This is a genomic window from Planococcus antarcticus DSM 14505 (assembly GCF_001687565.2).
In the GTDB taxonomy this organism is placed as follows: Bacteria; Bacillota; Bacilli; order Bacillales_A; family Planococcaceae; genus Planococcus; species Planococcus antarcticus.
In genome coordinates this window covers 2,983,588-3,214,273 of record NZ_CP016534.2, presented here as the reverse complement: position 1 = coordinate 3,214,273, position 230,686 = coordinate 2,983,588, and the positions used below count along the sequence as shown (strand labels likewise).

216 protein-coding genes, 5 pseudogenes, 3 riboswitches and 1 other annotated feature (2 of these 225 running past the window's edge) are annotated in these 230,686 nt (G+C 43.8%); of the genes and pseudogenes, 160 read left to right on the top strand and 61 right to left on the bottom strand.

All coding sequences use genetic code 11. The annotated features are described in order from the left end of the window. The 6 genes from BBH88_RS15755 to BBH88_RS15730 all read left to right on the top strand — a co-directional run. Positions 1 to 1,067, top strand: partial view of an LTA synthase family protein gene (locus tag BBH88_RS15755; RefSeq protein WP_006829031.1) — the 3' portion only. Its footprint begins 754 nt before the window's first position; only the last 1,067 of its 1,821 coding nucleotides appear in the window; its start codon lies beyond the left edge, outside the window; it ends in the stop codon at positions 1,065 to 1,067. 65 nt (positions 1,068 to 1,132) lie between these two features. Then, complete coding sequence (locus BBH88_RS15750) at positions 1,133 to 2,146, top strand: YcjF family protein (RefSeq protein WP_006829030.1); 1,014 nt, start codon at positions 1,133 to 1,135, stop codon at positions 2,144 to 2,146. A 104-nt stretch (positions 2,147 to 2,250) separates the two neighbouring features. Then, positions 2,251 to 2,931 carry a response regulator transcription factor gene (locus tag BBH88_RS15745; protein ID WP_006829029.1) on the top strand — a complete coding sequence of 227 codons (681 nt, stop codon included), beginning with the start codon at positions 2,251 to 2,253 and terminating at the stop codon, positions 2,929 to 2,931. Beyond that, positions 2,912 to 4,315: a sensor histidine kinase gene (locus tag BBH88_RS15740; RefSeq protein ID WP_083387800.1), complete on the top strand. Its 1,404-nt coding sequence runs from the start codon at positions 2,912 to 2,914 to the stop codon at positions 4,313 to 4,315. Before BBH88_RS15745 ends, BBH88_RS15740 begins: the two co-directional genes overlap by 20 nt. A gap of 129 nt (positions 4,316 to 4,444) precedes the next feature. Continuing rightward, positions 4,445 to 5,311 (top strand): peptidylprolyl isomerase, encoded by an 867-nt coding sequence (locus tag BBH88_RS15735; RefSeq protein ID WP_083387799.1) that lies wholly within the window; start codon positions 4,445 to 4,447, stop codon positions 5,309 to 5,311. A gap of 14 nt (positions 5,312 to 5,325) precedes the next feature. After that, positions 5,326 to 6,519 (top strand): S1C family serine protease, encoded by a 1,194-nt coding sequence (locus BBH88_RS15730; protein WP_065536519.1) that lies wholly within the window; start codon positions 5,326 to 5,328, stop codon positions 6,517 to 6,519. A gap of 76 nt (positions 6,520 to 6,595) precedes the next feature. Here the strand turns inward: BBH88_RS15730 and BBH88_RS15725 are convergent, their stop codons facing one another. Both BBH88_RS15725 and BBH88_RS15720 read right to left on the bottom strand, forming a co-directional pair. Then, positions 6,596 to 6,799: a hypothetical protein gene (locus tag BBH88_RS15725; RefSeq protein ID WP_006829025.1), complete on the bottom strand. Its 204-nt coding sequence runs from the start codon at positions 6,797 to 6,799 to the stop codon at positions 6,596 to 6,598. A gap of 54 nt (positions 6,800 to 6,853) precedes the next feature. After that, a complete protein-coding gene (locus tag BBH88_RS15720; protein ID WP_065536520.1) occupies positions 6,854 to 7,558 on the bottom strand; it encodes a type 1 glutamine amidotransferase domain-containing protein in 705 nt (234 codons plus the stop codon). Positions 7,559 to 7,663: 105 nt separating this feature from the next. On the opposite strand from BBH88_RS15720, the gene BBH88_RS15715 reads away from it, so the two are divergent. The 4 genes from BBH88_RS15715 (at position 7,664) to BBH88_RS15700 (ending at position 10,295) form a co-directional block, all read left to right on the top strand. Next, complete coding sequence (locus tag BBH88_RS15715) at positions 7,664 to 8,506, top strand: YtvA family blue-light photoreceptor (RefSeq protein WP_065536521.1); 843 nt, start codon at positions 7,664 to 7,666, stop codon at positions 8,504 to 8,506. Positions 8,507 to 8,573: 67 nt separating this feature from the next. Continuing rightward, positions 8,574 to 8,993: an organic hydroperoxide resistance protein gene (locus BBH88_RS15710; protein ID WP_006829022.1), complete on the top strand. Its 420-nt coding sequence runs from the start codon at positions 8,574 to 8,576 to the stop codon at positions 8,991 to 8,993. 170 nt (positions 8,994 to 9,163) lie between these two features. Next, the gene (locus BBH88_RS15705) at positions 9,164 to 9,454 is read left to right on the top strand and encodes a hypothetical protein (RefSeq protein WP_006829021.1); all 291 of its coding nucleotides are present in this window, start codon (positions 9,164 to 9,166) and stop codon (positions 9,452 to 9,454) included. Positions 9,455 to 9,476: 22 nt separating this feature from the next. Beyond that, on the top strand, positions 9,477 to 10,295 hold the full coding sequence (locus BBH88_RS15700) for a manganese catalase (RefSeq protein WP_006829020.1): 819 nt from the start codon (positions 9,477 to 9,479) through the stop codon (positions 10,293 to 10,295). Positions 10,296 to 10,474: 179 nt separating this feature from the next. Here the strand turns inward: BBH88_RS15700 and BBH88_RS15695 are convergent, their stop codons facing one another. The 5 genes from BBH88_RS15695 to BBH88_RS15675 form a co-directional block, all read right to left on the bottom strand. After that, a complete protein-coding gene (locus BBH88_RS15695) occupies positions 10,475 to 11,350 on the bottom strand; it encodes an SDR family oxidoreductase (protein WP_006829019.1) in 876 nt (291 codons plus the stop codon). Between the two features lie 555 nt (positions 11,351 to 11,905). Beyond that, on the bottom strand, positions 11,906 to 12,535 hold the full coding sequence (locus tag BBH88_RS15690; RefSeq protein WP_006829018.1) for a superoxide dismutase family protein: 630 nt from the start codon (positions 12,533 to 12,535) through the stop codon (positions 11,906 to 11,908). Positions 12,536 to 12,791: 256 nt separating this feature from the next. Further along, positions 12,792 to 15,377 (bottom strand): YfhO family protein, encoded by a 2,586-nt coding sequence (locus tag BBH88_RS15685; protein WP_065537352.1) that lies wholly within the window; start codon positions 15,375 to 15,377, stop codon positions 12,792 to 12,794. Positions 15,378 to 15,396: 19 nt separating this feature from the next. Continuing rightward, positions 15,397 to 15,792 carry a GtrA family protein gene (locus BBH88_RS15680; protein ID WP_006829016.1) on the bottom strand — a complete coding sequence of 132 codons (396 nt, stop codon included), beginning with the start codon at positions 15,790 to 15,792 and terminating at the stop codon, positions 15,397 to 15,399. Further along, positions 15,782 to 16,726: a glycosyltransferase family 2 protein gene (locus BBH88_RS15675; RefSeq protein WP_269147301.1), complete on the bottom strand. Its 945-nt coding sequence runs from the start codon at positions 16,724 to 16,726 to the stop codon at positions 15,782 to 15,784. The genes BBH88_RS15680 and BBH88_RS15675 overlap by 11 nt, the downstream gene beginning before the upstream one ends. Before the next feature lie 307 nt (positions 16,727 to 17,033). On the opposite strand from BBH88_RS15675, the gene BBH88_RS15670 reads away from it, so the two are divergent. The 11 genes from BBH88_RS15670 (at position 17,034) to serA (ending at position 29,406) form a co-directional block, all read left to right on the top strand. Then, the gene (locus BBH88_RS15670) at positions 17,034 to 17,645 is read left to right on the top strand and encodes a TerD family protein (protein WP_006829014.1); all 612 of its coding nucleotides are present in this window, start codon (positions 17,034 to 17,036) and stop codon (positions 17,643 to 17,645) included. A gap of 15 nt (positions 17,646 to 17,660) precedes the next feature. Continuing rightward, the gene (locus BBH88_RS15665) at positions 17,661 to 18,239 is read left to right on the top strand and encodes a TerD family protein (protein WP_006829013.1); all 579 of its coding nucleotides are present in this window, start codon (positions 17,661 to 17,663) and stop codon (positions 18,237 to 18,239) included. 107 nt (positions 18,240 to 18,346) lie between these two features. Then, positions 18,347 to 19,492 carry an HpcH/HpaI aldolase/citrate lyase family protein gene (locus BBH88_RS15660; protein ID WP_006829012.1) on the top strand — a complete coding sequence of 382 codons (1,146 nt, stop codon included), beginning with the start codon at positions 18,347 to 18,349 and terminating at the stop codon, positions 19,490 to 19,492. Beyond that, positions 19,425 to 20,795, top strand: coding sequence for a phosphoribosyltransferase family protein (locus BBH88_RS15655; RefSeq protein ID WP_065536522.1), 1,371 nt, complete (start codon positions 19,425 to 19,427; stop codon positions 20,793 to 20,795). Before BBH88_RS15660 ends, BBH88_RS15655 begins: the two co-directional genes overlap by 68 nt. Further along, positions 20,792 to 21,901 (top strand): cysteine protease StiP family protein, encoded by a 1,110-nt coding sequence (locus BBH88_RS15650; protein WP_065536523.1) that lies wholly within the window; start codon positions 20,792 to 20,794, stop codon positions 21,899 to 21,901. The genes BBH88_RS15655 and BBH88_RS15650 overlap by 4 nt, the downstream gene beginning before the upstream one ends. Further along, positions 21,898 to 22,713: an HAD family hydrolase gene (locus BBH88_RS15645; RefSeq protein WP_006829009.1), complete on the top strand. Its 816-nt coding sequence runs from the start codon at positions 21,898 to 21,900 to the stop codon at positions 22,711 to 22,713. Before BBH88_RS15650 ends, BBH88_RS15645 begins: the two co-directional genes overlap by 4 nt. Before the next feature lie 24 nt (positions 22,714 to 22,737). Continuing rightward, a complete protein-coding gene (locus BBH88_RS15640) occupies positions 22,738 to 24,351 on the top strand; it encodes a YceG family protein (RefSeq protein WP_006829008.1) in 1,614 nt (537 codons plus the stop codon). Between the two features lie 19 nt (positions 24,352 to 24,370). Further along, entirely contained in the window at positions 24,371 to 25,453 is a 1,083-nt protein-coding gene (locus tag BBH88_RS15635; RefSeq protein WP_006829007.1) for a toxic anion resistance protein, read from the top strand. Between the two features lie 18 nt (positions 25,454 to 25,471). Continuing rightward, positions 25,472 to 26,050, top strand: coding sequence for a TerD family protein (locus BBH88_RS15630; protein ID WP_006829006.1), 579 nt, complete (start codon positions 25,472 to 25,474; stop codon positions 26,048 to 26,050). 290 nt (positions 26,051 to 26,340) lie between these two features. Then, positions 26,341 to 26,568 (top strand) — a binding site (T-box leader). Between the two features lie 91 nt (positions 26,569 to 26,659). Beyond that, positions 26,660 to 27,823: a pyridoxal-phosphate-dependent aminotransferase family protein gene (locus BBH88_RS15625; protein WP_065536524.1), complete on the top strand. Its 1,164-nt coding sequence runs from the start codon at positions 26,660 to 26,662 to the stop codon at positions 27,821 to 27,823. Beyond that, complete coding sequence (gene serA / locus BBH88_RS15620) at positions 27,820 to 29,406, top strand: phosphoglycerate dehydrogenase (RefSeq protein WP_065536525.1); 1,587 nt, start codon at positions 27,820 to 27,822, stop codon at positions 29,404 to 29,406. The genes BBH88_RS15625 and serA overlap by 4 nt, the downstream gene beginning before the upstream one ends. A gap of 160 nt (positions 29,407 to 29,566) precedes the next feature. On the opposite strand, the gene BBH88_RS15615 is transcribed toward serA, so the two are convergent. Continuing rightward, positions 29,567 to 30,355, bottom strand: coding sequence for an HAD family hydrolase (locus BBH88_RS15615; RefSeq protein WP_006829003.1), 789 nt, complete (start codon positions 30,353 to 30,355; stop codon positions 29,567 to 29,569). Between the two features lie 138 nt (positions 30,356 to 30,493). Here BBH88_RS15615 and BBH88_RS15610 point away from each other — a divergent pair, with 138 nt between their 5' ends. From BBH88_RS15610 to BBH88_RS15590, 5 genes and pseudogenes are all read left to right on the top strand, one after another. Continuing rightward, the gene (locus tag BBH88_RS15610; protein ID WP_065536526.1) at positions 30,494 to 31,591 is read left to right on the top strand and encodes a nitric oxide synthase oxygenase; all 1,098 of its coding nucleotides are present in this window, start codon (positions 30,494 to 30,496) and stop codon (positions 31,589 to 31,591) included. Between the two features lie 170 nt (positions 31,592 to 31,761). Beyond that, on the top strand, positions 31,762 to 32,481 hold the full coding sequence (locus tag BBH88_RS15605; RefSeq protein WP_006829001.1) for a YebC/PmpR family DNA-binding transcriptional regulator: 720 nt from the start codon (positions 31,762 to 31,764) through the stop codon (positions 32,479 to 32,481). A 304-nt stretch (positions 32,482 to 32,785) separates the two neighbouring features. Continuing rightward, on the top strand, positions 32,786 to 34,012 hold the full coding sequence (locus tag BBH88_RS15600; protein ID WP_006828999.1) for an acyl-CoA dehydrogenase family protein: 1,227 nt from the start codon (positions 32,786 to 32,788) through the stop codon (positions 34,010 to 34,012). Between the two features lie 55 nt (positions 34,013 to 34,067). Further along, positions 34,068 to 34,664, top strand: a complete 597-nt coding sequence (locus BBH88_RS15595; protein WP_238323342.1) for a TetR/AcrR family transcriptional regulator — start codon at positions 34,068 to 34,070, stop codon at positions 34,662 to 34,664. 179 nt (positions 34,665 to 34,843) lie between these two features. Continuing rightward, positions 34,844 to 35,838: pseudogene (locus BBH88_RS15590) on the top strand (quinone oxidoreductase family protein). 268 nt (positions 35,839 to 36,106) lie between these two features. Here BBH88_RS15590 and BBH88_RS15585 read toward each other — a convergent pair. Together BBH88_RS15585 and BBH88_RS15580 are read right to left on the bottom strand one after the other, a co-directional pair. Next, positions 36,107 to 37,066: an IS30 family transposase gene (locus BBH88_RS15585; protein WP_065536527.1), complete on the bottom strand. Its 960-nt coding sequence runs from the start codon at positions 37,064 to 37,066 to the stop codon at positions 36,107 to 36,109. Between the two features lie 166 nt (positions 37,067 to 37,232). Then, positions 37,233 to 38,423: a M20 family metallopeptidase gene (locus BBH88_RS15580; protein ID WP_238323498.1), complete on the bottom strand. Its 1,191-nt coding sequence runs from the start codon at positions 38,421 to 38,423 to the stop codon at positions 37,233 to 37,235. A 128-nt stretch (positions 38,424 to 38,551) separates the two neighbouring features. Here BBH88_RS15580 and BBH88_RS15575 point away from each other — a divergent pair, with 128 nt between their 5' ends. The 21 genes and pseudogenes from BBH88_RS15575 (at position 38,552) to BBH88_RS15480 (ending at position 59,683) form a co-directional block, all read left to right on the top strand. After that, positions 38,552 to 39,931, top strand: a complete 1,380-nt coding sequence (locus BBH88_RS15575; RefSeq protein ID WP_006828994.1) for a M20/M25/M40 family metallo-hydrolase — start codon at positions 38,552 to 38,554, stop codon at positions 39,929 to 39,931. After that, positions 39,928 to 41,169, top strand: coding sequence for a M20 metallopeptidase family protein (locus BBH88_RS15570; protein WP_006828993.1), 1,242 nt, complete (start codon positions 39,928 to 39,930; stop codon positions 41,167 to 41,169). Before BBH88_RS15575 ends, BBH88_RS15570 begins: the two co-directional genes overlap by 4 nt. Next, positions 41,166 to 42,713 carry an ABC transporter substrate-binding protein gene (locus BBH88_RS15565; RefSeq protein ID WP_006828992.1) on the top strand — a complete coding sequence of 516 codons (1,548 nt, stop codon included), beginning with the start codon at positions 41,166 to 41,168 and terminating at the stop codon, positions 42,711 to 42,713. Before BBH88_RS15570 ends, BBH88_RS15565 begins: the two co-directional genes overlap by 4 nt. Positions 42,714 to 42,761: 48 nt before the next feature. Beyond that, positions 42,762 to 43,676 (top strand): ABC transporter permease, encoded by a 915-nt coding sequence (locus BBH88_RS15560; protein ID WP_006828991.1) that lies wholly within the window; start codon positions 42,762 to 42,764, stop codon positions 43,674 to 43,676. 14 nt (positions 43,677 to 43,690) lie between these two features. Next, positions 43,691 to 44,596: an ABC transporter permease gene (locus tag BBH88_RS15555; protein ID WP_006828990.1), complete on the top strand. Its 906-nt coding sequence runs from the start codon at positions 43,691 to 43,693 to the stop codon at positions 44,594 to 44,596. A gap of 17 nt (positions 44,597 to 44,613) precedes the next feature. After that, a complete protein-coding gene (locus BBH88_RS15550) occupies positions 44,614 to 45,582 on the top strand; it encodes an ABC transporter ATP-binding protein (protein ID WP_065536528.1) in 969 nt (322 codons plus the stop codon). 11 nt (positions 45,583 to 45,593) lie between these two features. Continuing rightward, on the top strand, positions 45,594 to 46,625 hold the full coding sequence (locus BBH88_RS15545) for an ABC transporter ATP-binding protein (protein ID WP_006828988.1): 1,032 nt from the start codon (positions 45,594 to 45,596) through the stop codon (positions 46,623 to 46,625). Positions 46,626 to 46,642: 17 nt separating this feature from the next. Beyond that, a complete protein-coding gene (locus tag BBH88_RS15540; RefSeq protein ID WP_065536529.1) occupies positions 46,643 to 47,965 on the top strand; it encodes a hypothetical protein in 1,323 nt (440 codons plus the stop codon). A 283-nt stretch (positions 47,966 to 48,248) separates the two neighbouring features. Continuing rightward, the gene (locus BBH88_RS15535) at positions 48,249 to 49,652 is read left to right on the top strand and encodes an MBL fold metallo-hydrolase (protein WP_065536530.1); all 1,404 of its coding nucleotides are present in this window, start codon (positions 48,249 to 48,251) and stop codon (positions 49,650 to 49,652) included. A gap of 94 nt (positions 49,653 to 49,746) precedes the next feature. Next, positions 49,747 to 50,112, top strand: a complete 366-nt coding sequence (locus tag BBH88_RS15530) for a rhodanese-like domain-containing protein (RefSeq protein WP_006828985.1) — start codon at positions 49,747 to 49,749, stop codon at positions 50,110 to 50,112. 166 nt (positions 50,113 to 50,278) lie between these two features. Beyond that, entirely contained in the window at positions 50,279 to 51,523 is a 1,245-nt protein-coding gene (locus tag BBH88_RS15525; RefSeq protein ID WP_006828984.1) for a dicarboxylate/amino acid:cation symporter, read from the top strand. Between the two features lie 175 nt (positions 51,524 to 51,698). Continuing rightward, on the top strand, positions 51,699 to 52,679 hold the full coding sequence (locus tag BBH88_RS15520) for a LacI family DNA-binding transcriptional regulator (RefSeq protein ID WP_065537355.1): 981 nt from the start codon (positions 51,699 to 51,701) through the stop codon (positions 52,677 to 52,679). Further along, a complete protein-coding gene (gene rbsK, locus BBH88_RS15515; RefSeq protein WP_006828982.1) occupies positions 52,676 to 53,557 on the top strand; it encodes a ribokinase in 882 nt (293 codons plus the stop codon). Before BBH88_RS15520 ends, rbsK begins: the two co-directional genes overlap by 4 nt. Beyond that, positions 53,554 to 53,940: a D-ribose pyranase gene (gene rbsD / locus BBH88_RS15510; RefSeq protein WP_006828981.1), complete on the top strand. Its 387-nt coding sequence runs from the start codon at positions 53,554 to 53,556 to the stop codon at positions 53,938 to 53,940. Before rbsK ends, rbsD begins: the two co-directional genes overlap by 4 nt. A gap of 126 nt (positions 53,941 to 54,066) precedes the next feature. Beyond that, positions 54,067 to 54,117, top strand: a pseudogene (locus BBH88_RS19695) (hypothetical protein); the annotation flags it as partial. A 36-nt stretch (positions 54,118 to 54,153) separates the two neighbouring features. Next, positions 54,154 to 54,725, top strand: a pseudogene (locus tag BBH88_RS15505) (substrate-binding domain-containing protein); the annotation flags it as partial. Between the two features lie 303 nt (positions 54,726 to 55,028). Further along, a complete protein-coding gene (locus BBH88_RS15500; RefSeq protein WP_006828978.1) occupies positions 55,029 to 55,298 on the top strand; it encodes a hypothetical protein in 270 nt (89 codons plus the stop codon). Positions 55,299 to 55,568: 270 nt separating this feature from the next. Continuing rightward, positions 55,569 to 57,068, top strand: coding sequence for a D-alanyl-D-alanine carboxypeptidase/D-alanyl-D-alanine endopeptidase (gene dacB / locus BBH88_RS15495; protein ID WP_065536531.1), 1,500 nt, complete (start codon positions 55,569 to 55,571; stop codon positions 57,066 to 57,068). A gap of 140 nt (positions 57,069 to 57,208) precedes the next feature. Then, positions 57,209 to 57,931: a gamma-glutamyl-gamma-aminobutyrate hydrolase family protein gene (locus BBH88_RS15490; protein ID WP_065536532.1), complete on the top strand. Its 723-nt coding sequence runs from the start codon at positions 57,209 to 57,211 to the stop codon at positions 57,929 to 57,931. Next, complete coding sequence (locus tag BBH88_RS15485; RefSeq protein ID WP_065536533.1) at positions 57,932 to 58,885, top strand: dipeptidase; 954 nt, start codon at positions 57,932 to 57,934, stop codon at positions 58,883 to 58,885. It abuts the gene before it with no gap. Between the two features lie 15 nt (positions 58,886 to 58,900). Next, a complete protein-coding gene (locus BBH88_RS15480; RefSeq protein ID WP_006828974.1) occupies positions 58,901 to 59,683 on the top strand; it encodes a class I SAM-dependent methyltransferase in 783 nt (260 codons plus the stop codon). A 47-nt stretch (positions 59,684 to 59,730) separates the two neighbouring features. On the opposite strand, the gene BBH88_RS15475 is transcribed toward BBH88_RS15480, so the two are convergent. The 3 genes from BBH88_RS15475 to BBH88_RS15465 all read right to left on the bottom strand — a co-directional run bounded on the left by BBH88_RS15475 (position 59,731) and on the right by BBH88_RS15465 (position 62,820). Further along, the gene (locus tag BBH88_RS15475) at positions 59,731 to 60,636 is read right to left on the bottom strand and encodes a YihY/virulence factor BrkB family protein (RefSeq protein ID WP_065536534.1); all 906 of its coding nucleotides are present in this window, start codon (positions 60,634 to 60,636) and stop codon (positions 59,731 to 59,733) included. A 158-nt stretch (positions 60,637 to 60,794) separates the two neighbouring features. Then, positions 60,795 to 62,102 (bottom strand): hemolysin family protein, encoded by a 1,308-nt coding sequence (locus BBH88_RS15470; RefSeq protein ID WP_065536535.1) that lies wholly within the window; start codon positions 62,100 to 62,102, stop codon positions 60,795 to 60,797. A gap of 88 nt (positions 62,103 to 62,190) precedes the next feature. After that, on the bottom strand, positions 62,191 to 62,820 hold the full coding sequence (locus BBH88_RS15465) for an HD domain-containing protein (RefSeq protein ID WP_065536536.1): 630 nt from the start codon (positions 62,818 to 62,820) through the stop codon (positions 62,191 to 62,193). Positions 62,821 to 62,948: 128 nt separating this feature from the next. Between BBH88_RS15465 and BBH88_RS15460 the strand changes: the two genes are divergently transcribed. From BBH88_RS15460 to BBH88_RS15450, 3 genes are all read left to right on the top strand, one after another. Continuing rightward, positions 62,949 to 63,425 (top strand): metal-dependent hydrolase, encoded by a 477-nt coding sequence (locus BBH88_RS15460; protein ID WP_006828970.1) that lies wholly within the window; start codon positions 62,949 to 62,951, stop codon positions 63,423 to 63,425. Positions 63,426 to 63,486: 61 nt separating this feature from the next. After that, positions 63,487 to 63,675, top strand: coding sequence for a hypothetical protein (locus tag BBH88_RS15455; RefSeq protein ID WP_006828969.1), 189 nt, complete (start codon positions 63,487 to 63,489; stop codon positions 63,673 to 63,675). A 186-nt stretch (positions 63,676 to 63,861) separates the two neighbouring features. Beyond that, on the top strand, positions 63,862 to 65,508 hold the full coding sequence (locus BBH88_RS15450) for an SLC13 family permease (protein ID WP_006828968.1): 1,647 nt from the start codon (positions 63,862 to 63,864) through the stop codon (positions 65,506 to 65,508). A gap of 569 nt (positions 65,509 to 66,077) precedes the next feature. Here the strand turns inward: BBH88_RS15450 and BBH88_RS15445 are convergent. Next, the gene (locus tag BBH88_RS15445) at positions 66,078 to 67,214 is read right to left on the bottom strand and encodes an IS4 family transposase (protein ID WP_065536537.1); all 1,137 of its coding nucleotides are present in this window, start codon (positions 67,212 to 67,214) and stop codon (positions 66,078 to 66,080) included. 250 nt (positions 67,215 to 67,464) lie between these two features. Between BBH88_RS15445 and BBH88_RS15440 the strand changes: the two genes are divergently transcribed. Next, positions 67,465 to 68,424: an IS30 family transposase gene (locus BBH88_RS15440; RefSeq protein ID WP_065536538.1), complete on the top strand. Its 960-nt coding sequence runs from the start codon at positions 67,465 to 67,467 to the stop codon at positions 68,422 to 68,424. 27 nt (positions 68,425 to 68,451) lie between these two features. On the opposite strand, the gene BBH88_RS15435 is transcribed toward BBH88_RS15440, so the two are convergent. The 5 genes from BBH88_RS15435 to BBH88_RS15415 form a co-directional block, all read right to left on the bottom strand. After that, positions 68,452 to 69,192: a type II toxin-antitoxin system PemK/MazF family toxin gene (locus tag BBH88_RS15435; RefSeq protein WP_065536539.1), complete on the bottom strand. Its 741-nt coding sequence runs from the start codon at positions 69,190 to 69,192 to the stop codon at positions 68,452 to 68,454. 121 nt (positions 69,193 to 69,313) lie between these two features. After that, positions 69,314 to 70,015: a potassium channel family protein gene (locus tag BBH88_RS15430; RefSeq protein ID WP_065536540.1), complete on the bottom strand. Its 702-nt coding sequence runs from the start codon at positions 70,013 to 70,015 to the stop codon at positions 69,314 to 69,316. Positions 70,016 to 70,319: 304 nt separating this feature from the next. Further along, positions 70,320 to 71,102, bottom strand: a complete 783-nt coding sequence (locus tag BBH88_RS15425) for a hypothetical protein (RefSeq protein WP_065536541.1) — start codon at positions 71,100 to 71,102, stop codon at positions 70,320 to 70,322. 215 nt (positions 71,103 to 71,317) lie between these two features. Then, on the bottom strand, positions 71,318 to 72,517 hold the full coding sequence (locus BBH88_RS15420; RefSeq protein ID WP_006829402.1) for an MFS transporter: 1,200 nt from the start codon (positions 72,515 to 72,517) through the stop codon (positions 71,318 to 71,320). Between the two features lie 417 nt (positions 72,518 to 72,934). Continuing rightward, positions 72,935 to 73,366 (bottom strand): hypothetical protein, encoded by a 432-nt coding sequence (locus BBH88_RS15415; RefSeq protein WP_006829403.1) that lies wholly within the window; start codon positions 73,364 to 73,366, stop codon positions 72,935 to 72,937. Between the two features lie 317 nt (positions 73,367 to 73,683). Here BBH88_RS15415 and BBH88_RS15410 point away from each other — a divergent pair, with 317 nt between their 5' ends. From BBH88_RS15410 to BBH88_RS15305, 22 genes and pseudogenes are all read left to right on the top strand, one after another. Beyond that, positions 73,684 to 74,361: an SOS response-associated peptidase gene (locus BBH88_RS15410; RefSeq protein ID WP_065536542.1), complete on the top strand. Its 678-nt coding sequence runs from the start codon at positions 73,684 to 73,686 to the stop codon at positions 74,359 to 74,361. 44 nt (positions 74,362 to 74,405) lie between these two features. Further along, positions 74,406 to 75,254, top strand: coding sequence for a patatin-like phospholipase family protein (locus BBH88_RS15405; RefSeq protein WP_065536543.1), 849 nt, complete (start codon positions 74,406 to 74,408; stop codon positions 75,252 to 75,254). A gap of 145 nt (positions 75,255 to 75,399) precedes the next feature. Further along, a complete protein-coding gene (locus tag BBH88_RS15400) occupies positions 75,400 to 75,756 on the top strand; it encodes a GNAT family N-acetyltransferase (protein ID WP_006829406.1) in 357 nt (118 codons plus the stop codon). Between the two features lie 49 nt (positions 75,757 to 75,805). Next, the gene (locus BBH88_RS15395; protein ID WP_065536544.1) at positions 75,806 to 76,255 is read left to right on the top strand and encodes an Lrp/AsnC family transcriptional regulator; all 450 of its coding nucleotides are present in this window, start codon (positions 75,806 to 75,808) and stop codon (positions 76,253 to 76,255) included. A 276-nt stretch (positions 76,256 to 76,531) separates the two neighbouring features. Further along, complete coding sequence (gene nikB, locus BBH88_RS15390; RefSeq protein ID WP_065536545.1) at positions 76,532 to 77,473, top strand: nickel ABC transporter permease; 942 nt, start codon at positions 76,532 to 76,534, stop codon at positions 77,471 to 77,473. Between the two features lie 15 nt (positions 77,474 to 77,488). After that, entirely contained in the window at positions 77,489 to 78,376 is an 888-nt protein-coding gene (locus BBH88_RS15385) for an ABC transporter permease (RefSeq protein WP_006829409.1), read from the top strand. Between the two features lie 22 nt (positions 78,377 to 78,398). Continuing rightward, a complete protein-coding gene (locus BBH88_RS15380) occupies positions 78,399 to 79,952 on the top strand; it encodes an ABC transporter substrate-binding protein (protein WP_083387797.1) in 1,554 nt (517 codons plus the stop codon). 7 nt (positions 79,953 to 79,959) lie between these two features. Next, the gene (locus BBH88_RS15375; protein ID WP_006829411.1) at positions 79,960 to 80,976 is read left to right on the top strand and encodes an ABC transporter ATP-binding protein; all 1,017 of its coding nucleotides are present in this window, start codon (positions 79,960 to 79,962) and stop codon (positions 80,974 to 80,976) included. Continuing rightward, entirely contained in the window at positions 80,939 to 81,937 is a 999-nt protein-coding gene (locus BBH88_RS15370; protein ID WP_065536547.1) for an ABC transporter ATP-binding protein, read from the top strand. The genes BBH88_RS15375 and BBH88_RS15370 overlap by 38 nt, the downstream gene beginning before the upstream one ends. Positions 81,938 to 81,999: 62 nt before the next feature. Beyond that, on the top strand, positions 82,000 to 83,604 hold the full coding sequence (locus BBH88_RS15365) for a gamma-glutamyltransferase family protein (RefSeq protein ID WP_065536548.1): 1,605 nt from the start codon (positions 82,000 to 82,002) through the stop codon (positions 83,602 to 83,604). Positions 83,605 to 83,630: 26 nt separating this feature from the next. Then, positions 83,631 to 84,197, top strand: coding sequence for a chromate transporter (locus tag BBH88_RS15360; RefSeq protein WP_065537356.1), 567 nt, complete (start codon positions 83,631 to 83,633; stop codon positions 84,195 to 84,197). After that, positions 84,194 to 84,727: a chromate transporter gene (locus tag BBH88_RS15355; protein ID WP_065536549.1), complete on the top strand. Its 534-nt coding sequence runs from the start codon at positions 84,194 to 84,196 to the stop codon at positions 84,725 to 84,727. The genes BBH88_RS15360 and BBH88_RS15355 overlap by 4 nt, the downstream gene beginning before the upstream one ends. 163 nt (positions 84,728 to 84,890) lie before the next feature. Next, a complete protein-coding gene (locus BBH88_RS15350) occupies positions 84,891 to 85,373 on the top strand; it encodes an RrF2 family transcriptional regulator (protein ID WP_006829416.1) in 483 nt (160 codons plus the stop codon). A gap of 64 nt (positions 85,374 to 85,437) precedes the next feature. Further along, positions 85,438 to 86,520: pseudogene (gene hslO, locus BBH88_RS15345) on the top strand (Hsp33 family molecular chaperone HslO); the annotation flags it as partial. 284 nt (positions 86,521 to 86,804) lie between these two features. Then, complete coding sequence (locus BBH88_RS15340) at positions 86,805 to 87,407, top strand: alpha/beta hydrolase (RefSeq protein WP_065536550.1); 603 nt, start codon at positions 86,805 to 86,807, stop codon at positions 87,405 to 87,407. A 162-nt stretch (positions 87,408 to 87,569) separates the two neighbouring features. Continuing rightward, the gene (locus BBH88_RS15335) at positions 87,570 to 88,541 is read left to right on the top strand and encodes a glutaminase (protein WP_065536551.1); all 972 of its coding nucleotides are present in this window, start codon (positions 87,570 to 87,572) and stop codon (positions 88,539 to 88,541) included. Positions 88,542 to 88,665: 124 nt separating this feature from the next. After that, entirely contained in the window at positions 88,666 to 90,714 is a 2,049-nt protein-coding gene (locus tag BBH88_RS15330; RefSeq protein ID WP_065536552.1) for a catalase, read from the top strand. Between the two features lie 123 nt (positions 90,715 to 90,837). Beyond that, positions 90,838 to 91,914 carry a DUF2382 domain-containing protein gene (locus tag BBH88_RS15325; protein WP_065536553.1) on the top strand — a complete coding sequence of 359 codons (1,077 nt, stop codon included), beginning with the start codon at positions 90,838 to 90,840 and terminating at the stop codon, positions 91,912 to 91,914. A gap of 200 nt (positions 91,915 to 92,114) precedes the next feature. Next, positions 92,115 to 92,315: a YwbE family protein gene (locus BBH88_RS15320; RefSeq protein ID WP_006829422.1), complete on the top strand. Its 201-nt coding sequence runs from the start codon at positions 92,115 to 92,117 to the stop codon at positions 92,313 to 92,315. A 63-nt stretch (positions 92,316 to 92,378) separates the two neighbouring features. Further along, positions 92,379 to 92,906 carry a YflT domain-containing protein gene (locus BBH88_RS15315; RefSeq protein WP_006829423.1) on the top strand — a complete coding sequence of 176 codons (528 nt, stop codon included), beginning with the start codon at positions 92,379 to 92,381 and terminating at the stop codon, positions 92,904 to 92,906. 395 nt (positions 92,907 to 93,301) lie between these two features. Beyond that, positions 93,302 to 95,428: an ATP-dependent helicase gene (locus BBH88_RS15310; RefSeq protein ID WP_065536554.1), complete on the top strand. Its 2,127-nt coding sequence runs from the start codon at positions 93,302 to 93,304 to the stop codon at positions 95,426 to 95,428. A gap of 52 nt (positions 95,429 to 95,480) precedes the next feature. Continuing rightward, positions 95,481 to 96,749, top strand: coding sequence for an MDR family MFS transporter (locus BBH88_RS15305; protein WP_006830897.1), 1,269 nt, complete (start codon positions 95,481 to 95,483; stop codon positions 96,747 to 96,749). A gap of 19 nt (positions 96,750 to 96,768) precedes the next feature. Here BBH88_RS15305 and BBH88_RS15300 read toward each other — a convergent pair whose 3' ends face one another. Next, positions 96,769 to 97,080, bottom strand: a complete 312-nt coding sequence (locus BBH88_RS15300) for a DUF3243 domain-containing protein (RefSeq protein WP_006830896.1) — start codon at positions 97,078 to 97,080, stop codon at positions 96,769 to 96,771. A 156-nt stretch (positions 97,081 to 97,236) separates the two neighbouring features. Between BBH88_RS15300 and BBH88_RS15295 the strand changes: the two genes are divergently transcribed. Continuing rightward, positions 97,237 to 98,073: a VLRF1 family aeRF1-type release factor gene (locus BBH88_RS15295; RefSeq protein WP_065536555.1), complete on the top strand. Its 837-nt coding sequence runs from the start codon at positions 97,237 to 97,239 to the stop codon at positions 98,071 to 98,073. Positions 98,074 to 98,104: 31 nt separating this feature from the next. Here the strand turns inward: BBH88_RS15295 and BBH88_RS15290 are convergent, their stop codons facing one another. Further along, a complete protein-coding gene (locus BBH88_RS15290; RefSeq protein ID WP_006830894.1) occupies positions 98,105 to 98,785 on the bottom strand; it encodes a hypothetical protein in 681 nt (226 codons plus the stop codon). A 142-nt stretch (positions 98,786 to 98,927) separates the two neighbouring features. Here BBH88_RS15290 and BBH88_RS15285 point away from each other — a divergent pair, with 142 nt between their 5' ends. After that, positions 98,928 to 99,290, top strand: coding sequence for a VOC family protein (locus BBH88_RS15285; protein ID WP_006830893.1), 363 nt, complete (start codon positions 98,928 to 98,930; stop codon positions 99,288 to 99,290). A gap of 185 nt (positions 99,291 to 99,475) precedes the next feature. On the opposite strand, the gene hmpA (BBH88_RS15280) is transcribed toward BBH88_RS15285, so the two are convergent. Together hmpA (BBH88_RS15280) and hmpA (BBH88_RS15270) are read right to left on the bottom strand one after the other, a co-directional pair. Beyond that, on the bottom strand, positions 99,476 to 100,657 hold the full coding sequence (gene hmpA / locus BBH88_RS15280) for an NO-inducible flavohemoprotein (protein WP_065536556.1): 1,182 nt from the start codon (positions 100,655 to 100,657) through the stop codon (positions 99,476 to 99,478). A 589-nt stretch (positions 100,658 to 101,246) separates the two neighbouring features. Continuing rightward, positions 101,247 to 102,434: an NO-inducible flavohemoprotein gene (gene hmpA / locus BBH88_RS15270; protein WP_065536558.1), complete on the bottom strand. Its 1,188-nt coding sequence runs from the start codon at positions 102,432 to 102,434 to the stop codon at positions 101,247 to 101,249. A gap of 90 nt (positions 102,435 to 102,524) precedes the next feature. Here hmpA (BBH88_RS15270) and BBH88_RS15265 point away from each other — a divergent pair, with 90 nt between their 5' ends. Beyond that, positions 102,525 to 102,959, top strand: coding sequence for an RrF2 family transcriptional regulator (locus tag BBH88_RS15265; protein ID WP_006830890.1), 435 nt, complete (start codon positions 102,525 to 102,527; stop codon positions 102,957 to 102,959). A gap of 33 nt (positions 102,960 to 102,992) precedes the next feature. On the opposite strand, the gene BBH88_RS15260 is transcribed toward BBH88_RS15265, so the two are convergent. The 3 genes from BBH88_RS15260 to BBH88_RS15250 form a co-directional block, all read right to left on the bottom strand. After that, entirely contained in the window at positions 102,993 to 103,415 is a 423-nt protein-coding gene (locus tag BBH88_RS15260) for a pyridoxamine 5'-phosphate oxidase family protein (protein ID WP_065536559.1), read from the bottom strand. Between the two features lie 85 nt (positions 103,416 to 103,500). Beyond that, positions 103,501 to 104,394: an EamA family transporter gene (locus BBH88_RS15255; protein WP_006830888.1), complete on the bottom strand. Its 894-nt coding sequence runs from the start codon at positions 104,392 to 104,394 to the stop codon at positions 103,501 to 103,503. Positions 104,395 to 104,500: 106 nt separating this feature from the next. Next, positions 104,501 to 104,731, bottom strand: coding sequence for a hypothetical protein (locus tag BBH88_RS15250; RefSeq protein WP_006830887.1), 231 nt, complete (start codon positions 104,729 to 104,731; stop codon positions 104,501 to 104,503). Between the two features lie 305 nt (positions 104,732 to 105,036). Here BBH88_RS15250 and BBH88_RS15245 point away from each other — a divergent pair, with 305 nt between their 5' ends. Further along, the gene (locus tag BBH88_RS15245; RefSeq protein WP_065536560.1) at positions 105,037 to 106,056 is read left to right on the top strand and encodes an STAS domain-containing protein; all 1,020 of its coding nucleotides are present in this window, start codon (positions 105,037 to 105,039) and stop codon (positions 106,054 to 106,056) included. Positions 106,057 to 106,113: 57 nt separating this feature from the next. Here the strand turns inward: BBH88_RS15245 and pepT are convergent, their stop codons facing one another. From pepT to BBH88_RS15215, 6 genes are all read right to left on the bottom strand, one after another. Then, positions 106,114 to 107,331 (bottom strand): peptidase T, encoded by a 1,218-nt coding sequence (gene pepT, locus BBH88_RS15240; protein ID WP_065536561.1) that lies wholly within the window; start codon positions 107,329 to 107,331, stop codon positions 106,114 to 106,116. A gap of 261 nt (positions 107,332 to 107,592) precedes the next feature. Next, a complete protein-coding gene (locus tag BBH88_RS15235) occupies positions 107,593 to 108,798 on the bottom strand; it encodes a M20 family metallopeptidase (RefSeq protein WP_065536562.1) in 1,206 nt (401 codons plus the stop codon). Between the two features lie 27 nt (positions 108,799 to 108,825). Then, complete coding sequence (locus BBH88_RS15230) at positions 108,826 to 109,659, bottom strand: MetQ/NlpA family ABC transporter substrate-binding protein (RefSeq protein WP_006830883.1); 834 nt, start codon at positions 109,657 to 109,659, stop codon at positions 108,826 to 108,828. A gap of 373 nt (positions 109,660 to 110,032) precedes the next feature. Further along, a complete protein-coding gene (locus BBH88_RS15225; RefSeq protein WP_006829130.1) occupies positions 110,033 to 110,683 on the bottom strand; it encodes a methionine ABC transporter permease in 651 nt (216 codons plus the stop codon). After that, positions 110,673 to 111,704, bottom strand: a complete 1,032-nt coding sequence (locus tag BBH88_RS15220) for a methionine ABC transporter ATP-binding protein (RefSeq protein ID WP_065536563.1) — start codon at positions 111,702 to 111,704, stop codon at positions 110,673 to 110,675. Before BBH88_RS15220 ends, BBH88_RS15225 begins: the two co-directional genes overlap by 11 nt. A 137-nt stretch (positions 111,705 to 111,841) precedes the next feature. Then, positions 111,842 to 111,956: riboswitch (SAM riboswitch) on the bottom strand. Between the two features lie 123 nt (positions 111,957 to 112,079). Further along, a complete protein-coding gene (locus tag BBH88_RS15215; protein WP_065536564.1) occupies positions 112,080 to 112,721 on the bottom strand; it encodes a glycerol-3-phosphate acyltransferase in 642 nt (213 codons plus the stop codon). A gap of 130 nt (positions 112,722 to 112,851) precedes the next feature. After that, a riboswitch (SAM riboswitch) is annotated at positions 112,852 to 112,968 on the top strand. Between the two features lie 98 nt (positions 112,969 to 113,066). Between BBH88_RS15215 and BBH88_RS15210 the strand changes: the two genes are divergently transcribed. Both BBH88_RS15210 and metX read left to right on the top strand, forming a co-directional pair. Continuing rightward, positions 113,067 to 114,359 (top strand): O-acetylhomoserine aminocarboxypropyltransferase/cysteine synthase family protein, encoded by a 1,293-nt coding sequence (locus tag BBH88_RS15210; RefSeq protein WP_006829133.1) that lies wholly within the window; start codon positions 113,067 to 113,069, stop codon positions 114,357 to 114,359. 12 nt (positions 114,360 to 114,371) lie between these two features. Continuing rightward, positions 114,372 to 115,385 (top strand): homoserine O-acetyltransferase MetX, encoded by a 1,014-nt coding sequence (gene metX, locus BBH88_RS15205; RefSeq protein ID WP_065536565.1) that lies wholly within the window; start codon positions 114,372 to 114,374, stop codon positions 115,383 to 115,385. Between the two features lie 63 nt (positions 115,386 to 115,448). Here the strand turns inward: metX and BBH88_RS15200 are convergent, their stop codons facing one another. Next, positions 115,449 to 115,679 (bottom strand): helix-turn-helix domain-containing protein, encoded by a 231-nt coding sequence (locus BBH88_RS15200; protein ID WP_006829135.1) that lies wholly within the window; start codon positions 115,677 to 115,679, stop codon positions 115,449 to 115,451. 110 nt (positions 115,680 to 115,789) lie between these two features. On the opposite strand from BBH88_RS15200, the gene BBH88_RS19935 reads away from it, so the two are divergent. From BBH88_RS19935 to mbcS, 7 genes are all read left to right on the top strand, one after another. Then, the gene (locus BBH88_RS19935) at positions 115,790 to 116,185 is read left to right on the top strand and encodes a DMT family transporter (RefSeq protein ID WP_331243596.1); all 396 of its coding nucleotides are present in this window, start codon (positions 115,790 to 115,792) and stop codon (positions 116,183 to 116,185) included. Positions 116,186 to 116,215: 30 nt separating this feature from the next. Next, positions 116,216 to 116,656 carry an EamA family transporter gene (locus tag BBH88_RS19930; protein WP_238532160.1) on the top strand — a complete coding sequence of 147 codons (441 nt, stop codon included), beginning with the start codon at positions 116,216 to 116,218 and terminating at the stop codon, positions 116,654 to 116,656. A gap of 125 nt (positions 116,657 to 116,781) precedes the next feature. Then, the gene (locus BBH88_RS15190; RefSeq protein WP_006829136.1) at positions 116,782 to 118,044 is read left to right on the top strand and encodes a mechanosensitive ion channel; all 1,263 of its coding nucleotides are present in this window, start codon (positions 116,782 to 116,784) and stop codon (positions 118,042 to 118,044) included. Positions 118,045 to 118,908: 864 nt separating this feature from the next. Further along, positions 118,909 to 119,178: a hypothetical protein gene (locus BBH88_RS15185; protein ID WP_040852053.1), complete on the top strand. Its 270-nt coding sequence runs from the start codon at positions 118,909 to 118,911 to the stop codon at positions 119,176 to 119,178. Then, complete coding sequence (locus BBH88_RS15180; protein ID WP_238323340.1) at positions 119,179 to 120,831, top strand: solute symporter family protein; 1,653 nt, start codon at positions 119,179 to 119,181, stop codon at positions 120,829 to 120,831. It abuts the gene before it with no gap. 3 nt (positions 120,832 to 120,834) lie between these two features. After that, the gene (locus BBH88_RS15175) at positions 120,835 to 121,401 is read left to right on the top strand and encodes a YIP1 family protein (protein ID WP_006829139.1); all 567 of its coding nucleotides are present in this window, start codon (positions 120,835 to 120,837) and stop codon (positions 121,399 to 121,401) included. Between the two features lie 25 nt (positions 121,402 to 121,426). After that, entirely contained in the window at positions 121,427 to 123,004 is a 1,578-nt protein-coding gene (gene mbcS / locus BBH88_RS15170; protein ID WP_065536566.1) for an acyl-CoA synthetase MbcS, read from the top strand. A 46-nt stretch (positions 123,005 to 123,050) separates the two neighbouring features. Here the strand turns inward: mbcS and BBH88_RS15165 are convergent, their stop codons facing one another. From BBH88_RS15165 to BBH88_RS15145, 5 genes are all read right to left on the bottom strand, one after another. After that, positions 123,051 to 123,686 carry a response regulator transcription factor gene (locus tag BBH88_RS15165; RefSeq protein WP_006829141.1) on the bottom strand — a complete coding sequence of 212 codons (636 nt, stop codon included), beginning with the start codon at positions 123,684 to 123,686 and terminating at the stop codon, positions 123,051 to 123,053. Further along, positions 123,661 to 124,707 (bottom strand): sensor histidine kinase, encoded by a 1,047-nt coding sequence (locus tag BBH88_RS15160; protein WP_065536567.1) that lies wholly within the window; start codon positions 124,705 to 124,707, stop codon positions 123,661 to 123,663. Before BBH88_RS15160 ends, BBH88_RS15165 begins: the two co-directional genes overlap by 26 nt. Beyond that, complete coding sequence (liaF, locus tag BBH88_RS15155) at positions 124,704 to 125,402, bottom strand: cell wall-active antibiotics response protein LiaF (RefSeq protein ID WP_006829143.1); 699 nt, start codon at positions 125,400 to 125,402, stop codon at positions 124,704 to 124,706. The genes BBH88_RS15160 and liaF overlap by 4 nt, the downstream gene beginning before the upstream one ends. A gap of 63 nt (positions 125,403 to 125,465) precedes the next feature. Beyond that, positions 125,466 to 126,104: a PspA/IM30 family protein gene (locus BBH88_RS15150; RefSeq protein ID WP_065536568.1), complete on the bottom strand. Its 639-nt coding sequence runs from the start codon at positions 126,102 to 126,104 to the stop codon at positions 125,466 to 125,468. Positions 126,105 to 126,117: 13 nt separating this feature from the next. After that, entirely contained in the window at positions 126,118 to 126,465 is a 348-nt protein-coding gene (locus BBH88_RS15145; RefSeq protein WP_065536569.1) for a lmo0954 family membrane protein, read from the bottom strand. A 328-nt stretch (positions 126,466 to 126,793) separates the two neighbouring features. Here BBH88_RS15145 and BBH88_RS15140 point away from each other — a divergent pair, with 328 nt between their 5' ends. From BBH88_RS15140 to trhO, 4 genes are all read left to right on the top strand, one after another. Further along, positions 126,794 to 127,882 (top strand): metallophosphoesterase, encoded by a 1,089-nt coding sequence (locus BBH88_RS15140; protein WP_065536570.1) that lies wholly within the window; start codon positions 126,794 to 126,796, stop codon positions 127,880 to 127,882. 13 nt (positions 127,883 to 127,895) lie between these two features. Then, positions 127,896 to 128,507: a DedA family protein gene (locus tag BBH88_RS15135; protein WP_006829147.1), complete on the top strand. Its 612-nt coding sequence runs from the start codon at positions 127,896 to 127,898 to the stop codon at positions 128,505 to 128,507. Between the two features lie 75 nt (positions 128,508 to 128,582). Continuing rightward, complete coding sequence (locus BBH88_RS15130; protein ID WP_006829148.1) at positions 128,583 to 129,533, top strand: 2-hydroxyacid dehydrogenase; 951 nt, start codon at positions 128,583 to 128,585, stop codon at positions 129,531 to 129,533. 232 nt (positions 129,534 to 129,765) lie between these two features. Beyond that, a complete protein-coding gene (gene trhO, locus BBH88_RS15125; protein ID WP_006829149.1) occupies positions 129,766 to 130,728 on the top strand; it encodes an oxygen-dependent tRNA uridine(34) hydroxylase TrhO in 963 nt (320 codons plus the stop codon). 45 nt (positions 130,729 to 130,773) lie between these two features. Here trhO and BBH88_RS19840 read toward each other — a convergent pair whose 3' ends face one another. Both BBH88_RS19840 and BBH88_RS15120 read right to left on the bottom strand, forming a co-directional pair. Continuing rightward, positions 130,774 to 130,902, bottom strand: a complete 129-nt coding sequence (locus BBH88_RS19840; protein WP_006829150.1) for a hypothetical protein — start codon at positions 130,900 to 130,902, stop codon at positions 130,774 to 130,776. Then, on the bottom strand, positions 130,895 to 131,749 hold the full coding sequence (locus BBH88_RS15120; protein ID WP_238323338.1) for a MerR family transcriptional regulator: 855 nt from the start codon (positions 131,747 to 131,749) through the stop codon (positions 130,895 to 130,897). Before BBH88_RS15120 ends, BBH88_RS19840 begins: the two co-directional genes overlap by 8 nt. A 392-nt stretch (positions 131,750 to 132,141) precedes the next feature. Between BBH88_RS15120 and BBH88_RS15115 the strand changes: the two genes are divergently transcribed. Then, a complete protein-coding gene (locus tag BBH88_RS15115; RefSeq protein ID WP_006829152.1) occupies positions 132,142 to 133,623 on the top strand; it encodes an aldehyde dehydrogenase family protein in 1,482 nt (493 codons plus the stop codon). An 18-nt stretch (positions 133,624 to 133,641) separates the two neighbouring features. Continuing rightward, positions 133,642 to 134,808, top strand: coding sequence for a saccharopine dehydrogenase family protein (locus tag BBH88_RS15110; protein WP_065536571.1), 1,167 nt, complete (start codon positions 133,642 to 133,644; stop codon positions 134,806 to 134,808). Positions 134,809 to 134,877: 69 nt separating this feature from the next. Here the strand turns inward: BBH88_RS15110 and BBH88_RS15105 are convergent, their stop codons facing one another. Beyond that, positions 134,878 to 135,789: a diacylglycerol/lipid kinase family protein gene (locus BBH88_RS15105; protein ID WP_065536572.1), complete on the bottom strand. Its 912-nt coding sequence runs from the start codon at positions 135,787 to 135,789 to the stop codon at positions 134,878 to 134,880. Positions 135,790 to 136,169: 380 nt separating this feature from the next. Between BBH88_RS15105 and BBH88_RS15100 the strand changes: the two genes are divergently transcribed. The 5 genes and pseudogenes from BBH88_RS15100 to BBH88_RS15080 all read left to right on the top strand — a co-directional run bounded on the left by BBH88_RS15100 (position 136,170) and on the right by BBH88_RS15080 (position 142,171). Beyond that, entirely contained in the window at positions 136,170 to 137,351 is a 1,182-nt protein-coding gene (locus BBH88_RS15100; RefSeq protein ID WP_006829155.1) for an alanyl-tRNA editing protein, read from the top strand. 125 nt (positions 137,352 to 137,476) lie between these two features. Next, positions 137,477 to 139,581 (top strand): annotated as a pseudogene (locus tag BBH88_RS15095) (beta-propeller domain-containing protein). Positions 139,582 to 139,685: 104 nt separating this feature from the next. Next, complete coding sequence (locus BBH88_RS15090; protein ID WP_065536573.1) at positions 139,686 to 140,825, top strand: zinc-dependent alcohol dehydrogenase; 1,140 nt, start codon at positions 139,686 to 139,688, stop codon at positions 140,823 to 140,825. An 86-nt stretch (positions 140,826 to 140,911) separates the two neighbouring features. Next, entirely contained in the window at positions 140,912 to 141,691 is a 780-nt protein-coding gene (locus BBH88_RS15085; protein ID WP_006829158.1) for a threonine/serine exporter family protein, read from the top strand. Between the two features lie 12 nt (positions 141,692 to 141,703). Continuing rightward, positions 141,704 to 142,171 carry a threonine/serine exporter family protein gene (locus BBH88_RS15080; protein WP_006829159.1) on the top strand — a complete coding sequence of 156 codons (468 nt, stop codon included), beginning with the start codon at positions 141,704 to 141,706 and terminating at the stop codon, positions 142,169 to 142,171. Between the two features lie 101 nt (positions 142,172 to 142,272). Here the strand turns inward: BBH88_RS15080 and BBH88_RS15075 are convergent, their stop codons facing one another. Then, positions 142,273 to 144,279, bottom strand: a complete 2,007-nt coding sequence (locus BBH88_RS15075; protein ID WP_006829160.1) for a bifunctional diguanylate cyclase/phosphodiesterase — start codon at positions 144,277 to 144,279, stop codon at positions 142,273 to 142,275. A gap of 166 nt (positions 144,280 to 144,445) precedes the next feature. On the opposite strand from BBH88_RS15075, the gene BBH88_RS15070 reads away from it, so the two are divergent. The 6 genes from BBH88_RS15070 to BBH88_RS15045 all read left to right on the top strand — a co-directional run bounded on the left by BBH88_RS15070 (position 144,446) and on the right by BBH88_RS15045 (position 151,990). Further along, complete coding sequence (locus BBH88_RS15070) at positions 144,446 to 144,994, top strand: copper resistance CopC family protein (protein ID WP_065536574.1); 549 nt, start codon at positions 144,446 to 144,448, stop codon at positions 144,992 to 144,994. Next, the gene (locus BBH88_RS15065) at positions 144,991 to 146,052 is read left to right on the top strand and encodes a copper resistance D family protein (RefSeq protein ID WP_065536575.1); all 1,062 of its coding nucleotides are present in this window, start codon (positions 144,991 to 144,993) and stop codon (positions 146,050 to 146,052) included. The genes BBH88_RS15070 and BBH88_RS15065 overlap by 4 nt, the downstream gene beginning before the upstream one ends. 54 nt (positions 146,053 to 146,106) lie before the next feature. Continuing rightward, positions 146,107 to 147,021: a DMT family transporter gene (locus BBH88_RS15060; RefSeq protein ID WP_065536576.1), complete on the top strand. Its 915-nt coding sequence runs from the start codon at positions 146,107 to 146,109 to the stop codon at positions 147,019 to 147,021. Between the two features lie 340 nt (positions 147,022 to 147,361). Next, positions 147,362 to 149,089: an ABC transporter ATP-binding protein gene (locus tag BBH88_RS15055; RefSeq protein ID WP_065536577.1), complete on the top strand. Its 1,728-nt coding sequence runs from the start codon at positions 147,362 to 147,364 to the stop codon at positions 149,087 to 149,089. Then, entirely contained in the window at positions 149,082 to 150,905 is a 1,824-nt protein-coding gene (locus tag BBH88_RS15050) for an ABC transporter ATP-binding protein (RefSeq protein WP_154669171.1), read from the top strand. Before BBH88_RS15055 ends, BBH88_RS15050 begins: the two co-directional genes overlap by 8 nt. A 239-nt stretch (positions 150,906 to 151,144) precedes the next feature. Continuing rightward, on the top strand, positions 151,145 to 151,990 hold the full coding sequence (locus BBH88_RS15045; RefSeq protein ID WP_065536579.1) for a GNAT family N-acetyltransferase: 846 nt from the start codon (positions 151,145 to 151,147) through the stop codon (positions 151,988 to 151,990). A gap of 63 nt (positions 151,991 to 152,053) precedes the next feature. On the opposite strand, the gene BBH88_RS15040 is transcribed toward BBH88_RS15045, so the two are convergent. Continuing rightward, positions 152,054 to 152,347 (bottom strand): YusW family protein, encoded by a 294-nt coding sequence (locus tag BBH88_RS15040; protein WP_269148256.1) that lies wholly within the window; start codon positions 152,345 to 152,347, stop codon positions 152,054 to 152,056. A 353-nt stretch (positions 152,348 to 152,700) separates the two neighbouring features. On the opposite strand from BBH88_RS15040, the gene kynA reads away from it, so the two are divergent. Continuing rightward, a complete protein-coding gene (gene kynA / locus BBH88_RS15035; RefSeq protein WP_065536581.1) occupies positions 152,701 to 153,555 on the top strand; it encodes a tryptophan 2,3-dioxygenase in 855 nt (284 codons plus the stop codon). Between the two features lie 10 nt (positions 153,556 to 153,565). Then, entirely contained in the window at positions 153,566 to 154,279 is a 714-nt protein-coding gene (locus BBH88_RS15030; protein WP_065536582.1) for a glycerophosphodiester phosphodiesterase family protein, read from the top strand. 355 nt (positions 154,280 to 154,634) lie between these two features. Here BBH88_RS15030 and BBH88_RS15025 read toward each other — a convergent pair whose 3' ends face one another. From BBH88_RS15025 to BBH88_RS15005, 4 genes are all read right to left on the bottom strand, one after another. After that, positions 154,635 to 155,654, bottom strand: coding sequence for a DUF2804 domain-containing protein (locus BBH88_RS15025; RefSeq protein ID WP_006829170.1), 1,020 nt, complete (start codon positions 155,652 to 155,654; stop codon positions 154,635 to 154,637). A gap of 134 nt (positions 155,655 to 155,788) precedes the next feature. Next, positions 155,789 to 156,646, bottom strand: a complete 858-nt coding sequence (locus tag BBH88_RS15020) for a DegV family protein (protein WP_006829171.1) — start codon at positions 156,644 to 156,646, stop codon at positions 155,789 to 155,791. Between the two features lie 94 nt (positions 156,647 to 156,740). Then, on the bottom strand, positions 156,741 to 157,313 hold the full coding sequence (locus tag BBH88_RS15015) for a glycerol-3-phosphate acyltransferase (RefSeq protein WP_006829172.1): 573 nt from the start codon (positions 157,311 to 157,313) through the stop codon (positions 156,741 to 156,743). A 354-nt stretch (positions 157,314 to 157,667) separates the two neighbouring features. Beyond that, complete coding sequence (locus BBH88_RS15005) at positions 157,668 to 159,044, bottom strand: dipeptidase (RefSeq protein WP_006829173.1); 1,377 nt, start codon at positions 159,042 to 159,044, stop codon at positions 157,668 to 157,670. A gap of 149 nt (positions 159,045 to 159,193) precedes the next feature. Here BBH88_RS15005 and BBH88_RS15000 point away from each other — a divergent pair, with 149 nt between their 5' ends. The 3 genes from BBH88_RS15000 (at position 159,194) to BBH88_RS14990 (ending at position 163,002) form a co-directional block, all read left to right on the top strand. Beyond that, positions 159,194 to 160,438, top strand: coding sequence for a CNNM domain-containing protein (locus tag BBH88_RS15000; RefSeq protein WP_006829174.1), 1,245 nt, complete (start codon positions 159,194 to 159,196; stop codon positions 160,436 to 160,438). A gap of 481 nt (positions 160,439 to 160,919) precedes the next feature. After that, positions 160,920 to 161,456 carry an RNA polymerase sigma factor gene (locus tag BBH88_RS14995; protein ID WP_006829175.1) on the top strand — a complete coding sequence of 179 codons (537 nt, stop codon included), beginning with the start codon at positions 160,920 to 160,922 and terminating at the stop codon, positions 161,454 to 161,456. 91 nt (positions 161,457 to 161,547) lie between these two features. Further along, positions 161,548 to 163,002 carry a phospholipase D-like domain-containing protein gene (locus tag BBH88_RS14990; RefSeq protein ID WP_040852062.1) on the top strand — a complete coding sequence of 485 codons (1,455 nt, stop codon included), beginning with the start codon at positions 161,548 to 161,550 and terminating at the stop codon, positions 163,000 to 163,002. Between the two features lie 52 nt (positions 163,003 to 163,054). On the opposite strand, the gene BBH88_RS14985 is transcribed toward BBH88_RS14990, so the two are convergent. Continuing rightward, on the bottom strand, positions 163,055 to 164,614 hold the full coding sequence (locus BBH88_RS14985; RefSeq protein ID WP_006829177.1) for an ABC-F family ATP-binding cassette domain-containing protein: 1,560 nt from the start codon (positions 164,612 to 164,614) through the stop codon (positions 163,055 to 163,057). Positions 164,615 to 164,651: 37 nt separating this feature from the next. Beyond that, positions 164,652 to 164,834, bottom strand: a complete 183-nt coding sequence (locus BBH88_RS14980) for an SE1832 family protein (protein ID WP_006829178.1) — start codon at positions 164,832 to 164,834, stop codon at positions 164,652 to 164,654. Between the two features lie 146 nt (positions 164,835 to 164,980). Here BBH88_RS14980 and BBH88_RS14975 point away from each other — a divergent pair, with 146 nt between their 5' ends. Together BBH88_RS14975 and BBH88_RS14970 are read left to right on the top strand one after the other, a co-directional pair. Next, on the top strand, positions 164,981 to 166,804 hold the full coding sequence (locus BBH88_RS14975; protein ID WP_065536583.1) for a cation:proton antiporter: 1,824 nt from the start codon (positions 164,981 to 164,983) through the stop codon (positions 166,802 to 166,804). Positions 166,805 to 166,958: 154 nt separating this feature from the next. Next, positions 166,959 to 167,522: an NADPH-dependent FMN reductase gene (locus BBH88_RS14970; RefSeq protein ID WP_040852069.1), complete on the top strand. Its 564-nt coding sequence runs from the start codon at positions 166,959 to 166,961 to the stop codon at positions 167,520 to 167,522. A gap of 161 nt (positions 167,523 to 167,683) precedes the next feature. On the opposite strand, the gene BBH88_RS14965 is transcribed toward BBH88_RS14970, so the two are convergent. Then, positions 167,684 to 168,649, bottom strand: a complete 966-nt coding sequence (locus BBH88_RS14965; protein WP_065536584.1) for a nuclease-related domain-containing protein — start codon at positions 168,647 to 168,649, stop codon at positions 167,684 to 167,686. A gap of 265 nt (positions 168,650 to 168,914) precedes the next feature. On the opposite strand from BBH88_RS14965, the gene BBH88_RS14960 reads away from it, so the two are divergent. The 9 genes from BBH88_RS14960 (at position 168,915) to BBH88_RS14920 (ending at position 179,444) form a co-directional block, all read left to right on the top strand. Continuing rightward, entirely contained in the window at positions 168,915 to 171,074 is a 2,160-nt protein-coding gene (locus BBH88_RS14960; protein ID WP_006829182.1) for a DNA topoisomerase III, read from the top strand. Positions 171,075 to 171,136: 62 nt separating this feature from the next. Continuing rightward, entirely contained in the window at positions 171,137 to 171,628 is a 492-nt protein-coding gene (gene ybaK / locus BBH88_RS14955) for a Cys-tRNA(Pro) deacylase (protein WP_006829183.1), read from the top strand. 66 nt (positions 171,629 to 171,694) lie between these two features. Beyond that, positions 171,695 to 172,336: a YczE/YyaS/YitT family protein gene (locus tag BBH88_RS14950; RefSeq protein WP_040852071.1), complete on the top strand. Its 642-nt coding sequence runs from the start codon at positions 171,695 to 171,697 to the stop codon at positions 172,334 to 172,336. A 325-nt stretch (positions 172,337 to 172,661) separates the two neighbouring features. Then, positions 172,662 to 173,297, top strand: coding sequence for a class I SAM-dependent DNA methyltransferase (locus tag BBH88_RS14945; protein WP_065536585.1), 636 nt, complete (start codon positions 172,662 to 172,664; stop codon positions 173,295 to 173,297). Between the two features lie 12 nt (positions 173,298 to 173,309). Beyond that, positions 173,310 to 173,783, top strand: coding sequence for an S-ribosylhomocysteine lyase (locus BBH88_RS14940; protein WP_006829186.1), 474 nt, complete (start codon positions 173,310 to 173,312; stop codon positions 173,781 to 173,783). Between the two features lie 11 nt (positions 173,784 to 173,794). Beyond that, positions 173,795 to 174,730, top strand: coding sequence for a PLP-dependent cysteine synthase family protein (locus BBH88_RS14935; RefSeq protein WP_006829187.1), 936 nt, complete (start codon positions 173,795 to 173,797; stop codon positions 174,728 to 174,730). Then, positions 174,727 to 175,860, top strand: coding sequence for a bifunctional cystathionine gamma-lyase/homocysteine desulfhydrase (locus BBH88_RS14930; RefSeq protein WP_006829188.1), 1,134 nt, complete (start codon positions 174,727 to 174,729; stop codon positions 175,858 to 175,860). Before BBH88_RS14935 ends, BBH88_RS14930 begins: the two co-directional genes overlap by 4 nt. A gap of 205 nt (positions 175,861 to 176,065) precedes the next feature. Next, positions 176,066 to 178,162, top strand: a complete 2,097-nt coding sequence (locus BBH88_RS14925; protein ID WP_006829189.1) for an immune inhibitor A domain-containing protein — start codon at positions 176,066 to 176,068, stop codon at positions 178,160 to 178,162. 91 nt (positions 178,163 to 178,253) lie between these two features. After that, positions 178,254 to 179,444 (top strand): glycine C-acetyltransferase, encoded by a 1,191-nt coding sequence (locus BBH88_RS14920; protein ID WP_006829190.1) that lies wholly within the window; start codon positions 178,254 to 178,256, stop codon positions 179,442 to 179,444. A gap of 98 nt (positions 179,445 to 179,542) precedes the next feature. On the opposite strand, the gene BBH88_RS14915 is transcribed toward BBH88_RS14920, so the two are convergent. Continuing rightward, complete coding sequence (locus BBH88_RS14915; protein ID WP_065536586.1) at positions 179,543 to 180,748, bottom strand: M20 metallopeptidase family protein; 1,206 nt, start codon at positions 180,746 to 180,748, stop codon at positions 179,543 to 179,545. A 99-nt stretch (positions 180,749 to 180,847) separates the two neighbouring features. On the opposite strand from BBH88_RS14915, the gene BBH88_RS14910 reads away from it, so the two are divergent. Continuing rightward, complete coding sequence (locus tag BBH88_RS14910) at positions 180,848 to 181,960, top strand: mandelate racemase/muconate lactonizing enzyme family protein (RefSeq protein ID WP_006829308.1); 1,113 nt, start codon at positions 180,848 to 180,850, stop codon at positions 181,958 to 181,960. 72 nt (positions 181,961 to 182,032) lie between these two features. Here BBH88_RS14910 and BBH88_RS14905 read toward each other — a convergent pair whose 3' ends face one another. Genes BBH88_RS14905 through BBH88_RS14895 form a run of 3 tightly spaced genes read right to left on the bottom strand, consistent with a single transcriptional unit; the run spans position 182,033 to position 184,328 of the window. Continuing rightward, positions 182,033 to 182,779 (bottom strand): amino acid ABC transporter ATP-binding protein, encoded by a 747-nt coding sequence (locus BBH88_RS14905; protein WP_006829307.1) that lies wholly within the window; start codon positions 182,777 to 182,779, stop codon positions 182,033 to 182,035. A 36-nt stretch (positions 182,780 to 182,815) separates the two neighbouring features. After that, positions 182,816 to 183,517, bottom strand: coding sequence for an amino acid ABC transporter permease (locus BBH88_RS14900; RefSeq protein WP_006829306.1), 702 nt, complete (start codon positions 183,515 to 183,517; stop codon positions 182,816 to 182,818). After that, positions 183,504 to 184,328 carry an amino acid ABC transporter substrate-binding protein gene (locus BBH88_RS14895; protein ID WP_065536587.1) on the bottom strand — a complete coding sequence of 275 codons (825 nt, stop codon included), beginning with the start codon at positions 184,326 to 184,328 and terminating at the stop codon, positions 183,504 to 183,506. The genes BBH88_RS14900 and BBH88_RS14895 overlap by 14 nt, the downstream gene beginning before the upstream one ends. 464 nt (positions 184,329 to 184,792) lie before the next feature. Here BBH88_RS14895 and BBH88_RS14890 point away from each other — a divergent pair, with 464 nt between their 5' ends. Further along, positions 184,793 to 185,737 carry an L-threonine 3-dehydrogenase gene (locus tag BBH88_RS14890; protein WP_065536588.1) on the top strand — a complete coding sequence of 315 codons (945 nt, stop codon included), beginning with the start codon at positions 184,793 to 184,795 and terminating at the stop codon, positions 185,735 to 185,737. Between the two features lie 69 nt (positions 185,738 to 185,806). Here BBH88_RS14890 and BBH88_RS14885 read toward each other — a convergent pair whose 3' ends face one another. The 3 genes from BBH88_RS14885 to BBH88_RS14875 form a co-directional block, all read right to left on the bottom strand. After that, positions 185,807 to 187,174, bottom strand: a complete 1,368-nt coding sequence (locus BBH88_RS14885; RefSeq protein WP_006829303.1) for a YjiH family protein — start codon at positions 187,172 to 187,174, stop codon at positions 185,807 to 185,809. 157 nt (positions 187,175 to 187,331) lie between these two features. Next, positions 187,332 to 188,021, bottom strand: a complete 690-nt coding sequence (gene bshB2, locus BBH88_RS14880; RefSeq protein ID WP_006829302.1) for a bacillithiol biosynthesis deacetylase BshB2 — start codon at positions 188,019 to 188,021, stop codon at positions 187,332 to 187,334. A gap of 14 nt (positions 188,022 to 188,035) precedes the next feature. After that, the gene (locus tag BBH88_RS14875) at positions 188,036 to 188,386 is read right to left on the bottom strand and encodes a YojF family protein (RefSeq protein ID WP_006829301.1); all 351 of its coding nucleotides are present in this window, start codon (positions 188,384 to 188,386) and stop codon (positions 188,036 to 188,038) included. A gap of 133 nt (positions 188,387 to 188,519) precedes the next feature. Between BBH88_RS14875 and BBH88_RS14870 the strand changes: the two genes are divergently transcribed. From BBH88_RS14870 to BBH88_RS14860, 3 genes are read left to right on the top strand one after another with little or no spacing between them, the layout of a single operon-like run. Further along, positions 188,520 to 188,993 carry a hypothetical protein gene (locus BBH88_RS14870; RefSeq protein ID WP_006829300.1) on the top strand — a complete coding sequence of 158 codons (474 nt, stop codon included), beginning with the start codon at positions 188,520 to 188,522 and terminating at the stop codon, positions 188,991 to 188,993. Further along, complete coding sequence (locus tag BBH88_RS14865) at positions 188,994 to 189,383, top strand: ABC transporter permease subunit (RefSeq protein WP_331243576.1); 390 nt, start codon at positions 188,994 to 188,996, stop codon at positions 189,381 to 189,383. Further along, entirely contained in the window at positions 189,384 to 190,400 is a 1,017-nt protein-coding gene (locus BBH88_RS14860) for an ABC transporter permease (RefSeq protein ID WP_065536589.1), read from the top strand. A gap of 87 nt (positions 190,401 to 190,487) precedes the next feature. Here BBH88_RS14860 and pdxK read toward each other — a convergent pair whose 3' ends face one another. Both pdxK and BBH88_RS14850 read right to left on the bottom strand, forming a co-directional pair. Then, positions 190,488 to 191,321, bottom strand: coding sequence for a pyridoxine/pyridoxal/pyridoxamine kinase (gene pdxK / locus BBH88_RS14855; protein WP_006829297.1), 834 nt, complete (start codon positions 191,319 to 191,321; stop codon positions 190,488 to 190,490). 60 nt (positions 191,322 to 191,381) lie between these two features. Further along, the gene (locus BBH88_RS14850) at positions 191,382 to 191,636 is read right to left on the bottom strand and encodes a hypothetical protein (protein ID WP_006829296.1); all 255 of its coding nucleotides are present in this window, start codon (positions 191,634 to 191,636) and stop codon (positions 191,382 to 191,384) included. Positions 191,637 to 191,706: 70 nt separating this feature from the next. Between BBH88_RS14850 and BBH88_RS14845 the strand changes: the two genes are divergently transcribed. The 4 genes from BBH88_RS14845 to BBH88_RS14830 are packed head-to-tail and all read left to right on the top strand — an operon-like array spanning position 191,707 to position 193,824. Continuing rightward, positions 191,707 to 192,426, top strand: coding sequence for a DUF4230 domain-containing protein (locus tag BBH88_RS14845; RefSeq protein ID WP_006829295.1), 720 nt, complete (start codon positions 191,707 to 191,709; stop codon positions 192,424 to 192,426). Beyond that, a complete protein-coding gene (locus BBH88_RS14840) occupies positions 192,426 to 193,106 on the top strand; it encodes a uracil-DNA glycosylase (RefSeq protein ID WP_006829294.1) in 681 nt (226 codons plus the stop codon). Before BBH88_RS14845 ends, BBH88_RS14840 begins: the two co-directional genes overlap by 1 nt. A gap of 59 nt (positions 193,107 to 193,165) precedes the next feature. Next, on the top strand, positions 193,166 to 193,426 hold the full coding sequence (locus BBH88_RS14835; protein ID WP_006829293.1) for a YwdI family protein: 261 nt from the start codon (positions 193,166 to 193,168) through the stop codon (positions 193,424 to 193,426). A gap of 20 nt (positions 193,427 to 193,446) precedes the next feature. Next, positions 193,447 to 193,824, top strand: coding sequence for a DUF423 domain-containing protein (locus BBH88_RS14830; RefSeq protein ID WP_006829292.1), 378 nt, complete (start codon positions 193,447 to 193,449; stop codon positions 193,822 to 193,824). A gap of 301 nt (positions 193,825 to 194,125) precedes the next feature. Here the strand turns inward: BBH88_RS14830 and hemQ are convergent, their stop codons facing one another. After that, a complete protein-coding gene (hemQ, locus tag BBH88_RS14825) occupies positions 194,126 to 194,875 on the bottom strand; it encodes a hydrogen peroxide-dependent heme synthase (RefSeq protein ID WP_006829291.1) in 750 nt (249 codons plus the stop codon). Positions 194,876 to 195,050: 175 nt separating this feature from the next. Between hemQ and BBH88_RS14820 the strand changes: the two genes are divergently transcribed. The 3 genes from BBH88_RS14820 to BBH88_RS14810 are packed head-to-tail and all read left to right on the top strand — an operon-like array spanning position 195,051 to position 197,726. After that, positions 195,051 to 195,872, top strand: coding sequence for an octanoyl-[GcvH]:protein N-octanoyltransferase (locus BBH88_RS14820; RefSeq protein WP_065536590.1), 822 nt, complete (start codon positions 195,051 to 195,053; stop codon positions 195,870 to 195,872). A gap of 54 nt (positions 195,873 to 195,926) precedes the next feature. Continuing rightward, positions 195,927 to 197,231, top strand: coding sequence for an HD domain-containing protein (locus tag BBH88_RS14815; protein ID WP_006829289.1), 1,305 nt, complete (start codon positions 195,927 to 195,929; stop codon positions 197,229 to 197,231). Continuing rightward, positions 197,232 to 197,726, top strand: coding sequence for a YwgA family protein (locus tag BBH88_RS14810; RefSeq protein WP_006829288.1), 495 nt, complete (start codon positions 197,232 to 197,234; stop codon positions 197,724 to 197,726). A gap of 385 nt (positions 197,727 to 198,111) precedes the next feature. On the opposite strand, the gene BBH88_RS14805 is transcribed toward BBH88_RS14810, so the two are convergent. Then, on the bottom strand, positions 198,112 to 198,297 hold the full coding sequence (locus BBH88_RS14805; protein WP_006829287.1) for a 2-hydroxymuconate tautomerase: 186 nt from the start codon (positions 198,295 to 198,297) through the stop codon (positions 198,112 to 198,114). A 61-nt stretch (positions 198,298 to 198,358) separates the two neighbouring features. Here BBH88_RS14805 and BBH88_RS14800 point away from each other — a divergent pair, with 61 nt between their 5' ends. From BBH88_RS14800 to BBH88_RS14660, 29 genes are all read left to right on the top strand, one after another. Beyond that, positions 198,359 to 198,877 carry a YwhD family protein gene (locus BBH88_RS14800; RefSeq protein WP_006829286.1) on the top strand — a complete coding sequence of 173 codons (519 nt, stop codon included), beginning with the start codon at positions 198,359 to 198,361 and terminating at the stop codon, positions 198,875 to 198,877. A gap of 430 nt (positions 198,878 to 199,307) precedes the next feature. Further along, entirely contained in the window at positions 199,308 to 200,141 is an 834-nt protein-coding gene (speE, locus tag BBH88_RS14795) for a spermidine synthase (protein ID WP_006829285.1), read from the top strand. A gap of 3 nt (positions 200,142 to 200,144) precedes the next feature. Beyond that, positions 200,145 to 201,017 carry an agmatinase gene (speB, locus tag BBH88_RS14790; protein ID WP_006829284.1) on the top strand — a complete coding sequence of 291 codons (873 nt, stop codon included), beginning with the start codon at positions 200,145 to 200,147 and terminating at the stop codon, positions 201,015 to 201,017. A 275-nt stretch (positions 201,018 to 201,292) separates the two neighbouring features. Next, positions 201,293 to 201,790, top strand: coding sequence for an antibiotic biosynthesis monooxygenase family protein (locus BBH88_RS14785; RefSeq protein ID WP_006829283.1), 498 nt, complete (start codon positions 201,293 to 201,295; stop codon positions 201,788 to 201,790). Between the two features lie 314 nt (positions 201,791 to 202,104). Then, on the top strand, positions 202,105 to 203,310 hold the full coding sequence (locus BBH88_RS14780; RefSeq protein ID WP_006829282.1) for a cation:proton antiporter: 1,206 nt from the start codon (positions 202,105 to 202,107) through the stop codon (positions 203,308 to 203,310). Between the two features lie 203 nt (positions 203,311 to 203,513). Then, positions 203,514 to 203,921 carry a YwiB family protein gene (locus BBH88_RS14775; RefSeq protein ID WP_006829281.1) on the top strand — a complete coding sequence of 136 codons (408 nt, stop codon included), beginning with the start codon at positions 203,514 to 203,516 and terminating at the stop codon, positions 203,919 to 203,921. After that, positions 203,921 to 205,582 carry an arginine--tRNA ligase gene (gene argS, locus BBH88_RS14770; protein WP_006829280.1) on the top strand — a complete coding sequence of 554 codons (1,662 nt, stop codon included), beginning with the start codon at positions 203,921 to 203,923 and terminating at the stop codon, positions 205,580 to 205,582. Before BBH88_RS14775 ends, argS begins: the two co-directional genes overlap by 1 nt. A 46-nt stretch (positions 205,583 to 205,628) precedes the next feature. Beyond that, a riboswitch (cobalamin riboswitch) is annotated at positions 205,629 to 205,815 on the top strand. A gap of 505 nt (positions 205,816 to 206,320) precedes the next feature. After that, positions 206,321 to 207,298, top strand: a complete 978-nt coding sequence (locus BBH88_RS14765; protein ID WP_006829279.1) for an ABC transporter substrate-binding protein — start codon at positions 206,321 to 206,323, stop codon at positions 207,296 to 207,298. Beyond that, positions 207,291 to 208,283 carry a FecCD family ABC transporter permease gene (locus BBH88_RS14760; RefSeq protein ID WP_040852101.1) on the top strand — a complete coding sequence of 331 codons (993 nt, stop codon included), beginning with the start codon at positions 207,291 to 207,293 and terminating at the stop codon, positions 208,281 to 208,283. Before BBH88_RS14765 ends, BBH88_RS14760 begins: the two co-directional genes overlap by 8 nt. A gap of 2 nt (positions 208,284 to 208,285) precedes the next feature. Continuing rightward, positions 208,286 to 209,752, top strand: coding sequence for an adenosylcobinamide amidohydrolase (locus BBH88_RS14755; RefSeq protein ID WP_006829277.1), 1,467 nt, complete (start codon positions 208,286 to 208,288; stop codon positions 209,750 to 209,752). Next, complete coding sequence (gene cbiB, locus BBH88_RS14750) at positions 209,749 to 210,702, top strand: adenosylcobinamide-phosphate synthase CbiB (RefSeq protein ID WP_006829276.1); 954 nt, start codon at positions 209,749 to 209,751, stop codon at positions 210,700 to 210,702. The genes BBH88_RS14755 and cbiB overlap by 4 nt, the downstream gene beginning before the upstream one ends. Continuing rightward, the gene (locus BBH88_RS14745; protein ID WP_006829275.1) at positions 210,689 to 211,768 is read left to right on the top strand and encodes a pyridoxal phosphate-dependent aminotransferase; all 1,080 of its coding nucleotides are present in this window, start codon (positions 210,689 to 210,691) and stop codon (positions 211,766 to 211,768) included. The genes cbiB and BBH88_RS14745 overlap by 14 nt, the downstream gene beginning before the upstream one ends. Continuing rightward, positions 211,750 to 212,298, top strand: a complete 549-nt coding sequence (locus BBH88_RS14740) for a bifunctional adenosylcobinamide kinase/adenosylcobinamide-phosphate guanylyltransferase (RefSeq protein WP_006829274.1) — start codon at positions 211,750 to 211,752, stop codon at positions 212,296 to 212,298. The genes BBH88_RS14745 and BBH88_RS14740 overlap by 19 nt, the downstream gene beginning before the upstream one ends. A 4-nt stretch (positions 212,299 to 212,302) precedes the next feature. Then, the gene (locus tag BBH88_RS14735; protein ID WP_065536591.1) at positions 212,303 to 213,760 is read left to right on the top strand and encodes a cobyric acid synthase; all 1,458 of its coding nucleotides are present in this window, start codon (positions 212,303 to 212,305) and stop codon (positions 213,758 to 213,760) included. Continuing rightward, complete coding sequence (cobS, locus tag BBH88_RS14730) at positions 213,757 to 214,527, top strand: adenosylcobinamide-GDP ribazoletransferase (protein ID WP_006829272.1); 771 nt, start codon at positions 213,757 to 213,759, stop codon at positions 214,525 to 214,527. The genes BBH88_RS14735 and cobS overlap by 4 nt, the downstream gene beginning before the upstream one ends. Further along, the gene (locus BBH88_RS14725; RefSeq protein ID WP_006829271.1) at positions 214,500 to 215,084 is read left to right on the top strand and encodes a histidine phosphatase family protein; all 585 of its coding nucleotides are present in this window, start codon (positions 214,500 to 214,502) and stop codon (positions 215,082 to 215,084) included. Before cobS ends, BBH88_RS14725 begins: the two co-directional genes overlap by 28 nt. Next, complete coding sequence (locus BBH88_RS14720; RefSeq protein ID WP_006829270.1) at positions 215,036 to 215,464, top strand: bifunctional adenosylcobinamide kinase/adenosylcobinamide-phosphate guanylyltransferase; 429 nt, start codon at positions 215,036 to 215,038, stop codon at positions 215,462 to 215,464. The genes BBH88_RS14725 and BBH88_RS14720 overlap by 49 nt, the downstream gene beginning before the upstream one ends. Then, on the top strand, positions 215,436 to 216,026 hold the full coding sequence (locus BBH88_RS14715) for a cob(I)yrinic acid a,c-diamide adenosyltransferase (protein WP_006829269.1): 591 nt from the start codon (positions 215,436 to 215,438) through the stop codon (positions 216,024 to 216,026). Before BBH88_RS14720 ends, BBH88_RS14715 begins: the two co-directional genes overlap by 29 nt. A gap of 1 nt (position 216,027) precedes the next feature. Continuing rightward, positions 216,028 to 216,522 (top strand): ECF transporter S component, encoded by a 495-nt coding sequence (locus BBH88_RS14710; RefSeq protein WP_006829268.1) that lies wholly within the window; start codon positions 216,028 to 216,030, stop codon positions 216,520 to 216,522. Continuing rightward, positions 216,500 to 217,177 (top strand): hypothetical protein, encoded by a 678-nt coding sequence (locus BBH88_RS14705; RefSeq protein WP_006829267.1) that lies wholly within the window; start codon positions 216,500 to 216,502, stop codon positions 217,175 to 217,177. Before BBH88_RS14710 ends, BBH88_RS14705 begins: the two co-directional genes overlap by 23 nt. A gap of 277 nt (positions 217,178 to 217,454) precedes the next feature. Continuing rightward, positions 217,455 to 219,590: a (Fe-S)-binding protein gene (locus BBH88_RS14700; RefSeq protein WP_006829266.1), complete on the top strand. Its 2,136-nt coding sequence runs from the start codon at positions 217,455 to 217,457 to the stop codon at positions 219,588 to 219,590. 342 nt (positions 219,591 to 219,932) lie between these two features. Next, positions 219,933 to 221,126, top strand: a complete 1,194-nt coding sequence (locus BBH88_RS14695; RefSeq protein WP_065536592.1) for an acetyl-CoA C-acetyltransferase — start codon at positions 219,933 to 219,935, stop codon at positions 221,124 to 221,126. A gap of 2 nt (positions 221,127 to 221,128) precedes the next feature. Further along, on the top strand, positions 221,129 to 221,980 hold the full coding sequence (locus tag BBH88_RS14690) for a 3-hydroxybutyryl-CoA dehydrogenase (protein ID WP_006829264.1): 852 nt from the start codon (positions 221,129 to 221,131) through the stop codon (positions 221,978 to 221,980). 15 nt (positions 221,981 to 221,995) lie between these two features. Beyond that, the gene (locus BBH88_RS14685) at positions 221,996 to 223,132 is read left to right on the top strand and encodes an acyl-CoA dehydrogenase (RefSeq protein ID WP_006829263.1); all 1,137 of its coding nucleotides are present in this window, start codon (positions 221,996 to 221,998) and stop codon (positions 223,130 to 223,132) included. Between the two features lie 15 nt (positions 223,133 to 223,147). After that, complete coding sequence (locus BBH88_RS14680) at positions 223,148 to 224,287, top strand: acyl-CoA dehydrogenase (RefSeq protein WP_006829262.1); 1,140 nt, start codon at positions 223,148 to 223,150, stop codon at positions 224,285 to 224,287. A 15-nt stretch (positions 224,288 to 224,302) separates the two neighbouring features. After that, positions 224,303 to 224,944, top strand: coding sequence for a TetR/AcrR family transcriptional regulator (locus BBH88_RS14675; protein ID WP_006829261.1), 642 nt, complete (start codon positions 224,303 to 224,305; stop codon positions 224,942 to 224,944). A gap of 5 nt (positions 224,945 to 224,949) precedes the next feature. Then, positions 224,950 to 228,201 carry a fused isobutyryl-CoA mutase/GTPase IcmF gene (gene icmF, locus BBH88_RS14670; protein WP_065536593.1) on the top strand — a complete coding sequence of 1,084 codons (3,252 nt, stop codon included), beginning with the start codon at positions 224,950 to 224,952 and terminating at the stop codon, positions 228,199 to 228,201. Between the two features lie 1,014 nt (positions 228,202 to 229,215). Continuing rightward, positions 229,216 to 229,782, top strand: coding sequence for a DNA-directed RNA polymerase subunit delta (rpoE, locus tag BBH88_RS14665; RefSeq protein ID WP_065536594.1), 567 nt, complete (start codon positions 229,216 to 229,218; stop codon positions 229,780 to 229,782). A gap of 157 nt (positions 229,783 to 229,939) precedes the next feature. After that, on the top strand, positions 229,940 to 230,686 hold the beginning of the coding sequence (locus tag BBH88_RS14660; protein ID WP_006829257.1) for a CTP synthase. It continues 852 nt past the right edge of the window; only the first 747 of its 1,599 coding nucleotides appear in the window; its start codon is at positions 229,940 to 229,942; the stop codon falls past the right edge of the window.

Here is a 230,686-nt window from a genome sequence, read left to right as displayed (position 1 = left end):
CAAACCTCAATCAGCTGTTGAGCGAAAGTGCTTATTTTCCGAATGTTTTTCAGCAGGTGGGAGCCGGTACAACTTCTGATGCCGAATGGATTGCCAATACAGGGCTGTATTCGCAAGGTATGATTGCTACAGCGAATAGTCTTTCGGGGAAAGAGGCTCCATCATTGGCACGGATATTGAAGGAGAAAGGCTATGGTTCTGCCACTTACCACGCGGATGATGTGACATTTTGGAACCGCGACGTTCTTTATCCGGTTCTTGGCTACGAAGAGATATTCTCGATTGCTGATATTCCGAACGTCAAGCAGGTTGGTTTTGGGCCAGCGGACGAAATTTTGTTTGACTTTGCAGCGAATGAATTGCCTCGACAGCTTGAAACCTATGAGCGCATCTACGCCAATATTGTCACTGTCACCAGCCATACCCCATTCGAAATGCCGGAAGCTATGCAGTATCTAAATTTGCCTGCCGAATATGAAGACATGTACGTCGGAAACTATCTACAATCAATCCGCTATGCAGATGAACAGATCGGCTTGTTCATTCAAGAACTAAAAGATCAAGGGATTTACGATGAATCCCTCATCGCTATTTTTGGTGACCATTCGGGCATGCACGGCACGTTGGTAACTGAGGAAGATCAACTGTTATTAAGCGACTTCTTGGGACATGAATATTCGCTGAAGGACCAATACACCATTCCGCTAATTTTTGCGGGTGGAAATCTTTTTGAAGGAACTGAAATGGCGCGTCTTGGAGGCCAGACAGATATCATGCCAACGCTGCTGACCTTGCTTGGAGTCGAACATGACGAGCCGATGATGGGTCATAACCTGTTCCAATACAAAAAGAATTTGCTGGGCATGCGCTATTATTTGCCAGGCGGGTCTTACATTCAATCTGAACAATTTTATAAAGCACCCGGAGCAAAATTACCGGAAGTTCTGTATGATTTAAAAACTATGGATGAACGCAGGAAAAACAGTGATGCCAAAAAACATATTGATGATACTGAAACACTGATGAACTATGCAGACGCTTTATTGAAAGACTATATCGATGAATAATTTCCTCAGGCAAAGAGAAACCACTATAATAGATAGTAAGCTAGAGATGAGGAGGAAGACGCTCAATGGTAAAAGAATTTGAAAAAGAAGTCATGAAAGCGATGGACAAGATGTTCGAAAATGAAATGAAAAAAGTCAACGATGCACTGGATCAGGAATTGCTGATTTCCTTGATCGGCGAAGTGAACGCCGGCAAATCTTCCACTGTCAATAAAATTATTGGAGAGGATATTGCCAGCACCAATCCGATGCCAGGAGAAACGGTTAGCGTGGATCCTTATAATATCCGTGGACTGGAAAATATCAAATTTATGGATACGCCAGGATTAAATGATCCAAACGATGAAAATCCTAAAAAAACCTTAGAGTTTGTTCAGAAATCCGATGTTGTGCTGTTTTTCCTGAATGCGGCAGGCACGGTATTTTCTGAAAGTGAAAAAGGAAAGTTCAATGAAATCGAAAAACACAATAAAGACATTCTAATAGTTTTGAATAAAATTGACGCTGCGGAAAACATTCCGTCCATCGTCCAATTTGTCCAAGAGCACACGGGAAACAAATACAAAGTTATTCCGATTTCTTCGAAAACAGAAGAAAATTTGGAAACCTTAAAGAAGGAAATCCTTTTTTTGCTCGAAAAGAAGGGCAAGGACCTGCTCTTCGCTAAAAGTATGAAGAAAAAATCTGCTGCTGCTACACGCTGGATTATCGGTGCCGGTGTATCAGCCGGTGTCATCGGTGCATCACCTATCCCAGGTTCTGACGTGCTGCCATTGACAACGCTGCAAGTTGGTTTGATTATCAAATTATCGAATCTTTATGACAAACCGTTAACTAAAAAAGCGGCGAAAGATATGATTGTCATCACTGCAACGCAAACGATCGGCCATACCATTTATCGTCAAGCATTAAAATTCATTCCAGGAGCAGGGTCCATCATCGGTGGAACTGTTGCTTCATCCATGACATTGGCACTTGGCTATGGTGTGAAATATGCTTACGAAAACAATATCGCCATTGATTATGATATGATCGGCGACTTATTTGAAAAGCTGAAAAAGCGCGAGAAAAAAGCGTAATAATTGTCGAACCGCCTTTCTTATGCAGAAGGGCGGTTTTCAATTTGCTTGCGTCTTTCGGATTTGTCATTTACCTTTAGAAGAAAGTTAGACGGAGGTGCGGGATGAAAATATTGGTAGTGGAGGATAACCCGAGTGTCAGTTCCATGCTGGAGCTGTTCTTTTCAAAAGAAGGAATTGATGGGGATTTTGCAGCCGATGGGTTGGAAGGCTATCAAAAATACAAAGATGGCGTATACGATTTACTGATTCTGGACTGGATGCTTCCGGGGATGGAAGGTATCGCATTATGCCGCAAAATCCGTGAAGAAGGAAGCGCGGTTCCCATTATCATGCTGACTGCGAAGGACAGCGAATCGGACCAGGTCATTGGCTTTGAAATGGGCGCCGATGATTATGTCACAAAACCATTCAGCCCTTTAACCTTAATGGCACGCATTAAAGCGGTCACCCGGCGGACTCAGAAAGTGGAACCTGTGTCTGATCTTATTCAAACCATTCACTTTACCGTCAACAAGGAAACGCGTGATGTCTTGAAAGATGGGCAAGAGGTCGACAGCCTGACACCCAAAGAATTCGACCTGCTGGTGTTCTTCTTGCAGCATCCGAAGCAGGTGTTTAGCCGGGAACAATTATTGGAACAGGTGTGGGGCTACCAGTTTTATGGCGACGAGCGGACGGTAGATGTTCACATCAAGCGCCTTCGGAAAAAAATAAATGGCGGGGACATACTATTCCATACGGTATGGGGAGTTGGCTACAAATTTGAAGAACACACGAATTAAGTATTTCTATCAGTTGATTGCCAGCCATTTGAGTATTTTGCTGATTGCTTTTTTGATACTGAGTATTTTATTCGTCCGATACGTGGATGATTTTGCCTACAATGAAAAAGCGGAAGAGTTGGAGAACTACGGTGAACAGATTATTGAGGAGCTTGAACGTCCACGTCCAGGAAACAATCTTCAGGCGTATGTCTCGATTCTCGAAGCACAGAATATCAGTTTTATCGTCTTTGATCAGCAAAGCCGAATTTTGTATCCGGTCTCTGGTTCTTTCCCGCCTGTTGAACTGACACAAGAGGAATGGACGGTCATTGAACGAGGAGAGACGCTTGTCGTCAATAGGGATGTCGAGCGATTCGAGTTTACAGTGACGTTTGTGGCCATGCCCTATTTCGAAAATAACCAATTGGCAGGTGGAGTCCTGCTTGCCTCTCCTGTCAGTGGCATCAGTGAAATGATTGCCGAGCTGAATAAAACGCTGATTACGACCATGCTGATTGCTTTGGCGATCGCATTGCTGTTCAGCTTGTGGTTGTCGAAAATGCATGTCAGCCGAATTCAGCGGATGCGAAATGCGACTTCCATGATCAGCGAAGGTCATTATGATGTCAATCTGCCAGAATCGAATTTCGATGAATTTGGTGACTTAGCGCACGACTTCAATAAGATGGCTGCTAAACTTCAGCAATCGAACGAAGAAATTGACCGGCTTGAAAACCGCAGACGCCAGTTTATGGCGGATGTCTCACATGAAATGCGGACGCCTTTGACGACAATCGCCGGTATCATTGAAGGGCTCCGAAACAATATGATTGAAGAAGGGCAACGTGAAAAAGGCATTCGTCTGGCGAGTGAGGAAACTAAGCGGCTGATGCGCTTAGTCAATGAAAATCTGGACTATGAGAAAATCAGATCCAATCAGGTCGTCTTGACGAAGGAAGAAATCGAAGCGGATGAGCTTCTGGAGATTATACAGGAACAGCTTGATCTGCAGGCGAAGGAGAAAGGCGATACGATCGTCATCAATACAAGTCCGGGCGATATCATTTATGGAGATATGGACCGTTTGATTCAAATACTCATGAATGTTGTCAAGAATGCTATTCAATTTACTGAGAATGGGACCATCTCCTTGACCTCTCATTCTGAAGCTGATTATATGTCGCTTGTAGTGGGAGATGACGGAGCGGGAATTGACGTAGAGGAAATCGATATGGTCTGGCGCCGGTTTTACAAAGCGGATTTATCGCGGGGAAGCGGCCAATTCGGGCTGGGTTTATCAATCGTCAAGCAACTGGTAACATTGCACAATGGAGAAGTCCATGTAGAAAGTGAAAAAGGGAAAGGTACGAAATTCATTATCCGCCTGCCCCATAAAAAATGACCTGGGAGAAACAATCCCAGGTCATTTTTTATATTCAAAACTTTTTATTTTTGTTAAAACTCTAGTCATAGTTTATTCATAATTGCTTGTTAAGCTATGTATATCGACTTAGGAAAAGAGGAAAAAAATATGAAAAAACTTTTATACATCGGAAGCGGCGTAATAGCGGCAACCGCTATTTTTATGATGGTTGCATTTTCAGGGGACGAGTCAGTAGCTTCGGTGGGAGACACCGAAATAACGAAAGATGCTTTGTATGAAAAAATGGTGGCTTCCGCTGGAGCGGCGACACTTGATACTCTGATTTCTAACGAAGTGGTCAATCAGGAGGCAGCTAATGCTGACATCAAGGTAACTCAGAAAGAGCTCGATGCAGAAATGGCAGTTTACGAAGAAAGCTACGGTGGAGCGAAAGCACTTGAACAGGCCCTTGCAGCCAGTGGCATGTCGATAGCGGATCTGGAAGAGGAAATGGAAGTTTACTTGAAGGTTGAAAAAATCATTGGACCGGATATTGAAATAACCGATGAGCAGATCGGCACGTATTTTGAAGAAAATAAAGAGTCTTTCGAACAGCCTTCCAAAGTCGAAGCAAGCCATATACTCGTAGCTACTCAGGAAGAGGCAGATAAAGTCAAGGCGAAGCTAGAGAATGGCGGCGACTTTGCGGAACTAGCAGCTGAATATTCAACAGATACTGCGAATGCCGATAGCGGCGGGGTACTGGGAGCATTCGGAGCAGGGGAAATGGCAGCAGAATTTGAAGAAGCTGCATTCGGTATGGAAATCGATGAAATCAGCGATCCTGTAGAAACAGATTACGGCTTCCATATCATACAAGTAACCGGAAAACCCGCTGAAGCTGAAGCAAATTTGGAAGACAGCAAGGAACAGATCAAGGAAACTTTGTTTGATGAAGCACTGAATACTAAATATGCAGAATGGTTAGTAGAGAAAACCGATTCATACAACATCGATAATAGCTTGACAGAATAGAGGAGGAAATAAACATGGGTTATTATAATTCAAACGAACCGAAAAAGAACAAAAAAGGTTACTTTGCTTCAAGTTTTACAGGGTTGATCGCAGGGGCATTATTAGTGGGAGTAGTTCTTCCAGGCATGACCGATGCAGAGCTCGGCAGCACTGAATCAACGTCAACCAGTGAGTCAGTCAGCGGCTTGCAGACCGCTTCCACAGTTGTCACTTCAGATGTGACAAAAGTTGTTGAAGAAACCACTGACGCCGTAGTCGGTGTTTCCAATTTGCAGGTGGCACAGCAAAATCCTTTTGCTTCGCAAACCGGTGAAGGTAAAGAATCACAGGAAGCAGGCGTAGGATCAGGGGTCATTTATAAAAAAGATGGGGACATTGCGTATATCGTCACCAATAATCATGTGGTTGAAGGTGCAGAAGATGTAATGGTTACTTTGTCAGATGGAACTGAACTTGATGCTGAGGTGCTGGGTACAGATGTTTGGACCGACTTAGCAGTTTTGAAAGTTCCTGGTGAAAGCATTAAAGCAGTAGCTGAATTTGGAGATTCTTCCGTATTACAGGCTGGTGAACCGGTTATTGCTATTGGTAACCCATTAGGACTTCAATTTTCCGGATCGGTGACTACCGGTGTTATTTCAGGAACTGAACGGTTAGTACCAATTGATATAAACCAAGATGGTACAGAAGACTGGCAGTCAGAGGTTCTTCAAACCGATGCTGCGATCAGCCCAGGGAACAGCGGCGGTGCTTTGATCAATGCTGAAGGGCAACTGATCGGCATCAATTCCATGAAAATCGCCCAGAATGCTGTAGAAGGCATCGGACTGGCGATACCTGTTAATACAGCGATACCAATTATCGCAGACTTGGAAACTGAAGGAGCTGTAGAACGGCCGTCGATGGGCGTTGCCATTGTGGATTTAGCTGAAGTTCCAGCACAATACCGCAGCAGTCAATTGAATTTGCCAACAGAAGTCGAAGGTGGCATTGTCATTGAATCGGTAGTTGAAGGTTCAGGAGCGGCGGCAGCAGGAATAGAAGCATATGATGTCATTGTCGAATTGGATGGAAATCCGGTTAATTCCGTGCTGGATCTTCGCCAACATCTGTACAATGAAACGAAAGTCAGCGACGTAGTGAAAGTAAAAGCCTTTAGAAATGGCGAACTTCAGAATTTTGAGCTGACATTGACAGAAAATAGTTAACAAAGAAAAAGGCTTCCTGTTAGTCAGGAAGCCTTTTTTATATTGAGATTTCAAGCTAATTTACACGAGAGAAAACTTAGTTGGAAACTCCAAACCAATCCGTTCCAATTCCAAAGCCGACAAGGATGAGAACTAGAATAACAAAGATGATGATGCCCAGTTGTAAAGGTTTGTAGCCTGTGGTTCTAGGCTCCTGTATCCCTTCTTTTTCTTCAGGTGGACGACGCTTTGCCTCCTCTTCTGTCTCTTTCATGTAATCTTCTTTTTCATTATTGCTCATTTGAATGCCTCCTCGAACTGCCTATTAATTGTCTTTACCCCATTAAGAGTAGGTTCAATCCTGAAAATTTTCTTCCGTCTGCAACTCACGCTGAGATAACTTCTGTGCTAATTCACGGCCAAACAGTTGTGAAGACTGTGGGTCCCGCCCTGTAAGAATTTGCTTGCTGCCCCAGACAACATAGGCGTCCTGGTCTTTTTCTTCATGGTAGTCCGCAACTTTTTTCAATTCATCTTCGAGGCTGAAGGGCAACAAATCCATTACTTCTTTTGGTTCACTGTCATTCGGGTAGCCGGTGACTTTAAGGCCATCAAGTAGGCCATGACCTTCTTTGGTTTTTGTGTATACTAGAGGTGCTGGTCCGTGGCAAACAGCTGAAACGATGCCGCCCGTCTCATAGACGATATTAATCACAGCATGCAGATCTTCGTTGTGTGCCAAATCAAACATGGCACCGTGTCCGCCGACAATCATGATAGCATCGTATTCACTAGCTTTGACGTCGACGATCGGTGTCGTTTTATCTGCCATGCCTGAATCATATTGTTTTTTATAAATGCCAGTTGGATCATAGTCTTTGCTGAGGCTCACTGGGTCGACGATGGGTTTGCCTCCATCAATGGATGCCAATCCAACAATATGCCCTTCTTTTTCTAGTTCTAGAGCAGGTGCGAACAGTTCTTCCGCCCACCAGCCAGTGACATAGTTATTTTTTTCATCTGCATAGCCACTCGATAATACCGCTAATACTTTTGCCATCGTATCTTCCTCCTACTATTAAAAAGTCCTTGTTTCTTCACTTACCCTGTATGAAAAATCCTGAAACGTGGCGGTCGAAGAGAACTTGGATAAGAGTTGAAGATTATGCTACATTTAGTAAAAGAAACGAAAGGCGAGGTGAAACGTTTGAAGGAGTTATCCCGGGAAACCCAGGCGGCATTGCTTGAAGCTATGATTGATGGTAGCAAAGTGGGCACTATTGTAACTGATCCGGCACAGCCGGACAATCCGATTATCTACACAAATAAAACCTTTATTGAGATGACTGGATATACACGAGGAGAAGTAGTTGGGCGCAATTGCCGTTTTTTGCAAGGACCTGGAACAGCAAAAGAAGATATTGAAAAAATGAAAAAAGCCATTGCTAATGAAGAAAAAGTCATCGTGACTGTACAGAATTACCGCAAAGACGACTCTCCATTCTGGAATCGCTTAGTCATAGAGCCTGTCCATATAGAGGGCAACCTGTATTTTATCGGTACTCAGACAGACATTACGCTGGAGCGCTCTCAGCAACAGGCCATTATGGCAAACGAAGATGAAATTGAAAAACTAATGCTGCCTATTTTGTCTATACAGGAAAATGTAGCGACTGTTGCACTGGTCGGTACAATGAACTTTCAGCGCTTTGAAACCTTAAAAGCGAAAATTTGTGAGTATGCGCAGGAGCATCACATTGAACATGCAATCATCGACATTACCGGATTAACCTGGAATGAAAAATCACCACTTTATTGGTTTACACAAATTTATGAAGCGCTTCGAATTATGGGAAGTAAACTTTATGTCACAGGTATTTCTCCAGCCGCAGCGCAGCAGTTTGTCACTGATTCAGATCGCGATAGCCGCGTGGTCACTTTTTCGACAATTGAAAGAGCGCTGAATTTTATTGCACAAAATGCAGACGGCGGAAATCATATAAGTTGACTCTGGATTGGCAAAAGAGGTAAGTTTTAACTGTTCTCAAATACAATTCAGGAAAGAGGTTGGAAAAATGTCAGCATTATTTACAACATCTGTCACAGCCACTGGTGGCCGTGAAGGAAGAGTCATTTCCGAAGACAATCTATTGGATTTTCAATTGGTATCGCCAAAAGAATTGGGAGGTCCCGGAGGAGAAGGCACAAATCCTGAACAATTATTTGCGGCAGGCTATTCTGCTTGCTTCGATGGAGCATTAAACTTAATCATCAAAAGAGAAAAAGCGGAAGTTTCAAGCACTTCTATCAAAGCCGATGTCCACTTTCTGAAAGATGAAAGCGATGGGGGCTTTAAAATTGGTGTTACTTTAAATGCTCATCTAGAAGGCGTTGACGAAGCGACAGCAAAAGACCTCGTAGAAAAAGCACATGCATTTTGCCCGTATTCCAAAGCGACAAGAGGCAATGTAGACGTAGAATTGAAAATAGTATAAAAACTTTTAAAAAGCCGGGAAGCGAAGTCTTTCCGGCTTTTCTTATATCTACAATTGGAAGCAAGAAAGCAGAAGATTGTTAAAAAAATATGTGTGATGTTTTTAAAAAAACAGAGTTGGGTAGAAAGGTAATGCAGAGTCATACTCAAAATTAAAGAAGTGTGGAGGGAATGGACAAAGAAGAAAAGAAACAGTGGACTTCAGAGAATTATAAATATACAGGCACGGATTCAGAAAAAGTCGAGACACAATCCAATACAGGCAAAAACGACTCTGATTACGATGGTGGGCATCCAAGTGATACTTCGAATGAAGAACACAAGTTCAAGGAAAACGAGCAGGAACACTCAGCAAGCGACTCCTACAACTCTGGCAAAAACGACTCTGATTACGACGGCGGTCATCCAGCAGATGTCAATCCGAAAAGTGGAAATCAAGTAAGTTCTAAAGATAAAAGCTAAAATCAAACAGGAGGTTTTATGTATGTTTTTTCACACAGGAGAACTTCAGTATCATGCCAAACCTGATTCTCCAGATCCGGTTTTTGCTAAACAAGTACAGGAATTGATTGGTGGACAATTTGGTGAAATGACAGTTGCCATGCAGTACTTATTCCAAGGGTGGGGCACAAGAGGAAACGAAAAATACAGAGATTTACTAATGGATACAGGAACGCAGGAGTTAGGACACATTGAAATGCTGGCAACTATGGTAGCAAGACTCCTTGAAGGGGCATCTGTCTATGAACAGGAAAAAGCCGCTAGTGATCCGATTGTTGGAGCCATCATGGGCGGCATGAATCCGCAGCATGCCATTGTGCATGGGTTAGGTGCTTCTCCAAAAGACAGCAACGGTGTTCCTTGGAACGCAGGATATATCGTGGCAAGTGGAAACTTATTGGCGGATTTCCGTGCCAACGTTAATGCAGAATCACAAGGTCGTCTCCAAGTAGCCCGTCTTTACAGCATGACCGATGACAAAGGCGTGAAAGACCTGTTTTCATTCCTGCTGGCACGCGACACGATGCACCAGAATCAGTGGCTTGCTGCTATAAAAGAATTGGAAGCAAAGGAAGGACCGATTGTTCCTGGTACACTTCCGCCGGAATGGGAAGCGACCGAATACTCCCATACTCTTTATACAAGTTCAGAAAGTAGCAAAGAATTGAAATGGATGAGTGAGACTGCACCGGATGGCCATGAATTCAAATTTGGCAAACCGGAGCCGTTCAGTACTAAACCTGAACTGAAACCTGCTCCGCCAGAAGCTCACAATTCATTGCCTGAAGATAAATTGAAGTAACCCATTTGAGGCTGTCTCGAAGTCATGAACTGTGGCTTTTGGACAGTCTTTATTTTTGCTCAAGAGCCGATTAAGGAGGAATGGCTGAGGGTGGATTTTTTTCTAGCATGGGTTCCGAAAATCTATAGGATATAACGAGAAATAAAAACAGACTCGGCAATCGCCGAGTCTGTTAAAAATCAAGAACTAATAAAACCGCCGCCATTTACGTGGATGGCCTGACCTGTTACATAGGTAGCATCTTTTGAAGCAAGATAGACATAAGCAGGTGCCAATTCAGACGGCTGGCCGCGCCGCTCCATGGGTGTCTCGCCGCCATGTTCACCGACTTTTTCTGATCCGAAAGTAGCTGGAATCAGTGGTGTCCAAATAGGTCCGGGTGCAACTGAATTTACACGGATTCCTTGTTCGGCGATATTAGCTGATAAGGAGCGGGTAAAGCTTGTGATCGCTCCTTTGGTTGATGAATAATCAATCAGCTCGGCAGACCCACGGTAAGCTGTCACAGATGAAGTATTGATGATGCTGTCACCTTTTTGGAAATGAGGTAGGGCAGCTTGCGTCAAATAGAACATACTAAAAATATTGGTAGAAAAAGTCTCCATTAATTGATCCGGACTAATAGCTAAAAAGTCATCCTGTGGAAATTGTTTTCCGGCATTATTGACTAAAACATTCAGTTGGCCGAATTCAGAAATGACATCTACTACAAGCTGATTACAATTTTCTACATCGCTAATATCTGTAGCGAATTTAACTCCTTTGGCTCCATAGGATTCAATCGCTTTTATCGTTTCTTCTGCATCTTCATGTTCGTCAAGGTAGGCGATCGCAATACTGGCACCTTCTTTAGCATAAGCTACTGCTACTGCGCGGCCGATGCCGCTATCTCCGCCTGTAATAAGTGCAACTTTACCTTCTAATTTTCCAGAACCCGTATAGTCTTCATCGTCATAAATCGGTTCAGGATTCATCTTCTCTTCCGAACCGGGTTGAGTTGATTGTTCCTGTGGATCGACTTGTTCATCAATTTTTTCGAATTTATCTTTAGTCATCATGATTCCTCCTTAATTAAGTAGAGTCATGTTCATTATTCCCGTCACTATTTTACTTAAACACAGAAAAATATAGCTATATAAGTTGTACTAAAGAAATAGCTTTTTCGAACCGCTTCGGTCGCTTTGGAGATGGCTACGCCTAGCTCGTGACTGTCTCTGCACTAAGGGACTTACTATTTAATTGAGTAAGCTTGTGTATTGCCACTGTTTTCATAAAAGATGTGGAGCAAACCAGCGGAGACTCCATAGAGAGCAACGCAAACAATATGGAAAGAAATCCACTCGGGCATAAAGCCCGTATTAGTTCTGGACAAGCTCTTAGCAGCTGATGTCGCGACGTCCTATTGCAACAGCTGCATGACCCACATTCTACCAAAAGCGAAGCTGGTTTGCGGAATATCCATTCCCAAATAGTTCCTGTCATACATGGGGAATTCAGCATATATACCAACAAAATCTTGCGTAGATAATATAGAAGGTAGCAAAAAACGGAAACGCCTCATTATAATAGGGCATCTCCGTTATGATGTAAAATAGATTCGGAAAAAGACATTACGACTCTCCAGTGAGTACTCCACAAGAAATACGATCGCCGGAGTCACCAGAAGGATCGGTTGTTTGATCGTCTTCACCCGCATGAATCACAAGGGCTGTCCCGCCTTCTTTCAGTAATGAATTTTCTTCGCCAATTGCAAGCGTGACATTTTCAGCTGTAAACTCCTGAGTAGCAGTGCCGTCTTCACTGACTTCAATATTCGGTAAATCTCCAGCATGTGGACCGTCTGGGTTGTCCATGCCATGCATGGCATCTGTCGGATTAAAATGGCCGCCGGCAGATTCGAAATCTGGAGCTTCGCACATTCCTGTCTCATGGAAATGAATACCATGCATGCCTTCTTCTAAATTTTCGACTTCAAGCACAACGGCAACGCCGTTATCTTCCTCCGCCAATTCTGCAGTACCGACCACATCGCCGTCACTGTTCATCATCTCCACCGTTAACATGAGAATTTCGCCGCTGTTGTTAGTGGCTCCGCCTTCAGTGGTATCTTCACCCTCTTCAAGATCCTGTTCTGTTGCACCATCTGATTCTGTTGGTGGATCTTCTGTACTTTCATTGCCACAGGCTGCTAAAAACAATAAAAAAGCCAGTGATAAAACGAGTATAAGCCAGCGCTTCATCCGAACCCCTCCTTCGAAATCGTGTTACTCTTCAATACACCTCTTGACCGTGAAGTAAACGCTATTTTCTGAAATAGATTCTTTTGTAGGAGAGAAAGTGCCATCTCCAACGTGCCACATGGACGATGATTCACCCGAGCAGCCGCCGGCGGGTCCAAGGGCTAGGCAAAGTATGAAGGCGGGCGTACTTTGACTAGCTTATTGCGTGAGCCATGCAAAGGGCTTCCGAAGCGACGTAAGATGCTAATTTATTTATTCAACTTATATTTTTTCGTTTACGGAAAATGAGCAAGAATCCTAGAACTACTGACACAATGCTTACAGCAGCAGCGGGTTTGAAAAATGGCGGCCGGTAAGTTAGAGCAACCTTGTTATTACCTGTCTCCAAAGGGACAGCAATAAAGGCATAATCTGCTTTCAGCACTTCCACTTCTTGTCCGTTTACCGTTGCTTGCCAGCCGCGCTCGTAAGGAATAGAAAGCTCTAGGTATTCGTCGTTCTCTGTATTATCATAATCGAGACTAACATGGCTACCGTCTGTTACTAAATCGCTAGTTAAGTCAGGTTGAGCGGCTTGTTTCTGCAAATTTTTATAAGACGTAGAATAAACTTGGATGTCTGTTAGTTCATATTTGCCTTTTGGAAGACGTATTTCAATTAATTTTTCAGCGGGAATCCGGATAGTGAGATCATCTACAAATGTTTTGTAAATCGATTGATTGGATTTTCTGGTAGTTTGATAGTCGTTCACTTCAAGCAAGAAGCCTTGATCGAATGCCTTGTTTTCTAAATGAAGAGAAACAAACAAATCATCCGCGGATTCGGGTAGATTTTCCAAGTTTAAGTTTAAGCCGCCAGTTCTTTCAGCCACTTGCAGCAAGCCATCAGTATAGGTGGCACCAACTGCTACTCTATCAAAATCAATCGAGTTTTCACCGGATTCAGGCAACGGTTCAGCACCTTGATTTTGGTCGAGTACAATACCAGTCAGCATAGCCTGCTCGCGCATTAGCGGAGATGCCGCCGCTAATTGTTGTTCCGTGTAAGTAGTAGAAGTGGACCGGGCAAACGGCAGAACATATTCGTTTTCATAGGCGATGTATTTTTCTGATGCGTATATTTCGTTGAAGCCAAATGGAATATTATTATCTTCGCGTGACCGGATGATGTATTTTCCCTGAAGCAAACTGTGCAAATTTGCACGATTGCCAAGCGTCGCATAGCGGCTGACGCTTTCACGGGCCATGTCGATTTCAAGGTCGTACAAGTAAAAGTACAATAAATTTTTATTTATAATACTGGAATACGCACTCAATCCCTGGAAATCTTGCACGATTGGTGTATTGTTGCGGACACCTTCCATCCATTCAATTCGGTAAAATCCGCCAGTTTCTTTGGAGCGGATATAATCTAGCAGTTTATTTATTTCGGGGTCGTCGTAATCCACACCGGTCACCAACTCTTCACCAACTTGCGAAATGTCTCCGTCTTCAAGAATCTTTTCCGTTTGATATAAGTTGGAAAAAATTAGAACCCATATAAACAAGGAAGCCATCAATAAATTCTTGAATAAAGGCTGAGTGAATCTGATATAGAGGAACAGCAGCAACAAAGTAATGGACAGGCTAGCGATAGACAAAATTGAAAAATAGGAATCAATTTCAAAAAATTCGTCTTTTGAAGCGTAAAGCACGAAACTAAAAATCGCGAAAACAGCTGCAATAAAAAAACGGCGCAATGTGAATTTATGCAATTGATCAAATGCTATAGCAACTGCGCCTCCCATGACTAAGGATAAAAAATATTCCCAGCGATATTGCGGGGCAGAAAAACCGTTAAAGGCGCTTCCAATCAACGGGCTGTTGTGCATGATAATCCCGACAATTCCCAAGAGTGCAAACAACCGGAACGTTTTATGGCGATACAGAAACCCACAAAACAACAAGAAGACAAAAAACGCTGGTAAAACGATAAAAGAACTGTTGAATAAAATATTGTCTGTTGTATCCAGCCAGGGAATTTCCTGCTGAAAATCCGGCCTGTGGTTATTTAAGTAGGCATATACTGCAGGAACAAAGGAAACAGCACTAATGCCAGCTCCTATAATGCCAGTGACGACAAAACTTATTATCACTTTCTTTTTGTCCTGCTCCCTTGTGCTGAGCGGAATGAACAAACGGAATAAAATATAGATAGAAGTCAATAAAAAATTAATATAAGCAAAATAGAAATTATCAATCATCGAAACAGCGATGGCTACTAAAAACCAACCAGGTTTTTGTTCGCGGAAAATCTTTTCGACACCAAACAAAAGAAGGGGCAGCCATAAAAAAGCATCCGCGAAAAATTCCCAGTACGTACCGTGGCGAAAATACATTCCTGAAATTCCATAGAGGCAAGCGCCTAAAAAAGCTGCTGGCTTCGAAATTTTCAGATACATGAACAGACGTGTCGTGATAAATAGTACAGCAGCCAGACGGACAATGCTGATAAAGACTGCGGCATTTGCCCAGAACAACACATCGGTTGTCTGAATAACATTGATCATTTTCAGGATGGAAATAATTATCACTGAAACTAAGAACACAATAGACGTAGAGAAATAATAAGACAGTTCACTAAACGTGCCAGCTCCTAATCCGAAATCGAGCGAGTAGAAAAATTCCCCTCGGGTGTATTGTTCAAATAGAAGATGTTTAAAGGGCAACATTTGCGAAAGGCCATCATTTATCCCCACCATAAAATAACCACGCGACCATTGGTATAGAAAAACAATGTGGCCAATCGCAGATAATAGAAAGCAAAAGAATAACAGCAGGAGAGCAGGGCGTAGTTTGTGCATAGAGTCACCGTCTTTTTGCTTATTTTGGATGAGTTGCATCTTTGAGAATCTTACCCGATACGATAAAGGTTATGGGAACTGTAAATAATACGGCCGCAAAAGGCGCAATATTACTATTGAGGTGAAGAAGTTCCACAAAAATAAAAATTAATGCTGTTGAAACAGACATATTAACGACTTGGGTTAAAGGAAAGTACAAGTATTTCTTTAAGGTCGGCTTGATTCGATACGTCACATAGCAATTCAAGAAAAAAGAGATATTTAAACTGATCAAAAATCCTACAATATGTGCCAGCAGATAAGGCAAGGAGAAAATATTATGCAGCACCAGGTAAATAGTGTAGTAGCTCAAGGTGTTAAGAACACCAACAAAAACAAAACGGGTAAACTCGGTATTCAGCGCCTTAAGGCTCATCATATTCATCCGCATTGCTAATATCCACAAGAAAATGAGGGCGCTGTTTTGTTTCATTGTAAATGCGTCCGATATATTCGCCAATGACACCAAGGCTGATCAGTTGAATGCCTCCCAGTAAGAGAATCGCTGTTATTGTCGTAAAGTAGCCGGGGGCACCGATGCCTTCCCGCATAATATTGTATAATGTGAAGAAAATGTAGATCAGCGACAGAATCAGGACCAGAAACCCTGTGTAAAAGCAAATGCGCAGAGGCTTCATATTAAATGAAACAATGCCGTCAATGCCATAATTGACCAGACTGTTAAACGACCATTTTGAATCCCCGTCAGTCCGCAGCACATTTTCGTAGTTGATCGTCTTTTTGCTGAGGCCAATCCAAGAGAACAGTCCTTTAGAGAATCGATTGCTTTCGCTCAATGCCAGAATCGCATTGATGGCTTTGCGGCTTAACAGCCGGAAATCCCCTTCGCCGTCCTGCAAATCGACATCAGTGATCGAGTTAATAAGTTTGTAGTATAAGGAAGAAAGCAAGGAGCGTGCTTTAGAGTCTCCTGTGCGGGAGCGCCTGGCCACGACTTGGTTAAAGCCATCCTCATAGCCCGCCACCATTTCACCGATCAATGTGGGTGGATGCTGTAGGTCGCTGTCCATCACAATGGCCGCGTCTCCTTTAATGCGCTTCAAACCGGCGAGCATCGCCGACTCTTTTCCGAAGTTCCGAGTCAATGAAATATATTTTACGCTATCATGCGCTTCTGCCAACTTTAAAATTTCCTGGAGTGTGCCATCACTACTACCATCATTGATGAACATAATTTCATAACGATATGGAAGCGACTCAAGTTCCTGCACCAACCTGTCGTACATGGAAGCAATGTTTGCGTCTTCGTTAAAAGCCGGAACAACAATAGAGATAAGCTTCATTTTTATTTCCCCTTTCGAGCTGCTAGTTAAGAAGTCTCTTAAAGCTTATATTACCCGCGTCATTTAACAAGTATGCCTTCTGAAAATGAAACTTCCTAGACTTAGATACGTATTAGTATACGACAGCTGTTTTAAGAAAACATTTGTCGGAAAATTCAGCGCGTTTTGCTGTCTGTGAAACTGAAAGCCAGTTAATTTGAATGATTGAGGTCTGAATCTTCGAATTTTTTGGCAGGCTCTATTCGTTGAATTTTACATGTTGGACCGATACCATTAAAATAGAATACATACTGATGAATGGAGAGTGTTAAGAATGGCGATCAATCTCGTAAAAGGTCAGAAAATTGATTTAACAAAAGGACGTTCATCCCTTTCGGGCATCATGGTTGGTTTGGGCTGGGACCCTGTTGCAACCAAAAAAACGGGCGGCTTTCTAAGTGGCCTATTGAGCGGCGGAGGCGGTGCTGATGTTGACTGCGACGCATCCGTATTATTGCTTGACGAGAACGGCAAGCTGACAGCAAAAGAAAACCTGATTTATTTCGGAAATAAGAAAAGCAAAGACGGCAGTGTTGTCCATTCAGGCGACAACTTGACTGGCGAAGGCGAAGGCGATGACGAAACGATTAATATTGACTTGAAGCGCATTTCACCTTCTGTTCATCGCTTGGTCTTTGTCGTTAACATTTATAACGCGAAACAAAAGAAACAGGACTTTGGCATGATTGAAAATGCTTTTATCCGCTTGGTCGATAATCAGTCGAACGAAGAACTTGTTCATTATAATCTTACCGACAACTATGCAGGACAAATGTCGCTAATAACTGGTGAACTTTATCGCCAAGGCGCAGAGTGGAAGTTTTCTGCAATTGGTGAAGGCGCATCAGAACCCGATATTGGATCTATCGCAAACAAATATTCTTAAGGAGTGAAGGGAAAAATGGCAATCAATTTATCAAAAGGACAAAAGGTAGATTTAACAAAAAGTAACCCGGGCTTATCTAAAGTAATCGTAGGCTTAGGCTGGGATACCAATAAATACGACGGAGGTCAGGATTTCGACCTTGACTCTTCGGTCTTTCTTTTAAATACAGAAGGCAAAACAGCTTCAGATGCAGATTTCATCTTCTATAACAACACAACAGGCGCTGCTGGAGCAGTAGAGCACACGGGTGATAACAAAACCGGCGAAGGTGAAGGCGATGACGAGCAAGTCAACGTTGATTTATCCGCTATTCCCGCAGCAATCGAGAAAGCAACTTTCGCCATTACAATTCATGATGCTGAATCGCGCGGCCAGAATTTTGGTCAGGTCAGCAATTCGTATGTTCGCATTGTCAATGGAGACACAAACGAAGAATTGATTCGCTATGATTTGGGCGAAGATTTTTCAATTGAAACTGCGGTCGTCGTGGGTGAACTTTATCGCCACGGAGGAGAATGGAAATTTAACGCCATTGGCAGCGGTTATCAAGGCGGATTAGAGTCTCTTGTGAAGGACTTTGGCTTAAACAGCTGAGCAAACGATGGAAAAGCAAGGAGACTATCTCCTTGCTTTTTCTCAATTCATATATGAAATGATAATTTGAACGGGCTGTAGCAGCAGCATGCCGGGAGGGGTCGCGCATGAGACATTTTAACGGACTAACCAATTCTGATTTAAAAACTTTTTTTAAATATTCCCCGGCAGAATTTAACCGTGACACGGAACGGGAAACACTAAGCCTGGCATTAGGCGCAGCACTTTATACGTCTGGATCCAGAGCTGATTTTGCTCAGAAGATTTTAAGTGGTGAGTATAGTCACGGTGCATTTTCTGGATTAACGACCTTAATTGTCTGTTTGGAAGATGCGGTAGCTGATGCAGAACTCAAGCAAGCGGAAGAAAACGTAGCAGGTGAACTGAAGAAAATAGAAGCAGTGAATACGGAGCAAATGGCAGTCGGTCCAGTTTTGTTTTTACGAATTCGCACACCCGAACAATTGGATAAAATGATCAAACAGGCGGGTACTGCATTAAGTGTATTGACGGGAATCGTATTTCCAAAATGTTTGCCTGCTACGTTGCCGTGTTTTTTCAAGGCACTAGATCGTGCCAGTGAAATGGCTGGCAGAAAACTTTATGCACTGCCTTTACTCGAAACAAAAGAAGTATTGTACAGCGAAACCCGTGAGCAAACTTTGGGTGAATTACATGAAATCATGAGATCAGAAAGGGATCGAGTTTTAACTGTTCGTGTAGGCGCAACCGATTTTTCCAGCCTATATGGCTTGCGGCGTCCTGCGGAACGAACAATTTATGATGTTCACATCATTCGTGACTGTCTGACTTCCATCTTAAACCGTTTTAATCGTGCAGAAGATGGCTTTACGGTTTCGGGGCCTGTTTATGAACATTTTTCAAGTGGAGAGCGATTATGGCTTTCCTCGAAACCGGAACAAACGCTTTGGGAAGAAGTCCAACTAGACGTTCTAAATGGATTTAAAGGGAAAACGTGTATCCATCCGTCGCAAATCTCAATCGTTAATGCCGGCCATATCGTATCTCTTGAAGCTTATGAAGATGCGAAATTGATACTCAACGAAAGTGCTAAGCGCAACGGTGTTCTACAAAGTCCTAAACGCAATAAAATGAATGAAGTAAAGCCGCATTTGAGCTGGGCAAAAAAACTTGCTGCTCAAGCGGAAGTTTATGGGGTGCTGAATGAAAACTACCAACCAATCGATGTCCTCAATCAGATCAGGGCAAGCCAGTTATCAAATCAACACTAAGTTGTGGGATAATCTTGATATTAATGTTTCTGTAGCAAACGCTTATCCAGGCTTATCAGCGGAATCGCTTTTTTCCGTGGCTTTGCGCGTTAATAAAAAGCGTCAGTTTCTTTTCGTCAGTAAATTAATCGCCAAGCATTTAGCTGTCCATCCTTGTTTGGCTCTTGGAACCGGAACCTTATTAGCCTCCTTATTAATGGAAAGAGTGGGTCTTGAAGGGTACCCGGATACGACTGCCCTTGTTAACATGATTGAAACCGGGGCAATAGATCGTGAAACAAGTATAAAATCGCTTCAATTTAAAAAAGCTATGCCTCAGAAAACCGTTTTCATCGGCATGGCTGAAACGGCAACGGGCCTAGGTCATGCAGTTTTTCAGCACTTCGAAGAAGCTGCTTTTATCCATACAACGCGTGAAGAAATTGTTGGCACCACCCCATCTTTTGTCTTTGAAGAAGAACATTCCCACGCAACGTCACATAAAGTATATGCGCCTTCCGGTATGCTTGAAGAAGCGGAAACCATCGTCCTAATTGACGATGAAATTTCTACAGGCAACACCTTGTTGAATTTGGTGTGTGCACTGGATGATCAATTTCCAGGAAAGAATTACGCGTCTCTTTCCATTCTTGATTGGCGAAATGCTGGCCAAAAAGAAAAAATGAAAAAAATAACAAGTGATCGTAACATCAGCTTGAAAGTCCTATCTTTGATGGCTGGTGAGTTTAACCTAGTTCACAGCAAAGCACCAGAAGAACCTGAATTGATTTCTCTGAACGCTACAGGATCAAGGATGCTGGACGCCGAATTACCTGGTGAAAAATTGACTGTCGGTTCAAAGACTGGACAGCAATATGTCTCGTACACGGGCCGTTTTGGCATCACCAGCAGCGAGCATGACGAAATAGGCGACTGGGCAGAAGCTGCAGCCAGACTGACCGGTGGAACAAGTGACAAGGCGCTAGTTATTGGAGTAGGAGAAAATATGTACCTGCCTTTGCGTTTTGCCTTGGCCTTGGGAGGCAGTCCGGTTGTCCAGACCACAACCCGCAGTCCGATTTTTGCTTCGCAGACAGTCGGCTATCCTATCAAGGAAAAGGCTAATTTTGAGCTGCCAGACGCAGAAGGAATCAGCCAATTTATTTACAACTTGAATGAACTGGATATTGACCGGATTTACCTGTTGGCTGAATCTGTCATTGAGAAATCCCAATGGCAGCCGCTGCTTGCATATCTGGAGAAAAAAGCACCAGTAGAATGGGTGGCTCTAACGGCTGCCAAAAGGAGTGAAGAAATCGAATGATAGCTACTGGCTTAGTGAAAACGAGTTATCCGAAAGAAGACATCACCTTCCTATTAAAAGATGTAAGTGAAGAATTTGTTGAAAGTACATTGGAAGAACGTGAAAAAGCGGTTCAAACAGGTGCCCACTACGCAGAACGGCTGCCCATGGAATATCGCCCCTCTGATGAATATACAAATCTTTATCACGAAACGGTGGGCAAGACCAAGCGGCAACTAAGCTATCTGGTAGGGCTGGTGACACGCCGCATTTTCATGAATGCAGGGACAGATGACGTTGTCCTCGTATCGTTGGCACGTGCCGGCAGCCCCATCGGCATCCTGATCCGCCGTTACGCCCAGCGAGTGATGGGTATGGAGTGGCCGCATTATAGCGTCTCTATTTTGCGCGATAAAGGGATTGACGAGAAGGCGATTGATTCGATTCGCGCTGCGCATCCAGCAAGCCGCATCCAGTTTGTGGACGGCTGGACCGGAAAAGGGGCTATCCAAACAGAATTGACCAAAGCAGTCAATAGCCTTAATGAAGAAAAGGGCATGAACCTGTATGATGATATGGCCGTATTGTCTGATCCGGGTGCCTGTGCAGTGTTGTTCGGGACTCGTGAAGATTTTCTGATTCCAAGCGCTTGCCTAAATGCGACCGTTTCGGGATTGGTGAGCCGAACCATTCTCAACAAACTGTATATTGGTAAAGATGATTTCCACGGAGCAAAGTTTTACGGTGAGCTACTCAAAGAGGATCTATCCAATGACTTTGTCGATCAAATCACTGAATGTTTTGTTGAGACTCGAGAAAGAGTTGAGCAAGAAGCTGTTTCTAGACCGGTGACTGCGGAAAGAACTTGGCAGGGCATGAAGGAAGTCGAAGCGATCGGCCAGCAAATGTACAGTGAAACCGACTACCACCTGATCAAACCGGGAGTTGGAGAAACGACCCGTGTTCTGCTTCGTAGAAACCCGTGGAAGGTTCTGGTCAACAATTTGGATAATCCGGATGTTCATCATATTTTGATGCTGGCTGAAGAAAAAGGAGTGCCAGTGGAAGTCGTTCCAGACTTATTCTACCGCGCAATCGGCTTAATCCGATCAGGTAAAGAGATATGACGCTGTTATTCGCCAGTGATTTGGATCAGACTTTGATTTATTCCCGCAATTCGATGGGAATGGACGTAACAGAAGATGAATTGGTGGAAGTGGAGCGCTACGAAGGCAAGCCTTTATCCTTCATGACCCAAAAGAGCCAGTCAGAGCTGTGGAAAATTAACGATGCCGCATTTTTTTTGCCAGTGACCACGCGCACCCAGGCTCAATACGAGCGGGTGACGGGCATTTTTGAAGGTCAGCAGGCACCGCGTTTCGCTGTTATTTCCAATGGAGCGGTTATTTTAGAAAATGGCCAGCCGATCAAGGAGTGGTCAGAAGGGATTCGCCAGCAGTGCGTCAGCCGAAAAACCATCATTTCGGATTTGATGCCGGAAATTGAGCGCTATTTCTCGGAAGACTGGGTATTGAAAGTGCGACAAGCAGATGACTGGTTTGTCTACCTGATTGTAGACCGTGCCCGTTTTCCTGAAGAGAAGCTTAATTTTTATACGACAGCTTTTAAGAAGCTAGGATGGGGAATGTCGCTGCAGGGCCGGAAACTTTATTTTATGCCGGAAAGCATTACTAAAGCAGGGGCTATGGAATATATTAAGGAACGTTTAGGCGCTAGCTATGTTATTGCTGCCGGAGATTCGTTATTGGATCTCGATTTATTGGAAAGTGCTGATTACAGCATACTCGCTTCGCATGGCGAAGCTGTGAAAAGCGCAGTGCCGACTTCAGAGCATATCCATAGAACGGATAAATATGGCATCAAAGCAGGAGAAGAAATCTTGGGACGTGTTGCTGAGATTTCAGTGCAGCGTAAGTAAGCAACAAAGCAAGGAGAGATTCCGATGGTTCAATTGCATCCGATCCCCGCAAAAACCTGGGATCCGGAAAAAATCGGGGAATGGCTGAAAAAACCGATTGTGGATCACAGTGAAACAAAAGTTGAAGAAGACAGTATTACGTATCCGCAGCTGCTTGGACAGGTGATGGGCATGACGCTCGATGCCGATGAATATTTTGCCGCCATCTATGATGTTATCGAAGCATCGGAAGGACGGTTAATCCGGCTCTCGGATAAGATGAATAAGCACATTGAACAGGATCGGCTGCGGACACTGCAAGACCTGTTCGAAATGAATAAAAAAGAAAAAGGCCTATCGCCAAACCGAATGGTGGCGTTTCTTGACGGTAAAGGGCTGCTGCCAAGATTAAAAGATTCTGGTCTGAACAGGCGCCTGCGGTTGGTCCTGATTGATATCCTGAAAGCTTTTCAAGAACAATCAGGTGGAAATACGACCCATTCCTCTTTCCGGCGTGTAACGACGGACTTGGTCAAATGGACGTTCAACCACATAGAACCCGAAATTGAGAAGTTGTCGTTGGAAAAAGGGCTACCCGGATTTCTGTGGTATGGCAGCGCTTCGGAAAGTGAAACCTGGTTTTTGAAGCTGGCAGCCGCTTTCGGCTTCCATATCATCGTCTATGACCCGAAAGGTGAAGGCTGGTTCGAGCAGGCAAATGGAAAAGAAGGGCTTCACAGCCACAGTTTCCAGACAAATGCCGAGTCGCTTCTCCCTTTCCCGGAAGAAAAACCGAAACGTGTTGGAACAGTCGCTTACCGGGCAACTCAGGAAGTGGACCGACTATTGCACTATGATGACTCAGGTCTATACAAGCCTTTTCAATTCAAATCCTACCGTACGCATTCGGTCCGGCTCAAAACGACAATGGATGAGGCATTCATGCTTGCCAAAGAGCGTGCGATGGTTCGGCCATCGTTTTCAGTTTCTAGTGGAAGCGTCAACATTCCGGTCGTTTTTTCCAAGTTCATGGGCATCGAAAAAGACCGCAAGCGTTTCTGGGAAAATGTACACGATCTGACCGAGCGTGAAGATACGAAATTGATCCGAAGCTTTCCCTTCGTCGAAGAGCGGAAAGGCAATCAGCAGTTCCATTACCGCGCCGCTCTTGGACGGGATGGACGGCTCGATCCGGAAAAAATGAAAGCAGCGCATTGGTGGAAATACAATAAGCTGCCGGATGGCGTACAGACTGCGATAGCAGCAGCAATCGCCAGACATGTAGAGAAACCGATGCTGTTGTCTCAAAACAGCGAGTCGTTCGAGGAATTGCAGCTCTATGCTTTTTCACAATCCATGACGCTGCCGGATGCTGTGATTCAATTGATTCAGTTATTCGATTATCCGCAGTTTGTACCAACAGTGCTTTTCTACAATGAAGAAAAAGACGGTGAATTGAGCCGCGCAGACGCCAATGCAATCGCCTTGATCCACATATTCGGACTTGATGTCCTTATCATCAATCCACAGGGGCATCAGGACATTGAACGCTGGATTGACCCAGAGTCGTTTGATACGCATTGGCTGGATGAACGGAGCTTTAACGAGCCATATCGTGAGCCTTCAGTAGTGAAAAAAATGTTCAAAAAATGGCTGTAGCCAAAAGGAGTGAAAACGGATGACCAATATGCCTGATCAAATTGAACAGCAGGAATTAGTGATGAAAGATGAAAACCAATTAAAAGTCCAGCTGAAAAAAGACCCTGAAGTCCTTCAGTTGGCTTCAAAAATTGATCCTAAAAACCAAATCGCTTTATTGGAATTTGGTCGTGAGCCCGCTAATGAAATTTCTGCCTTTACAGGAAAAGTTCTGAATTCCGTCCAGGCAAACAGCATGGAGGAATCTAGTGAATTGCTGAAACAGCTTGGCAAAATCATGGATAAATTCGATAAGAAGGATTTCGTTGAAAAGAAAGGTTTCCTCAACAAAATCTTCAACAAAGGCAATAAAGTGATTGAGCAATTGTTCAATAAGTATCAGACAATGGGAACTGAAATCGATAAAGTTTATGTTGAAATTACTAAGTACGAAGGCGAAATGAAAAAATCGACAACTACTTTGGAAGAACTGTATAACCAGAATTTCAATTATTTCATGGAACTGGAAAAATACATCGCTGCAGGAGACATTAAAGTCGAAGAACTAAAAGCTAAAGAGCCGGATGTCCGTGCAAAAGCGGAGTCAGGCGACCAAATGGCGCTAATGGAATTGAATTCTCTGCAAAATGCCATTGAACTTCTGGAGCAGCGCGTTTACGATCTTGAAATGGCCAAACAGGTTTCTTATCAGTCGGCCCCTCAAATTCGCATGCTGCAACGAGGCAACACCAAGCTGATCGGAAAAATCAATTCGGCTTTCGTCACGACCATTCCGATTTTTAAAACAGGTTTGATCAACGCCATCGCGGCAAAACGCCAAAACTTAGTGGCCGAATCGATGAGCGAATTGGATCGGCGAACCAATGAAATGCTGTTGAACAATGCCAATGACATTTCACGTCAAAGCGTTGATATCGCCAGAATGTCTGGTCAACCGAGCATCAAGATTGAAACCATTGAACAAACATGGGAGACTATTATGCAGGGGATGAACGACACGCGCGAGATTGAGCAGGAAAATCGCAAAATGCGTGAAGAAGGACGTCTCCGCATCGAAGAATTGCAGAAAAAGTACGAAGACACGCAGCGTAAAGCTAATTAATCGGAGGAGGAAATCAATATGTCAGCAATCAACCTTTCAAAAGGACAGAAGATCGACTTAACGAAAACAAATCCGGGCTTAACAAAAGTAGTCGTCGGTTTAGGCTGGGATACCAATAAATACAGCGGTGGCGGAGACTTCGATTTAGATGCTTCAGTCTTTCTTGTGGGAGAAAATGGTAAATCGCGTGGACCGGAAGATTTTATCTTTTACAACAATCTGGTGGGTGCGAATGGTTCGGTTACTCATACAGGCGATAATTTAACAGGGGAAGGCGAAGGGGACGATGAGCAAGTGATTGTCGATTTGCCAAATGTTCCTGCTGATGTCCATAAAATCAGTTTCACTGTAACCATCCACGAGGCAGATAGCCGCGGCCAAAACTTCGGCCAGGTGTCGAATGCGTTTATCCGCATTGTAAATGAAAGTTCAAACGAAGAATTGATCCGTTACGACCTCGGAGAAGATTTCTCGATTGAAACGGCTTTAGTGGTTGGCGAATTGTACCGCCACGGCAATGAATGGAAGTTCAACGCAATCGGCAGTGGCTACCAAGGCGGCCTTGCTGCATTAGTAAATGATTATGGCTTAGGTTGATGTTAATTTTAAAACCGTTTATCAGTTTAAAAAACTGATAAACGGTTTTTTTTATGGTCTGACAACCATAAGAGTGCTTAGTTTCTACATAACGAAAATCTGTTTTATTCCGGAAATGAGCCTGAATTAATCCGCTTCCTCGAATTGTGAAAATATTTTTATGTTTTCTTAGAGTCGTGGGGCTCCTGCGTTCATTCAAATGGAAACGTTTGCAAAGAAAACTAACTATTTTTTATATATTGACAATAAATTTTAGACTGTATATGATGGAGTCAATTCGAATATACAGATTAACTATGTTGATGGAGATACGCTTCGTGTAGAGAAATCTCAAGAGAGCTGATGGGTGGTGAGAATCAGTGGTTTCGGCATTTGGTAGCACTCCTGAATAGATGGACTGAATCTCCCAGTAAGTCCATTCGCTTCATGTCCGTTACGCATGTGAACCAATGAGGCTGTCAATTTAGTGGCAGTGAATTAGGGTGGTACCGCGAAATAGAAGACTCTTCGCCCCTTGCATCTTTATGTAAGGGCGAAGAGTCTTTTTTGGCGTCTTTATACAATTACTGCCTGCAAAAGCGGGAAATCGAGAGGGGAATGAGCTCCATTATGCTGACAGACCAACAAATTTTACGAATCCCAGGACCAACGCCAATTCCACCAAGCGTGCAACGCGCCATGACTCAACCAATGATCGGGCATCGCGGGCAAAGTACATCCGAAATGATTAGTGATATCAGACCGCGATTAAAACGCGTATTTGGAACTAAGCAAGAAGTTGTGATTTTAACGGGTAGCGGAACCGCAGGACTAGAAGCAGCGGTTGTGAATACGGTAGCTCCTGGCGAAGAAGTTTTAGTTCTCGTAACAGGCGCATTTGGAGAACGTTTTGCGAAAATTTGTAAAGCATACGGAATTCAAACGCATGTTTTCGAAATAGAATGGGGCTTGGCAGTTGATCCGGAAGCGGTAAAAAACTTCTTATTGGAGCATCCTGAAATCAAAGTAATTTTCTCGACGTTTTGTGAAACTTCCACCGGCGTCTTGAATCCGATCAAGGAGTTGGCGGCTGCTGTTAAAGAAGTATCTGATGCACTCGTCATCGTAGACGGTGTGTCTTGCGTAGCGGGTACGGACACCGAGATGGATAAGTGGGGAATCGATGTAGTGGTCACCGGTTCACAAAAAGCCTTTATGCTCCCAGCAGGTCTTTCGTTCATTGCAGCAAGTGACCGTGCTTGGAAGAAAATCGAAGCTAATCCACAGCCTCGCTTCTATTTGGATCTTAAAAAACACAGAGACAATATGTTAAAGGATACAACGCCTTTCACACCGGCACTGTCCATCTTATTCGGCTTGCAGCAAGTGCTTGAATTGCTGGAGGAAGAAGGGCTGGAGCAAGTATACGCAAGGCATAACCTGATGAAGGATATGACGCGCGCTGCATTCAAAGCATTAGGAATTCCGTTGCTGACTTCTGACAAAGATGCATCACCAACCGTCACAGCTGTAAAGCCGGATGACTTTGATGCAGAAGAATTCCGCCAAGTGATGAAGAAAGAATTTGCTTTGGAATTGGCAGGCGGCCAACAGCATTTAGCGAAAAAGATTTTCCGAATCGGTCACATGGGCTACTGCTCTCCGGCAGACATGCTGCAGACACTTGCGGCCATGGAAATCGGTTTGGTCAAAATAGGAAAAGAAATCGAACTCGGCAAAGGAATTGCCGCTGCACAGCAAGTTTATTTGACAGAAGGGAAGAAAAATAAATGACTTTTCATGTCTTGATCAGCGATCCACTCAGCGAAGAGGGAATTTATCCTTTGCGTCAGGCAAATGGCGTAAACATTGTTATGGAAACTAACTTGACACCAGAACAATTGGGCGACCGTATTGATGGCTTTGACGCTTTGCTTGTCAGAAGCCAGACGCAGGTTACACGGGAATTGATTGAAAAAGCATCTAACCTGAAGATTATTGGACGTGCAGGTGTAGGTGTCGACAACATCGATTTAGAAGCTGCTACCGAGCATGGCATTATTGTCGTCAATGCTCCGGATGGCAACACGAACTCGGCCGCTGAGCATACAATGGCGATGCTGATGTCAATGGCGCGCAAAATTCCTCAAGCATTCCATGCTTTGCGCAATCAACAATGGGATCGTAAATCGTACGTAGGTGTCGAGCTAAAAAATAAAACGCTCGGAGTAGTCGGATTTGGTCGGATTGGTCAGGAAGTAGCAGCGCGTGCTAAAGGACAACGGATGAATATCATTGCCTATGATCCTTTCCTAACGGCTGAAAAAGCGGAAAAGCTTGGAGTGGATTTTGGGTCAGTTGAAGATGTGCTGAAAGTAGCGGATTTTGTTACAGTTCATACCCCATTGCTGAAAGATACTAAGCATTTGATCAATAAAGAAGCATTTGAAATCATGAAGGATGGCGTACAGATCGTTAATTGTGCACGAGGCGGCATTATCGATGAACATGCATTGTTTGATGCTGTAAAATCTGGCAAAGTGGCTGGAGCCGCGCTTGATGTATTTGAGCAAGAGCCGATGGTTGATTTTCGTTTATTGGATTTACCTGAAATTATTGCAACACCTCATTTGGGCGCAAGTACCTTTGAAGCTCAGGAAAGTGTAGCAGTGGATGTCAGTATGGACGTGGTCAGTTACTTTACGACAGGAACTGTCCGGAATTCAGTGAATTTGCCGTCTGTACCAAAAGAAATCATGAAGAAAATCGAGCCTTACTTTGATTTGTCAGAGCGATTAGGTGCTTTTTTAACTGATCTGACAGGTGCAACTGCAGAAGAAGTTACCATACGTTATGCTGGAGAATTAGCTAATATGGATGTTAGACCGTTAACGCGCAATATGTTAAAAGGTATGTTGAAGCGCCATCTTGGTAAACAAGTTAACAATGTGAATGCTTTGTATCTTGCAAATCAAAAAGGAATTGTCGTTACTGAACAAAAGACTACAGAATCAAAAGGGTTTACGACGTTAATCACGGTAGAGGTAAAAACTGCGAATGGCATTAGAAAAGTGGCTGGAACTTTATTGAATGGACAAGGAGCACGTATCGTCAAAGTGGATGATTATTTAGTGGATGTCGTGCCAGAAGGTCATCTCTTGTACGTTCGTCACAATGACCGTCCAGGTGTCATCGGACGTGTTGGAACTTTGCTTGGGCAGGAAAATGTCAATATCGCAACGATGCAAGTGGGGCGTTCTATTGTTGGTGGAGATGCCATCATGATGCTATCAATCGACAAATCTGCAGAAGCAGGGAGTCTCGAGCAATTAGCGAAATTAGATGAGATCCAAGGAGTTACAGCTATTAATTTATAACCAAAGAAAGGGAGGTCCTCACTATGAGGACTTCCCTTGAGATTGTAGACAAAAGAATATTTAGGATGGTTATAGAATAAATCTTCATTGCTATTCGTTTCGGGTAGATTTTGTTTACGGTCTGAAAGGAGGTCCTCACTATGAGGACCTCCTTTGTTGATTACAGTTGTTCTAACAGTTGAAGCAATTCCTCTAAATGCTGAATTTCATATGTTGGAATGATTGATTCGTGCGGAGCCTTCTGTTCACGATTGATCCAGACAGAACGGATTCCCGCTTTTTCAGCACCAATAATATCCGTCATCAAGTTATCTCCGACCATTAGGACTTCGTCGGCAGAAAGATCGAATTTTGATAAAGCGTGTTCAAAAATACTTGGATCCGGTTTGCCTACTCCGAATGCTCCAGAAATCACGACGCAATCAAAAAAAGGAGCGATTTCAGGTGTGATTTCGAGTTTGAGACCTTGTAGGCTGGGCGATCCGTTGGTCAATAAGAGCAAATGATAATGTTCTTTCAAGTCTTCTAGCACCTTTAAACTTTCTTCGTATAATACAGGGTTTCTTTTGCGTGCTTCAGGGAAATAATCAGCAAGCTGACTACCGATTGTGGAACTGTTATCAATGTTGATTTTTTTCAATCCAGCTGTCCAGGCTTCTTGGCGATAAGACGGAACAATAGTTTTCATTTGCTGAAACTCGGGTCCTTCATCGTCAAAGGTCCCCCACAAGCCTTCGAAAGGGTTGATGCCAATCATTTTGGTGAATTCGTATGTATCATAACTTGCGTAAAGTTCAGTTGCGGCAGCTCTTACTTCTTTTTCTAAACCAGAACAGTCCTGGCCTGTTAATTCTTCAGCAAAATGGCATGTTTCCTGAAACGCTTTTTCAACACTTTTCTTATCCCATAATAAAGTGTCATCTAGATCGAAAAAAATTGCTTTGACCATCGGTGTGAGCTCCTCCTGACAAGTTCTTTAGTTTGTTCAAGTGTACTGGAAAAGTGAATGAAAACATAGGGAGTTCAGAGTTCTGTCACTGAAAAGAATAAGGTGCGAGTGATATGATATGGGCAAGGAGTGAAAACAATGACAATCAGCAATTTGACTATGTCTTTATTGGAAGAAGCCACTGACTATCTAAGCATTTGTTTCGATGAACTGGGCAAGAGCGAACACCAAAAAGCCGATAGATTGCTTGAAATCAAAACGGAAATCAAAAGTACGGGGACTTATACACACAGTTATGAAGAGTTAGAACATGGTGCACGTATGGCTTGGCGTAATAATAATCGGTGTATTGGACGGTTATTCTGGAATTCGCTGACAGTCTTTGATGAACGGCATCAAACATCGGCAGAAGGTGTTTTCGATGCATTAATTCGCCATATTGATTTCGCAACAAACGACGGAAAGATTCGTCCAACCATTACCATTTTTCGACCGGCAACAAAAAATGAACAACCGATGAGGTTGTGGAACCATCAGCTCGTTCGGTATGCAGGATATGAAACTGAAAACGGTATTATCGGAGATTCGAGTTCTATTGAATTCACCAAAAAATGTCAAAAGCTTGGTTGGCAAGGAGAAAGATCAGCTTTTGATATTTTGCCATTAGTGATTCAAATGCCAAACAATGAACTTTCTTTAAAAGAAATTCCACGACAATCGATTAAAGAAGTTGAAATCAATCATCCAGAAATCCTGGAATTCTCACAGCTCGGTTTGAAATGGTATGGAGTACCGCTTATTTCGGATATGTTGCTTGAAATTGGCGGCATTGAATACAAGATGGCGCCTTTTAACGGCTGGTATATGGGAACTGAAATTGGCGCGAGAAACTTAGCGGATGAAGATCGGTACAATGCCTTGCCGGAACTAGCAAAATTGATGAAATTAAATACACAGTCAAACCGTTCTCTATGGAAAGACAAAGCTTTAGTCGAATTGAACATCGCGGTATTGGAATCGTTTCAAAATGCCGGAGTGACCATTGTCGACCATCATACAGCAGCAAAGCAATTTAAAAATTTCGAGAAAAAAGAAGAAGCGGAAGAACGCGATGTAACTGGCAACTGGGCTTGGCTGATTCCACCCATGTCTCCAGCAACAACTCATATTTTCCATAAGCCTTACAAGAACAACTTGGTTAAACCAAATTATTTCCATCAACAAGCTCCTTATTAATTAAACTATGGGAATTCTACAATCTCACTTTAGATCGGGCAGTGTTATCCTTTAAATGGATAAAAACTGCTCTTTTAACTTTGAAATACGTTACATTTGAATGATTTGTACTATAATAGTAGATAGTGACTATCATTCAGTGTAAGACTTTATAGAGAGAAGGAAATTTAATGGGACGCAAGTGGAATAATATTAAAGAAAAAAAAGCATCCAAAGATGCCAACACAAGTCGGATTTATGCGAAATTCGGACGTGAGATATATGTAGCAGCCAAACAGGGCGAACCGGATCCGGAATCGAACCAAGCCTTAAAAGTAGTTTTGGAACGTGCAAAGACCTATAGCATTCCGAGAGCGATTATTGACCGCGCAGTGGAAAAAGCCAAAGGCGGATCGGAAGAAAGCTATGACGAATTACGTTATGAAGGATTCGGACCAAATGGCTCCATGGTGATTGTGGATACTTTAACAAACAACGTCAACCGTACGGCATCGGATGTCCGTGCAGCTTTCGGCAAGAATGGCGGAAACATGGGAGTCAGCGGATCTGTCGCATATATGTTCGACCACACAGCAGTGTTCGGCATCGAAGGCAAAACAGCTGACGAAGTTCTGGAATTGATGATGGAAGCAGACATCGATGTCCGCGATATCATGGAAGAAGAAGACGAAGTCATCGTCTACGCAGAGCCAGATCAATACCATTTGGTGCAGGAGGCATTTAAAAATGCCGGCATTACGGAATTCACTGTGGCTGAACTGACCATGCTTGCTCAAAATGAATTGCCGCTGCCGGAAGACGCGCAGGTGCAGTTCGAAAAAATGATCGATGCTATTGAGGATTTGGAAGATGTTCAGCAGGTCTATCATAATGCGGACTTGGGGGAGTAATAGCAAGAGGGGCTTTGATATACACAGAGCCTCTCTTTTTTTATGGAACAATATTCTGATAATTAGAAATTTGACTTGTAATTCAAAAAAAGAACGACTATACTAACTTTGAATCAATAGTATAAGTGTTTGAACTTTTTTAAATAATCATGTAAGGGTTCTCATTCAATTTCAAGGGAATTTTTTAGGAGATTTATGGCGAAGTTCAAGGTTCCTGAAGAATTTGAGTTAATCGACAGGCTGCCAAGAGATGCATCAGGCAATAACTCGAAAAATACATTTAAAAATATCGGAGGAAAAGCAAATGCTTAAAGAATTATCGCCGAAAGCTGAAGAGTTACGAGGGGAATTACTGAAGTTCATGGATGATTATGTCTATCCAAACGAATCGACTGTCGAAAAGTACCTGCAGGAAGCTGAAGATCGCTGGACCATACCGCCGATTATTGAGGAGCTGAAGGACAGGGCGAAAAAACAAGGCTTATGGAACTTATTCCTGGATCATCCGGAATACGGAGCTGGCCTGTCGAATTACGACTACGCTCATTTATCCGAGATCATGGGCCGTTCCTTGATTGCACCTGAGTTGTTCAATTGTAACGCACCAGATACCGGCAATATGGAAGTGTTCGTCAAGTACGGAACAGAAGACCAAAAAAAACAATGGCTCGAACCTTTATTGCGTGGAGAAATTCGTTCTTGCTTCTCAATGACGGAGCCCGCTGTTGCTTCTTCCGACGCCACCAACATCCAAAGTAGCATCGTTCGTGATGGCGATGAATACGTCATCAACGCGAAAAAATGGTGGACAACCGGAGCGATGGATCCTCGCTGTAAGATTGCGATTGTCATGGGGAAAACAGATCCAAATGCAGCGAAGCATCAGCAGCAGTCAATGATTCTGGTGCCTTTTGACACACTGGGAGTAGAAATCATCCGTCCGCTGACGGTTTTTGGCTATGACGATGCACCGCAAGGGCACGCCGAAGTCCATTACACCAATGTCCGTGTCCCGGCTTCTAATATACTGTTGGGCGAAGGGCGAGGTTTTGAGATTGCGCAAGGCCGTTTGGGACCAGGACGCATCCATCATTGCATGCGTGCGATAGGCGCTGCCGAACGGGCACTTGAGCTCCTGTGCAAACGCGCTGACAGTAGAGAAGCGTTTGGTTCTACTTTGGCTGATAAAGATGTCATCCGAGAAATTATCGCTGAAAGTCGGATTGAAATTGAACAAGCGCGTCTTTTGACTTTGCATGCAGCTCATAAAATGGATGAAGGAGGCGTGAAATCGGCACGTAAGGAAATTGCGATGATCAAGATTGCGGTTCCACGCGTTTCCATTAACGTTATTGATCGTGCGATACAAGTTTTCGGCGGAGCTGGACTAACAGAAGATTTCCCGCTCGCGGCACATTACGCCAATGCTCGTGCACTGCGTTTAGTTGATGGACCAGACCAAGTCCATTTGCGGGATGTCGGTCGTCTCGAACTGCGTGAGCAATTGAAGGAAAGTTCAATTGTGAAATAGAAAAAGTACAGGAAATACAAAGATAGAAAAAATATTACGGACCAATGTGAAGGAGATGGTGGTGGATATGAGTCTCCGAGAGAAAAAAGCAGCCAAGAAAAAAGAAGAAATACTTCGTTCTGCCAGTTTGGTTATTGCGAGGAACGGATATAAAAATGCAACGATGGAGGATATCGCAGCTGAATTGCTTATGACAAAAGGCTCTCTTTACTATTACTTTAAAAATAAAGAAGAATTGCTTTATAAATGTCATGAATTGATTTTGTCGTGTGCCATGGAACGTCTAGAAGAGCTTTTTCTTGAAAACCTGTCTGCTAGAGAAAAAATGCAGAGAGCAATCAAAGTACATCTTGATATCGTGATTCAGGAAAAAGAAGTTTTTAATCTTATCGGTAAACCAGAACAAATATTCTCTGAGGAGAATATCGTGAAAGTCTTTCAGAAACGGGATGAATATGCCGGAATTTTTGATAGAATCATCGATGAAGGAGTAGCCAGAGGTGAGTTTATCATTGATCAAAAGAAGATGGCCCGTATGATGATTTTAGGTGCCGCCAACTGGGTGCAAGTCTGGTATTCGTCGGAAGGGCAATACGGAAAAGATGAATTAGAAGAGATTTACGCTAAATATTTATTGAAAATATTATTGTGACAAAAGGAGCTTGAGCGGGATAACTAGTGGATGGATAGGGTAACAGCTAAAGCCAGAAAGCGTGTACAAGTTGATTGCGGGCTTGAAGATTCGCGACATCTGGGATATGCCATGATTATCCTCATCTGTGGAGGGTTGGTTATTGGAGTCTGTATGGTGATTTTGAAAATTGATAAGGTGTGGATAATGTAAAAGCAATCGTCGTCAAAGAAATCGGCCGGCCGGAAGTATTAAAACTGCAGGAAGTGGATAAGCCTAAACCTGGCGTACACCAGGTGCTGATCCGGGTTGAAACCATCAACGTCAACTTTTCTGACATTAAAGCCCGCCAAGGCCAGTATCACGGAGTGGCAGCAGATGCCGCTTTTACGCCGGGCCTGGATTGTGCAGGCGTAGTTGTAGAAATTGGTGATCAAGTGAGCCGGTTCCAGCCTGGGCAACGCGTCACGGCATTTCCGGCAGGCGGTTCCTATGCTGAGTTTGTCGTGGCGCCGGAGAATTTAACGTATTCGGTACCTGGTGACATCAGCAGCGAAACTGCCGCTGCATCATTGACTGTCGGCATTACCGCCAACAATGTCATTCAAAAGATGGTGAGGATGGAAAAAGATGAAACCATTTAGATCCATCCCACAGCTGGGGGAATCGGTTCAACTGCTATTCAATTGGCCTAGCTTTTCGGGGCTTCTAAGATCATTGGGACTGTCGGCAGCGATGAAAAAATAGACCGGGCCAAATCTTTTGGTGCCGATGAAGTTATCAATTACCGGTCAGCGGATTTTGTGGAAAAAGTTAATGAATTAACGATAAGAAAAGGGGTAGATGTCATTCTTGATACGGTAGCAGGCGAGAATTTTGAAAAAAGTTTGAAGTGCTTGGCCACAATTGGCTGGATTGTCTCTTTCGGGCATGCCAATGACGGATCGATGCCGGGAATTGCAAAACGGATCAGTTCCATTCCAGTTGCCGGTCCGTCATTGGTTACAGTACGGGCACCTACCGGAAGAACCGTCCTGAATTCCTGAAGGAAGGTGCTGAAAAAATAACTGAATACCAGCTGCAGAAGCAGCTGGAAATTGCCATCTCCAAAAGCTTTGCATTGACGGATGCCGGAAAAGCGCATGCCCATACCGAAAGTCGAATGAGTATAGGCAAGGTATTGCTGATTCCTTGAATCTGGCATATATCAATCTATTAAAAGATGGTCTAGTATTAAAAACTGAAATGGAACAGTAACTCTGAAGCTTTACACGCGGGCTACTGTGGTAAATGCTTGTTTAAGATCATCCGCAGGCTTCTCATTTGGTTGAATCGAAATTTCTGCATTGGGCCGGTCAGAATGCGGATGCTGACGAGGGCATACAGTCATTTGTCGATAAACGCAAAGCTGAGTTTCCGATGAAGGCTAGTGAATTACCGGATTTTTTTAATGATTCCGTTTGTCAATTTAAGCTAGACAGATCTACTCCATTCAGGTGACTCATAAATGCCTCCAGGGGTGTACGGTAATTCAGCGACTTCCGAGGGATATTATTCCGCTTGTCTGCCACCGTGGAAATGAACGGTTGATCCACCTGGTTGAAGTCCATTTCCTTTGGCAAGCCGTCTTTTCGAAGCAGCCCATTGGAGTTTTCATTCAAGGCGCGCTGGGAAGGCGTGCCGGGATCCGCAAAATAAATCGAGACGTCGTGCTGGTTGCACAGCGGTTTCCAATTGGAGAATTCTTTCCCACAGTCAAACGTGATGGATTTGAACAGGTTTCTGGGAACCCCTTGAAACCACTGATTCAGCGTAGTTTCAATATCGCATGCCTTGCGTCCCGCAGGCTTCAAGGCGATGATGACTTTCGTCAGCCGTTCGACCAGCGTGATCACCGCACTTTTGTGGCGGGCGCCCACAATGGTGTCGCCTTCGATATGTCCGAACTCTTTTTGGAAAGAAGGATAGTCGGTTTCTCGTTCGGAAATATGTCGTTTGAACGCCTGCTTTCCGCGGCGTTCCTCGTGCCCGTTGGGTTTTCGTTTCCCTTTCATGGGCAGTGTGGCTACATCAAAGACCTGATTTTTGAACATGCGATAGAGCGTGCGTGCGGAACAATCGATCACCGTTTCTGCACGGCCGACAATGACATCAGGCGTCCATCCCTGCGCCACCTTGTCTTGAATATAGACAACTTGTTTCTTCGGCAAGACCAGTTTTCGTCGGCCGCAGCGTTGTTTGTTTTTCTTGTATTGTTTGTAGAAATCGAGAGCTGTATAGCCCGATTTCAGGAAGTTGATGACATTATAGATCGGCTGCCTGGAACGGTTCAGGCATTCTGCAATTATCGCCACAGGTATATGTTGGCGGTGGTAGGATTCTATCATCACCAATTCATCCGTGGTAAGATGGGTGTAGGTCATTCGTGATCACTCCTCTGTTTTTCTTTGGTCGGAAAATACATTTAGAGTGTATCACGAATGGCTTTTTCAGTTGTCTAGCTTAATTTTACAATCGGCGTGAACAAAAATAAAGAACTGGATTCTATACAACCGACTTTTTGTGTCGGACGATAGAATCCAGTCTTTCTTATTTTGTTTCTTTTTTTCCAATTTCTAAACAAATTTCACTAATCAACGCGCAGCGTTCACTGAAATGATCAAAGTGAATATGTTCATGGATTGCGTGTGGGCCATCACCTGGTATGCCTAGTCCATCGAGTGTAGGAATCCCAAGAGCTGATGTGAAGTTGCCATCGCTGCCGCCTCCTGCTTTTGCCTCTTTCACTTCAATTCCCACTCTTGCCCCAGCAGTCACTGCCTGTTGGTAAAGCAAGGAATTCGCTTCGGTTTTTTCCAGTGGTGGTCTATTCAACTCTCCAGTAATGCTGAGAGTAGCAACACTATTAAAAGGCTTTAAATTTTCAAGGGTGCGTATAATTTTTTCGGCTTCTGCATAGGAAGTCACACGGAAATCGATTTCCGCTTCGGCAGATGAAGAAATAACATTGCTGCTAGTACCACCTCTAATGACCCCTACATTCAAAGTGGTTTCCTTTTCATAATCGGTCAGTTTTTCGAGTTCTATGATTTGCCTTGATAGTTCTAAGATAGCACTAACGCCATCTTCATGGTGATTTCCAGCATGGGCACTGATTCCCTGCACTTTGAGTATATACCGTCCTACACCTTTTCTTTCAGTCTTTAGGGCGTTGGAACCAAATACAGGCGGTTCCATCACTAAAACACTATCACAGGTCGCTGCTACTTGTTCGATAATGGCGCGGGAAGTCTTACTGCCAATTTCTTCATCAGCAGTAAATAGAAATACAGGGGTAAAAGGAAGTTCTTGAAGCTCGGATTGCAGTGAACGAATTGCCCAAATCGAAGACAGCAGACCCGCTTTCATATCAAACACTCCAGGTCCATAAATATCATTGTCTTTTTCTACTAACGGAATTGCATCCACATCCCAGACAGTATCAAAATGGGATAAAAGCAAAATACGAGGTTTTGATCCACTGTCTTCCAATTCAAAAGAAAAATGGTTACCGGTTTGTTGTTGTTCAAAAACTTCAGGCTTCCAACTACCCGTCAATCTATTGTGGAATATTTCCTTTAATAATTCCCCGCATTGATCAACTAATAATTTATTATGGCTTGGAGATTGAGAACGGACCAATTGCAATAAATCTTCTTTTATTACACCATTTTGAGATAATAAGTAGTTTTTATAAGAGTTCATTCGATACTTCCTTTCTTTTACATCATGTTTATACATAAACACAAATAAATTAATAAATCAATATATTTTGAAAAAAATGATAATTATATTGACACATGTTATTAAAAGCAGGTAAAGTTAATGAAACATTAAGGAAATTGTCCATAAATAAAGGGGGAGAGTTTTTGGAAGGAAAAATTGATGAATTTATTGAAGAAAATCGAGAGACGTACATCAAGTGGCTTACTGAATTTTGTAAGATTCCAAGTGTCGCAGCCCAAAATAGAGGGATGGAAGATGCGGTATCCTATTTAGATGGTTTATTTGCTGAAGCATTTTCAATAATACCGGAGAAGGTTCCTACTGCAGGATTCCCGGTAGTATACGCCGAGCTGGAAGGAACGTCCGATAAAATTCTGAGTTTTTACAATCACTATGATGTTCAACCGGAAGATCCGATTGAGTTATGGGAAAGTCCACCTTTTGAACCGGATATTCGAGACGGGAAAATCTTTGCCAGAGGAGTGGCAGACAATAAAGGCAACCTGGTTGCTAGAATAGCTGCGATCCATGCTATCAGACAAATGGGGATCGAACTGCCGGTTGATATTAAATTTATCTTTGAAGGTGAAGAAGAAATCGGGAGCTTGAATTTGCCTGCTTTTGCGAAAAAATATGCAGATAAAATTTATTCCGATGGATGTGTCTGGGAGTTTGGTTACCGGGATGCAGACGGTGCACTGCAAGTGTCACTGGGAGTCAAGGGCATGCTATATGTTGAATTGTCTGTGGAAGGAGCGAATACAGATTTGCATTCGGCTCAGGCAGCAATTATAGAAAGTCCTGTCTGGAAACTGGTGTGGGCACTTAATACATTAAAAGATCAGGAGGAAAAAATAACAATTCCCGGATTTTATGATGAAGTCGAATCGATCACGCAATTGGATGAAGAAATGCTGTCGCATTATCGGCTGGATGAAGAAGAGACCTTGAGGAAGTTAGGAATTGATAGCTTTTTACTAAATCTAGAGGGAACGGAATTAAAAAGAAAGCATATTTTCGAACCAACTTGCAATATTTGTGGGATCGTTTCTGGCTATATAGGAGAAGGAACAAAAACTGTGTTGCCTTCTGCAGCCACAGCCAAATTAGATTTTCGCTTGGTCCCCGGGCAAGATCCTGAAAAAGTATTGTTGCAATTACGAAAGCATTTGAATAATCAGGGCTTTGAGGATATTCGGATAAAAGTCACCAGTTCAGAGCGTGCTGCACGAACAAAACCGGATCAGGAAATTGTCAAAGCTATGATAGTGGTAGCTGAACAGTATTCGTCTAAAAAACCGAATATCGTACCCAATACGCCAGGAACTGGGCCAATGTACGAGTTATGCCAAGCTCTTGGAATTCCTTCAGCTTCTTTTGGTGTAGGAAACTTCGAATCGAATAATCATGCTCCAAATGAAAATATCTGTGTGGAGGATTATATCGAAGGCATTAAAATGGTGGCAGCATTAGTATTCGAGTTCAGCAGGCAGTTTGAAAAACAGGGGAGTGTGAATCGATGACAGCAAAGACAGACAGCATAAAAGAATTCAGAAAGTTAAAATCTTCACATCCTGATTGGCACGATTCCATTGAAGCTGTATTTGACGAAGTAGTTACTATTCGGCGTGACCTTCATAAGTACCCTGAATTGGCCTTCGAAGAAACTAGAACAGCCGGTATTGTGGCTGAGTTGTTAAAAGGGTGGGGTTACGAAGTCAAGGAAGCCGTAGGCAAAACAGGAGTAATTGGCTTGTTGCACGGAGCAGCTCCCGGACCGGTTATCGGCTTGAGAGCCGATATGGATGCGCTTCCCATGACCGACAAAATAGATCAACCATACCGGAGTGAAAACGAGGGTGTAGCCCATACATGCGGACATGATGCACATACTTCCATCCTTTTGGGAGTGGCAAAGTTATTCGCTGCAAAAGGGCTGGAATCAGGAACCTTGAAATTGATTTTTCAGCCAGCTGAAGAAATTGGACAAGGCGCAGATGCGATGATTAAGGATGGCGCACTGGATAATCCTAAAGTGGATGCAATGGTGGGGCTCCACGTACACCCTACATTGAAAACTGGTGAATTTTCAGTGACTGACACAGAATACAGCTGTGCAGCTGTTGATATCTTCGACCTCGTTATAACAGGAGCTGGAGGTCATGCAGCGCATCCACATCAAACGATAGATCCTATTGTAATTGCCGCTCAAGTCCTCATTGCTTTACAGCAGGTAGTAAGTCGACAAACCGATCCTCTTGATTCCGTGGTTCTTAGCTTTGGGCAAATCCAAGGCGGAACTAAAGCGACGATTATTCCGGATTCGGTTTTATTGAAAGGAACTGTACGTACGTTAAAACCAGAGACAAGGGCTCAAATGCCGGAAAAAATAGAGTCGATTGCCACAGGAATAGCGAAAAGCTTTAAAGGCAATGCGGTTCTTACTTATCACCATGTCACACCTTCAATCAAAATTGACAAAGGAATGCGAGAATTATTGACTAAAACAGTTAGTGAGTTGTTTGGAGCTGAGGCGTTGTATATAGCTACTCCTTCAATGGGTGGCGAGGATTTTGCTTACTTTTCTCAAGAAGTGCCTTCCATCTTTTTTCGCTTAGGGACGAACAATGATGAACAAACAGCTTTCCCGAATCACAACAGCCGTTTTAATGTAGATGAACAAGCATTTTTGTATGGGATTTCGGTTTTAAGTTTATTGACACATAAATTTCTACAAACCACAAAGGGGGAAAAAGAATGAAGAAACTGCTATGGGTATTACTTTTAGTATTGACGCTGGTTATTGCAGGTTGTTCAGGTGGAGAAACAAGCAGTACGGAAGGGGAAGAACCGGTAGAAACAAGCGACAGCAAAACTCTAACAATTGCTATGGGAACAGATATTGTAACGTTTGATATTCATGATCACAATACAACTTCCACGGAAGCAGTTCATGTGAATATGTTCAACTATCTTCTAACCAATGACCCGGAAGAAGGTTTTCAGCCTGACTTAGCTGAAAGCTGGGAGAATATCGACGATACTACGTGGAGTTTCAAACTGAGAGAAGGAGTGACTTTTCATAACGGAGAAGAGCTGACCGCTGATGATGTGAAGTATACATTAGAAAGAGTAGCGAAGGACGACACGTTGCTTGAGCACGGCAATTACAATCAGATTGAAACTGTAAATGTAGTAAGTGATTACGAATTTGAAATTGTCACGAAAAATCCAGAACCAGCACTGTTAAATCGTTTGTCCCGATTAGGCTCAGGCATTCTGCCGCAAGAATATATTGAAACAGAAGGCTGGGAAGTGTTCCTAGAAAATCCGGTCGGAACAGGGCCTTATAAATTTAAGGAATGGAAAAGAGATGACCGTTTGACACTTGAAGCGAATACGGAATACTTTGGTGATGCACCAAAATGGGAAGAGCTGGTTTTCCGAAGCATTCCAGAAGATTCGACCCGTGTTTCTGAACTACTGACCGGTGGAGTTGATGTGGCTGTAAATATTCCTCCAACGGACGTGGAGCGGGTCAATGAAACTGAAGGAGTTACAACTGTCCAGTCGCCGACACAACGTGTCATGATGCTGGTATTGCGAACAGATGAAGACAGTGTAACGGGAGATCCATTGGTACGTGAAGCGATTGATTTGGCTATTGATAAGCAGGCGATCGTAGATTCGTTGCTAGAAGGCGCAGGTACGGTTACGCGCACCCGGGTCACTCCTGGAAACGTCGGGGCTAATGAAGACCTTTATGGACAAACACTTTACGATCCGGAAAGAGCTAGAGAATTGCTTGCTGAAGCAGGATATCCAGATGGGTTTGAACTGACATTAACAGGACCAAATGGAAGATATTTAAAGGATAGAGAGACAGTAGAATTGATTGCCGCCATGCTGTCTGAAGTTGGAATCACAGTCAACCAGGAGTTGATTGAATGGAGTGCCTTCAACCAACGTTACCAAGAGCGTGACTTTGCTGAAATGTTCTACATTGGCTACGGCAACTCGATGTTCGATGCTTCGCTGGCGTTGGATAGGCTAACAATTGAAAATGCTGAAGGTGAAACGGATTATGACAATCAACAAGTAAATGATCTGTTGCTTGCAGCAGAGCAGAACATGGATCCCGAAGAGCGTGTACAACAATATCAAGAAGCTCAGGAAATAATTGCTGAAGATCGTCCTCAAATTTATATGTTCCAATTGGACGCAATCACAGGGATCAACGAACGACTTGATTTTGAGCCGCTTTTAAATGAAATGTTTTATGCTGACTCAATTACACTGAATTAAAAAAAGGGGGGGATTCCCCTCTTTTTTTTCGATAGGAGGAGGAAATCAATGAAGTATTTAGTCCAAAGTATAATAAAAACAATTCCTGTACTACTCCTCATAACGTTAATTGTATTTTTACTCATCCGTGTGACTGGTGATCCCGTGTCCTTGATGCTTCCAGAAACCGCTACAGAAGAAGAGCGTGATTCTTTAAGAGAGTCAATGGGCTTAAACGAGCCTTTGCCAATTCAATACTTCACTTATCTGGGAGAATTGGTAACCGGTGATTTCGGCGATTCATTCCGCTACAACACAGATGCACTTAGCCTGGTATTGGAAAGGCTGCCGGCAACATTTGAATTGGCCATTGCCTCGATGATAGTGGCCATTGTAATTTCTGTGCCGCTGGGGATTCTATCAGCAGTTAAGCGCAACAGTTTTTTCGATCTGTTTATTACAGGTGGAGCAGTTTTAGGGAAAGCGATGCCCAATTTTTGGTTAGGGATTATGCTGATCCTCTTTTTATCTGTCACGTTTCAAATTTTCCCTGTTTCCGGAAGAGGAACTCTTGGGCATTTGGTATTGCCGGCAATTACGCTGGGGACAGGCATAGCCGCGGAGATGACAAGGCTTATAAGGTCCAGCATGTTGGAGATTTTAGAGCAGGACTTTATCCGGACAGCCCGTAGTAAAGGGTTAGGTGAATCGATTATTGTCAATAAGCATGCATTTCGTAATGCGTTGATTCCCGTAGTGACCATCATGGCACTGCAAACCGCTACATTGGTAGGTGGAACCTTGATTACGGAAACTGTCTTTGCATGGCCAGGACTTGGGCAATTGCTTGTTCAGTCAGTCAACTTGCGGGACATGGCAGTTGTACAAGCTGCTACCTTCATTATTGCCATCTTTGTTATTCTCAGCAATCTACTGGCAGATTTAATTTACCGGTTTCTGGATCCACGCATTAAATATGAATAAAGGAGGGGCTCAAGTTGACGCAAACATCAGAAACAACGATAAACCAACAAAAAGGTGTAGCTCAATCCTCCTTTAGAAAGCTGGCTAAGCGCTTATTCAGAAGTAAAACCGGAATGACTGGATTGATCATTGTAGTAGCAGTCGTATTAATGGCGGTATTTGCACCTTTACTTGCCCAACATGATCCTGCTCAAACCAATGTGGTGGATCGTTTATTGCCGCCTTCATGGAGCGAAGGTGGATCATCTGAATATCTTCTCGGAACAGATAATTTGGGACGAGATATCTTGAGCCGTATTATTTACGGGTCGCGTATTTCATTGTTTATTGGCATCACGGCAGTTTTACTTGCAGGAGCAATTGGCATGGCGCTGGGATTGATTGCGGGTTATTACGGCAAGATATGGGATTTCGTAATTATGCGAACAGTAGACGCCTTGCTGGCAATTCCAAACATCCTTTTCATGTTGATTATTTTGGCGGTTCTGGGGCCAAGCCTCACAACGCTGATTTTGGTTCTTGGCGGAACGACTTGGGTGGTTTATGCAAGAATGGTGCGAAGTGAAACGCTGAGCATTAAAGAGCGTGATTATGTCAGGTCGGCGAAAGCCATAGGAGCGAAGGATTTTCGGATAATCATCAAGTATATTTTACCGAACGTCATCTCGTCTTTTATAGTTATCGCCACGTTGAATGTTGCTACCACCATTATCCTTGAGGCAAGTTTGAGCTTTCTGGGGCTTGGAATCCAACCTCCCGCTGTTTCCTGGGGACTTATGTTAAGTGATGGGAGACAATACATCGCTACCAGCTGGTGGGTGGCTACATTTCCTGGCATCGCCATAACCATAACAGTGCTTGGTGTTATTTTTCTAGGAGACTGGCTGCGTGACGTATTGGATCCGAAAATTAAAGAGTAAATGGAGGTGAAGACATCATGAGCAATGAACTGTTAAAAGTCGAAGATTTAAAAGTTCGTTTTAAAACAGATGAAGGCTATGTTTCAACAGTCAATGGCGTAAGCTTTTCAGTTGAGCAAGGGGAGACCTTAGCGATTGTCGGGGAGTCAGGGAGTGGGAAAAGTGTTACGTCTCTTGCCTTAATGGGAATTTTGCCGGCCAATGGAGAGATTTATGAAGGTAATATTACTTTTGAAGATAAAGATTTACGAACTTTAAGTAAAAAAGAGTATCGCAAAATGCGTGGCGATGAAATCGCTATGATATTTCAAGAACCAATGACCGCATTGAATCCGGTTTTTACAATCGGCTATCAGTTGCGGGAAACATTGATTGTGCACAATAAGATGACTAAGGAACAGGCAAATAACAAAGGCATCGAAATGCTAGAAACGGTAGGAATACCGGATGCAGAAAAGGTTATGGGAAGATTCCCGCACCAGCTATCAGGAGGAATGCGTCAGCGGGTCATGATTGCGATGGCTTTATCCTGCAATCCGAAATTGCTCATTGCAGATGAGCCAACTACCGCATTGGACGTAACTATCCAAGCTCAAATTTTGACATTATTGAGAAACTTAAAGAGAAACTTCAATACAAGCATCATAATCATCACACACGATTTAGGTGTTGTGGCTGAATTGGCAGACCGTGTGGTTGTCATGTATGCAGGTGAAGTAGTAGAAGTGGCACCTATCCAGGAATTATTTGATAATCCTCGGCATCCTTATACAAGAGGATTGATCGCTTCGATCCCTAAAATTCATGATGTGGTGGATGAATTGTATTCCATTGAAGGAACAGTTCCTAATCCATCTACTATGCCCGAAGGGTGTAAATTTCATCCGCGTTGCCCAATAGGGGATATTGAATGTACGAAAGTCCATCCCGATTTAGAATACGTTTCAAAAAACCATGCAAAACGCTGCATAAAAGTTAAAGGCTAGGAGGTGGCTATATGCAATCGACAGAGGAAAAAGTGATTATGGAAGTTATAGACTTGAAAAAGCATTTTGATCTGACCAAAGGTTTCATTAAAAAGACGCATTCGAAAGTAAAAGCAGTGGATGGCTTGAATTTTCAAGTATTTAAAGGTGAAACGCTGGGCATAGTAGGTGAGTCGGGATGCGGCAAGTCAACTACCGGTCAATTAATGCTGGGTCTGCTGGATGCAACTGAAGGGCACATTTATTTTCAGAATGAAGATATTTCAGTGATGTCAAAGGAAGAACTCCGGAAAGCCAGAAGAGACCTCCAAGTGATTTTTCAGGATCCCTATTCATCCTTAAATCCGCGTATGACGGTGGAGCAAATTATTGGAGAGCCACTCGTAGTGCATGGCTTAGCATCGGGGAAAGAGTTAAAAGAGCAGGTTCGTGAACTTATGAAACTTGTAGGTTTGAGAGAACATCAAATGAAATTATACCCTCATGAATTCAGTGGTGGCCAGCGCCAACGCATAGGAATTGCGCGTGCCTTGGCATTAAAGCCGAAAGTAATTGTTTGTGATGAAGCTGTCTCTGCACTGGATGTATCCATACAAGCCCAAATTTTAAATCTACTGAAGAAGTTACAAAAAGAAATGGATTTGACTTATGTATTCATAGCCCATGGCTTGCCGGCTGTCCGTCACATAAGTAATCGTATCGGTGTGATGTATTTAGGGAAGATGGTGGAGCTGGCAAGCAGAGATGAATTGTTTACGCATCCACTGCACCCTTACACGTATGCTTTGTTGGATTCAGTACCGATACCAGACCCGAAACTAAGAAAAGAGCATCAATTGATAAAAGGGGAAATTCCAAGTCCGATCAATCCTCCTTCAGGATGCCCTTTTCACCCAAGGTGCCCTTTTGCAACTGAAAAGTGTAAAATAGAAGTTCCAGAATATCGGGAAATCTTGCCAAATCATTTTGTGGCCTGTCATTATCCTCTTTTGCAGGAAGATACGAATGTGTTGCCCGATTCAGGTATTTCAAAAGTAAAATGAAGAGGGTGTAATAAAGCATGAAAGTTCGAATAGGAGCAATAGGACCCGCAGATTCTTTAAAGGTCATACGTGAAGTTGCCGACAATGATCCACGCATTGAGCTTATAGAATTTAAATATTTCGATCAAGAAGAGTTGACTAGTATTCTAAACAAACACCGATACGATGTGGCCAAATGGATATTTTCAGGACCGACTCCATACCACTATTGTTTGGAGTTGGGACTGATCACGCCAGATGAAGCTTCTTTTCCACCTCTTCATGGCATGGCTTTACTCGGAACTTGTTTGAAAGTGATGCAAGATTATGGCAGATTTGTTGAGAAAATGAGTTTGGATACAGTTAATGAACATGTTGTCCATTCATTATTCAGTGAATATCAGCTGAATAACATATCTTTTGAACTGTCGTCTTTTAAAGGATATACCGATCATAATGAATTAATTGATTTTCATGTAAGCAATTACCGTGCTGGAAAATCTGAGCTAGCACTTACTTGCTTATTAAAGGTTTACCTGGAATTGAAGCGGCTTGGAATTCCGGTCTATAGAGTCGTTCCCTCCAGGATGGCTATAAAGACGATTTTCGACATTCTTTTTTCAAAAGCACAGAGCCATGTTTATGAAAAACAGAAAGTGGCCATTATTGGAGTGGACTTGTTTTACGAAGGAAGAGTCTCCAAAAAAACTGTTTTCAGTTTTGAAGAAAATAGAAAAGTATTGGAATTGCAGCAGGAGCTGCTCCGCTTAACAAAAATGTTAAATGGATCTCTTATAGATAAAGGGAGCGGGACTTATTTTATTTATACGACTCAGGGTGATTATGAGTTGCTGACATTTAATAATACGATTTCCTTTATTGCTGAAGAGATTAATATGAGAACTTCTTTGCAATTCCACATAGGGATTGGAACAGGTTATACCATTTATGATGCTGAACAGCATGTTCAGCTGGCTTTTGAATATGCTTCCTCGAAAGAAGACTGTAAAGTGGCTTTTGTAAATGAAGATCAAGTTTTTACAAATTTGACCGATTTGAAATTCAGCTACGAAAGCAACTATCAGCTGCCTGAGTATTGGAGAAATGTTCTGAAAAATCACAAATACAAAGAAACGATTCCCGCTAAAATTTACCACTACGTTAAGTTAAAAAACCTAAGCCGTTTTACTAGTGAAGTAACGACTACTTTGTTAAAAAATACGGACCGCAATACGAGACGTATTTTAAATGAGATGGAGCAGATGGGCCTGATTCGAATTGTTGCGGAAGAAAAAAATCTTGGTAAACCAGGGCGTCCGAAAAAAGTGTACGAATTGGTGATTGAAGAAAAAGTCAAATGATCATCCGAAAATGAATATTCGCATAGTTCAAGCACCAGCGAAACTTTTTCTTTTTGAAAAGTATTGTTGGTGCTTTGTGTTTTACCAAGTAAGGGTGGGATGCTAAATCAAACTAACTAACTATACATTACAATATTCAAAGAAATTTGAGAATGAAATGGGCATCACTAAAAGAAGCGGACTGCTGTAGTCTGTAAAATGCTTTTGCATAAGCAGAATACTTTACTACTCATACCCCTGGTGGTATATTGGGGTTATTAAATTATCGAAGGGAATTGATGAGATGTTATTAAGATATTTCTACGATGAAAATTTAGCTCACGCTTCATATGTAGTTGGCTGCCAGGCAACGGGGGAAGCAGTAGTAGTAGACCCGATGCGCGATATCGTTGTTTACGAAGAGCTTGCCGCAAAAGAAAACTTGAATATCGTCGGTGCTCTTGAGACGCATATCCATGCTGACTTTGTTTCGGGTTCGCGCGAGTTGGCGAATCGTTTCGGGGCAACATTATATGTATCTGATGAAGGTGACGCAGATTGGAAATATCAGAATATCGATCACTTAAATCATCAATTATTGAAAGATGGCGATCAGTTTAAAATCGGAAATCTGATTTTTGACGTGATGCATACACCAGGCCATACGCCTGAAAGTATTTCGTTTTTATTGACGGACCGCGGTGGTTCAGCAGATAAAGCGATGGGCATTTTCACAGGAGACTTCGTATTTGTAGGAGATGTGGGAAGACCCGACCTGCTAGAAAAAGCGGCAGGTATGAAAGGAACTTCTGAAGCAGGGGCAAAAGAGATGTTCAAGTCACTTGAACGCTTCAAAAAGCTGCCGGATTATCTTCAAGTATGGCCAGCTCACGGAGCAGGAAGTGCCTGCGGAAAAGCACTTGGCGCCATTCCTTCCACTACTGTAGGTTATGAAAAGCTGTTCAACTGGGCATTGCAATACGATGACGCAATGGCATTTCAAAAAGAATTATTAGATGGTCAACCTGAACCACCTTCCTATTTTGCTGTTATGAAATCTGTTAATAAAACAGGTGTAGAACTGTTGAAAAATTTGCCTAAGCCAAAAGTTTTGGGGTCTGCAGGAGAGCTGGAAAAATTGATTGCGGATGGCCATCAGGTGCTGGATTTACGTCCTTCATCTTCATTCGGCAATGGCTATATTCCAGGGACTATCAACATCCCATTCAATAAATCATTTGCCAACTGGGCTGGATGGATTGTGGATTATAAGGAGCCACTTTACCTGCTATTGGAACCAGAATCGATAGATCTGGTCTTTGAAGCTCTGCACTCCATTGGTATTGATGGTGTAGCTGGCTACGCCGATGTTTCAAACATAATCCAAGAGGTAAATCAGCTAGATTCATACACAAGCGTGTCTCCCGATCAGGCTAAGAAGATGATTGAAGATGGAGAAGGCAACATACTTGATGTCCGTAGTCAATCTGAGTACGACGAAGGCCATATCGAACAAGCGGATCACATTATGGTGGGTACATTAAAAAATCGATTGGAAGAAGTCAATGCGAATAAAACCGTAATTGTCCAGTGCCAGTCTGGTGCACGTTCAGCGATTGCAACCAGTATTCTTAAAGCGAATGGTATCGACAACCTGGTGAACCTTACAGGTGGCTATTTGAAGTGGAAAGAAGAATTGTCGGTTTAAGAAGTATGAGATTTTAAAGAAATGATTAACTCTATAGTATGTAATATCGCTATTGGGAAATCATAAGTTCGATTTATGAAAAAGGAGAAATTAAATGATAGTAAGTACAATGCTGATTGGGCTGCCAGTTTCTATGGCAGCCTATAGTGTCTATAAAAGACATATGCCGGTCCATGGAATAAAACAGGCGCGGCTTGATCAGATTGACAGCGATTTTTATGCTTTGCTGGATGTCCGCGCCTATAATGTGTCTGATAAAGAGTTTGTGTCCGAAGCATTTAATCTGCCTATATCTTACTTTACAAGAGGTTATAAGGAAATTCCCCGAAATCCTATCCACCTGATTGCAGAAAATCAAATGGAAAAAAACCTGGCAGTTCGACTGCTTCAGCAAAAAGGATTCAACGTGGCAAGCTATAGTTTAATAGGGAAAAACAAGATGCAAACGTCATGTTTTTGACTTGATTACTGTGTAAATGTACCTTCATTTATACAGTTTTTTTATATTTAGAAATAATAATTTTGCTTCTAAAAACTATATATTCTGTGAATTGCTTAAAAGTTGTACGGGGTATAAACTTTCCTATAAAATAGTTTCTATGTCTAGAAACGAAAGAGGGAAATGGATGAAAAAGCCTGGATTAACTGTAAAAGTACTGACTGGACTAATCTTGGGAGCAATCGTAGGTTTACTGATCAACTTATTTGTCCCTGATTCATTTGAAGCGTTGAATACATATTTATTTGTGCCGCTAGGTCAAATATTTTTAAGTTTGATTAATATGCTCGTTGTACCACTTGTTTTGTTTTCCATCATTCTCGGAACTGCAGGTCTTGGGGATCCTGCCAAATTAGGGCGGATTGGTATTAAAACGGTCACTTACTTTCTGGTGACCACGACCATTGCGATTACTATCGGGTTATCATTGGCAGCTGTTATTCAACCTGGGCTTGCCGGTGACTTCGATCTGGCTGGCGCAGAATTTGAGTCAGAAAAAGCACCGTCTGTCGGTGAAACTTTACTGAATATGATTCCAACAAATCCAATTGCGGCTTTAGGAGAAGGCAATATGCTGCAGATTATCGTCTTTGCTGTCTTTATCGGGTTGGCATTGACGGCTCTTGGCGAAAAAACCAAAGGGCTTGTCCATTTGGTTGAACAAGGCAATGATGTCATGATGTATCTGGTGGGAATTGTTATGAAGTTCGCGCCTTATGGGACATTCGGTTTGATTGCCACGGCTGTTGGATCTCAAGGATTCTCGGCGATGAAAGCGATGGGTTCCTACATGCTGGTGATTGTAGCAGCTCTCCTGATCCATGCCATCTTCACATATGGGGGGACCATCAAATTTTTAGCGAAAAAAAGCCCAATATGGTTTTTTAAAAAGTTTGCACCTGCTATGAGTGTCGGCTTCAGTACGTCGAGCAGTACAGCGACTTTGCCGATTTCGATGGAAGTTGCACAGAATGAATTAGGTGTACCAAAGTCCGTCAGTTCGTTTGTTCAGCCTCTTGGAGCTACCATCAATATGGATGGGACGGCTATTATGCAAGGGGTTGCAACAATGTTTATTGCGCAGGCTTATGGCGTTGAACTATCGACGATGGATCTTGTGACGGTGGTTCTGACTGCTGTCTTGGCAAGCATTGGTACAGCAGGTGTTCCAGGCGTTGGGTTGATTATGCTTGCTATGGTACTGGGCAGTGTCGGGCTTCCGCCAGCAGGAATCGGTCTAGTAATCGGAATTGATCGGCTGCTAGATATGACACGGACTGCTGTCAACATTTCAGGCGATGCTGCATGTGCAGTTTATGTAGCAGAGACGGAAAAAAACAGAGATTTGCGAATGAAAAATATGAATGCTTAACAGATGAAGAAAAGTTCTCGCGATGTTGCGAGAACTTTTTTACTTTAAAAAAGAAAGGACTACTTTGTGTTTTTTGGTGAATCAGATGGACAATGTTCAAATTGACAAGAAATCGCTTGCACTATACATGGTGTGTAACCGGTTACATACCGAAGCAGAAACGGAGTCGTTTTTTATGACCACCATTAAAGATGTAGCAAAAAAAGCAGGAGTTTCAGTAGCGACGGTTTCCAGATTTTTAAATGACAGTGGATACGTTAGTCTAGAAGCTGCCAAAGCAGTAACTAGTGCGGTAGAAGAACTGAAATACGAATCGAACCCGGTTGCTCGTTCATTGAATACCAAGAAATCGAATTTGGTCGGACTGATCCTGCCGGACATCACTAACCCATTTTTTCCGGAACTTGCACGTGCAGTTGAAGATGTTGGATTGACATACGGATACACTGTGGTGTTGTGCAACTCGGATGAAGATCCCGAAAAAGAGAAAAACTATATTGAAACCCTAAAGAAAAAATACATTGCCGGTTTTATTGTGACTTCCAACCAGCTGGATGCGCCACATTATGCGAATGCCAAAGTACCGATTGTGGCACTCGATCGGACGATAAACGAAAAAATCCCCATCGTTTCCTCTAATAATGCAGGCGCTATTATGGGAACAAATGCGCTTCTCGAAAGAGGATGTCGAAATATTCTGTTCCTGAGAGGTCCGGAAAAATTGAATCCGGCGAACGATCGCTATGAAGGATTCTTGGAAGCGATCCGAAATTCGGATGCGCATTATCAAGTAGTGACTTGTCCATTTCATTTTGCGGATTCACAGAAAATTGTGGAGAACGTGCTGAAGGATCATCCACAAATCGATGGAATTTTTGCCAGCAGTGACGTGTCGGCGGCGGGTGCCTTAAAAGCGGCTGGAATTGTTGGAAAGCATGTGCCGGATGAATTGCAGATTGTCGGTTTTGACGGAGTGGCGATGGGGGAGATGCTGTCGCCAGGATTGACCACCGTCGCACAGGACGTCTATAAGATGGGTGCTATAGCAGCGCGGGTGCTGATTAAGCGCATTGAAAACAAGGAAATTGAACAAAATTTTTATGAAGTTCCCGTGAAATTGGTCATTCGTGGAACAACAAGGGAGGGAATGGAATGATTACGGTAGTTGGCAGCATCAATATGGATTTGGTCGTGCAGACAGACTGTTTTCCGAAGCAGGGCGAAACAGTTTTAGGCAATCTGTATGAGACGGTTCCAGGAGGCAAAGGCGCCAATCAGGCAGTGGCAGCTGCAAGGTTAGGGAGCGATGTCCACATGATTGGGGCAGTTGGACAGGATGCATTTGGGACTGAGCTATTGTCAGGATTGAAAAGTGAAGGGGTTCAGGTGAAGGGTATCAAACGGATCGATGGAGCAAGCGGAATTGCCAACATCCTCCTGTCAGAAGGCGATAATCGTATTATTGTCGTACCGGGAGCCAATTACAGTGTGACAGCTGAAGAAATAGCTTCATTTACAGAACAACTGGCAGCTAGTGATTTGGTTATCATGCAATTGGAAATGCTGATTCCCGTTATTCAACAGACTTTAGAAATTTGCCATCAAAATGGAGTACCCAGCATGTTAAACCCAGCTCCTGCAAGTGGATTTACGGCTGATTTTCTTCCATATTGCACGTATCTGACACCAAACGAAACAGAAGCGGAAGAAATCTTCGGCGAGAATTGGGAAAAGGCTCTGGAAGAATACCCAAACCGTCTTGTCGTAACGCTTGGACAAAAAGGTGCGCAGTTTTATGACGGACAAAAGCATATCACAGTAAAAGGCTTCTCTACTAAAACAGTTGACACTACTGGAGCAGGCGATACATTCAACGGTGCACTTGCTGCCGCATTGGTAGAAGGGCAAGAGTTTGAAGGGGCTGTGCGCTTTGCCAACGCTGCTGCATCCTTGTCTGTAGAAAAATTTGGTGCGCAAGGTGGCATGCCTAATCGAGCAGCTGTCCTAGAGCGGATGGCAGGTGACCGTTCATGAAAAAGAACGGAATCATCAACCGTGATATAGCTGCCGCATTGGCTCTTTTCGGGCACACAGATTTGCTGGTGGTTGGCGATTGCGGATTACCAATTCCAAAAGGAGTTCTATGCATCGATTTGTCTTATAAAATAGGCGAACCCGCATTCTTAACGATATTAGATGCTGTACTCGCTGATTTCGAGGCAGAAGCTGCATTCATTGCCCGGGAAATAACAGCCGGCAATCCCCGAGTGGAAAAGGAAATCATAAAACAAACGAAAGTCGATTATATTACACATGAAGAACTGAAGGATCTCAGTAAACAGGCGGAACTGATCATCCGCACAGGAGAAGCGACACCGTACGCCAATATTGTCCTTCGCTCTGGCGTTATTTTTTGAAAAAGGCAGGTGAGTCTACTGATTAAAATGACGGATATCTCCTAATCATTTAGTGGCAATAAAGTATTGAAAAATGTTCACTTTGCTTTGGAGAAAGGTGAAATTCACGCGGGCAAATCGACTTTGATGAAAGTCATGTCCGGAATCTATACACGGGATTCAGGAACCATCGAAGTGAAAGGCGAAAAAGTCAATTTTACTTCTCCAAAACAAGCAGAGAAAGCCGTCATTGCAGTCATCGCAGTAGATCGCAGTGCTGAAGGGGGCGAAGTGGTTTCCCATATCGCATCCGATAACATTGCTGGCGGCGAAATGGCAGGAGAACACCTGGTTTCAATCGTAGGCGATGGTGCCCAAGTTGCAGAACTTGAAGGTGTTCCAGGATCTTCGGCTGCACGTGAACGTGGAGAGGGCTTTAATAATATCGTTGCTGACAGTCTGGATGTTGTTGCTAAACAAACAGCAAACTTTAACCGTGCTGAAGGCCTATTAGTTATGGGAAATATTCTTCAGGAAAACCCTGATATTACGGGAGTATTTGCACATAATGATGAAATGGCATTAGGTGCCATTGAAGCGATTGAAGCTTCTGGAAAAGACATTGCGGTTGTCGGATTTGATGCTTCTGATGATGCAGTGAAAGCTGTAGAAGAAGGCCGTCTAGCTGGAACAATTGAACAAAATCTGAAATGATCGGTGAAATGACTGTTGAGACGGCTGTTCAATCTCTTGATGGCGAAGAAGTTGAAGAATCGATTCCGGTGGAGTTGGAATTGGTTAAATAAAAGAATAATATGGGCATACGGTCATGAATGCTTCTAACCGTAGACTTACTCGAGCGATTCGAGTGGTCTATGGTTTTCTTAAGTGGATATTAGAGTGATTTTTAGTAGAAAACATCACTTTTTCAAGCCGTTTCGGGTATAGCCGCCGCGATAAGCTGTGAAGGACATCCGTTTTCTTACTTTGCCCAGCTCACGAATGCGTCGACGCTGGTCGAGTGGGGAAAAATGGTTGAGGTAGGTGCAGTCGATCTTATTCTTTTTCTGTTATACTGTTGTCAATAACAGAAACAGGGGGGACAGCATATGAAGGATGTATGGATAGTGAAGTACGGTGAACACACAATCCGAGTCGTCAATACATGGACCAATGAAAAACTTTTTGTAGACGGGGTTTTGCAGGACGAGCAGGTCGGTTTGCATCTTACTTCACGTCTGTTTGGAAAAGTGAGAAATGAAAATAATGAATATGAAAAAATCAAAGTATCGGTTGGATTTCACTTCTGCACAATGCAATGCCGGATCTTTGTAGGGGACTGCTTAATTTACACGACAAAGCTGCAAACGGGCGGGTAAGCCTAGAGTAGTAAAGTTACACAAAAAAATTGTATAGTTATTAAGCTCAGTGGAAACTTTAATTTTCTGCGGAGCTTTTTTTACGAAAATATATGGGCGTATAGAGCTAACTTGATGGAGTAAAAGTTTACTTTGTTAATTGAAAATGGATAATATTCCTGAAAGTATAAGGAAATTCTATGTGTAAAGTTCTATTTGTTAAATTAACTGAAAACTCTAGTCCTAATTATGGTACATTCTTTAACATATTAAGGGACGGGGGATGGATTAATGGCCAGAAATAAAGTTTTTAAAGTGGCGGCATTTCTAATATTGGCGGGGGTATTGGCAATTTCACCGATGCAGTTCACTGATCACGAAACAACTGCAGGTGCAGATGATAAATACGCACCTTTGGTCAATGAAATCAACCAAATCCTTCAGGATGAGCGGCTCGATGGGGCTTTGGCGGGCGTCAGCATTCGACAGGCAAATTCGGGAGAGAAAATTTACGACCATTTCGGAGATGCCCGATTGGTTCCGGCTTCGAACATGAAGCTATTCACCGCTGCAGCAGCTTTTGAAACTTTGGGTGAAGACTACCGGTTTACTACTGAAATACATACAGATGGAACAGTCAAAGGGAGAATGCTCAAAGGCAATCTTTACTTAAAAGGAAAAGGAGATCCGACCCTGCTGCAAGAAGATTTTGAACAGTTTGCGCTGGAACTCAAAAGTCAGGGAATTCAAAAAATCAAAGGAGATCTGATCGGCGACGATACCTGGTATGACAACGTCCGGCTATCGGAAGACATTACCTGGCAGGACGAAGTTTATTATTATGGTGCACAGGTATCTGCGTTGACCGCGTCGCCCAATGAAGATTATGATGCAGGCTCGGTTATTGTTGAAGTGAATCCAGGCGATCAAGCTGGTGCAGAGCCAACAGTCTCGCTGACACCGCAAACAGATTACGTAACAATCGTGAATCGAGCAAAAACAGTAGCGGCAGACCAGCCTAAAACGGTTTCCATTAGCCGTGAGCATGGAACCAACCAGATTGTCATTGACGGTGATATTCCTTTTGAAGGCTCACGTACCCGGGAATGGATCGCTGTTGATGAACCTTCAGGCTATGCACTCGATTTGTTCGAGAATGCGTTGTTGGCTCAGGGAATCGAATGGGCAGGAAAGCATAAGATGAAAATGGGAGCAACACCTGCAGACAGTACACTGCTGCTGGAGCATGAATCGATGACATTAGCAGAGTTTTCTATTCCTTTCATGAAGCTCAGTAATAACGGACACGGTGAAGTATTAACCAAGGAAATGGGGCGGATCGTCCAGGGAGAAGGCAGTTGGGAAGCGGGGCTAGAAGTGATGGGGAATGTCGCTGGGGCGCTTGGTGTCAATACGGACACCATCCTATTGCGTGACGGTTCAGGAATGTCACATGTCAATTTGATTCCGGTGAACGAAGTGTCTCAATTACTGTTTGGAGTGCAGAACAAATCCTGGTTTGACAGCTATTCGAACGCTCTTCCGGTAGCGGGGGCTGAAGAACGATTTGTAGGTGGCACTTTGCGAAATCGGATGAAAGAAACTGCAGCACAGCAAAATGTTAGAGCCAAAACCGGCACTTTGACAGCTGTGTCCGCTCTGTCCGGCTATGCCACAACCAAAGCTGGAAAGCTGTTGATTTTCTCCATCATTATTAACAACGATCTAGCTCTAGTCACACCAATTGAAGATGCGATTGCCACAGCAATCGCGGAATCAGGCGGGGAATAACAGTAACGTAACGGGGATCTTTCAGGTTTCCTGTTTTTTTTATTAGATTCAGCACCAATAGTTAATGAGTACTGGCATTTCGTCAGAAATTTCTGTATGTTTATTATATACAATTTTTACAAGCAGGAGGTTATACATAAATGAAAGCAATTATTGGTCTTACGTCGTCTCTGGAATTGGGGAGAGAAGAATATGGCATTGAACTTGCCGATACAGAAGCGATTTTGATGGCCGGTGGTCTCCCAATCATGCTTCCACATTTAACAGATGAAGCAGACATTGATGAAATTGCAGAGCATATTGATGGATTGTTTTTAGCAGGCGGCTACGATATCGATCCCACCTTATTCGGTGAAGAGCCGCAGCCACAGCTTGGCGTCATCATTCCGGCGCGTGATGCATTTGAGCTGGCTTTAGCGAAAAAAGTACTAGCTTTGAAAAAACCGATCTTGGGTGTTTGCCGAGGGGCACAGATTTTGAATATTGCGGTTGGAGGCGATATGTATCAGGATATCACCACGCAAGTAAAAGGGGATTTGCTGCAGCATCAGCAAAGAGCGCCAAAATTCCATGGATCCCATTTTCTGGACGTAACGGAAGGCTCATTGCTGCACCGATTGACCGGGCAACAGCGCCTGAAAGTGAACAGCCGCCATCATCAGGCCAATCGACACGTGCCGGCGCCTTTTATTGTCAGTGGAGTATCCAGTGATGGCATCGTGGAGGCCATTGAAAGCACACAGCACCAGTTCGCTCTGGGTGTGCAATGGCATCCTGAAAACATGGCAAGAGCTGAAGATTCAGCCTCGATTGGCATTTTTTCGGGTTTTATCGCAGCGTGTCGAGAAGAAGGAGAGAAGTAGATGAAAATTTTTGATACACATTGTGACGCCTTGCTGAAATTGCAAATGGCTAAGCGGAATGCGTTGTTTGAAGGAGAATTAGTAAACTATCAAAATTCGGATTTATTGGATACCAATTTCAAACGACTTCGGGCTGGAGGTGTAAAAGTGCAGTTTTTCGCTGTTTTTATCCATCCTGAATTTCCATCTGATGAAAAATGGCAACATGCACTAGAACAAATAGATTTGTTCTATAGTGAAATTCTTGGAAAAAATCGATTGATGAAGCATATCAAGAACTGGCAGGATATAGATCTATTAAAACCCGATGAAATTGGCGCGGTTTTGACGCTAGAAGGGGCAGATGCGTTCGGTAACGACTTAGCGAAGCTGCGCCATCTTTATCGTTTAGGAGTGCTGTCTATCGGGCTGACTTGGAATAATGCCAATCTCTGCGCCGATGGTGTCGGTGATCCGAGAGGTGCAGGTTTGACGGTGCTGGGGAAAGAAGTGGTTCGCTTAAACAATGAACATCATGTGTTCACCGATGTCTCTCATTTGTCTATCAATGGATTTTGGGATGTTTTGGATCTGGCAAAATATCCGATTGCCAGCCATTCCAATGCACGAGCCCTTTGCGATCATCCACGCAATCTCAACGATCAGCAAATTCAAGCGATGTTTGAAAATAGCGGGATGATCGATGTGGTGTTTTGTCCGCAATTTATCAACAAAGACAGTGAACAGGCGACAATAGCGGATTTAATCCGCCATATCGAACATCTTTGTTCACTCGGTGGAATTTGTCAAGTCGGCATTGGATCGGATTTCGATGGGATATCTTCTCATATCACTGGACTCGGAAATGCATCTGAGTTCCCTAATTTGATCAATGAGCTGCAGAAGCACTATACGGAAGCGGAAGTAGAAGGGTTTGCGTATCGAAACTTCCTGGAACACCGACCGGGGATGTAAATAAGGAGGAGAACTATGGACAAGACACCAAAACAAAAAGTAAAGGAAGTCTTCGGCAAAAATGCCGATAAGTACGTAACCAGTGACAGCCATGCTAAAGGGGAAGACCTGTCTTTGCTCATCGAATGGCTTCAACCTGAGAAGACATGGACTGTACTGGATATCGCAACAGGTGGGGGGCATGTGACAAAAACACTGGCTCCGCATGCAGCAACGGTGTTTTCTACAGACCTGACAAGAGCGATGCTGGAAAATACAGCAAAGCATCTGCGCGGTAGCTTCAATAACATTCACTATGTGGTGGCGGATGCCGAAGCTTTGCCTTTTTTGAAAGAAAGTTTTGATGCGGTTGTATGCCGGATTGCACCGCACCATTTTCCGAATCCGGAACGGTTTATCTCAGAAATGTCTCGTGTCTTAAAGAAGGGGGGCCGCTTCATCCTGATTGATAATGTCGCTCCTGCTGATCCGGAGCTGGCGAAATTTATGAATACAACAGAAAAAATGCGGGATGACAGCCATTCACGATGCCTGTCCAAAGAAGAATGGACCAGCCTGCTAAAAGAGAATGGAATGGTGGAACGGAAGTCTGCGGATCGTCGGAAAACCTTTCACTATCCGTCATGGGTAGAACGCACGACTGAAAGTGACGAACAGGTAGAACGAGTTTCCCGTCATTTGCTCAATGCAGATGAAAAGACCGTTTCTTATTTTTCGATAGAAGTCCAGGATGGAAACGTCCAAAAATTCACGATCGATGAATGGATGGCGCTGTATGAAAAAACTGCGCATGGATGAACCCAGAAGAAAGCCCCTTCATTATATTGATGAGGGGGCTTGTGCGTTTAATATTTGTTCATGGATGACTCTGTATTCTTCGCCTCTTTTTGGTTCGCTTCGCTTTGTGCGAGAGCATCAGATGAGGTTTCTTTTTTCGCATTTCTTCGTCTGTGGAGAATGGCGTTTATTTCAGCGCCTATGACAAGTATAAGACCAGTCAGGAAGAACCACAGCATCAATACGATAAGACCACCGAGACTGCCGTAGGTGGCAGAGTAACTGCTAAAGTTAGCGACATAAATCGAGAATCCGAATGAAACGACTTGCCAAAGAACTGTCGCGATTACTGCTCCGACGATGACTTCCTTAAACGGGAATTGTTTGTCGGGAGCGAACTTGTACATAAGCGCCAGCACGATACTCATGACCGCAACGGAAATGACCCAGCGCAAAACCTGGAAAATGATTTCAGTTTGCTCTGGAAGGTTTAAGGATGACTTAATTATATTGATGATCGTACCACCGAAGATTGGCAGAACGAGTGCAATAATGACTGCGACAAGCATGCCAAGCGTTAAGCCGATAGCTGTTGCTTTTAGTTTAATGAATGAACGCGTTTCTTCAATGCCATAAGCTTGATTGGTTGCGTTGATGAAGGCAGTTAACGCATTGGATGCGGACCAAAGCGTGCCGAGTATACCAAACGTCAACAAACCACCTGATGGCGTGGTGACGACACTGACAATCGTGTCTTGGAATGTTGTTGCCATTTCTCCTGGTAGAATGGTGCCGATAAATTCTACGGCGCGATCCGGATTGATTTGAAGATAAGGCAATATCGACAGCAGTAGAATCAATAAAGGAACAATAGCTAATAAATAGTAATAAGCTTGTGCTGCAGCAAGAGTTGTCGCATTATCTTTTTTAAATTCGCCGCCAAGTTCTTTGGCAAAACCCATAGCTTTACTCATATGATAACCCCCCATTTAAAAATAAGTTACTTTGTATAATTGTATATGCCCTGTTATGCAAGAGATTAATCCTAAAGTTTAGACAAAGATTCATTTGGAAACGACAGGTGGATTATTTTAGCTATAGAAAAAGAATGTCCGATAACCGGACATTCTTTTTAGGACGATTTTGGCAACATATCACATGCAACTTTTAAGATGTGGTGATTGTCCATTTCAACGATGGACCACTGGCAGTCTTCTTTAACGAAGAGATCTCCAGTCTCGGCTTCAATCAGTTGATGTTGAATCCATCCAGCAATCGTATCAATATCTTCGCTGTCTTCGAATTTAAAACCAAAGCGCTCTTCCAGATCTTTTAGAAGGACGCGTCCATTTAGAAGATAGCGCGTATCACTTTCCTTAATAATCTCTTCATCTTCTTCTGCGTCAAATTCATCACGAATTTCTCCGACAATTTCCTCTAATATATCCTCCATCGTAATCAAGCCTGAAGTTCCGCCATATTCATCGATGACCAAAGCGATATGCGTACGCTCCTTTTGCATTTTCACTAGGGCATTTTGAAGCGGCGTCGTTTCATGGAAATAGGGGAGGGCGTGTATAAGTTCCGACATTTCAAATTGCCCGTTGACGGCATAATGCGTCAGTACTTCTTTGGCATTAATGAAGCCAATCAAGTCGTCTTTGTCTCCATCTCTGGCTATAGGATAGCGCGTAAAACGGTGTTCACGAATTTCGGTCAGAAGTTCCGCATTCGATAAATCATCTGAGAAGGCGACCATCTGAGTGCGGGGAATCATGACATCTTTGGCACTACGCTCATCAAAAGCAAAAATGTTTTGCATGTAGGACAGTTCAGTTTGATTGATTTCTCCGCTTTGGAAGCTTTGCGCCATAATAATTTTCAGCTCTTCTTCAGAATGGGCTTGTTCTTCTTTGGCAGGTTCCACGCCGAAAATGCGTAAGAGGATTCGTGCCGAGCCATTCAGGATGAAAATGAACGGATACATAATTTTGCCGAACCAATACAAAAATGGACACAGTAAAAGCGTCATCTTTTCTGCAAATTGAAGCGCCAAAGTCTTTGGAGCCATCTCCCCAAAGACCACATGCAAAAAAGTCACTAGCGAGAAAGCCAGGATAAACGAAAGGATAGTAGAAGCAGAAGAAGGGACATCGAGCAGTTCAAAAAAAGGATGAAAAAGCCGTTCAACGACAGGTTTGCCTAGCCAGCCCAAGCCAAGGGCAGTAACGGTGATTCCAAGCTGACAGGCTGACAGGTAATAATCAAGATCACTGGTGATCTTTTTGACCAATACAGCTTTTTTGTTTCCTTCATCGATCAATTGGTCGATGCGCGACATTCGAACTTTAACGACGGCGAATTCTGAGCCGACAAAAACGGCCGTTAAAACGATTAATAAGACGAGCAGAGCTAAATTCAATATAAGTATGGGGTCCAATAAATTCCCTTAATTAAGGGATTCACCTCCGAAAGTAGTTGTTGAAGTTAAATTTACCATAATCCTACCGTGAAATATAGAGCTAAGCTTAATACTCGGCAATGATCTGGCGGGTGAGTTCTTTTACGTCGATGGCTGTTTCTTCATTGATCACATCGTCGAGCATGACATTCTTGAAGTATCCGACGCTCGCCGGCAATGGAAGGTCCAGCAATTTAGTTAAAGCAATGCGATACATGACGACAAATTCCTTGTCGGTATTGCCGCGCTTTAATTCTGCAAAGGCTTCATAGAATTGGTCCAGCTTGTCTGCCAACTCCAATAGACGCCCTTCGATGGTCGCGTCTTTTCCTTCTTTCATGCGTTCGAAAAAGACCTCCCGAAACTCTTCAGGAATTTCACGCAGGATGAATTTCTCCATCATGCCTTCTTCCACTTTCGCAATCATTTCCTTCAATTCCGGTGAAGCGTATTTGACCGGTGTTTTAATATCGCCAATAAACACTTCAGCAAAATCATGATTGATGGTTTTTTCATATAATGATTTCCAATCGATTTCACGGCCGGCACGCTCTTCGATGGTTGCAAAAAACATCGCGTACTGGCTGACTTTCCACGAATGGGCTGCAACATTATGTTCTTCAAATTTAAACATCCCGGGTGCCCGGATAATCCGTTCCAAATCGTTCAATGAAGTAAAAAAACGGTGAATTCCCATAATGACGCCTCCTTTTGAGTGGGGTAAACTAAACAAGTGTTAATAATCAAAAATGCTATCTTCAGCATACACGATTTTTAGTACAATAAAAATGGTATTAATATAGCAAGATGAGGGAGAAGAAAAGCATGACGGGTAAGACTCACATCATTGGCGGCGTAGCAGCAAGCCTTGCATTTGCACAAATCACAAATTACGAACCGGCTATTTTACTGTGTACTGGAGTAATTGGCTCGTTGATTCCGGATATTTGCCATGGCGGCAGCAAGATTGGCAGAGCTCTACCGATTCTTTCAAAGTTGATCAATGGCCTTTTCGGACATCGGACGTTTACACACAGTCTGCTGTTTCTTATTTTAATCGCTGTTTTGCTGCATAATTTCATGCCAATGGAAGACATTTCAGCGGGCTTGCTGGTGGGAATGGCGAGTCATATTGTATTGGATATGGCGACCAAAAGAGGTGTCAAACTATTCTTTCCGCTTAGGTGGAATGTCCGGTTTCCGTTCACAGCTACAACCGGAGCTACTTCCGAATACCTGGTTTTCGCACTCTTGTCACTTCTTTCGGTCTACTTTGGATATGGGATAATTCTTTCGCTGTAAACGTTTTATTTCATGACAAAAGGGAGGTCAGGGAGTAAAAGCTTATAGGAGGAATGATCTTATGTCTAAAAATGATTTTTCAAGAGATGCAAATCCACAAAGCAGCCATAATCGTCGGCAGCGGGAAGAGTTTGAAAGCATTGATCAAGAGTCAAGAGAAGACGGTAAAAAGATGGATAAAAGAGGTGCCCACAGCAATACAGGAGTCGGTGACGAAAAAAATCCGATTGGTGAATCGGAAGAAAAGTAAGTAGACCGCGAAAGATCGGGTTATTAAAATGATTGTATCAAGGACAGGAACTTTAAGTTCCAAGTCCTTTTTTTTGGTCTTTATAGGGGGATATCCTGTGGTTTGTCAACTTGTATATGGGAGCGTAAACCTATACACTTAGAAAAGTAATTATTGAAAATTTTTTTAAGACAATGGAGGGATAAGATGATTTCAGCAACATGGAACTGGATGTGGGAAAAGCACGATCAGGCAAAAGATACGTTCCGTCTTTTTACCAACCCAGGGGCTGGTATACCCGATGACCGTGATCGGGCAGAAGACGCCGGATCCTATGATGAACGCAAGAAAAACCGCAGTTACAACACCCCTCAATTGATCGGCCTGTTTCTAGGCCCGCTTCTTTTTATTTTGACTTTACTGTTCTTTAATCCCGATGGCCTGCCTCCTGAAGCGAAAGCCATACTGGCTAGCACAATCTGGATTGCGACTTGGTGGATCACGGAAGCCATTCCGATTCCTGCAACATCGCTCTTGCCGATTATTCTTTTTCCAATGACTGGTGGGCTCGATGTAAGCGCTGCAACTTCGGCATATGGCAACGATACGATATTCCTCTTCATGGGCGGATTCATGATTGCCCTGACAATGGAGAAATGGAACTTACACAAACGAATTGCGCTTACGATCATTTCCGTAATCGGCACCAACACCGAGCGTATTATTCTCGGTTTCATGGTCGCTACTGGATTTCTGTCGATGTGGATTTCCAATACTGCCACGGCGATGATGATGGTGCCGATCGGCCTAGCCATCATCTATCAGGTATCGGAAGCGTTAAAGGATGATTCTTCGATCGATACTTCAAAAGAAAACTTTGGTTTCGGCAAAGCACTGATGCTTGGGATTGCCTACTCAGCTTCTCTTGGCGGGATCGCAACCTTGATCGGAACTCCGCCAAATACGCTGTTGGCAGGGGCAGTTAATGAAATTTATGGTATTGAGATCACCTTCGCACAATGGATGCTGTTTGGCGTTCCGTTGGCTTGGATTTTTATTTCAATTGCTTGGGTCTACCTGGTGAAAGTCGCTTATCCGCAAAAGTTGAAACATTTACCTGGTGGAAGCGAAGTGATCCGCCAGCAGAAAACCGACTTAGGTGCTGCATCTTATGAAGAAAAAGCGGTCTTTGTGGTTTTCGTAGCAGTAGCGCTTGCTTGGATCAGCCGCTCGTTTGTTCTGGATGCTTTTGCACCCAATCTGGAAATGACGGATGCAATGGTCGGGTTGATCGCCGCGATGATTTTATTTATCATTCCTTCCAAAAACAGAAAAGGCGATCATTTGCTGGACTGGGCAACCGCGGTTAAATTGCCTTGGGGGATTTTACTGCTATTTGGTGGTGGGCTTGCCATTGCTGCCGGTTTTACAAATTCTGGTCTGTCTGAATGGATCGGAAGCCAATTGATTGGATTGCAGGGCGTCAATGTTCTTATTATTATTCTGGTAGTAGCTGCGTTTGTGCTGTTCTTAACGGAAATCACTTCAAATACTGCAACAGCTTCAATGATGTTTCCGATTATGGCATCTCTTGCAGTAGCTCTCAGTATCCATCCGTATGCGTTGATGGTTACCGCCGCTGTAGCAGCATCGTGTGCATTTATGCTGCCAGTTGCGACACCGCCGAACGCTGTCGTGTTCGGCTCCGGATATTTGAGAATTTCAGACATGGCCAAAGCAGGATTTGCTCTTAATATATTCGGTATTTTCTTTGTCGGGCTTGCGGTATTCTACTTCCTGCCGCTTGTTTGGGGAATTGATCTGATGTCGATTCCATCGGACTTTCTTGAATAAGGTTGAATGAACAGCAAAAAGCAGGCTCACCTTCTGGGGGAGCCGTTCAGTTTTAAATCGCAAAACCGTAATTAGAACACCAAATAGACCCCTAATTATCAATACAATTGGCGGTCTATTTTTTATTGGCATCAAAAGGTTTCTAGCGTTTTTCAGTCGTTTTTGGATAGCAAATTAGCAACCGAATCAGACGATTTACAATTTTAATTGTAATGATGCTAAAACACGCGCTAAAAAGGGTACTATTCCACCTGTTAAAAGGTATAAAAAAACACTCCCTATTTCTTCAGGAAATGTGTTCGTTTTTTTATAAACTCCATTAAATCTTCTTCAACTACACAAATGAATTCTTCTACTTCCTTTTGGTGTTGTTCGTTCATTTTGGATACCTCCTTTTAGTAGGTGTATACCCAAACAAAACCTATAATAATTCAGTGTTGAAAAAAACACAGAAAATAACCAAGTGGTCATCTTCTGTGTTTAAAGAAAATATTATTTATAAAAACTTGCATTGGCCTTCGCCTCATCTTGCTTATTAATATAGTAATGTATATAAACACGCGTGTTGATTAACCAATAAATGACAGACTACTCCTGCTGAGGGCAAAGTACTCGTGCAGAAATGTCGTCAGGGCATCCAGCCAAATCAGCGGCAATGTACCGGTCAACAGCGTGCGCTGAAAGGCCACAAGCGACAAAGCAGGCAGCCGGATGGCCAATTTCGTCTTTTGATACAGCCACTGGATCAATACATACGCGATCAACGCCGCAAACAGTTGATTATAGACGGCATTGGGCGTTTGGCCAAATAACTTCGGCACGTTCAAGTTCTGCTTGATCCAGCGGAAGAAAGATTCGATGCCCCAACGTGCTTTGTAGATTCGGGCGATGGCCTCAGCTGACAGGTTAAGAAGATTGGTGACGACCCGAATCTCATGCCCTTTATGATCCGTGAAAAAGACCATGCGGTGCCGTTTCGTTGAGCGCGATTGAGGCGTTCCAAGCCGGCAGGTGAAGTCACGGGTGACATTGGACTCTTCCTCTGGCAGGCGCTGCAGCGATTTGACGGTCGACAGTTCGACATTTTCTTTCACCCGGATGACAAAATCCTGGTAATCCGATACGAACCGGTCAATGCGTTTGATATTGAAATATGCCCGGTCCTGTACCAGGATAAACCGGCGGTCGGCCAAGCGTTCACCAACCGGTCCATCGTGTACGAGACCTGTAGTTTCAACTACGTCTAACGGCATATTGGTTTCGGGTGTATAGCTGACATGAAGCTTGATGCCCGACCGTTCGCCGTGATAAAGCGCCCAAGGGAGCCGGCTCTTCCCTACGGTAATCGTTGTGGAATCTACCAGTAGAAGCCGGTTTGGAATTTTGAGTGCGCGCCTTGTCGCCCGGTTGCATTTACCTACGACCAAGGCGAAGGCTTTTTTCATCAACTGGTAGTCGAGTTCCTTCATCTTTTTGGAGATCGTCGAGTGGTCGACATCGACCAGCCCCGCGGAAGTTCCGACGTCGCCGCAATGACGATAGCCCTTCCATTCGGACGCCGCTGCGGTCACCAGGTATTCAATCAACTTGCCGACAGTGAGCTTTCGGGCAGTATCTTCATAGCCAATCAGCTCCGTGAGCGTGGCCACCTCTTCATTCGTAATAAACTTTTGAATCAAATTGGGGAACATGGTATTCTGTTTCATAAGGGACACCTCTTCCTGTAGTTGTTGGTTCGCACTTACAGTCTACAAGAAAGGTGTCTCTTTTTGTATTGATTTGGATGATTCTGGTTAATCAACACGCGTGGTATATAAAGTAAAAAGCAAGAAAAAAGTCAAAATTATTTTTTTATCCTACGCCGATTGTAAAATTAAGCTAGACAACTGAAAAAGCCATTCGTGATACACTCTAAATGTATTTTCCGACCAAAGAAAAACAGAGGAGTGATCACGAATGACCTACACCCATCTTACCACGGATGAATTGGTGATGATAGAATCCTACCACCGCCAACATATACCTGTGGCGATAATTGCAGAATGCCTGAACCGTTCCAGGCAGCCGATCTATAATGTCATCAACTTCCTGAAATCGGGCTATACAGCTCTCGATTTCTACAAACAATACAAGAAAAACAAACAACGCTGCGGCCGACGAAAACTGGTCTTGCCGAAGAAACAAGTTGTCTATATTCAAGACAAGGTGGCGCAGGGATGGACGCCTGATGTCATTGTCGGCCGTGCAGAAACGGTGATCGATTGTTCCGCACGCACGCTCTATCGCATGTTCAAAAATCAGGTCTTTGATGTAGCCACACTGCCCATGAAAGGGAAACGAAAACCCAATGGGCACGAGGAACGCCGCGGAAAGCAGGCGTTCAAACGACATATTTCCGAACGAGAAACCGACTATCCTTCTTTCCAAAAAGAGTTCGGACATATCGAAGGCGACACCATTGTGGGCGCCCGCCACAAAAGTGCGGTGATCACGCTGGTCGAACGGCTGACGAAAGTCATCATCGCCTTGAAGCCTGCGGGACGCAAGGCATGCGATATTGAAACTACGCTGAATCAGTGGTTTCAAGGGGTCCCGAGAAATCTGTTCAAATCCATCACCTTTGATTGCGGGAAGGAATTCTCCAATTGGAAGCCGCTGTGCAACCGGCACGACGTCTCGATTTACTTTGCGGATCCCGGAACGCCTTCCCAGCGCGCCTTGAATGAAAATTCCAACGGACTCCTTCGAAAAGACGGCTTGGCAAAGGAAATGGATTTCAACCAGGTCGATCAACCGTTCATTTCCGCGGTGGCTGACAAGCGGAATAATATCCCGCGGAAGTCGCTGGATTACCGTACACCCCTGGAGGCATTTTTGAGTCACCTGAATGGAATGGATTTGTCTAGCTTATATTGACAAACGGAACTATATTTAATCGAGGTATTAATTTTTTTCGTATTTTTTATTTTTTTCAATCATCTCTTTCTCAATTTTTACCAAGCTTAATTCTTCTTTTAAGACTATTAAATCATTTTTTAAAATGTTATTTTCAATTGTTGTTTTCTCTATGAACTTATTTTCAATCGGAAAAATTAAATAATGAACTCCAGCTTTTATTATTTTGAACGCATCGCTGTTTGGATCTAAGTGTGCCATCGCCATATCCGAAGTTATACGTGATGTAGAGTAAAGAGCAGAGTTTTCTAGTTTGAATCCAGTATTGTACTCTAAAGTCCTACCACTTTCTAAAATTACTTCTTCTGGTTTTATTAAGTAGAGATTTTTCTTTTTAGTGGGGTTTGTGCTTGGATGAAAAGCTTCTTTAGTATAAGAATCGCTAGAAGATCCTGGTACAACAAAAATTCTATTACCGAATTTCTCTAAAACAAGTACAGGGTGTATTTTGGAAGCTTCGTGATTATAACCCAGTAGCAAATTAAGCATAACTATGTCTCCAATTTCAGGGGGGAATTTTGCTTTATCGTTTTTTCTTAACAAAAATTCATTCATAGATTCAGCAAACATAAAAGAATTTTTACGGTCTTTTTCATATAACTCATTCCAAAGGTTAGAATTCAAATCCAAAAAAATGTTTCGTGCTTTTTTCATTTCGTATTCGTTAGGACTTCTAAAAAGTCCCTTTCTTAAAAAAATTAAAAAATCAATATCAATTTTTCTTTTCATTTCCCACCATCCTTAATCAAAAAAAGTCTAACAATTTTGATTAACCATAATGAAAAAGAATAGGAAAGCCAGAAAAAGGAAGAAAAAAGAAGCATCCGAATTAAGATGCTTTAATCTAAGGTTATTTAATTTCTTTTCTCTTCAGATACATCCGAACAAATTCTATATCTTCTTTAGTCAGATTTTCAATTTCTTCGATAGACTGAATTACATTTAGGATTTTTTTATCGTGGTTCGCTTCATTTTTATTACCGAAAAAACTTGTAATTGCAGAAGTTAATGTACCAATGATTCCAATACCTACCAACATTAATACAACAGCTAAAATTCGACCAATTGGTGTTTCTGGAGATATATCTCCGTAACCGACAGTCGTGGTAGTTACAACAGCCCACCAAAGTGCATCACCAAAAGTATTTATTGAAGGTTCAAGAAGTACAATCGGAATAGGAATAATAAACAGTAAAACCATAGCAACAATTAATATTTTGTCTAAACCATTCGTTTTTAGTAATTTGTATACTGGTGTTAAATAGCGCGATCCAATTCCAATTAATCGAATGATGCGGAACAATCGTACGATACGCGCAGCTCTAAAAATAGAATCGAACGGGATAATGGCAATTAGTTCAAAGGGATGCTGTTTAATATAACTCCATTTGTTCTCCGCAAGTATTAATCTGACGGTGTAATCCAACACAAAAATAAACCAAATACCCCAATCTAATTTTATAAAGTTTTCATTGTCTGAAAAAGCGAAGAACAAAGATATTAATACCAATACAAACATAATACTTTCAAATATGATTACACTTTTCTTCATTAATTTACTCCTCACGTTTAAAAGTTAATCGTTTCGGCAAAGAATAGTTAAAGCATTTAATAAATCTAGGATATAGGATGAAAATATTCTTGTTCATCTATTCTTTTATAAAACAACGAGTTAGCCATCTTTATTCTCTTTAACAAGTTGGTGTGTAATGCAATAGAAAAGTACATAGTATTGCAATCAAACATGGCGTTGCAACTTTACATGGAGTGGCAAGCATGATAGCCTCATTCAGGCTAGCCAGCCTTTATCACGGCTGGTTTCCTGACGTGATAGTCATGCTTGTAGAGGCTCCATGTCAAGTTGCAACATTATGTACTTCTTGTTGCAATCTTGTGTATTTTGATTTTGCAGAATACAGTTGGACAGTTGATAATATGTTAATCAATCGAAGGGCATCTACTTTGTGCCAATAAATTGGATCGTCACGACCGTGCAAAACCCTGTTTCGATTGATAAGGCTTTTCCTCGATTTAGAGAATTCTTGGTAACCAAATAATTGCCAACGTAAAAATTCTGCCAACGAATAAATAGTTAATTTCGTTAGTTCGTGCTCAATATTTCTTGTTTCAGTTTTCATCGTCTCAAACAGGTCCTTTCCTGCTTCGGTGGTTTGATAGATAAAAGCTGTTTCGCCTTCGATAATCGAAAATAGAGTGGGAATAATCGATTTGTACCTGTCTTGTTCAAAATTATCAAAGCACTCATTCAATAATTCCGTCCATTTTGGATTGATAGTTTCTAATATGAGATTCTTTGTATGGTGATAGAAATTCCAATCGTTATCTGAGTAAAAATTTAAAAAATGATTGTCTATTTGATTAAATGTTGAGTCGACCAACTCGTCTTTAAAGTAGTAGGAAAAATCAATCTCTTGGGTTAAAGTCCAACCGTACTTTGAATTTTTATTGATGATTTTTTTAACTCTATCGTAATCCACTTCAATTATGGGGAATTCCATCTTAGGCATTTCAAAATTAAATATTGAATTTGATACAACCGAAGCAATGAGGGCTTTTCGTTCGACATCTTGTCTACTCATTTCAGATAAAAATTCTTGAATAATGTCTTTTGGAAACAAATTATCACTCCTTAGATTGTTTTGTTTATTCCAGTATAACCCATAATTTTAAGTTCTTATGAGGGGTTTCAATTAAAAAAACACCTAAAATCGTAGGTTCGAAAACCTTTCGAATTTAGGTGTTAATTAGCGTTGTAAAGTGCTATCTAAATAGCTGCTAAAAGGTAGTCTATTTAGGTGGTTATTTCGATTTTTGCGATTCAAAACTGAACGGTTTACCTTCTGGGGGAGCCTGCTTTTTTTCTATAAAGAGTGATAGCTAGTATATAAAGGAGCGGTAAAATTGCTGTAAAAAGAACAAAACCTGTCCAGCCGACAGATGTCCATAAAGGACTTAAAAGAGAGCTGCCCGCTGCGACACCGATATAGTACGATACCAAATACAAGCTAGAAGCGCTGCCTTTATGGTGGGCTGCCTGCTGGCCGACAGAAGCGGCGGTCAGGGAATGGGAAGTGAAAAAGCCAAGGCAGGTTACACAGAGGCCAACGACGATTATCCAGAAATACGGGCTGAGTGTCATAAAAATTCCGGCTGATAAGATAAACACGCCTGCTAGGCGGACATTACGCAAACCAAACTTTTCGGCGACACGGCCGGCTATCGGGGAGCCGATAACGCCGATCCCGTAGGCAAAGAACAAATACGATATGGACTGAAGTGACATAGAGTAAGGCGGGGCTTCCAGATAAAAGGGCAAATACGTCCAAATGCCGGTAAAGGAAATCTGCAAAACTGCACCAAGACCGAAGACGACGAGAAGTGCCGGATTTTTCACGTGGAACAGGAATCCTTCGATATCTTTTGCAAAACTTAATTGGCTGGAATTGAAATTCCGGGACGGCGGCAGCAGAAAGACGACAGCTGCGAATAAAAAGAGGCCGGTCACAGCAAACGCATAAAAGGAAATTTGCCAGGAGAAATGATCAGTCAGATACCCGGTTAAAAAACGGCCGAGCATGCCGCCCAATGCATTGCTGGAAATATAAAGCGCAGTGGCATAAGCGATGTTTTTTCTGTCAATTTCTTCGCTGATGTAGGCGAGAGCAGCGGCGGGTACGCCTGCCAGCGCAAAGCCTTGGATAAAACGCAAGATCAGCAGCACGGTAAATGAATCGGTCAGCGGGATGATGAAAAAAGGGATTGCTGAGCCGAGCAAAGAATAGATGATATAGGGTTTTCTGCCATTGCGATCAGAAAAAAATCCGAGAACGATTAAGCCTAGTATTAACCCGATGATGGTCAGTGACAAGGACAAGCTGGCTGTAGAAACAGAAACTTGAAATTCGTCTACAAAAACAGGGAGTAATGGTTGAACCGCATACATGTTTGCAAAAATGAATAAAGAAGCAAGCAAAAGGCTGAGAATGATTTTCCAAAACTGTCGGTCTTTTACGGTATAGCACTGAGATTCCATTGGTCACGTCCAATCCATATCACTTTCCACGCCTATATAAGTTGATAAAGAATTATCTTTTTCAACTCGACTAGGATAAAAAAGGAAGAAATCGCTTCAGGCTGACGTTTTTCGCGGCAGCGCTGAGCCTTCTCTTCGCAAGCTTCTGCGAGCCCGAAAGTAAAGCTAATTTGCGGGATATTCACAGCAGAATAGCACGTATCATAAATAATTAATTCAACATATGTAGTCAGCAGTAACTCACCAGAATTGCCGTTGATCGGAGGTGTTCATGCTGCTTTTCATTTTACCATTAACAATAAGCAATCCATATGGCGATCAATCAAATATGGAGAATGGGGAACTTCGGCCAAGGAAGCTCGTTGAATATTATAGTGGAATTAAAAAACCCGCGTGCACAAAGGCCGCGGGAAGAGCTTATATTTTCTTAAAGAAAGAAGCAATTTGTTTTTTTGTTGGTTCCTGCAGACGGTAACGCAATTCTTTGTTTTGGGTATTGACGATATGATAGGCCGGATTTTCAGCAACTGTGAACTTCCAATGCGGTTTTGTGTTTTTCTTTTTGATCTGAAGTTCAGGGAGCATCATTTTTTTCGTGAAGCTTTCAAGTTTTGCCATTAAAAAGGTATCCATGTACCGTACGAGCAAAAAGCCTTGTTGACGTTCCGGATCGTACTTAGCTAAATTGAATTCACTGACGTCAAATCCTTTTTCATATCGCTGAACAGATGGGGACAATACAAAACAATCTTCATTCATAAAGATTGTTGAGTTTCCTTGTTGCTTCAGCCCTAATTCTTCAACCAGAAAATCCTTGTTGACGAGACTCATTTCGCGTGCAGTAGCCATGTGATTCCTCCTAATATAACTCGTTGTTCTTCTATTATAACACTATTTAGCCATTTAAGGGACCTTAACGAATTTTCCGTGGATTTTGAGTCTTAACGAGTGTAATGGCTTAGGGCTATGGATTTAAAGGAATAAAGACAGGTACTTAGATTTGAGAGAACAGCAAGACGGAAGGTCAAGAAGAATGACAAGTTTTGTGCTACTGTAGAGCGAAATGTTGTCTGAATATTTCAGAGGTAAAGACAATAAGTCAGAAGAAGTTAGAATTATCTGTTATATTTAGGGTTGTTAACCAGTAGCGAAAGGAGTGATCGAAGTTGTGCGGAAGATATTCATTGCTTGCCGACTATACGGTTTTAATCGAACGCTTCCATATTGAAGAAACAGCGTTTAATGAAGATGACTATTCAGCCAGCTATAATGTCGCCCCTTCCCAGCAGGTAGTGGCGATTGTAAATGACGGGGACAAAAACCGGCTGGGCAAGCTCAAATGGGGACTGATTCCTCCATGGGCCAAAGACGCAAAAGTTGGCTATAAGATGATTAATGCCCGATCGGAGACAGCGGCAGAAAAACCCAGCTTCCGTAATGCCTTCAAAAAGAAGCGCTGTTTGGTGGTAGCGGACTCTTTTTATGAATGGCAGCGAAAAAACGGAGAAAAAATTCCAATACGCATCAAATTGAAAACGGGAGAACCTTTCGCTTTTGCTGCCCTCTGGGAATCGTGGAAATCTCCGGATGGCCAAACCATCAATAGTTGTTCCATATTGACGACGGGTCCAAACGCTTTGATGAAATCAATTCATGACCGGATGCCCGTTATCCTAACAAAAGAAGGAGAGAAAATTTGGCTAGATCCCGATATGGATGATGTTGATACATTAAAAGGTCTGCTGAAACCTTATAAAGCGGAAGATATGGAAGCTTACCAAGTATCTGAAGAAGTCAATTCGCCAAAAAATAATAAACCGGAATTGATTGAAAAAGTCGGTTGAATCAGCCGGGCCCTAACTGATTCAACCAGCCTAGGGGGATTAATATGAAGAGCGGACTGGTATTGGAGGGCGGTGGCATGCGCGGAGTTTATACCGGTGGCGTTCTTGAAAAGCTATTAGAAGAAGGGATTTTCGTCGATTATGTAATAGGGGTTTCAGCAGGAGCCTGCCATGCGTCTTCCTATATTTCCAGACAAAACGGCCGTAATCGGGAAGTGACCATCGGCTATGTCAACCATCCGGAATATATCTCAGTTAAGAATTTTCTGGTAAAGCGGGAGCTCTTTGGGATGGACCTGATCTTTGATGAAATCCCGAACAGCCTGGTGCCTTTCGATTATGACCGTTTTAATGATGCGACAGAAGAGTTTGTAGTGGGTGCGACGGATTGTCTGACAGGAGGAGCGGTTTATTTTGAAAAGCCAAATCGGCCGGAAGACATGCTGGCAATTGTCAGAGCTTCAAGTTCTCTTCCCTTGATGTCGCACCCGGTGGAATTTGACGGTAAGTACTTAATGGACGGCAGTATTGCAGACCCACTTCCTATCCGTAAAGCGCTATCAGATGGTGTAACAAAGCCGATAATTGTTCTAACAAGAGAAAAAGGCTATCGAAAAAAAAGAAGTAGGTTTGCCAGAATCCTACCCGCATTTGTTAAGCAGTATCCAACTATCGCAAAAACAATGGAGAACCGGCATCTGTATTATAATGACACGATGGAGTTTATCGAACAATTGGAAAATCAAGGTCTAGCTATGGTGATAAGACCGATAGACCTGTATAAAATCAAAGGGATAGAACGGGATCCGATGAAGCTGGAAACCTTGTACAATCAAGGCTATCGAGATGTCACGGCCAGATTTGATGAACTGCTTGATTTTCTACAGAAATAAGTTTTGTGAACTTCAGGAATCGCATCGTGGTAAAGTTAAGGTGAGGTGATAAATTATAATAGTTAAGTTAAATCATCAGGACAAACAAATCGCCAAAGAAATTCAGCAAATCCAGCAGGCTGCCTATCGGGTAGAAGCTCAGTTGATGGGCTTTGACGGAATTCCACAACTTTATGAAAAAGTCTCTGAAATTCAGAAAAGCACTGAAACGTTTGCTGGTTATAGTGAAGAGCAGTTGCAGGGGGTCATATCATTTCAAATCGATGAAGGCATCTTAGCTATTCACCGGCTGGTAGTTAGCCCGACCTATTTTCGTAAAGGCATTGGCAAGCGGCTGGTGGAATATTTGCTCGAGCATTATAAAGGCTACGAGTTCGTAGTTAGCACCGGCACCGCAAATAAACCGGCAATTGCCCTTTATACGGCCTACGGCTTCCAGGAACAGCGCTTAATAGAAGTGGCTCCCGGCATCCACTGTACCCAATACAGTTTGAGCAATTAAGGGGAAAAATATATAACCAGATTCTAAAATAAAAGCTTGAGGTGTATTCATGAGATTAGATGATATTGATCGAAAGATATTAGCGTTATTGACTGCAAATGGCCGAATTTCATATGTGGATATTGGCAAAGAGTTAAATCTATCCCGTGTGGCCATTCGTGAGAGAGTTCACCAGTTAACGGAAACAGGAGTCATCGAAAGTTTTACAGTGGTGATCAATAGTGAAAAAGTCGGTAAAAAAGTCTCTGGTTTTTTCGAAGTAGATTGCGAGCCTGCTTCACTGGTAGAAGTGGCTCAAGCCTTGGCGGATAACCCGAGTGTTGCCAGCTGTTATCAGATGACAGGTCCATCCACTCTTCACATGCATGTACTGGTAGATGATTTTACCGATCTCGAAAAATTCATTAATGAAGAACTCTATGCCCTTGAAGGAATAACCAGAGTTGAAAGCCATATCCTTCTCCGGCGCTTTAAGAGCCGCACGGGTATGAAACTATAAAAGCCTACAGCTAAAAAAAGCTGTAAGGCTTTTTTTGATGATTCAACTGGTTGTATGCCAACCGATAGTTAGTTTTCATGAGTGGAAAATATACAAAAAGTTAGGAAATATATATATATACTGACTTTACGTAAGTGAAATAATAAAAAAATAGTATTTTCGGAAAAAAAGAGTAGATTTATATTTTAGAATGATCTATAATCGGAATTATCAAATTATATACTTTTGGTAAGTAAATTCGAATAAATGCTTAACAAATGATCAGGGGGGATAAAATTGATCGCTTTAATAATACGCCGAGCTTTGCAATTGCTGTTCTTGTTGTTCGGTATTTCATTTCTTGTGTTTTCTTCAATGTACATTGCTCCGGGAGATCCGGCTGCTGTTATTGGGGGACCAACAGCTACAGAATCAGATATTACAGCGATTCGAGATAATCTCGGATTGAATGATCCCTTTCTTACTCAATATGCAAGATATGTAGGGAACGCAGTCCAGGGAGACTTTGGATATTCTTATCAAACTACTCAACCAGTAGCAAATGCGATTATGATTCGGTTTCCTAATACCTTGAAATTAGCAATTGCCAGTATGATTGTGGCAATAATTATCGGAGTTATTACTGGGTTGATCTCCGCATTGAAACAAAATTCTTGGCTGGATATCTCTGCAACCACCTTTGCATTAGCTGGTATATCGATTCCTAACTTCTGGCTGGGTGCTTTGTTGATTTTGGTGTTTGCTGTAAATCTTCAGTGGCTGCCGGTTGGCGGAATGTCGAATCCTTTTTATACAATTGATGGCATTAAAGAATTAATTTTGCCGGCAATCACTCTTGGGACAGGTTCTGCAGCTATGATTGCACGGATGACCAGATCTTCCATGCTGGAAGTAATTCGTGCAGATTATGTTCGGACTGCACGGGCAAAAGGTGTTAAAGAAAAAAATGTAATATGGATCCATACTTTGAAAAATGCCATGATTCCAATCATCACAGTAATTGGATTGAATTTCGGTTTCTTGCTCGGTGGCACAATCATTACTGAGAAAGTATTTGCCATTAACGGTGTCGGGCGTTTAATGATTGATGCAATTGCAGCCCGGGATTTCCCGATGGTGCAAGGTTCCGTTTTACTCGTAGCAACCTTGTTTGTAGTAGTGAATTTAATCGTGGATATCGTTTATACGTATATTGATCCACGCATCAAATACGAGTAGAGAGGAGAGGGAGCCATGACAACGGCCGAAACTATTGAGTCGAAACCTAAAAAAAGAGAAAAATATTATATTACAACTATCCGGCGATTGTTTAAAAATAAACTAGCTATTGTCGGACTGATTATTGTCATTCTGCAGATTTTAATCGCAATATTTGCGCCGTTCATTACCATCCATGACCCCATCAGACAAAATTTAGCAAGCAGTCAAATGCCGGTTTTCAGTGAAGGACATTGGTTGGGGACAGATAATTATGGACGAGACGTTTGGAGCCGAATTGTCTACGGGGCAAGGATTTCCCTTGTTGTGGGAAGTGTTGCTGTAGTTTTGGGACTTGTCGGTGGCATTATACTCGGAATGCTGGCAGGCTATTATCGGAAAATGGATGCTATCATCATGCGATTTGTAGATCTGCTGTTTTCATTTCCAGGGATTTTGCTGGCTATGCTGATCATTGCAATTCTTGGCACAAGCCTAGTAAATGTAGCAATTGCAATTAGTATCTGGTCGATACCTACCTGCGCCCGTATTGTCAGGGGATCCGTATTGTCGATAAAAGAAAAAGAATACATTATGGCAATGCGTTCAATGGGGGCCTCTGATCTTCGTATTATGGTACGTCATATTTTGCCGAACGCTTCGGCTCCGATTATCGTTTTTGCTACCATGCGGATGGCTACAGCGATCTTATCAACAGCCGCTCTCAGTTATTTAGGCCTCGGTGCCCAGCCGCCGACACCTGAATGGGGGGCGATGATCTCGCAGGGACAGGATTTCATGTGGTCATCACCGCATTTGACCATCGTTCCGGGGATTGCTATTATGCTGACTGTTTTTGCTTTTAATGTATTAGGCGATGGCCTTCGGGACGCGCTTGATCCAAATATGGATTTACAACAATAAAACATATAGGGGGAATATATTGATGAAGAAACAATGGTTGCTTTTAGTAACATTAATTGGATTACTGATTTTAAGTGCATGCTCGGAAAGCACAATTCCGGAAGGTACGACGAGCGGAGAAGGTACAACTTCTTCAGAAGCTGTAGAGCAGGAAGTAATTTACGCTTCTACAACAGACGCCGTGGGACTGTCTCCGATCTTGACGAACGATTCGGTATCTTCGAGTGTCATGTCACAGATTTATGAAAATTTGTTTGAGCGTAATCCTGAAACAATGGAACTTGAACCGAAATTAGCTGAATCCTATGAAAATACAGATGAGCTGACATGGGTCATCAAGTTGAAAGAAGGCATTGAATTTCAAGATGGCACACCATTTAATGCCGAAGCAGTAAAATATACATTTGAAAAATTGATAGATCCGGCTACTGCAGCACCCCGTGCTTCTTTGCTAGAACCGATTGATACCGTCACAGCAATTGACGAAACAACTGTAGAAATAAAAACAAAATACCCGTACGGACCTTTATTAGCTGCATTGTCCCACTCGAATGCAGCGATTATTTCTCCTACTGCTGATGAAGCACAGGACTTGATGCAAGAGCCTGTAGGCACAGGGCCTTTCAAATTTGCTAGCTGGAATCAGGGAGATCAAATTGTATTGGAAAAAAATGAAGATTACTGGGACGGAGCTCCAGATTTGGATAGAGTGACATACAAAGTGGTACCTGAAATTTCAACGGCTATTTCTATGCTGCAAACCGGTGAAGTGAATTTTATCGATGCCTTGCCGTCAGAACAATTATCACGTGTTGAATCTTTAGAAAACGTGGAAGTGACGAAAAAAGAGGGGACACCAGTTTATTACCTGACATTCAATCATTCGGAAGAACGTAATCAGAACCCAGATTTCCGAAAAGCGGTGGCGAGCGCAATTGATCGCGATGCTTTCGTTGAAAAACTAAATGGATTGGGTGTTAGAAGCGACAGTATTCTTGGACCGCAAGTGTTCGGTTATGAAGAATCAGCAGACAACGGCGGAACCGCCTACGATCCGGAAGCGGCTAAACAATTGGTGGAAGAAAATGGATTTGGTGATGAGCCAATCAAATTACTCGCTGCCAATCGAGACAACTTTATCCTGATGGCTGAAATCGTACAAGCCCAATTGACGGAAGCTGGATTCAATGTAGAAATTGAAACAATGGAATGGGCAACTTTCCTTGATACAGCTCGTGCAGGTGAATATGATCTGACATTCTTGAGCTGGTCTAATGTAACAAGTGACGGTTCTGAAATGTTCTATCCGAACTTCCATTCTGATAACATCGGTGCTTCAAACCGTGCGCAATACAGCAATCCTGAATTTGACAAACTTGTTGAAGCATCCCGTACTACAGTTGACCAGCAAGAACGTAAAAGCTATCTGGCAGAAGCGAATCAATTGATGCTCGATGAAGATGCAGCCATTGTCATGTACCACGGCGTAGTGACTGCTGCTACAGATCAATCGATCCAAGGTCTTCAATTAGACCCTAACGGCCAATGGTTCTTACAAAATGTAACAAGAGAGTAGGGTGAATATGGCAGAGACATTACTTGAAGTGAAAAATTTAGTGACGTCGTTTCGCACAGCAGAAGGCTCATTACAAGCGGTCAGAAATGTCTCTTTTCATGTAGATAAAGGAGAAACCTTGTGTATAGTCGGAGAATCAGGATGTGGAAAAAGTATTACTTCCTTGTCCGTCATGCGTCTATTGCCTTCAAATGGAACGATTGAAAACGGAGAGATTCAGTTAAGTGGTGAGTCTCTTCAAAGACTTTCCAATGAGCAGATGCGTCAGCTCAGAGGTAATAAAATGTCAATGATTTTTCAGGAGCCTATGACTGCTTTGAATCCGGTGCTGACCATCGGTTACCAATTGCGGGAGCCGCTGTTTTTGCATCACAAATTGTCAAAGGCCGAGGCAAATAACCAAAGCATTGAATTGCTCAGGCAAGTGGGTCTTCCTAATGCTGAAAAGCGCTTGAACCAGTATCCACATGAACTCAGTGGAGGAATGAGGCAGCGTGTCATGATTGCTATGGCACTCGCCTGCCATCCAAGTCTATTGATCGCAGATGAACCAACAACAGCATTGGACGTGACGATTCAGGCGCAAATTTTAGATTTGATAAAAGACCTGAAGGATAAATTGAATATGGGTGTCTTGATGATTACTCACGATATGGGCGTTGTGGCAGAAGTTGCTGATCGGGTCATGGTCATGTATGCCGGTAAAAAAATAGAAGAAGGACCCGTACGTGAAATTTTTGAAAATCCTCAGCATCCCTATACAATTGGTTTATTGAATTCAGTGCCGAATGTGGACGATCCGGAGTTTGAACTAGAGCCAATTCCAGGGAATATGCCAGGTTTGAATGAAAAAATAACGGGCTGTCGCTTCCATCCCCGTTGCAAGTTCGCCATGGATAAATGCAAAACAGACGTGCCTCCAGAATTTAATGCAGGAAAAGGACACTATGCGAGCTGTTGGCTGGTAGACAAGGAGGTGGAACCGGTTGACGACAATCAAAGAAAAACTATTCTTAAAGTCTGATATTTTATTGGAATTAGACGGAGTAAAAAAGTATTTTCCCATTAAAGCCGGTATATTAAAACGGGTAAAAGGAAATGTCAAAGCGGTAGAATCCGTTTCCCTAAAGCTCTATAAAGGGGAAAGTCTTGGAGTTGTCGGAGAATCAGGATGCGGTAAATCGACTCTGGGCAGAACGATTTTAGGACTGGAAGAACTAACGGATGGAAAAATTTTCTTCAATAAGCAGGAGATTCAAGATTTAAAGCGAAAAGAGAAGAAGAAGTTTGTTAAAGAAATGCAGATGATTTTTCAAGATCCCTACGCCTCTTTGAATCCTCGCCAGCGAATTGGACATGCATTGGATGAAGTATTTAAAATGCATACCAATATGCCTTTGCAGGAAAGAAGAGACGCAGTGGAGGATTTATTAAAGGAAGTGGGATTGAAACCAGAGCATTACGACCGGTATCCCCACGAATTCAGCGGTGGGCAGCGGCAACGTATTGGGATTGCGCGGGCAATTGCTTTAAATCCACAATTCATCATTTGCGATGAAGCCGTTTCAGCGCTGGATGTTTCCGTACAGGCACAAATATTGAAGCTTTTGAAAACATTGCAGGAAAAGTACAATCTTTCTTATTTATTCATTTCACACGATTTAGGGGTGGTTCGTTATTTCTGCGACCGTGTACTGGTCATGTATTTGGGGAATGTAGTAGAGATGAGCGATGTTTCCAGTATCTTTAAGAATCCGCTCCATCCTTATACTCAGGCATTATTGTCAGCTATTCCAAGACCGACAGTAAACGCTAAAAAGGATCGTGTACGTTTAGTAGGGGATATGCCAAATCCGGCAAATCCGCCTTCGGGCTGTCCTTTCCATACTCGCTGTCCCATCGCACAGGAAATATGCAAAGTGGATAAACCTGCATTTATTGAACATGAAAAAGATCATTTTGCAGCTTGCCATTTTGCCGGATAACAATAAGCCGAATGCGGGAAGTGTTTCCGTATCCGGCTTTTATTCTGACAGGAGGAATATTCATGGACTATTTAAACAATCCATTTACATCACAGCGCCATACAGTATTTTCAAAAAAAGGAATGGTGGCCACGTCTCAACCATTAGCGGCACAAGCTGGCATTGAAGTTATGCAAAATGGCGGAAATGCCATCGATGCCGCTATTGCCACCGCTGCGGCATTGACCGTTGTCGAGCCAACTTCGAATGGCATTGGGGGAGATGCCTTCGCTTTGGTCTGGGTCAAAGACAAGCTGCATGGCTTGAACAGTTCTGGCCCTGCACCGAAAAGTATTTCTCCAGAAGCGGTCAAAGCGCTTGGTTTCGAAAAAATGCCTACATTCGGCTTAGTGCCTGTAACAGTACCAGGAGTACCGGCTGCATGGGCAGAGTTATCGAAGAAATTTGGCAAATTATCACTTGCAGATGCTTTAAAGCCCGCAATCCGCTATGCGGAAGAAGGATACCCACTAACACCGATTCTCGGGAAATATTGGAAAGCTGCTTATTCAAAATACAAAACTTCATTTACCGGCGAAGAATACCAAGGCTGGTTTGATACCTTTGCGCCCAACGGCCGGGCACCTGAAATCGGCGAAATGTGGTCGTCCCCTGGCCATGCCAGTACTTTGATTGAAATCGGGCAAACTGATGCACGGTCTTTCTATGAAGGGACGATTGCGGATAAAATCGATGCCTTCATGAAAAAACATAATGGATTTCTATCTAAAAAAGACCTGGAAGCATTTGAGCCCGAATGGGTTGAACCGGTTTCATCAGAATATCGTGGCTATGAAGTATGGGAAATTCCACCGAATGGACAAGGAATGGTCGCACTTATGGCTTTAAATATTTTCAAAGAGCTGGGCCAACCGAAATGGCAGTCTGCAGAGACTTTCCACGAACAGATTGAAGCGATGAAACTGGCATTTACAGATGGCAAAGCATTTATTACAGAGCCCGAAAATATGCCTGTCAGCACGGAGCATCTATTGTCTCAAGAATATGCCGCAGCTCGCGCTAAAACTATTGGCGAAATCGCTTCTAATCCGGTGCCTTACGAATTACCTAAAGGCGGTACGGTTTACTTGTCTACAGCAGATGAAGAAGGCAATATGGTTTCTTATATCCAAAGTAATTACATGGGCTTTGGCTCAGGAATCGTCATTCCGGATACGGGTATTGGACTGCAAAACCGCGGGGCAGATTTCTCTTTGGATCCAGAACACCCAAATATTTTGGCAGGAGGAAAAAGAACTTTTCACACCATCATCCCAGGATTTCTTACGAAAAATGGAAAGGCAGTCGGTCCTTTTGGTGTGATGGGCGGATATATGCAGCCGCAGGGCCATTTTCAGGTGGTTACTAATACCATTGACTATTTAATGAATCCCCAAGCCGCACTCGATGCACCGAGATGGCAGTGGATGGAAGGAAAAACCATACTTGTGGAACCTAACTTCCCGAATTACCTAGCACAAGCTTTAGCCCGTAAAGGCCACCAAATTCAAGTCGCGACAGATGGCGGCAGTTTCGGAAGAGGACAGATCATTTGGCGCAATCCCGAGACAGGCGTATTGGCTGGAGGTACCGAATCGCGTACAGACGGCGCGGTAGCTGTTTGGTAGGCGCCAAGAAAGTGGGGGAGGAGCAAGTGGAGCGTTCCGGACTGAAAATCAATAAGGATATTTTTTCAGCATTTTTCCGCGTAGGCCTTCTTGGGTTCGGCGGTGGACCTGCCGCTATCCCACTTTTTCATCGCGAAGCCGTTATCAACTACAAATGGATGACAGAAGACGAGTTTGGGGACACTTTAGCATTGGGAAATACCATGCCAGGTCCGATTGCCACGAAAATGGCAGGGTATATCGGTTACCGTGTCAATGGGATAATCGGCTGCCTTGTGGCATTGGCTGCTTCAGTTGTTCCAACAGTAGTACTGATGATCATCCTTTTAGGGATTTTACAAAAATACAAAGATCTTGAATGGGTCAACAGCATGTCGGCTGCAGTGGTGCCAGTCGTTGGCGTTATGCTGGCAGTCATGACGTGGGACTTTTTTCAGAAATCAGGCAAGGCTCTGGGAATCGGCCGCGCTATCCTGTTTACAGCCATCGCTATCATTCTGTTGGAATTTTTGAATATCCATCCCGCAATCGTCATATTAGGGGTTCTGATACTTTCCTTAACTTCCTTTAAGAAAGAGGTGGGGTCAAAATGATTTATTGGTCCATCTTTTTGGCATTTTTTATCCCGGGAATTTTGGGTTATGGAGGGGGACCTGCTTCGATTCCACTTGTGGAAAAAGAAGTGGTGGACCGCTATGGCTGGATGACAACTCAGGAATTTGGGGAAGTCTTGGCTTTAGGTAACGCGCTGCCAGGCCCAATTGCAACAAAAATGGCAGGATACATCGGCTATATGGAAGGCGGAATACTGGGGTCAGTTGTCGCTTTATTCGCTTCAGTGGCGCCGTCTCTTATTCTGATGGTTGTTTTGATGGTGACTCTTTTGAAATACAAGGATTCGCCGAAAGTCAAAAACATCACAAAGCTCGTTCGCCCGGTCATCGCCGTTTTGCTTGGTGCCATGACACTTCAGTTTTTCATGACTTCTATCGATACATCAGGAACCGTGCAGACAGTCATGCTGATTTTGGTCAGTTATTGGCTATTGGAAATCAGAAAAGTCCACCCGGCATTTGTTATTTTAATGGCGCTCGGTTATGGTGCTGTGTCGGGAATGATTTAATTTTGTGTCGGGAGAGTAGTAGTAAGTAAACCAAGCCATCCGATTGTGGGTGGCTTTTTGCTGTCGTAAAAAGCTCAGGCGTTATTATTTACTTTTAATTCAATACCTTATAATGTAGATAACGAGGATAAACTTTATCCGTAATTGAAAGAGGTTGATTTGGATGCACATGAAACCAGGCGTAGAACAATCGGTGTACGCCATTCTTCTATTGAACATGCTACCGGACAAAGCAGTACTTCCGGGTGAAGCCATCAGCCAGCAACTGGGGACTTCCCCGACGTATTTTCAGAAGCTCTTAAGAAAACTGGTCAGTTCAGGCTTGATCACTTCTGTACCAGGTGTTAAAGGTGGCTTTAAATTGAATAGGAAATCTGAAGATATTAGCGTTTTGGATATATATGTGGCAATTGAAGGCCAGCAATCGCTTTATTCACCAAGTGGTGTGTTAGGAGATCTGTTGGAGCTTGAGGAGCCTGAACGGTGCTGCCTACTGACAGATTTAATGGTCGAGGCAGAGAATGCCTGGCGTGTTCGACTGGAACAACAAACGATTGCTTGTCTTTCTGAGAAAATGAAAGAAGAGCGTTTCCAGGAAAAAACAGAAAAGTTGACCGATTGGCTTTCTCAAAAGCGGATCGGGTAAAAACGAAAAGAGGAACTAGAATGATCGATATTTTGCCGCGCATTAATCAGTTAGCCAAAAAGTACGCGGAGAAGGATTAACCAATGCGGAGAAGGTAGAGCAACAAGTATTGCGCGAAGACTATTTGCGCTCAATCCGTGGTCAAGTAGAATCCACTGTTACCAGTATGACGGTCATTGATCCACTTGGTGACAATGTGACTCCTGACAAAGTACGAACAAAAAAATCATTTAATCATAGAGAGTTCAAAATAGAAAGGAAGAACAAAATGAACGATTATTTAGTGAGAGCTTTGGCCTATGATGGGCAAGTGCGCGCATACGCTGCACGAACAACAGAAACTGTAGGAGAAGCTCAGCGACGCCATTACACGTGGCCGACTGCATCGGCGGCGCTTGGCCGTTCAATGACAGCCAGCGTCATGCTTGGTGCCATGATGAAAGGTGAAGAAAAATTGACAATCCGCATCAACGGGGGAGGTCCGATTGGAACGATCCTAGTGGATGCCAATGCTAAAGGCGAAGTCCGGGGCTATGTAACAAACCCGTTAACTCATTTTGATTTAAACGAGCAAGGCAAGCTTGATGTCAGAAGAGCTGTCGGTACGGAGGGAACATTATCGGTATCCAAAGACATCGGATTGCTTCAGCCATTTGTCGGGCAGGTTCCGTTAGTATCCGGTGAATTAGGGGACGATTTTACTCATTACATTACTACATCCGAGCAAATCCCTTCTTCTGTAGGTGTTGGTGTTATCGTTAATCCCGATAACACCATTCAAGCTTCAGGTGGATTTATCATTCAATTGTTACCAGGAACTGAAGAACAGATCATTACGGATATTGAAGAGCGTTTGAAAGTCATTCCGACCATTTCAAATATGGTTCGACAAGGATTGACGCCGGAAGATATCTTAACTGAGGTGTTGGGCAGCGGCAATGTTAAGGTACTTGATGAAATGCCCGTCCAGTTTCAATGCCAATGCTCCAGAGACCGTATTTCCAGAGCCATCCAAAGTCTCGGCGCTGCTGAAATTGAAGACATGATCGTTACAGATGGCAAAGCAGAAGCACAATGCCATTTCTGCAATGAAAACTACTTGTTCTCAAAAGAAAATCTGGAAGATATGCTGAATCCACAGTCATAAGACTACCAACAGGTCCATGCATAGCCATGCCTTGGACCTTTTCTTTTGGAACAATAGAAAATCTATGTTATTATTATCTTGAATTCGAGATAAGTTTTTTCGACTAAAGAAAGAACTGTAAGCACAGCTTAATTAAATAGAAAAATTTACTTAGCGTAGGCGCATCCACGGGCTAAGCAAAGCAGGAAGACAGGAGTGTTTTTGCCTGTCTTCCTTGCGCGAGCTATGCTCAAAGCGGTTTGGAACAGCTAAATTATCTACACTACAACTGGAGGTTGTTAATAATGAAACATATTTTTCAGCAAGGTACCAATCCTGCCAAACCAACTTTCCTTATGCTCCATGGTACAGGCGGAAATGAAAACGACCTATTAGCCATCGCCGCTCATATAGACCCGGAGGCATCTGTCTTGAGTGTTCGCGGAAACGTATCCGAAAACGGCATGCCGCGCTTTTTCAAGCGTTTATCAGAAGGTGTTTTTGATATGGAAGATCTGAAGTTTCGTACAGAAGAGCTGCATGAATTTATTGGACAGGCAGCTGAGGAGCACGGCTTTGACCGCGGAAATGTCATTGCGATCGGTTATTCGAATGGCGCCAATATTGCCGCTAACTTGCTGTTCACCTATTCAGATGCGTTAAAAGGGGCAAGCCTGCATCATCCAATGGTGCCAAACCGTGATGCGGATTTACCTGATTTAACAGACGTTCTGGTATTCATCGCAGCAGGCACCAACGACCCGATCTGCCCGGCAGAAGAATCGACAGATCTTGAAAAGTTGTTGAAAGGGGCCGGTGCTAAAGTGGAATTGCATTGGGAAGACTTTGGTCATCAATTGACCATGCCAGAAGTAGAAGCAGCTAAAGACTGGTATGACAAGCTATAGAAATGAACCTTCCCTAAAGTTGGGGAGGTTTTTTATTTCGACTTAACAGTAAGATGGATTGGAAGATCTTTTATTGCGAAGATTTTTTTATATAAAGGACGTGAGCTTTTGACAAAGGCAATGGGTTTCATTCATGATAAGAGAAAAGTGACTTGAGGAGGGATGTTAGTGCAAAGCACTTCGCGTATTCAAGAGCAGCTAGAGGCTTGGGTTGAAGATAATAAAGGACATGCCGTATTGGGAACGACCGCGCAATACATACCGGCGCTAGGAAAAGAAGATCCGAGCCAGCTCGGAATTTGTATGGTCGATGATGACGGGAATTATTATTGCGCAGGAGACACGGATAAGGAGTTTACCTTGCAGAGTATTTCAAAAGCGCTGACATTCATCGCATTGAGCTGCCATTATGGCTTGGAATTTGTGTTGGAACGTGTGGATGTGGAGCCAACCGGGGAAGCATTCAACTCGATTATTCCGTTTGAAATCCACCGGCCGAACAAGCCGTTCAATCCCTTTATCAATGCAGGAGCGATTACCATCTCGGCTTTGCTGCCAGGGCAGACCGGCCAGAAGAAATACGAGTTTTTGTTACATTTTCTGGAAGAGCTGGTGGGCCATCCGCTTGAGCTCGATAAGGAAGTGTATGATTCGGAATGGCAATCTTCGCACCGCAATAGAGCACTTGCTTATTATTTAAAAGAAGCAAAATTCCTGGAAATTGAAGTAGAGGAAGCCCTGGACATTTACATCCGGCAATGCGCCATAAAAGTGAGTACGAGGGATTTGGCATTGATCGGTTTGATCATTGCATATGATGGATTCAACCCAATTACAAAGGTAAAGCATTTTTCAGAAGAAATTGCACAGGTTGCAAAAGTTCTCATGGTGACATGCGGCATGTACAATTCATCCGGAAATTTCGCGGCACACGTGGGAATTCCAGCAAAAAGTGGCGTGTCGGGCGGCATCATGGCTGCTGTTCCACCAAAACTCCATTCGCAGACCTATGAATTCCGAGCAGGAGCGGGCATTGGCGTCTACGGACCCGCCATTGATGTGCAAGGAAACAGTGCGGCAGGCACGATGATGCTGCGTCAAATTTCGAAAGAATGGGATTTAAGTATTTTTTAATCTACCCCCCGCAGGCTTTAAGTAGCCGGCGGGTTTTTTTCATGAATAAGGCGGACCCAGATGTGTTTTTTTAAAGAAGACAGGGTAATAGGAGAAAGAATGAAAAAACAGAAGGAGTGGCAAAATGGCAAAAGAACCCAAAGTGCATGAAAACAGCAAAGATGAACAATTAGAGCAGTACCGGGTAGATGATTCTGGAAAAAGCCTAACGACCAACCAAGGACTGAAAATGGCTGAAGATGAATTTTCATTAAAAGCTGGAGAGCGTGGTTCCACTTTGTTGGAGGATTTCCATTTTAGGGAAAAAATGACTCATTTTGACCATGAACGTATTCCGGAGCGAGTTGTCCACGCCAGAGGCTATGCTGCACATGGTGTATTTGAAGCATATGGCTCATTAGAGCATTTAACAAAAGCTAAATTCCTGTCGGGGAAAAGCAAAAAGACGCCAGTATTTGTCCGTTTTTCTACTGTCGCCGGGTCCAAGGGCTCTGCTGAAACAGTAAGAGATGCGCGAGGATTTTCCACGAAGTTTTATACAGAAGAAGGAAATTATGATTTGGTTGGAAATAATATGCCGGTATTCTTTATTCAAGATGCCATTAAGTTTCCCGACTTTGTTCATGCAGTGAAACCAGAGCCTCATAATGAAATGCCACAGGCTGCAAGTGCCCACGATACCTTATGGGATTTTGTCATCAATAACCAGGAAACCGCACATATGATGATGTGGCTAATGTCTGATCGTGCAATTCCACGCAGCTTCCGAATGATGGATGGCTTCGGCGTTCATGCATTCCGTTTCGTCAATGCAGAAGGTAAATCACATTTCGTTAAATTTAACTGGAAGTCGACACTTGGTACTCATTCGCTTGTATGGGACGAAGCTCAAAAGATTGCCGGAAAAGATCCGGATTTCAATCGTCGTGATCTATACGATTCAATTGACCAAGGAAATTTTCCGGAATGGGAGTTAGGCGTTCAGATCATTGCAGAGGAAGATGAGCATAAATTTGACTTCGACTTATTGGATGCGACTAAATTATGGCCGCAGGAAGAGATTCCGATTCAGATGGTCGGCAAGATGACCTTGAACCGCAACGTCGACAATGTCTTTGCGGAAACAGAACAAGTAGCGTTTCACCCGGGGCATGTCGTACCAGGAATCGATTTTTCAAATGATCCTTTGCTACAGGGCCGTCTGTTTTCTTATACCGACACACAGCTGCTCCGTTTGAATGGACCGAATTTCCACGAACTGCCGATTAACCGGCCAGTGTGTCCGTTCCATAATAACCAGCGAGACGGCTTTGGTCGCCAATCAATCAACAAAGGACGGGTTTCTTATCAGAAAAGTTCATTTACCAACAGCACGCCTGCTCCTGTAAGCGAAGCTGAGGGTGGCTATTCTCATTATCAAGAGAAAATGGAAGGTCGCAAAGTGCGTGCCCGAAGCGAAAGCTTTAAAGACCATTTCTCACAAGCCACTATGTTCTGGAATAGCATGACGGAACCGGAACGAAAGCACATTATCGAGGCTTTCAGTTTTGAGCTTGGAAAATGCCAGGAAACGTGGATTCGCGAAGGCGCTGTCGAGATGTTTACCAACGTCAATTTGGAAATGGCACAGGCAGTGGCTAAAAACATTGGCGTAATTCCTCCGACAAGCGGTGGTTCTGATATCACGAAAGCCTCACCCGCGCTGAGCTTGGACAATACTGTGAAATCCCCAGCTACGCGTAAAGTTGGGGTGTTGGTAGATAAAGGCTTCAACGATGCTGAAGTGCTGGAGATTCTCGAAGGACTCGAAGCAAAAGGCGTGCAATATGAAGTCGTCAGTGAAATGCAAGGCAAGCTGAAAGGCTCCAGGGGCAAAGAACTTGAAGTCGATCACACATTTACCACCACTGATCCTGTGCTTTATGATGCGATTTATGCTGTTGGCGGACCGGATGTCAGCAAAAAATTCGCTAAAGAAGCAGCTCGTTATATCGGTGAAGCATTTGACCATTATAAGCCGATCGGTGCAACGCATGATGGCCAGCAATGGATCGAAGCAGCTGGGATTGAAAGCCAGCCAGGTGTGGTGGCCGCAGGTGATGCCTCAAGCTTCACATCGTCATTCCTAGAAGCTATTACGGCTCACCGCCATTGGGATAGACAAGTAGAATAAAGAGCAAAAAAGTCAGGAAATGAAATCCCGAAAGTTCAAAATGTTTAAGAAGAGGCATGCTGGGTATTTTTAAACCAAGCAACCATTTAAGAAAATATGCATAAAAAATTGGAGGAATAAAAAATGGCTAACAATAAATTTATGGGAACGTTTGACAGTGAAACAGAAGTACTGAAAAAAATCGAAGAAATGAAAGCACAAGGTTCTAGTGAAGATGATATGTATGTCATGGCACGGGATAAAGATCAAATTTCTATGGTACGAGGCCGGACAGATGTAGATTATAAATCGTCTGAAGGAAACTGGATGGATAAGTTCATGGGCTTCCTATCAGGGAACGAATCTTCACGTGAAGCATTCTCCGGAATGGGTGTAGATGACGCAGAAGCAGACCGTTACTATAACGAAGTGCAAAACGGCAAAATCTTATTATTTGTAGATCGTGAATATGGTGCGAATTACGATGGCGAAGCACCGCATGATAATAATTCGACTAGTAATGCTGCAGGTACAATGGGCGCAGCTGGAGTCACTGGAGCTGCCGGAGTAGGAAATAGCAGAAGCCATATGGACGATGAGGCTGTAGGTAGAGACGGCTTGACGGTGGACACAAACGCTGAGAATGATATTTATTACAACAAAAAAGACGACACGTTCAGTTCCGATACCACGGAAACAGCTGATGTTGGAAAAGATTCAGGTACGGGCTTTGGCCTTGGAACAGACCGTAAGGATGATGACGTCAACCGCACAGACACTGATGAAGAAAAACTTCGTTTGCATGAAGAGCGCTTGAATGTCGACAAAGAGCGTGTACAAACCGGAGAAGTTAATGTTGGAAAACATGTAGTAGAAGAAGATCAGTCGATCGAAGTACCGGTGGAACGCGAAGAAGTATATGTAGAACGCCGTCCTGTAAATGAAGAAACTACAGGAGATTCCTTTGACAAGGACTCTGGGTTAACTGGAGATGCTTATCAGGAAGGCGAAAACATCCACATTCCCGTATCAGAAGAACGCGTCGAAGTTACGAAAAAAGACGTAGTGGCTGAAGAAATTGTTGTTGGAAAGCGCAAAGTGCAGGATACAGAAACTGTTAATGAAACTGTTCGCCACGAAGAAGCTGATATTGATAAAGATACCAATTCGAAGGGCGACAAGCTGAGCCGTGAAAACCGCACAGACCGTGATCGTTTATAGTAGGTAAAATACAGTGAGAGGTGGGGAGCAATCCCCATCTTTTTTACGTGGAGAAAAGCCAACCGAAAGTTCTAGCAAAGTAAGTGGATAAGCTAAACGGAAGATAAGGTGGCTATCTTTTCTGTTAGCTTTTGAATTTGAAAATTTGCGTCTGTCTGAAAAGAATAGCGTATAGTAGAAGAAAGCAAGGAGGGATAAGCATGGACGGTAAAAAAAGAAGTGACGTGAAGCCAGGAATTGAAGTAAATGTGATTTTAAAGCAGGATCAACGTTCAGGGAAAAAAACCCGTGGCGTTGTCAAAGACTTATTGACAAACTCAGCAACCCACCCACATGGCATTAAAGTACGGTTAGCAGATGGGCAGGTTGGGCGTGTTTGTGAGATTCTTTCCGGAAAATAGGCGGAGTTTCGAGCCTCTTGCATAAGGGTAAAATATAGTAACCCCCTTTAAGGAGAGATGATAATGCCAAATTCATTTATCGAAACTTATGATTCACAGGAAAGTGCTCTTAAGAAAATCGAAGAGTTAAAAAAAGACGGCTATTTGGAAAAAGATATGTATATCATGGCTAAGTCAGATGACCAATTGTCGCTTGTAAGAGGTAAATCAGATATCGAAGCACATGCATCCGAAGGCGGATGGGCCGACCGATTCGCCACATTTTTGACTGGTGATGAAAAAGTTCATCAAACCTTCTTGAATATGGGCATTGATGAAAACGAGTCTGAGCACTATTACCGGGACGTCCAGGATGGCATGCTATTGCTGTACGTCAACAAAGATTCACAGGATGCGTTTGAGTTGCCAGAAGATGAAAAGACGGCGATTCAAAACGACAATCTCGAGTCGGAAGGTCCGCGTTCGATAGAAGAAGAACGCGAAGAAAAAGCAGTCGAACTGGATGAGCGGCATTATGAAGATCCGGCATTCAGAAAAGACAAACGCAATGCAGACCCAATTAGCAAGCCCGACGAAAAAAACTTTATTTAAAGAAAAGCGCAAGCGGCTGTCCAGCTCTGCCGGGCATAAGGCAGACCAGCAGAGCGGCGTTCATTGCCGCGTCGCTGGGTTGCCTTATGACCCAAAGAGCTAGCCGGTGGAGTCTGGACAATAAAGAAAAGCGCAAGCGGCTGTCCAGCTCTGCCGGGCATAAGGCAGACCAGCAGAGCGGCGTTCATTGCCGCGTCGCTGGATTGACTTATGACCCAAAGAGCTAGCCGGTGGAGTCTGGACAATAAAGAAAAGCGCAAGCAACCGTGTGACCATGAAGATAAAAAATATACCAAAGAAGATTTTTTCATTGATTTGAATAAAAACGAACCCGTTAAAACGGGTTCGTTTTTGTGTTAATATAGGGATATTGAAAAATGAAGGAGCCCCTCATAATGAGCCAATTCTTTGAAAGAAAAAAGCAGGAACTTGGAGTTCAGCTAAATAAAATACAGCGAAAAGCGGTAGAACGCACAGAAGGCCCTCTACTGTTGCTAGCTTGCCCCGGATCCGGAAAAACAACGACAATGATTATGCGCATCGGTTACCTGATTGAGGAGAAAGGTGTGCTGCCGAAGCGAATCAAAGCAATCACGTTCAGCAAAGCATCCGCCAACGACATGCTTCAGCGCTATAAGCGATTCTTCCCTTCTCTACAGCCAGTCGATTTTTCAACCATTCATAGCTTAGCTTTCCAGATTACGCGCGATTATTTTTCGGGATCGCCTTACGTCATGATAGAAGGCAGTGAGACAAATGGTCTCCACAAGAAAAAGCTGCTTCGGGAAATATACCGAACGGAAAACGATGAGCCGATTACGGATGATCAATTAGAGGAATTGATTTCATTCATCAGTTTTGTCAAAAACAAAATGTCGCCACGAAAACAATGGGCCAAACTGAAGGAGCCGTTTCCGGGTGCGATCGAAATTTTGAAAACTTACGAAGCTTTCAAAGAGAACTATGACGTAAGATTAGTTGATTTTGACGACATGCTGTCACTGGCTTACGAGGCGCTGGAGAAAGACGGAAAATTGTTAGCAAAGTACCAGGAACGCTGGGATTACGTCATGACAGACGAGAGTCAGGACACGTCGCTGATTCAGCATGCCATTGTGGAAAAGCTGGTGGCCAGCCACCAAAATCTTTGCGTTGTAGCTGACGACGATCAGTCTATTTATACGTGGAGAGCTGCTGAACCAACTTATTTGTTAAAGTTTAGAACCGTTTATCCAGACGCCTATATCATGAAAATGGAACGCAATTACCGCTCTTCTCAAAACATTGTTCACACAGCTAACGAATTTATCAAAACCAATAAAAAACGGCATGACAAAAATATGTTCACCAAGCAACCAGAAGGCGATCCAATTGTTTTAAAACGCTTGAGCTCAGAAGAAGCGCAGTTTAAATACGTCATGAAAGAGCTCAAGGAATTGACTGATTATGGCGATGTAGCCATTTTGTACCGCAATAATTCGTCTTCAACTTTATTGATGAGTGAGCTTGAGCGTCTAGGCATTCCCTTCTATATGAAAGATTCCGATAATCGCTTTTTCTCTCATTGGATTGTAGAAGACATGTTAAATTTTATGCGTTTCAGCTTGAAGCCCGAACGCATTGATATATATTCGAAAGTTGCTTCCAAAACCAATGCCTATTGGTCAGGCAGTCAATTAAAAATGCTCAGTCGCATGAATCCGACCGGTGAACATGCTTTTGATAAAATTAATTTAACGATCACGTTAAAAGACTATCAAATAAAAATTTTAGCTGAACAGAAAAAGTGGTTCCAAGCATTAAACAGCATGAAACCATTGAAAGTCATCCGGACGATCCGAGGAGAAATGGGCTATGACCAAATGCTTGCGAGCCGCGCAGAGAAATTCGGCATGAAAATGACCTACTTGGCACAGATTTTAGCAACATTGGAACAAATTGCGGAACCGCTTGAATCTATGACAGCTTTCGCAAAACGCCTGAAACAGCTGGAACAAGTAACACAACAAGCAAAGAAAGAAAAAACCGATGACATGTTGACTTTATCGACATTCCACAGCTCTAAAGGTCTGGAATTTGAACGGGTTTATATGCTTGATTTGGTAGAAGGTGTTATTCCAACTGAAGAAGATGCGGAAACTCCAGATACTTTGGAAGAAGCGCGCCGCTTGTTCTATGTCGGAATGACAAGAGCGAAAAGCCATTTGGAGCTGATCAGCTATGGCAATGAATCTCGCTTTGCGAATGAAGTGCGCAATCTGATTGCTCCTGAAAAAAGTCAGACCAAACCGCAACGGACTGCGGCTAAAACACCCATCAAAGTAAAGGTACCGAATAATCCAAATGCCATCGATTCGGAGGAGGCATTGCACGAAGGGGTTCAGGTCCGCCACCGGGTTTTTGGTACAGGAGAAATTGTTGAGCGAGACAAGGAACGGATTTCCATTCAATTCGCAAAAGAACGGAAAGACTTGATGATTGATATTTGTTTGAGTTATAGATTACTGGAGATTATCGAGTAGCACCTCTGTAAAAATACAGAGGTGCCATACAGAAGAACGTGGGGAAACGGGAATGAGACTAAAGGATTGGGATCGAAGTTTAAAGATTCGCTTGGTCGGCGAATTTTTTATGAATACAAGTTATTGGATGGTATTCCCATTTTTAGCGATTTACTTTGCTGAAGAGTTCGGCAAAGGAACCGCAGGATTGCTACTGGTTATTTCTCAGGTGTTTTCTGTTGCTTCAAACCTGGTCGGTGGTTATTGCGCGGACCGCTTCGGCCGCAGGCGTATGCTGGTTGTGGCTTCTATCGCACAGGGCTTTTCGTTCTTGTTATTTGCCTTTGCCAATTCCCCGTGGCTGCAATCCCCCGAACTTGGATTTGTCGCGTTCACACTAGCTGGAATGTGCGGATCGCTTTATTGGCCAGCAAGCCAGGCGATGATTGCAGATGTGGTGCCGGAAAAATACCGCAGCGATGTCTTCGCTATTTTTTATACGACTTTAAATATTGCTGTTGTCGTGGGACCGCTTTTTGGCGCAGTACTGTTCTTTTCTTACCGCTTCGAGCTGCTGCTGGTGGTTACTGTAATTTCGATGCTGCTTGGTTTAGTTCTGAGATTGCTGACAAAAGAAACCTTGTCGCAGGCAATGGTGAACAAGTGGCAGTCACAGGAATCGACAGGTTGGATCAGCGCGGTTTCCAAGCAATTTAAGGAATACGGTCTAATTTTTAAGGACCGGTTGTTCCTATTGTTTATTATTGCAGGAGTACTGGGTGCACAGACCTTTATGCAATTGGATCTATTGATCCCAATCTATTTGAAGGAAACAATCGATAGCCAAACAGTTGCTTCTATTTTGGGTCGGGAGTGGTCCGTTACGGGAGAAACTTCATTTGGTATCCTATTAGCTGAGAATGGATTGTTCGTAGCTATACTGACCGTAGTCATTACCCGGGGGATGACCAAATTTCCTGAGAAATGGGTTTTCTTCACTTCTGCCGCTTTTTATGGATTGGCGATGTGGCTATTCCCATTAACTTCATGGTTCTGGATGTTCGTCGTTGCAATGGCTGTGTTTACTTTCGCAGAATTGATGGTTGTCGGACTGCAGCAGAACTTTATCTCGAAGCTTGCACCAGAAGACATGCGCGGCCAATATTTTGCAGCTGCCAGCTTGCGGTATACAGTCGGTCGAATGATTGCACCAATTTCTATTCCCATGACAGCCTGGTTTGGTTTTGCTTGGACGTTCGGCCTTTTAGGGCTGCTTGCGCTAGCCAGTGGCTTTGTCTATCTGTTCATGTTCCATCTATACGAAAAAAGGCCTTCCCATTGAGGAAGGCCTTTTGCTTATACTATTCTTGTTCTTTAGCCAATTTTACCAGCATGTGTGCCAGCATATGTTGTTGTTCTTTATCGCCAACCTGCCATAGACGCTGCAGTAAATACTCTTCACTATTCTTTGGATCTTCTTTTTTCGCTAAGTAAGATGCAACTTTTTCAGCTAACTGAGCTATCCGCTCTTCACTTAAGCCCATTTTCTCGCCGATTTCGACTTTGTCGCCTAAATAATTGATGAATGTAGAGAAGTCGGCTAAAATTTGCTCTTTTTTCTTGTCATCAGTACCTTTTAGTTTATCTTCGACTTGCTTGTTGATGTTTTCCATTGAATGACACGCTCCTTCATTATTTTAGTAGCACTCTCTATTTACCACAGACCGTAATTTTTAAACATGGTTCTCAAAATTATTCAGAAGATTCGTTTAAATAAAATTCATAGGGGTAATCAGATAACAAGGATGGAATACAAGGAGGATGATTGAATGACCTTATACGACGAAATCCAGGAATTGAAAAGTTTTGAATGCCCAGACCGTTGCGTGTTAAGTGTTTATTTAAACACAAATCCAGCTGACTTAAACGCTCAGAATGGGGCATGGAAAATCCACCTGAAAAACGGTTTGAAACGGCTAGACGAGTACTTGAAGGCATCCAATGATGAAAAGGAAATACAGGCGTATAAAACCTTAAGAAAAAAAGTGGAAAAAGAAATTTTGGATAACCAAAACGATCTTCAAAAAGGTGTTATTATTTTTGCGTCGCCACATACGGATTTATGGTCCGTGCATTATGTCCAGATCCCGGTTAAAACGAGTTTCCACTGGGAAACTAAGCCTGTTCTGGAAGAACTGCGTTATATGTATAAAGCGTATCCCTACGCTGGCATCATTTTGCCAGGCTTTAAAGGCATACGTGTAATTGATACGTCGATGGGGATTATCAACGAAGAACTTTTTTATGAGTTTGATGCAGGACTGGAAGTATGGACAGAGCAGAAAGGCGTACGCAGTTCTGGATCTCTTGGCGGTGGAGCAGGTGGGGGAAATAGCCCAGTCACTGGTGGTAGCGGCGGCGGAAGTCCAGTCGATGAACTGGACCACAGACTCAAGGAGAATCTCGAACGCTTCTATAAAAGCATGGGAAGTAAAATAGAAAAGCTAAAAAAAGAGCGTAAATGGGAAGAAATCCATGTCGTTGGAGAAGCCGAGCACGCTAAGTCTTTCTCTAAAGCCCTTCAAAAGAAACCGACAAGTTGCGTATATAAAAACCTGACGAACAACGACCATGGAAAAATACTACATGAAGTATTTGAAGTATAAACAAACACCTCAGCATATTTGCTGAGGTGTTTTAATTGGGTTTCGGACAAAATGTACAAGTACTAAAAGACGGCATCTCTTTGTACAGGCAGCAGGTTTTTCTAAGCGGCTTTGAAACAGCCTGTTGAAGTGAAGTGTTGTCAAGCAGCTTCGAAAGGTAGGAAGTTTTGATTGGTAGCCAATTTGCTTCATCCAGAAGCCACTCCATGTCTTCCGCAACTGTTCGTGGACTGCGGGTTTCCAAACTGGCATAAAACCATATAACAGAACCCAGCACGTTCTCCCAGCAGGTAATGGAGGATATTTTTATATGTTTTTTGAATTCGTTCAGTAGTTCATCTACTTGCTGGTAAAGGACTTCGTGAAAAGCCTGGGATCGTTCACTTGGCTGGATATGTTTGAAGGTGGAGGATTTTACATATGTCTCTAGCAACGGCAGCCCGTAATTACGGACACGGTCAAATTGCAGTTCCCACCAGTGTATAGAAAAATAGCCGCCATGCTGGTGGAGCAAAGTGAATTGGGCCGTTACATATAGGGCATACTGCCGAAAAAAATACGATACTGCTACTCCAGCATTGTCAGTTCCGCACCAACACTTCAGTTCTTCAATCATTGTGGGGATATCTTGGCTGAGCGGCTGCTGCGGAGTACGGTCTACTGCGACGGATTGGCTACTCAACAAGTATCTAGCTGATTGCGGGAAAGTCACGACGATTCACCTCTTTATGTTTATGCTACGGCAAACCGAGTGAGTTTGTAAAGTGATTGGATAATCTTATGACAAATCTTAAAAACATTCATATATTCTTTTCTCAAAAACTTGGGTAAACTAAAAGAAAAGGAGTGAGGGCATGGAATTTTCTATTTTGCAAATCGATCATGTACAAGTTGCAGCACCTGCTGGAAGAGAAGAGGAGACGAGAAGGTTTTATGCTGAAATTTTGGGAATGCTGGAAATTGAGAAGCCGGAAGCCTTAAAAGGAAGAGGTGGAGCTTGGTTTGGGTTTGGCGGCCAACAATTGCATGTAGGGGTGGAAGAGCCATTTTCACCGGCGAAAAAAGCGCATCCGGCATTTCGTGTAACTGGCTATGATGAGTTGAAGATCTACTTGTCCGAAAACGGATTGGAATTGAAGGAAGATGACAGCATACCGGGCGTCGAACGCTTTTTTATTTTTGATCCGTTTGGTAATCGCCTGGAGTTTCTGAAATGATTGCTTTGATTTATCGCTTATTAAAGCGAGAGTGCCCTGTGCAATAACAGGGCACTTATTTGTTTTAGGAAGTTTTTTTGAGACAGCAAATAATTCATTTGTATTGAGCTTTTGACTACTTTGGACTGAGGTAATCGACTGCACACAAAAAGCTGTCCAGTGTGAGTGGACAGCTTCCTGAAAAATTATACAGTTTGAAGAGCGACAGCTGGACCGAAAAACTCAAAATGAATTTGTTCTTCTTTCATTCCAAGGGCCTGTAGTTGCTGAATCATGGCTTCCATGAAGGGAACGGGACCACATACATAAACATCACCTGTAATGTCGACGTATTCTTCTAAAACTGCGTGTGTGATATAGCCTTGTGGCTGATCAGAATAAAGCGTTTTGTAGCTTGCATTATCCATAGCAGCGACGGATTTCTGAATATCTTTGTCGAAAGCGTGCATAGATTCATTGCGTGTCGCGTGAAGGAATGCGGTCGGACGTTCTGGAGTCAAAGTAGCCACAGTTTCGAACATGCTCATCATAGGTGTGATACCGACACCACCGCTGACGAATGCGACGGGAGTGGTTTTTTCAGTATCCAGAACGAATTCACCTGCAGGAGCGCTAACTTCAAAGCGATCGCCCACATTCATTTCGTCATGAAGATAAACGGATACACGTCCGTTCGGATCATTGTCTGCATCGCGTTTAACTGAAATACGGAACTCATCTTCTTGTGCAGCTTGAGAAAGACTATACTGGCGATTGAATAAGTATTGTTCTCCTGGAATTGACATGCGTACAGAAATGTACTGGCCAGGCTGATAAGAAGGAACATTTTTTCCATCAACTGGTTTTAAATAGAAGGAAGTAATATTTTCGCTTTCTTTCTCTTTGCGAGCAATCGTGAAGTCCTTAAAAAAGCTCCAACCATTTTCTTGAGTTTCCATGTTTTCATACATATCTTTTTCAACACCGATAAAAGCATCTGCAATTACGCCATACGTTTCTGCCCATGCATGGATGATTTCATCAGTTGCAGCATCACCCAACACTTCTTTAATTCCTTTTAACAGATATTCTCCAACGATCGGATAATGTTCTGGTTTGATTCCCAAACTTACGTGCTTGTTGGAAATTTGTACGATAGCTGGAAGAATGGCTTCCAAATTGTCGATATGCACTGCGGCAGCGTAAACCGTGTTTGCCAATGCAGCTTGCTGACGGCCTTGTTTTTGGTTCGCGTGATTAAAAATATTTAAAAGTTCAGGATGTGCTTCAAACATATTTTTGTAGAATACCGTCGTGATTGCTGTTCCATGCTCTTCTAATACCGGTACTGTGGATTTAATGATTGTTCTTGTCTCTTGTGATAACATCGTCAATCTCTCCTTTTGTTTTCTATATCTTGACTATACTCCTCATATGTTTTTAAAGATACATTTTAAATACTTCTTTAAAATTTCGACACAATTGACTTCACAAAAAAGTCACAACAAAGAAAAGCGGAAGCACCCGCATAGCTCTGACAGGCACAAGGCAGACCAGCAGTGTGGCGTTCTGTGCCACGCAGTTGAGGTGACTTATGACCCGAAGAGCTGGGTGCTGGAGTCTAGACAATGAGAAAAGCGGAAGCACCCGCATAGCTCTGACAGGCATAAGGCAGACCAGCAGTGTGGCGTTCTGTGCCACGCAGTTGGGGTGACTTATGACCCGAAGAGCTGGGTGCTGGAGTCTGGACAATGAGAAAAGTGGAAGCACCCGCATAGCTAGAGTGGGAGAGAATAAAGAGAGGGTATTCCATTAAATGGATATACAATCCGTATTCATTCAAATACTTTCCGTTCGTCGCCGAATACTGTCCAACCGAGAAAAATACTATCCAAATCCACCGAAATACTTCATATTGCCCCCAAATGTCTCTAGACACATAAAAAAAGCCCAGCATAAGCTGGGCGACTAACATATTTAGTCACTATTCATAGTCAAATCCATTGCGGGACCGAAGAACTCGTAATGAATCTGTTCTTCTGGAATACCTAATCCGTGTAACTCACGAATCATAATTTCCATAAAGCGGGGCGGGCCGCAAACATAGATGTCACTAGCCGGATCCACATACTCCTCTAACAATTCCCTGGTAATAAAACCATTTGGTTCATCTGAATACACCGTTTTATAACGAGCATTTTCCATTTTCTCGGCATAGGATTGAATGTCTGTATCAAAAGCGTGTTGATCTTCATTACGTGCACCATGCAAGAAAGTAGTTGGACGGTATGGTGTAGAATGTGCAACCGTTTCAAACATACTCATCATTGGAGTAATCCCGACACCGCCGCTAATGAAGGCAACAGGCGTTGTTTTCGATACATCAAGCACAAATACTCCAGCCGGTGCACTAACTTCGATTGGGTCGCCTTCGTTGAGGTTGCGATGTAGATAGTTGGAAACGACACCGTTCGGATCGTTGTCATTTTCACTTTTAACTGAAATACGGAACTCATCCGGCTTAGGTGCCTGAGAAAGACTGTATTGTCGAATGACTAAAAACTCTTCTTCCGGCATCGTAAGACGTACTGAAATATATTGACCTGGTATATAGGGAGGCACGTTAGATCCATCTGCAGGTTTTAGATAGAACGAAGTGATTACCTCGCTTTCTTTCACTTTACGTGCGACAACGAAATCTTTAAAGAATATCCAGCCATTTTCTTGGTCTTCTGTTTCTTTATACATATCTTTTTCAACATTAATAAAAGCATCTGCAATGACTCCGTATGCTTCAGCCCACGCTTCAAGAATTTCGTCTGTTGCAGCATCGCCTAATACTTCTTTCATTGCTTTTAGCAAATACTCCCCGACGATTGGATAATGTTCAGGTAAAACACCGACACTCACATGTTTATGTGCAACTTGAACTACAGTCGGCAAAATTTCTTCTAAGTTATCAATGTGAACTGCGGCTGCATGAACTGAACTTGCAAGAGCTGCTTGTTGACGACCTTGGGCTTGGTTTGCCTGATTAAAAATATTCAATAACTCAGGATGTGCTACAAAAAGGTTCTCATAAAATCGAGTGGTAATTGCAACACCATGCTCCTCTAAAACGGGTACAGTGGACTTAACAATTGAACGAGTTTGCTCTGATAACATAGTAAACACTCCTTTTCGCATTTTGAGGTTCATTTGCTTTCGAAAGAACTAAAAAGCCGCTATAATAAACAGGCAGAAGAGGTGAGGAAAATGAGATTGACCATGTATACAGACTTCTCATTGCGTGTTTTGATTTATTTAGGCACCAAGGAATCAGGTAAGCTGACAACGATACAAGAAATTTCTGATGCATACAATATATCCAAAAATCATTTGACAAAAGTTACTTTTGAACTTGGCAAAGCTGGTTTTATTCATACAGTCAGAGGAAGAGGTGGAGGCATCCGTCTTGCAGATCTCCCTGAAAACATTAACGTTGGAACTGTGGTAAGACGAATGGAAGATGACTTCCATTTGGTTGAATGCTTTAATCCAGCTACTAATCGCTGTCCAATTTCACCTATTTGTGGACTGCGCGGTGCATTGGGTAAAGCTCTCCATGCTTACCTGACAGTGTTGGATGAATACACCCTTGAAGATTTGCTGTTTAATAGGGAAGGGCTTCGCGAAATTCTTCAGACATAAAAAACGGCTCAATCTTTTGAGCCGTTTTCGTATTTACAGTTCCAGAGCTTGCGGCTCTTGCCCTTTTTTATTCATTAAGCGTACGCGATCGGGTTTGATGGCAAGAATAACAAGGTTCGGGTCGTCGGGACCTTCAAACCAACCTTCCAAATGCTCATTCCAAACTTTGTTAATCATTTCGCGATCATCATTTAGCGACATCGTTCCCTCGATCTCTAGGAATGCATCGCCGACTCCTTCACCTTCGTACCCTAAGAGAATATGGGCATTCGGGTTAGCCTCTAGTTCATCAACTTTTTGCGTTTTTTTGCTAGTGGCGGTGTAGAGTGTAAAATCATCATTAAAAAAAGTCATATAACGAGAATGGGGCTTGTTGCCTTTAATTGTTGCTAACGTTCCAACGTAACTATCCTCTAAAATTTTTAATGCCGCTTTTTTTACATCTTGCTGATTCATCTATACCACTCCTTTTGTCTTTGTACTTATCTATTCCTTTTTAAATTGGAACTAAACATAAAAGGCCTGCTGGAGTGGCAGGCCTTTAAATCTGTTCTACTATTTTAGGTGTTCGATTAAATGCACTTGGCAGCACCATGCCGATCAGAATAATGAAGATTCCCCCGATTTGAAGAGGTGTCAATGCCTCGTCCAGGATAATGACCGATGCCATGACAGCCACCGGCAACTCCATAGCACTTAAAATGGAGGCAAGCCCCGAGCCAACACGCGGGACTGCGATAGAAAAGAAGTAGATGGGCATGATGATTCCGAAAAAGCCCAATAATAATCCGTAAATCCATAAACCTTCATTGAATAACTGTCCATTCCAGACAATCTCAGGTGTTTGGAAAAAACCGACGACAATCGCTGCGAAAAGCGATACATAAAACAAACGTGCTGAAGTATCCATGCCTTCAATCTGTTTGCCGTTGACGAACATGAATGCTGAAAAGCAAAAAGCAGCGCCCATTCCCCAAGCCCATCCTTGCCAAGGAATTCCGCTCAGGTCCGTTCCGATAATTCCAGCCGCAAACAAGGTTCCAGCAAATAACAAGACCAGGGAAAAAACTTCAGTGCGTTTGAGCCAACGACGATTGACAATGCAATCAAGGAACATGCCAATCCAGGTGAATTGGAACAATAATACCACGGCTAATGAAGCTGGTAGGTAGTTGAGCGAGTGACCGTAGACCATACCGGTAGCGGCTGTAAAACTACCAGACAGTAGAAGGATTTTCCATCCTTTGATTCTGGGCATTTTTCGCTGTGTTGCAAAAAATAAAAGAGCTGCTAATGCAAACCCTACAAAATATTGGCTAGTAACTGCCTCTGCTGCAGTAAATCCATTTTTCATGGCCACTTTTATAATAGTTGAGAGAACTCCGTAACAGCTCGCGGCTATGACGACCATAAGGGGGTAAATCCAGTTTTTCATCTTCTTTCACTCCTGTTCAAACGAGAATCATAGCACAAAAAAACCACGGAGCATAGCCTCCGCGATCTTTTTTTAAAGCATTCACTTTTACGAAAATTCGCGCTGATTACTCTGGAAATTTCTCTTCGCTGGAAGAATTGCTTTTGGTAGCGCGTTTGTTTCCTTCTTCCTTTTTTTCCTGTTTTAAATCTTCCATCGGAATGGTATCGACGGTCATCTCTTCTTTATGCATTTCGGTGATGGTTTTTTTATCGGTTTTGTACTGTTCTGGATTATCCATGGGACCGCCTTCGCTTATGTTGCGGTCTTCCTCATTAAATGGTTTTTTATCTGACATGTATAGCACCTCTTCCTGTTTTGTGTTATTCCTTGTATTCCTTTAATGGAGTTTTTAAAACATGAAGGCGGAAAGCATGTTGTTTACGGTAAAAGTAAACAACAAATGGTTTCGTTGCTTCAAGGATGAGGGCAATGGGGCAGCGACAGCGGCATGTCCCTAGTATGAGAAGCAGTGAAGCACCCGTCACTTAGCCAACACTTGAAGTAAGAGAATCTTTCGGAAAATGTTAAAACTATGGTTCAAACATCAAGAACTATTACGAGTATGATAAAATAGACACAATGAGTGAGAGGGGCTACAAGATGAATACCGAATCAGCAATAACAGTAGGCGGTTTGAATTTCGAGTGGGATTTGACTGAAGGACGCTTTCTATTTGAAGGTCAGGAGTCAGTTCTTTTTTGGACAGCATCGGCAATGAAAATGTTTTTTGATTCAATAGAAGAGATTTCTGGAAAAGATGCGGCGAATGTCGTATTGGAAACAACGGGATTTCGCCAAGGGCTGGTAGTAGGACAATATTTTCGAGGCATAAAAGGGATCTCTATAGCAGAAGCTGCTCAAATGATCACCAATACATATGCATCTGCAGGATGGGGATTGGCGGAAATTAAAGAGCTAAATGAAGAAACACATAAATTGGAAGTGCATTTGAAAAACAGCTGGGAGCATCTAATCAATGTGGCACAAGAGAAGGAGCAAGGAGGCAGTTTTCTGCCAGCGCATTACGCTGGAATTTTTTCTTCTTTGTTTAAGCAAAATATTTGGTATAAAGTCGTTCATCATCAATTAGATGGTTTTGAAGAAAGCATTATTCAGTACTTCCCTTCTGACGAGACAATTGAAAAGAATATCCATCACTTGTCTCGTTTAAAAGAAGCGGAAAAAATCAACGAGCTCGAGCGGTTGGTGGATGAAAAAACAAGGGAACTGAATGAAATGATCAAAGAGATTTCATCTCCACTCATCCCGGTTCTAGAAGATATCGTCGTTGTCCCTTTGCTCGGAACTTACGATGAAGCCCGTGCGGAAGAGCTGTTAGTGAAAACACTGCAGAACATGCCGGAACACAAAGCCAAGTATTTGATTTTGGATCTGACGGGATTGAACAACAATTTTACTCAGCATGCGGCAATGCTGATTGAAAAACTGGGATTGACGGCATCGTTGATCGGGACACAAACGATACTGGTGGGCATCTCAGGAAAAATGAGCATGACCATTACAGACTCAGGCATTAATTTATCAAAGTTCCAATGTTTCCAAACCCTGCAGCACGGCATTCATTATGCGCTGGCGCAAAACGGGCGAAGCATCATCTAAAATTAAAAGGCGTATTGGACCCAGTCCAATACGCCTTTTTTGAGGCAATGCTGATTTTTATTTAGCTGATTTTACGATTTCGATAATGACCTGCGTTGCTTTTTCCATATTTTCAGCGGAGATGAATTCGTATTTCCCGTGGTAGTTTTCTCCACCCGTGAAAATATTTGGTGTCGGGAGCCCCATATAAGATAATTGGGAGCCATCCGTGCCTCCGCGTACAGGAACAATATTCGGTTCGATTTCCAAAGTAGTCATGGCACGTTCCGCATTATCGACGATTTCCATGACAGGTTTGATTTTCTCACGCATATTATAATACTGATCTTCAATTTCTAAAAGGATTGACTCTTCGCCGTATTGCTGCTGAATTTTTTCTACAACTGCCTGCATATGTAGCTTTTTGTTTTCGAATTTGTCCTTATCGAAGTCACGAATGATGTAAGTCAATTCCGCGTTTTCCACATTGCCTGTAAAATTGTTCAAATGGATAAAGCCTTCATATCCTTCGGTCAATTCAGGCACTTCATTTTTCGGCATTTCTTGCTGAAATTGGATGGCGACTGCTTGGGCATTGACCATCTTGTCTTTTGCTGAGCCGGGATGGACACTCTTCCCTTGAACGGTCAGTTTGCCACTGGCTGCATTAAAGCTTTCATACTGCAGTTCGCCAAGAGGACCGCCGTCCATGGTGTAGGCATATTTTGCGCCAAAGCGTTCAACATCAAATTTATGGGGACCGCGACCAATTTCTTCATCCGGCGTAAATGCGACTCGGATTTTCCCATGTTCAATTTCTGGATGGGCATCTAAATATTCCATTGCCGTTATGATCTCAGCGATACCGGCTTTATTGTCGGCACCGAGAAGCGTAGTGCCATCTGTCGTGATCAATGTATGACCCACATAATTTTTGAGGGCAGGGAAATCTGACACAGTCATGGTGGTATTGCCATTTAACGAAATGTCTTGTCCATCATAATTGTCGATGCGCTTCGGATTGACATTTTTTCCGGTAAAGTCAGTTGCTGTATCAACATGAGCCAAAAACCCAATTACAGGAATTTCTCGTTCGTTATTAGCCGGTAGCGTACCGAAGAGGTACCCTGATTTATCCATCCCGACTTCTGTCAGGCCGATGGTCTTCATTTCGCGTTCCAACTCATAGAGCAAATCCCACTGTCCGGTTGTAGAAGGTGTCGTATCGCTATTGAAATCAGATTGCGTATCGATTTTGGCGTAACGAACAAGTCGTTCAATTAAAGCCTCTAACATGTTTAAATCCCCCTAGAATAAGTTCTGTACAAGTTGAATTATGTTATCTGCTATTTTCCTGAATTGCGGCTAGCATCTTACAGCTCCTATTTACATCGGTAAAAACGAACCAGAGCAAGACGAGCGAAATGCAATTGTTTATAAGCCAGCAACAGCTGAAAATAATAACTTCAACCTATATAGTAGTATTTTAGCATGAAGTTGGAAAATGGCGAAAATTCTAGTCACAAAAAACGATGCCCTTTAATGGGCATCGTTCTATCAGTTCTGCTGTTTCAATTTGACTGCTTTCGCATGTGTAGCTCGAACTTCCTCTAGAAGAGCGCTCTCTGTCAGTAGGCGATAACCAGTATTGGCCAATGCTTTAGCTCCTTTGATTAAAGCGTTATGACCTTGTTCCGATTTAGCAGCTTCACGAAACTCAGCAGTATGGGCAATTAGGCTTTCAGGACCAATTTTAATATAACCATGTGCAGTCGGGACTTCATAGCTAATGTTACCAGCATCCGTAGAGCCAAGGCCAGAGATGCGGGAATCGGCTACAGCTTCACCCTGTGCTTCGAGCTCACTGCGGATAATCACATCCAAAGCAGGTGTAATGACCAAGTCGCGCACTTCATTCTGGAAACGTTCGATTTTCACTGTAGCCCCAGTTGCCAAGGCCGCACCTTCTGCAATGGCCCGAATTTTGCGGGCAGTATCGGATGTTTTCTTCCATGAATCACCACGAATATAGAAGCGGGCCGCTGCATATTCAGGAATGATGTTCGGTGCATCGCCTCCATGAGTGATGATGCCATGGACACGTGCATCCGACGGTAATTGCTGGCGCAATGCATTGATGCTGTTGAACAACTGCAAAACAGCATCCAACGCATTAATACCTTGTTCAGGAGAGCCTGCTGCATGAGCAGGCTTGCCGTGAAAGTGAAATTCCAATGGATCGACAGCAAGGGAAGGACCGGTGACAGCCGAATTTCCGGAAGGATGCAGCATCAAAGCGGCATCAATGCCCTCGAGTAGTCCATGTTTAACGAAACTGCCTTTGGCGCTGCCATTTGGTCCGCCTTCTTCCGCGGGTGTTCCGAGAACGATAACGCGGCCGCCAGTAACGTCTAATGTTTCTGATAAAGCAATGGCGGCAGCGACGCTAGTCGTTCCAATAATATTATGACCACAGGCGTGTCCAATTCCGGGGAGTGCATCATATTCAGCGAGATAAGCGATTGTTGGCCCCGGAAGTGAGCTAGTCTTACTGGCGACAAAGGCGGTGTCGTGGCTGGCAACACCTTTGTCGACAGTAAATCCTGCGTCTTCAAGCAAATCAATCAATAAGGAACTTGCATAAAACTCTTCGTTACCGATTTCAGGTTTGGCATGAATTGCCTGGCTTATTTCGATATATGCTGTATGTCGCGAATCGATAGATAGGGAAATGGTCTGTCTTGCGTCCTTAATCAGGGTCATTGGAGTTCCTCCTATACAGATAATTTCTTATTGATAATCGACGAGTTCATCAACTGTGACAACGGTTGGAATCTGACCGCCTTTTGTATGTTCGATAATAAAGTCGGCAGTGTCTTCCTGCTGATAAATCTCAACGATTTTCTGGTAAGCTTCATTGTCTGCTTCTTCAGCATTTGCAGCAATCAGGTTGATATAAGGTTTAGCTGTGTCGCTTTCGCGCGCAATCGGATCATCTGTCGGATTCAATCCAGCATCAACGGCAACCCCATTGTTGATAATTGAAGCTGCAACATCAGGCATCGCACGCGGTGTATGTCCGGATACCATAGGAACAATTTCGATGTTTTTCGGATTTTCAATAATATCTTCAGCTGTTCCAGTAAGACCCGCATCTTCAGAAAGTGTGATCAATCCCGCCTCATCAAGCAGCAATAGTGCACGCCCCATATTAGTGGCTTCATTTGGTGTTGCGATTTGTGAACCTTCAGGAATTTCGTCGATAGCTTCGTATTTATCGGAATACAAGCCCATTGGCGCGATAACGGTAGAACCGATTGGCACGATATCGACGTTGTGCTCTTCGACAAATTCATCAAAATAGGAAATCGTCTGAAACGCATTCAAATCCAATTCGCCTTCGGCAAGAGCCAAGTTTGGAGCTACATAATCAGAAAAGGTTTGGATCTCTATATCAATTCCTTCAGCTTCCGCTTTATCAGCAACGTAATCCCAGATGGTTGTATCGGAACCGCTGATGCCAAGAGTGACTGTCGTGTTGCCTCCAGAACTGCTGTCGTCACCGCAGGCCGCCAAGATTAATACCAGTAGCGAAAGTAATGTTGCAGTTGTAATTTTTTTCATGATTAGTTCCTCCATTTTCTCTGTGATGTTTTCATTGAAACTTCAGAAAGTATAATCTTTCAATTGTTTATTTATTGTCTAGGTTCCAGCGCCCGTCGAATCTACACGGGCGCTTGCGCTTTTCTGTGTCCAGACTTCAGCAGCCAGCCCCTCGAGTCGCTTCAGCCTTACCGGCAATGGCAAGGAACGCCATTACCGGTAAGGCTTCCAGCGCTTGTCGGGGCTACATGGCTGCTTGCGCTTTTCTGAGTGTCCAGCTCCAGCGCCCAGATTCTAGGGTCATAAGTCACTCTGGCTGTGCGGCTGAGAACACGCCGCTTCGCCAGCGCGTCTTATGCCCGTCGAATCTACACGGGCACTTGCGCTTTTCGTGCTAACTGCGTCTTACGCGTCTTGATAAAACGTTTCCGAACGATTGAACGCCTTGTACGAGTACGACTAGAATGGCTACTGTGATGAACATCACCACGGTGTCGAATCGTTGGTAGCCGTATGTGATGGCCAAGTCTCCAAGGCCGCCGCCTCCAATGGCACCTGCCATGGCTGATGCACCGATCAGGCCGACTACCGCTATGGTCAAAGCGAGAACCAGTGAACTTAAAGCCTCAGGAATCAGGAAGCGAAAAATAATTTGTATCGGTGAAGCGCCCATTGCTTGAGCGGCTTCGATGACCCCTTTGTCGACTTCCAGTAAGGAGTTTTCAATTAACCGGGCAATATAAGGTCCGGCGTAGAAGACCAATGGAACAATTGCCGCGGCCGTACCGATGGATGTGCCGACAATGATGCGTGTCAGTGGGATAATGGCGACCATCAAAATGATAAAAGGAACGGATCTAAAAATATTGATGATAATGTTGAGCGCTTTGGAAACCGGTTCGTTTTCCAGTAGATGACCTTTACGTGTGACTACCAGCAGGATGCCAAGAGGGAAGCCGATCAATAAGGAAAAGCCGAATGCTGCGCCGGTCATATAAATGGTTTCCCATAGGGCTTCCAGAATTTGTTCGTAGTTAACTGACATAATTGTTGACCTCCTCTATGTGAATATTGCTGTCCCGAATAGAGGATAAGGCTCGTTCAATTTCACTTGGCTCTCCAGAGAATTCGACGATCAGGTTGCCGTATGGAATGCCCTGCAGCTCAGTGATATTGCCGAACAGCACATTCAGGTCAACCTTGAAATCACGAGATACACGAGACATGAACGGCTTGCCGACAGATGTGCCGGTAAACTGCAACCGGTAGATGGCATGGTCGCTTTGGGCATCCTGGATTTGTTCCAACAGCGATTCAGGCAGCTCATCGTTCATGACGGAGCGGACAAAGCGCTTCGTGGTAGGCTGTTGTGGGTTCGAGAAAATATCGAAGACACTGCCTTGCTCGATAACTTTTCCTGCTTCAAGGACGGCCACCTTATCACAGATTTCCCGGATAACGCCCATTTCATGTGTGATGAGCAGGATGGTGATGTTGTATTCCTTGTTGATTTTTCGAAGGAGATCCAAAATCGATTTAGTCGTTTGTGGATCAAGTGCTGACGTCGCTTCATCGCACAGCAGTACAGAAGGGTTTGTGGCAAGTGCCCGTGCAATGCCAATGCGCTGTTTTTGTCCGCCCGACAGCTGGTCTGGATATTTTTGTGCCTGATCTGCAAGACCAACAAAATCGAGTAAATCTTTTACTTGTTTTTCAATATCAGCTTTAGGGGTCTTTGCTAGTAATAACGGCATCGCCACATTGTGATAAACTGTTTTTGAATTTAGCAGATTAAAATGCTGGAAAATCATGCCGATATCTTTCCGAATAGTACGAATTTTTTTACTAGATAAAGTCAAAACGTCTTGTCCGTGTATCAATATACGTCCGGCAGAGGGACGTTCGAGAAGGTTTACTGTGCGGATTAATGAGCTCTTACCGGCTCCGCTAAAACCAATGACTCCGTAAATTTCGCCGGTTTCGACGGTCAAATCGATACCATTTAAAGCATGGATTTCTTGTTTTCCTGATTGATAGGTCTTGGCGACCCCTTCGAATTGAATCACGGTGATTAAACCTCCTCGTGCTGTAATAGATTTTAGTAAATTGATAGGACCCACATTCTTACAAGAAATTAGACAAACAGGAGCCCTCTTTTTTCTTATCCATAAGAAAAAAGAGGGCTCCTGTTGAAACCATCTAATTCTCATCTTCCAAATGCTTAACGGCATTTGCAGGAGTTGGCACAGTTTTTGCGGTTAAACAAATCTGCTGCCGAAACGTCTCAGGGCCTGTCCCTCGGTTTCTCTTGATAAGAAAGTGATGTGTACTATTCGATTCGTGAGTCTCACTTTATGGTGAAATAACAAAAAAGTCAAGGGAGTTTTTGAATTTTTTTCACAATCTTTAGAATAGACGAAGAAACAATCTAGAAATCCGACTCAGTTTGAGGTTGTAGTTTTCTTTCGGAAAACAGAAGATACTTTGTTTTCAGTGCCATCCTTTATTCGAATAATGTTTTCCCGATGTTTCCATGCGGCCATGGCAAACAGTATAGAGGCTATCAGCCATGGCCAGTTTCCGGAAGCAGGACCGAAAGCGATTACGAAATAAACTGCATATAGTACAAGTACACCAATGACCAGGTAGTTTGTCGCGAGCGAAACGCTGATCAATAATAGCAAGCCAAGTAAACCAAGTTTCCAGTCGAGGGCTACCATGACGCCTATAACGGAAGCGGTGCCTTTGCCTCCTTTAAAGTTCATATAGAAGGGGAAATTATGGCCAAAAACAACACCAGCACCGGCAACAAATAATAATGCCCATATCATTTCAGTTGAAAAACTACCTGATTCCAATAACAGGCGCAGACCTGCAACGGCAGCAAACCCTTTAAAAATATCAATAAATGCAACAAGCAAACCGTATTTCCAGCCCAGCACGATGGCAGCATTGGAAGCTCCGGAGTTTTTCACCCCTTCTTTTTTGACGTTCACCCCTGATAATGCTTGCGCTGCAAGGGATCCGTGAAAACAACCGATTACATAGCCTCCGATAAATAATAACAAAATCCAGATAAGCATACAGATTCCTCCTCTATTACTTGATAACGTTTGAGGAAAGAGAAGGTTTCGAAATTTTTTGACTAATACACTTGACAAAAAGCGCCATAGTTTTTATAATTCACAACAAGACGAAAAACCAAATCAAATACTCTTATCGAGAGTGGCGGAGGGATAGGCCCTGTGATGCCCGGCAACCAACAGACGATTCTGTCTGAAAAGGTGCTAATTCCTACAGAATCGATTGATAGGTTCTGATAGATAAGAGGAGGAAACTCCGTAATTTACGGCCCTCTTCTTAGCGAAGAGGGCTTTTTGTTGTCCTCTTCGGCAATATGTATCAATAAAAAACAGGGGGAATGGAAAATGACAAACTTAAAACCAGAAACATTATTGCTACACGGCGGGCAACAACCGGATCCAGCGACAGGGTCAAGAGGAGTGCCAATCTACAAAACCACTTCTTACGTCTTCAAGGATACACAACATGCACAGGATCTCTTCGGCCTGAAGGACACCGGCAATATCTATTCGCGCATCATGAATCCAACAGTTGATGTCTTTGAACAGAGAGTAGCATTATTAGAAGGCGGTACTGCAGCAGTTGCTCTTTCTTCGGGAATGGCTGCCATCGCATTCTCTATTTTAAATATTGCAGAAGCCGGCGATGAAATTGTAGCAGATAGTAGTCTGTATGGCGGCACTTACAATTTATTTGCGAACACCTTGCCGCGTTATGGCATCACGACCACATTCGTGGATGCTACAGATCCGGAAAATTTCAAAGCGGCAATTACAGAAAAAACCAAAGTTTTATTCGGTGAAATTATCGGCAACCCAAGCCTGAATGTCTTCGATGTAGAAAAGGTAGCAACAATTGCACATGAAAACGGAATTCCGTTATTGATTGATAACACATTTGCTTCTCCATACGGCAGCAATCCGATTGAATTTGGTGCAGATGTGGTTATTCATTCCGCTACGAAATGGATCGGCGGGCATGGCACAACGATTGGCGGGGTAGCCGTGGATGCTGGAACATTTAATTGGGATAATCCACGCTTCCCGAACTATACGCAGCCAGACGAATCGTATCACGGACTGCGTTATGGCATTGATGTGCCAGATGCGGCATTTGCGACAAAACTGCGCGTGCAACTATTGCGGGATTTTGGACCATCACTGAGTCCGGAAAGTGCGCATGCTTTTCTTCAAGGACTGGAGACGCTGCATTTGCGCATTCCGAAACATAGCAGCAATGCTCAGCTTATTGCGGATTATTTAAGGCAGCATCCACAAATCGAATGGGTCAATTTCTTAGGATTTGAAAATCATCCTTCCCATCAATTAGCGAAGAAATACTTGAAGAATGACGGATATGGCTCGATTGTCAATTTCGGTATCAAAGGCGGACGTGAAGCGGGCCGTAAAGTGATCGATAGCGTCAATCTCTGGTCGCATGTAGCCAATGTAGGAGATGCCAAATCGCTGATCATTCATCCGGCTTCCACCACGCATCAGCAGCTGAACGATGAAGAACTGAAATCATCCGGAGTAACGGAAGAGTTGATCCGCTTGTCTGTTGGGTTAGAAAACGCAGAAGATTTAATCGCCGATTTGGAGCAGGCGATACAGGTAGCCGTATTGGAAAACGTATAAGGAGGGATTTTCATGAAGACAGTATCCATCGGCTCTTTAACTCTGGATTCAACTGAGATTTTAAACGACGTAGAACTTGCATACGAACGTCTCGGAGACAAAAAAGCTCCGGCTATTCTGGTGTGCCATGCATTGACAGGCGACCAATATGCAATTGGCACAGAGGAAAATCCAGGGTGGTGGGCAGGATTAATCGGACCAGGCAAGCCGGTGGATACAACTGTTTTTCAAGTGATTACCTTCAACGTACTGGGCGGCTGCCATGGCTCGACTGGCCCATTATCAAAAAATCCGGAAACAGGAGAACCTTATCGTGCTGAGTTTCCAACACTGACCATACGTGATATGGTGCGGGCCGAATATCATGCCTTGAAAAAACTGGGGATCGACCATCTTGCCGGCGTGATAGGCGGCTCATTGGGTGGAATGAAAACCTTGGAATGGGGAAAATCGTATCCAGAATTTATTGATGCGGTTCTTCCTTTAGCTGTCACACCCTACTACGGCGATTACGGTGTTGCTTTTAACCATATCGGCATTTTGGCGATTGAGAATGATAGAGATTTCAACTCTGGAAATTATGAGGATTCGGCACTTTTAAAAGGATTTCAAGTAGCCAGAATGGCAGGCATGCTCACTTACCGCAGTGGCAATATGTTCAATCAGCGATTCGGACGCACCAGCGATGGCGATGAATTCAATGTACAGTCGTACTTGAATTATCAAGGTAAGAAATTGGCAGGGCGTTTTGATGCCAATAGCTATGTACTGCTGCTGAAAGCTATGAACACGCATGACATTCAAGATGCTGTTTTGGACATTCCTGTCTATTCCTTGTCCTTTACCCACGATTTACTTTATCCAAGTGAATTGATGGTTCCCTGGCTGGAAAAACAGACGACTGCAACTTGGGAAATTGTTGAAACGAATTTTGGCCACGATGGATTTCTGGTTGAATTTGAAAAATGGGGCGGATTTATCGAGGAAAAGTTAAAAAGTCTATTCGTGCCTGAACTCACGCGGTAGCTGAGGTTTTACAGAAAAAGCATCGGAGAGGGACTGTTCCCGTCTCCGATGCTTTTTTGGTAATCAGTCTTCGTCTTTAATATCCACATCTTCTGGAATAGGAATGGCGCGCCATTCCTCCAGCGCTCGCTTCGCCTCTTCCAACTGTTGGAAATGTGTCCCGAACTGAGAGGTGTTGATCATGTATTGTTCCCCATCATGTACTGCACGAATACGGCCTCCCAATACATAGCGATTGACTTGATCTTCAGGCATGGACAAAAAAGCGGCAGTTTCCTGGACTGTCATATACATAAGATCCCCCTCCTCTTTTCTTTTATTATAATAGAACAAGGTGGCTATCTCAAACCATCAGCGCCATGGTTGTTAGTAGGATAGTCTACTAGAAAGGCAGAGGTGAGATTTTGCATTATACAGCTTCTTTATTGGTGCTCATAGCAGCCATTTTATGGGGAACGACAGGAACAGCCCAATCTTTTTTTGACGGAACAGCACATCCGCTGTCGATTGGTGCTTTTCGCTTAGCGATTGGCGGTTTTTCCTTGCTGCTTTTCGTGCTGGTCTTTGGAAAATTGTCAGTCCGCTCGATTCCATGGCCCGCTGCCATGCTGTCTGCCATTAGCATGGCGCTGTTTCAGCCTCTCTTTTTTTCGTCTGTCCAATTGACCGGGGTTGCTATTGGGACCGTCGTGACAATCGGCAGTGCACCTGTATTGACGGGGATAATCGAATGGACGGCCTTAAGAAAGAAGCCAGACAGAGTGTGGGCTATGGCTACGTTGCTGGCATTAGTGGGATGATTTCTGTTATTTGCCAACAAAGGACAACTGGTGGACCCAACGGGAATCGCCATGGCGCTTGGTGCGAGGTTTTCTTTTGCGATTTATGCTCTTGCTAGTAAAAATGTACTCAAGGGGATGGAACCCGTTGCCGCTGTTGCGGTGGTTTTTTCACTGAGCGCCTGCTATCTATTTCCTTTTTTATTATTTTTTGATTTATCCTACATAACCGTTCCAGGAAACTTCTGGCTGCTTATCTATTTAGGGATTGGTGCGACGAACTTATCGTACATATTATTTTCTTTTGGATTGAAACAGATTCCTTCTTCTTTTGCAGTGACTTTATCATTGGCAGAACCATTGACGGTCGCTATTTTGGGGGTGCTTGTGGTAGGTGAAGCGTTGAGCGGCCTTTCATGGATTGGCGTAGGGTTGCTCTTATTCGGCATTATCGTATTGACGATGGGCAGGAAAGGAAAGCTATCTTCTTAAGAATTTCTATTTTCTTATAGCAGGACTGCTCACTGAGTGAGCAATTTTTTTGCTGAAAAGTTTATTTCTAGTGAAGGATGGGGATAGTAAATAAGATCTAAAAAATTATAAAAGGGGTTGAGCATATGAACGAAGTAGGAAATTCCTTCAGAGGGGTCGGCAATACGATCATCGATTATATTCCGAACGTATTAGGCGCATTGTTGTTATTGCTTATGGCATGGATTGTAGCGACGATTGTACGGGCGATCTTCACGAAAGGATTGAAAAAAGCAGGCGTTGACAAAGCTATGGTTAAAGGCCATATGGCAAAAACGAAAGAAGATGCGGACAGCAAATTGGATTCTATAGGGAAAATTCTTTATTACCTAATCTTCATTTTGTTTATTCCGAGCGTTTTACAGACTCTCGATATGAACAACGTAGCACAGCCGATCTCAAATATGATGGACAAGCTATTGGCATTTCTGCCGAATCTTTTTATGGCCATCATTATTATTGTGATTGGTTACTTTGTAGCAAAGTTTGTGAAAAATCTTGTATTCAGCCTTTTGGCAGCAATCAATATCGATAAGTGGTTCAATAAATTCACCAGCAAAACTGGTGGTGCATCAACAGGAACTGCGAGAATGGACAATAGCGACAAATCGACACTAGCAAACGTTCTAGCCAATGTGGTCTTTGTCATCGTATTGATTCCGATCATAACGATTGCTTTGGAAACTTTGAATATCCGCTCTATTTCTGAACCGATTGTTAATATGCTCAATCAGGTTCTCAATATGATCCCGAACATCTTTGTAGCGATCATTTTGATATTGGTAGGTGTCTTGATTGCTAAATTCGTAGGAGATTTATTGATCAGTCTATTGAATGGGACAGGCATCAACCGATTTTCGACATACTTGAGTCCTGATAAATCAAAAGCACCGAGCTTTGATATTGCAAACATTATCGGCAAGGTAGTGCAGGCAATCATCATCATCTTCTTCACAGTGGAAGCGATGAACGTCTTGCAGCTTGATGTATTGAATGGCATAGGTGAAGCCGTTATCGGATACTTGCCGCTTCTCATTAGCTCATTGATCATCTTGGGTCTTGGATTAGTTGGAGGCAGTTTGCTCGGAAATTATATCAAGCAGACTTCTGGCAACCGTTTCCTTGGAGCCGTCGTAAAATACGTCATTATTATTATTGCCGTATTCATGACATTGGATCAGCTGAATTTTGCAACAAACATTGTCAACTTGGCATTCCTGTTTATCATTGCGGGACTTGCAGTGGCATTTGCCATTTCCTTCGGTATGGGCGGACGCGAATTTGCGAAGCGCCAGCTTGAAAAGTTAGAAAAGAAAATGGAACAAGAAAACGATAAACCAAATCTATAGGCTCAACTCAGACCCCCCTTTTAGGCTTTTAGCTGCTTAAAGGAGGGTTTTTTGGTTCTGCCGATAATGCATAATTATCCGACTAAATGAGAGGGTGGAAATTACTTCAACTAGTTTTATAAGAATATAAGATATATTAGAATATAAAAAAATAATAGAATATTGAATAAATATACTATATATGCAGAATTATATAAGTTGAATTAAAGAAACAGCTTTTTCAACTCAACGAGGAGGGGAAACGAAGAAATCGCTCCAGACGGACGCTTTGGGCCCACAGGATGTGGGTCATGCAACTGGCGCGACAGGACGTCGCGGTGCCAGTTGCCAAGGATGTCGCTTCACTGCTCCAGCAGGAAAGTCATTGAACGAAGAGAGTTCGGGCAATAGCTTTGCGACGAAGCTAGCGCGGCGATGCAGGAGCACATCTTTGCCCTTCACCGTCTTGCGCTCTTTCTTCTAAGCATCCTTAAGTAACGAGTCATCCGGATACGGAGCAAACCAGCGGAGACTCTTATGAGAGCAGCGTAAGTGACATGGAAAGAAATTCACTCGGACAGCCCGAGTTCGTTCGGCGCCAGCTCTTAGCAGCTGATTGGCGGAACATTAACAGCCCGGAATCATTCGTTCAACTTACATAGCTAAAATTTTTGAGGATTAATCAGTGGCTGAAATTGAATTTAATAATTTTAAAATAATAGTTTAAATAATTAAAAAATTCAGTTGACTTATTTTTATGCAAACGGTTACAATCAAAGGAGTTATTAACACTATAAAATTAAGGGGAGGAGTCTTAGAAAAAAATGAGCGAACGCTCAGTTGGGGAAGAAAAGCAATAGGAATTCAGTTGGAATGGGGGATACGATGAAAGCATACAAAAAGGAAGTGCAGTTTACAATTTGGATGACGGCCGCCTTTATTGTGGTAGGGAATGTAGGACTAATTTTCTCCATCTTTCCAGTAGATGGCATGTTGTTTGGTTTTCCTGTCATGTACATTGTGCCGATTTTGATGGGTTGGTTTGGTGTCTTTTTTCTGACAATCGTAGCTGGAAAAATTGGCAATCGCATTGATGATGAAATTGATAGTGAGAACGACGCACTCGGAATTTCTGACGAAGTAAAGGATGTGTAGATGATGGAAGCTCAAAACTGGCAATTATCCAATCCAATTCTTGGTTTAGCGGTTGTGGGAGCGACTTTTTTATTGTTTTATATCGTCGGATTCCTGTCCAACCGGAAAAGCGCCTCAGCTAAAGATCTTTACATAGGCGGTGGAAATGTTGGTGCTTTCACCAATGGCCTAGCAATGGCGGCAACTTATATGAGTTTGGCGACATTCTTGGGTATCACGGCGCTGATTCTCCAGTTGCAGGTGCCGTTTATCATGTTGTGGATTCAGTTGATTTTGGCAATTCCATTGATCACCATCATTTATGGAACGAGCCTTCGCCGGATGGGTGCTTTTTCTCCTACCCATTTTATCCGCGACCGATATGGAGTGACGGCCTCCATCATTGCCGCTCTTTTCATGATTTTGGTGTCTATCATGTATGCCCTCGGGCAAATGATCGGAATCGCCATCACGTTTGAAACTTTATTGGGAATCCCTTATTTAACAGGACTTTTTGTTTTCGGCATTATTATCGTCGGTTACATCACAATCGGGGGCATGGCGGGAGCGACGAACAACGCAGCGATTCAAATGGTCATTATCGCTTTGATGTTCATCTTGCCGCTTGGCGCGATCATGAAAGCGGTCGGAGCAACTGGCTGGTATTTTCCGCCTTTGTTCTATTCGGATATGGTTCCAGCCATGCTGGAATCTTTGCCGACATTCTTCGACTATCAGTTCTCACCAAAGTGGTACTTCTCCATTATTCCAGCTTTGACGATTGGGGCTTTGGGGCTTCCGCATTTAGCCATGCGTGTTTACACGGCATCCAATCTGAAAAGCGCACGCTCAGCGATGGTCTGGTTCGCATTCATTCTAGGGCTGGTGTTCTCAGCGACTTATGCAATGGGCTTTGTAGGCGTTTATGCGACTGCTACCCAAGGGCTGGTCATTTCAGACGGAGATGCTGATAAACTGACGATCATCCTGAATCTCGTCTACAATCCGGAATGGGTGACTGCACTTGTCATCGCCGGTGCGATTTCAGCGGGCCTTTCGACTTTGAGTGGCAATTTGCTGGCAATCGGCGCTTTAATTTCTCAGGATATCATCGCTACTTTAAAGCCGAATATTCCACAGCGTTTAAGTCTTCGGATCGGATTCGTGGCTATCTTTGCAGGTGGATTGGTCAGCATCCTGCTGGCAATCCAGCCGCCTGCTTTCCTAGTTGTCAGTATTCTGTGGGCATTCGGATTGGCGGGAGTCACGAATGCACCGCTGATCATTGTCGGTGTTTGGTGGAAAGAAGCCAATAAATTTGGAGCCATTGCCGCCTCTGTAGTCGGTGGTGCCATTTACATTATCGTCTCGCCATTCGTTTTCCCGAACATCGTCTTGACGGGGCACGGGGTCACGGATGGAATGGGTCTATCGGGCGCAATGCTCGCTGTGCCGATTAGTTTTATCTTGCTGATTGTCGTTTCCTATATTACTAACCGCATGCCGGGTCTGGCGAACAAGCTGACCAAGCAATCGGATATTGAATTGATCGAACGCATCCACGGTTGGAAGGATATTAAATCATACCGCTATAACAGCACAGTAGGTGCCGGGGTAACGGTGGTGGTTTCTGCAGTTGTCGCGATATGGGCTTTGATGCCTTGGGGGATGTAAGGAATGAAAGAAAGGGTGAGTAAAATGGTCGGAAAAATGGTTGCTTTAAATGATTCATCTTTTCGGTCATTTTTAGAATTGCCGAAAACCCAATGGGTGAGCAATCTGTTACTGTTTATCGTTGGCTTGGGCTATGGCGCGATTTCAATCGCGTCAAATGCCCCATACATAGCAAGTTACGATTCAACTTTGCTGCAAAATTTCATTGTTCCGGCGATCTTCATTCTTTTCGGGTTATTGATGGCTTTTATTACAAAAATCGGTCTGGCACTGCTGCTTTGGGCAGGGTCAAAAGGACTTGGAGGAAAAGGGCTCTTGCGTGACATCAATCGCGCGGCGCCGGTTGCACTGCTCCCTGGATTATTAGGTGCTCCGTATCTGGCGAATGCTGGAAATGGCCATCCGCTGGTCTATATACTGCTAGTAGTAGGAATTATCTGGATGTACTTTGTATGTTCCAAAATCATCAAAACAACTCAAAATTTTACAACCGTAAAAGCTTATTTAGCAGCATTGGCAGCATTCGTGTTTTTAGCAAGCGTTTATTACCTGATTATCCCGCAGGTGTGAAGAAAAATAGAATGGAGGCTATCCTATGGAATTCAAAGATTTAATTGCTCCGGAGCATTACAATATTACTTCGGAGTTGGAGAAATACAAAGAAGAAAGCGACCGATTGGCGATTCGCTGGCTTGACGGTGACGGCAATCGGGAAGATCTTTCTTATAAAGAGCTAGTTGGCAAAATGAATCAATACGCTCAAGTATTGTTAAAGCTCGGCATTAAGAAAGGCGATCGAATGCTGATCATCCTTCCTCGGATTCCAGCAGCCTATATTACGTATTTGGCTTGTCTGCGTGCGGGAATTGTGGCAATTCCATGTTCAGAAATGCTTCGGAAAAAAGATTTGGTTTACCGGATGCACCATTCGGGTGCCAAGGGAGTCGTCGCGCATTACAAAACCACCAAGGAGACCAACTCTATTGATGAAAAAGTGGATGCGCTGAACAATAAATTGATCATTGGTGGCACAGAAGAGGGTTGGCAATCTTTCGAAGAACTGGCAGAAAAAGAAACGCCGGAATTCGAAGGCGTGCAGACCCACCGTGAAGACATGGCGTTTCTATCGTATACATCCGGCACTACCGGCAATCCAAAAGGCGTAGTGCATGTCCATGGCTGGGGTTATGCGCATGTGCGGACAGCAGCAACAAAATGGCTAGGTGTCCAAAGCGGCGATATGGTATGGGCAACTGCTGCTCCTGGCTGGCAGAAATGGATTTGGAGTCCGTTTTTATCGACCATTACACTTGGTGCCACAGCATTTGTTTATAATGGACCGTTCGATGCCTTGAAATACCTGGATTTATTGAAAGATGAACAGATCAATGTCCTTTGCTGTACACCGACAGAATACCGGATCATGGCGAAAGTGGAGAATCTGGACTCCTACAAACTGCCAGCATTGAGGTCTGCAGTGTCTGCTGGAGAACCTTTAAATCGACAAGTGATTGAAGCGTTCCAGCAAGCATTTGAAATTAATGTTCGTGATGGTTATGGGCAGACAGAAAATACTCTGCTTGTCGGAACGCTCCAGGATATGGAAGTGAAACCGGGATCGATGGGCAAACCGACGCCGGGAAATCCGGTTGATATCATCAATGACGAAGGACAACCGACAGCTATAGGAGAAGTGGGGGATATCGCCGTTCACCGTGACTGTCCGGCATTGTTCCGAGAGTATTACCAGGATTCCGAGCGGACAAAGGCAGCATTCCGGGGAGATTGGTATTTAACCGGAGACCAGGCGACACGTGATGAAGATGGTTATTTCTGGTTCGAAGGACGAAGTGATGATATCATCATCAGCTCGGGTTATACGATCGGGCCTTTCGAAGTCGAAGATGCACTCATGAAGCATGCAGCGATACAGGAGTGTGCAGTTGTAGCCGCTCCGGATGAGATTCGCGGTAATATCGTTAAAGCTTATGTTGTTTTGCGCAATCCAGACGATTTCCCAGATAAAGAAGTTTTAGTGAAGCAGCTGCAGGACCATGTTAAGCAAATTACGGCACCCTATAAATATCCGCGCATCATCGAGTTTATGGATGAGCTCCCAAAGACTGCTTCGGGCAAAATTCGCCGCGTGGAACTACGGAAATTAAATGCATAATTGAAAAATGCCAGACAGCTTTTAAGCTGTCCGGTATTTTTTAGGTTTATTTAGGGGGAGATATGAGTTTATGCTGAAATGCATAAATAACTGCTTGGGTCCGGTCATGAACTTCTAATTTCCCCAAGATATTGCTGACATGGGTCTTGACTGTTTTCAAGGCGATGAATAATTGATCAGCAATTTCCTGGTTGGTCAACCCGGCAGCGAGCAACAGAAGGATTTCTGTCTCGCGTTCTGTCAGTTCATCGTGCAGGACGCGTTCATGGCGCATTTGCTTCATCATTTTAGTCATAACCTCGGGTTCAAGAACAGGCATACCGTTCATGGTTTCACGAATAGAATCGGCGATCCGTGAAGCTTTCGAAGTCTTCAATATGTAACTGACGGCACCCGCTTGAAGAGCTGGGTAGACTTTGTCGTCATCAAGAAAACTGGTGACAATCATAATTTTCGCTTGTGGCCATTGGTCGATAATGGCTTTTGTCGCTTCTGCTCCATTCATGATGGGCATGACCATATCCATTAAAATTAGATCTGGTCGCAAGTCTAATGCCATTTGCACGGCTTCTTGTCCGTTTGTGGCTTCACCGGCAACCTCCATATCCTTTTGAGACTGTAAGTAAGCTGAGACACCTATGCGCACCATTTCATGGTCATCCACTAATAAGATTCGAATCATGGGTTTTCTTCCTTTCAATCGGAACTTTTACTTCCACAATCGTACCTTCCGAAGGCACTGAAATAATTTTGCTCGTGGCACCGATTTCAATGGCGCGTTCTTCAATATGCTTGAGACCGTAAGAAGTCGATTTGGATTGTTCACTTTCAAATCCGACGCCATTGTCCTGTATGCGTAAAATCGCGAAATTGTCGCGCTCGACAAATAAGATATGAACTTCGGTTGCTTTTGAATGGCGCAAGGTATTGGATAAAGTTTCTTGGGCAATGCGGAACAAATGATCTTCTGCCCCTTTTTGCAAAGGCACTTCTTCTAATTTATGATCAATTGTAAAATGAACTTTTTCTTTCAGCTCACTGACCAATTCAAATAGTCCTTGACGTAAACTTTTGTCGTGAAGAGCAGCGGGACGCAAATGCAGAAGCAGCGCCCGCATTTCCAATTGCGCCTGCTGGATCATCTTCTCTGTTTGCAGTAATCCGGGCTGCACATCCTCGCTTTCAGTCATAGATGACAGCAGCATGGAAGCCGCGAAAAGCTGTTGGGAAACAGAGTCATGAAGCTCTCTGGCAAGCCGTTGACGTTCCACAATCAAACGCTCCTGGATGATCTGATCCTGCGTTTCTGCACGTTCATTGGCAATGCGCGTTAAGCTTTTGCGTTGTGTTTCAAGAAGCTTTTGTAGTTTGAAGATTGAGCTGGATAAATTACGGGGCAAAGTTTTCATATGCGCTGCTTGAACGACGGTGTTGTCTTCATTCCTCAGGAGAGCTTGGAAAATTTCTTCGATTTCTTGTACTTTTGATCGTGACAGCGATTCAGTCCACCACGAGATACCGATAGACAAAGCGAGCATGAGAACAATTAGCCAAATGCCGAGCGGCAGTCCAGCAATAAAATCTTCCCATAAAACAGCCCAACTCTTAAACGATGGCAAGCCAAGTAAAGCAAACAAGATACTGAAGACGATCAAAGCGAAAAGGGAAATGAAAAATAGACTACGCGGGACAATTTGTCTCATCGGCGAATCACCTCGACATCTCCCATCCAAGTGGTCACAGAGACGATCAATTCGACTTTATTGCCTTCGTCTGCTGGATAACCATCTTCCGCATGAATCGTACCATTAAGAATTCGCTGATTGTCGCCATTGAAAAAGCGAGCTTCTCCTAGCAGTGTGGAATAAAAGATGCGGACAGGAACTTCATAAGGTACAACAACTTGAATTTTTCCGAAGCCTTGCCGAATGGAAATGAGTGATGTTTTTTTAGGTAATACAGTTTGTGTCGTGTCTACTAGGATATCACCGATAAAACCTTGCACGTGAATGTCTTTCCATTCATAAGCCTCAACCGCTGTGCTTTGTATTGACATGACTTTGTTTTGAATCAGCCCTTTGTCTGTCGCGCCGTAGACGGGTGCTGTTTGAAGCCACTCTTCGCCTTTCCATAAACGAAGCAGTAAATAAACTGCAAGACCGAATACCATCAGACGTAGACTCCACATTGACAAAATTGAAACACCAATAAGAAAAGCGCCTGTCCAAAAGTAAGAACGACGATATTTGCCCTTATTTCTTAATGCATAGTAAATCGTTCCGATACCAAGAAGGATCAAAAACACACTGCCGTTTCCGAAAAAGGCGGCTTCCACGAATATCAGTAATAAGGCACTCAATAGAAAAAATGTTTGTCTATTTGTTGAAAAATGCTGCATGGCTTTTGCCTCCTTCTTTGTATCAGAAAAAATGAGAAGAAGAAAACTTCTTCTCACGCCAGTTTAAACAATTTCTTTTTGGTTTGTGCTATTTTTTTCTAAAGATTCCAGACGGCGTTCCATCGCTGAACGCTCGTGTCGTTCTTCGACTTTAGCACCAAGTGTCGTGATATAAGATGTCATATCATCAAATGAACCAATTCGTTCAGCGACGAGTTCAGGGCTTATCACTTTATCCATTTGGTAATGAGCGCGCGTTGCGTTTTCCTTGCCCATCAATTGTAGCTGCTTTACTTTCATGTCCTTCACTTTATGCTTCATTTCCTCGTAACGGTGCTCTAGCCCCGTCAGTTCAGCGATGTTTTCACCCAAGTTGCTTTGCAGCACCGCGACCCGGGCAGCGTAGGCTTGAACTTCCATTGCTGCAAAATCAGCGAGATCGCTTTCGCCCGAAGTTTTTGCCAGTCCCAGCTGACTTTGACGCTTGTCGAGCATAGCAGATGCTTCAGCCAATTCTTTCTCCAGTTTACCATTCAGTTGAGCTTGGCGCTCCACCCATTTTCCAGTAGCCGTTGTTTGATTTTCTGCTTCTGTAATATAGCGATTCAGCAAAACGAGTGGATTTTTTTCCTCTTTTTTTGCAACGACAGTATCCAGGTCGGTTGCGACGGCAAATTTGAAACGGTCCCATAAAGTTGTCATTTTCGGTTCCTCCTTATTTGCTTAATTTATTCCATTGCTGTTCAAAATTCGTAAATGGATCGCTTTCTTTTACAGCTACAACAGAAACGTTTTGGCCATTCCATTTGCGGTAGATGATCCACAAAGCGACGAGGGCGGCGACGCCAATCAAAGCCGGCACATTCGAAATGGCTGAAATCCCCCCAACAACAGCTACGGATGCCCACCATACTTTAGCTAATGTGGATAGGCTTCTTAAATAGTAATGCACCCCTGCATAGATGATTAATAAGGATACTGCCAACCCGAATATTGATCCGATATTGGAAAGTGCGACGATTCCGGCAATGATGCCGAGGGTAATTAACCAAAATTTGTTCATCTTTTTTCCTCCTCTCAATTTCTATCCTAATCATACTAAGAAAGTGGATTTTCCAATACGGTCTCTGACTGCATCTTTTACTAGGTCTTGAGCCGTAGAAGCGTCTAGGTAAGGTGGATAGGTGTGTTTTAATCGCGCCGGCCACTTTGGGCATAGCTCCCGCCAGAAGCCAAGCAAAGCCCGTTTGTCTTCTGGCTTCGCTTAGCCCGTGGGCGCGGCGACGCTTTGCGAGCGGGTAATCAGGAGTTCATTTGCGAAGGGCATGAGTTGGAATGCTATACTATTTTTCATACAGAGATTCATGTTAAAAGAAGAAAGAGGTGTTTTTATGAAAATAGTCGCGGGCATCGGTAGTATGTTATTAATTTATACAGCGCTTGTTGCGTATTTGGGCTGGGCGGTTTATTTCTGGCTTATAAGTTTTTTAGATGGTGTTAATCTGTGGCTTTTTGCGGCTTTTTGGTTCGTTATTGCTTTTAGCTATGTGATTGGAAGAATCGGTCATAAATGGCTTGGTTTTACGATCCTGGGTTCGTATTGGTTTGCTTTTTTGCAGTATGCAATTTTGCTGATTCCGACGGCGAATGTTGTTGTGCTAGTGGTAGATTTAAAAAACGATGTGTTCGTTGTAGGGTCCTTAACAGTAATTATTTTACTCATGCTATTCCTTGCCGGAACTTATTTGGCGTACAGTCCGGTTGTTCGAAAGCTTGAGATTACAGTAGAAGGTCAAGCGGTAGAACCACTTCATATGGTCATAGGTTCCGATTTTCACTTAGGTTTTTTATCGGGGAAAAGACATTTGCGACGCTTTGTTAAAAAAACAAACGCGCTCGATCCGGATGTTGTATTTTTAGCAGGTGATTTAGTGGACGATGATCCGGTATGGTATGCACGTTATGGTATGTCGGAAGTTATGGAACAACTGAAACCATCTCTTGGTGTTTACGGTGTTTTAGGAAATCACGAATATTACGGCAAGAAAATTCCATTGCTAGTAAAGGTAATGGAAAAGTCAGGTGTGAAAATTTTAAGAGACGAAACTATTTTAATTGCTAATCGTTTCTATTTGACGGGACGTGAAGACCGCACAAATAGTAATCGGCTGTCGTTACGCGAGTTGAAACCTGAAAAAGGCGCATTGCCTTGGATTGTGATGGACCACACACCTTCCGATTTGAATACGCCAAAAGAATTAGGCGCAGATTTGCATATGTCCGGTCATACGCATAAAGGTCAAATGTGGCCCAATCATTTATTGACAAAGCGAATTTTCGAACTAGATTATGGGTATCGCTTAATAGAAAAGACGCATTTTCTCGTGTCTTCAGGATTTGGTTTTTGGGGACCGCCCTTGCGTATCGGAAGCCGTTCTGAATTGTGGTCGGTAACTATGAATTTCCGGCCATCTTCTTAAGAGGAGTGGTTACATGGAGGATTGGATTACTTCAGTTATGTCGGATTATGGCTATTTCGGTATATTTTTTCTTATGATGTTGGAAAATGTGTTCCCGCCGATTCCATCAGAAGTCATTTTGACGGTCGGCGGATTTATGACGACTACAACTACGATGACGATACCAGGTGTGATTTTAGCATCAACTGCTGGCTCGGTCATTGGAGCGGTGGTCCTGTATGGCGTTGGTTTGTTGCTAGATGTTGAGCGTCTGGAGAAAATTATAGACAAATATGGCAATTGGCTTCGTGTGAAAAAGGAGGATATACATAAAGCGGATGACTGGTTTGAACGATTTGGAGTTTGGACAGTATTTTTTGGCCGCTTGATCCCTTTGGTACGCAGTTTAATTTCCATTCCCGCAGGTATGTCGAATATGAAATTTTGGTTGTTTATAACGTTTACCACACTCGGAACTCTGCTATGGAATACCATACTGGTGTTCGTGGGTGAAGCGGTGGGCGACAACCGAGAACAAATCATGCGTCAGCTAGGGCTTTATTCCAACGTCGTTTATGCTTTGATTGCTCTAGCGGCAGTAGGAGCTGTTTGGTATTACGTGAAAAAAGTTAGAGTGCGCCACTAACGGAAAACTGCTGGCAATTGCCGGCAGTTTTTTAAATTGTTATAATTGTTGAATAATAGAGGATGGAGGATTTTGATGAAGCCGATTGTATTCATTACGCAAAAGTTGCCGGATCAGGCAGTTGCTGGACTAAAAGAACAATACGAAGTCCGGATGTGGCCGGAAGAAGAGACTCACGCACCACGCGAAAAATTGCTTGAAGAAGCGAAAGAAGCACATGCACTTTGGACCATGCTGTCTGATCAGATAGATAGTGAAGTGTTTGAAAATGCGCCTAACTTGAAGATTGTCAGCAATTTGGCAGTTGGCTACAATAATATTGACTTAGAGGCAGCACGGAAGTATGGAGTTACGGTTACCAATACACCCGAGGTTTTAACTGAATCGACTGCAGATTTAACATTTGCTTTATTGTTGGCAACTGCCCGCAGAATCATGGAAGCGGAAAAAATCGTTCGTTCAGGGGAGTGGAAGTCCTGGACACCGATGGGAATGACTGGACAGAATGTGGGAGGTGCGACGCTTGGAATCATCGGGATGGGACGAATCGGTGAAGCTGTAGCTCGCCGCGCTCAAGGCTTCGGTATGAATATCCTTTATCACAATCGAACGCGCAAAAGTCTGGAAGACGTGCGCTACGCCGGATTCGAAGAATTGCTGAAGGTTTCGGATTACGTGGTGATCTTGACGCCGCTGACACCGGAAACAAGAGGGATGATCGGAGCGGAAGAACTGGCGCTGATGAAAGAAACTGCCTGCCTGATCAACGTGGCGAGAGGCGGTATCGTCGATGAAATGGCCTTATATGAAGCTTTGAAAGAGAAAAAAATCTGGGGGGCCGGGCTGGATGTTTTTGAACAGGAACCGGTTCCGTTGGATCACCCGCTACTGACGCTGCCGAATGTTACGGTATTGCCGCATATCGGCAGTGCTACTGTCCAGACCCGCTTGGAGATGATGGCTCTGAACGCTGAAGCGATAAAGGCTTGCCTCGAAAACCGGTCGGTAAAGAACAGGGTCTGCTGAATGGCGGAGAAAAGGCTGCTGCTGCCAATGCTGCGTTTTCGAGCTTAAATATATTCGTTAAAAAGCCAGTATATAAACTCAAGAATTTGATTAGAAAATCAGGTGTATACTCCTGCCTGCTGTTTTCCATCCAGGCACGAGTTGTAGTTTGCCGTTATTTATTGTAAAATGATTTAGGTTTTGCTGTCTTTTCTGATGCAGAAGCAAATTGAGGAAATAGGAGGTATGATTCATGCAAAATCATACACACAATGTCTTACTTTATTATAAATACGTAGAGGTGGAAGATCCTGAAACGTTTGCCGACGAGCATTTAGCTGCCTGTAAAGAGCTGGAGCTGAAAGGCCGTATTCTTGTTTCTAATGAAGGAATCAATGGTACATGTTCAGGAACCATTGAACAAACTGAAGCTTATATGGAAATGCTGAAAAGCGACTCTCGCTTCTCGGATACCGTTTTTAAAATCGATGCCACTGAAGGCCATGCATTCAAAAAGATGCACGTTCGTGCAAAAAAAGAAATTGTACACCTTGGACTGGGAGAAGATATCAATCCAAACGAATTGACAGGCACTTATCTGGAACCTGTTGAATTTTATAAACAAATGCAGGAACAAGACACCGTCGTACTGGATGCGCGAAATGATTACGAATACGACCTTGGACATTTCCGGAATTCCGTTCGTCCCGATATTGAAAACTTTCGTGATTTGCCGGAATGGATCCGTGAAAATAAAGAACAGTTTGAAGGTAAGAAAATTTTGACATATTGTACAGGTGGAATCCGCTGTGAAAAATTCTCGGGCTGGCTGAAAAAAGAAGGTTTCGAGGATGTTTCTCAATTACATGGTGGCATTGTCGCTTATGGCAAAGACCCTGAAGTGAAAGGGGATCTATGGGACGGGCAATTATATGTATTTGATGAGCGCATCGCTGTGCCCGTTAATCATCTTGAGCACATCGTTGTCGGAAAAGATCATTTTACAGGCGAACCTTGCGAACGCTACGTAAACTGCGCAAATCCTGAGTGTAACGCAAAGATTCTGGCTTCTGAAGAAAACGAGCATAAGTACATGCGTTCATGTTCAGCTGGCTGCCGGGAACACCCACGTAACCGTTATGCTTTTGAACACGGTTTGACTGGAGAACAGGTACAGGAACGTTTGGACGTATTAAAAGAAACAACTGAAGTATAAGATTAAAAAGCTGCCGAATCCATCGGCAGCTTTTTTTGCGTTTACTTATTTTTCAACTTCTTCCTGGCAGTCAAAGCAGACCAGTTCTCCATCTACGTAAACCCCATCCAAAAAACCATCACGGCAATAGACGTCTTTACCACAGTTGCTGCAAGGTCCGATGAGTTCACGCATCCTGCAGCCCTTCAGCGTAGACATACATCGCGTCTTTCAAGTAGTTAGCTAAACCTTGACCGTGCTGATCGATATTGTTTGCGAAGCGACTGTCTGATGCATACAGGTCACCCAATCCACGGAACATTCTCGGTGAACATTCATAGAAACGATTCAAAAGAGTATAGTATGCCTTCATTTCTTTTTGGACGGTCTCCGTCTGTGGAGGCAAATCCATCAAGCTCGCGACGGTATTATAAATACGGTCTCCTTCGCGGTTGATTTCATCTAAATCTTCTTCTTCTTTTTCTGGTTCGACTGGCTCTTTGTTTAAAGCAGTTTCCACAGGAGCAGTAGCAACAGCAATTGCTGATTCCTCGCCGTACCTAGGAGCAGCATGGAAAGTTTCTGCCTGAGCTGAGGTCGGCTCAAGTACAGGTAAATCGATTTCAGGTTTTTGGTATCTCTCGAATAGATCCGCCGTCTTTTTACTGGTGAATGCGGAAAAACGTTCTGCATCCGTTACGCTCTGTGAACCCTGAAGCTCCTGTTGCGTGCGCTCTGCATTTTGAATTAGATTTTCGATGCGCTGTTTTTTTTGTTCTAGCAACTCGATATGCTGTGATAATGCGTATTCCCGATCAAAGCCATCAGCCACAAGTTCTTGTATTTTCTTTAACGAAAAATCCAATTCTTTCAGGAATAAAATCTGTTGGAGCAATTTCAAGTCTTCTCCATTATAGTAGCGGTAACGGTTGGTCCCGATGTTTGATGGTTTTAATAAACCGATGCTGTCGTAGTGATGGAGAGTCCGTACACTGACGCCCGCTATTTTTGCCACTTCTTGTACTTTGTACAATCTAATCACCTCTCTCTTATAAAATACACTATAACGCACCGTCAGTGTCAATAGTTTAGTGGAAAAGACCTTGAAATGTATTATTTTTGTCTTATTGCGAAGATTAAAAGTGGGGCTCTAGCGACAACAGAAATTGAAAGTGTAAACTTGGTTAAGTCATTTTAGCGATTCTGGATTGGATGGAACATTGGGGGCTTAGCAGAAGGGAAAACAATTTTTTTGTATGTATATCTTTAGAACAGCTGAAAACCCCCATTTTTGGGGTTCATTATAGTTCGACTAGGTACGATTTAAAATTAAAAATCAGATATTTCAGATATCTCCTATTATTTTCTAGATAACTGTGAAATAATGAAATTAAAAGTGCTCTCAAAAACTAGTGGGAGAAAGGGGCAATGACAATGAAATTAACTAATTTTGTGAACGGTAAGTGGCAACAGACAGAGCAGGCAGAATTCAGACCTGTTTTGAATCCGGCAAATGGGGAAGAGTTGGCACAAGTGCGAATGTCTACCGCGCATGATGTGGACTTAGCAGTAACAGCAGCACAGACAGCACAAAAAAAATGGGCAAAAGTACCAGCGCCTAAACGCGCAGATTATTTATATGAAATTGGTCGGCTGATGAAAGAACGAAAAGAACATCTCGCTCAAGTATTGACGAAAGAAATGGGGAAAGTCATCGAAGAAGGTCGCGGCGAAGTTCAAGAAGGAATCGACATGGCTTATTATATGGCAGGAGAAGGAAGACGAATGTTTGGCGAAACCACACCTTCAGAACTGGCTGACAAATTTGCGATGAGCATCCGGTCACCAATCGGTGTAGTAGGATTGATCACTCCTTGGAATTTCCCTGTAGCAATCGCCACCTGGAAATCGTTTCCGGCAATTGTGGCAGGCAACGCATTTATTTGGAAACCTGCAACGGAAACTCCCATGATGGCTTATGAAATGGCGAAGATATTCGAAGAGGTCGGTCTTCCAGAAGGTGTTGCCAATATTGTTTTTGGAGCGGGTTCAGAAGTCGGAACTGCACTTATTGAACATGGAGGCGTGCGAGTGATATCGTTTACTGGATCCACAGAGACCGGCCGTAAAGTGGCGGAAGCGGGAGGCCGTAATCTGAAAAAAGTATCCCTCGAAATGGGTGGCAAAAATGCTGTCATCGTCATGGAAGATGCAGATTTAGATTTAGCTGTCGAAGGAATCCTTTGGAGTGCATTCGGCACAGCGGGTCAGCGTTGCACGGCTTGTAGCCGAGTAATTGTTCATAAAGATGTTAAAGAAGAGCTACAAAAGCGTTTATTGTTGAAAATGGAAACTTTGACAATTGGAGACGGAACTGACGAAACGATCAAAGTCGGACCGGTCATCAATCGGAAAGCTATTGAAAAAATCCATTCCTATATCGAAATCGGTCAACAAGAAGGAGCTACGCTGCTCGCGGGCGGGGAGATTCTGACAGGAGGTATTTACGATAAAGGAAACTATTACGCTCCGACATTGTTTACAGATGTAGAGCCGGACATGCGTATTGCGCAAGAAGAAATTTTTGGACCTGTTGTTTCAATGATTGAAGTGGCGAGTTTTGAAGAGGCGATTGATGTCAATAATGGTGTAATTTATGGATTATCCAGTTCAATTTATACGGCAGATGTTAATCGAGCATTTAAAGCGCAACGCGATTTGGATACCGGAATCGTCTATATAAATGCAGGAACAACGGGCGCAGAAATTCACTTGCCGTTTGGTGGCACAAAAGGTACCGGAAATGGTCACCGTGATTCAGGAGTTGCAGCACTGGATGTCTTTACGGAATGGAAGAGTGTCTACGTCGATTACAGCGGAAAATTGCAGCGCGCGCAAATCGATAACGAAACCTGATAGAAAGGGGATGGGGAGATGAAAATCGTCGTATTAGGTGCAGGATTGATGGGGAAGCAGGCGGCTAGGGATTTGGTTGCCGATGAGGCTGTGGAACGAGTCTTTTTAGCAGATCGGAATACGATTCAAGCCACACTTTTCAAAGAGCAACTGGGCACCAGCAAGCTGGAAGTAGTGGAGTTGGACGCCAGTAATGACGCGGCATTGTCAGCAGTAATCTCGAAGGGGGACATCGTTATTAATGCGCTATTTTACACCTTCAATGAGAAAGTGGCGGCCACTGCCCTCGAATGCGGTGTTCATTCTGTAGATTTGGGCGGTCACATCGGGGGAGCGACGGACGCGGTGCTAGAGATGCACGACGAAGCTCAACGGAAAGGAGTCACACTAATTCCTGATTTGGGCGTAGCACCCGGCATGATTAATATTCTTGCCGGTTACGGCGCCAGTAAGCTGGATCAGGTGTCTGATATTCGCTTGTTTGTTGGGGGAATCCCTGTCCACCCTGAACCTCCGCTGGAATACAATCATGTCTTTTCGCTGGAAGGTGTTTTTGACCATTACACAGACAAATCGCATGTGATACGCGATGGCAAGCTGCTGGAGGTAGAGTCCTTATCCGAAATCGAACATGTGGAATTTGAAGGTTTCGGTGAACTGGAGGCTTTCCATACCTCTGGGGGGACATCGACTTTAACGGATACCTTCAGCGATGTAGATTCATTGGAGTATAAAACCTTGCGTTATAAAGGGCATGCTAATAAATTCAAGCTGCTAGTAGATCTAGGCTTTACAGATCGGAGAAAAACGGTCGAAGTGGAAGGACGTAATGTAAAACTTCGCTCGGTCTTAAAAGCAGTGCTCGAACCCATAACAGAGCTTGGAGACAAGCAGGATGCCGTCGTTTTGCGGGTGTTGGTATCAGGCGTAAAAGCGGGGGAGGAACTCAGCTACGAATACAATATGGTAACGATGAAAGACCGGGAAACAGGAGTCACTGCAATGGCACGTGCAACGGCCTATACCATTTCAGTAGTCGCGCAGATGATTGGCAAGGGAATGATCGACAAACCGGGGGCTTATCCTCCAGAAATGATTGTTCCTGGAGAGGGATATATAGCAGAGATGGCGAAGCGTGGCGTGGATATCAAAGAAACCATCCACCGTTCCGCTTTACAGAATTAAAGGATTGTCTGCACGAAAAATAAAGCAGAAAAAGGATGGCTCCTGTAGGGACCATCCTTTTTCTGTGTTTTAAACAAGCTCTTCAACCTTCTTCGGAACCAGCATTTTCAGGCTCCCGGGTACAATCTCAATATCCAGCGGGGTTGTCAGATAGATTTCGCCATCGGTATCGACATCCAGCTCTTCATCAGTTCTGATAGAGATGGATCGTCCCTGGTAATGGATGATGTGTTCCAATTCTTCTGTGACAACTTCAGGTTGAGACAATGAAAACCACTCACGCACTGCAGCTAAGGATGAGGTTTGAATAATCAACAGGTCCAGCAGGCCGTCTGCCGGGTCGATTGTTGCCAGCGGGAAGTTGTGGGTCCCGATTGACTTGCCGTTCATGACCAGCACCAGGACGCCTTCCTCAACATAGCTGATACCATCGATCTTCAAATGCACGGGAAATGGAGTTGCCTGCCGCATGGACTGCAACGCGCTCATAAAATAACTGAGTTTCCCGTAGCGTTCTTTTAGATTAGGATCGATATTGGAAGAAGCATCGGTAATCATGCCGATTCCTGCAAAGTTAAGAAACGAACCGCCATTGATTTTTCCGGTATCGATTTCTTTGATTTCTCCATTTACCAGTTCTGAAGAAGCCAGACCCAGATCTAGGGGAATATTCAAGGTGCGCGCAAAATCATTGCAGGTACCGCTTGGAATTATTGCTATTGGGGGAGCGGCAGGGAGCTTGGACAAAGCTCGGACCGCAGAATGGACGGTTCCATCGCCCCCGGCAATAAACAGAACGTCGGCATAAGTTGCAGCCCTCTGACAGGCATTTTCGAACTCTTCTGATGAAGCAGTTTGGATCAGCTCGAGTGACTTGGAAGCCTCAGCCAGATGGGGAACGGCCAGCTTCAGAACAGAGTCTATCATAGACGCTCCTGCATTGCCGTTATACAATAATACGGAACGATTGAACTTAGGCATTTCGTGTGTCCTCCTGTATTTCTATTTACTTCTATAATTCCACTAAGAGAGATTCTGTAAACAATCGGAATCAGCAAAATAACTATATAAGTTGAACTAATCATTTATCATGTTTATATTCCACAAACCAGCGGCGCTTGCCGTGGGCGAGCGCCAAACCTCTTCAGTCACTGCGCTGCTTCCTCAGGCAACTGCGGTTTTTCTGCTGTTTTGCTCCATATTTTCTAGTGAAACAGTGAAAAGACAGATGTTCACTTATTTTTAGGAGTTTCTTTAGCGCCGGCGCGTCCACGGGTTGGGCGGAGCCATGCCCAAAGCGGTGTGTAACAGGTAAGTTCTTTAGTTCAACTTATATAGACTGACAAAAAAGAGGTGTCAATATGACAATTAAATTGTATTACCAGGATTCGGAAATTTCAGAAGCATCCGTGCAGGTGTTAGACAGTGCAAACGACGAAGCAGGCTACTATGCCATTTTGGATCAAAGTTGTTTTTACCCAGAAGGCGGCGGACAACCAGCGGATGTAGGAAGAATCGGACCTGCGAAAGTAATGGATGTTCAGACAGTCGAAGGGAAGATCCGTCATTATACAGATATTCAGCTGCCGAAAGAAAGTTATTCTGCCCGAGTGGATTGGCAAAGAAGATGGGATCATATGCAGCAGCATGCGGGTCAGCATTTGTTAAGCGCTTTATTTGAAGACAGTCTAGGCTTGAAAACCCAAAGCTTTCATTTGGGAACAGAGCGTGTATCCATTGATCTGGATTTGGATACAGCGACAACCGCACAGCTGAAAGACGTGGAAAAGATGGCTAATCATCTCATTAGCAAACGCCTAGCAATCACTACTCGCTGGGTTACTAACGAAGAAGCCAAAGCAATTGAACTGAGGAAACTGCCAGTAATGGAAGGAGATGTTCGTCTGGTAGAGATCGACGGTATCGATTTGAATGCCTGTGGAGGCACCCATCCAAAAAATACGGCAGATATCGGCCTATTGAAAATCATTTCCACTGAAAAGGCAAAAGGTGGCATGCGGGTTTATTTTTTATGTGGGAGTCGTGCATTGGAGTATTTTAGCTTCCTGCTGGAAACTACAGACAAACTGGTGGTCCAATTGAATGAACCGGCTGCTGGATTATCAGAGGCTGCAAAAATCTTGCTGTCTGAAAAAGCTGTAGCTGATAAAAAAATTAAAAATCTTCAGGAACAGATGTTAGGTCTCGAAGCAGAAACGATTCTCCCGTCCAATGGCGTGGTGGAACGAGTTTTCGAAGGCCGCCCAATCAAGGAGCTACAGCAACTAGCCCGCCTTGTAATCGTTAAGCATGCTTCGGCGACCCTGCTGTTCATCAGTATTACAAACGATGATGTGCGATTGGTATGCGCAAAAGGTGAACAGGCACCGGGCGATATGAGGGAAGCGCTAGAGCGGCTTCTGGCATTGACTGAAGGCAAAGGTGGAGGAAACGTACAATTTGTACAAGGCGGCGGCAAAACTTCTGAAGCGCCAGAAGCATTCCAAAAGATCTTTAGGGAAACTTTGAAAAGTTTCAAATGAAAGGTGAAACTTTTCTGGTGCTTCTCTGTCTAATGGAAAAAGGGATGTCTGAAAGGGCGTGAAGCATTGTGAAGAAGAAAAAGGTTTGGATCATAGTTTCCATTTCGGTAGCAGTAATTGGTCTGATGTTTGTTTTTTTCAATGACAAAGTATCGGTAAGCGCTTCCTCTGTTGCTTTAACTGAACAAGGCTGGAAAGCTAACTTTTCTTCTTCGCTGCATCAGGATGCCATTGATAAAGGAGATGTCTACATCACGGATGCACAGGGTGACCAGGTCGATGTTGAAATGATTCTGCACGACAATGGAAAGACACTGGAAATCCCTGTAATCACCACCGGTGAATATCAATTGCATATTAAAAGCGAAGCATTGAAAAATAATTTCATGAAAAGTTTAGTCAGAAGGGAAATTTCATTCGTTGTGCAGGAACGATTAGAGCAGCTTTCAGACGAAGAAGAGCTGCGCAATTATTTTGCACAGCTGATGGAAATGGAGCAGAACAATCAGCGATACGGCGGAGTAATTGTAGAAAGTGGAGAAGAAACAGCAGAATCGACTGACTCTGCGGCCGGTGAAAGCGAGGGGACTGGCGGAGAAGATTATTCAACCACCAACAATCAAGTGGCTGGCGTGGATGAAGCCGATCTGGTGAAAACGGATGGTTCATATATCTATTCCATCAGTGAATCGCGTGTCATCATTTCAGATATCCAAAATCCACAGCAAATGGCGGTCGCAGCTGAGCTGCCTTTCACACAAGAAACCTATCCGCAGCAGCTATTCTTGTCGGACGATACATTGGTGGTGCTGGGCAGTCGTTTTTCTGCCATGCCAATCGACGACTTTCGTCTGCCTCGTAGCCAATTGCCGCAGTTGGGCATCACCTCGGTCGATTTATACGATGTCAGCAACCCCGAATCACCTCAGCTGATCCGCGAATTTGGTACTGAAGGAAACTTGAGCGGCGCAAGACTGACTAGCAACATCCTATACTTTGTAACCAATGTCTATCCGGATTATTGGATTTTGGAAGAACAAGACGAACCTGAATTGCGTCCACATCGCTATGACTCAAACAACGGCGGAGACCTTGAACCCTTGCCTTATAACAGCATTGCAATTCTGCCTGGAACCATGGAAGGAAGCTACAGCGTCATAACGACCATAGAGCTAGACGCCCCTGAAACCAATGACATCTCCACTAAGGGATTTTTAGGCGGCAGCGAACAACTTTATATGAATGAAGAAAATCTCTATTTGACGGCCTCTGCCTATACTCCTTTGAGCGATGAAGAAATGAGCGACAGCAGGGAAATGGCAATGTGGATGCCGCAGCAGGCCAATACGGAAGTTTTCAAGTTCGGTTTAAATGGCACAACTGTTGAATTTCTGGCTTCTGCAGAAATAACGGGCTCTCTGCTCAACCAGTTTTCAATGGATGAGCACAATGGCTATTTCCGTGTAGTCACGACAGAAGGAATTACATGGGATTTAACATCTCCATCGAAAAATCATCTGTTTATTCTCGACGGACAGATGAACCAGGTGGGATCGGTTGAAAACCTGGCTCCTGGAGAGCGAATCTATTCAGCTCGCTTTATCGGAGACAAGGCTTATATGGTAACTTTCAAAGAAACAGACCCGCTTTTTGTCATAGACGTTTCGGCACCTTCTTCTCCAAAAGTGCTAGGAGAACTAAAAATACCAGGCTTCTCAAATTACTTGCACCCGCTGGATGATAACCATTTAATCGGCTTTGGTTACGACACCAAACTGGTGACTGTCAAGAACGGAGAACCGCGAGTGGTTACAGGGGGTATGAAGATCTCGTTGTTCGATGTCAGTGACTTTACAGCCCCGGTAGAGAGAGATACCGAGATTATCGGGGGGCAGGAACGTACTCGACACTTCAATACGATCACAAAGCTTTGTTTACGCATCAGGAGAGAAACTTGTTCGGTTTTCCGGCAGCCCTTTACGAAGAATCTGCGGGTGACTATGTGGAATTTGAAGGCGAAGGCGCGCTGATTTATACTATAACACCAGACGGAATTTCGCAAGCGGCAAGCTTGATCGAGCAAACCAACAATCAATACGAAGATTGGAACACCGCTACTCAGCGAATTCTCTATATTGGCGAGGAGCTGTATACAGTAGCAAATGGCGAAATCAAGAGCTATGATTTGGAAACATTCGAACCAATCAGCAGTATGATGTTTGATAAATAATAGCAAGAGGCCTACTTACAGAGGCCTCTTCTTTTTTATGTTTTTAATAAGCAGAAAAAGGGAAGTTGAAAAGTATTCTGGAAATTATAACTGGAGGGATATCGATGAAAGCAGTAACGTTTCAAGGAATAAAAAATATGCAGGTGAAAAATGTCAAAGATCCTGAAATTCAGAAAAAAGATGACATTATCGTAAAGATCACTTCAACCGCTATTTGCGGGACAGATTTGCATATCTATCAAGGTGCATTACCGACAACAAAAGATACAGTCATCGGACACGAACCAATGGGAATCGTAGAAGAAGTCGGTCCAGATGTCACGAAAGTAAAAAAAGGAGATCGTATCGTTCTTCCTTTTAACGTCAGCTGTGGAAAGTGCTTTTACTGCAGCAATGAAATGGAAAGCCAATGTGACAATTCAAATGACAATCCTCATTTCGACACTGGGGGGTATTTTGGTTTGACCGAACGCTATGGTGATTATTCAGGGGGACAAGCCGAATATTTACGGGTGCCTTATGCAAATTTCATGCCTCTTGTAATTCCAGAGTCCTCTGAACTGGAAGACGAATCTCTATTGTTCCTATCAGATGTCTTGCCAACTGCCTGGTGGAGTGTCGAGCACGCTGGAGTTAAAAAAGGTGATACTGTCGTCGTTCTGGGATGTGGCCCCATTGGGCTAATGACACAGAAATTTGCTTGGATGCAGGGCGCCAGCCGCGTTATTGCAGTCGACGAAATTCCCTACAGAATGGAACTCGCCAAAAAAATCAATAATGTAGAAATTGTCGATTTCAGTAAGCATGACAATACAGGTGCCTTAATCCACGAGATCACTCAAGGTGGAGCGCGTGTCGTAATCGATTGCGTCGGAATGGACGGCAAAAAATCCCCAGCAGAAGCTGCCCAGCAAAAGCTGATGCTCCAGGGTGGTACACTAAGTGCCATTAACATTGCAAAAGATGCAGTCAGCAAGTTTGGGACAATCCAGTTGACAGGGGTTTACGGACTGACTTATAACCAATTTCCACTTGGAAATATGTTCGAACGAAATGTCACTTTGCAAATGGGGCAGGCTCCAGTTATTCACTTGATGCCAATGCTATATGAAAAAATCGAAAACGGAGAATTCGATCCGCGCGAAATCATTTCACATATTGTGCCATTGGAAAGCGCCAGTGATGCCTATCAAATCTTTAATGACCATCAGGACAAGTGTACGAAAGTTATATTAAAACCATAGCTGTTCATAAGTTGCACTCAATTAAACGCCCCGACTCGTCGGGGCGTTTAATTTTTTGTCCATGTGAGTTATGATGAGTAAAGAAAATGACAGTGAGAGGGGAAAAACACGTGACACAAGTAGGAGAAACCAGACGTGAACTAGCGTTGGATTGTTTTTTGCTGGCCGGCAGAATCATGATGGAAAGCGGAGCTGAAACCTATCGTGTCGAGGATACGATGATCCGAATGGCAGTTTCACAAAACATGATAAACTCCCATTGTTTTGTGACACCGACAGGCATCATGTTTTCTCCAAGTGAAGAGCTGGCTACGCGATTTGTCCGTGTCAATAACCGAGGGACCGACTTGGAACGGGTGGCGCTTGTCAATTCCGTTTCACGGAAATTAGTGGCTGGGGAATACACATTGCAACAAGCTTACGAAGAGATGATGATCATTGACCAAACCAATTATCGATTTAATATATGGGTTCAGACCTTAGCTGCTTCAACAGCAAGTGCCTGCTTTTTTATTTTATTTGGCGGCAGCTGGTTTAACCTGCCTTTCCCGTTTATCATTGGCGGTATCGGGTTCATCATTGTGGAAACTATTTTGACAGAGACGCGGGTAAAGATATTTGCTGAATTTATCGGTGCTTTCGTGGTCGGGATACTCGCCTCCATCGCTGTCTATACCGGGTTTGCGACGAACTTGGATACATTGATCATCGGCTCCATCATGCCATTGGTTCCCGGGTTGCTGATTACCAATGCGGTACGGGAATTGATGGCTGGGTATTTTGTATCCGGGTTATCTAAAGGAGCAGAGGCTTTTTTAACGGCTTTTGCTATTGGCGCCGGCATCGCAGTAGTACTATCATTTTAAGGAGGAGATCAGATGAACTGGCCACTGGAAGCATTTCTCAGCTTTTTGGCTGCTGGCGCATTCGGCGTCATCTTCAATACGCCGCGCAGAACTTTAGTCAGCTGTGGCCTCGTCGGAATGAGCGGCTGGCTCATCTACCGTACATTCTTTCTTGCCTTCGATGATTCAGTGCAAGCATCTTTCGCTGGCGCATTTGCTGTCTCCATCGTGGCTCACTTGCTGGCTAAGAAATTTCGTATGCCGATGATTATTTTCAGCATCGCCGGAATTATTCCATTGGTTCCGGGAAGCAAGGCTTACAATGCTATGCGAAACATTGTTGAAAACAATTATCTGGAAGCCATTGCTTTTGCTTCCGAAGCACTAATGATCTCGGGGGCTGTTGCGATGGGGTTGGTCTTTGCAGAAGTACTGATGCAGCTATTCTTTAAGCGGCAGGCAAAAAGAATACAGAGAAAAATGGGCCTGACACAAGAGTGATTCTTGTGTATCAGACCCATTTTTTTATGTCTTTGAAAGTATGGTCTCTATGTTCTGTTCAGTCTTCGCGGTTCTTCTTTCGAGCGCTTACGCTTTTCTTTTTACCCCAGCCATTTTTCTAGATCTGTGGCGCTCATCGGGTGTCCGATGATATAGCCTTGTAGGCTGTCGCAGCCCATAGCGCGCAAAAGTTCAAATTGCTCATTGGTCTCAACGCCTTCAGCCGTTACTTGGAAATCAAGGGATTTACCAAATTGAATCATGCCGTTGATTAATCTTTGTATTTTTTCTTGCTTGGTGATGGATTGAATAATCATTTGATCTATCTTTAATGAAGATATTGGTAGCATAAGCATATAGCGGAACGAGGCATAGCCAGTTCCAAAGTCATCCAGTGCAAAGCTTATGCCTTCCTGGTGAAGCATTTTCATCTGAGTCATGATCGAACGTTCGGCCTCGGCTTCAAGAGCGAATTTCTCAGTGATTTCAATCATTAATGAACTGGCCTTACAATTATTGATTTTTAATTGCTCGAGCAGCATTTTCGTCATATCTTTGTCTCGGAACTCACGGATAGATGAGTTGATACTGATCTGTAGGTCGATGTCTTTTGATTGCCAGTCACTCAATTGCCGACAGACTGTTTCGATGACGAAGCTGCCGATTTCGTTGATCAACCCATTTTCTTCTGCAATCGGAATCAGTTCGTCAGGTGTGACCACGCCGATTTCTGAATCGGTCCAACGAACCAAAGCTTCTACGCGTTCGACTTTGCCGTTGTTCAAATTTACCTGCGGTTGGTACAGGAGCTGCAAATTTCTACGATCTAATGCATAGATAAGGCGTTTTTCGATAAGGGCTTTGCGGTTCAATCGTTCATGATCATCCGATGTCAGTGCAGAAATGGCACTGCCTCCACGATCTTTCACTTTTTTTATCGTCGCATAGGAAGCTTTAATCAAATGCATGAAGCTTTGCTGGTCTTCGGGGTATTTCGTGATGGCGCCACTGACCGTCATCGGAACCGCCGTACCCTGCAGATAGATTGGGTGCTGCTTAAGGTAATGGAGAAAGCCTTCAATAAACCAATTGCTCAATGGTGTAATCAAAGCAAATTCGTGCAGGCCCGCGCGTGTAATGATGGAGTCTGAAAAGTACATCCGCAGACGCTTAGTGAACTCGGTGAGCAATTCGTTTTCAGTGTCTGTATCCGATAAGTCACGCAAAGTATAAAAACGGTCAATGTCTAGGAAAATAAAGGAGAAGTGGCGTCCTTCCTCTATGTATTCATTGACCACCTGTTCAAGACGATGGCGGTTCTCCAAACCTGTAACAGGGTCGATAAAAGCAATTTCTTCGAGATGCTGCTGGGCTTTCTTGTTGGCTGTTATGTCTTTTTCCAGGAAAATATAGTACGTGTCATCGCTGGAAAGCTGCATAGGGATAGCTGTTAAATCTACCCAATAAATTTCACCGTCTTTTTTCGTTTTTTTCGCTTCACCGTTCCAGACATTGCCTTGTCTTAATGTAGTTAGGATAGAATCGACAAATTGAACATCCGATTCACCGTCTCCAAACATATGCCAGACAGGCTTGCCTAAAATTCGTTTCGGCGTCCATTTGCTCAGCTTTAAAAACAATGGATTGGCATAGGTGATCAAAAATTCCTCATCAAAATAAAGCAGCATGAATGAGTCATCCAAACCATTTCGCAAATGATTTAATTCTTTAGGGGCAGAGCCTTCTTCATCTGCTTCATCCAGTTCGTAAATGGTCATGACGAACTGTTCGTTGTTGGAAGTATAGGATTTGGTTACAACTGATGTATATGCCTTTATTCCATCGCCCAATTCTATTTCCACATCTTCAAATTTTACCGGTTCCTCAGTGTGCAGTAATTTATCCCATGAATGCTTGCTTAATGCTGCTTTTTCAGGATTCATATAAGGAGAAAACTGGCCTTTGACTGCTTCGGATTCTATTTGAAAAACGCGCTCGGCATGCTGGTTACACCAGGCAATCAAGCCGTTTTGATCTATAATGATGATGGGGAAAGGAATATGGTTAAAAACGAGGGTGTCAGCTAATTTTCCTTGCAATTCACTCATTCTTTGACGCTCCTTAACCGTAGTGTACTTTCATTATAGAGAAGAAACGGTCTATCGTCATCCTTTTCAAAATAATCTCTATAGGAAATTCACGGATTTTCCACTATCCTTTCATTGACAATCGTGAGAGAATAGGCATAAATCATATGAAAATAGAGGTAAGAAAATGCTAAAAAAATTTTTTGTAATATTATTCCTGATATTAATATCACCTTTTTCAGTTCAAGCGCACACAACATTACTGACATCAACCCCAGCAGAAGGTGAAAATGTAACAGAGGCTTTGGAACAAGTGGAATTGATTTTCGGAACGAAAATTGAAGAAGGCAGTACAATGACCATCGAAGGAGAAAGCGAATCTTTCGAATTCGACAGCATTACTATAATGGCAGATTCGATGGTTGGCGATTTCAGCGAAACATTGGACAATGGGAGTTATCGTATTCTCTGGACCATCATCGGAGAAGACGGACATCCGATTGAAGGGGAAATTGCATTTGGTGTCTCTATTGAAGCCGAAGAAGTGGTGGCAGCTCTGGCTGGGACCAAAGAAGCTGAAGAGCTAGAAGAAGAAACGGTTGCGGTTTCAGAGGAAGCCGAAGCAGCAGAAGTCCAAACTGAAAACGACAGCAATCCGATTGTAACGATTCTACTTGTACTCGTTGCTATTGCAGTGATCTTCGGAATCTATAAATTGCTGATGAAGAAAAAATGATATTTTCCACTGCATTTGCAGATATCTTGCTGTATCTTGCTTTTTCATATTTAGCAGGCTCCATTGTGCTGCAGTTTGTGCCAGAAGACCAAAAACCACAGCTGTCCACATCCAAGTTTCTGCTAGTGCTCAGCACATTGGGAATCATTTTGTTATCGTTTAGCCCGGTTTATGAATTAGCTGTGTTTTTCCAAAGCAGCCAAGGCTGGAGTGAATCTTATCTGAATGCCATTACCGGATTTCGCGTAGGGCAAGGATGGCTGATTACATCGTTGCTTAGCACTATCCTGGTTGTAACCATTTATTTGGACGGCAGCCGGTATATTCAAGCGCTTTATTTGTTTCTGCTAATACTGACTGTTGGTTTCTACAGCCATATCTCGACGCTTGATCTGTGGGCCGGATTCGCTCTTCATTCGATTCATTTTCTTTTTATGTCGATGTGGGCGGGTGTCTTGCTTCACGTGGCATGGTTTGCGAAAGACGGAACAAATTGGCGTCGGTTTCTGTCATGGTTCACACCGTTTGCCTTGTTCTGTGTAGCAGCGGTTATCGGCAGCGGAATAGTCATCATGTTCTTTTTCGTTGCGCCAACTGATTATGCAAATTCCTGGGCTTTACCTTATGGACAACTGCTGCTGCTGAAGCACGTCAGCATCATTCCGGTGCTGTTGGCAGCTTTGATCAATGGTTTTCTTAATAAGAAAAAGGTTTTTCAGCAAGCTTGGTTAAAAATAGAGAGCATCCTGCTGCTTATCGTCTTTGTCTTCACGGCGTTTATGAGTAAGCAGGCACCGCCTCATGATGTCAATGATACGCTGCGGATCGAAGGCGGTGGGTGGTTGGTTGAAGAATTGGCAGGGCCTTTATCCATCCCGCTTACTGCTGTGATGGATTGGACGCTGAATGGCTTGCTGCTGATGGGGCTGAGCTTATTATTATTGACCTTGATGCTGGCAGGCTTTTCGCGTCAATTGAATGCCTGGCTTTCATTCCTATTCAGCATCGGATTTATCATCAGTTTTTATGTGGGCTTGATGCTGAATCTGTCATTTTAAATAATTGCAGGCCAATCTCTCGGGATTGGTTTTTCTATGGAAAGGAGTGCGGATATGGAACGTTTCAAAGGGATTTCCATGATATTGATTGGGGCCATGCTGTGGGGAGCCACCGGTCCTTTGAAGGAATGGACTATGGAAATTTACGGTATTTCCGTCCCGTTTCTTTTAACGATCCGTTTAATAGTGGCGGGATTTTTATTGCTACTTTTCCTGAAGCTGAAAGGTGTAAGCGTCACAGCCATCTTCCGCAATAAAACCTGGATTCGCCCTCTGCTGATTTTCTCCATATTGGGAATGCTCGGTGTCCAGTATAGCTTTGTCGCAGCGATTGAAGCGAGCAACGCTGTGGTAGCAACCTTGATGCAGTTTTTAGCTCCTGTTTACATTATTTTGTTCGTTTCCATCACCCATAAAAAAGTACCGCCAAGCTATCAGGTTATCGGCATGGCCGGAACACTGGCCGGACTATTCCTATTGCTGACCAATGGTAGACCCGATCAGCTGATTATCAGCGGACAAGCCTTTTTCTGGGGGATATTGGTGGGGCTGGCTTTTACTTTTTATACGCTGTATCCGACACGCCTTATGAAGGAATGGGGAGTCCTGCTCGTTGTCGGATGGTCGATGCTTTTTGGCGGAATTTTTCTGGGACTGGTAAATCCGGTTTTCTTATCAGGCGAGTGGCCAATTTTAACCGAACTGCCGGTTATTGGAGCAATTCTTGCAATCATCGTCATTGGAACAGCCGCTTTTGTGCTGTTCCTCAGCAGCATGCGCTACATCACTGCCGTTGAAACCAGCATTCTTTCGTCCTTAGAACCTTTGACAGCGATGGTCATTTCCATGTTCTGGTTCGGGCAGGTGCTCTCGGCTGTTCAGTTGGTCGGCGCGCTGGGCATGCTGGTGTTTGTCACATGGCTATCGCTGGCCGGCAATCCGAAAAAGAAAAAGCTGCGGACGGATTAGGCAGAGGCAAGTCTATATTTTTTATTCATTGAGCTAAGGAAAATAATCGAATCGCTTTGTTCATCCAGTAGCTTAGCGCAGGCGCGTCCACGGGCTAAGCGAAGCAAGCAGACAGGCGTACTTTGCCTGGCTTCTTGTGGGAGCTATGCCCAAAGCGGCCGAAGCGACTAATGAAAGTAGAATCTGATATTCCAAACCATATCAATCCAATAAAAACGATGTCTCCTAAAGAGGCATCGTTTTTCTGGTTTAAACTAGAAATTCCTATTCGATATCTGAAAATTATGGCATACTATTCTATACAAAGATTCGAGGTTCGAAACGTTTAGGAGGCATTTCCATGAAAACAGTATTTTCGTACGCCAAACCATATAAATTTTACATCGTCATCGCATTGATTTTAATGCTTCTGGAATTGATCGTCGAATTGATGCAGCCGCTTATCATCGCGAGCATTATTGACAAAGGGATCGTCGCAAAAGATCAAGAAGTTATCATTCAACTAGGGATTGTGCTAATGGCTTTATCCGTCATTGCTTTTGTTTCAGGAATTGTCAATTCGTATTTTGCTGCACATGCATCGCAAAACTTCTCGTTTGATCTTCGGCAGGCGGTCTATGGACGCATTCAATCATTCTCGCTGGCAATGTTCAATAAATTCCCGGCTTCTGGTTTGATCACACGCTTGACCAGTGATGTCACGATGGTTCAGCAAGTCCTCTACATGGGGCTGCGAATCATGCTGCGTGCCCCTTTGCTAGTGGTAGGGAGCATGATCATGGCATTTGTCGTTAATCCGAAACTAGCATTCTATTTAGTGATTGTTTTTCCGTTTTTGCTGATTTTTTTGTATGTCATGGTCAAAAAAGGTGTTAGTTATTTTGGCTTTGTCCAAAAGCGGTTGGATCGCGTCAACCGCATCGTCCAAGAGAATCTGCAGGCAGTGCGTCTGATTAAAGCTTATCTGCGTGGGAAATATGAAGCCAATCGCTTTTCTGAAGTAGCAGGTGCGTTAAAAGTCGATACGGTAAAAGCATTCAGGATCATGGAAATTATATTACCAATTTTATTGTTCGGGATGAATCTGTCCTTATTGGCCGTTTTATGGTTTGGTGCATTTGAAATCCGCAGTGGGGGAGCTCAAATTGGTGAATTGGTCGCTGTTGTCAACTATGCGATGCGTATGACAGGCGCTTTCACAATGTTCTCTTTTATCATCATGATTTTCGCCCGTGCAAAAGCTTCTTCCGAGCGCATTGAAGAAGTGCTGCTGGCAGAAGATGTCCATGAAAAAGACGAAGTCGGAGAGATAAAGGCTGTCCGCCGGGGAGAAGTACGGTTTGATAATGTATCGTTCACGTATCCCGAAACCTTACAGCCTGTTCTAGAGAATGTTTCCTTCCATTTGAAAGCCAATGAAAAGCTGGCAATCATGGGAGCGACGGGGTCCGGGAAATCTTCCTTACTACAGCTGCTTCCACGTTTTTATGACGTGACCGAGGGAACAGTCTCCGTTCATGGCAGGGACGTCAGAGACTGGTCGCTGCGTGCGCTGCGCAAAACGATTGGCATAGTGCCGCAGCAATCGCTTCTGTTTACTGGGACGATTTCCAATAATTTGTCCTGGGGCAAAGATGAAGTGGTACAAGAAGAACTGGCTGACGCGGCTGTCAAAGCACAAATCCATGAAACCGTTGAACGTTTCCCGAAAGGTTATTTTACACGTGTTGGACAAAAAGGCGTCAATTTATCCGGTGGCCAAAAACAGCGTCTATCAATTGCGCGTGCATTGGTGCGAAAACCATCCATTTTGATTTTGGATGACAGCACAAGTGCACTGGATGTCAAAACCGAAGCCGCATTATGGGAAAAGCTGGACCGGGAAAATGCGACGATGCTCGTAGTCACACAGAAAATCCGTACGGCGATGAGAGCCAACCGCATCTTGCTACTGGAAGATGGCAGCATTTCGGCTTATGGAACCCACGAGCAGCTCATGAAGAGTTCGGAACTATATCGTCAGATTGCCATGTCTCAACAGGAAGAGGAGGTTGATGAATATGTTTAGAGCCATTCGCCGCCCTTTCGGCCATGAACCGATTCTAACGAAGGAAGATTTGAATAAAAAGAAAGAAAAAAAATCTGAGCGTGCTGAAAACTGGAAGTCAACTCTTCTGAAAGTCTGGAAGCTGGTGGACGAACAGCGCTTGCTGCTGATTGTGGTATTGGCGCTTGTTTTTGTCAGTTCGGCTTTAGCGTTGCTCGGGCCTTATTTGATTGGCTTTATTATTGATGAATACATTGTGCCACAGAGCTTCAACGGGATGGGAGAGGTGGTTTTATGGCTGATTGTGGTATACATTGGTCATTCTGTCTCCTTGTATTTACAGAATTTTTGGATGGTTGGAATTGCTCAGCAGGTGATTTTTCGTTTGCGGACGCGGCTTTTTTCACATCTTCAGCGCTTGCCGGTAAGCTTTTTTGATAAGCGGCAGCACGGGGAATTAATGAGTCGGATGACCAATGATATTGAAAACGTTTCTGCCACATTGAATACATCCTTCATTCAAGTATTTTCCAGTATTTTGACATTGACCGGCACGGCCATTGTCATGCTGACACTGAGTCCGTTATTGACCTTATTAACCTTGATCATCATTCCGCTCATGTACATTTCGATACAGTGGATCACCAAGCGCACAGGGCGGCTCTATAAAGAACAGCAAAAAGCGATTGGCGAACTGAATGGCATGATCGAAGAAACGATTTCCGGTCAGAAAATCGTCAAAGCATTTTCACAGGAACCTCGTGTTATGGAAGAATTCCGTGAAAAAAGCGAGAGGCTTCGCCGTGCAGGATTTTGGGCATGGACCTATGCTGGTTTTATTCCGAAAGTGATGAACTTCCTCAATAACGGAAGCTTTGCCATTGTCGCCGGTGTTGGCGGGATTTTGGCATTAAACGGTTCCGTATCGATTGGGGTCATCGTCATTTTCACCGAGTACTCCCGACAGTTTACGCGTCCGTTAAACGACTTGGCCAATCAGTTTAATACCGTATTGTCTGCCATCGCCGGGGCAGAGCGTGTTTTCTCGATTATGGATGAAACAGAAGAAAAAGACGACCTAGTCTTTAATTTGGATAAGCAATTGGAAGGCGAAGTTGTTTTCGACAAAGTTTCTTTTAAATACGAAGGAGCAGAAGAAGATTGGACCATTCGCGACGTCAGCTTTTCTGTTGGAATAGGCCAAACCACAGCACTTGTTGGGGCAACCGAGGCAGGTAAGACGACCATCATGCAATTATTGGCACGTTTCTATGATGCCGACGAAGGAGAGATTCGTCTCGACGGCACACCGATTGCTGCCATGCCACGGGAAACCTTGCGCAAACAAATCGCTTTCGTGCTGCAGGATCCTTTCCTGTTCGAAGCAACAGTCAGCGACAATATCCGCTACGGCAAATTGGATGCGACGGATGAAGAAGTAGTGAAAGCAGCAAAAGGAGCCAACGCCCATGACTTTATCGAAAAGCTGCCGAATGGCTACGATACGATTCTGACAGGAGACGGTTCAATGATCAGCCAGGGCCAGAAGCAATTGCTATCGATTGCCCGTGCGCTGATTGCAGACCCAGTTATCCTTCTTCTGGATGAAGCAACAAGCAGCATCGATACTGTTACGGAATTAAAGATACAAGAAGCATTGGAGCGTCTCATGGCGGGGCGTACTAGTTTCGTCATCGCTCACAGATTGAATACAGTTCGAAAAGCCGATTTGGTTTTAGTCATGGAGATGGGGAAACTGGTGGAATCGGGAACACAGCAACAGTTGATGAATGGAAACGGCATTTATGCCAATATGCTAGCAGATGCGAAGGTATAAGAATGAGTTTTCCCAAGCTTCAGTTGCTTCATTACATCAAATACCATAATGGAACGAAAAGAAGGCTTGCTCTGTTACTGCAGAGCAGGCCTTTTAGGTTTTAAAGCCTCTATTTTACCTTTGAGGCGAATACCGGTTTTTGCCGCCGTATGATAGGATAAAACACAGAGAAACATGAGATAGTGGGAAATTTTCCACAAACCGCTTTAGCGGAATTTAAATCTTTAGGAGGTCGTAAGATGGATTTATCGTTATCAATCGTTTCATTTCCGGTAGATGAACAAACAGCCAGTGATATGACGACGTTGTTGAAAGAATTACCAGCTGAGCAGAGAACGGTCCTTCACCCTTCCTTGTGGAGAGCGGCCGATTCAAGAGGCTTTGCCGTGATTGCCTATACCAGTCAGGAGGAATTGATCGGCTTTGCCGCAGTAGCAGATATGGTGGGGCTGCATCATTATGAATGGTCGCTGTTTGTCCATCCGAATTACCGAAGGCTTTCACTTGGGACGGCTCTGGCAGACGGTGTGTCTCATGCCTTGGCACAGCGCCAGGCGGAGAGTGAGTTGGCGGCTTTCGCAGGAGATGCGGAAATTGCCGCGTTTATGGAAAGCAACGGGTATCAGCCAGAATTCAATGAAATCCTCCTTTCCGCGGAGCCGCTACCAGACAATTGCTTGCCTGAAGGGGTGGAGGTTGTTCCGTATGCGGGAGAAGCTGAAGAGCTGAGGGCTTTACTGTCTGCAGGATTCGATGACACAATTATACCGATTATGGAGCATAATATGATAGATCCGGAAAGGGAAATTTGGCTGCTTCAGAAAGGCCATCAGCTGATCGCCACTGCAACGCTGGTGACCGAAGAGAGTGTCTTATGGGTGACTGCATTTGCCGTTCATCCTGATCAACAGGGGCATGGTTATGGCAAACAGTTCTTGAAATGGTGTCGGCAGTTCGCGTTTCAACGCGGACTTACGGAAGTTCTACTGGATGTCGAAACGGATAACGATGCGCTTTATGTCTATGAGAAATCTGGGTTTCAAAGAATACAGACCATTTCCTATTGGAAACATAGAACAGTGTAATAAAAAACCATCCGCATAAGCGAATGGTTTTTTGTGGCACTCGGCAACTGATCTTTAAGTAAATCAGTTACTGATTTGCTTGTATTCTTTTTTTACACCATCGGGATAGGTGACTTCGACTTCAATTTCAGTAAAGCCCTCCTCGATGCCAAAAGCTTCAATGACTTGCGTAATGACTTCTTCATCAGCTGTTTTGGGTGTCAATTCCATTTGGCTGAGTCCACCTTCAATTTCAGCCATGGCATCGTTTCCAGCCAGATTGGTTTTCATCTTTTCGTTTTTGTACGCTGCTTCCACTTTGTCTCGATTTTCCTCGTAGTTAATTTCAATCTCGTTGTCCACACCTGGAAAGTTGATAGTGTATAAGTTGAACGAATGATTCGGACCTGTTAATGTTCCGCAAATCAGCTGCTAAGAGCTTGCGCCGAATGCTCCTTTCCGTGTCGCTTACGCTGCTCTCATAGGAGTCTTCGCTGTTTCGCTCCATATCGAGAGATTATCTTAGCGGAGGCGCGGCGAGAGCCATGCCCAAAGCGACCGAAGCGGTTTTTAATAGGATACTTCTTTAGTTCAACTTCCACAACTTCATCCTTTCATTTAGCTTATACTGTTTATAATCTCGAATTTTCAAGATTTACTCGAACCACTTGCAGAAGAGGTACCAACTGAGAGCAGCAGAGCCAAAGCCGAGAACGAACGGAGCGACTTTGATGAACAACTACCAAAACGGGCAAAATACCGCAGCGGCAGCCGAAAAGAACATCCGCACAGATTTTAAGGAAAGCATGACCTACGGAGACTATCTTCATCTGGACAAGCTATTGACGGCACAAGACGGAGTCAGTGGGCATCATGATGAAACCTTATTTATTATCATCCACCAAGTATCAGAGTTGTGGATGAAGCTGATTTTGCATGAACTGCGGGCAGCCATCGACAATATCCATAAAGACGATCTGCAGCAGGCGTTCAAGCAATTGGCACGGGTGTCACGGATTCAATCCCAGATTATCCAAGGATGGGACGTTCTGTCTACATTGACTCCGGCTGAATACATGGAGTTTCGTGATGATTTAGGCAATGCCAGCGGTTTCCAGTCCTATCAGTACCGCATGATTGAATTCGCCCTTGGCTACAAAACCAAGCATGTGCTGAAAATCTATGAAAAAGACGCAGAGCTTCATACACAGCTTGAAAAAGCGTTTAACGCACCGGGTCTCTATGACGCAGCGATTCAAAAGTTGGCCAGAAGCGGATTTGCCGTCGACGCCGAAGTATTAGAGCGGGATGTCAGCATGGTCTACGAATCCAACGAAAGTGTTCGCGATGCCTGGAAGACGGTTTATCGCGATGTGGATACGCATTGGGAATTATACCAACTGGCAGAGAAGTTAGTGGACATCGAAGACTGGCTACAGCAATGGCGTTTCCGTCATATGAAGACTGTGGAGCGTGTGATAGGATTTAAGCAAGGAACCGGAGGCTCGTCAGGAGTCAATTATTTAAAAAAAGTTCTTGACCAATACTTTTTCCCAGAGTTATGGGAAATACGGACAGACATATAGGAGGGATTTTGTGAAGATTTACGCGCATAGAGGTTGCTCAGGCGCCTATCCGGAAAATACATTAGCTGCCTTTCGTGCAGCGGCTGAATTGCCGATCACAGGAGTCGAAATTGATGTGCATTTAACTAAAGACGGCGAAATTGTTGTTATTCACGACGAAAAAGTCAACCGCACGACAAACGGCAAAGGATACGTGAAAGAGTTGACGTTAAAAGAATTGAAAGAGTTGGATTGCGGGTCCTGGCGTTCCGAGGAATGGAGCCAGGAAAAGATTCCGACACTGGATGAAGTATTTGATGTTTTTGAAGAAACCAATCACAGGCTGAATATCGAATTGAAGAGCGATGTCTTCCCTTATGACGGCTTAGTCGATAAAGTGATCGATTTAGCTGCCGAGCGCGGATTTATGGATCGTGTGCTGATTTCTTCCTTTAATCACGAAGACATTCAGTCAGTGGTACAAGGAAAAAAAGTGGAAAACGCCATCCTGACATTTGAGGTGCTAGTGGATGTCTATGATTACGCACGTGTCATTGGGACAAAACGAATCCATGTTTCCTTGCCATCAGCTTTTAGAAGAATGACCACTGATGCATTGCGAAAAGGTGCTATTATCTATGTTTATACTGTAAATGATGTAAATTACGCTGAAGAACTTCAAAAAATTGGGATCCATGGAATCTTTACGGATCATCCTGAAAAGATGCTGGCACATTTCGGGTGAACAAGTATCTGCATGAGGTGAATTAAAAAATTTTTTACACACCTGCTTTAGCCGTTTAGGTTGGAGCAAAGGTGATTGTTCCTGCGCAAGCTCATCGCCAAGCGCTAAGAAATTTAGTGAGATAGAAGCGAACTTATGTTTTTTTCGCTGCATTCTATTTTTTTCTAAGAATTCTTGAACTCCAAACTAATAGGATATGGAGTAAACTAGTGTAGACTTCCGCGGCTTCCTGTCTAGACAGCTGCATGATCCACATCCTATGACCACAAAAGCGGAACTGGGGTACGGAATATCTTTGCGCAAATTGAAAGTTCAAAAAAGACGAATTGGATTTCCCCAATTCGTCTTTTTCATATTACCATTTTGCATAATTCTCCTCGATAGAACCGAGAAGCCTTGTGATTTTCAGTTTTTTACCATCGGAGTAGCGAACATAGCCATTATAATAACCGAAAAGTTGATGAACTTCTGATTTAACGAGTCGTGCATCGGTTTTAGATACACGTTCAAAAAATGGAGAGAATGTCAGTCTGACATCATCAGAGAATTTACTATGAATTAACCAGGGTTTTTTATAGTCTTCCCTATCGTAATGAAACAAAATATCCTCATGGATTTTTGTCATCTTGCCATTGACAAAAAAAGCATTTTCCGTCATTCCGGTGCCGTCGGTCCATTTACCACCCAAATTCAAGCCAATCACTTTGCCAAGTGAACGCTGGGAAGCCATTCCCCAATTCCGAAGAGATTCCCTCGGCCAAACTCCCCGCCCGTAATCTAATACGGCAAAACTGCCTAGTTTCTCAAACTCAAAACGCTGACTGCCGATTTTCACCATTCCATTTACCGGTAGTGACGTATGTTTGCCGGTAAACTGGAAGGTTTGGCGATTCCAAGGAACTACAACGTTTAAGGATTCGTAATCTTTCGGATGTGAAATAACCAGAATTGCTTCTAAATCTTCTCCATCAAATTCTTTCGCGCTGACAGTTAAATGAGTTGCATCTTGGCTGTATATTGATTCGACCGTCATAGAATCACTGCGAAAATAACAAGGATCCAGTGCGTTTTCAGGTAATTTTACATGTCGTGTAAATGGAAGCACAATCGTTTTCTCGTGAAAGCGTTGTGTTTCATAATTGAAGAAATAAACGAAGCAGACAGTTGCGTAATCCAAATGTGAAATCGTTGCAGAAAACAAAATTTCATCTCCGAATACGCACCATGAATTCCATTTTTTCTTGCGCATGAAGTTACCGCGTAAATTGCTTTCTACTAAGGGTTGTTTTGCATATCCAATGGCTTTTGGATTTAATTGGCCTCTTGCATCACAAAGTTTTACAAATTCAGTAAGCTCTCGTTCTACATGTTGCATTAAATCCACCTCACCATCATTCTTCTCCTCTTATTGTAGCAGAACAAGAGCAGAATATCCGGTTAGGACCAGTTGATTCAGTTGAAAAGTCTGAAAAAATAAATTCTGCCGTAGTTCATTAGTCATGCGGGTTTCTACAAATCTTCTCGCCTCCATAGGAAAGCAAGGGTGCCTTCTCCTGCGTGGACAGCAAGCGATGAACTCAAGTCACCAATTAAAATAGTAGCTTCCGGCATCTGTTTCAGTACTTCCTGTTTTAAGCTTTCGGCTTCTTTCATCACATGGCCATGCATAATCTGAAAGCGCCGAACGCCATATTCTTCATAATCTTTCTTGGCATGATTGATCAAATACTGAATCGCTTTTTTATGTGATCGCACTTTGTCGATGGGTTTCAGCTCTCCTTCCGGGGTAAGCTGGACAATCGGTTTGATCTGCAGCAGGCTTCCCAGATAATACTGCGCGCCACTCATACGGCCGCCTTTATAAAGCTGGGACAAATTGCCGATTAAAATATAGTTTCGGAAATTAGCGGTTTCCTTTTCCAGCCGCTGTGCAATTTCTTCAGCATCAACCCCTTGTTCCTGCAACTTAAGACCCCGTTCGATCAAGCCTGATAAACCGTAAGAAAGCGCCAATGAATCGACGGCATAGACCTTAAATTCACTCATTTCAGCACCGGCAGTAGAAGAGGCGATTGTTCCACTGAGTTTTGCAGAAGCATGGACAGCAATTGCGCATTCGTATTCTTCTTTCAATTTATCGTAAAGTTCGGAAAATTTTCCTGCAGAGGGCTGGGATGTTTTGGGAAAGTCAGCTGATTCCTTCATACGCTGATAAAGTTCGTCATTCGTCAAATCCACACCGTCATCAATAAATTCCTCAGTGCCAAAATGAATATTCAGCGGAACGGCGTAAACATCGGGATGCGCTTTAAATTCTTCTGTTACAAATCCAGTTGTATCAATAATCCAAGCAATTTTCTTTTTCATAAAAAAACCCCCCTTTTATTAGAATGATTAGAATAATAAAATTATAACACGTATAATAGTTCAACGGTATTAATAGCTGTATAAACCAAATTTTCTACACTGGGGGCGAGCGAAACCGGCTATTGAACGATTCTCGGATATCGCTTTTGTGCTTAATTACAATAATGATAATAGCCACAATCAAAGGTAAGGTGATTGGCCATACCTGCAAAATAATAGACATCACGATAAAACCTGCAAAACTGGCAAGCATCGACAAAGTTGAACTTTTGAACCAAGGGAAAAATGCGAGAAACAAGATAAGCATAGCCAAAAACAAATCGGGCGTTAGACAGAAGGTGATACCGATAAAAGTTGCAATTCCTTTGCCGCCACGGTATTTGAGCCAAAAAGGGAACATATGGCCAAGGATGACAGCCAATCCTGCCACGGCTATTTGCCAAATAGGGAAATTATAAAAAAAACCGATCCAGACAACAATCGCGCCTTTGCTAGCGTCACCGAGAAAGGTCAACAAAAAGGCAGGCTTACCGAGAATAGCACCAGCGTTTCTGGCACCTAGATTACCGCTGCGCTGCTGCCGCAAATCGATGCCTTTCCACTTACCGATCCACCAAGCTGTCAGGAAATTACCGATACAATAGGACAGTAGCCAGTAAACGATCATTAGTAAGCCTCCAGTTTCAAAGTGATAACAGAGGAGAAAGGGGGATTAGTCTTGAAATTGCACATAAAAATCGTCCTTTCTGTAGTGGTGGTATGGTAACTTTCATTTTACAGGAATGGACGATTTTTTGTATGTATTTTAGAACTGGCTGCTTGGATGGAGGCGGTGACTCCCAGGGAGCAGCAGAGCAAGACGCGCTGAAGACACTGGACTGAGCGCAGCGGCTGAAGACGTGCGCGCGGAAAGCGTCCGACGAAATAGAAATCAACCGGTTCTTTTTTTAGAATAACAAAAGGGCTATCACCAAAAGTCATTTTTCATGACCTTTTGGGACAGCCCTTTTATGGATAAGAATTAGTTTAACTCTGCAGCTTCGAAAAGGTAATCGCTAATGACACGAAGCCCTTTATCAAAATTCTCCAAGTGGAAATGTTCATTTGGTGCATGGAAATTTTCAGATGCAAGTCCGAAGCCCATGAGAACGATAGGCAAGCCGAGAATCTCATCGAATGCGGCAACAATCGGAATCGAACCGCCCATTCGTGTAAATGCGGTCGGCACACCGTATATTTTCTCGTAAGAGCGGCCAGCTGCCTGGATGGCAGGATGATCATAAGGCGTTAGGAACGGTTTTCCTTTATCAAACTCGGAAATTTCGACGGTAACGCCAGCTGGTTTGTGAGAATCCACATGTGTTTTTAGTTTTGCGACGATGTCGTCTGGATCCTGGTTTGGCACCAGGCGGCATGTAATTTTGGTGCTGGCTTCTGCAGGAAGCACCGTTTTGATGCCTTCGCCGGAAAAGCCGCCGGTAATGCCGTTGACTTCAAGTGTTGGGCGAATCCATGTACGTTCAACGAAAGAATAGCCTTTCTCGCCAAAGTCCTCTGAAATGCCGATTTCTTTTTTCTCGTGTTCAAGATCAAATTCAAGTGCTGCAAATTCTTCACGCTCTTTGTCGGAGACTTCGAGTACGTCATCATAAAAGCCTTCTACTTGGATTAGTCCTTCTTGGTCGCGAAACGACTGCAGGATTTCCACGATGGCGTGCAATGGATTTTGAACTGCGCCGCCGTAAAGTCCAGAATGCAAATCGCCTTTTGGCCCTTTGACATCAATTTGGATGCCGGCAAGTCCGCGAAGACCGTAGCAGACCGCTGGACGTCCTGGACCTTGCATACCAGTATCGGAAATGACGATGACATCAGCCTTCAGTAACTCCTGATTTTCTTCCACGTATTTCGGAAGGTTCGGGCTGCCAATTTCTTCTTCGCCTTCAATGATGAATTTAATGTTGACCGGCAAATCACCATTTAGCTTCAACAGAGCTTCAACCGCCTTGATGTGCATGAAAACCTGGCCTTTATCGTCACTTGCACCGCGGGCATAGAGTTTGTTGTCGCGCACTTGCGGTTCAAAAGGAGCTGACTCCCAGAGATGCAAGGGATCTACCGGCTGGACATCGTAATGGCCGTATACCAGCACTGTCGGTTTGCCTTCTGCATGAAGCCAGTCGGCATAAACGACCGGATGTCCATCAGTCTCATCGATTTTTGCGTTTTCCATACCAGCACTTTCCATTGCAGTAATCAGCCATTCTGCACCTTTTTGCATATCTGCTCTATGTTCGGATAAAGAACTGACAGAAGGGATGCGCAAAAATGATTTTAATTCTTCCAGGTGAGATTCCCGGTTGTCTTTAAAGTATTGGTCTATGGTTTGAGCGTTCATCAAGATCCCTCGATTCGTTAAATTAGAATATGAAAAAAGTATAACATACCAAGTTTTGGTTTTCGACAAGCGGAAATTGGCTATGGTATAGTGTTCAATACGGAAAGAGTTCATAAAATTATGTGCTTATGATACTGGAGGAAATAAACTTGTTTATAGCATTAGGTATCTTTTTAATGATGTCGTTCTTCTTATCGGGAAGCGAAACGGCATTGACTGCAGTAAATAGGATGAAGGTCCAGCTTCGCTCAGAGCAAGGTGACGTCAAGGCGCAGAAACTGCAGAAGTTAATTGCGAAGCCGGACCGAATGATTACAACAATCTTAATCGGAAATAACATTGCCAACATCATGCTGCCAACATTGGTGACGACGATTGCTATCACCAGAGGATGGGAAGTTGGTCTTGCCACTGCCATTTTAACAATTGTTCTGATTATTTTCGGAGAAGTGCTACCCAAAACAATTGCAGCTACATTCTCTGATAAAGTGGCGTATATCGTGCTTCCGGTCATCAGCTTTTTGGTGGTCATCTTAAAGCCATTAACCTGGATGTTGGCGCAATTTACGAATATCTTCATTCGCATCATTTCAAAAGGCACAGTGAAGGAAGCGAGCATGACCAAAGAGGAATTGCGTACGATGGTTGATATCGCCTCTACTGAAGGTACGTTTGAAGAAGATGAATCCGAACGCATCAAAGGGGTTCTGGATTTCCCCCATAAAGATGTATCGGATGTCATGTCCACTCACCGAACCGATACGGTAGGTATTGCTATCGACTCGACCTATGAAGAGGTTCGGGACTTAATCCTGGATTCTTCCTACACCCGTTATCCTGTGTATGAAGAAAGTATGGATAATGTCGTGGGCTTGTTTTATTCGAAAAAACTGATCGAATGGTCGATGAATCCGAATTTGACGCTGGAAGAACTGATGGACGATAATCCATTGTTCGTGGTTCAATCGGTTAGTGTGGAAAAAGTCTTTAAAATGATGATGGCAAAGAAAAAGCATATGGCTGTTATTTTGGATGAATACGGTGGAACACTTGGTATTGTCACACATGAAGACATTATTGAAGAAATGATCGGCCAGGATATTGAAGATGAAACAGATGAAGAAGACGATGAGTTGGTCTTTGAAATGACGGACAAGATATTGGCGTGCCATGGCCGCCTCGAAATTGAAGACGTCAATGACATGTTCAAAGTAGAAGTGCCGAATGACCATGACACCATCGCAGGCTTTGTCATGCAGCAGCTGGGGCATGTGCCGGATGAGGGCGAGCAGTTTACATACGAAAACCTTCATGTTGAAGTCAACGAAATGGACCGTAACCGTATCGTCCGCTTAACGATTACAAAAACAGATAAAGAAGAAGTATTAGCATAAAAAATCCCTGTCTTCGGACAGGGATTTTTTCTTTGATTCGATTTTAATGTGCAGGGGGAAAATATATTCCTTGAACTAATAATTCTTATCTGTTGATATACCATAAGATAACAAAAAGAGTTTAAGTATTTACTAATTCAGCGCCGGCGCGTTCACGAGCTAGGCGAAGTTGTGAGATGAGTGGTCTTTCTCGGCTCATACCGAGGGCCAAGGAGGATCGGACAATCCGGGGTCTTCCTTGGCGATGGGCTTGTGCAGGAGCAATCATCATTGCTCTACCCAAAGTGATGTATTAGAAAAATGATTCTTAAGTTCACCCTACAGATGCACAAACTGCAGGTTCCCAATATTACACATTTGTAAGGAGAATGAAAGCGGAAGCGATAGAGTGAAAGGTAAACTTCCGTCAATATAAGGGTATAAGAGAAGGCGGAAGCATTGATGGCTTTGCTGGACAAGTAGAACGGACGGGGGCACGATCATGGAAACGCTATACACAGAATACAATCGGTACATTTATCATTTATGCTTGAAGCTGACACGCAATAAAGCGGAAGCTGAAGATTTAATGCAGGAAGTTTGGCTGAAAGTCGTACGCTATGAATCTTCTATTGCTGAAGTGGATCATGTAAAAGCATGGCTGACGACAATTTGTATGAACACGTTCCGTGATCGTTACCGCAAAAATGTAAGACGAAGCAAGCATTTGATTCAACAGCCAGAAGGCTTGGATGTATCGTTGCTGGATTTGATCGCTTCTGATTCAACGGGTGTGGCCGAGCTACTGGAAAAACAGGATGTTTCGGTGATGATTCGCCATAAAATTTCAGAATTAGATGCTATTTACCGCACAACCATCCTTTATTTTTATGTGCATCAATATTCGCTGATTGAAATTGCAGATGCGATGAAAGTATCGATCGGTACTGTGAAATCTCGCTTGTTCCGCGGCAAGCAGCGATTAAAGGATATGCTGATGGAAGACGACCGGACGCGTGAATATGTCGTAGCGACTTAAAAACAACCGAATTTTCGGTTGTTTTTTTATGGAAAATATTATAAGAATTTTATCCTCACACTAGTTATAATAAACAAGAGGGGGAAAGTTCATGAAAAAGAGAAAATTTCAAAATTGGAGCAGAAGAAGGCGGATTGTCATGGGCAGCGTCGGTATTCTGGCTTTCCTGTATATTGCGGTCATCGTGTGGCAGACTTTCAAGCCTTTGCCTGAAGGTATTTCAAGTGCAGGAGACCTCCATACAGTCGAACAAGTTGAAATGATTTATGACTTATCTTATGCACAAGATAAAAAAGGTACGGAAACTGAGAGTGAATTGCGGATATTCAACGAAATTTACAGCATGATTGATGAGGCTGAAGAATTTATCGTTCTCGATTTATTTCTTTTCGATAATTACAATGATCAGGATACGAATTTTCCAGCAGTTGCGGAGACGTTGACAGATCATTTATTGGACAAAAAAGAAAAAGATCCGGATTTTCCGATTTACTTTATTACCGATCCACTGAATTATGGCTATGGATCCTATGAAAATCAGTTTTTGGCTACGCTGGAAGACGAAGGTGTCGAGGTTGTTGTTACAGACCTGGACAAGCTGCGCGACTCCACACCCCTTTACTCCGGACTTTACCGCGTGATTTTCCAGTGGTTTGATGCTGGCGGCAGAGGGTGGGTGCCGAATGGAATGTCGAGTGATGCACCTGATTTAACGGTATCTTCTTACTTGAAGATGATGAACATTAAAGCTAATCACCGAAAAACCATTATTACAGAAAAAGAAGCTTTGATTAGTTCAGCGAATCCCCATAATGCTAGTGGCTTGCACGGCAACATGGCTTTTAAAGTCAGTGGTCCTGTGCTAAATGATATTCTGGAGTCAGAAGAAGCAGTTTCCCGATTTTCGGGCGGTCCGGACCTGCCCAGAATTGAGGCAGTCCAACAACAAGGAGAGTACCAGGTACAATACCTGACGGAACGGAAAGTGTTGAATGCACTGCTTTCAGATATTGAGAAAACGGCAGAAGGCGATTTAATCCAATTGGCGATGTTCTATATTGCGGAAAGCAGTGTCGTTAGTGCATTGACGGATGCTGCCAATCGCGGGGTCACTGTGCGCTTGATTCTGGATGCTAATGAAAATGCTTTTGGTACCGAAAAAACCGGTTTGCCAAATCGGCCAGTGGTCCACGAAATGCTGGCAGAATCGGATGGAAATCTGCAAGTCCGCTGGTATAATGCCGTCGTCGGACAGTTCCACACAAAATCCATCATGATTCAAACTCAGGGTGAAACAGTCATCTCGGGTGGTTCGACTAACTATACGGAGCGAGCGTTCAATGATTACAACCTGGAAAGCAATATTCGGATTGAGGCGCCGAATAATAGCGAACTGACCGGGGACATGGAAACTTATTTTGATCGGCTATGGGATAACGAAGACGCCCTGTATACGCTGGAGGCCGAAGAATACCAAGACAATTTCACATTCTGGCAGCGTGGAATCTATGGATTTCAAAAATTGTTCAAATTGACGACCTACTAAAAAAAAGCTTCTTCTGGTTTTTCAGAAGAAGCTTTTTCATCTATTTTTATGATTAGTCTTGTTCGCCAGCCGCAATCCATTCTTCAACGTCCCAAACCTTTGTAGCCAGTCCTTCATAAAATTCAGGCTCGTGGCTTACTAAAACGATTGTGCCTTTGTAAGCTTGCATTGCGCGTTTTAACTCAGCTTTTGCATCGATGTCCAAGTGATTTGTAGGCTCATCGAAAATTAGCCAATTGCTTTCTTCCATCATCAATTTGCACAGGCGGACTTTGGCTTGTTCGCCACCGCTCAGCTGCGTCATTGGACGGGAGATATGCTCGTTTTTCAAACCTGTACGGGCAAGTGCACCGCGTACTTGGCCTTGGTCCATGCTTGGATAAGCCGCCCAAATTTCGTCAAGTGGCGTATGAGTCGGGGCCTTGACTTCCTGTTCGAAATAACTCGATGTCAAATATTCACCGCGTAGAACGTCGCCATCAAGTGGTTTGATTTTGCCAAGCATCGTTTTGAGTAGCGTCGATTTACCGACACCATTCATGCCGACAAGTGCAATTTTTTCCCCTCGTTCAATCATAAACGTCAATGGTGGAAGAAGTGGTTTTTCATAGCCAATAGATAAGGCTTCCGCTTCAACGACATAACGACTCGGGCTACGTGTTTCTTTAAAAGCAAATTGCGGTTTTGCTGCAACTTCAGGCTTTTCGATACGGTCCATGCGATCCAGTTGTTTCTGGCGGGACTTAGCACGACCAGTTGTAGAAGCACGCGCTTTGTTTTTCGCAATAAAGGTCTCCGTTTTTTTAATCATATCTTCCTGTCTTTCATAAGCATCCAAATGCTGCTGTTTGCTCAATTCTGCAAGTTCGACAAATTTTTCGTAAGTGGCAGTGTAACGTGATAAACGTGAAAACTCCAAATGGAAAATGATGCTAGTAACACTGCTCATAAATTCCGTGTCATGCGAAATCAATAGAAACGCATACGGATAGTTTTTCAAATAGTTGACGAGCCATTGAATATGTTCTTCGTCGAGATAGTTTGTCGGCTCATCCAAAAGCAAGACCTTTGGCTTTTCAAGCAACAGTTTCGCAAGCAATAGCTTTGTACGCTGGCCACCAGAAAGAGCTTCAACGTTGCGATCAAGTCCGACTGCATCAAGACCTAAGCCGCGTGAAATCTCTTCGATTTTGCCGTCTAGCGTGTAAAAGTCTCCAGCATCCAAAGCGTCCTGTGCTTCCGCCATCTGCTCTAGTAGCTCTTCCAGTCGTTCAGGGTCAGCATCGCCCATTTGCATGGCGACATCGTTCAATTCCGCTTCTTTTTTGTAAAGAGGCAGGAACGCATCTTGAAGAGTTTCACGGATTGTGCGCCCAGGCTGAAGCTGCGTGTGCTGATCCAAGTAACCGTAATGGGTCCGTGGCTGCCATTCTACGCGTCCATCATCATGGATGATTTTGCCTGTTAAAATATTCATCATTGTCGATTTCCCGACACCATTGGCTCCGACTAATCCAACATGTTCGCCTTCAACCAATCGGAACGATACATCGTTGAAAAGAGTCCGGTCACCGAACGTGTGGCTTAAATTTTCTACTGTCAATAAACTCATTTAATAAATTCCTCCATTATCATAAAAAAAATCGCGGTTACAGATCCGCGAGTTTTTGGTTTAATTCCGCAAGTTGTCGTTCCATTTTTTCTAAACGCAATTCTGCTTTCTCTACCTTACCGGCATGTCCAGTCATTTCCAGCTTTTCGATATCGCCTTGATGGCTAACGTAATCCATCTTAAGCTCAGCAATTGCGTATTCCAATTCCTGTTTGTTCACAAAATCACCCTTATTTTTCTACCAGTGTAACACAAAAACACAAAAGTTGAATCTCTTACGATTTTCATTCATTATATAAAACCTGTATAATTCCAAAAAAGAACAAAAGGAAGTGACATGCCATCGATACCTTATTATTCGACTTGATGCTCATTATTTTTCTGGGAGTGCTTTCCCAATGGGTCGCTTGGCGTCTTCAGCTTCCAGCCATTGTGCTAATGTCGATTGCCGGACTGTTAGTTGGACCAATTTTAGGGGTGATTCATCCCGCTGAAAGTTTTGGAGATTTGTTCAATCCTTTCATTTCATTAGCGGTAGCTATCATACTATTTGAAGGAAGCTTAAACTTGAATTTCAAGGAAATCCGCACCTTCGGCAAGCCGATTTTACGTATTGTCACACTTGGTGCGTTTATTGCCTGGATTGTCGGTTCTTTGGCCGCCCATTATGTTGCGGGTTTATCGTGGGCTGTGGCATTTGTTATTGGCGGGCTATTTATCGTGACCGGGCCAACTGTAATCTTGCCGTTGCTTCGACAGGCAAAGTTAAAAACGCGTCCTGCCGCTATCTTAAAATGGGAAGGGATCATTGTGGATCCCTTTGGAGCATTGCTGGCATTGTTTGCATTCCAATTCGTGCTGTTCGCTATTGGCGACGAAACAGCGGCGGCTTTTGGGCTGTTCTTCTTGGCATCTTTGTTTGCAGTCGCGCTTGGTGCAGGAGCAGGGGGCTTGATGGGGTACATGCTCGAGAAGGGACAAGTGCCTGAATTTCTGAAAGCGCCGATGGTTTTCGGCGTCGTTCTATTGATATTTGTTGTGTCGGATTTAGTCATGCATGAGACCGGTCTGTTGGCAGTAACGGCTATGGGCATGATCATGGCCAATATGAAAATTGCCTCAATTAACGATATGCGCCATTTCAAGGAGAATATCTCCGTCTTGTTGATCTCCAGCATTTTCGTAATGCTGACTGCTTCCTTAAACCTCGAAGTATTGATTGGCATCTTTAATTGGCGAATTATTTCATTTGTACTGGCGACGCTGTTTATCGTCCGTCCATTGTCTATCTGGCTGTCGACAATCGGTACAGACCTGACGATTCAGGAAAAAACATTGGTCGGCTGGATTGCGCCGCGCGGCATCGTGGCATTGACGGTTTCCGGGTATTTTGCGGGGGTCTTGCTCGATGCGGGATTCGCAGATGCGGAACTGCTGACTGCCCTGACCTTTGCGCTGGTATTTTCGACTGTTGTTGTCCATGGCTTCACGATTGGCTGGCTTGGAAGAAAGCTTGGCCTTGCAACAGCGGACGACCCGGGCATCATCATTGTGGGAGCCAGTCGGTTCGCGACCAAGCTTGGCGAAGTACTTGCTGATCTCAATAAAAACGTCATGATTGTTGATCCTTCCTGGGGCAGCCTGCAAGGAGCACGTCAAGTCGGTTTGACGACTTACGCAGGAGAAATCCTCTCTGAACATACCGACTATGAAGTGGAAATGACACCTTATGAGACAATGATAGTCGCTACTGAAACCGATTCCTATAATGCACTTGTCGTCAGTAACTTTGTCCCTGAACTGGGCCGCTCGAATCTTTACCAGACGGCCATCCATCAAGGTGACCCAGCTGACTTCCACTCTTCCTTAAGCGGACGAACTTTATTCGGAGAAAAGTGGAATATTCATGAGTTGGAGATGAAGGCGGAGGAAGGCTACACGATGCGCAAGACGCAATTGACCGAGCATTTTAGCTACGAGAATTTCAAGGAAAAGTGGACCGGTGACACCATCCCACTCTTTGTTCAGCGGGCGCAAGGCAAGATTGAATTTTTCGCTGAAAGCAACAAACTCGAGCCGAAGCCTGGAGATATCATTGTCAGCTTCACTTCACCTGCTCGCCAGTCGGATCGGAATCAGGAACGCCTAGAAAATAATCGTGTTAAGAACGCTGCTCAGACTAAAGAATGAAATCATACGCTTCTAAGCTTTTCGATGCGTATTGTGAAACAAGGTTTGTTATGATGAAAACAGACGAGTCATTCGTAGAGTTGTCTGCAATGATGCGGATTGGCACATACAAAACCAATGGGTATTTCATGTATTTTGAGGAGGACATAGGATGATGAAGATTTTATTAGTAGACGGGACGATTCTCGGAAGCAAAACTGGCGCTATTTTGGAACAAGTGCAAATTTATATTAAAGAGTTCGCTCCTGAAATGGAATTGAAGCTTTTAAAACTGGTCGATTATGACCATCAGTTTGTCGATGGGCGACCGCTCGGCGAATACAACGACAGCATGCAGGAAATTGTCCGCCGCTTTGAAGAAGCAGATGGCTATATCATCGCGTCGCCGATTTTTCAGGGATCGATCCCAGGTGTTCTGAAAAACACTTTTGATATGCTACATCCGCGTACGATGCGCTACAAGCCGGTATCCATGGTAGCGAACGGTGGTACCTATCAGCATCACCTAGTCATCGAAAACCAGCTCAAGCCGATTCTCGATTACTTCCGTTGCCTGGTGACGCCGAACTACGTCTACACTCATACCAGCCATTTCGACAACACCAACACCATCACCGATGAAGACGTCCACAACCGCCTGCGCGAACTAGCACGTGTCTTCGTGCAATACGCCGAAATGAGCAAGCACTTGTCGAAAGAAACTTTAGATAATCATTGATGGATCGAAAAAACCTCCCTGTGTGGGAGGTTTTTTCGATTTTATTTGAAAAGAAAATGTGTTTTATTCCATTAATAGGGCTTGCTTTCTGTTTTGTGGCAAATACTTTCTGTTTGGGCCCAAATACTTTCCGAAAAGAGATGAATACTTTCCAATGGACTTTAAATACTTTCCGTACCTTCAATCAGTTCAGGAATGAAATAAATTCGATCTTTATAGCTGCCATTAAAGGGCATATTTGCTGACTTCAGCAGCTTTGAAGCAGTGACGACAGAATGGATTCCTGTAAATTCCCGAAATTCCCGGTTGCTGATGGTTGTTTTGACCAAGGTTCGATATTGAGACAACGCACCAAGGTGAGCGAGCGGATCACAATGGACACAAACTTCGCAGCGCCACTTCCCACGACGATAATTCAAAGGAAGACTGGGACAGATCGGACAAAGTATACCTTTCACGAATGAACTCGAAAGCCCCATAGGTGCCAAAGGCTTTATTGAATGGTGCTCCAGCAATTTATGCGCCAGTGCTTCTGTTTTTTTCTTAGACAACACTTCACGCGGGTGGCGAGTCAATAATTGTTCCATGAGATGAGGCAGACCGGATGACTGAATGATGATGCGGTTGCCAGCGCGAGATTGGATAACGGATGAAGGATAAGTGAAAATGATGGCCCCAATAACGGGCAATTTGATGCGTTGTTGGAATAAAAACTGTTCCAGCCATTTTTCATGGCGACGCAATTGGTCATCCGGGTTGTTCATGCCATCGATGCTGCCGTCTTTATTGGTACGGGAGAATTGCCTCAGATGGGGATCAAAGTTGAGCAGACCGGAAATGCTTTTGATTTCCAACGCTAGCACGAAACGGCTGGTGATCAGGATGCTGTCGATTTGGTGAGAAGACATCTCTTTTTGAATGAACAGGTCGTGGATAAAGTAATGCGGCAAGGGGAGTTCGATTTCGTGCCAAAGGGAGTCGACGCGCAGTTCGCCATGGTAACCGGCAGTGATGCGTCGGAGTTTTTCGGTCCAGTAGAGAAATTGGGGATGGACGTTTGGGGTTCGATAGAGCAGACTTTCAAGTTGGAAGATAGCTGGCGGTTTATTGCGGGTTTTTAGAATCAATCTATCCTCTCCTTTTTATGAAACTGCTTCAAATATAGCGCAGAATATTCAAATCAGCAATAGTATTTTGTGTTAAATGGAAGTGAATTGGAAATACTTTTTGTTTGGACCAAAATACTTTCCATATCCTCATCAATACTTTCTAAAAAGAAGAGAACACTTTCCAATCGTCATCAAATACTTTCCAATCCACAAAATCCCTCCAAAAAGCCAGCTTCAGCAGAAAATGTTACAATAATCACATCAGAAATGAGGGTGAATCCAAATGAAATCAGTAGTTTTAGCAGAAAAGCCGTCCGTGGCACGTGATATTGCGCGTGTTCTCGGATGCGAACAAAAAGGCAACGGGTATCTCGAGGGCAAGCAGTATATCGTCACGTGGGCACTGGGTCATCTGGTGACGCATGCGCAGCCAGAGCAATACGACAACGACTTTAAAGAATGGAAAATGGATACGCTGCCGATCATTCCGGAGCCATTCAAGCTGGTGCCAATCAAGCAGTCGATGAAACAATTTAATGCCGTTAAATCGCAACTGCAACGCGGCGATGTCAACGAAGTCATCATTGCGACAGACGCTGGCCGCGAAGGTGAACTCGTAGCACGTTGGATTTTGGAAAAAACCAATACGCGCAAGCCCGTGAAACGGCTATGGATTTCTTCGGTAACCGATAAAGCCATTAAAGATGGCTTCAATAACTTGAAAGATGGCCGCGACTACGAAAATCTGTATGCAGCAGCCGTAGCGCGTGCAGAAGCGGACTGGGTCGTCGGCATTAACGCAACGCGTGCGCTAACCGTCAAATACAACGCGCAATTGTCGACAGGTCGCGTGCAAACACCAACGCTTGCAATGATTGCCGAACGTGAACAGCAAATTCGGAATTTCCAGCCGAAGCCGTATTACGGTATGCAAGCCGTTACCGATCAAGCCGCATTTACATGGACAGATGGCAACTCGACACAATCTTTTGATAAGGATAAAGTCGACAAGTTATTCAACAAACTTGAAAACACGCACGAAGGCACCGTAACGGATATTAAAATTACACCGAAACGTCAGCCTGCACCGCCTTTATTCGACTTAACCGAACTTCAAAAAGAAGCCTATAAGCGCTATAGCTGGTCGGCGAAAGAAACGCTAAATACGCTGCAAGGCTTATATGAACGCTATAAAATCGTCACATACCCGCGGACTGACTCGAAGCATTTGACGAGCGATATGCGTGATACGCTGAAAGATCGCGTTAAAGCGGTGCAGGTGGGTCCTTACCGCAGTTTAGCCGCAATGATTTTAAAAAATCCAGTGGCACCGCAAAAAGGTGTTATTGATGACGCCAAAGTTTCCGATCACCACGCCATCATCCCGACAGAAGAAACACCGCCACTGCATGAGTTGTCCGAAAAGGAACATAAATTATATGACATGATTGTCAAACGCTTCCTATCCGTATTCTATCCAAACTATGAATACGACCAAACAACTATTAAGTTGACGGCTGATGGGGAAACCTTCCAGACAAAAGGCAATACGATACAGAATGAAGGCTGGAAACGCGTTTATAAAGACGAAGGCGAAGACAATGATACAACCTTGCCGCCGTTTGAAAATGGCCAAAAGTTGACTATTAAAGGAATTGCGCTGACTGATGGCAAAACCAAGCCGCCCGCTTTCTTCAATGAAGGGACGTTGCTCGGCGCAATGGAAAATCCAGCGCAGTTTATGAGCGGCGAATCGAAAGAACTGATCCAGGCAATCGGTGAAACCGGTGGGCTTGGAACAGTTGCAACGCGTGCCGACGTTATCGATAAACTGTTCAATACGTTTTTGATCGAGAAAAAAGGCAAAGACTTGACGATTACGTCAAAAGGCCGCCAACTGCTAGAGCTTGTTCCGGAAGACTTAAAGTCACCGAAACTAACAGCTGATTGGGAGCAGCAATTAACTAAAATCGCCAAAGGCCAACTGAAAAAGGAAACGTTCATAAAAGAAATGATCGCTTTTGCCGGAAAATCGGTATCGGATATTAAGAAGAGTGATAGGAAATTCAAGCACGACAACATCACTGGCAAAATGTGCCCAGATTGTGGAAAACCACTTCTTGAAGTCAATGGCAAGCGTGGCAAGATGAATGTCTGCCAAGACCGCGAATGTGGCTACAAAAAACAGGTAGCGATGCAGACCAATGCACGTTGTCCAAACTGCCATAAGAAGCTGGAGATGCAGGGCGAAGGAGACGGCAAGATTTTTGTCTGCAAATGCGGTCATCGCGAGAAACTGTCGGCATTTGAAAAACGCAAAAAATCCGGCCAATCAAAAGCCAATAAGAAAGACGTCAATAAATACTTGAACCAGCAGGATGAAGCACCGCAAAATACGGCTATGGCCGACGCCTTGAAAAAATTATTGGGTCAAACTGAATAGAATCCCGCTTCTGATGATGGTATGCTGTAAACAAAGAAGCTTTAAGGCAAGGAGAAGACGCCATGGCTAAGAAGATCGCAAAGACCAATGCAGCACGCATGCTCGACAAAGAGAAAGTTCACTACAAACTGCTTCATTACAATACCGAAGATGGCAAAGTGGATGGTGTTTCCGTCGCTGCGAAAATCGGTTTTGCTGCCGAGCTTGTCTATAAAACACTGGTCGCAATCGGGGTGTCAAAGCAGGGTTATGTCTTCGTCATTCCGGTTGCAGAAGAATTGGATTTGAAAAAAGCGGCAAAAGCGGCAGGCGAAAAGAAAATCGAGATGGCGCCCGTCAAGGATATTCTGGCACTAACCGGCTACGTCCGGGGCGGTTGTTCGCCTGTCGGAATGAAAAAACCGTTTCCAACCTTTATTTCCGCTGAAGCCGAGCAATTAGCTGAGATGATCGTTTCTGCCGGTAAAATGGGCATGCAACTAAAACTAGATCCTATGGAACTGCTGGCTGTAACAAATGGCCAGTTTGCCGAATTGACAGCGCCAAGTCAATGAAGCTTCCATCCATTCGCAATGAATGGATGGATTTTTCATATCACAAGAGAAGAAAGAAGGATGTTGATGAAGCGTTCGCTATTTTACCGTTGGCTGTTTTTTATCGTCGGATTGATTGTCTTGGCTCTTGGTTTTACGATGACCATTAAAGGCAGCAAACTGGGCATCGGGCCATGGGATGTGTTGCATGTCGGATTGTACCTAAATTTTGGATTGACCATTGGTACCTGGTCTGTCATCGCCGGGTTTGCGCTGATTGCGAGCACCGCTTTTTTTACGCGAAAAATCCCGCAAATCGGTACCTTTTTGAATATGCTGTTGATCGGTATATTCATCGATGTTTTTAATTTCCTGATTCCTGATATCCAGACCTTGGTGGGACAAATCCTGGTTTTATCGGCCGGCATTATTATTTCTGGCTATGGTGTCGGTCTCTACGTATCACCTAAAATCGGCGCAGGACCTCGGGACAGTCTGATGATGTTGCTTGTTGATAAGACAGGACTCAGCATCAGTATCGTTCGAGCAGGCATCGAAGTGGGGGTTGCTTTGCTTGGCTGGCTGCTTGGTGGACCAGTCGGAATCGGTACGATCGCAGTTGCTTTGTTGACTGGCAGGATTGTGCAAGTCTCTCTGCCACAGTTTGAAAAACTGCTGGTGGCGCTCATTGGTGAAAAAGAAGAAATTCCACCGGTTCTTAAGATTTGAGTCAGATAAGAAAAACTAGTTCTTTCGGGTTATCGATTCTCTTCAAGCTTGTCGTATGTTAAATTCTTCAAACAGCCATTGGCCGAATCTTCTTCGGTTAATGGCTTTTCTTTGGAAAAAACGTAGCCAAGTATTAGTTAAGAGAGTAATGACAAGCAACGATTTCTTCCAGTTTCTTCTTCTGGGCAAGTGGAGGGAAATTTGTTCTCCGCCTGTCCATATCAGATGAGCGACTGAATAGTTGAAACCTCTAATAGGATATGATATAAATAAAGCCTAGTAATTCTATTGGTTTTATTAATTGTGGATACAAGGAGGCATTTTTATGGGACGGGAATTTGTAGAAATATTTGACGAGTGGGTTCATACTTATGACGATTCAGTTAACGGAAAAGACGTGGAATACAAAGATGTATTTGTGAAATATAATGAAATTCTGCAGGCAGTGGCCGATGTAGCGACCGGACCGGTTGTAGAATTCGGTGTGGGCACGGGAAACTTGACAGAAAAACTTCTCAGCCGTGGCTTGAAAGTTGTTGGAGTCGAACCGAACCGGGCAATGCGGGAAGTAACAGCAGAAAAGATTGCCGATCTGACTCTCATCGATGGGGATTTTCTGGAATTTAAAGTGGGCATCACACCGCAAAGCTTTGTCAGCTCTTATGCCTTCCACCATTTGACGGATGTGGAAAAAGCGCGGGCTTTTCAAATTTATGCTGAGCAATTGCCGACTGGTGGAAAAGTAATATTTGCAGATACTTTGTTTGATTCAGAAATGGCCAAACAGGAAATAATTGCATTTGAACAAAAGAGAGGTCATGCTAATCTAGTAGAAGACTTGAACCGTGAGTACTATACGACGGTTCCTGTCATGGAAAAATTGATCACAGATGCAGGGTTTACGGTAGAATTTTCGAAGATGAACAATTATGTATTTCTGATTGACGCAACTAAAAAATAAGGAGTGATTAGGATGAAAAAAATGAATGTAGAAAGCTTTAACTTGGACCACACGAAAGTAGCAGCGCCGTATGTACGTTTAGCAGGAGAAAAAACGGGTGCTAAAGGCGATACGATTCGCAAATACGACATCCGTTTCAAGCAGCCGAACAAAGAGCATATGGATATGCCTGGACTTCATTCTCTTGAGCATATGATGGCTGAACATAGCCGCAACCATTCGGATGCGATTGTGGACATCGGGCCGATGGGATGCCAGACGGGCTATTACCTATCCGTTATCAACCATGACGATTATGAAGATATTCTTCGCATTCTAGAAAATACATTGAATGATGTTATTGAAGCGGACGAAGTACCGGCCTGCAACGAAGTCCAATGCGGCTGGGCTGCAAGCCACAGCTTAGAAGGCGCAAAAGAACTAGCGCGTGAAATGCTCGAGAAAAAAGACCAATGGCATCAAGTATTCGCGGACAAAGCGATTTAAGGAGAATATCGATGAACTATGTTACTGAAATTCAGCAACTGATTGGTAATACGCCATTGCTGGAATTGACACACAGCGAAATCCCCAACGACTGCCGCATTTTTGCCAAGCTTGAATATTTTAATCCTGGCGGAAGTGTCAAAGATCGTCTAGGTGTTTCGCTTATTGAAGATGCAGAAAAACGTGGAGTCCTCAAGCCAGGCGGCACGATGATTGAACCGACAGCTGGCAACACAGGCATCGGTCTGGCCATAGCCGCAATCGGTAAAGGCTATCATGTGAAGTTTGTGGTACCTGAGAAATTCAGTCAAGAAAAACAAAGCTTGATGCGTGCCCTTGGAGCGGAAGTGATTAATACACCGACTGAAAAAGGCATCAAAGGCGCAATTGAAAAAGCTAAAGAATTAGTTGAAAAGGAAGGGGCATTTTCGCCTTCTCAATTTTCCAATCCAGCAAATCCGGAGACTTATGTCCGGACACTTGGACCCGAAGTCTGGGAAGCGTTGAGCGGAGAAGTGGATATCTTTGTCGCAGGGGCAGGATCTGGTGGCACGTTTATGGGGACAGCACGTTATTTAAAATCTAAAAAGCAGTCAATCAAAACGGTCATCGTGGAACCGGAAGGCTCGATCTTAAACGGCGGACCATCAGGACCTCATTTGACTGAAGGCATCGGCATGGAGTTTTTGCCGAATTATATGGATAACAAATATTTCGAAGCCATCCACACCATCACCGATAAAGAAGCGTTCATGGCTGTTCGCGAATTGGCGAAAAACGAAGGATTATTAGTGGGAAGTTCTTCTGGTGCCGCTTATGTCGCAGCACTGCGGGAAGCCCAAACCGCTAAACCGGGAAGCCATATTGTGACTATTTTCGCTGATTCAAGCGAGCGTTATATGAGCCAGAATATTTATGGCAGAAGTTTTGAGGAGGATCAAGGATGAAACCAAAAACAAGATTAATTCACGGAGGCATTGTCGGAGATGAAGCGACAGGCGCCGTATCCACGCCAATTTATCAAGTCAGCACATATAAGCAAGAAGCGGTCGGAAAATTCAAAGGCTATGAATATTCACGTACTGGAAATCCGACACGCCACGCACTTGAAGAATTAATTGCGGATGTGGAATTTGGCCACGCCGGATTTGCATTCGGATCAGGAATGGCAGCGATATCTTCTGTTATGATGCTGTTTTCAGCCGGAGATCACGTTGTTCTGACAGATGACGTCTACGGTGGAACTTACCGCGTCATTAATAAAGTGCTGAACCGTTTCGGCTTGGAATTCACGTTTGTTGATACCGGAAACCTAGCGGAAGTAGAAGCGGCCGTCAAAGAAAACACGAAAGCCATTTTCATTGAAACGCCGACCAATCCACTGTTGAAAGTGACGGATATCGAAGCGGTCGCAACTTTTGCCAAATCGAAAGGCTTGCTGACGATTGTCGATAACACATTTATGACACCTTATCTACAAAACCCGATTTCTCTTGGTGCAGATATCGTTCTGCACAGCGCAACAAAATACATTGGCGGACACAGTGATGTCGTCGCAGGACTGGTCGTCGTCAATTCAGCTGAACTTGCTGAAGAAGTTCACTTTGTGCAAAATTCCATCGGTGCCATTTTAGGGCCACAAGATTCTTGGTTGCTCATTCGTGGACTTAAAACTTTAGGTTTGCGCATGGAAGAAGCCAATGCCAATGCACAAAAAATCGCTGAATTCTTGGAAAGGCATGACGCCGTTGGGAAGGTCATTTACCCAGGGCTGGAAAGCCATCCCGGACGTGAATTAATGCAAAAACAGGCAACTGGCTTTGGTGGTATGATCTCATTTGACGTGGGCAGCAAAGAAAAAGCCGGCGAACTATTGGCCAAGCTGAAATACTTTACGCTGGCAGAAAGTCTAGGCGCTGTTGAAAGCTTGATTTCCGTGCCCGCGCAAATGACTCATGCTTCGATTCCAATCGAACGCCGTGCGGAACTTGGCATTGTTGAAGGGTTAGTCCGAATTTCAGTTGGAATAGAAGATGTCGAAGATTTGATTGAAGATCTTGGAAATGCGTTAAAATAAGTGGAAAACCGCCTATAATGGCGGTTTTTTTATTTTTTCTACTGTTATTAAATTCCTTAAGACTAGTTGTAATAATAAAAAAGTGAATATTATTACCTGTAATTTCGTCACTCGAAATATATCTTATTTCCTATTCTTCTGACTATTCTGTCATGGTAAGATTTTGAAAGAAATAATATTCTGACAGTTTGGAAGGGGATGCAATATGAAGAACAGCAAATGGGTATCGATCTTATCAGCCAGTGCGTTAACCCTGTCTTTATTCGCGCCAGCAGCTGCAGCGGCACCAACCGAAGCAGTACCATCAATGAACGACTGGAACAGTGAAAGATACGGGGACCGGATCGATATTGATCAAAGCCTGAACGATTTAACACAGGATGCAAATTTTAAAAAAGAAGCAGATAAAAAGATCAAAGCACAGGCTAACGAAGTATCAGACGGAGAGTCTGATGCAAAAGCCAATGAGACGTTTACATACGATGGCGGCACAAAAAAGTTTTTAAATCGTAACTTAGCTTTTAAAGATTATACCCTTCGTAGTGTTGGAGACAACGTAGAAATCTGGGTGGCCAATGATTTGGCCTACGGACCTGACAATCCGAAGCCTGCTGATGTGGTGACGCAGCAACAAGTGGATAAATTGCGTGCCGAATTCGACAGCAATATTTACCCGGTAGCGACAGATTTCTTTGGCACACCGGATCAATTGGATGGTTCAAACGCCACCGTACCAGGCATGGTAGGTCTTCCTGATGACTATTATGAAGGATCTGACAAAGTTATCATGCTGGTCGATAATGTACAAGATGAAGGCTGGAACAACCCAAGCTATCCATTCTTTGTTGCCGGTTTCTTCTGGCAGACACTGGAGAACTATACAGACCGCAACATCATCACAATCGATACGAATTCATGGGAAACACGTTTGGAGAGCACATTCTTCGGAACGACAATCCATGAATTGCAGCATTTGATCCAAGCTGATAACGACGGTTCTGAAGAAACATGGTTGAATGAAGGCATGTCGACATTCTCTGAATACCTAGGCGGCTATGGCCACGGAGAAGGATCGATTAATTTCTATTTGGATCACCCGGAAAACTCATTAGTAAACTGGGATGAGCATGGGACAGCAGCAACTGGACCTGAAACAATTGCAGATTATGGCCAGGTCTACCTGTTCACTCTTTATATGTACGATAAGTTCGGACAGGAATTTATCCGTGAATTGGCAACAGATGGCGAAAGCCAGGGAATGACGAGCGTCAACAAAGTACTGCAGGATTATGGCACTAATAAGACATTCACTGAAGTTTATCAGAATTTCATGACGGCCTTGACTTTGGATAGTTCAGATGTCAGCAGCGATTACGATATTGACAGCATCGATCTGCGCAGTCTGCCGGTCGGCACTGCAGGTGATGTGCGAGGCAAAACAGTAGACTTTGAAAAAGCGAAAACCTTTGAAAAAGAGGGAGTTCCAGCATGGGGCGGCGACTTTAAGGAATTCAACTTCGGCAAGGATGTCCGTGGCTTGGAATTTGACGGCGTCGATTTCCTTCCGCTGCAATGGGAAACCATAGCAGATCCAAAAGGTTCGGGTGAGCAGGTGCTGCATGCAAATAACGGTGACGAAGCAGACCAGGCTTTGATTTTTGGAGCAACTGTTCCTGCTACCAATGCGGCATTGACGTTCGAACATTACTACGATATTGAAGAACAATGGGATTTTGGCATGGTTCAGGTTTCAACCGACAATGGCGAAACATGGACTTCTCTTGAAAACAGCAATACACGCAGTGATGCAGTTGAAGAAGGCTACCCGACTATTAAGGAAAATGTTCCTGGATTTACTGGTACGAATGAAGACTGGACAACTGAAGCCTTTAATTTATCAGCTTATGCAGGACAAGAAGTCTTGGTTTCATTCCGCAACTTGACCGACTGGGGCTCAAACAATGCGGGCTGGTTTATCAAAAATGTTCAATTAGGTGGTTTCTCAGCTGATGGAACTTCAACGGATGCATTTCAATCACTTGGGCAATTAAAAGGTGAATACGTTAACTTTACTACGACATTTATCCAAACGAAGAAAAACGGCAAAGAACGTGTCTTCCACGTAGACCCTTATAACGTAACGGAAAAGCAGGCGCTTGATCTTCAACAAGTTCTTCGTGAAGGCAATGTCAAAATGATTACTTCTTACGCTGCTGAAGAAGGTCAGCGGGAAGCGAAAGAATTCACTTATGAAGTGCTCTATAAGAAAGACAATCCAAACAAAGGAAAAGGCAAAAAATAAGCCCAAAGCGGACCTCGGTCCGCTTTTTCTTTTGGAAAAAATGACCCTATGTTAAGATAGATAAAGAATTTGTTTTGAAAGGAAGAGGACATTGTCAAAAAAATTAGATGCATTTTTAGATGAGAACTTAACAGAATTAAAAGAGCAAGGTCTTTACAATGAAATTGACCCGGTTGAAGGACCAAACGGCGCGATCATCAAAGTGCGCGGTAAAGACTTGATCAACCTTTCTTCAAATAACTATTTAGGTCTTGCCACAAATGAAGATTTGAAACAAGTAGCAAAAGACGCAATCGATAAATACGGCGTTGGCGCAGGCGCAGTTCGTACGATCAACGGAACGCTTGATTTGCACGTGAAGTTAGAAGAAAAGCTTGCTGAATTCAAAGGAACAGAAGCAGCGATTTCCTATCAATCTGGTTTTAACTGCAACATGGCAGCAATTTCAGCGGTTATGGATAAAAACGATGCGATTCTTTCGGATCAGTTAAACCATGCCTCAATTATCGATGGCTGTCGCTTGTCAAAAGCAAAAATTATCGCCTTCAAACATTCAGACATGGAAGACCTGCACATGAAAGCAAAAGAAGCGACAGAGTCTGGCCAGTACAATAAAGTCATGGTCATCACAGATGGCGTATTTTCGATGGATGGCGACATTGCCAAACTTCCTGAAATCGTCGAAATTGCGAAAGAATTTGATTTGATTACGTACGTTGACGATGCACACGGATCAGGTGTTACTGGAAAAGGAAAAGGAACCGTTAAGCATTTCGGTCTTGAAAAAGAAATCGATATGCAAATGGGAACTTTGTCTAAAGCGGTTGGCGTTGTCGGCGGCTATGTAGCCGGTAAGAAAAACTTGATCGACTGGTTGAAAGTTCGCTCACGTCCATTCCTATTCTCAACAGCAGTAACTCCAGGGGACGTAGCAGCAATCACAGCAGCGGTTCAAATGATTATCGACTCTACGGAATTGCACGATAAATTATGGGATAACGGCGACTACTTGAAAAAAGGTCTAGATGCATTAGGCTTTAATATTGGTCATTCAGAAACACCAATTACACCTTGCATCATCGGTGACGAGAAGTTAACACAACAATTCTCGAAGCGTTTGTTTGAAGAAGGCGTGTATGCAAAATCAATCGTCTTCCCAACCGTTCCAAAAGGCACTGGACGCGTACGCAATATGCCAACAGCTGCCCACACAAAACAAATGTTGGATGAAGCCATTGCTACTTACGAAAAAGTCGGCAAAGAATTAGGCGTTATCAACTAAAAATCGAAAAACACGCCGAGCTGCATGCAGCTCGGCGTGTTTTTATTTCCAAATATAGGAGATACTGTCGAGATTGGACGAAATACTGTCCGAACTTTTCAAATACTATCCAAATCAACTAAAATACTGTCCATAACCGTTTCTTGCGCCTCAAAATAAATCGCAGCGAAGACTTTTGCTGTCACCAGCATGGCGTTTTCATTAAAATCGAAGTTTTCATGATGATGTGGGTAAACAACGCTCTCGTCATCCATTTTTGCGCCGACGAAGAAATAAGCGCCCGGTTTTGTCTGCGTATAATAAGTGAAATCTTCAACTGGCATAACCGGATCAATTTCCACTACATTTTCGTCCCCCAGCACGCCGCGCGCAGCGGCACGAACAATATCCGTTTCGGCGAGGTGATTCCAAAGTGAGTCATATCCCGTTTCGATAATCAATTCGGCAGTGGCGCCCATAGCGATGGCGACATTTTCCACAATCGTCCGCAAACGCTGTCCTGCAAGTATGCGAAGTTCGGGATCAAATACACGGATGGTGCCTTCCAGAACAGCGTTGCTTGAAATAACGTTATCGGCGTCACCGGCATGGAATTTACCGATAGAGACGACCAGTTCTTTCAATGGATCCGCATTGCGGCTGACAATCGATTGAAGTGCGACCATGATATGACTCGCTGCTAAAATCGGATCGACCCCTTGATGAGGTTCTGCACCGTGAGTTCCAAAGCCGTGGACAATAATTTTGATGGCATCTTCAGAAGCCTGCAAAAAGCCGTCTCGCAAATAAATGCGACCACTTTCCATTTTGCTTTGCAAGTGAGCACCGTAAACGGCATCAACACCTTCTAGACAACCGTCTTCAATCATTGCACGTGCACCGCCCGGCGATAGTTCCTCACCAAATTGATGGATTAACACAATCGTTCCAGGCAATTCGTCTTGAATGGCGATCATTGCTTTAGCAAAACCAAGTAACGCAGCGGTATGGCCGTCGTGTCCACAAGCGTGCATAACGCCGGGGACCGTGGATTTATAGAGTACATCTTTTTGATCGTCAATCGGCAAAGCATCGAAATCTGCACGGAACGCAATCGTCTTGCCGGGATTGCCGCCACGGATTGTACCAACAACCCCGCGTCCGCCAACCCCACGGCGAACTTCAACGCCCATTTCTTCTAATTGATCTGCAATAAAAGCAGGAGTCGTGATTTCTTGATGCGACAATTCTGGGTTCATATGGAGATGTCTTCTTATTTCCACCATTTCTTCGAACAAGGCATCGACCTGTTCAGTAATTGTCATATTCCAAAACTCCTTTAAGTGTAAAATAAATTACCAATCATCTATAAAGTTTACTATAGTATAAGTATACAGTAAGTTAAATCCATTGGAGGCTCTCAAATGAAAATCACAAAAGCGACATTACATGCGGTCAGATTTCCTCTAAGCGAACCATTTATTATTTCCTATGCGACCTATCCGGACATGCCGGCATTAATTATTGTACTGGAAACAGATACCGGACTGACCGGTTATGGGGAAGGCGTTCCAGATGAACATGTAACTGGCGAATATTTCACTTCAGCATTTGAAGTCTTAAAAGAACGATTCCTGCCAGCCATTATTGGAATGAGCCCATTTGATATCGAAGCGATCCATTCGAAAATGAATGCTTTAATGACAGGCAATTCAGCTGCAAAAGCCGCTGTAGATATTGCTTGTTACGACTTGATGGGAAAAGCAGTGGGACAGCCAGTTTACAATTTATTGGGCGGACAAGCGACCGAACACTTGGATTACCCGAAAGTACTGAGCATCGAAGCGCCTAAAATCATGGCAGAAAAAGCGAAGAAAGCGGTTGAAATGGGTTATGCTTCTCTTAAACTGAAAGTAGGCAAAGGACAAGCACAAGAAGACGTCGATCGGATTTTGGCCGTTCGTGAAGCAGTCGGCAGAGATACGCCAATCCGTGTAGACGTCAATCAAGGATGGAAAACGCCAGGCATTGCAGTCGCAGCGATTAAACAACTCGAGGGCGCGAACATTGCTTGGATTGAACAGCCAATCCGTATGGGGGATATTCGCGGGTTAGCAGAGGTCCGGTCGAAGACGGCCGTCCCAATCATGGCTGACGAAAGTATCCAATCGATGGAAGACTTGTTGGAAATCATTCGTTTACAAGCAGCAGACGTTATTAACATTAAGCTAATGAAAAGTGCCGGCATTTTCCATGCTGGGCAAATGGCCAAGGCTGCTGAATCCGCTGGCATGCTGTGTCAAATTGGTTCTATGGTCGAATCGTCTGTCGGCTCAGCAGCAGGCTATCACGTCGCGATGTCACGCATCAATATTGAAAGCACTGAATTGACGGGCCCATTGCTCTTTAGTGAAGAAATTGGCGATCTGAACTATCAACATCCGTACGTATTATTATCCGGCAAACCGGGTCTAGGTGTAGAAGTAAGTCAAGCACAACTAGACAAGCTAACTGAGAAATCATGTGTAATTGAATAGAAACAGAAAAACTCGCATCCCTGAATGGGGATGCGAGTTTTTTGGCTATCTCTACCTAGTTTCAAGTTGTCCTCAAACATCAGTATCCTGAATCAAACTCAAAAAGCGCTTAGTCCGCTCTTCTGTTGGGTGGTTGAAGATGTCTTCAGGCTTGCCGCGTTCGACGATACGTCCTTCGTCCATGAACAGCACTTCGTCAGCGACGCCTTTGGCAAAGCGCATTTCGTGGGTCACCACAACCATCGTCATGCCTTCAGCAGCTAAATCTTTCATGACTTGTAGTACTTCGCCGACCAGCTCGGGATCGAGGGCGGATGTCGGTTCGTCGAACAACATAACTTTTGGTTCAAGTGCCAGCGCACGGGCGATGCCGACGCGTTGCTGCTGACCACCACTTAGCTGGAATGGGTAGTCGCTCATTTTTTCGCCGAGTCCAACTTTTGTCAGCAACTGCTCGGCTTTTTTTCTAGCCAGCTTTTTATCTTGTTTTTGGACAGTAATAGGACCTTCCATGACGTTTTCAAGAGCGGTCATATGAGGAAATAGATTGTAATGTTGAAAAACCATTGCTGATTGTTTACGAAAAGCCATAATCTGCTTTTTTGACAAAGGTTTAGAGAAGTCGACAGTTTGTTCGTCGATTGTCACCGAACCTGAAGTCGGAGTCTCTAATGTATTGAGGCAACGCAGAAACGTCGTTTTCCCGGAACCGGATGGGCCAATAACTACGATGGCCTGTCCTTTTTGAACATCTGTGTCAATGCCTTTCAATACTTCAAGATCACCGAACTTTTTATGCAAATTTTTTATTGAAATCATGTCAAGCTCCTTACTGCAATCAGTGAACTGCTTTTATTATCTGGAAACGTAGCGGTCAAAGCGATTTTCGAGTCTTCCTTGAACCAATGACAAGGCAAAGCAAATGACCCAATAAAGCAACGCCGCTTGTCCATATAACAGCAGAAACTCGTAATTGGTCGCGGCAATTTGCTGGGCAACTCGGAACATCTCGGTAACTAAGATTAGAGATGCAAGAGACGTATCTTTAATGAGGCTAATGAACGTATTCGAAAGTGGCGGCAAAGAGACACGCGATGCCTGTGGTAAAATAACGCGCCGCAAGGATTGAGTGTAGGACATGCCGATTGTATTGGCTGCCTCCCATTGGCCTTTCGGAATCGACAGGATGGCTGCCCGAATCACTTCAGAAGCATAGGCTCCGACGTTCAGTGAAAAGCCAATGACTGCCGCTGGAAATGGATCGATCGTGATACCGAGTGTCGGCAATCCATAAAATAAGATGAACAACTGCACCAATAAAGGCGTTCCGCGAATAATAGAAACGTAAATTCGTGCGATAATCTGGAAAGTTTTAACCGTTGATATTCGTGCTAAAGCTGTCAAAATCGCCAGTATCAATCCGAAAATAAAAGAAATGATTGATAAAGGCAAAGTGAATTGAATCGTTGCCTCGATTAATGGAAGAAATGAGGATTGTGCAATGTCTACAAGCCGTTCCATTCTAACCGGATTCGAGAAAATACTATTCAAGTACATTTTCACCAAACCATTTTTCTGAAATTTCATCGTATGTGCCGTCTTCAATCATGTCAGCCAAAGCCTGATTAGCTTCTTCTACAATTGCACCGCTGCCTTGTCTGAACAGCAAAGCGCTTTGTGCAGCATCTTCAGACTTATCAACAACTTTTACTTGCGCATCGGGACGCTCTTTCAGAAAATCCAAAACGGTCAAATTATCATTAACTGTCGCATCGACGCGGCCCGAATTTAATAATTCGATTGCCTGGTTGAACCCTTCGACGCCTTCAAGCTCAGCGCCAAATGAAGTTGCCGTTTCAGCGTAGTTGCTTGTCAGCGACTGTGCAGACAACTGACCTTCTAAATCTTCAAAGCTTTTAATTTCACTATTATCTTCAGCGACTACGAGGACTGCAGTCGAAGTAATATATGGATCTGAAAATTCGTAGCTTTCTTGACGTTCTGGATTAATGCCGACTTGGTTGGCAACCATATCAAAACGGCCGGCATCCAATCCTGCGAACATGGCATCCCATTGTGTTTCGAGAAACTCAGCTTCAACACCAAGACGATCTGCAACTTCACGTGCGATTTCAACGTCGAAGCCAGTCAATTCTCCTGAAGCATCATGGAAAGTGAAAGGAGGGTATGTTCCTTCTGTACCGATAACCAATGTTCCTTCTTCCTGAACCTTAGCCAATACATCTTCTTCAGATCCGCCGCTCTCCACCGCATCATCTGTTGTTGGGTCTTCTTCAGGAGATCCGCTGCAAGCTGCCAATACTAGCAATACCACCAAAAATAAAAATGCTAAACTATATTTCTTCATAAAAAATCTCCTCTATTCTTCTATGATTTTGTGTTCCGTGATTCCGTTATGAGTGTCCATATCCCTTAATTTCATTCTATAAATAATGAATGCAAATTCTAAAGCCTTTTTGACCAACTGGAATAGTAGGTTTAAAGGTTAAAAAAAGGAATGTTTGTTCATCAGTCCAACAGAATCCAGAAGCTGATTTATTATAGCACGCCTTTACAGCAGTCTCAAATGAAGTGAACGGAAAAAGTTTTTTACGTGATTGCCTCTCGAGCAAACCACAATACTATACACATCTGGAGCGAGTATAGAAATGAAAAAAAGCGACAGGGCATTCTTTTTTTAATAAATTATTTGTGTTTTTAAAGAGAACATCTTATAATAGCTTAATAGTAAAGGTTTAATTGACAAGGTTTGTAAGTTTCGTTTTGTGTTTTTACACAGGACAAATGTTTTGGAGAAAAGGAGTGTTGAAAATGGAACGAATTATGATTACAGGTGCTTTGGGACAGATAGGGGCTGAGCTAGTCGGGAAAATGCGCAGCATTTATGGCAATGACAATGTATTAGCAACAGATATCCGACAGACTGCCGATCAATCGGGTCCTTTTGAAATTTTAGATGTGACAGATGCACAGAGAATGCACGATTTGGCAAAGAATTTTGGAGCAGATACTATGATCCACATGGCGGCTTTGCTGTCGGCGACTGCTGAAGAAAAACCTCTTCTTGCCTGGAACCTAAATATGGGCGGTCTGGTAAATGCGCTCGAAGCATCTCGTGAGCTGGGCATGCAATTTTTCACACCGAGTTCCATAGGGGCATTCGGTCCTTCAACACCTAAGAAAAACACGCCACAAGATACTTTGCAACGTCCGACCACTATGTACGGTGTCAATAAAGTCTCTGGCGAATTGCTGTGTGACTATTATCATACAAAGTTTGGTGTTGATACACGCGGCGTTCGTTTCCCAGGGTTGATTTCAAATGTAGCGCAGCCGGGCGGCGGAACAACTGACTATGCGGTGGACATCTATTACCAAGCGATTGAACAGGGAAGCTACACGTCGTACATTGCAGAAGGCACTTACATGGACATGATGTATATGCCGGATGCATTGCAGGCCATCGTCGACTTGATGGAAGCAGATCCTGCCAAACTGGTTCACCGAAATGCATTTAACGTAACGGCTATGAGCTTTGAACCTGAGCAAATCGCTGCATCTATTCGCAAACACATTCCGGATTTTAAAATGTCTTATGCGGTTGATCCAGCAAGACAGGAAATCGCAGACAGCTGGCCGGACAATATTGATGCATCAGCGGCTAAATGTGAGTGGGGCTTTAAAGCGTCATACGATTTGGATGCGATGACTCTTGATATGCTGGAAAAATTAAAAAAAAAACTTCAACTAGTTTGACTGAACTTCGTTAAAAAAGATATGAACCCAAAAATGCCATCCGCAGACTGCGGATGGCATTTTAGTTGATTAGAATAATAAGTGTGCAACGCCTACAACAATCGGCAAAGCGATAATTGTGCGAAGAAGGAAAATGATGATCAAATCCAGAATGTTGACGGGAATTTTGGACCCAAGCAGTAATCCACCGACTTCAGACATATAAATCAATTGCGTCACGGACATTGTAGCTACGACAAAGCGCGTCATTTCAGACTCGATGTCTGCACCAAGGATAGCCGGTAAGAACATATCGGCGAAACCAACGACCATTAATTGTGCAGCTTCAGCTGCTTCTGGAACACCCAGTAAATTCAAATAAGGGACAAAGGGAGTACCTAAAATAGAGAAAACAGGCGTATATTCAGCTAAGATCAATGCTACAGTACCAAATGCCATGACAACCGGTGCAACACCAATCCACATATCCAAAACATTCTTGAAACCGTCTTCGAAGAACTTGGCGATTGAACGATTGTCTTTTGCTTTTGTTAAGGCATTTTCAATGCCATGAGAAGCGACATTATAGCCTTTCGGAACATCCTCTGATTGAGATTCCTGCGGCGAACCATCTATGAATGTAGTTGGTTTATTTGTCAGCGGATAAATACGTGGCATGATCAATGCCAAGATGATTCCAGCCAAAATTACAGTAGCATAGTAAGGAAGGAAGTAGTTGGCTAGACCGATTTCCTGAATGACGACGATCGCAAACGTGATTGAAACCACTGAGAAGGTAGTTCCAATTATTGCTGCTTCACGCTGCGTGTATCTGTTTGCTTCGTATTGTTTGCTTGTCAATAAGACACCAATGGTACCGTCTCCAACCCACGACGCCAAAGCATCAATAGATGAACGTCCAGGCAGACGGAAAAGTGGCCGCATGATTTTCACCATTATCGTACCGAAAAATTCCAATAAGCCAAAATTCATCAAGAGCGGCAGGAATAGTCCTGCAAAAAGGAAGATCGTGAAAAGGAAAGACAGTAAACCGTCTCCAGCTAGAAGAAGTCCACCAGTGTTTTCATTCCAGATAGGTTCGGGACCAACTTGGAACAAGACCATGACAGCGAAAACTGCGCCAAGAATCCGGACGATGGTCCAGAACAGATTGACATTAAAGAGCTTGTCGATAAATGAAACATAGTCGGTTTCGTTGACTTTCTTCGTAATAAAGATTAATGAACCCAGAGCGGCTACAATTAAAATGCCCATCATGATCCACGGTACGATGGATTCGATAGCTCCAGCCATCAGGTTAGCAAGTACTGCTATAGTTACCATCCAAACTGTTTGCCCATCTTCATCTACTGTTGGAATTGGCACCAGAAACAGCAGGATTCCCAGTAAAGAAGGAATCAAGAATAATAGCCAGGTTGAAGCAGAAAACTTTTTCACAAATAATTCCCCCTTTTCTCCGTGCATGAATACACATAATAATAACTGATTATACAACGTTTTTCTCTATGTAAACGCTTTATAGCCAATGTTTATATTATCTGAAAACGTCCTAAAAAAACACCCCCCAACTGAGAAAAAGTTGAAGGGTGTCAGTTTAGAAGGTTTTTTCGAAATCCTCATGCCAGCGATAATTGTAGAAGCGTTCTTTCGTCAGCCAATTTTCTGTAGCTGTATCACCTTGTTGAAGCTTATGTTCCATTTCCTCAAGCATCCAGGCAGTTTGAGAGATATGAGCTTTCATCGAATTCATTTTTTGGTCACGAACTTCACGGATGTCGAAAATGACATCAGGTTGACCAAGCACCTCTACCGTATTGTTCGCAAAAGCAACACCATGCAATGTCGGACGGTCTTTCATCCGGCGGACAGCACGAACAACCGCGCGAGCAGTCGCCTCGTGATCTGGATGAACAGCAAAGTCAGGATAGAACGTGATGATCTTCGAAGGGTTCAACTCTTCGATTAAATCAGTCATCATGCTAACCATTTTCTCGTCGTCTTCAAATTCAATGGTCTTGTCGCGTAAGCCCATCATACGAAGGTCAGTCAATCCCATTGCGTCTGCAGAGGCCTGGAGTTCCTTTTTGCGGACTTCCGGCAATGATTCTCTTGTCGCAAATGGCGGATTGCCTAAGTTACGACCCATTTCGCCAAGTGTCAGACACGCGTATGTAACAGGGGTGCCTTGTTGAATATGTGTCGTGATCGTTCCAGAAACACCGAACGCTTCATCGTCCGGGTGAGGGAAGACGACCAGCACATGACGTTCTTGTGGAATTGTCATAGTGAGTCCCTCCCTTAATAACTAAACGGTGTTTCGCTAATTTGCAGCGCCACCGCCAGTTTTCCAGCGCCATCGTGTCCTGCAAGTAGCAGTCGGCCCTGATCGTCCAATTCGTAATGCGTGATGCCTTGTGCGTAGACCCAGCCATGTGGTAATTTCAGTCCGACACGGTGTGGGCTATCACCCACCACTTTTCCGAGTTCGTAATTGATGACAACGTTTCGGATAAATGCACCGGCGTTGAAAAAGCTTTCGTTAAAATGTGATGCATATGAGCCATTCGTTGTTTCCAAATGAAGGTAAACATCCTTGCGTGCGAATGCATCCAGTTCAACCTGCAATTTTTTTACTTCTACTAGTTCCATGATGTTCCCCCTATAGAATCGGTATTCTAACAGTATAGGGAATTATGCGAGAGAATGCGATTAGCTTGTTTTACGAGAACCGAAATAATGCTAAAATAGAAAGTAAGAATGTTCGCAAAAAAGGATGGATTTAGTGAAAGTCATAGTGAAGTTTGTTTTTTCAATTATTGGTATCTTACTGATTAGTGGTTTTCCAATACTGATGGGCGGATTGATGGTAGGAGAACTGCGGCTAATAGAATATGTCCGGTCGATACAGGATGCGCTAAGAAGCCTATGGCCGCTTCAGCAACTATCCGTAGAAAACTATAAGATCGGACGTGAAGTTCCGGTATTTCCACAGATTTTCGAATACATAAGCTATTCTCTCGAAATCCTTTTTCTGGCCTTGGCAGTAGCCGTCGTGCTCGCGATTTTCTGTACTATACTGACAATGCTTTTACCGGAACGTGTTCGTGATCGAATCAAAGTAGCCTTGTATTTTCTTGAATCAGTTCCCGACTTGTTAGTCATCATGTTAGCTCAACTAACTGTTATTTTTATTTTTGACAAGAGCGGCGTCTTGATTTCCAAAATAGCGGTTATCGGTGGAGAGCGGATTTACTAGTTGCCTATACTTTGCTTGATGATCCTCCCGATGATCCAGCTATATCGTTTATGTATGCTAACTTTCCAGGAAGAAGAGCGGCAAATGTATGTAGAACTTGCACGTTCACTTGGGTTTTCAAAAGTCTACATTATCTTGGTTCATCTGTTTCGCAATGCCATCGTCAGTGTGTTTTTTCAGTCCAAAAAGACGATGTGGTTCATGCTGTCCAATCTTTTTGTGCTGGAATTGATGTTTAACTTGCCAGGAATTATGCTATTTCTTCGAGACAACCTGTCACCAACAATCTTTTTGTTGACAGTCCTGAGCTTTTTTCTGCCGATGTTCATTTTCTACAGCTTGGGCGAGTGGCTATTTCTTCGCCGTTTACGCGGAAAGGAAGTGCTGTAAATGTGGAAACAGCCTATTTTTATCATTGGCTTTAGCATTTTGGCGATCTTCCTTTTCGGAAGTTTTGCCTATGAATGGATTTTCGGGAATGTGCCAAGGCAACTATTTTTCATTAAGGAAAATGGTCACGTGGTCGAAGGGTTACCGATTTCACCAAAATGGGCTTTTCCGTTCGGAACCGATCAATTCGGTTATGACATGCTCGGAAAAATTATTATCGGAGCTAAATTTACTATCATTGCAGCGTTAGCCATTGCAGCCCTTCGCATGTTAATTGCAATTCCATTAGGATTCATTTTAAGCACCTATTTGCGGCGTCACCAAACCTGGATTAGCGGCTTGATTGATTCGCTGCATTATATTCCATTGACATTATTTGCTTATTTTGTACTCATACCGGTTTTATGGATGCCAGAAGATGGGTTCTCGACAGGCATGTGGGAGCGCATCGCCATTCAAATTGTCATTATGGCATTTTTGACGATGCCCATTGTTTCCGTTTTGATTGCTAATGAATCTGCGCTGCTTTATGACAAAGAATATGTGTTAGCCTCCAGAACGTTAGGAGCTGGACGGTTTCGGATTATCTGGCGCCATTTGTTTCCGCAGATGCGAGAAAAGCTTGCGGTTTTGTACGGTCAACAAGTGATTGAGACGTTTGTTATACTGGCGCATTTGGGCTTACTGAATTTATTTCTCGGAGGTACCAAAGTTAGCTACGACCCATTGTTCGGTGATCCTCCAATGTCTATTGCATACGAATGGGCGGGGCTATTCGGTTCTACTTTCCGTTATTTGCTTGGAGCTCCGTGGCTCCCGCTAACATCGGTCCTGTTTATTTCGATTTCAATACTGTCAGTATCGTTCATGATAGAAGGCTATGTGCGTTCAAAAAATCCAAAAGTGAAAAAGAGTTCTAATGCTAAGGAGAAAAGCAGGGTAGTTGCGTGGGATAAAGAGCAATTGCGTGAAAAAATGGTGCTGTTAAAAGCGAGTGACAACACGCTAAAAAAATAAACTGAGCCATCATTAGTTATTTCTCTACTGGTGGTTCGTTTTTTCTGAAAAAAAAGAAGCCGCTTTTGCGACTTCTGCCTGTTCATTTTACAACTCAGTTACTCTAACTTCAGGTTTCGTGAATTTCGAAGCAGCCCCGTGCATAACCGGACCGACGTATTCGTTCAGCTTCCAGCCGTGTTGAATCGCTGTAGCTACAAAAATCTTAGCATTTAGAACAGCGTCTTTCACGGATTGGCCGTTTGCTAGGTTAGCGGTGATCGCAGCAGCGAACGTGCAACCTGCCCCGTGATTATAAGTTGTGTCTGTTTTTTCGGATGTTAGTAAATAATGTGTTTTGCCGTCAAACAGTAAATCAGCTGCTTTTTCATGCTTCAGCTGCTTGCCGCCTTTGATGACAACAAACTCGGCACCATGCGCGTGGATTTTTTCAGCAGCTGCCTGCAAGTCTTCAACCGTTTGCAATGCACCTAACCCTGATAATTGTCCTGCTTCCACCAAGTTTGGTGTAACAACTTTAGCGTTTGGCAATAAATACTTAATCATAGCATCGACGTTTTCAGGGAATAAAACTTCGTTTTCGCCTTTACACGCCATTACGGGATCAATGACGACATCTTCAATTCCTGAGTCGGCAATCGCTTTACCTGCCATTTCAATAATATCGACAGTTGGAAGCATGCCTGTCTTCAAGGCATCAATACCTGTGGAAAACGCTGTTTTTAACTGAGCATCTAGCGTATCCAATGCAATGGGGTGAATGCCGTGGCTCCAGCCATTTTCAGGATCCATGGTCACGATGACGGTCAAAGCGTTCATGCCATATGTTCCATGTTCTTGGAAAGTTTTAAGATCTGCTTGTATACCTGCACCGCCAGAAGTATCTGATCCAGCAATGGTTAACGTTTTTTTGAGTGTCATTCGAATATCTCCTTTAATTGAAATATGTCATTGTCACCATTTTAACAAAAATTCGAACATTTACAACGGATTGTGCTTATTTGGTGCAAGCAGTAGAACGGTTGTTGCTATGCAAACAAGCAGAAATGCAACTGCAAAAATCCCCATTAAAGCATAGCCGCTTTTGAAAAGGCCAATCGTTATAAGTAATGTTAGAATAGAAACAACAGCTACAATTAGACCAAGGCAGCCCAATCCAGCGCGCTTTGCGCCTTCTGGAGCACTTGTACCTTTGGTTTTAGAAATACTGGTGATTTTTTCGCGCCAATCGGCCATCCTGATCGCTCCTTTGGGCAATCGTACCATGAAGCTGGGATGAATAGAATATAAGAAAGAAGGGGTTTGCTTGGCGAAAGATCCGAAATTGACTGAGATCGAACGTTTGTTGGAAGAAATGAAAGAGCAGGGAAATGCGAAAGAATCCGGCTTTTGGAAGAGCACCAAATTGATAATGAGCGTCTGGCGCAATTCTTTTCTCGTACTGATTGCGGTTTTATTGCTGTTGCTGGTGGCATTGCCATTGGGTGCTTTTTGGATGATCCAAGGCAGTACCTTCACGGAAAGCAAAGGCGCTTTTTTGGAGCAGGTCCAGGACTTGAATGAATTGTCCACAGCGGAAGCTTTTTCGAAAGTCATTATTGAACGCGAGGACAATGCGGTATTTGGTCAGGAAATCGGACTTGATTTGCCTGGTACGAAACGGCAGTTGCTCGTCGTTATCCCAGGATCGGTCCGTGCTGGCATTGATTTTTCCAAAGTGTCTGAAGAAGATATTGTGCTTGACGAAGATGCCAAAACAGCGACATTGACGTTGCCGCCGGCAGAATTTCTAGGAGGACCCGAACTGTTCATGGATCAGGTAGAGGTTTATTCGTATGAAGGGCTGTTCCACAGCGGTACCGATATTTCTGAAGCTTATGAATTGGCGGAAGAGGCCAAAAACCTGATGCTCCAAGAAACAGAAGGCCAAGGTGTGCTGCAGACGGCAGAAGATAATGCAGCACGTTCCGTTCAGGAAATGTTCGGTCTAATCGATTATGATGTCACAGTAGAGTTCGAGGAGTGATGAAGTTGCAGAAACCGATTTTTCACAACGATTGGCAGCAGGTCGTCGGTGAAGAATTCGAAAAACCTTATTATTTGGAGTTGCGCGCGTTTTTAAAAGAAGAATATGCCATCAAAACTATTTTTCCCACAATGGGAAACATTTGGTCGGCTTTTGAACACACTTCATATCAAGACGTTAAAGTTGTCATTCTCGGACAAGATCCGTATCACGGACCAGACCAGGCGCATGGGCTTAGCTTCTCGGTTCAGCCCGGAGTGCCGCATCCACCGAGTTTGCGCAATCTGTTCAAAGAGTTGAAAGAAGATATTGGGTGCGATAAACCAAAAGACGGCACCTTAACAAAGTGGGCCGACCAGGGCGTCTTACTGATGAACACCGTACTGACGGTAAGAGCGGGGGATGCACATTCGCATCGCAATAAAGGCTGGGAGACGTTTACTGACAGAGTCATCCGTAAATTGTCCGAACGCGAAGAGCCAATTGTTTTTGTGTTATGGGGCAGACCTGCCCAAACGAAAAAACGGCTCATCAATCTCGAAACACATGATGTTCTCGAAGCTCCTCATCCGAGTCCGCTCAGCGCCCATCGTGGATTTTTTGGCAGCCGTCCATACTCAAAAGTGAACAGTCTGTTACAAAGCCGCGGACAGCAACCCATCGATTTCTGTTTGGACTGAAATAGAGCAGATAGACGTGTTAAAATGAAATTAATTCGAAACGGAGAGGGGGCTGTTACATGGCCATCGACACCATGCGTATTTTAAATGAAATCGACAAGCACACAACGCGCGCTCGAAGCGGCGATTCAGCGAAAGTGCGTGACTCTGTCGCGGCAATCCGCGCATTATGCGATTTACTGCTGGAGGATGATCAACCGACGATCGATAAGCAAGTACCGCGCGCCGTGCCGCTTGCTTCCCCTCAACCGCAGACGGTAACTGCCGTCAACAAGCTGAAAGAAGAAGACGCAAACGGCGATTCGCTGTTTGAATTTTAAATGAAAAGAGGAAGTCGAATATGAAGTTTTTCTTGATTGCCGGAGCGGTTAACGCCCTCCTGTCTGTCGCATTTGGCGCGTTCGGCGCGCATCTCTTGGAAGGTCGAGTTGCAGATAAGTATTTGTATACATGGCAAACTGCCGTACAATATCAAATGTTCCACTCGATCGGCTTGATCGTTGTCGCGATTTTGATGAGCTCATCATTGCTTGGTTCGCTTGGAGCTCTTAATTGGGCGGGCTATTTAATGCTTGCCGGAATCGTCATTTTCTCAGGCAGCCTATATGTATTGAGCTTAACCGGCATCAGCGTTCTTGGTGCGGTTACGCCAATCGGCGGCGTTGCGTTCATCGCCGCTTGGGTAATGGTCATCATTGCCGCAGTAAAAGCATTGTAATAGAGTGTGGGAGGACAATCCGCTTTACGCGGATTGTCCTTTTTGGAGTTGTGGAAAGTAATTAGAGTGATTTGGAAAGTATCTATGCTGATTCAGGAAGTATTTGTCCTTAAACGGAAAGTATTTTACCCAAATAAGAAAGTATATCCAAATAAATGGGAAAAATGAGCGAAGATTCGTCGCTGATTCCATGGCGAGGTGCAGTCTTGGACGTTTGAGGTGCGAAAATGGGTCCGCGAGGTGCGGTCACCACCATTCCAATAGAAAAAGCCGCCCAAAAGGCGGCTTTTCACATCATGTATTAAACTTCTAGGAATTTAACAGTTCTTTCAGCATCTAGGCGTGTACCTACATAAAATGAACCGAATTCTGCGTAACGTGCGCTGACTTCATCAAAACGCATTTCGTAGATCAATTTTTTGAATTGAAGAACGTCGTCTGCGAAAAGCGTAACGCCCCATTCGTAGTCGTCAAAGCCGACAGATCCAGAGATAATCTGTTTTACTTTGCCAGCATAGCTGCGGCCAATCTTGCCGTGTGACAACATTAGCTCTTTACGCGTATCCATCGGAAGCATATACCAGTTGTCGTCGCCATCGCGGCGCTTGTCCATTGGATAGAAGCAGATGTACTGTGAACGCTGAAGTTCTGGATACAGGCGCGCACGGATATGCGGGTTCTGGTAAGGATCTTCATCGGATTTTCCAGCCAGGTAGTTGGAGAGCTCGACAACTGATACGTATGAATACGTCGGAACGGTATAAGCGATCAGCGTCAGCTTATTGTATTCCGTTTCAAGTTCATTCAATTCGTCCATTGTTTCACGCAGCATCATCAGCATCAAGTCAGCTTTTTGGCCAACAATTGAATACAATGCGTGCGCGCCGGTTTTATTTTCATCAGCTTGGTTTATTTTGTCCATAAATGCTTGGAATTCGTCGATCGCAAATTGGCGTTCTTCGTCCTCAAGCATTTTCCAGGATACCCAATCCATCGAACGGAAATCGTGAAGGACGTACCAGCCGTCTAATGTAATTGCTGCTTCATTCATTGCTCAAACACTCCTTTTAATGTAAATCTCTCATCAACCAGTTTATCACAACGCTGCTCCAACTTCCTTCAAAACTACTGGCTGTCACCAATTCGACATGGCGCATACGGGTTTTCAGCGGATGCTGAAAAGGGTAAACTGGAGACAAGGAATTGCAAGAAGAGGAGAAATGGGTATGCCATTATTTTTTGAAGAAACATCCTGGCGTTTCTGGGACCAATCCCTGAGCGCCAAAAGCCGTTCTGCGCTTGAGTCGTTTGCAGCGGATGATACATTATGCGAATTGGTGGGATCGGGGAAAAGCGCCCCAACTGTCCGCACATGGGTTCACGATAACACAGTTGTCTTAGGCATCCAGGATCACCGGCTGCCGCATATTGATGAAGGCATGGACGCGCTGAAAGCACACGGCTTTAAGCCGATTGTCCGGAACTCAGGCGGACTGGCGGTAGTGTTGGATGCTGGTGTTCTGAACATTTCGCTAGTACTGTCGGAAAAAGATAACGCTATCGACATTTCGACAGGTTACGAATTGATGCTTGATTTGGTGGAAGAATTGTTCCCGGAAGCCGCTATCGATGCCTACGAAATCGTTGGCTCATACTGCCCGGGATCTTATGACCTTAGCATTGGCGGTCGGAAATTTGCTGGCATCTCACAGCGCCGGATTCGCCGCGGTATTGCTGTTCAGGTTTATCTATGCGTAGACGGCAGCGGTTCAGAACGTGCAAAAGTTATCCGTGACTTTTATAAAGCAGGGCTGCAGGGTGAAGAAACGAAATTCATCTATCCTGAAATAAAACCCGAAACGATGGCGTCACTCAGTGAGCTGCTGGGCAGAAATATTACGGTACAAGAAGTCGTGATAGACCTTCATGCTTTAATGGGCGCACCGGCACCGATGCCACTGCAGCCCAATGAGACGGAATTGTACGGATTTTATTTGGATCGTGTAGTTGAACGCAACCGCAAAATGCTAGAACGCTCTCTTGAATAGAAGCGTGGCACTGGTGTAGAATAACTGTTACATGAAAAATTTGGAGGTGCGCGGGTGAGCTACGCAACGCAAAAATTAGCTGAGGAAAAAGTCTTCAAAGATCCGGTTCATCGGTATATCCACGTGCGCGACCAAGTGATTTGGGACCTGATCAATTCACGTGAAGTTCAGCGTTTGCGCAGGATCAAGCAATTGGGCACCTCGTATTTAGTATTTCACGGCGCGGAACATAGCCGTTTCAACCATTCGCTTGGCGTTTACGAAATAGTCCGCAGAATTTCGGATGATATTTTCCATGGCCGTCCTGAGTGGGATGAAAGTGAACGCCTCGTCGTTTTGTGCGCAGCACTTCTTCATGATTTGGGGCATGGTCCATTTTCGCATTCATTTGAAAAAGTATTTGCTGTCGACCACGAAGAATTTACGCGAAAAATCTTGCTTGGAAACACCGAAGTCAATGAAATTCTCCAGAAGGTGTCACCAGAATTTCCAACGAAAGTGGCCGAAGTTATCGCCAAAACCTATTCGAATAAACAAGTTGTGTCATTGATTTCTAGTCAGATCGATGCGGATCGCATGGATTATCTTCAGCGTGACGCTTACTATACAGGGGTTTCCTACGGCCATTTTGATATGGAACGGATACTGCGCGTTATGCGCCCGCTGGATGATCAAGTTGTCATCAAATCGAGCGGCATGCACGCTGTCGAGGATTACATCATGAGTCGCTACCAGATGTACTGGCAGGTCTATTTCCATCCGGTTGCCCGCAGCGCAGAAGTCATTTTGCGCAAAATTTTACAGCGTGCGAAGGAACTGAGCGAAAGCGGCTATAAATTTGAACAGCCTCCAACTCATTTCTTGTCATTTTTTGACCGCAGCTTTACGTTGAAAGATTATTTGGCGCTAGATGAAGGTGTCTTAATGACTTATTTCCAACTATGGATGACCGAACGCGATCCGATTCTTTCGGACTTGTGCGATCGATTCGTCAACCGGCGCTTGTTCCAATATGTCGATTTTGATCCCGCTAATAATTACAAAAAGCTTGGCGAATTGGAGGAACTATTTCGTTCAGCCGGTATCGACCCAGAGTATTATTTGATTGATGACTCGACATCCGATCTGCCCTACGATTTTTATCGTCCGGGCGAGGAAGAAGAACGCCTGCCGATTCATCTATTGATGCCGAACGGCGACATCAAGGAATTATCGCGGTTGTCACAAATTGTGGACGCCATTTCAGGCAAACGCAGAACCGATTATAAATTGTATTTTCCAGCTGAGCTATTGATTGATGGCAAGAAAAAAGCCATCAAGCAGCAGATTTTGGAAATGCTTCGAGAAGGAGGGGTCTAGTTGCTCCAGGAACATGCAAAAATCGTGGACTTTATTGCCATCGCGGAAGGTGTAACCGGCCGCAAGAAATTGCAAAAAATGATTTATATAATGAAAAAGATGGACATGCCGTTTCAAGAAAAATATGAGTTCCATATTTATGGGCCGTATTCGGAGGAATTGACTGCTCGTGTAGAGGAATTATGCGATATGGGCTTTTTGTCAGAGGCATTGGAAGATAAAGGCTCTTACGTCCAATATAAATACGCTGTAACGGAAGAGGGCATGGAGTTCCGCAAGGTTTTAGGCAAATCCATTTTGGATACCCCAATGACCGCCGGGAAACTGAATGCCAGAAGCGGTCGATTTCTGGAATTGACTGCAACACTCCTGTATTTTGACAATTTAAGCTGTCAGGAACAGATCGACAAGCTTCACGCTGTCAAAGGAAAGCTGAACTTTACGGCAGAGGAAATAGATGAAGCTTTCGCTTTTATAGAGGAATTAAGTTCGTAGGAAAAGGGGCGAACGAAAAAAACTCCCGTTACGGAAGTTTTTGAGTAGTTATTAATAGAACAGGCACTTTCACTTTTCTCGGTGTCTAGTTCCAGCAGCCAGATTCTAGGGTCATAAGTCACGCTGGCTGTGCGGCTGAAAATACGCCGCTTCGCCAGCGCGTCTTATGCCCGTCGAATCTACACGGCTGCTTTCACTTTTCTACTGTCCAGTTGCAAGTGCCTAGCTCCTCGGGACATAAGTCAACCCAACTGTGTGGCAAAGAACGCCACACTGCTGGTCTGCCTTATGCCTGTCGGGGGCCCGCAGGATGCGGGTCAGCTAACCGTTGCGACAGGAAGTCGCGATTTTAGGTTAGCTTCAGCTTTTGGCCATTTCCGCCTCTCTATTGATCGCTAAAGAGTTTGCCTTTTGTTCCGTAGTCAGTTTTTTTCAAGTCTTCGATAAAGACGGTAACATTTTCGATAGGTGCGCCTGTTGTTTCAGAAACAGCTTCGGATACCTTTTCGACAAGTGCACGTTTTTGGTCTTCTGTGCGGCCTTCGAGCATTTTTACAGTTACGTATGGCATAATGGACACAGCTCCTTTTCTTAAGAATACTATCATCATAGCAGAACGGAGGATTCAGACAATGGCGAACGAAGAAAAACCAAAACAAAAAGTAGGCTTTACCATTATAAAAAACGATCCGACGGGCGGCCATAAAGGCTACGGCATCGGGTCTTTATCCCTGGAAAACGTCTCTCCGCTGTTCATCGACGTGGAAGAGCAGGAAGCTTTCATTGATATCGGTGCGATGCATGCCCGCAGTGAAGTAGAGCGCGGCATCAAATTTACTACTAATCCGGAAGATTCGGCGGGTGGAAAAGATTATTGGCTCGTGTGGATCACCATCGATTTTAATCCAGAAGGTCCTTATTACGCAGGCATTGCTGCGTGCGAAATGGTGGTCAACCGTGAGAAACGCCGTGGCTATAAGAATTTAGCTGATCACGTCAACCGCATGGACAAGTCGATGAAGCGCAAAATTCTTGTCGATCAAATGGATGACTCATCGAAGAAAGTGCTCGCTGAATATCTGGAGTCTCATAACCCTGAAATGTGGCAGCGCAGCGCAGAACAGCTTCATCAAGATCTGGGTTGCAAATAAGAGAATTCCACTTGGCCAATAAATTGCTCAAGTGTAAAAGTGGAATATCTATTAAAAATGCAGTTTTTTGAACAGAATATGACATTTCAATTTGCTTCCAATGGATGGTTGAAGTTGTCTTTAAAAGGCAGTACACTAGAACTATAGCTTTTCAATAGAAAGCTAGGACACCTGATAGCGAGCAAGTGCTGTGAGCCATTGCGATAAAACCCAAGCCCAATGCCTCATGTCTCTTTCTCTGCACCATCAGGCTTTAAAAAGGTTTTCTGTGAAGGGAAAAAATTCCCTGTACAGGAAACCTTTTTATTTTTAGTGTAGCGGTAATTTCATCGGGTAAAGAGGAATAGGAAAAAAATATTGCACTTTTTTCGAAAACACTTATACTTTTTTAAGTGGATTTTATTCAGAATGAAAAGGAGTTTGATTATAGATGGCAGGATTTTGGTATACAGAAAAACAAACAGAGAATTTCGGGATTACGATGAAGATCAACAAGACGCTTCACACGGAACAAACGGAATTTCAATTTCTTGAAATGGCAGAAACAGCGGAATGGGGCAATATGCTGTTCTTGGACGGCATGGTCATGACTTCTGAAAAAGACGAGTTTGTCTATCACGAAATGGTCGCGCATGTTCCGTTGTTTACGCACCCGAACCCGGAGAACGTATTAGTAGTTGGCGGGGGAGATGGCGGTGTCATCCGTGAGATCCTGAAACACCCGTCTGTCAAAAAAGCAACACTTGTCGATATTGACGGAAAAGTCATCGAGTACTCGAAAAAATTCCTGCCAAGCATTGCGTCAGGTTTGGAAGATTCACGCGTTGAAGTGATCGTCGGAGACGGCTTTATGCATATCGCTGAATCTGACAACGAATTTGACGTTATCATGGTTGATTCAACTGAACCGGTCGGACCGGCAGTGAATCTGTTCTCGAAAGGCTTCTATGCGGGTATTTCGAAAGCCTTGAAAGAAGATGGTATTTTCGTGGCGCAATCCGATAACCCTTGGTTTAAAGCAGATTTGATCAAGCAAGTTCAACGTGATGTTCAAGAAATTTTCCCTATCACGAAGCTTTATTTGGCGAATATCCCTACTTACCCAAGCGGTTTATGGGCATTCACAATCGGTTCGAAAAAATACAATCCGTTAGAAGTTCCAGCTGAACGCTTCCATGAAATCGACACGAAGTACTACACTCCTGAGTTGCATAATGCCGCTTTCGTATTGCCGAAATTCGTGAAAGAGTTAACAGGAGAATAAACAATGAGATTTGACGAAACCTATTCAGGAAAAGTATTCATCAAAAGCCATCCGAATTACGAAGAATCAAAAGCCGTTCTTTACGGCATGCCGATGGACTGGACGGTCAGCTACCGTCCAGGGTCTCGTTTTGGCCCAAACAAAATTCGTGAAGTGTCAATCGGTCTGGAAGAATACAGCCCGTATCTTGACCGCGAACTAGGAGACGTAAAGTTTTTTGATGCGGGCGATATTCCGTTGCCATTCGGCAATCCGGAAAAAAGCTTAGCGGAAATCGAAACTTACGTTCACACACTTTTAGCTGATAATAAAATCCCAGTGGGTATGGGCGGCGAGCATTTAGTGTCATTGCCAGTCATGAAAGCAGTCGCCAGCAAATACGACGACTTAGCAATCATTCATTTTGATGCGCACACAGACCTTCGCGAAAACTACGAAGGCGAAGAATATTCGCACTCAACACCAATCCGTAAAATTGCGGATCGCATTGGACCGAAGAATGTTTATTCATTTGGCATCCGTTCAGGAATGAAAGAAGAATTTGATTGGGCGAAAGAACAAGGCATGCACATTTCAAAATTTGAAGTACTCGAGCCTTTAAAAGAAATATTGCCAACACTCGAAGGACGGAACGTTTATGTCACAATCGATATGGACGTATTAGATCCTGCGCACGCACCGGGCACGGGCACAGTCGACGCAGGTGGTATCACGTCTCGCGAATTACTAGCTTCTATCCATGCCATTGCAGCATCAGGCGTCAACGTCGTCGGTTTTGATTTGGTAGAACTAGCACCTGTCTACGATCACTCCGATCAAACCGCCAACACAGCAAGCAAGCTGATGCGCGAAATGATTTTGGGTTGGGTTAAGTAAGAAAAGCGCAAGCGGCTGTTCAGTCCCGACAGGCTTAAGGCAGAACACGCAGGAAATCCTGATTTCCGAAGTGGGTTGACTTATGCCCCAAAGAGCTAGACGCTGGAATATTGCTAATAGAAAGTCGACCTGGAAAGTTCCGGGTCGACTTTTTTGTTCTTTTTAATTATGGGAGATCAGAGAAATAGGTAAATACTTAAAGGCTCCAAAATTAGAATCTTTCATTTGAAAACGGTAAGATAAGAAAGACTAATTATCTGGAAGAGGTGCTAACAATGGAACTTTATAAATGGACGGGCCATCGCGATCAGGCAGTGAAGCTGATGGCGAACCTGGCAAATGCACGCCTGATTTACCTGGTGAATGATGATGAAGCGGTACTACTCTATGAAGCTGAAGGTGGGCCTGGTCTACAGGGAGCGGAATCCTATGAGGTGCTGAATGCTGTGGGGGATATCAACGACGGCTACTATGCGGTGTTCAATAATATTCCGGTGACAGAAGATGGGCGGGAGCTTTTCGAGTCGCGCTTCCAGAATAGAGCGGGAATGGTTGAGAAAGAACCTGGTTTTGCAGCCATCCGCGTATTGCGTCCGTTGAATTCGGACACCTATGCCATTTTGACGTTATGGAAAGACGAGCAATCGTTCAAAGATTGGCAGGAATCGCAGGCGTACGGTCATGCACATGCTAAGCGTGGTACAGCGGAAGGCATCGACAAACGCCCGAATATTTTTCCGCGCCCTTCTTTTGTAACGACCTATATGAGATAAGTAAATCTTAATTTTTTGTATGGAGGAAATCAACAGAGCGTATATCAGTCCTATTCGATATACTCATTGTTTTAATCGGGTCGGATTGTTCAAGCTAGACAGCAAACTTAACGAGAAAACTGGTGAGAAATTGGGGTTGATGAGAAAAAATAGAAAAATGAACGGTCTCCTCAATTGGAGACTGTTTTTTAGTCGTTGAACGAACCTGAAGCCAGAACTTTTAGAGGGAGACGTTTAGTAACGAGTGATAGGAGATATAGAGAAAGTAAACAATCGAACAGAGAGGAAAGTGGCCTATGCATTAGTTTGATGAGGTGTTCATCCAAATTTTAATTTTATTGGCCATTGCGATAACAGTCGTCGGTATCGCAAGAAAAATCAATCAACCCGATACAATCGCGCTGGTTCTAGTGGGTCTTTTCTTGGGAACCACCAGCTTACCATTTCCTTTCATTGACCAGGCGGAAGAATTCATTACCCAATCGGAAGTTTTTCAAGTGATCATCATTTCCTTGTTTTTACCTATTCTGCTCGGAGATGCTACGTTAAAGCTTCCATTTCATCATTTGTATAAGCGAAAAGGGACAGTTATTGGACTTGCGCTGGGTGGGACCTTCCTATCTTTTGTCTTGATCGGTTTCTCGACCCATCTGCTTATTGGCTTGCCTCTTGCAGTAGCTTTTACGTTTGCTGCTTTAATGAGCGCAACCGATCCAATCAGTGTATTATCCATCTTTAAATCAGCTGGGGTTTCAGAAAAGATTTCAACAATTATGGAAGGAGAATCTCTTTTCAATGATGGAATCGCCATTGTTCTCTTTCAAATTTCGTCTGTCTATTTGCTGACTTATATTGAAATGGGATGGGCAGGTTTAGGGAGCGGAGTCTGGCTGTTTCTTCGTTTTGCTGTAGGGGGGATACTGGTCGGAGTGATCCTTGGTTTCCTCTTTTCACAGGTGATCCGCTTTTATGACGATTATCCTTTTGAAATTGCGATTTCCACATTATTGTTTTTTGGCAGTTACTTTATCGCCGAACACCTTCACATATCAGGAATAATCGCTGTAGTAGCAGGAGGATTTGTCTTTAACGATTATGGAGGAAAAATCGGGATGTCCGAGACGACGAAACGCAATATTAATTCATTCTGGGACGTCATTACCCTTATCGCAAATTCACTCATCTTTTTAATTATCGGACTGGAAATTCGCAATATCGATTTTTCTGGCCAATGGCCGATTATTCTATTAGCCATTGTTATCGTTATTGCGGCGAGAGTCATTGCTCTGTTCTTCAGCACAATGCCCGCCAAATCTTTGAATCAGAAAGAACGGATTTTATTGAATTGGGGCGGACTGAAAGGCAGTTTGTCGATTGCTTTGGCTTTAAGTCTTCCAACAGATTTCGAAGGACGTGAAACGATTTTGCTGCTGACTTTTGCTGTCGTCCTTTTTTCTTTGGTAGTCCAGGGCTTAACAATCAAACCGCTGATTAAAAAACTGGGGCTGCAGGAAAAATAAGAGGCAATCGATTGTTTGGGAAAAAAGTGAATTATGTGTAAACGAGCCGATCCAGAAATTTGTGGATCGGCTTTTATAATAGAGCTGCAACTCACTGCGCTCCGGTAAAAAGATCTGGAGCAAACAATGTTGTGCCGTATTGAAAAAGCCGGGTGAATCGGGCTATAATGAAAAGGTTATTATTTGACGGGGAGGCGGAGAGCATGCAAAAAACAGTGACGATCAAACTGACGACGACGATCCGCCAGCCGGATATGGAAGAGCAAGTGATGGTGCTGGAATCTCACGGAACGTTGACGGAAAAAAACAAGCTGCGCTATCTGCAATATATGGAGCAGCAGGACGATCTTGAAATCCGGACGACCGTCAAACTTCAGGAAGATGAAGCAGTGATCATGAGAAGCGGCGGCCTGCAGATGCGGCTACCTTTTTTATTACATAAAGAACAAACTGGCAATCTGACGAATGGACAAGGATCATTTATGCTGACGACGAAAGCGCATGAGCTGTTGATCAGCGATACACGATTCAAGGTCCGATACGATATGGCGTTAGGGTCAGAACATGTCGGCGAATACGAAATGGAAATACAGTTTATGGAGGCTAAATGATGAATGCAGTAGAAAAAGTTCAGCACGCGATCAAGACAGCATTTGCGGAAGCGATTGAAAAAGCAGAATTGACGAACGAACCGGTTGAAGTTCGCCTCGAATCGCCAAAAGACAAAGCGAATGGCGATTACGCTACGAATATTGCCATGCAATTAACGCGTTTGGCGAAAAAGCCACCTCGTGCAATTGCAGAAGCGATTGTAGAAAATCTCGACAAAAATGCGGCGAATATTCAAACAGTAGAAATTGCTGGACCTGGATTTATCAATATCACCATCAAAAAAGATTATTTGCAAGATGTTGTGCAAACTGTGCTGGAGCAAGGCGCTGATTACGGCCGTTCAACAGCAGGTGCTGGCGAACGCATTCAAGTGGAATTCGTATCGGCTAACCCAACCGGCGATCTGCATTTGGGTCACGCTCGCGGATCTTCAGTTGGCGATTCACTGTGTAATGTATTAAATCTTGCAGGATACGAAGTTTCTCGCGAATATTACATCAACGATGCTGGCAACCAAATCAACAACTTGGCGTTGTCGATCGAAGCACGTTATTTTGAAGCACTCGGCAAAGGCGACAGTATGCCAGAAGATGGCTACCGCGGACAAGATATTAAAGATATCGCAAGTGATCTAGTCAAAGAACACGGCGAAAAATTTGTCAGCATGACTCATGAAGAGCGCTTTGAAGCATTCCGCCAGCACGGTTTGAAAGTCGAATTGGCAAAATTGCAGCAGGACCTTGCGGATTTTCGTGTGGAATTTGACGTCTGGTACCCTGAATCGTCTCTTTACAAAAACGGTAAGATCGACGATGCCTTGGCTAAACTGCGCGCAAACGGCCATGTCTATGAAGAAGACGGCGCCACTTGGTTCCGTTCGACGACTTTCGGAGACGACAAGGACCGTGTGCTGATCAAGAACGATGGCACGTACACATACTTGATGCCTGACGTCGCTTACCACGAAGATAAGTTGCAGCGCGGCTTTGGTAAGCTCATCAATGTCTGGGGGGCAGATCACCACGGCTATATTCCGCGCATGAAAGCAGCGATCCAAGCACTCGGTTATGACCGCGACACACTTGAAGTGAGCATTATCCAAATGGTGCAATTGTACAAAGACGGCGAAAAAATGAAAATGAGCAAACGTACCGGTAAAGCAGTAACGATGCGCGAACTGGTCGAATTAGTCGGCTTGGATGCAGTCCGTTATTTTTTTGCAATGCGCTCTGGCGATTCTCATATGGACTTCGATTTGGATTTGGCTGTTTCACAATCCAATGAAAATCCAGTTTACTACTCGCAATATGCTCACGCTCGGATCTCTTCAATTCTGCGCCAAGCAGAAGAGCAAGGCTTATTGGCATCAGAAGAGTATTTGAATTTATTGACTTCTGAAAAAGAAATTGATGTCCTGAAGAAAATCGGTGATTTCCCACAAGTAATCGCGGATGCGGCCAAACAGCGCGCACCTCACCGAATCACTACGTACATTCATGAATTGGCGTCACATTTCCATAGCTTCTATAACGCCAATAAAGTATTGGATGCATCAAACGCTGAAATGACAAGTGCTCGTTTAGCGTTAATCACAGCTGTGAAAACAACTTTAGCTAATGCATTGAAAACAGTCGGTGTCAAAGCTCCTGAAAAAATGTAAGAGACAGTCAATCATTTATGTGTATAATGAAGACAAGAAATAGAATATGATAATGATTCATAAAGGTGCTTATGTCTAAGAACATGAGTTAAAAGGGAAGCCGGTTTAACTCCGGCGCGGTCCCGCCACTGTATGTGAGAGGAATCTGCAAAATGCCACTGAAGCAACGCTTTGGGAAGGTGCAGAAACCGGTGATCACAAGCCAGGAGACCTGCCTTTATGACAACACACCCATATGCCTGCGAGGAAAGGCTGGATGCGCATGCTTTTTTATGGCGTCCTTTCAATCTCTCGCAGAACGTTGCGGGGGATTTTGTGTTTTTATGAATTGTGGATAGGGAACCAACCAGCTCCGCTTTCGGGCGAGCGACAAGCCTCCTTAGTCGCTTTGCTCCTTGCGGGGTCTTGTCTGTCTCGCTGTCCCGCGGGAGTCTCCACTGGTTTGTTCCCTATTTCAACATGTGACAAATAAAGAAGTAGATTTTTGGTAAAGAAGCTGAGGATTTTTTATCAAAAAGAACGAAAGGTGGCGACTCCTGCGTCCTTGGCAATTGGCATCCAGTTGCATGACCCACATGCTGTGGGCCTAAAGCATCCGCCTTGAGTGATTTCTTCGTTTTTTCACTCTTAGTTAAGTTACTGGTTCAACTAGCACTAAAATAGTATAAGGAAGTATAGCGAAGCGGCTCATCTTACCGCAACAAAATAACGATACTACTACTAAAGGGGATTTTATTGATGAAAAATTTTTGGAAGTTTGGTGCAACAGCAGGATTGGCTGCAGTTTTAATGGCAGGATGCGGAGAGACGGCAACGCCAGAAGAAGCACAAGATGTCGAAACGCCAGCAGAACCACCGACAGAAGTAGCGGAGGTTGAATTTCCTGTAACATTGACGGACGCAGTTGGCGATGAAGTTGTTATTGAAGAAGAGCCTAAAGCAATTGTCTCAATGATTCCATCAAATACAGAAATCGCCTATGAATTAGGACTGGGTGAAAAAATAGTTGGCGTTTCAGATTTCGACAATTATCCAGAAGAAACCACAGATATTGAAAAAATCGGCGGTCAGGAATTCAATGTGGAAAAAATCATTAGCCTTCAGCCGGACTTAGTACTGGCGCATGAATCTGGTCTAGGTGTTGGCGATGCTGGATTGCAACAATTACGCGATGCCGGCGTCGGAGTATTCGTCGTCCAAAATGCGGCTAGTTTTGAAGAAGTCTATGATTCGATTACAACAATCGCACAAGCGACAGGTAGTATGGAAGAAGCGGACAGCTTAGTATCAGAAATGGAAGTCCAAGTGGCTGAAATCGAAGAACTTGCATCGACAATTGAAGAGCCGAAAACCGTCTTTTTAGAAGTCGGCAGCCAGCCGGATATTTTCACAACAGGGAGCGGAACCTTCATGGATGAAATGCTGACGCTCATCAATGCCGAGAATGTAGCTGGTGATTTAAAAGGTTGGGTCAGTATGGACCCGGAAGCCATTGTTGCGGCCGATCCTGACGTCATCATTACAACAGAAGGCGGCTATGTTGAAGATGCAGTCGGTCAAATCAAGTCACGCAGCGGTTTTGCGGAAGTAGCTGCTGTTAAAGCTGACGCTGTTTACAGCTTGGATTCGGATATGCTCACCCGTTCAGGTCCACGCTTGTCGGAAGGTTTGATGGAAATGGCGCAAGCAGTTTATCCTGATGTTTTTAATGAGTAAAAATGTTCTGGCATACAGCGTCTCGCTGCTGATCTTAATAGGTGCCGTATTGTTGGGGGTAACGGTCGGAACGGTATCTATTTCCCCAGTGGTACTATGGAATCCTTCATCGGACGAAGCAGCGGCTAATATTTTATGGAATATCCGTATGCCTCGTGTGATTTTGGCAGGACTCGTCGGTGCGGCACTGGCAATTGCTGGTGCCGCATTCCAAGGGCTTCTGAAAAATCCATTAGCCGATCCTTACACCCTGGGAGTGTCTTCCGGTGCCTCAGTCGGCGCTGTGATGACGCTCTTTTTTGGGATTTCCATTCCGTTTTTAGGCCCATTCACTTTGCCGGTTATGAGTATGATCGGTGCCTTGTTGACAATGTTTGCCGTCATGAGTTTTGCAAAGATGGTGGATCGTTCTATGAAAATGGAGACTGTTATTTTGACCGGTATCATCTTTAGTTCATTTCTCGGCTCGATCATTTCACTGATGATTGCATTGACTGGAGAAGAGTTGCGCCAAATCATCGGCTGGCTTCTAGGTAGTGTATCAATGCGTGGATGGCCATATGTGCGAATGGCACTGCCTTTCGTATTAATTGGGTCATTCATTCTGTGGCTGAAGCGCCGTGAACTGAATGCCATGTTGTTTGGCGAAGAACGGGCTCAGCATCTGGGAGTAGATGTCAAAAAGAGCAAAATGACGATTTTGATTGGGGGGTCAGTACTAACAGGCGCAGCTGTTTCAGTTTCTGGGACGATTGGCTTTGTCGGATTGGTAGTTCCGCATATGACCCGTTTATTGTGGGGATCGGATCACCGCCACGTTTTGCCTTTGTCATTTATTAACGGTGCCGCTCTTTTGATCGTCTGTGATTTAGTATCACGAACGATTATCTCGCCAACAGAGTTGCCAATTGGTGTCATTACTGCGTTTATCGGCGCACCGGTATTTGCCTTTATCTTTTTCCGGCAGCGCAAAGGAGGGGTTTAACAATGCTTGAAATAAATGGTCTAACAGGTGGCTACGGTGATAAAAATATCGTAAGAGATGTATCTTTTACTGTGAAGAAAGGCTCTATTCTCGGTATTTTAGGGCCGAACGGTAGCGGCAAATCGACCTTAATGAAATTAATTAGCGGTGTATTGCGAGCTGAAGGCGGAGAAGTCCGAATCGGAGGTACGTCGATCGCAGATTTTTCAGCAAAAGAACTGGCCAAAAAAATGGCCGTATTGCCTCAATTACATACGCACGCTTTTTCACATACCGTCCGGGAAACAGTATCACTTGGTAGATATCCTCATCAAGGTGGCTGGTTTTCTTCCTGGTCGGAAAAAGATGAGTATGCTGTCATGGAAGCGATGCGTTTGATGGATATCAATCATTACGAACAAACTCAAATCGACCGAATGTCTGGCGGCGAACAACAACGTGTTTTTGTGGCACAAGCATTAGCGCAAGATGCTGGCATTTTACTATTAGATGAACCAACTAACCACTTAGATATCAACCATCAAAAGGAATTGCTCGATACCATTAAAAAGCAAGCCATTGAAAAAGAGTTAACCATTGTTTCTATTTTTCACGATATCAATTTAGCGTCCATGTATTGCGATCAATTGCTGTTGCTCGACCGGGGCCAAGTTGTCCGGATCGGTGAACCACATGAAGTGGTTCGAGAACAAGACATCAGAGCAGTTTATCATACACGAGTCAGCAATCATCCGCATCCGGAATTGCCGAAGCCACAAATTACTTTATTGCCAGGCGTCAAAAACGCTTCAGCCATCGCCCTGATTCGTGCAGAAGAATTTCAGATTTCTAAAGAAATGGTGTTGTATCAAAGTCCTATTCCGTTAAAAACGGTTTCTTCGGCAGTCGTCAATGCAGGTTCTGGATGGTTCCGAAATTTCATGAACCGACACGTGGATGCTTTCTATAATGTAGATGATAGCGTTCAAGAAATGACTGATTATATTGCAGGTAATGAGTTAAAGACCACGGATACAGTAGGGATGATGACAGCGGTCCAAACGCAGGACGTCATCGTTAAAGAATACGAAGGTCTTTTCGGATCAATCGTCATTGCGGTGACAGCAGGCGTTGGTAACGGCGTGGATGTCTCAAAAGCCGTAGAACGCACGCTGCGTGTTGGTACGATCAACACATGGATCTTGGTTAACGGAATTTTATCGGATGAAGCATTTATCCAAGCCATGATTACTGCGACTGAAGCCAAAACGAAAGCACTTCAGCAAGAGCAAGTTAAAGATCCACTGACCGGTACAATTGCCACCGGAACATCGACCGATAGTTGTTTGGTTGCGGCAACGCAGCAAGGCGAAAAATTGCCATACGCCGGTCCTATTACCGAGCTTGGAAAATTAATTGGCGTGGGCGTTTTTGAGTGCACCGTCGAAGCGCTCAAATTATACGAGCTCGCAAAAGTGAAAAGCTTATGATGTCACACCTCATCGCAATTGCCTTGGGCTTAGCCATCGACCGAATCGTTGGAGACCCACCAAATTGGCCACATCCGGTTCGCTGGATCGGTACAGCAATTCGCAAGCTGACCAATCGATGGAATCATGGACCGAACAATTTTCGAAATGGCTTTTTGTTGCTAGGAACTATTGCCTTTACGGTGTTTCTAATCGTTTACGCATTTGTCGCACTGGCTTATTCGGTGAATATCTTTGCAGGAATTGCCCTGGAAGCCCTGTTCATCGCTTCAGGACTGGCCCAGAAAAGTTTGAAAGATGCAGCCATGGATGTTTACAATCCGCTGATGAATAAAAAAATTGCCTTAGCACGTGAAAAATTGTCATGGATCGTCGGCAGAGATACAGCTGATTTGAATGAAAGTGAAATTACGCGAGGCGTTGTTGAAACAGTTTCTGAAAATACCAGCGATGGTGTGACAGCACCATTATTTTGGGCATTTTTGCTTGGAGCACCTGGGTTATGGCTGTATAAAGCGGTCAATACACTCGATTCAATGGTCGGTTATCAGAATGAAGAATATGAGAAATTCGGCTTTGCTTCAGCAAAAGCCGATGATATGCTGAATTTCATTCCAAGCCGTTTAACAGGCTTTTTGATTTTGGTCATGACAGAAAATAAACAGACACTTTCCTTACGTCAGCGCTTTGCAAAGTGGCTACAGGATGCGCCAAAGCACCCAAGCCCGAACAGTGGCTGGCTAGAAGCAGCAACTGCCGTGCAATTGGGTATTGAGCTTGGCGGGGTGAATCGTTACCGTGGAGTCGAGTCCTATCGTGCGCGTATGGGGACGTCCGTTTATCCTTTAGAAGCACATCATATTCATGAGGCTGTCAGTCATATGCAACGAGTCACTATCGGTTTTTTTATTTTATTCGCTTTAGGAGGAGTTTTGCTTGGAATTGCCTAATCACGGAGCTAATCCGCTGCGCCTATATAAACAGGCCGGAATCATCCCGCCTCAACAGATTTTGGATTTCAGTGAAAATGTCCATCCATTCGGAGCACCTGCATTTTTAGCGGAACAATGGCCCGAAATGCTGAAAAAAGTTGGCTCCTATCCAGATCCGGACGGCGAGCCATTTCGTACAAAGGCTGCAGAATTTCATCAGGTCACAGGTAGTCAATTGGCTGTAGGAAACGGCGGAGCCGAGGTTTTCACTTGGTTGGCTAGAAGATACCGAAATCAGAGAGTGGTATTGGTCGAACCTGCATTTTCTGAATATCGTCAGACGCTAGAAGCGGAAAATGTCCAGATAGAAGCGATTCAGCTAGGACCGGAAAACGGCTGGCGATTAACGCTAGAAAATCTTGAACCTGCAATTCTGAACTGCACGGCACTATATATCTGCAACCCGCAGAATCCTACAGGCATCTTGTTAGAAATCAAAACTCTCAAAGAAATGGCGCAAGCTTGTCTAGAAAAAAACTGCGAGCTGGTGCTTGATGAAGCCTTTATCGATTTTGTTGGAGAACAGGCTTCTTTTATACCGTTTTTGGAAGAATATCCGAATGTCATTGTTGTTCGCTCGATGACCAAGATGTATGCTATACCGGGATTGCGACTGGGCTATGTGGTTAGTCAGACCGAAAAAATCCATCAATTAAAGCAAGGAGCGGCGCACTGGAACGTTAATGCTTTATCCGCTGCCATTGGTGCCGATTGCCTGATGGCCAGCGCTTATCGGCGAAAGGTCATCGAGGCGGCTACAAATGAACGACAGAAAATGCAGCAGTTTTTCGCAGCTAACCATTGTCGGATAAGTGATTCTGCAGTTAATTTTTTGTCGTTTCAGCTGCCAAATCCTAATGACTCTCCAGCGTTCTTCGTAGACCTGTTAAAGAAAGGCATCGTCTTGAGACATACTGAATCGTTCAGAGGAATGGACGGCAAATGGTTTCGAATTGGCATGAAATCGCCAGAAAAGATGGAAAAACTTCGGGAGGCGATTGCGGGATGGCTCGAGGCGAATTAATTTTTATTAGCGGCGGTGTCCGCAGTGGCAAAAGCGCCTACGCAGAAAGTGTTGCACGTGCTTCTGGAAAAGGTCGGAAAGTCTATTTGGCTAGTGGACAAGCCTATGATGAAGAAATGAAAGAGCGGATTGAACGTCACCGAAAAGATCGTCAGCAAGACGGGTGGCTAACAATTGAACAAGCCTACAGTATGGAAAGTGTTTTAGAGAAGCTTACGCCCGACGACTTGGTACTATGGGATTGCGTGACGACTTGGCTTGCTAATGAACTTTATGAAGGCTGGGAAACAGGGGGAACGTGTGCTAACACGGTAGGTTGCATGGAACAGAAATGGAGTAAGTTGCAAGAGACAATTCTGGAAATGATGAACACAGTCCATTCGTTGACAATCGTCTCAAATGAAGTGTTGGACGACTTTGTGCGGGATGAACTGTACCAAAGCTGGCTCGGGCGTATCCACATTTGGCTCGTTCAGCAAGCCGATCGAGCGTTTGAGATGGAAAACGGTTTGTCATTTAGAAGGAAGTGAAAAAATGCGCGGAATAATGATTCAAGGAACCGCTTCAGATGTTGGGAAGAGCATGATTTGCACAGCTTTTTGTCGAATTCTTTCTGATAAAGGATTCGAAGTGGCTCCTTTTAAATCGCAGAACATGTCGAACAACTCATATGTCACAGTACTTGGCGAAGAGATTGGCCGCGCGCAAGGTGTTCAGGCGGAAGCGGCACGTATTTTAGCAACTGTAGACATGAACCCAATTTTGCTGAAACCTGAAAGTGGTATGAAGTCTCAAGTAATTTTGTTCGGCAAAAAAATCGAAACGATGGATGGCATGGATTACCGAGCGCAGTTTTATGAAAAAGGACTAGCGGCAATCGATCACGCTTTGGCAAATCTGAAAAAAAACTTTACGCATTTGGTCATTGAAGGAGCTGGCAGTCCCGCCGAAGTCAATTTGAACGATCGGGAACTGGTCAATATGACTGTCGCTAAACGTGCAGATGTTCCAGTGATTTTAGTTGCCGATATTGAACGAGGTGGCGTCTTTGCATCAATTGTCGGAACACTCACCTTAATACCAGAAAAAGAACGCGTAAAGGGTCTAATTATTAATAAATTCAGAGGCGATGTACAGCTTTTTGAAGAGGGTATCCGTTTTCTAGAATTGTATACCGGCATCCCGGTACTCGGGGTCATTCCTTATATGGACAGCCATGAAATCGAGCAGGAGGATTCGCTCGGTGTAGAAGCTGTGCAGCGTTTATCCAGTGTTAAAGGCGGCATTGAGTTGGTCATCTGCAGACATCCCTATATTTCAAATTTCACGGATGTCGAACCGTTTCTGAGTGAGCCGGATATCACCGTTCGCTGGGCAGAAACGGTTGAGAAAATTGGACAGCCGGATATCTTGTTGCTGCCAGGCATAAAAAGCACCATTGCCGATTTGCGGTACTGGAAAGAACAAGGACTTGGAACTAAATTGAGTGAACTGCATGGCAATACATGGATCGTCGGTTTGTGCGGAGGATTTCAAATGTTTGCTGAAACCTTAACAGATCCACAAGGTCACGACGGCACGGCAGTAGAAAATGAAGAAGGATTTAGCATGATTCCAACTATGCGCGTCGATTTTGAAAAACAAAAAAATGTTCAACGACATAGGGGGACAGTGAAGTTTGCAGATGTAGAAGTCGAAGTGTCAGGTTACGAAATTCATCATGGCAAAGTGACAGGGTCTGATTATCCGCTTATGCATTATGGAGATATGGGAGAAGGTTATTTTCATAATCGTCTATTAGGCACACATTTGCATGGATTTTTTCGGGATCTACACTGCCGAACTGCGTTTCTCGCACCCATTCGGAAGCAGAAAAATCTATCAACACCTTCACCTGAAGCAGTAAAGGATCCTTTTGATCGCTGGGCCGAACATGTTAAAAGTCACCTCGACTGGCAGAAAGTCACAGAAATAATGGGAACCGACCAATGAGCCGGCAGGTAAGAACAGGCATTTTATTGGCGCTTCAATTTTTTTCAGTGATCCCAGTGAAAAAACAACTACCAATGGAAAAAGTTCATATTACTACGATGTACACGATGCTGCCACTAGTAGGGATCCTTTTTGGCAGCATTCTAGCAGTGTCGGTCTGGTTGTTACGTGACGCGACGGATGTCAGTTCATTGCTAATCGGCTTTGCAGTTGTCGCAATCGGCATGGCGCTAACCGGCGGATTGCATATGGACGGTCTGGCAGATACGAGTGATGCTTATTTTTCCTATCAGGACCGGGAAAAACGGTTGGATATCATGGGTGATCCACGGATTGGTGCTTTTGGTACGATGGTATTACTACTGGCGATTATCGGAAAAATTATTCTTGTAGCAGAATCGATAGACTCAGTTTCTCTAGTAGTGGTTTTATTCATCCCCGTTTTTTCGAGAATTGGCTTGCTGGCATTGTTTAGCTCAACCAAGTCAGCGAAACCCGATGGACTCGCAGCATTCTTTCAGCGACGGACAAATCATAAGATCGTATGGCTACTCACGATTGCATGGATGATTATCAGTTTTGCTGTGATCGTTTGGAGTACAACTAGTTGGACTGCGCTGATTCTGCTGGTGCTGTTATTTGGTTCACTTTGGCTGTACCGTATTTGGTGTCTAAAGAATTTTGGTGGTGTAACAGGTGATTTGTTCGGTGCTTATGTGGAAGGAGTGGAGATTTTAGTATGGACCAGTCTTTTGTTCTTCGTTTAATTCGCCATGCCGCTACACGAGGCAATCAGCAAAAACGCTATATCGGGTGGACCGATGAATCCATTTTGCCCTTTAGAGCCACGCCTGATTTACAGGTGAAAACAATTATGGGCAGTGATTTAAAGCGGTGTCGAGAAACAGCTGCTGTGTTGTTTCCAAATGCAGTTTACCGAGCGAACAGAGATTTTCGGGAATGTCATTTTGGTCAATGGGAAATGAAAACTTACGACGAGCTGAAGGACAGTCAACTGTATCGTAACTGGATAGATAACCCTTGGCAGATCAGGCCGCCAGATGGTGAAAGTCTCGCTGACATGGCGGAGCGGGTCGAACGAGGTATACGGAAATTGCCAGAAGGCCAGGCGATTACGCTCGTTCTCCACGGCGGACCGATTCGCTACTTGATTGCCGTGGCTTTGGGTGAAAAATTTCAAGACCAAATTGCGCTGCATGGTGGCTGCCACATGTTAACGTGGCAAAGCCGCCAAGCGTTCGAGGAGCATGCATTATGCACATCGTTTTCGGTGGAGCCTTTAACGGCAAACGGCAATACGTAAAAGAGCAATTGAAAAACCACAATGTCGACTGGAATGAAGCCCGGCTACCTGAAATGGCAACTTTAGAAAACGTGGTTATTGCGGGTTTAGAAAATTGGGTGAGACAGCAACTCGAACAAGGTTTTTCAGAACAGTATATGATGGAGCAAGTAAGAAAAATAGCTGGTCAGAAACAGCTGCAGCAAATTTGGGTGCTAACAGATTTGAATCGCGGCATCGTGCCGACTGAACGGATCGAGCGTGAAATGCGCGACGTTCTTGGCCGGTTGTATCAATTTTTATTTCATGAAGCACAAAGTATTACACGAATTTGGTACGGCATTCCACAAACAATAAAAGGGGCGGATCAAGATGAAGATTTATACGAAAACAGGGGATAAAGGGCAAACTAGTTTAATCGGAGCACGCACGGATAAAGATGCACCGCGCGTAGAAGCATATGGCACTATTGACGAAGTGAATTCGTTTATTGGCAAAGCGATGACTGAATTGGCACCTGAAACTTACGCTGATTTATTGGAAGATTTAGAAGCGATACAAAACGAATTATTCGATTGCGGAGGCGATTTAGCTGACGTTCGAAAAGAGCCTAACTTTAAGATGACGGAAGAACCCGTTGAAGTTTTAGAAAAACGCATCGATGAACTAATGGAAGAACCGCCACTACTTGAGCGTTTTATTTTGCCTGGAGGATCACCAGCCGCCGCAACATTGCATATTGCACGTACGATTACACGTCGTGCTGAGCGACAAACGGTGACGTTGATGAAGTCAGGAGAAGAATTTCCGCTAGTAGTTCAACGTTATTTGAACCGTCTGTCGGATTATCTATTTGCGGCATCGCGTGTTGTCAATTCACGTGCTGGTGTGCCAGATAACGAGTATGTTCGTAGCGCTAAAGTCTTTAAGGGCGGCGGACGCGGCAAGAAATCGGCCGAGTAAGATGACGACAAAAAAATTAGCGCTTGCGGCGTTATTTATTAGTTTATCGGCAATCGGTGGAATGATTAAAATTCCACTCGGCGTCGCGTCCATCGCGCTCGATGCGATGCCCGCATTAGTTGCAGTGCTCTTTTTCTCAGCACCGCTTGCGGGGACCATTGCAGCATTTGGTCACTTAATTTCTGCGCTGTTCGGCGGTATGCCACTTGGGCCATTTCATCTGATTATTGCAGTCGAAATGTGGATTGTCGTTTGGCTGTTCGCAAAACTCCATCAAGCAGGCAAGCTTTGGCTGAAATGGCTGGCATTTGTTATCGGCAACGGAGTAGTGGCGGCAGTGCCGTTTTACTTCTTGTTGTCGCCCGCATTTTTTTATGCGTCCGTACCAGGACTGTTAATTGCTGCTTCCATTAATGCAGCGGTTGCTGCTCTTTTAATGCCTTATGTTCAAAAAACTAGCGGAGGTTCACATCATGCGTCACGAAATATGGATTGATGGCTTTGTCATTACCTCGGACAATGCAGCAGGAATTGGTGAAAAGCAACACGACGTCGTCTTTGCTTCTAATACCACTACTGCGAAGTTTGCGGCCCGCGTTGCGTTACTTGAACAATGGGCTGCAGGTAGCGAACCAGAAGCAGTGCTGCTACATAACTTTAGTGGAGCTTCGCAATGGGACGATTATGTCGCTGGTCTAACCGAGCTATTCACTGAAGCAGAAACGGTATTGCCATCAATTTCAGGAAGTACAGAAAGCAATATGCCGACGCTGCAATCGGGCATCGCCGTTACAATGATTGGCAAACAACAAAGAAATCTCGTGCCAGCAGACTCTCTAAGTTGGTTTGCTTACGGTGTTCCACTCGTCGGGGAAGAAGTACGGACTAAAGCGAATCAAATCGCGGATATTGGTTCTATCAAAAAAGCATTGGAAATAGCGTTAATCGAACGCGTCTGGCCAGTCGGCTCAAAAGGAATTGCGCAAGAGTTCGAGTTATTGATGGAGCGTCGTGTGGGAATGTCCACTGCTCTTGACGTAGAAACTTCTGGCGGTCCGGCGACTTGTGTTTTGGTCGGTGTGCAGCAAAGTAACGCTGAGCGCGCTCAGCGTTACTTTGGGGAAAGTCTTTTTTCGATAGAGTTTGAATAGGTAAAAGCATCATCCATTCTTTTGGATGATGCTTTTTTTTGGCTTGCAGAGTAGAAAATTAAGATCCTTGTTTAATCAGCTTCTTTCAGCACTCAATCAACTAATTTTCCTCATTTCAGCGCAAGCAGTCTTTACTAATTTTAAAATTATTCGAAATATGAGTTGACTGAATGCTCATTCATATTTTAATATAGAACATAGTATCGACAAGCTGCTGTCATTCACGTAAACTTTAAGTAAGTTATTTTTAGAATATAATCACAAGGGGGATATCGCGATGGAACCATTGTTAATTGCAAACTGGGTTTTATTCATAGCTGTAACCGCTTACGCAGTTTATCTCTTCATCTATTTGTTGAAGTCGAGATATGATTTCATCAAACTCGGGAAAAAAGTCGAGTTTGAAGAAAATTTTAGCGAGCGTTTGCGTAAAGTCATGGTCAATGTTTTTGGCCAAAAGAAATTATTGAAGGATAAGAAGAGCGGGACAATTCACGTTATGTTCTTCTACGGCTTCCTGCTAGTTCAGGCAAGCGCCATTGATTTTATTATCAAGGGCCTGTCACCGGATTCGCATTTGCCGCTAGGTCCGCTTTATCCGGCCTTCACTTTTTTCCAAGAAATCGTCACATTAACGATTCTGGTTGCAGTGATCTGGGCATTCTACAGACGTTACATTGAAAAGCTTGTTCGCTTGAAGCGCGGATGGAAATCAGGACTTGTGCTCATTTTCATTGGTGGATTGATGGTGACCGTGCTAATTGGTAACGGAATGAACATGATCTGGCACGGGCATGAAGCTGCCTGGACTGAACCAGTTGCTTCTCTAGTGGCTGTCGCATTTGCTTGGTTACCTGAAGCTGCAACAATTTCGATTTTCTACGTGATGTGGTGGGCTCATCTCTTGTTCTTGCTGACATTCTTAGTGTATGTGCCGCAATCCAAGCACGCACACTTGGTCTTCGGCCCAGTCAACACGTGGTTCCACAGAGTGGATCATGTAGGTCGCTTGAAGCCGATCAACTTTGAAGAAATGGAAGATGAAGAAGATCCAGATGCGATGCCTTCATTCGGTGTCGGGAAAATCACTGATTTCACTCAAGGTCAAATGATCGATTTTTACGCATGTGTAGAATGTGGACGCTGTACGAATATGTGTCCGGCAACAGGAACAGGGAAAATGCTGTCTCCGATGGACTTAATAACAAAACTTCGTGACAACCTGACAAATACGGGTGCAGTCATGACGCAGAAAAAACCTTGGGTGCCGGCAATGGCATTTAATAATACGCAAGGAAATCAATTAGCAATGGCTGCTGGTGCTGAAGGTATTAGCATCGACGATCTTTACAGCCCGAGCTTAATCGGAGACGTCATTACAGAAGAAGAAATTTGGGCGTGTACGACTTGCCGTAACTGTGAAGATCAATGTCCAGTTATGAACGAGCACGTAGATAAAATTATTGATCTCCGCCGTTACTTAGTAATGACAGAAGGGAAAATGAACCCGGATGCTCAACGCGCGATGACGAATATCGAACGCCAAGGAAATCCATGGGGCCTTAACCGGAAAGAAAAAGAAAACTGGAGAGATGCACGTCCAGATATCCATATTCCGACAGTAAAAGAAATGAACAAAGCAGGCGAAGAGTTCGAATTCCTATTCTGGGTTGGCTCGATGGGGTCATTCGACAGTCGTTCACAAAAAATTGCTTTGTCATTTGCACGCCTAATGAACGAAGCTGGCGTGAAGTTTGCGATTCTCGGAAACAAAGAGAAAAACTCGGGTGATACGCCACGCCGTCTTGGAAACGAATTCTTGTTCCAAGAACTGGCGACAGCCAATATCAAAGAATTCGAAAAAGCTGAAATCAAGAAGATCGTGACGATCGATCCGCACGCTTATAACATCTTTAAAAACGAATATCCGGATTTTGGTTTCGAAGCTGAAGTCTACCATCATACTGAAATGTTGTTTGACTTGGTCCAAGATGGCCGGTTGAAACCGCAATTCCCGGTGAACGAACGGATCACTTTCCATGATTCCTGTTATCTCGGCCGCTACAACGATGTCTACGACGCACCGCGTGAAATACTAAAAGCGATCGAAGGCGTAGAATTAGTTGAAATGGTTCGCAACCGAGAAGATGGCATGTGCTGTGGAGCTGGTGGCGGAATGATGTGGATGGAAGAAGACGTAGGACATCGCGTCAACGTTGCCCGTACCGAACAAGCACTTGAAGTTAGCCCGACGATGATTTCTTCCGGCTGTCCGTATTGCTTGACCATGCTGTCAGATGGTACAAAAGCGAAGGAAGTTGAAGAGCAAGTTGGAACTTACGATGTAGCTGAACTATTGGAAATGGCTGTTCTTGGAAACGCAACACCAGAACCAGAAGCAATTGTCCAATAACCAAAAGATTGGTAAAGATTTTCTCGGTTTCTTATCAGGAAATTCATTGGCCAGCAATAAATAATTGATTTATCACAGAAAAATGAGTAGAATAACAGCATAAGTAATAAAAAGAAAGGGAGTAAAGTGCTCCCTTTTCTTTTGGATAAAAATCGAGCGAGCGTTCAGTCGCTAAAATAACCAAGTAAATTAACGAAGAAATTGCTCCAGCTGGACGCTTTGGGTCTACAGGAAAGCGTAGCTGGTTTGCACAAGATCCGAGCAAAATAAAAAAGAAGTTAAATTTTTTTTGAAATAGTTGAAACCGTTTACAAGAAAGTATCACGGGGGAGGAAAATTATTATGGCAAAAACAGTTATTATTGATGGCGCACGTACGGCATTCGGGAAATTCGGAGGTAACTTGAGTACATTGACGGCAAGTGAACTTGGTGCAGAAGCGATCAAAGCCGCGATGAGCCGCGCAGCTATTCAACCTGAAGATGTTCAAGAAGTAATCATGGGTAACGTCCTCCAGGCTGGGCAAGGGCAAATTCCTTCTCGTCAGGCAGCGACAAAAGCTGGAGTTCCCTATAACGTAAAGTCTGAAACCATCAATAAAGTCTGTGCATCTGGCATGCGCAGTGTCACATTGGCAGACCAAATCATTCGTTTAGGTGATGAAGAAGTTATTGTCGCGGGTGGCATGGAATCCATGTCGAATGCGCCTTATTATTTGCCAAAAGCACGCTGGGGACTTCGTATGGGAGATGCTCAAGTCATTGATGGCATGGTCCATGATGGCTTGTCTTGTTCATTCCATCCGGACAAGGTCCACATGGGAACTTACGGCAACTCAACTGCTGAAGATTTCGACTTGACGCGTGAAGAGCAAGATAAATGGTCAGCTCGTTCACATGAACTTGCGATTAAAGCGAAAGATTTATTCGCTGAAGAAATTGTTGCAATTAAAATTCCTCAGCGTAAAGGAGATCCCATCACAGTTGATGTGGATGAAGCTCCGCGCGCCAATTCAACAATTGAAGCATTAGCAAAATTAAAGCCAGCATTCGGTAAAGACGGTACAATTACTGCCGGAAACGCACCTGGCATTAATGACGGTGCAGCAGCACTGGTCTTAATGAGCGAAGAACGTGCACAAAACGAAGGGAAAAATATATTGGCACATATTTTGTCTCATACAGAAGTGGCGATTGAGCCGCATCGCTTCCCTGAAACGCCTGGAATTGTCATTAACGAGCTATTAAAGAAAACGGGCAAATCGCTGGATGACATTGATTTGTTCGAAATTAATGAAGCGTTCGCAGCAGTCGCTTTAGCCAGCTCGAAAATTGCTGGGTTAGACGCTAAAAAAGTCAATGTCAATGGAGGTTCTGTAGCACTCGGTCATCCGATTGGGGCAAGCGGAGCACGCATTATCTTGACACTCGCTTACGAATTAAAACGCCGCGGAGGCGGCATCGGCATCGCAGCAATCTGCTCAGGCGGGGGACAAGGCGACGCGGTTATGATCGAAGTTCCTAAGGAGGCAAAATAAGTATGTCGATTCAAAACGTAATGGTTATTGGCGCCGGACAAATGGGTTCCGGCATCGCACAAGTTTGTGCACAAGCAGGATTGAATGTGAAATTGAATGATATGAAACAAGAAGCATATGACCGCGGAATTGCGACTATCACCAAAAATTTATCCCGCAACGTTGAAAAAGAGCGTATGACTGAAGATGAAAAAATATCGATTCTTGGACGTATTACATCTTCGCTAGATCTCAAAGACGCACACGATGTCGACATCGTCATCGAAGCGGCTGTTGAAAATATGGCGATTAAACATAGTATTTTTAAAACACTAGACGAAGTAACGCCAAAACATGCTATCTTAGCAACAAATACATCATCTTTGCCAATTACAGAAATTGCTGCAGTCACCAATCGCCCAGAGCAAGTAATCGGCATGCACTTTATGAATCCAGTGCCGGTGATGAAGTTAGTGGAAATTATCCGTGGCTTGGCAACTTCAGATGAAGTATATAAAAAAGTCGAAGAAATGACCTTGCAATTGTCGAAAACACCTGTAGAAGTAAATGATTTCCCAGGATTTGTCTCAAATCGTATTTTGATGCCGATGATCAATGAAGCGATTTTCACGCTTCAAGAAGGAGTCGCAACAAAAGAAGCAATTGACGACATTATGAAAATGGGCATGAACCACCCGATGGGACCACTTGAACTAGCTGATTTCATCGGATTGGACACGTGCCTCTATATCATGGAAGTGCTGCATGAAGGATTCGGCGACAGCAAATACCGTCCGAGTCCATTATTGCGTCAATACGTAAAAGCAGGATGGCTTGGTAAGAAAACCGGGCGTGGTTTCTATAGCTACGCATAATTAGGAGGAACCATTATGGATTTGCACTTTACAGATGAACAGCTTATGATGCGCAACATGGTGCGAGATTTTGCCAAAGAAGAAATTGCACCGTTTATTGAAAATATGGAAAACGATGAATTTCCAACAGAAATTATTAAGAAAATGGGCAAGCTGGGCTTGATGGGAATTACTGCTCCAGAAAAATATGGCGGATCAGAAATGGACTTTACTTCCTATATCACAGCCATTCATGAATTATCGAAAGCGAGTGGCGTAATTGGCGTAATTTTATCAGTCCATACGTCTGTCGGAACCAATCCAATCTTGAATTTCGGATCACAACAGCAAATTGAAAAATATGTACCCAAATTAGCGAGCGGTGAATATCTCGGAGCCTTTTGTTTAACAGAGCCTGCAGCGGGATCTGACGCAGGAAGTCTCAAGACAAAAGCGGTTCTAGACGGCGATGACTATGTCTTAAACGGCTCGAAAGTCTTTATTACAAACGGCGGGGCAGCCGACACTTATATCGTTTTCGCTTCGACAAAACCTACCGCAGGTTCTCGTGGGATTTCGGCTTTTATCGTTGAAAAAGAGACGCCTGGCTTAGTTATCGGCAAAAACGAAAAGAAAATGGGGCTTCATGGTTCGAAAACTGTTCAATTAACTTTCGAAAACATGCGCGTACCGGCTGAAAACTTATTAGGCGAAGAAAACAAAGGATTTAGCATTGCGATGGCGAATTTGAATGTCGGACGTATTGGTATTGCAGCACAAGCGCTTGGCATCGCTGAAGCCGCTTACGAATACGCTGTTGCTTATGCGAAAGAACGCGTGCAATTTGGTAAGCCAATTGCGCAGCAACAAGGCATCGGCTTTAAACTGGCAGACATGGCGACGCAAGTAGAAGCAGCAAAACTGCTGGTTTACAACGCAGCTGACCTGTATTCACAAGGCAAGGATTGCAATAAACAAGCTTCCATGGCGAAACTTTTCGCTTCAAAAGCGGCAATGGACGTCACCATTGAAGCCATTCAAGTGTTTGGCGGTTACGGCTATACGAAAGACTATCCAGTCGAGCGCTTGTTCCGTGATGCAAAAGTGACTGAAATCTACGAAGGTACCAGTGAAATTCAACGCATGGTTATCAGCAAACAACTAATCAAGTAATCGGAGGAATCGAAAATGAACTTTCAATTGTCTGAAGAACATGAAATGATCCGCAAAATGGTAAGAGATTTCGCCAATAAAGAAGTGGCACCAACAGCAGAAGAGCGCGACGAGGAAGAACGTTTTGATCGTGAGATTTTTGATAAAATGGCTGAACTGGGTCTTACAGGAATTCCGTGGCCAGAAGAATATGGCGGAATCGGCTCGGATTATTTGGCTTACTGCATCGCGGTTGAAGAATTATCACGCGTTTGTGCATCAACAGGCGTTACACTTTCGGCGCATACGTCACTTGCCGGCTGGCCGGTATATACATTCGGAACAGAAGAACAAAAACAAAAATACCTTCGCCCAATGGCTGAAGGCACAAAAATTGGCGCTTACGGTTTAACCGAACCATCTGCAGGATCTGATGCAGGTTCTATGCGTACTTCCGCTAAAGAGGACGGCGACCATTATATTTTGAACGGCTCAAAAATCTTTATTACTAATGGTGGTATTGCAGATATTTATGTTGTCTTTGCGGTAACCGATCCAGAATCGAAGCATAAAGGGACGACGGCGTTCATCATTGAAAAAGACTTTGAAGGCTTCTCGGTCGGTAAAAAAGAGCGCAAGCTAGGCATTCGTTCAAGCCCGACAACAGAAATCATTTTCGACAACTGCCGCGTGCCAAAAGAAAACGTTTTGGGCGAACTTGGCCAAGGCTTTAAAATTGCGATGCAGACGCTTGACGGCGGACGCAACGGCATTGCAGCTCAGGCTGTCGGAATCGCACAAGGTGCGCTTGACGCGTCAATCGATTATGCCAAAGAGCGTGAGCAATTCGGTAAGTCGATTTTAGTCAATCAAGGAATTTCCTTTAAATTAGCAGATATGGCAACGTCAATCGAGGCTTCCCGTCTTTTGACATACCAGGCAGCTTGGCTCGAGTCGAACAAATTATCTTACAGCAAAGAGTCGGCAATGGCGAAATTGATGGCTGGTGACACAGCAATGAAAGTGACAGTTGAAGCGGTTCAAGTCTTTGGCGGTTACGGCTACACGAAAGATTATCCGGTCGAACGCTTTATGCGCGACGCGAAAATTACGCAAATTTATGAAGGCACACAGGAAGTTCAGCGTCTGGTTATTTCCAGAATGGTTACGAAATAAGCGGAGGGGTGCCTTATGAACAAAAAGCGTGAAATTGAGTCTTCCGTGAAAGATGAAAGCTTGATCGAAAAGCGTCGCGAACAAATGATTCGCGGGGCTGTCACGCTTTTTAAAGAAAAAGGCTTTCACCGGACGACAACACGGGAAATTGCCAAAGCGGCTGGTTTTAGCATCGGCACTTTATATGAATACATCCGGACCAAGGAAGATGTGCTATATCTCGTCTGTGACTCGATTTATGACGAAGTGCATACACGTCTCGACCGACTCGATATTGAACAAGGCTCCATCAACGTTCTGGCGGTGGCGATTGAACATTATTACACACTGATCGACGACATGCAGGACGAGTTCGTGGTCATGTACCAAGAATCCAAATCATTGCCAAAAGATGCATTAAGTTATGTGCTGGATAAAGAGCTTGAAATGGTAGCGATTTTTGAACGCTTATTGACACAATGCGTCGACAACAATGAGATCAAGATGACACCAAAAGAAGTGGTCATGGCTGCCCATCATATATTTGTACAGGGTCAGATGTGGGCATTCAGACGATGGGCGTTGAACGATTTCACCATCCAGGAATTTATCGATATGCAAACCAAATTTCTCTTGCAGGGGATGGCAGGAGAACACATTTCAATACAGGGGGCTTGATCATAATGGCTATCATTGAAGAAACGAAAACCTATCAGCCGAAAAACCATATTCGCTTTGTCACAGCTTCTAGTCTTTTTGACGGTCATGACGCGTCCATCAATATCATGCGCCGGATTTTGCAATCGAGCGGCGCCGAAGTCATTCACTTGGGCCACAACCGTTCTGTTGAAGAAGTAGTCAATGCGGCAATCCAGGAAGATGTTCAGGGTATTTGTATTTCTTCTTATCAGGGCGGCCATATGGAATACTTTAAGTATATGCATGATTTACTGGAGGAAAAAGGCGCTTCGCAGATCCGTATTTACGGCGGAGGCGGAGGCGTTATTTTACCTCGTGAAATCAAAGAACTTGAAGAATACGGCATTGCTGGCATCTTTTCGCCTGAAGACGGCCGCAAAAAAGGTTTGCAAGGAATGATCACGGAAATTGTCGAAGAATGTGATTTCTCGACGGTGAAAAAAGATCAGAAAATCGAAAACTTGTCAGCTGACAAACCGGTTGTACTGTCGAACATTATTACAGCGGCAGAAGAAGCCCACACACGGGATACGGATACCGACGACTTGCTGAGAGCGGTCCGGGAACAGACAAAAAACACACCTGTCCTTGGAATCACCGGAACAGGCGGCGCCGGTAAAAGTTCGTTAACCGATGAATTGATTCGTCGATTCCTGTCTGAACTTCCAGACAAGAAAATCGCCATCCTGTCGATCGACCCGACCAAGCAGAAAACGGGCGGTGCACTTTTAGGTGACCGGATACGCATGAACGCAATTTTCAACAAGCGCGTCTTTATGAGAAGTTTGGCAACACGTGGTTCGCGTTCTGAATTGTCAGGCGCAATCGGGGACGTTTTAGATGTCGTAAAAGCGGCAGATTTTGACTTGATCATCGTTGAAACGAGCGGGATTGGTCAAGGCGATGCAGAAATCGCTAATTTCTCAGACGTCTCGATGTACGTCATGACCAGTGAATTTGGTGCGCCGTCTCAGCTTGAAAAAATCGACATGATTGATTATGCAGACTTAATCGTCATCAACAAATTCGAACGGAGCGGCTCGCAGGATGCGCTTCGCCAAGTGCAGAAACAGTATCAGCGCAGCCGCCTGTTATGGGAAAAAGAACTGGATGATATGCCGGTTTACGGTACGATTGCCAGCCAGTTCAACGATAAAGGAACAAACTCTCTATTTGCAGCATTAGTGGGCACGGTCAATGAAACATGTGGAACTGATTGGGAAACGGATTACGATAAATTCGTTAAAACCCAAAAAGAGAACCTCATCATTCCAAACAACCGCCGTTATTATTTGCGTGAGTTGACAGATACAATCCGCGGCTATCATGCAAAAACAAAAGAGCAATCTGCTTTTGCGCGTCGTCTGTTCCAATTAGAAGGCGCTATCGAAGCCGTCAAAGAAAAAGCGCCAGACGATGCATTGGTCGCTTCACTTGAGTCGCTGTCTGACGGCGTTCGCGATGAATTGACTGCAGAATCTAAACGCATTCTCGCTAACTGGGATGCTTTGAAAGAAATGTATGCTGGAGACGAATTCGTTACAACAGTACGCGATAAAGAAATCCGTACGATCTTGCGTACAGAAAGTCTATCCGGCATTAAAGTGCCTCGCGTCGTATTGCCGAAATTCGTTGATTACGGCGAAATTTTGTCATGGGTTTATTTGGAGAACGCTCCAGGTTCATTCCCTTATACTGCAGGCGTATTTCCGTTCAAACGTGCAGGCGAAGATCCAAAGCGCCAGTTTGCTGGCGAAGGAACACCTGAACGGACCAATCGCCGTTTCCATTATTTATCAAAAGACGATGATGCAAAACGCTTATCGACTGCGTTCGACTCGGTGACGCTTTACGGCGAAGATCCGGATCACCGTCCGGATATTTACGGAAAAGTCGGGGAATCAGGCGTATCCATTTGTACACTCGATGACATGAAGAAACTTTATGAAGGGTTTGATTTGTGCGCACCGACCACTTCTGTTTCCATGACCATCAACGGACCAGCACCGATTATTTTGGCGATGTTCATGAACACGGCTATCGATCAGCAAGTTAAGATAAACGAAGAAAAACTGGGCCGCACATTGACGGTCGAAGAATTTACGGAAGTCCGCGAAAGCACGTTGCAAGTTGTACGAGGAACTGTACAAGCTGATATTTTGAAAGAAGACCAAGGACAAAATACGTGTATCTTCTCGACGGAATTTGCATTGCGCATGATGGGGGATATCCAGCAATACTTTATCGACCACAAAGTGCGTAATTATTACTCGGTATCGATTTCGGGCTACCACATTGCGGAAGCGGGCGCGAATCCGATTTCACAACTGGCGTTCACGCTTTCTAATGGCTTCACATATGTGGAATATTACTTGAGCCGCGGCATGAACATCGATGACTTTGCGCCGAACCTATCGTTCTTTTTCTCGAACGGACTAGATCCGGAGTATACGGTTATCGGCCGTGTAGCACGCCGCATTTGGGCAATCGTGATGCGCGATAAATACGGTGCTAATGAACGCAGCCAGAAACTGAAATACCATGTACAAACTTCGGGACGCAGCTTGCATGCACAGGAAATTGACTTCAACGACATCCGTACAACCTTGCAAGCGTTGATGGCGTTACAGGATAACTGTAACTCGCTGCATACGAACGCTTACGATGAAGCAATCACCACACCGACGGAAGAATCAGTCCGCCGCGCAATGGCGATTCAGATGATTATCACCAAAGAGCATGGCTTGTCGAAAAATGAGAACCCGCTTCAAGGTGCATTTATCATTGAAGAAATGACGCAATTGGTAGAAGATGCGGTAATGACTGAATTTGATCGCATCAATGACCGTGGAGGCGTCTTGGGCGCAATGGAAACACAATACCAACGCGGCAAAATCCAAGAAGAATCCATGCATTACGAAATGAAAAAACACACAGGCGAATTGCCAATCATCGGAGTCAACACCTACTTGAACCCGAATCCGCAATCGGACGACGACATCAACGCGATGGAAATCGCCCGCGCCACAACAGAAGAAAAAGAAACACAAATCGGCAACCTGCGCGCCTTCCAGGAACGCAATGACTCAACCGAAGCTTTGGAGCGCCTAAAGCAAGCAGCCAAGACCGGCGGCAACATCTTCGAAGAGTTAATGGAAACCGTAAAAGTCGCTAGCCTCGGCCAAATCACCACAGCTTTGTATGAAGTAGGCGGGCAGTATAGACGGAATATGTAAGTAGAAAAGCGGATTCGCCCACGAAAGGCCCGACAAGCTTAAGGTGACTCGGCGAAGCGGCGTTTCTTCAGCCGCACAGTCGAGTTGCCTTAAGACCCCGAGGGGCTGGGCGAGAAGCTGGATAAGTAGAAAAGCGGAAGCAACCGTTTTGCTCTGACCGGCGTGAGAGGGTTTGGCGAAGCGGCGTTTCTTCAGCCGCACAGCTAGAAAAGTGAAAGTGCCTGTTTAGCTCTGATAGGCATAAGGCGAACCGGAGAAATGGCGTTCTTTGCCACGCAGCCGGTTTGACTTATGATCCGAAGAGCTAGGCACTTGCAACTGGACAGCCAAAACAGCTTACGACCCGAGGGGCTGGGTGTAAGAGCTGAATAAAGATTGATAAAGACGCGAAATCCATTGGAAGACGGATTTTGCGTCTTTACTTTTGTGAGGAATCAGGAAAGGGATTAATTTGGAAAGGATGAGTTTTTCGTCGTTCAAAAACGGTGTGCACGTTCAGCAAAGAATACGCACGTTTAGCAGGAAATACGCACGCTCAGAAAAGGATATGCACGCTCAGCATAAAACACGCGTGTTTAGAAAAAAATACGTACGTTCAGTAGAAAATGCGTAAAACTAGCGCAAAAATTAGAAATATAAAGTAATTTGACCCATTAATATAATAATAGAAAGAAAAAAATTCCATACAAATCACACAACTTCCTTCAAGCGCATTACCAAGTCGATATCCTCTCTCATTTTCTGTATACTAGAAGAATATGTATCGCATAAACTAAGAAGGATGGATCCCATGCGCAAAGCTGGTCACTATATAATCATCATAATCTGTGTCATACTGATTTTCTTCCTGTACAATAAGGCATTGGGGTCAATTCCTTTTATGGTTCTGGCGCTTTATTTATTTTATTTTGGGTGGAGACAAATAGATCCAAGAAAAAAGAATACACGGTAGCGGAGACTAGTTAGTTTGTATATAATGGATTAAGTTATGAAAGAAGAAGGGACGTGCACGGAATGAAAATTCGTGAATTATCTAAAGAAGAACTGATAGAAGAGTCGTTTGTTGACTTGACATATGCAATGTTGGAAGAAACGCACGAAACGAAAACATATGCAGAGCTTGTCGCAGAAATCGAAAAAATGATGAACTTATCGAAAGAAGATATGAAGGACCGTTTGGTTCAATTCTATACGGATTTGAATATCGACGGCCGCTTTTTAATCTTAGGCGAAAATCGCTGGGGCCTTCGCGAATGGTATCCAGTTGAACAGATTGAAGAAGAGTCGGCGCCGACTGTTAAAGCGCGCAAGAAGAAAGCCAAAGTGGCTGACGATGAAGGCTTTGACGATCTGGATGAATTGTCATTGGAAGATGAATTGGAATTCGAGGACTTCGGTGAAGACGACGAAGACGAGGACGACGAAGTGGTTAAAGCGCCTGTCGAAGTGGAAGTGCTTGATTTTGACGCAGACGACGACGAAGAAGACAGCGATGTTTTGGTCGAAGATCTAGACGGCAACATCATCGATGAAGATGATGACGACGACGATGACGACGAAGAAGAAGATGACTTGAAGTAATCTGAACATTTTTTCACCTTGACTTATGAGGCGAGACTGGATAAGATTTTATCTGGGCTCCTTATAATAGGAGAGATGATTCGTACAGTTTACGCGCTCCCCCTGCATGCAGCAGGTGGAGCGCTTTTTATTTTTACCATTCGAGGAGGAAGCAGGCATGACGAAGTATATATTTGTAACTGGTGGTGTTGTATCATCACTCGGGAAAGGCATTACAGCCGCATCATTAGGGCGTTTATTGAAAAACAGAGGGTTGAATGTAACGATTCAAAAATTCGATCCTTACATCAATGTGGACCCAGGAACAATGAGTCCATATCAGCACGGAGAAGTTTATGTAACAGATGATGGCGCAGAAACGGATTTGGATCTTGGCCATTACGAACGTTTTATCGACATTAATTTAAATAAATACTCAAACGTAACAACTGGGAAAGTCTATTCGACTGTTATTCAGAAAGAACGCCGAGGCGATTATTTGGGCGGAACGGTTCAGGTTATTCCGCACATCACCAATGAAATCAAAGACCGTCTATTGCGCGCCGCCAAAACAGCAAAAGCGGATGTAGTCATTACAGAAATTGGCGGAACTGTCGGCGATATCGAATCCTTGCCATTCCTCGAAGCGATTCGTCAAATGCGTTCAGATCTTGGGCGCGATGAAGTCATGTATATCCACTGTACCTTGATTCCGTATCTTGGGGCTGCTAAAGAAATGAAAACAAAACCGACACAGCATAGTGTGAAAGAGCTTCGCAGCCTCGGAATTCAACCGAACCTAATTGTTGTGCGTACTGAACATCCAGTGCCGCAGGATATGAAAGACAAAATTGCTTTGTTCTGTGATATTAAGCCGGAAGAAGTAATTGAATCACGCGATGTTGATGTGATTTATGAAATGCCG

Coding starts and splice junctions, on each gene's coding strand:
- BBH88_RS15750 (WP_006829030.1), top strand. CDS start 1,133: ATGGTAAAAGAATTTGAAAAAGAAGTCATGAAAGCGATGGACAAGATG.
- BBH88_RS15745 (WP_006829029.1), top strand. CDS start 2,251: ATGAAAATATTGGTAGTGGAGGATAACCCGAGTGTCAGTTCCATGCTG.
- BBH88_RS15735 (WP_083387799.1), top strand. CDS start 4,445: ATGAAAAAACTTTTATACATCGGAAGCGGCGTAATAGCGGCAACCGCT.
- BBH88_RS15730 (WP_065536519.1), top strand. CDS start 5,326: ATGGGTTATTATAATTCAAACGAACCGAAAAAGAACAAAAAAGGTTAC.
- BBH88_RS15725 (WP_006829025.1), bottom strand. CDS start 6,799: ATGAGCAATAATGAAAAAGAAGATTACATGAAAGAGACAGAAGAGGAG.
- BBH88_RS15720 (WP_065536520.1), bottom strand. CDS start 7,558: ATGGCAAAAGTATTAGCGGTATTATCGAGTGGCTATGCAGATGAAAAA.
- BBH88_RS15715 (WP_065536521.1), top strand. CDS start 7,664: ATGCTACATTTAGTAAAAGAAACGAAAGGCGAGGTGAAACGTTTGAAG.
- BBH88_RS15710 (WP_006829022.1), top strand. CDS start 8,574: ATGTCAGCATTATTTACAACATCTGTCACAGCCACTGGTGGCCGTGAA.
- BBH88_RS15705 (WP_006829021.1), top strand. CDS start 9,164: ATGGACAAAGAAGAAAAGAAACAGTGGACTTCAGAGAATTATAAATAT.
- BBH88_RS15700 (WP_006829020.1), top strand. CDS start 9,477: ATGTTTTTTCACACAGGAGAACTTCAGTATCATGCCAAACCTGATTCT.
- BBH88_RS15695 (WP_006829019.1), bottom strand. CDS start 11,350: ATGACTAAAGATAAATTCGAAAAAATTGATGAACAAGTCGATCCACAG.
- BBH88_RS15690 (WP_006829018.1), bottom strand. CDS start 12,535: ATGAAGCGCTGGCTTATACTCGTTTTATCACTGGCTTTTTTATTGTTT.
- BBH88_RS15685 (WP_065537352.1), bottom strand. CDS start 15,377: ATGCACAAACTACGCCCTGCTCTCCTGCTGTTATTCTTTTGCTTTCTA.
- BBH88_RS15680 (WP_006829016.1), bottom strand. CDS start 15,792: ATGAGCCTTAAGGCGCTGAATACCGAGTTTACCCGTTTTGTTTTTGTT.
- BBH88_RS15670 (WP_006829014.1), top strand. CDS start 17,034: ATGGCGATCAATCTCGTAAAAGGTCAGAAAATTGATTTAACAAAAGGA.
- BBH88_RS15665 (WP_006829013.1), top strand. CDS start 17,661: ATGGCAATCAATTTATCAAAAGGACAAAAGGTAGATTTAACAAAAAGT.
- BBH88_RS15660 (WP_006829012.1), top strand. CDS start 18,347: ATGAGACATTTTAACGGACTAACCAATTCTGATTTAAAAACTTTTTTT.
- BBH88_RS15655 (WP_065536522.1), top strand. CDS start 19,425: ATGAAAACTACCAACCAATCGATGTCCTCAATCAGATCAGGGCAAGCC.
- BBH88_RS15650 (WP_065536523.1), top strand. CDS start 20,792: ATGATAGCTACTGGCTTAGTGAAAACGAGTTATCCGAAAGAAGACATC.
- BBH88_RS15645 (WP_006829009.1), top strand. CDS start 21,898: ATGACGCTGTTATTCGCCAGTGATTTGGATCAGACTTTGATTTATTCC.
- BBH88_RS15640 (WP_006829008.1), top strand. CDS start 22,738: ATGGTTCAATTGCATCCGATCCCCGCAAAAACCTGGGATCCGGAAAAA.
- BBH88_RS15635 (WP_006829007.1), top strand. CDS start 24,371: ATGACCAATATGCCTGATCAAATTGAACAGCAGGAATTAGTGATGAAA.
- BBH88_RS15630 (WP_006829006.1), top strand. CDS start 25,472: ATGTCAGCAATCAACCTTTCAAAAGGACAGAAGATCGACTTAACGAAA.
- BBH88_RS15625 (WP_065536524.1), top strand. CDS start 26,660: ATGCTGACAGACCAACAAATTTTACGAATCCCAGGACCAACGCCAATT.
- serA (WP_065536525.1), top strand. CDS start 27,820: ATGACTTTTCATGTCTTGATCAGCGATCCACTCAGCGAAGAGGGAATT.
- BBH88_RS15615 (WP_006829003.1), bottom strand. CDS start 30,355: ATGGTCAAAGCAATTTTTTTCGATCTAGATGACACTTTATTATGGGAT.
- BBH88_RS15610 (WP_065536526.1), top strand. CDS start 30,494: ATGACAATCAGCAATTTGACTATGTCTTTATTGGAAGAAGCCACTGAC.
- BBH88_RS15605 (WP_006829001.1), top strand. CDS start 31,762: ATGGGACGCAAGTGGAATAATATTAAAGAAAAAAAAGCATCCAAAGAT.
- BBH88_RS15600 (WP_006828999.1), top strand. CDS start 32,786: ATGCTTAAAGAATTATCGCCGAAAGCTGAAGAGTTACGAGGGGAATTA.
- BBH88_RS15595 (WP_238323342.1), top strand. CDS start 34,068: ATGGTGGTGGATATGAGTCTCCGAGAGAAAAAAGCAGCCAAGAAAAAA.
- BBH88_RS15585 (WP_065536527.1), bottom strand. CDS start 37,066: ATGACCTACACCCATCTTACCACGGATGAATTGGTGATGATAGAATCC.
- BBH88_RS15580 (WP_238323498.1), bottom strand. CDS start 38,423: ATGTATAAACATGATGTAAAAGAAAGGAAGTATCGAATGAACTCTTAT.
- BBH88_RS15570 (WP_006828993.1), top strand. CDS start 39,928: ATGACAGCAAAGACAGACAGCATAAAAGAATTCAGAAAGTTAAAATCT.
- BBH88_RS15565 (WP_006828992.1), top strand. CDS start 41,166: ATGAAGAAACTGCTATGGGTATTACTTTTAGTATTGACGCTGGTTATT.
- BBH88_RS15560 (WP_006828991.1), top strand. CDS start 42,762: ATGAAGTATTTAGTCCAAAGTATAATAAAAACAATTCCTGTACTACTC.
- BBH88_RS15550 (WP_065536528.1), top strand. CDS start 44,614: ATGAGCAATGAACTGTTAAAAGTCGAAGATTTAAAAGTTCGTTTTAAA.
- BBH88_RS15545 (WP_006828988.1), top strand. CDS start 45,594: ATGCAATCGACAGAGGAAAAAGTGATTATGGAAGTTATAGACTTGAAA.
- BBH88_RS15540 (WP_065536529.1), top strand. CDS start 46,643: ATGAAAGTTCGAATAGGAGCAATAGGACCCGCAGATTCTTTAAAGGTC.
- BBH88_RS15535 (WP_065536530.1), top strand. CDS start 48,249: ATGTTATTAAGATATTTCTACGATGAAAATTTAGCTCACGCTTCATAT.
- BBH88_RS15530 (WP_006828985.1), top strand. CDS start 49,747: ATGATAGTAAGTACAATGCTGATTGGGCTGCCAGTTTCTATGGCAGCC.
- BBH88_RS15525 (WP_006828984.1), top strand. CDS start 50,279: ATGAAAAAGCCTGGATTAACTGTAAAAGTACTGACTGGACTAATCTTG.
- BBH88_RS15520 (WP_065537355.1), top strand. CDS start 51,699: ATGACCACCATTAAAGATGTAGCAAAAAAAGCAGGAGTTTCAGTAGCG.
- rbsK (WP_006828982.1), top strand. CDS start 52,676: ATGATTACGGTAGTTGGCAGCATCAATATGGATTTGGTCGTGCAGACA.
- rbsD (WP_006828981.1), top strand. CDS start 53,554: ATGAAAAAGAACGGAATCATCAACCGTGATATAGCTGCCGCATTGGCT.
- BBH88_RS15500 (WP_006828978.1), top strand. CDS start 55,029: ATGAAGGATGTATGGATAGTGAAGTACGGTGAACACACAATCCGAGTC.
- dacB (WP_065536531.1), top strand. CDS start 55,569: ATGGCCAGAAATAAAGTTTTTAAAGTGGCGGCATTTCTAATATTGGCG.
- BBH88_RS15490 (WP_065536532.1), top strand. CDS start 57,209: ATGAAAGCAATTATTGGTCTTACGTCGTCTCTGGAATTGGGGAGAGAA.
- BBH88_RS15485 (WP_065536533.1), top strand. CDS start 57,932: ATGAAAATTTTTGATACACATTGTGACGCCTTGCTGAAATTGCAAATG.
- BBH88_RS15480 (WP_006828974.1), top strand. CDS start 58,901: ATGGACAAGACACCAAAACAAAAAGTAAAGGAAGTCTTCGGCAAAAAT.
- BBH88_RS15475 (WP_065536534.1), bottom strand. CDS start 60,636: ATGAGTAAAGCTATGGGTTTTGCCAAAGAACTTGGCGGCGAATTTAAA.
- BBH88_RS15465 (WP_065536536.1), bottom strand. CDS start 62,820: ATGGGAATTCACCGTTTTTTTACTTCATTGAACGATTTGGAACGGATT.
- BBH88_RS15460 (WP_006828970.1), top strand. CDS start 62,949: ATGACGGGTAAGACTCACATCATTGGCGGCGTAGCAGCAAGCCTTGCA.
- BBH88_RS15455 (WP_006828969.1), top strand. CDS start 63,487: ATGTCTAAAAATGATTTTTCAAGAGATGCAAATCCACAAAGCAGCCAT.
- BBH88_RS15450 (WP_006828968.1), top strand. CDS start 63,862: ATGATTTCAGCAACATGGAACTGGATGTGGGAAAAGCACGATCAGGCA.
- BBH88_RS15445 (WP_065536537.1), bottom strand. CDS start 67,214: ATGAAACAGAATACCATGTTCCCCAATTTGATTCAAAAGTTTATTACG.
- BBH88_RS15440 (WP_065536538.1), top strand. CDS start 67,465: ATGACCTACACCCATCTTACCACGGATGAATTGGTGATGATAGAATCC.
- BBH88_RS15435 (WP_065536539.1), bottom strand. CDS start 69,192: ATGAAAAGAAAAATTGATATTGATTTTTTAATTTTTTTAAGAAAGGGA.
- BBH88_RS15430 (WP_065536540.1), bottom strand. CDS start 70,015: ATGAAGAAAAGTGTAATCATATTTGAAAGTATTATGTTTGTATTGGTA.
- BBH88_RS15420 (WP_006829402.1), bottom strand. CDS start 72,517: ATGGAATCTCAGTGCTATACCGTAAAAGACCGACAGTTTTGGAAAATC.
- BBH88_RS15415 (WP_006829403.1), bottom strand. CDS start 73,366: ATGGCTACTGCACGCGAAATGAGTCTCGTCAACAAGGATTTTCTGGTT.
- BBH88_RS15405 (WP_065536543.1), top strand. CDS start 74,406: ATGAAGAGCGGACTGGTATTGGAGGGCGGTGGCATGCGCGGAGTTTAT.
- BBH88_RS15400 (WP_006829406.1), top strand. CDS start 75,400: ATGGGCTTTGACGGAATTCCACAACTTTATGAAAAAGTCTCTGAAATT.
- BBH88_RS15395 (WP_065536544.1), top strand. CDS start 75,806: ATGAGATTAGATGATATTGATCGAAAGATATTAGCGTTATTGACTGCA.
- BBH88_RS15385 (WP_006829409.1), top strand. CDS start 77,489: ATGACAACGGCCGAAACTATTGAGTCGAAACCTAAAAAAAGAGAAAAA.
- BBH88_RS15380 (WP_083387797.1), top strand. CDS start 78,399: ATGAAGAAACAATGGTTGCTTTTAGTAACATTAATTGGATTACTGATT.
- BBH88_RS15375 (WP_006829411.1), top strand. CDS start 79,960: ATGGCAGAGACATTACTTGAAGTGAAAAATTTAGTGACGTCGTTTCGC.
- BBH88_RS15365 (WP_065536548.1), top strand. CDS start 82,000: ATGGACTATTTAAACAATCCATTTACATCACAGCGCCATACAGTATTT.
- BBH88_RS15355 (WP_065536549.1), top strand. CDS start 84,194: ATGATTTATTGGTCCATCTTTTTGGCATTTTTTATCCCGGGAATTTTG.
- BBH88_RS15350 (WP_006829416.1), top strand. CDS start 84,891: ATGCACATGAAACCAGGCGTAGAACAATCGGTGTACGCCATTCTTCTA.
- BBH88_RS15340 (WP_065536550.1), top strand. CDS start 86,805: ATGAAACATATTTTTCAGCAAGGTACCAATCCTGCCAAACCAACTTTC.
- BBH88_RS15335 (WP_065536551.1), top strand. CDS start 87,570: ATGTTAGTGCAAAGCACTTCGCGTATTCAAGAGCAGCTAGAGGCTTGG.
- BBH88_RS15330 (WP_065536552.1), top strand. CDS start 88,666: ATGGCAAAAGAACCCAAAGTGCATGAAAACAGCAAAGATGAACAATTA.
- BBH88_RS15325 (WP_065536553.1), top strand. CDS start 90,838: ATGGCTAACAATAAATTTATGGGAACGTTTGACAGTGAAACAGAAGTA.
- BBH88_RS15320 (WP_006829422.1), top strand. CDS start 92,115: ATGGACGGTAAAAAAAGAAGTGACGTGAAGCCAGGAATTGAAGTAAAT.
- BBH88_RS15315 (WP_006829423.1), top strand. CDS start 92,379: ATGCCAAATTCATTTATCGAAACTTATGATTCACAGGAAAGTGCTCTT.
- BBH88_RS15310 (WP_065536554.1), top strand. CDS start 93,302: ATGAGCCAATTCTTTGAAAGAAAAAAGCAGGAACTTGGAGTTCAGCTA.
- BBH88_RS15305 (WP_006830897.1), top strand. CDS start 95,481: ATGAGACTAAAGGATTGGGATCGAAGTTTAAAGATTCGCTTGGTCGGC.
- BBH88_RS15300 (WP_006830896.1), bottom strand. CDS start 97,080: ATGGAAAACATCAACAAGCAAGTCGAAGATAAACTAAAAGGTACTGAT.
- BBH88_RS15295 (WP_065536555.1), top strand. CDS start 97,237: ATGACCTTATACGACGAAATCCAGGAATTGAAAAGTTTTGAATGCCCA.
- BBH88_RS15285 (WP_006830893.1), top strand. CDS start 98,928: ATGGAATTTTCTATTTTGCAAATCGATCATGTACAAGTTGCAGCACCT.
- hmpA (WP_065536556.1), bottom strand. CDS start 100,657: ATGTTATCACAAGAGACAAGAACAATCATTAAATCCACAGTACCGGTA.
- hmpA (WP_065536558.1), bottom strand. CDS start 102,434: ATGTTATCAGAGCAAACTCGTTCAATTGTTAAGTCCACTGTACCCGTT.
- BBH88_RS15265 (WP_006830890.1), top strand. CDS start 102,525: ATGAGATTGACCATGTATACAGACTTCTCATTGCGTGTTTTGATTTAT.
- BBH88_RS15260 (WP_065536559.1), bottom strand. CDS start 103,415: ATGAATCAGCAAGATGTAAAAAAAGCGGCATTAAAAATTTTAGAGGAT.
- BBH88_RS15255 (WP_006830888.1), bottom strand. CDS start 104,394: ATGAAAAACTGGATTTACCCCCTTATGGTCGTCATAGCCGCGAGCTGT.
- BBH88_RS15250 (WP_006830887.1), bottom strand. CDS start 104,731: ATGTCAGATAAAAAACCATTTAATGAGGAAGACCGCAACATAAGCGAA.
- BBH88_RS15245 (WP_065536560.1), top strand. CDS start 105,037: ATGAATACCGAATCAGCAATAACAGTAGGCGGTTTGAATTTCGAGTGG.
- pepT (WP_065536561.1), bottom strand. CDS start 107,331: ATGTTAGAGGCTTTAATTGAACGACTTGTTCGTTACGCCAAAATCGAT.
- BBH88_RS15235 (WP_065536562.1), bottom strand. CDS start 108,798: ATGACCCTGATTAAGGACGCAAGACAGACCATTTCCCTATCTATCGAT.
- BBH88_RS15230 (WP_006830883.1), bottom strand. CDS start 109,659: ATGAAAAAAATTACAACTGCAACATTACTTTCGCTACTGGTATTAATC.
- BBH88_RS15225 (WP_006829130.1), bottom strand. CDS start 110,683: ATGTCAGTTAACTACGAACAAATTCTGGAAGCCCTATGGGAAACCATT.
- BBH88_RS15215 (WP_065536564.1), bottom strand. CDS start 112,721: ATGCTTATCTGGATTTTGTTATTATTTATCGGAGGCTATGTAATCGGT.
- BBH88_RS15210 (WP_006829133.1), top strand. CDS start 113,067: ATGACAAACTTAAAACCAGAAACATTATTGCTACACGGCGGGCAACAA.
- metX (WP_065536565.1), top strand. CDS start 114,372: ATGAAGACAGTATCCATCGGCTCTTTAACTCTGGATTCAACTGAGATT.
- BBH88_RS15200 (WP_006829135.1), bottom strand. CDS start 115,679: ATGTATATGACAGTCCAGGAAACTGCCGCTTTTTTGTCCATGCCTGAA.
- BBH88_RS15190 (WP_006829136.1), top strand. CDS start 116,782: ATGAACGAAGTAGGAAATTCCTTCAGAGGGGTCGGCAATACGATCATC.
- BBH88_RS15185 (WP_040852053.1), top strand. CDS start 118,909: ATGAAAGCATACAAAAAGGAAGTGCAGTTTACAATTTGGATGACGGCC.
- BBH88_RS15180 (WP_238323340.1), top strand. CDS start 119,179: ATGATGGAAGCTCAAAACTGGCAATTATCCAATCCAATTCTTGGTTTA.
- BBH88_RS15175 (WP_006829139.1), top strand. CDS start 120,835: ATGAAAGAAAGGGTGAGTAAAATGGTCGGAAAAATGGTTGCTTTAAAT.
- mbcS (WP_065536566.1), top strand. CDS start 121,427: ATGGAATTCAAAGATTTAATTGCTCCGGAGCATTACAATATTACTTCG.
- BBH88_RS15165 (WP_006829141.1), bottom strand. CDS start 123,686: ATGATTCGAATCTTATTAGTGGATGACCATGAAATGGTGCGCATAGGT.
- BBH88_RS15160 (WP_065536567.1), bottom strand. CDS start 124,707: ATGAGACAAATTGTCCCGCGTAGTCTATTTTTCATTTCCCTTTTCGCT.
- liaF (WP_006829143.1), bottom strand. CDS start 125,402: ATGCAGCATTTTTCAACAAATAGACAAACATTTTTTCTATTGAGTGCC.
- BBH88_RS15150 (WP_065536568.1), bottom strand. CDS start 126,104: ATGACAACTTTATGGGACCGTTTCAAATTTGCCGTCGCAACCGACCTG.
- BBH88_RS15145 (WP_065536569.1), bottom strand. CDS start 126,465: ATGAACAAATTTTGGTTAATTACCCTCGGCATCATTGCCGGAATCGTC.
- BBH88_RS15140 (WP_065536570.1), top strand. CDS start 126,794: ATGAAAATAGTCGCGGGCATCGGTAGTATGTTATTAATTTATACAGCG.
- BBH88_RS15135 (WP_006829147.1), top strand. CDS start 127,896: ATGGAGGATTGGATTACTTCAGTTATGTCGGATTATGGCTATTTCGGT.
- BBH88_RS15130 (WP_006829148.1), top strand. CDS start 128,583: ATGAAGCCGATTGTATTCATTACGCAAAAGTTGCCGGATCAGGCAGTT.
- trhO (WP_006829149.1), top strand. CDS start 129,766: ATGCAAAATCATACACACAATGTCTTACTTTATTATAAATACGTAGAG.
- BBH88_RS19840 (WP_006829150.1), bottom strand. CDS start 130,902: ATGCGTGAACTCATCGGACCTTGCAGCAACTGTGGTAAAGACGTCTAT.
- BBH88_RS15115 (WP_006829152.1), top strand. CDS start 132,142: ATGAAATTAACTAATTTTGTGAACGGTAAGTGGCAACAGACAGAGCAG.
- BBH88_RS15110 (WP_065536571.1), top strand. CDS start 133,642: ATGAAAATCGTCGTATTAGGTGCAGGATTGATGGGGAAGCAGGCGGCT.
- BBH88_RS15105 (WP_065536572.1), bottom strand. CDS start 135,789: ATGCCTAAGTTCAATCGTTCCGTATTATTGTATAACGGCAATGCAGGA.
- BBH88_RS15100 (WP_006829155.1), top strand. CDS start 136,170: ATGACAATTAAATTGTATTACCAGGATTCGGAAATTTCAGAAGCATCC.
- BBH88_RS15090 (WP_065536573.1), top strand. CDS start 139,686: ATGAAAGCAGTAACGTTTCAAGGAATAAAAAATATGCAGGTGAAAAAT.
- BBH88_RS15085 (WP_006829158.1), top strand. CDS start 140,912: ATGACAGTGAGAGGGGAAAAACACGTGACACAAGTAGGAGAAACCAGA.
- BBH88_RS15080 (WP_006829159.1), top strand. CDS start 141,704: ATGAACTGGCCACTGGAAGCATTTCTCAGCTTTTTGGCTGCTGGCGCA.
- BBH88_RS15075 (WP_006829160.1), bottom strand. CDS start 144,279: ATGAGTGAATTGCAAGGAAAATTAGCTGACACCCTCGTTTTTAACCAT.
- BBH88_RS15070 (WP_065536574.1), top strand. CDS start 144,446: ATGCTAAAAAAATTTTTTGTAATATTATTCCTGATATTAATATCACCT.
- BBH88_RS15065 (WP_065536575.1), top strand. CDS start 144,991: ATGATATTTTCCACTGCATTTGCAGATATCTTGCTGTATCTTGCTTTT.
- BBH88_RS15060 (WP_065536576.1), top strand. CDS start 146,107: ATGGAACGTTTCAAAGGGATTTCCATGATATTGATTGGGGCCATGCTG.
- BBH88_RS15055 (WP_065536577.1), top strand. CDS start 147,362: ATGAAAACAGTATTTTCGTACGCCAAACCATATAAATTTTACATCGTC.
- BBH88_RS15050 (WP_154669171.1), top strand. CDS start 149,082: ATGTTTAGAGCCATTCGCCGCCCTTTCGGCCATGAACCGATTCTAACG.
- BBH88_RS15045 (WP_065536579.1), top strand. CDS start 151,145: ATGGATTTATCGTTATCAATCGTTTCATTTCCGGTAGATGAACAAACA.
- kynA (WP_065536581.1), top strand. CDS start 152,701: ATGAACAACTACCAAAACGGGCAAAATACCGCAGCGGCAGCCGAAAAG.
- BBH88_RS15025 (WP_006829170.1), bottom strand. CDS start 155,654: ATGCAACATGTAGAACGAGAGCTTACTGAATTTGTAAAACTTTGTGAT.
- BBH88_RS15020 (WP_006829171.1), bottom strand. CDS start 156,646: ATGAAAAAGAAAATTGCTTGGATTATTGATACAACTGGATTTGTAACA.
- BBH88_RS15015 (WP_006829172.1), bottom strand. CDS start 157,313: ATGATCGTTTACTGGCTACTGTCCTATTGTATCGGTAATTTCCTGACA.
- BBH88_RS15005 (WP_006829173.1), bottom strand. CDS start 159,044: ATGAACGCTCAAACCATAGACCAATACTTTAAAGACAACCGGGAATCT.
- BBH88_RS14995 (WP_006829175.1), top strand. CDS start 160,920: ATGGAAACGCTATACACAGAATACAATCGGTACATTTATCATTTATGC.
- BBH88_RS14990 (WP_040852062.1), top strand. CDS start 161,548: ATGAAAAAGAGAAAATTTCAAAATTGGAGCAGAAGAAGGCGGATTGTC.
- BBH88_RS14985 (WP_006829177.1), bottom strand. CDS start 164,614: ATGAGTTTATTGACAGTAGAAAATTTAAGCCACACGTTCGGTGACCGG.
- BBH88_RS14975 (WP_065536583.1), top strand. CDS start 164,981: ATGCTCATTATTTTTCTGGGAGTGCTTTCCCAATGGGTCGCTTGGCGT.
- BBH88_RS14970 (WP_040852069.1), top strand. CDS start 166,959: ATGAAGATTTTATTAGTAGACGGGACGATTCTCGGAAGCAAAACTGGC.
- BBH88_RS14960 (WP_006829182.1), top strand. CDS start 168,915: ATGAAATCAGTAGTTTTAGCAGAAAAGCCGTCCGTGGCACGTGATATT.
- ybaK (WP_006829183.1), top strand. CDS start 171,137: ATGGCTAAGAAGATCGCAAAGACCAATGCAGCACGCATGCTCGACAAA.
- BBH88_RS14950 (WP_040852071.1), top strand. CDS start 171,695: ATGAAGCGTTCGCTATTTTACCGTTGGCTGTTTTTTATCGTCGGATTG.
- BBH88_RS14945 (WP_065536585.1), top strand. CDS start 172,662: ATGGGACGGGAATTTGTAGAAATATTTGACGAGTGGGTTCATACTTAT.
- BBH88_RS14940 (WP_006829186.1), top strand. CDS start 173,310: ATGAAAAAAATGAATGTAGAAAGCTTTAACTTGGACCACACGAAAGTA.
- BBH88_RS14935 (WP_006829187.1), top strand. CDS start 173,795: ATGAACTATGTTACTGAAATTCAGCAACTGATTGGTAATACGCCATTG.
- BBH88_RS14930 (WP_006829188.1), top strand. CDS start 174,727: ATGAAACCAAAAACAAGATTAATTCACGGAGGCATTGTCGGAGATGAA.
- BBH88_RS14925 (WP_006829189.1), top strand. CDS start 176,066: ATGAAGAACAGCAAATGGGTATCGATCTTATCAGCCAGTGCGTTAACC.
- BBH88_RS14915 (WP_065536586.1), bottom strand. CDS start 180,748: ATGACAATTACTGAACAGGTCGATGCCTTGTTCGAAGAAATGGTGGAA.
- BBH88_RS14910 (WP_006829308.1), top strand. CDS start 180,848: ATGAAAATCACAAAAGCGACATTACATGCGGTCAGATTTCCTCTAAGC.
- BBH88_RS14905 (WP_006829307.1), bottom strand. CDS start 182,779: ATGATTTCAATAAAAAATTTGCATAAAAAGTTCGGTGATCTTGAAGTA.
- BBH88_RS14900 (WP_006829306.1), bottom strand. CDS start 183,517: ATGTACTTGAATAGTATTTTCTCGAATCCGGTTAGAATGGAACGGCTT.
- BBH88_RS14895 (WP_065536587.1), bottom strand. CDS start 184,328: ATGAAGAAATATAGTTTAGCATTTTTATTTTTGGTGGTATTGCTAGTA.
- BBH88_RS14890 (WP_065536588.1), top strand. CDS start 184,793: ATGGAACGAATTATGATTACAGGTGCTTTGGGACAGATAGGGGCTGAG.
- bshB2 (WP_006829302.1), bottom strand. CDS start 188,021: ATGACAATTCCACAAGAACGTCATGTGCTGGTCGTCTTCCCTCACCCG.
- BBH88_RS14875 (WP_006829301.1), bottom strand. CDS start 188,386: ATGGAACTAGTAGAAGTAAAAAAATTGCAGGTTGAACTGGATGCATTC.
- BBH88_RS14860 (WP_065536589.1), top strand. CDS start 189,384: ATGTGGAAACAGCCTATTTTTATCATTGGCTTTAGCATTTTGGCGATC.
- pdxK (WP_006829297.1), bottom strand. CDS start 191,321: ATGACACTCAAAAAAACGTTAACCATTGCTGGATCAGATACTTCTGGC.
- BBH88_RS14850 (WP_006829296.1), bottom strand. CDS start 191,636: ATGGCCGATTGGCGCGAAAAAATCACCAGTATTTCTAAAACCAAAGGT.
- BBH88_RS14840 (WP_006829294.1), top strand. CDS start 192,426: ATGAAGTTGCAGAAACCGATTTTTCACAACGATTGGCAGCAGGTCGTC.
- BBH88_RS14835 (WP_006829293.1), top strand. CDS start 193,166: ATGGCCATCGACACCATGCGTATTTTAAATGAAATCGACAAGCACACA.
- BBH88_RS14830 (WP_006829292.1), top strand. CDS start 193,447: ATGAAGTTTTTCTTGATTGCCGGAGCGGTTAACGCCCTCCTGTCTGTC.
- hemQ (WP_006829291.1), bottom strand. CDS start 194,875: ATGAATGAAGCAGCAATTACATTAGACGGCTGGTACGTCCTTCACGAT.
- BBH88_RS14820 (WP_065536590.1), top strand. CDS start 195,051: ATGCCATTATTTTTTGAAGAAACATCCTGGCGTTTCTGGGACCAATCC.
- BBH88_RS14805 (WP_006829287.1), bottom strand. CDS start 198,297: ATGCCATACGTAACTGTAAAAATGCTCGAAGGCCGCACAGAAGACCAA.
- BBH88_RS14800 (WP_006829286.1), top strand. CDS start 198,359: ATGGCGAACGAAGAAAAACCAAAACAAAAAGTAGGCTTTACCATTATA.
- speE (WP_006829285.1), top strand. CDS start 199,308: ATGGCAGGATTTTGGTATACAGAAAAACAAACAGAGAATTTCGGGATT.
- speB (WP_006829284.1), top strand. CDS start 200,145: ATGAGATTTGACGAAACCTATTCAGGAAAAGTATTCATCAAAAGCCAT.
- BBH88_RS14785 (WP_006829283.1), top strand. CDS start 201,293: ATGGAACTTTATAAATGGACGGGCCATCGCGATCAGGCAGTGAAGCTG.
- BBH88_RS14775 (WP_006829281.1), top strand. CDS start 203,514: ATGCAAAAAACAGTGACGATCAAACTGACGACGACGATCCGCCAGCCG.
- argS (WP_006829280.1), top strand. CDS start 203,921: ATGAATGCAGTAGAAAAAGTTCAGCACGCGATCAAGACAGCATTTGCG.
- BBH88_RS14765 (WP_006829279.1), top strand. CDS start 206,321: ATGAAAAATTTTTGGAAGTTTGGTGCAACAGCAGGATTGGCTGCAGTT.
- BBH88_RS14760 (WP_040852101.1), top strand. CDS start 207,291: ATGAGTAAAAATGTTCTGGCATACAGCGTCTCGCTGCTGATCTTAATA.
- BBH88_RS14755 (WP_006829277.1), top strand. CDS start 208,286: ATGCTTGAAATAAATGGTCTAACAGGTGGCTACGGTGATAAAAATATC.
- cbiB (WP_006829276.1), top strand. CDS start 209,749: ATGATGTCACACCTCATCGCAATTGCCTTGGGCTTAGCCATCGACCGA.
- BBH88_RS14740 (WP_006829274.1), top strand. CDS start 211,750: ATGGCTCGAGGCGAATTAATTTTTATTAGCGGCGGTGTCCGCAGTGGC.
- BBH88_RS14735 (WP_065536591.1), top strand. CDS start 212,303: ATGCGCGGAATAATGATTCAAGGAACCGCTTCAGATGTTGGGAAGAGC.
- cobS (WP_006829272.1), top strand. CDS start 213,757: ATGAGCCGGCAGGTAAGAACAGGCATTTTATTGGCGCTTCAATTTTTT.
- BBH88_RS14725 (WP_006829271.1), top strand. CDS start 214,500: ATGGACCAGTCTTTTGTTCTTCGTTTAATTCGCCATGCCGCTACACGA.
- BBH88_RS14720 (WP_006829270.1), top strand. CDS start 215,036: ATGCACATCGTTTTCGGTGGAGCCTTTAACGGCAAACGGCAATACGTA.
- BBH88_RS14715 (WP_006829269.1), top strand. CDS start 215,436: ATGAAGATTTATACGAAAACAGGGGATAAAGGGCAAACTAGTTTAATC.
- BBH88_RS14710 (WP_006829268.1), top strand. CDS start 216,028: ATGACGACAAAAAAATTAGCGCTTGCGGCGTTATTTATTAGTTTATCG.
- BBH88_RS14705 (WP_006829267.1), top strand. CDS start 216,500: ATGCGTCACGAAATATGGATTGATGGCTTTGTCATTACCTCGGACAAT.
- BBH88_RS14700 (WP_006829266.1), top strand. CDS start 217,455: ATGGAACCATTGTTAATTGCAAACTGGGTTTTATTCATAGCTGTAACC.
- BBH88_RS14695 (WP_065536592.1), top strand. CDS start 219,933: ATGGCAAAAACAGTTATTATTGATGGCGCACGTACGGCATTCGGGAAA.
- BBH88_RS14690 (WP_006829264.1), top strand. CDS start 221,129: ATGTCGATTCAAAACGTAATGGTTATTGGCGCCGGACAAATGGGTTCC.
- BBH88_RS14685 (WP_006829263.1), top strand. CDS start 221,996: ATGGATTTGCACTTTACAGATGAACAGCTTATGATGCGCAACATGGTG.
- BBH88_RS14680 (WP_006829262.1), top strand. CDS start 223,148: ATGAACTTTCAATTGTCTGAAGAACATGAAATGATCCGCAAAATGGTA.
- BBH88_RS14675 (WP_006829261.1), top strand. CDS start 224,303: ATGAACAAAAAGCGTGAAATTGAGTCTTCCGTGAAAGATGAAAGCTTG.
- icmF (WP_065536593.1), top strand. CDS start 224,950: ATGGCTATCATTGAAGAAACGAAAACCTATCAGCCGAAAAACCATATT.
- rpoE (WP_065536594.1), top strand. CDS start 229,216: ATGAAAATTCGTGAATTATCTAAAGAAGAACTGATAGAAGAGTCGTTT.